Below are 173,859 nucleotides of genomic sequence, written 5' to 3' on the forward strand. Positions count from 1 at the left end.
CGCGATCTACCTGACCACGGAGGGCGCGCCGTTCCCGGCCGACAACTCGACCAACGGCGCGACGGACCTGCTCATCACCTACACCTACCGGCTGGCGTTCGGTGGGCAGGGCGCCGAGTTCGGTTTCGCCGCCGCCATCTCGCTCTTCATCTTCACGATCGTCGCGGTCGTCTCGGCGATCAGTTTCCGGCGCACCCGCAAGCAGGAGGAGGTGTACGCATGACCACGCTCACCGGGGCCACCGCCGGCGACGGGGTGGCCGGCTCCCCGCCGGTCGACCGGTCCGCCGGCCGGCGGAGGAAGCGCGGGTTCGCGCGGGTGGGCTGGCGGCACGTGGTCGCCGTGCTCGCCGTGCTGTTCAGCCTCTTCCCGATCGTGTTCGTCCTCTCGGCCGCGCTCAACCCGCTGGGGACGCTCTCGTCGACGTCGCTGCTGCCGACCGGGGGAGTCTCGTTCGGCAACTTCGGCGAGCTGTTCGAGCGGACCGCCTTCGAGTGGTGGTTCCTCAACTCGTTGCTCATCGCCGGGCTGGCCTCGTTCGCGTCGATCGCCCTGTCGGCTCTCGCCGCGTACGCCTTCTCCCGGATGCGGTTCCGCGGCCGCCGGGTCGGGCTGCTGTCGCTGCTGCTGATCCAGATGTTCCCGCAGTTCCTGGCGATCGTGGCGATCTTCCTGATCTTCACCACGGTCACCGACCTGTGGCCGGCGGTCGGCTTCAACACGCCGTGGGGCCTGTTCCTGCTCTACATGGGCGGCGCGCTGGGTGTGAACACCTGGCTCATGAAGGGCTTCTTCGACACCCTGCCTCGGGAACTCGACGAGTCGGCCACGATGGACGGCGCCACGCACGCCCAGGTCTTCGTCCGCATCATGCTGCCGCTGGTGGCGCCGATCATCGCGGTGACCGGCCTGCTCGCCTTCATCGGCACCATCAACGAGTTCCTGATGGCGAACGTGTTCCTGACCGACGCCGAGTCGAAGACCCTCGCGGTCGGCATGTTCGGCCTGTTGCAGGGCGACGAGCGGAACAACAACTTCGGCATCTTCGCGGCCGGCACCCTGCTCACCGCGATCCCCACGGTGCTGGTGTTCCAGCTGCTCCAGCGCTACATCGTCTCCGGCCTCACCGCCGGCGCGGTGAAGGGATGAGCCGGAGCCCGCACCACGACGGGTCCGCCCTGTACGTCCCCGAGCAGGAGCCCGCGCTCGGGGACACCGTCGACGTGTTCGTCCGGACGCCGGTCGACGCGGACGTCCGCCAGGTGCACGTACGGACCACCGGGGACGGTGAGCCCCGCTTCGCGGAAGCGGTGGTGGACCGGGTCGACGACGGGGAGGTGTGGTGGCGGGCGCCGGTGCGGGTGCGCAACCCGGTCAGCAACTACCGGTTCCTGCTCACCGGCCGGCACGGCCACCGCTGGCTCAACGCCGCCGGGTCGGTCGACCACGACGTGCCGGACCACGGCGACTTCAAGCTGGTCAGCCACGCGCCGCCGCCGGCCTGGGCCCGGGACGCGGTGATCTACCAGATCTTCCCGGACCGGTTCGCCCGCTCCGCGGAGGCGAAGGGCCGCGCGCTGCCGGACTGGGCGATCCCGTGCGACTGGGACACGCCCGTGGTGGGACGCGGCCCGGAGACGCCGCACCAGTTCTACGGCGGTGACCTCGACGGGATCACCGAGCGGCTGGACCACCTGGACCGGCTCGGGGTCAACACCGTCTACCTGACGCCGATCTTCCCGGCCCGCTCCAACCACCGGTACGACGCGGCCGGCTTCGACACCGTCGACCCGCTGCTGGGCGGGGACGCCGCGCTGGCCCGGCTCGCCGACGCGGTGCACGCCCGTGGGTGGCGGCTGCTCGGCGACATCACCAGCAACCACACCGGCGACGCCCACCGGTGGTTCACCGCCGCCGCCGGCGATGTGGGCGCGGCGGAGCGCGAGCTGTACTACTTCGACGACGCGACCGGCTGCTACGAGTCCTGGAACGGGGTGACGTCGCTGCCGAAGCTGAACTGGGGCAGCGCGGAGCTGCGCCGCCGGTTCGCCACCGCGCCGGACTCCGTGCTGCGTCGCTGGCTGCGCGAGCCGTACGGGCTGGACGGGTGGCGGGTGGACGTGGCGAACATGACCGGCCGGCGGGGTGCCGACGCGTACACCCACGAGGTGGCGGCGCTGCTGCGGGCCGTGGTCGCCGAGACCCGCGCCGACGGGCTGCTGATGGCCGAACACGGCCATGACCACACCGGTGACCTGGACCGCGACGGCTGGCACGGCACCATGAACTACGTCGGATTCACCGACCCGCTCTGGTCGTGGCTGCGGCAGGGGGAGCAGCCGGTGCCCAACTTCCTGGGCACGCCCGGCGGCGTCCGGTCCCGGGACGCCGGCTCGATGCTCGCCACCCTGAACGCCTACCGCTCGCTCGTGTCGTGGCGGGCGTACACCCACTCCTGGCAGCTGCTCGGGTCGCACGACTCGGCCCGGATCCGCACGGTGGTCGGGGACGCCGCGCGGCAGGAGGTGGCGGTGGGCCTGCTCGCCACCATGCCCGGCATCCCGATGATCTTCGCGGGGGACGAGCTCGGTCTCACCGGCGCCAACGGCGAGGATTCCCGTACGCCCATGCCGTGGCACCGGCCCGAGACCTGGGACGAGGGCACCTTCGCCGCGTACCGGGCGCTGCTGGCCCTGCGGCGGAGCGAGCCCGCGCTGCGGCACGGCGGGCTGCGCTGGCTGCACCACGACCCGGACGGCCTGGTGTTCCTGCGCGAGTCACCGGCGGGGGCGGTGCTGGTGCTGGCCCGCCGGGCCACCGCCGCGCCGCTGCGGCTGACCGGACTCCGCTCCGGCGAGAACCTGTACGGCGGCGCCGCCGCGCTGCGCCCCGACCCGGACGGCACGGTGACCCTCCCCGGGGACGGCCCGACCCTCCAGCTCTGGCGCCTCGCTTGAGCGATGCCGCCCGCTCTGCGAGGGGGCCGGCCGACCGGTCCCGCACCGTAACGGTCCGGTCGCGGTTGTCGGCGGGCCGTGGCACCCCCTACTACAAAGTGTCGTTGATGGGGGAGGATGGGGCGCGTGGAAGCACTGAGGCTGATCCTTCTCTACGTCCATCTGATCGGGTTCGCGTTGCTCCTGGGCGGTTCCATCGCCCAGTACGTCAGCGGCCGGCTGCGGATCAACGCGGCCATGCTCTGGGGCGCCGCGATCCAGTTGCTGACCGGTATCGGGCTCTCCGCGCCGCTGCGCGACGGGGACGAGCCGGCACCCGCGAAACTTGTTACCAAGTTCGTCATCGCGGTGCTGATCTTCGTCATGGTCTTCTTCTCGCGGAAGCGGGCCGAGGTCAACCGCGGACACTTCCTCGCCATCGTAGGGTTGACCCTGGTCAACGCGGCAGTTGCGGTCTTCTGGCGGTAACGCCGGAAGTGCGCGGAACGGCCGGTGAAACGGACTTTCCTAACGCCGGCACGCACCTCTACAAGCACGAAGAGTGATTTGCCCCACCCAAGGGTTACGTAGGGGTAACGGGCATCCAACAGTCGTGCACGATTGGCGGCCGGTGGGTGGACGCGGGCGTACGCTCCCGTCCGTAACGTGGGACGCCGGCGGCAAGCGCAGGCCGGCTCAAGGGCTGCCACCGCAACAAGGGCGCGGTGTGCAATGGGAAGGAGACGTCTTGCGCTCGGTGCGTGGGATGCGGATCGCCTCGATCGTGGCGGCGGGTGGGCTCGTGCTCGGCGCCGCCGCCGCGTGTGGCGAGGCGCCTGATGAGAACAACGGCGCCGGCGACGGCGGCAAGAAGTTCAGCGCCTGCATGGTGACCGATGTCGGCGGCATCGACGACAAGTCGTTCAACACCTCGGCGTGGCAGGGTCTGAAGGACGCCAAGGCGGCCAACGACAACATCGACATCAAGTACGTCGCGTCGAAGGCCGAGGCGGACTACGAGCCGAACCTGACGCAGTTCGTCAACCAGAAGTGCGACTTCATCCTGGCTGTCGGTGGCCTCATGGCCAACGCGACCTCGAAGATCGCCAAGGCGAACCCGAACCAGCAGTTCGCGATCGTCGACGCCAACCCGGGTGACGCCAACGTCTACCCGATGCAGTTCGACACCGCGCAGGCCGCGTTCCAGGCCGGCTACCTCGCCGCCGGGATGAGCAAGAGCGGCAAGGTCGGCACCTACGGTGGTCTGCCGATCCCGCCGGTGACGATCTTCATGGACGGGTTCGTCGACGGCGTCGCGTACTACAACCAGACCAAGGGCAAGAACGTGCAGGCCCTGGGCTGGAACAAGGAGACCCAGAAGGGCTCCTTCGCCAACGCCTTCGACAAGCAGGACGAGGGCAAGAAGGTCTCCGACGCGCTGGTCGCCCAGGGCGCGGACATCATCATGCCGGTCGCCGGCGGCTCCGGCCTCGGCACCACCTCCGCGGCGAAGGCCTCGGGCGGCAAGTACAGCACCATCTGGGTGGATGTCGACGGCTGCAAGAGCACCCCGGACTGCTCCGCGATCCTGACCACCGTGGTCAAGAACATCCCGGAGGCCGTCAAGGAGGCCGCGCTGACCGCCGCCGGTGGCCAGAAGCTCCAGGCGAGCCCGGGCTTCGTCGGCACGCTGGCCAACACCGGCGTCTCGATCGCCCCGTACAACGAGTTCGAGAGCAAGGTCCCGGCCGAGCTCAAGGCCGAGGTCGAGAAGATCAAGGCGGACATCGCCGCCGGCACCATCACCGTCACTTCGAAGGCCCAGCCGACCAAGTGACGACCGACCGGCCCCACCGGTGAGATCATCGGAGGGCCGGCGGCAACAGGCACGACCGATCCGGCCGCTCCGGCCCGGCGGGGGCACCACCCCGACGGGCGGGAGCGGCCGATCGCGCACCACGGGGACCCGCCCGGCCTGTGGCCGGGTCGACCGGCAGCTACGCTGCACCATCGCTCGCACTCCGGGAGGTTGCGCTGAGACTCGAACTGCGCGGCATCACCAAGAGGTTCGGTGACCTGGTCGCCAACGATCACATCGACCTGACGGTGGAGCCTGGAGAGATCCACGCCCTGCTCGGCGAGAACGGCGCGGGCAAGTCGACCCTGATGAACGTGCTCTACGGGCTCTACCAGCCCGACGAGGGTGAGATCCTGGTCGACGGCAAGGCGTTGAGGCTGCGGGGCCCGTCCGACGCGATCGCCGCCGGGATCGGCATGGTGCACCAGCACTTCATGCTGGTGCCCGTCTTCACGGTGACCGAGAACATCATGCTCGGCGCCGAGCAGGTGCGCGGCGGCATCACCGGGTTCCTGGACCGGCGACGCGCCCGTCGCCAGGTCGTCGAGGTCTCCGAGCGCTACAACCTACGGGTCGACCCGGACGCGGTGATCGAGGACCTGCCGGTCGGCATCCAGCAGCGGGTGGAGATCATCAAGGCGCTCACCCGCGACGTCGACCTGCTCATCCTGGACGAGCCGACCGCCGTGCTCACGCCCCAGGAGACCGAGGAACTGCTGGCCGTCATGCGGTCGCTCAAGGCCGCGGGCAAGTCGATCGTCTTCATCACCCACAAGCTCGGCGAGGTCAAGGCCATCGCCGACCGGATCACCGTCATCCGGCGTGGGAAGACCGTCGGCACCGCGTCCCCCGACGCCAGCCGGGACGAGCTGGCCGCGCTCATGGTCGGCCGTAACGTCCGGCTCACGGTGGAGAAGGCCCAGTCGAAGCCCGGCAAGCCGGTGCTCGAAGTGACCGGGCTGGTCGTCGACGACGACCGGCAGGTCCGCGCGGTCGACGGCATCGACCTGACCGTACGCGCCGGCGAGGTGCTCGGCATCGCGGGCGTGCAGGGCAACGGTCAGACCGAGCTGATCGAGGCGATCATGGGCCTGCGGCCGGTGCTCGCCGGGTCGGTCGCCCTCGACGGCGACCGGATCGACGGCTGGTCGACCAAGAAGGTGCTCCGCGCCGGTGTCGGCTACGTGCCCGAGGACCGCAGCGTCGACGGCCTCGTCAAGGAGTTCAGCGTCGCGGAGAACCTGGTGCTGGACATCTACGACCGGCCGCCGTTCGGCGGTGGGCTCGCGCTGAAGCCGGACGCCATCGCCGCCTCGGCGAAGGAGCGGATCGCGCAGTTCGACGTGCGTACCTCCTCGGCCGACGCGCCCGTGGGCACCCTCTCCGGCGGTAACCAGCAGAAGGTGATCGTGGCCCGGGAGCTCTCCCGGCCGCTGAAGCTCTTCATCGCCGCCCAACCGACCCGCGGCGTGGATGTCGGGTCGATCGAGTTCATCCACAGCCGGGTCATCCACGAGCGCGACATCGGCACCGCCGTCCTGGTCGTCTCCAGCGAGCTGGACGAGGTGATCGGGCTCGCCGACCGGATCGCGGTCATGTACCGCGGACGCGTCATCGGCATCGTCGGCCCGGACACCCCCCGCGAGGAGATCGGCCTGCTGATGGCCGGCATCACGCCGGACGCCGCGGCCGACGGCGGTGCGGCGAGCGACGACAGCCCTGGTAGCGAGGACGAGGCATGAACCCCACTCCGCAGTCGGGCTCCCCGGACAAGGAGCCGGCGAGCGAGGCGCAGGCGGCACGGAACGCGCTCGACAACACCGAGCAGGCCGAGACGGCGACCCGCCCGCAGGCCGGGACGGCGACCGGGGGCCAGGCCGGCGCTCCGGAGCCCGGGCCCAGCCTCGGTCGGCTGTTCCTGGACAACCTCTGGGCCGCCAACACCTTCACGGTCACGCTGCTGTCTCTGGTGCTGGCGATCGTGGTCGGCGCGATCCTGATGATCATCTCGGATCCCGAGGTGCTGTCGACCTACTCGTACATCACCGCCCGCCCGTCGGACGCGTTCAACGCCAGCTGGACGCTGGTCAGCGAGGCGTACGCGAACCTGTTCAAGGGCTCGGTCTTCGACCCCGAGGCGTTCACCGGCTGGCTGAACGGCGACAACAGCTGGCAGGCCGTGCTCGCGCCGATCTCCGAGACGCTCACCTACACGGCGCCGCTGGTCTTCACCGGCCTGTCGGTGGCGCTGGCCTTCCGGGGCGGTCTGTTCAACATCGGCGCCCAGGGCCAGGCCACCATCGGCGTCATCCTGGCCGCGCTGGCCGGCTTCCTGCTGCCGCTGCCGCCCGGCCTGCACCTGCTCGTCGCGGTGCTCGCCGGCGCACTCGGCGGTGCGATCTGGGGCTTCGTCCCGGGCATCCTCAAGGCGCGTACCGGTGCCCACGAGGTGATCATCACGATCATGCTCAACTACGTCGCCACGTACTTCCTGACCTGGCTGATCGTGCAGGGCGGCGTGCAGGACCCGAACCGTACCGACGCGATCAGCAAGCCCGTGGACCCGTCGGCGCAGCTGCCGCGGCTGCTCGGCGACAACCTGCGGGTGCACGCCGGCATCCTGATCGCGGTGCTGGCCACCTGGGCGGTGGCGTGGCTGCTCAACCGGTCCACCCTCGGCTTCGAGCTGCGCGCCGTCGGCGCCAACCCCGACGCCGCGCGGACGGCCGGCATCAGCGTCACTCGGACGTTCATCCTGATCATGGTCTTCGCCGGGATGCTGGCCGGCCTGGGCGGCTCCAACATGGTGCTCGGCTCCACCGCCAGCGCGCTCACCCCGCTGGTCGTGGCCCAGATCGGCTTCGACGGCATCCTGGTGGCCCTGCTCGGCCGGGTGAAACCGTGGGGCGTCGCGCTCGCCGCGCTGCTCTTCGGCGCCCTGCAGGCGGGCGGCAACCGGATGCAGTCATACTCCGGGATCTCGCTGGAGCTGGTCACCGTGCTCCAGGCGCTGATCGTCATCTTCATCGCCGCGCCCGCCCTGGTGAAGGCGATCTTCCAGCTCCGGGCCGCACGGGCCGCCCGGTTGCAGACGAGCCTGGCGAAGGGCTGGTAACGCATGTCGACCATGGCTGTCCCCGACGTCGCGGTCGCCCCCGTCAACGAGGGCTTCTGGACCCGTAACCGCAAGGTCGGCCTCGTGCTCGTGGTGCTCGGCCTGCTGGCCGCGGTGCTGTTCGGCGCGCTCGCCACCGACCAGCAGGCCCGGTTCACGCTCAGCGAGGACGCGGCCGGCGCCGCGTTGTCCATCAACGGCACCACCGGCGCCATCCTGTTCGGGGCCATCGCGCTCGCCGCCGGCGTGGCGCTGCTCGCCGGGCTGCCGAAGCGCTGGTTCCTGCCGGTGCTCGGTGTCGGGCTGGTCGCGTTCGTGCTGTCGTTCCTCTGCTGGCAGGTCTCCGCCGCGCCGACCGGCCAGAACTTCATGCCCCTGGTCAACATCCTCCGGGGCACCTTCATCCTGGCGCTGCCGCTGATCTTCGGTGCGCTCGCCGGTGTGCTGTGCGAACGCTCCGGCGTGGTCAACGTGGCCATCGAGGGTCAGCTGCTGATGGGTGCCTTCAGCGGCGCGCTCTTCGGCAGCATCTCCGGCAACGTCTGGGTGGGCCTGGTCGCCGCCGCGATCGGCGGCGCCCTGATCTCGCTGCTGCTGGCGATCTTCTCGATCCGCTACCTGGTCGACCAGGTCGTCATGGGCATCGTGCTGAACCTGCTCGCGGTGGGCGTCACCGGCTTCCTCTACGAGCGGCTGATGCAGACCGACGCGCAGAAGTACAACAGCGCCCCCCGGTTCAGCAACTGGGAGATCCCGCTGCTCAAGGACATCCCGGTGCTCGGGCCGGCGCTGTTCCGCGGCAACATCTTCCTCTACGTCGGCCTGCTGCTGGTGCTGGTGATCCACATCGCGCTGTTCCGCACCCGGTGGGGTCTGCGGACCCGGTCGGTCGGCGAGCACCCCACCGCGGCCGACACCCTCGGAGTCCGGGTGCTCGGGCTGCGCTACCGCAACGTGCTGCTGGCCGGTGTGGTCGCCGGTATCGGCGGCGCCTCGTACACGCTGGCGCTCTTCTCCTTCACCAAGAACATGATCGGCGGCAAGGGCTTCATCGCGCTGGCCGCGCTGATCTTCGGCCGGTGGAACCCGGTCGGCGCGCTGCTCGCCGCGCTCTTCTTCGGCTTCGCCGACCAGCTCGCCACCTACCTGGGCGCGATCAACAGCGTGATCCCCAGCCAGTTCCTCGCCATGCTGCCCTACCTGGCGACGATCCTGGCCGTGGCCGGTCTGGTCGGCAAGGTGCGCGCGCCGGCCGCGGACGGCAAGCCGTACATCAAGGGCTGACAGGGAGAGCACCACATGGAGATCGACTGGGCGCAGCTGCGCGCCGCGGCCACCGAGGTGATGCGGCACGCGTACGTGCCGTACTCGAAGTTCCCCGTCGGGGCGGCCGCCCTGGTCGACGACGGCCGGGTGGTGGTCGGCTGCAACGTGGAGAACGCCGCCTACGGCGTGGTCCTCTGCGCCGAGTGCGGCGTGGTCTCCGCACTGCACGCCACCGGCGGCGGCCGGATCGTCGCCCTCTCCTGTGTGGACGCGACCGGCGAGCCGCTGATGCCGTGCGGCCGGTGCCGGCAGCTGCTCTGGGAGAACGGCGGGCCGGAGTGCCTGATCGAGGCGAAGGAGCGCCCGCTGCGGATGGCGGAGCTGCTGCCGCACGCCTTCGGGGTCGAGGACCTGGAGGCGGTGACCGGTGAGACGCCGCTGCCCGTGGTGCCGGAGCGGCTGGCCTCCTGGCGGGGCCGCGGCACGGTCTTCGTCCACCCGGACCTCTCCGCCGGCCAGCAGGTCTGGACGGCGTACTGGGAGCGGTCCGCCGGGGACACCGCCGACGCCGAGACCGGCGTGCTGGAGGAGGGGCCGAGCTGGGACGACCCGGCGGAGGCGATCACCTGGGGGTTGGCACGTACGCCCCGGGTGGTGGTGGTCGACGAGGCCGGCACCATCTACTGGGCCGGCGAGGGTGAGCCGCCGTTGGAGATCCCTGTTCGGTGGTCCGGCTCTCGATAGTGGTTGGGCTTTCCGGCCGGGCTCGGTGGTTGGGCTTCAGGCCGGGGCCGACCGCGCCCGGCTTCGGGCGGTCAGGCTTGATCCCTGCGCCGGGCGCGGTCGGCCCCGGCCCGTCGTGGTCATCGACCGCGGATCGGTTACGGCGGCGGCGGTCACCAGGACCTGGGCGCCGTCGGCCGGTATCTGCGACGACTGGAAAGAGATCTTCTGATGAGTGGTGCTTTCACGGCGGTTGACGTCATTCGGGCCAAGCGCGACGGGGGCGTGCTGTCGGACGCGCAGATCGACTGGGTGGTCGACGCGTACACCCGGGGCGTGGTGGCCGACGAGCAGATGTCCGCGCTGGCCATGGCGATCCTGCTGCGCGGCATGACCGCTCCGGAGATCGCCCGGTGGACCGCCGCGATGATCGCCAGCGGTGAGCGCCTGGACCTGTCGGCCGTCGATCGGCCGACGGTGGACAAACACTCGACGGGCGGCGTCGGCGACAAGATCACGTTGCCGCTCACCCCGCTGGTGGCCGCCTGCGGCGCCGCCGTGCCACAGCTGAGCGGGCGCGGTCTCGGGCACACCGGCGGCACGCTGGACAAGCTCGAATCGATCCCCGGCTGGCGGGCGGCCCTCACCAACGACGAGTTCATCGGTCAGCTCCGGGACGTCGGGGCGGTGATCTGCGCCGCCGGCACCGGCCTCGCCCCCGCCGACCGCAAGCTGTACGCGCTGCGCGACGTGACCGGCACCGTCGAGGCGATCCCGCTGATCGCCAGCTCGATCATGAGCAAGAAGATCGCCGAGGGCACCGGGGCGCTGGTGCTCGACGTGAAGGTGGGCTCCGGCGCGTTCATGAAGTCCGTCGAGCACGCCCGTGAGCTGGCCCGGACGATGGTCGAGTTGGGCGGGGCGCACGGCGTGCGTACGGTCGCTCTGCTCACCGACATGTCCACGCCGCTCGGCCTCGCCATCGGCAACGGCGTCGAGGTGACCGAGTCGGTCGAGGTGCTGGCCGGGGGCGGCCCCGCCGACGTGGTCGAGCTGACCCTGGCGCTGGCCCGGGAGATGCTCGACGCGGCCGGCCTGCCGGACGCCGACCCGGCGGCCGCGCTGCGCGACGGCCGCGCGATGGACTCGTGGCGGGCGATGATCCGCGCCCAGGGCGGCGACCCGGACGCGCCGATGCCGACCGCGAACGAGGTGGAGGTGGTGACCGCGCCGGCCGACGGTTTCGTGGCGTCGGTCGACGCGTACGCCATGGGGGTGGCCGCGTGGCGACTCGGCGCCGGGCGGGCCCGCAAGGAGGACCCGGTGAGCGTTCCGGCCGGGGTGGTGCTGCACAAGCGGCCCGGTGACCCGGTGCGGGCCGGTGAGCCCCTCTACGAGCTGCGGGCGGAGCGGGCCGACCTGCTCCCGGCGGCGCTGGCCGAGGCCGCGACGGCGGTGCGCCTCTCGTCGGCCGCGCCCGCCGCGACCCCGTTGGTGATCGAGCGGATCGGCTGAGTCGGCCGGCGGGCGGGGCGGCGTGGTGCCCGTCACCTCGGGCGGCTATTCTGCCTGGCCAGGGGGGACAACCGGCGCTGAGCCGTTCTGAGCAAGGGAATCGCCGTGACCGTACCTGCCCCCGACCCGCGTGAGGTGCGTGAGGCGAGCCTGGACGAGCTGTCCCGGCTGGGCCTGCCGCTGCCCCCGCCGCAGTTCCCGCTCGTCTGGGAACCAGGCGACCAGATCGACTTGCGTCCGACGGTGGAGATCGAGGCGCGGATCGCGGTGCTGCACCTGATCCTCGCCCGGTGCTTCGGGATGCCGCCGCAGGCCGCGATGGGCTGGCTGCTCTCCTCGCACCTGGTCGAGATGGTCACCCCGCCCGAGTGGCAGTTCGTGACCGGCAGCAAGGGCGACCACCGCTCGTTCGTGCTGCACCACGACGCGCTCTTCTCGCTCGCCTGGGTGCTGGGCCTCACCAAGGTGCTGGATCCGACGCTGCCGGTGGACGAGCGGCTGGTGGAGCGGATGCCGCACATCGCCGGCGGGGAGACCTTCGCGCAGTGGCGGTCCCGCATCCTCACCGCCCCGCAGCACCCCGCCGACGCCGCCGCGCTGCTCGACCTGCACTACTGCCTGGACTGGGCCTACCTGGAGATGGAGCGGCACGGCCGGACCCTGCCCGGGCTGGTCGACGCGAACGCGATCGGCCAGCGCCGCTGGGCGTTGGAGTGGGCGGTGATCCTGCGCGGGCCGTACCACGACGAGCCGCCCGGCTGGGAAGAGGTCGACCTCTCCACCTGAGCGGTCAGCGCGGCAGCGGACGCCACACCGCGAGCCGGACCGCCGCGGTGACCCGGACCGGTTCGGCGAGCCCGCCGATCCGGGCGGCCAGCCCGGCCGGGTCGGTGTGCCACGCGCTCGGGCCCATGCCCACCAGCGTGGCCACCTCCGGCGCGGTCAGCGTCAACGCGCGCCGGTGCACAGTCTCGTCGGTCCGGGTGAAGTGCTGCCCGAGGCTGCCCACCACGCGGTCCTCCTTGGCCGGGTCGACCCGCAGCAGCCCGAGCGGGCCGACCAGTTCCGCGAGGTGCTCGTCGGCGGGGGTGACCACGAGCAGCGCCCCCGCCGGGTCCAGCACCCGGTGGAACTCCGCGCCGTTGCGCGGTGCGAACACGTTCAGCAGCAGCCGCGCCGCGCCGTCGGCGAGCGGCAGCCGCTGCCAGGTGTCGGCGAGGGCCGCCGCCGCCCTCGGGTGGGCCCGGGCGGCCCGGCGCAGCGCCGGCTTCGAGACGTCCAGCGCCAGCCCGACGGCCTCCGGCAGCGCCGCGAGCACCGCCGCGAGGTGCCGGCCGGTCCCGGCTCCGGCGTCCACCACCAGGGCGTACGCCCCGGACGGTGGTGTCGTCACGGCCGCCGCCGTGGTGGCGAGCGCGTCCGAGATCAGGTCGTAGTGACCGGCGGCCAGGAAGTCGGCGCGGGCGGCCACCATCTCGGCGGTGTCGCCGACGTGCGGCGCGCGACCGGCGAGCAGGTTGACGTAGCCCTGCCGGGCCACGTCGAAGCTGTGCCGGCGGGGGCAGCGCAGCGCGCGGGCGGTGCCGGCGCTCGCCTCGGCCAGCGGTTCGCCGCAGACCGGGCAGCGCATCCGGTCGAGGATGCGGGCGTCCATCTCCGGTGCCCGGCCGGTCGGCGCGGCGCCCGCCGCGCGGCTGCTCTCCACCCGGTCCACGGTAGGCCACGTGCGGCCCCTTCCCGGCGGTGGCCATGGTCGCTGACTAGGGTCTGGGCATGGTCGCGACTATCCGGTACGAGGACATCGTCAAGGTCCCGAAGGCGCTGCTGCACGATCACCTGGACGGGGGCCTGCGGCCGGCGACGATCGTCGAGCTGGCCGCCGAGGTGGGGCACGAGTTGCCGACCACCGACCCGGACGCCCTCGGGCGCTGGTTCGTCGATGCGGCCGACTCGGGTTCGTTGGAGCGCTACCTGGAGACGTTCGCGCACACGGTCGCGGTGATGCAGACCGCGTCCGCGCTGCGGCGGGTCGCCGCGGAGTGCGCCCTCGACCTGGCCGCCGACGGGGTCGTGTACGCCGAGGTGCGGTTCGCGCCGGAGCAGCACCTGGAGCGCGACCTCACCCTGGACGAGGTGGTCGAGGCGGTGCTCGCCGGTTTCGCCGAGGGCAGCGCCCAGGCCGCCGCCGCGGGCACCCCCATCCGGGTCGGCACACTGCTCACCGCGATGCGGCACGCGGCCCGCTCGCAGGAGATCGCCGAGTTGGCGGTGCGTCACCGTGACGGCGGTGTCGTCGGCTTCGACATCGCCGGGGCCGAGGCGGGCTTCCCGCCGACCCGGCACCTGGACGCCTTCGAGTACCTCCAGCGGGAGAACTTCCACTTCACCATCCACGCCGGCGAGGCGTTCGGCTTGCCGTCGATCTGGCAGGCGATCCAGTGGTGCGGCGCGGACCGGCTCGGGCACGGCGTACGGATCGTGGACGACATCGACACCAGCGGCCCGGTGCCGGTGCTCGGGCGGCTGGCCGCGTACGTGCGGGACAAGCGGATCCCGCTGGAGCTGTGTCCGTCGTCGAACGTGCAGACGGGTGCGGTCACCTCGATCGCCGAGCACCCCATCGGGCTGCTGCGGGACCTCCGCTTCCGGGTGACGCTGAACACCGACAACCGGCTGATGAGCGGCACCTCCATGTCGCGGGAGATGGCGCTGCTGGTGGAGGCGTTCGGCTACGGCTGGGCTGAGCTGCGGTGGCTGACCATCAACGCGATGAAGAGCGCCTTCATCCCGTTCGACGAGCGGTTGCGGATCATCGACGAGGTGATCAAGCCCGCCTACGCTGTGCTGCTGGACGACTGACCGGGCGGGTGCGGGTGGCCGGGCTCGCCGTGCGGGGCGCTCGGGTGCGCCGCCCGGTGCGGGTGGCCGGCGAGCAGGGCGGCCACCCGGCGCAGGACGACGCGGCCTCGGGCCGCCTCCGCGCCCAGGCCGGTCTGCCGGCGCAGCACCGTCGGCTCGGTGCGCAGCAGGAGCAGCCCGCGCCGGATCAGCACCCGTGGTGCCTTGCGCTGCTCGCCCAGGTCGCGGGCGAGGCGGCGCAGGAAGGTCGCGCCGCGCGGTCGGCGGAGCGCGTACGCCCCGGCGAGGAGTCCGCGGCGCCGACACTCCGCGACGATCTCGGCGGCGAAAATCCCTTCGGCCACAAAAAGTGGCGATCCGGCTATGTCGAATGGCCGGGTGGACACCCGACGGTCCGCGCCTATCGCATAAACCGGCACATCGGCCTGACCCTCGCGAGCGAGCCGCGCAATGGTTTCCACGGCCGCTTCCGCATCCCAGGACAGTGGTGACTCCCAGTCGACCTGGCCGTTTCGTCGCGGCAGCGTAGGGTCATCGCCGTCCTTGTAGAAGTCGTCCAAGCAGAGCACCGGCAATCCGGTTCGCGCCGCTATGTACGACTTTCCGGAGCCGGACGGACCGGCGAGCAGGACGACGCGGTGCGGGTGATTCATTACCTTCAGTGACTCCGGCCAGACGGACTGCTATCAAATTGCATCAACATCTCATCACACCATCGGCGTGGACCAACCTGGGCTTTCTCTTTGAGGGGCGGCGTGATGGAATCTCGGGGGTCCGACCCGCCGGGTCGGTCGCTGGGCGTTGCCCGGGGCAACGCGCTGAAGCTGTGATCGCGAGGGCGGTGACGTGAGCAAACGGCCAACGACGGCGGGCTCCTTCCTGTCGCGGCTGCGCCGGCCGGCCAGCCGACTCCGGGACATGCCGATCTGGTCCAAGCTCGGTCTCATCATGATCGTGCCGACCATCGCCACGGTCGTGGTGGGCACCAATGGTCTGGTGAGCCACCTGGAGACGCTCAACAATGCCAACCGGGCCGGCAACCTGGCCAACCTCTCGGGCTACGCGGGTGACCTGATCGACACCCTCCAGGACGAGCGGACCACCGCCGTGCTGCTGCTCGGCTCCCCCGAGGGGCAGGCGCGAGCGCAGTACCAGGAGGCGTACCGCCGGGTCAACTCCCGGGTCGACCAGTCGAAGGCCCCCTACCTCCAGCAGCGCTCCGACGTGGAGGACCTGCCGAACAGCCTCGAAGGGCTGCTCGACAAGATCGACACCAGCCTGACCGACCTGCCCGGCATCCGCAGCCAGGTCTACAACGGCAAGCTGCGGCCGACCGACGCCACGCAGTCCTACGAGGGGCTGATCTCCGACCTGCTCGCCATCCGCGACTCGTCCACGCAGCTCGCCGGTGACAACGACCTGAGCGACCGGATGCGCGCCGCCGCCGCGGTCGCCCGGGAGAAGGAGTTCCTCTCCCTGCGCCGTGTCGTGGTGCACCGGGCGCTGGCCCAGAAGCAGCTCACCCCGGCCCTGCGCACCGAGTACATCGCCAGCGGCACCGGCCAGGACCAGGCCGTGCAGAGCTTCAAGGCGGTCGCGAGCGAGGACGAGGCCCGCTTCCACGACCAGACCGTCGCCGGTGGTGACCGTCGCGAGGCCGAGACCTACATCGGCTGGATGAACGGCAACACCAGCGGCAGCATGGCCAACGCGCCGTTCGGGCCCGACCAGTGGGACTCGGCGATGGTCGCCAACGCCAAGCTGATCCGGACGGTCGAGTCGAAGCTCGACGGCGACGTGGTCCGCCAGGCCGACGAACTCCGCTCCGACGTGCAGCGCCAGGTGTTCCTGGAGACCGGCCTGCTGCTCAGCATGCTGCTGCTGGCCATCCTCTTCGCGTACCTCGTCGCCCGCTCGATGGCCCGGTCGCTGCGCGACCTGCGCCAGGGCGCCCTCTCCGTCGCCCAGTACGGCCTGCCGCAGGCGGTGGCCCGACTGCGTGACCCGCAGGTCACCGGCCAGCTCTCCCCGGTGCAGTTGGCCAACCAGATCGCCGAGCCGCTGCCGGTGCGCAGCAAGGACGAGTTCGGCCAGGTGACCGAGGCGTTCAACGCCGTCCACCTGGAGGCCGTCCGCACCGCCGCCGAGCAGGCCGCGCTGCGCGCCTCCGTCGCGACCATGTTCGTCAACCTCGCCCGCCGGTCCCAGATCCTGGTCGACCGCCTGATCGGTCACCTGGACCGGCTGGAGCGCGGCGAGGAGGACCCGGACCGGCTGGCCGAGCTCTTCCAGCTCGACCACCTGGCCACCCGGATGCGACGCAACGACGAGAACCTCCTGGTGCTCGCCGGCGCCGACTCGACCCGCGTCCAGCGGGAGCCGGCCGCGCTGATCGACGTGCTGCGCGCCGCCCAGTCCGAGGTCGAGCACTACACCCGCATCGAGTTCGGCATCATCGACCGGGACATCGAGATCGCGGCCCACGCGGTCAACGACCTGGTGCACCTGGTCGCCGAGCTGTTCGACAACGCCACCGCGTTCTCCCCGCCGGACTCGCAGGTCATGGTCGAGGCCCGTCGGGTCGGCGACCGCGCCTCGCTCTACGTCGAGGACCGGGGCATCGGCATCAGCGCCGACCAGCTGCACGAGCTCAACGAGCGGCTCGCGACGCCGCCGCAGGTGGACGTCGCGGTCTCCCGGATGATGGGCCTGGTCGTGGTCGCCCGACTGGCGGCCCGGCACGGCGTACGCGTCGAGCTGCGCCCCGGCACCGACCGGGGCACCGTGGCCGACGTCACGCTGCCCACCGCGGTCCTCGTGCCCCGGGCCCTCGCCGGCCGGGGGCAGCAGCCGCCCGCGCTGCCGGCGTCGACCGGTCCCGCGCTTCCGGCCGGCGGCCCGCCCGCGGGCAACCCGGTGCCGACGTTCGGCGCGCTGCCCGCGCTGGGTGTCCGCCAGAGCGAGTCCGGCAACCAGGTGACCCTCGGTGGCCGTCCGTTCGACCCGGCCTCGCCCAACGGCGCGGGCACCCCGGCGTCGGCCGGCGCGGCGCGTGGCATGCCGGCCTGGTCCGACCTGACCGGTGCCACGGCCGCCGCCGGCTCCAACGGCGCGAGCCCGTTCACCCCGCGCCCCACCAACGGCCAGTCGATCGACCCGCTGCCCCAGCGGCGCTCCGGCGGCGACGCCGAGCCGACCACCGGCCAGCAGCCGGCGATCCCGCGGCAGTTGCCCAGCAGCCCGGAGGTGGACCCCTACGGGCAGCCGGTCTCCGGCTCGCCGGTCTCCGCGCAGCCGTACTCGGGTCCGCCGGTCTCCGCGTCGCCGTACTCGGCCGCCCCCACGTCGGCGTCGCCGTACGCCGGTCCGCCCACCTCGGCCTCGCCCTACCCGGGTGCGCCGACCTCGGCGTCGCCGTACGTCGGTCCGCCCACGTCGGCCTCGCCCTACGCGGGCGCGCCCAGCTCGGCCGCGCCGTACGCCGGTCCGCCCGTCTCGGCGCAGCCCTACTCCGCGCCGCCCGTGTCCGGCACCCCGTACTCGACGCCGCCGGTGGGGCAGCCCTACCCGACGCCGCAGGGCACCGGCCAGGCGTACGCCGCACCGGCCCCCGCCGCCCCGCCGGCCTGGCCGCCGGTCGCCGGTGCGGACCGGGACGCGGCGACCCCGCCGGTGCCGGAGCGGCTCGCCGCGGCGCTGGACATGACCACCGAGCTGCCGCGGGTGTCGCGGCCTGCCGCGGAGGCCCCGTCGGCCCCCGCGACGCCGCCGGCTCCGATCCCGCCGCAGGCCCAGAACCGGCCCACCCCGGCGCCGCAGGCGCAGAACCGGCAGCGGTACGCGGACGAGACGATGGAGCTGCCGATCTTCCGGGAGCTCGAGTCGGCGTGGTTCCGCACCCGCCGGCCGGGGTCGGAGGAGGCGGCGAACGCCGCGCAGACGGCGAACGCTCCGCAGCAGGCGGCGGCCAGCAGCGCGCAGACCCAGCAGTTCGCCGCGGTCGACGCCACCGGTCGGGCCGTCCAGAAGACACCACCCGGGACGACAGGTAACGCACCGATGGCAGACACTCCGACGGCCGGAGGCGCGCCGCGACAGAACGGCTCGACCGTGAACGGGGGGAGCCGTCCCGCGACCGCGGAGAGCCTGCCCCGCCGGCCTCAGCAGGAGACCAACGGCTGGCAGACCGCCGCCGACGACGGCTGGCGGGCCGCCTCGGCCGCCACCGACGTGCCGGTACAGGGGACCACCTCCACCGGCCTGCCGAAGCGTACGCCGATGGCGCAGCTGGTGCCGGGCGCGGTCGAGAAGCCCAGCACCTCGGTCCAGCGGCGCACACCGGAGAGTGTCCGCGGCCTGCTCTCGGCCTACCATCGGGGCGTGCAACGGGGGCGCACCCAACCCTCGGATGGCAACCCGACCAACCCGGAGGCGACTCCGGGAGGGCAGCAATCCTCGCAGTCTGGCTCAGGCCCGGTGGCCGGGAGCGGGCAGAAGGAGCAAGAAGGATGACTAGTACGCAGGATCTCGGTTGGCTGCTCGCCAACTTCGCCGACCGGGTACCCGGTGTCGCGCACGCGGTCGCCGTCTCGGCGGACGGCCTGCTTCTCGCGGCGTCCCGGGACCTCCCGCGTGACCGGGCCGACCAGCTCGCGGCGATCGCCTCCGGCCTGGTCAGCCTCACCCAAGGTGCGGCCCGCTGCTTCGAGGGAGGCGCGGTGTTGCAGACGGTCGTGGAGATGGACAATGGCTTCCTGTTCCTGATGTCCATCTCGGACGGCTCGTCGTTCGCGGTGCTCGCGGCGCGTAGCAGCGACGTCGGGCAGGTCGGCTACGAGATGGCGTTGCTCGTCGACCGGGTGGGCGACGCGTTGACCCCGCAGCCGCGCGCGGCCGCGGGAATGCTGGGCTGAGGTTCCGCTGACCACGGTCGGCGGAGCAGCAACGACGACACGAGGGGCTCCACCGGATGGAGCCGGTGCCGGGTGCGAAGGAGGTGAGCGGCGACATGGCCGATCGTGACGAACCGACCGGAGCGTTGGTCCGTCCATACGCCGTGACCCGTGGTCGTACCCGGCCCCGACTCGACATCGCGCTGGAGGCGCTCGTCGAGACGACGGTGCGCGGCCGGGCCGCTGCCAATGGCAACGGCGGTCAGGGCCGCGAGCACCAGTACATCGCCGCGCTCTGTGACGGACGCGTGCAGTCGCTCGCCGAGATCGCGGCGCGGATGCAGCTTCCACTAGGTGTGGCCCGGGTGCTCATCGCCGACATGGCGACGGACGGCCTGGTCGCGGTCCACGAGCCGACCATCCTGGACGACTCGAACGACGCGGTGGGCACTGAACTGCTGGAGAGGGTGCTGAGTGGACTTCGCAGGCTCTGACATGTCGCACCGCCCGCCGACCCCGAGCGGGCGCGTGACGTCGGCGAAGATCGTTATCGCCGGTGGATTCGGCGTCGGTAAGACGACGCTGGTCGGCTCGGTCTCGGAGATCACGCCGCTGACCACCGAGGCCATCATGACCTCCGCCGGCGTGGGCGTCGACGACACCCGGCAGGTGCCGGGCAAGGCGACGACCACGGTGGCCATGGACTTCGGCCGCATCACCATCGACCGTGATCTGATCCTGTACCTGTTCGGTACGCCGGGTCAGACCCGGTTCTGGTTCATGTGGGACGAGCTGGTACGCGGTGCCATCGGCGCCGTCGTGCTGGTGGACACCCGGCGGCTGGCCGACTGCTTCGCGGCGATCGACTTCTTCGAGCACCGGCGGCTGCCGTACCTGGTGGCCATCAACTGCTTCGACGGGATGCAGTACCACGACCCGCAGGACGTCCGGGACGCGCTGGCGATCTCGAGCGACGTGCCGGTGGTGGCCTGCGACGCCCGTAACCGGGAGTCGACCAAGCATGTGCTGATCTCGCTGGTCGAGTACGTGCTGACGATGCGTCGCTCTCGCGCGGTCGCGCCGGCCTGACCGGCGCCGTCGAAACGCCCGGTGCGGCTTCGGCCGCCACCGGGCGTTTGTCGCTGCCCACCCCCGCCCGCCCCACCCCCGGCTGCGGGCGGCGGCGTCGGGACGGGGAGGGCGGAGACGCGGTGTGGGGCGCCGAGCCGGTGGGCCCTGTCCGTGGGGCGGGAGACCGCGTTTTGTGCGGCCTGAGGGGCGGTGGGCGCCCTCCCGGTGCCTCGTCCGCACAGTGTCGAGCCCCTGACCCCGACCCGGTGGACCGGGTGGGAATCAGGGGCTCGGCTGTCCGTGGCGGCGGTCAGGACCGGTAGCCGGCGGAGCGATACTCGTATTCCCGGTCGTCGTCCCGGTCGCCGTGGTCGCGGCTGAAGTCCCAGCCACCGGCCGCCTCCCGGCCCGGCCGGCCGCCGACCGCGAAGCCGCCGATCTCCTGCCCGCGACGCCAGCCGCGGAAGTAGCCGGTGGTGTTCTCCGCGAGACTCGCGGCGTCCCGGACGATCCGCAGTGGACGCTCCTCGCGCAGCGGCGAACCGGGCACCAGGTTGGCCTGGGGCACCCGCTTGGGCAGCCCGGCCGTTGTCTCCGCGCCCACCGCGGGCCGGGCGGCCTGCTCGGCCGCCTGCCAGCCGGTGTCCGCAGTGGTCGACCAGTCCAGGTCCACCTCGTCGTTGTGCCCCACGAACCACGCGGACTTCGCCTGGGCGAAGATCAGCAGGTCGCCGTCGGCGCCCTCGTCCGCCACCGGCGGCGGCCGGTGCTCGAGGGGGGGCGGCGGCCGGTGCTCGACGGCGGGACGCTCCGAACGGGCGGCCCGGCCGGTGCGGCCCGGGTCTGGCCGGTCGACCAGCCGCAGCGGCGGGTTCTCCAACTGCGGGTCGGCCGGCGGAGTGGAGTTGTCCCGCAGGGCACGGTCGGCCAGCGGCGGCGGCTCGACGAGCCGCAGCATCGGAGGCTCCTGGGGCAGGTCGTCGGCGAGCCACGGCGGGGTGACCCGACCCTCGCCCGCCCCGGGGTCGGTCGGCGCGTCGATGCCGCGACCACCCCCGTACGAGTAGGCGACCGGGTTGTTGGCCGAGCTGTCGGCCGGGTCCTCCGGGTTGTTGACCAGCGGCCAGTTGGCCCGGGAGCCGGGCGGAGCGGACTCCTGGTCGGGCCGGGGCAACGGCACGGGGATGCTCAGGTCGGTGGCGCTGAACCCGCCCGTGGGCGGCTCGCCGCCGTTCGTCTTCGGCCGCGGCGGAATCACCGTGCGCTGCCGCTCGGCGCGGGCGCTGTTGATGGCCGCGGTGGTCAGCGTGGGCCGGAACGGCTCACCCGCCTCGGCGGGAGGCACGTTGCCGCGCTGGGCCGGGGCGATCGGTGTGATGCCGGGCGGTGGCGGCGGCGGTGCGGACACCGGCCGGTTGGTCGGCATGTCCACCCGGCTCGGGGTCGGCTCGGGTCGCCCGGGCGGTGCGGACACCGGCGGGTTGCCGAGCGCCGCCGGGGTCATCGGCGCCGGCGCGACGGGCGGCGGGGTGACGGGCGGGGGCGCGACCGGTGGCGGGCCGAGCGGCTGCGGCGACGCCGACGGGCTGCCCCCCGAGACCGGTTCCGGTCGGCTGCGCCGGCCACCGGAGGGGGTCGGCTCGGCGGCACCCGGTCGGACGGCACGCAGGCCGGTGCCGGTGCTCGCCAGGTCGGCCACCGGCTCGCCCCGGCGGGCGGCGGCCCGGCGACCGGGTGCGGGCGTCGCGGCGGGCGTGGTGACCCGGGTGCTGAGGGCGCCCACCAGGGCGTCGCAGCCCGCGTCGCAGGCCCGGACCGAGGCCACCGCCTGCCGCACGGTCTCCGCCACCGCGGAGGTGAGCGTGCGGTTCACGGTGGCGCGGCGCGGAGTCTCGGAGATGGCGACGTGCAGCGCCGTCACCGCCGAATCGATCTCGTCCGCGTCGGCGATGCCGTCCGCCGCGAGGTGCGCGGCGATGGCCTCCGCGGCGACGCCGACCTCCCGGCCGCGGGCCACCGTGCCGGCGAGCATGCCCGGCTCGGGCAGGGCGTCGAGGACGGCCAGCGGCACGGGCTCCGCCGGGTCGGGGTAGGCGCGCAGGGCGGCCGGGTAGAGCTCCCGGAGGACCTCGCGCAGCGCCACGGCCGCGGAGTGCCGGCCGCTGGCCAGCGCGGCGTGCGCGGCGAGGACCTGCTTGAAACCGGCGAGGTCGCGGGGCGCGGGCAGGGTCACCGCGGAGAGCGCGCCGGCCTGCAGCGCGCGGGCCAGGCCCACGGCACGCCGCTCGGCGGGAGGTGACTGCATCTCCTCGAGGGAGTCGTCGTCGGCGAACCGCTCGGCGAAGTCGTCGACCGAGTCGTCGTCGGCGATGGCCAACGGACGCCCCGCCGCGCTCAGCAGCGAGGTGACCGTGTGGTCGTCACTGTCGGCGGCGATCGCCGCACCGCTCGGCCCGCCCGACCGCTCCACGAGCAGCGCGACCAGCCGGGCGTAGCCGGCGGGCTCGTCGCTGATCTCGCAGACATGCAGCAGACGGCCTGCGTCGTCGACCACAGCGGACGTCAGCGTCGAACCGGCCGAGGCCGGTCGGTCGCCCGGATCCGCCGAGGCCAGACCGCAGTACACGCGCACGAGCGCCACAGCGTCGTCCTCCTCCCGGGACAGGTCTTCCTCTGCCAGAGACTGATGCTCCCCGGTACGGGTCAGTCGCGCCAGTCCACGACCGCAGAGATCTTGCCGACAATGGTGCGCCAACCGAGACTTGCGGTTTGTGCCCCGATTTTCTTGAGGCGGCGCCGACCCATGAAACCGCTGATCCCGCCGCTGACCGTGGCCCGCAGCGCGTCGTCCAGGTCGTCGAGACTGGACCCCGCGGAGAGCATGTCGAGCACGGCGGGTAGCCGCAGCGCGTACGAGATGTCACGAGCGACCTCGCCCGCCGCGATCAGCAGGGTGGGATCCCACGTGTCGTGCCCGCCGCGAAGATTCTCCACGACCAGGTCGAGCTCGTAGGTGTCCTCGTCCAGCGGGGCGATGTCGGCCGGTTCCACCCGTTCGGACAGTTCTCCCCAGCTGTCCAGTTGGGACAGATCGTTGGGCGCACCGGATCGGATGAAACTGACCAACGATTCCGGCGTCTTGAAGAGCAGGAGCCGGCCGCGGTGGGTGAGGAAGATCGGGACCTCCTCGTCGCCCCCCTCGTCGGCGGCCTCCTCGTCCTCCTTGGCGTCCTCGTCGTCCGCCGCGTCGCGGCGGGCCTCCTTGTCGCTCTCGGCGAACTCCTCGGCCACGTCCTCGTCGAGGATGACGACGGTCTCGTCGTCCTCCTCCTCGATGACCTGGCGGCGGGCGAGGAACGGGTCGTCCTGGTCACGCTCGGTCACGTCGGTGGGGGTCAGCTCCCGCGCCGGCCGGTAGGCCCGCAGCGTGAAGCCGGTGCCGGCGGGCAGGGCGATCTCGACCGGGTCGATGCCGACCTCGTCCCACAGGGCGCGGTCGACGGACGCGCGCTCGGTGTCGGCCTCCTCCGGCTCGACCGGGTCGGTGGTGTCGTCGAGTTCGGGCTCGTCGGCGTCGGGCCGTTGGGGCGACTGGCGGGCCACGCTGACCTCCGTGTGCTTCGGGCTGCCCACCCGCCAGCGTCTGCGTCCGGCGAGTGACTATGGGCACATACCCTAGTGGTCCGCTCCGGAACGTCGGTGGCCGCACCCCGCTGGCGGTCCGGCGGCCCGACAAGTAGCGTTGCTACGCATGAAGGCTCAGGCGTTGCACGGACATCTCGACGCCCTGCTCCTCGCGGTGCTGGAGAGCGGCGCACTGCACGGCTACGCCATCATCGAGGCGCTGCGCACCCGCAGCGAGGGCAACCTCGACCTGCCGACCGGCACCATCTATCCCGCGCTGCGCCGGCTGGAGCGGGCCGGGCACGTCGCCAGCACGTGGAGCACCGTCAACGGTCGGGAGCGGCGGACGTACGAACTCACCGACACCGGTCGGCGGGCGCTGGCCGGGGAGCGGGCCGGCTGGCACGAGTTCCGCTCGACGGTCGGTCGGTTCCTCGACCCCGCGACGCCACCGGCCAACCCGGCCTGAGCGGGGTCTAGGCGGGCACGGGTCAGCGCGCGGCGTGCAGCCAACCGCGGGCGGCCCGGCCGACCCACACGTAGCCGGCGGACACCACCGCCATCCCGCCGATCATCGGCGGCCAGGTGAGCGCCGCGTCCCAGAGCCCGATGGACCAGCCGAAGAGCGCGGCCCCGGTGAGCAGCCCGAGCGCGAGCAGAACCGTGAGCCCGCCGCCGACCAGCCGGGTGAGGGCTGCCGGACCGGGTCGGCCCGACCGGGCGGCCCACGTCACCAGCAGCAGCCCGATGACGGCCAGCCCGAGGGCGCTCGCCCAGATGACGTTCACCGACGACGAGAGCAGGAGGTAGCCGGCCGGCGGGCGCGGCCCGTCGCTCCAACTGGCGCCCCGCCAGGTGAGGTCACCGGCGACGACCAGGAGGGCGGCGAGCGCGACGACCCGCAGCGACAACCCCCGCAGCGCCCCCACCGCCAACTCGGCCTGCCAGCCCGGCAGCAGCTGCGCCGGCCCGCCGAACTCGGCCACCGCGCGCCGCTCCGCCTCCTCCGCCGGCAGCCCACTGGCCCGGTACGCCTCGGCGGCGTCCTCCAGGCCGTGCCGGGCCTCGGTCAGCAGGTCGGACTTGAGCCGCGCCGGCCCGCGCAGCCGGTCGGCCAGCTCGCGCAGGCGCTCCTCCACCAACAGGTCGTGCGGCATGCGCCCACCCTGCCACGGGCGTGCGCGTCGCGTCGTCCGGGAGAACCCTGGACCGACCCGGAGACCGGTCAGGGGGCCAGGGCCAGGTACCCGCGTTCGGCCGCCTCCTGGAGCAGCCACTGGTCGCGGTACCAGCCGGGAGCGGCGACCAGTTCGTCGTGCCGGCCGCGCTGCGCTACCCGGCCGGCGTCGAGGACGACGATCTCGTCCAGCCCGACCAGCCCGCTGAGCCGGTGGCTGATCAGCAGCACCGAGTGGCCGGCGGGCGTCGCGGCCAGCGTCGACGCGAGAACGGCGTCGGCGGCGGCCGGGTCCAGCCCCTCGGTGGGCTCGTCGAGCACCAGCACGGCCGGTGCGCCCAGCAGCGCCCGGGCCAGGGCCAACCGCTGCCGCTGCCCGCCGGAGAGCTGCCCGCCCTCCTCGCCGACCACGGTGTCCCAGCCGGCCGGCTGGGCGCGTACCCACTCCAGCAGCCCGGCGGCGGCGGTCGCCCCGGCCAGCTCCTCCTCGTCGGCGTCGGGCCGGCCGAGCAGCAGGTTCTCCCGGACCGTGGCGTGGAAGACGTACGCCTCGGCGAGCAGCCCGCCGACGGCCCGGGGCAGCTCGTCCTCGGGGTACGTGGTGAGGTCGCGTCCATCCACGGTGACCCGCCCGGAGGTGGGGCGCACGGCGCCGGTGAGGACGGCGGCGAGGGTGCTCTTGCCGGCGCCGCTCGGGCCGACCACCGCGATCCGCCGCCCGGCCGGCAGGTCGAGGTCGACCTGGTCGAGCGCCGGTGCGGCACCGGCCCGGTAGCGCACGGTCACCGCGTCGAGGCGCACGTCGCGTGGCTCGGACAGCACGGGACCGGCTGCCGTCGCGCCCGGTTCGGGCTCCGGCCGGGCCGGCCCGGCCGGGAGCGTCGCGGGGGTGGTGTCGTCGAGCAGCGCGGCGACGCGGGCGAGCCCGGCCCGCAGCTGGGTCCACTGCCGCGCCGCGCCGACCAGCGCCAGCGCGATCTCGACGGCTGCCAGGGTGCCGACGGCGAGCACGCCGACCAGCACACCGGGCACGTCCGTCGCCAGCGCCGCCAGCACGACCGCGCCCGTGGTGAGTCCGGCGAGCAGGGTGCCCACCCCGTCGACGGCGAAGCCGGCGGCTGCCAGCCGGCGTTCCAGGCGGGCCAGTCGCCGGGCCCGGTGCCCGGCGGCGTCCAGCGCCGACGCGGTCGCCCCGAAGGCGGCGAGGTCGGCGGCGCCGTGGGTCAGGTCGACCGCGTCGGCGGCCAGCGCGCCGCGCAGCGGGGCCAGTTCGGCGGCGGCGCGCCGGGTGAGGACGGTGGCCAGCAGCGGCAGCGCCACCCCGGCGACCAGCAGCCCGACGGCGAGCGCGCCGGCGGCCGGCGGCGAGATCAGGGCCGCGCCGCTCACCGCCACCACGCTGACCAGCGCCGCCGCCGCGCCCGGCACGAGCACCCGCAGCAGCAGGTCCTGCACCGCCTCGACGTCGGAGACGAGCCGACTCAGCGCGTCACCGGAGCGCGGCGGGGCGGCTCTGAGCGCGGCGAGCGTGGCGAAGACCCGGGCCCGCACGTCGGTGATCATCCGGAGGACGGCGTCGTGCCCGGCCAACCGCTCGGTGTAGCGGAACACGCCCCGGCTGATGGCCAGGGCCCGGACGGCGACGATAGCCACGGTGAGGCGGTCCAGTGGTGGGCGCCCGGCGGCGCTCATCAGCAGCCAGGTCGCGGTCGCCATCAGGGCCAGCCCGGCGAACTCGGTGGCGGCGGCGAGCAGCCCGGCGCCGGCCAGCCGCCCGAGGTACGGGCGGGCCAGCCGCAGCACGGTGCGCTCGGCGGAGGCGCGCGGCACGCCTGTCGGCGCGGTGCTCATCGGGCCGCCTCTCCGGTCGGCGCGGGCGTCAGCTCGGTGACCCGGCCGTCCTCGATCCGCAGGATGCGGTCGGCGTCCTCCAGCAGCGCCGGCCGGTGCGCGACCAGCAGCGCGGTGCGACCGGCCACCAGCCGCCGGGTCGCGGCGAGCACGACCGCCTCCGAGGCGCTGTCCAGCCGGGCGGTCGGCTCGTCCAGCAGCACCACCGGGGCGTCGCGGAGGAACGCCCGGGCCAGGGCGACCCGCTGCCGCTGCCCGCTGGACAGGCCGTGTCCACGTTCGCCGAGCACGGTGTCGAGGCCGTCGGGCAGGCCGGCGACGACGTCGTCCAGGGCGGCGTCGCGTACGGCCGCGGCGAGGGCGGGCTCCGGGGTGTCGGGTGCGCCGAGCCGGATGTTGTCGGTCAGGGAGGCGGCGAAGAGGTGAGCCCGCTGCGGCACCCAGGCGAGTTGGCGGCGCCAGGCGTCCAGGTCGGCGCCGGCCAGGTCGACGCCGTCCACGGTGACCCGGCCGCTGGTCGGGCTGACGAACCCGAGCAGCAGCCCGAGCAGGGTGCTCTTGCCGGCGCCGCTCGGCCCGACGATCGCGATCCGCTCGCCCGGGCGAACGGTCAGCGTCACGTCGCGCAGCGCTGTCGTGCGGTCGTACTCGACGGTCACCGACTCGAACCGGATCTCGCCCCGGCCGTCGGGCACGGCACCGGCCGCCCGCCCGACGGGGGCCGGCGCCCCGGCCTCCACCTCGAACGCCTCGTTGAGCGCGGCCAGGCCCTCCATGCTGGCGTGGAAACGGCTGCCGGCTGCCCGCAGCGGCAGGTACGCCTCCGGGGTGAGCAGCAGCACCAGCAGCGCGGTCTGGAGGGCGAGCCCGCCGCCGAGCAGCCGGATGCCGACCGGCACCGCCACCAGCGCCACGGAGAGGGTGGCGACCAGCTCCAGGACCAGGGCGGAGAGGAAGGCGATGCGCAGCGTCCGCATGGTGGCGACCCGGTGCCCGTCGGCCATCCGGCGCACCACCTCGACCTGGGCGCGGGCGCGCCCGAAGGCGCGCAGGGTGGCCAGGCCGGCGACCATGTCGAGGAAGTGCCCGCCGAGCAGGGAGAGCCGCCGCCACTGCCGCTCCGTCGCGGCCTGCGCCTGCCAGCCGAGCAGCGCTCCGAAGATCGGGATGAGCGGCAGGGTCAGCGCGATGATGACCGCCGAGCTCCAGTCGGCGAGCCCGATCCGGGCGAGGACGGCGAGCGGGACGGTGACGCTGAGCACCAGCTGCGGCAGGTAGCCGGTGAAGTAGGCGTCCAGCGCGTCCAGCCCGCGCCCGGCCAGGGTGGCGAGCTGTCCGGTCCGCTGCCCGGCGACCCAGCCCGGGCCGTGCCGCCCGACCGCGCCGAGCAGGTCCTCCCGCAGCTCGGCCTTGACGATCGCGGCGACCCGCGCGGCCACCGTGCCCTGCGCCCACACCAGCAGAGCCCGGGCGCCCACCGTGGCCACGAAGCCGGCCAGGGCGAGCCGGTCGAGCCGGCCGTCGAACGCGGTGGCGAGCAGCGCGGCGAGCGCCGTGGCCTGCGCGACGACCAGCGCGGCGGCGAGCACGCCCAGGAGTGCGAGCAGGGTGAGATCGCGGCGGGCCGCGGGGACCCGACGCAGCAGACGCGGGTCGAAGGGGCGGCGTTTCACCAGTACACCGGTGCCCTGCCGTCGGTCCGTCCCCGGAACACCCACCAGTTCATCAGCTGAAAGCCTAGTAGGGCCGGCAGGAGCGGCAGCGCCAGCCAGCTGAGCAGCCGCAGGGTCGGTGTGCTGGCCGCCGCGTCGGCCACGGCCAGCGACGCGCCGGGGTCGACGGTGGAGACCAGCACGTCGGGCCAGAGGGTCGCGCCCACCAGCGCCACGGGCAGGGCCAGGGCGGCGCCGGTGGCCACGAAGGCGAACCCCGGCCGACCTCGGGCGAGGGCCACACGGGCCACCAGCAGCGCCGCGACCAGCGCCACCGGCAGCAGTACGCCGGCCAGCGGTTGTCGCGCGGCGTCGCGTACCCGATCGGAGAGCAGGCCCGCGACGGTGGCCAGGGCGACGACGGCGAGCGCCACCGGGATCAGGCGGCGGGCCAGCCGGCCGACCCGGGCGGCCTCGGCGGCCGGCAGTCGCAGGGTGAGGAACGTCGCACCGTGCACCGCCACCAGGGCGAGCACCGCCAGCGCGGTGGTGGCCGCGAACGGGGTGACCAGGTGGGTCAGGCCGGCGACGTGCCCGTCGTCGTGCAGCGGTACGCCCTGGAGCAGGCCGCCCAGCAGGGTGCCCCAGCCGAGCGCGGCGAGCACGCTGCCGACCACGACCACCCGGTCCCAGCGGGCCCGGACGCGCTCCCCGGTGGGGCGGCTGCGCAGCTGCACCCCGGCGGTCACGAGGACGACTCCGGCGAGCGCGCCGAGCACGGCCGGATAGAACCCGGAGAGAAGCTCGCCTTCCAGCACCGGGAAGGCGCCGAAGAGGATGCCGACGGCGGCGACGAGCCAGACCTCGTTGCCGAGGAAGAAGGGGCCGACGGCGTTGAGCGCCGCCCGGCGGTGGCCGGGGTCGGTGTTGCGGGCCAGCAGCAGGCCGACGCCGTAGTCGTAGCCGCCGAGCACGAGGTAGGTGGCGAAGAAGAGGCCGAGCAGGGCGTACCAGGCGAGTTCCACGGCGACGGCTCCTCAGGCGAAGGCGGGTGCGGGACGGGGGTCGGTGGCCGGACCCGGCGGTCGGCCGAGGGCCGGGTCGGCCGCGCCGCGGGCGGCGTGCCGGACGAGCAGCGCCCAGTTGGTGACGGCGAGGGCGCCGAGCAGCAGGCTGAAGCCGATCAGCGAGGTGAGCATCACGGGTGCGCCGACCGGTGAGACCGCCTGGTCGACCGGCAGCAGCCCGTACGCGACCCAGGGCTGGCGGCCGACCTCGCGGGCGATCCAGCCGAGGATCACCGCGACGAACGGCAGTGGCAGGGCCAGCAGGATGAGCCAGAGCGGGAAGCGCAGCCGGATCGCCCAATCACGCCAGAGCAGCGGGAGCAGCAGCCAGAGCGCGCCGAGGGTGAAGCCGATCAGGATCATGAACCCGAGCCCGACGTTGGCCAGCACCGGCGGTGTGTAGTCGTCAGGACCGAAGCGGGCTGCCCACTCGGTGGTCAACGCCTCCGCCTCGGGCCCGCCGCCGAACTTCGTGGGCTGCACGGCGCCGACCGGGCCGAACTGCGCGAAGCCGAAGCCCTGCACCAGCGTGATCGCGCACGCGGCGGTCACCAGGCCGATGCGCAGGCTGGTGCGGTGCAGGGCGTGATCGGGGGTGCGCCGGATCAGGTGCCCGGCGCTGACCGCGGCCATCAGCATGCCGCCGACCAGCAGGGCCGCGGAGACGACGTGGCCGAACGCCATGCCGAGGCTCGGGTTGGTGAGCAGCGCGCCGAAGTCGGTGAGGTGCGCGACGCCGTCGCGGAGCTCGTAGCCGACCGGGTTCTGAAGCCACGAGTTGGCCACCATGATCCAGAACGCCGAGGCGTACGCGGTCAGCGCCACGCCCCAGAGCAGCGCGAGGTGGAGCCCGCGGCGCAGCCGGTGCCAGCCGAAGATCCACATTCCCAGGAACGTGGACTCCAGGAAGAACGCCACCAGCGTCTCGATGGCCAGCGGCGCCCCGAACACGTTGCCGACGTAGCGCGACAGACCGGACCAGTTGAGCCCGAACTGGAACTCCATGACGATGCCGGTGGCGATGCCGAGGACGTAGTTGATCACGTAGAGCTGGCCCCAGAAGCGGGTCAGCCGCTCGTACTTCTGGTTGCCGGTGAGCACCCACGCGGTCTGGAGCCCCACGAGCAGGGTGACCAGGCCGAGCGTGACGACCACGAAGAGGAAGTGGATCGACGTCGTGGTGGCGAACTGCAGTCGGGCGAGGAGCAGGGTGTCCATGGCCGGCACTCCAACGGTTGGCTCACTTGTCGTAGCGAGCCTACACGTAGATTCTCTACCTATAACTACTACGTCCTGTCGTAGACAATGTTACGACAAGATGTAGTAGAGGTGGGTGCTGACTACGGCCGGAAGCCCACGTCGGGGCCGCTGACGGGGCGGATCAGCTCAGGAAGAGCGAGACCGGCAGCGCGACCAGGGTGGCCGCGACGGCCAGCGCGGTCGCCCCGATCAGTCGGGGCGGCTCGTCCGCGATCAGCAGACGCTGCACGCGCACGTCCAGGTCGCGGTCGCCGATGCCGAGGGCGCCGGCCGGCGTGATCCGGTGACCGGCGGCGGCGAACCGGCGCAGCGCGCCGGCCAGCGGGGCCTCGGCGTGCAGCTCCCGCGCCTTGTCGTCGGCGCGCATCTCCACCAGCAGGGCGACCCGGTCGTGCGCCCGCCGCACCCAACGCACCCACGGCAGCGCCCGGGTGAGCGCGGTGAACGGCAGCAGCACCAGGTCGTGCCGCTCCTGGGCGTGCGCCCGCTCGTGGGTCAGCACCGCCGCCAGCTCCGGCCCGTCCAGCAGGCTGAGAGTGCCCGCGCTGACCACCACCCGCGGCTTCACCCCCGGCAGGCAGTACGCCGCCGCGCTCGGGTGGTCGAGCACCAGCGCCCCGGGCGCGGCCGGATCGTCGCGGGCCACCAGGGCGAGCAGCTCCCGGTGCCGGCGCTGGGCGCGTACGGCGCCGTGCACACTGCGGACCGTCGTGGTCAGCAGCACCGCCCCGATACCGAACCCGATGCCGACCCCGGCCAGGTGCAGCAGACCCAGCCAGGCGGGGAGCACCCCGTGCACGAGGTCGGCGGCGAGGGCGAGCAGGGCGCTGCCGGTCGGCAGGCCGTAGCCGGTCAGGCCGAGCGCGATCGGCAGGCCCATCGCCGAGAGGCCGACCGCCAGGCCGACCGCCTGCCAGCAGACGATGGCGACGCGCGGGCTGCGCCACGTCCAGGTCGAGCGGGCCAGGATCTCGGCGGTCAGCCAGCAGGCCAGGATCGTCAGGGCGAAGTGCAGCGCGTACGCCATGGCCGCCGCCCTACCGGTCCACTGCCTCGTCGGCGACGGCCGGGTGGGTGACCGGGGCGTCGATCCGGTCGGCCAGCCCTTCCTCGGGGCCGGCGCCGGGGTCCGGGCGGCCCGCTCCGGTCTCGGCTCGGGCGGCGCCGGCGGCCTCTGCCCGGGTCGCGCCGGCGGCCTCGGCGGAGAGCGCGGCGCGCAGCACCTCGGCCTCCGTGCCGGTGACCGAGTGGGCGAAGCGCACCAGCGCGGCGTCCCGGCTGCCGCCCAGGTCGAGCGCGTCGAGCATGAGCTGGGCGATGTGCGCCTCGCGGCTGGCCGCGGCCCGGTAGCGCCAGGCCCGACCCTCCCGCTCCCGCTGCACCATGCCCTTGCCGGCCAACCGGTCGAGCACCGTCATCACCGTCGTGTAGGCCAGTTCCCGGCCGGCGAGCGCGTCGGCCACCTCGCGCACGGTGACCCCGTCCGACGTGGCGGGGACCGAGTCCCACAGCACGTCCATCACCGCACGTTCGAGATCACCAAGCCGAGTCACACGGCAATCCTACCCCCGGTAGTAGATCGGCCCACCCGCCCGTACGCCCCGTGGCCAAGATCCGCACAACATCAGGGATGGAGGGGCCTCGTCACGCGTCGGAGGCCACTACTTCAGGGATTTAGCGCGGATCCCGCTGGCGGGGCGCGCTCACACCCCCTTGGGGTGCCAGACCGTCTTCGTCTCCAGGAGGGTGGTCATCCGGGCGAGGCCCGGGTCGGCGAACCAGTCGTGGTCGGCCGGGGCGGGGCGGAGCACCCGCTTCAGGTTCTCCGCCGCCTTGACCTCCAGGTCCGTCGCCAGATCGGCGTCGGTCACCCCGGTCAGGTCGATGGCGTTGACGTCCATGTGGCCGGCGAGGGTCGGCACGGTCTCCGTCAGCCGGCCGGTCAGGATGTTGACCACCCCGCCCGGCAGGTCGGAGGTGGCCAGCACCTCGGCCAGGGTCACCGCCGCGAGCGGCGCTGCCGGCGACGCCGCCACGACCACCGTGTTGCCGGTGACGATCGCCGGGGCGATCACGCTGACCAGGCCGAGCAGCGCCGGCGTCTCGGGCGCGACGACCGCCACCACGCCGGTCGGCTCGGGCGACGACAGGTTGAAATACGGCCCGGCGACCGGGTTGGCGCCGCCGTAGACCTGGGGGAGCTTGTCGGACCAGCCCGCGTACCAGACCCAGCGGTCGATGGCCGCGTCGACCTCGTCGGCGGGGACGCCGAGCGCGACGAACTGCTCGCGCCGACCCTCCAGCATCTCGGCGACCCGGTAGAGGATCTGACCCCGGTTGTACGCCGTCGCGCCGGCCCATCCCTTGACCGCGGCCCGGGCGGCGACGACCGCGTCGCGCGCGTCCTTGCGGGAAGCCAACGACACATTCGCGTCCTGCACGAGATACGACCGTCCCGACTCGCTGCGGGGGAACTTCCCGCCGATGAAGAGCTTGTACGTCTTGCGTACCGCGACCCGCTCAGACATTGAGGTACCCCTCCAGCCCGTGCCGGCCGCCCTCGCGACCGTAGCCCGACTCCTTGTAGCCGCCGAACGGCGAGGTGGGGTCGAACTTGTTGAACGTGTTGGCCCACACCACGCCTGCCCGCAGCCGGTCGGCCATCCACAGGATCCGGGAGCCCTTGTCGGTCCAGATCCCGGCCGACAGCCCGTACGGCGTGTTGTTGGCCTTCTCGACGGCCTCCGCCGGGGTGCGGAAGGTGAGCACGGACAGCACCGGCCCGAAGATCTCCTCCCGGGCGATCCGGTGCGCCTGGGTGACCCCGGTGAAGATGGTCGGCGCGAACCAGAAGCCGCGGTCGGGCAGCTCGCACGGCGGCGACCAGCGCTCCGCGCCCTCGGCCGCACCGGCGTCGGAGAGCTCGCGGATCCGGGCCAGCTGGGCGGCCGAGTTGATCGCGCCGATGTCGGTGTTCTTGTCCAGCGGGTCACCGACGCGCAGCTGGGCCATCCGGCGCTTCAGCGACTCCAGCACCCGGTCGGCGACCGACTCCTGGACCAGCAGCCGGGAGCCCGCGCAGCAGACGTGCCCCTGGTTGAAGAAGATGCCGTTGACGATGCCCTCGACGGCCTGGTCGATCGGCGCGTCGTCGAAGACGATGTTGGCGGCCTTGCCGCCCAGTTCCAGGGTGAGCTTCTTACGGGTGCCCGCCACCGAGCGGGCGATGGCCCGGCCGACCTCGGTCGACCCGGTGAATGCCACCTTGTCGACGCCGGCGTGCTCGACCAACGCCCGGCCGGTCTCGCCGGCGCCGGTGACGATGTTGACCACGCCGGCCGGCAGGTCGGCCTGCTGGCAGATCTCGGCGAACAGCAGCGCGGTGAGCGGGGTGGTCTCGGCCGGCTTCAGCACCACGGTGTTGCCGGCGGCCAGGGCCGGGGCGATCTTCCAGGCCAGCATCAGCAGCGGGAAGTTCCACGGGATGACCTGCGCGGCCACGCCCAGCGGCTTCGGATCGGGACCGAAACCGGCGTGCTCCAGCTTGTCGGCCCAGCCCGCGTAGTAGAAGAAGTGCGCGGCGACCAGCGGAAGGTCGACGTCCCGGGACTCCTTGATCGGCTTGCCGTTGTCCAGCGACTCCAGCACGGCCAGCTCGCGGGAGCGCTCCTGGATGATCCGGGCGATCCGGAACAGGTACTTGGCCCGGTCCCGGCCCGGCATCGGACCCCAGACCCTCTCGTACGCCGTCCGGGCGGCCCGCACGGCGCGGTCCACGTCCTCGGCGCCGGCCTCGGCGACCTCGGCCAGCACCTCCTCGGAGGCGGGGTTGATCGACTTGAAGCTGCCGCCGTCGACCGGGTCGACGAACGTGCCGTCGACGAAGAGCCCGTACGCGGGCTTGATGTCGACCACCGAGCGGGACTCGGGGGCGGGGGCGTATTCGAACATCGCGCTCAGTCCAGGGTGAAGTAGTCGGGGCCGGCGTAGACGCCGGTCGTCAGCTTGGTGCGCTGCATGAGCAGGTCGTTGAGGAGGCTGGACGCGCCGAAACGGAACCAGTCCGGGTCCAGCCAGTCGGGGCCGACCGTCTCGTTGACCATCACCAGGTACTTGATCGCGTCCTTGGTGGTCTTGATGCCGCCGGCCGGCTTCACACCCACCTGACGGCCGGTGGCGGCGCGGAAGTCGCGGACCGCCTCCAGCATCACCAGGGTCACCGGCGGGGTGGCGGCCACCGGGACCTTGCCGGTGGACGTCTTGATGAAGTCGCCGCCGGCGAGCATGGCCAGCCAGGACGCGCGGCGCACGTTGTCGTACGTGGCCAGCTCGCCGGTCTCCAGGATCACCTTGAGGTGGGCGTCCCCGCAGGCCTCCTTGGTGGCCACGATCTCGTCGTAGACCTCCTGGTAGCGGCCGGCCAGGAACGCACCCCGGTTGATCACCATGTCGATCTCGTCGGCGCCGGCCTCGACGGCCGCCCGGGTGTCGGCGAGCTTGACCTCCAGCGGCGCCTGCCCGGACGGAAAGGCGGTCGCGACGCTGGCCAGGTGCACGCCCGACCCGCGCAGCACCTCGGCCACGTACGGGACCATCGTCGGGTAGACGCAGACGGCGCCGACGTGCGGGCAGGAGGGGTCGGCCGGGTCGGGGCGCAGCGCCTTGGCGGCCAGCGCCCGGACCTTGCCCGGCGTGTCCGCGCCCTCCAGGGTGGTGAGGTCGACCATCCGGATGGCCAGGTCGATCGCCTGCGCCTTCGCCGTGGTCTTGATGCTGCGGGTGCCGAGCTGTGCCGCCCGCTGCTCCGCGCCGACCTGGTCCACCCCGGGCAGGCCGTGCAGGAAGGTCCGCAGAGCGGTCTCGGATCGTCCCAGCTCGGAGAGGTCCGACCGGGCCGACGTCGTTGTCGCCGTCATGCCGGAAAGTCTACGCATCCAACCGGATAGTGATCCTGGTCACGAACGCCGCGACGGCGCCGGCGCACCCGCTTCGGGTGAGCGGGGTCGCCTCATCGACCGCAGCCCCACACGCGGACGCAACCGTTCGGTAGGTTGAGCGACCGTGGACGTACACGTCATTGACCACCCGCTGGCCCAGTCCCGGCTGACCGCCATGCGGGACGAGCGCACCGACTCCTCCTCGTTCCGAGCGGCCCTGCACGAGCTGACCACCATGCTGGTGTACGAGGCGGCACGTTCCTTCCCCATCGAGCGGTTCCCGGTCCAGACCCCGGTCACCGGCACCGAGGGCACGCGGCTTGCCAACCCACCGCTGCTGGTGCCGGTGCTGCGCGCCGGCCTGGGCATGGCCGACGCCGCGCTGGGCCTGCTGCCGGAGTCCTCGATGGGCTTCGTCGGCCTCGCCCGCGACGAGAAGACCTTCGAGCCGCGCGCCTACATGGAGTCGCTGCCCCGCGACCTGACCGGCCGGCCGGTGCTGGTGCTCGACCCGATGCTCGCCACCGGCGGCTCGCTGGAGCACTGCTGCCAGCTGCTCGCCGACCGGGGTTGCACCGAGATCACCGTGCTCTGCGTCCTGGCCGCGCCCGTCGGCATCGAGCGGCTGGAGCGGTCCGGTCTCCCGCTGCGCCTGGTCACCGCCTCGATCGACGAGGGCCTGAACGACCACATGTTCATCGTGCCGGGACTCGGCGACGCCGGCGACCGCCAGTTCGGCGGCATGCCCCGCTTCTGAACCCGCCCCGGCCGGCCGTCGCGTGACGCGGCGGACCGCCCGCACGGCTGCCACGACGGCCCGCCGACCCCACCGGTCGACGGGCCGTCGCCGTCGCTGCGGCCGGGCCGTCACGGTGTCCATCCACCCACCGGTAACGATCCGCCCCGCCGGCGACACATAACCGTTGTCCATGCAGCAACGGCGGTCGGGGGAGCGATCTGGTCTTCGACCCGTCCACGGGTGCGCTGCTCGCCCACGAGTACGGATGAGGGGCGACGCGGGCGAACAGCCGACCGCGCGTCGTCGACCGGCGCGGAGTCGTGCGCGGCCGTGCGCGCAGCGGCTACCGTCCGGGCCATGACTGGTGTTGCGCTCGCCGAAGAGCTGCTGCTGCTGGCGTACGACGACGAGACCGGCAAGGCGACCATGCCGCGGATCAGCCTCGACCTCGGGATGGCCGCGGCGGTGCTGATCGAGCTGGCGCTGGCCGGGCGGATCGCGTACGACGGGGGGAACCTGACGGTCGTGGACCCGGCGCCCACGGGCGAGCCGGTCGCCGACGCGGTCCTGGCCCGGATCGCCGACGACACCCCGCACACGCCGTCGTCCTGGGTGCAGCGGCTGCGGCACGGCCTGCGCGACCGGATCCTCGGTGACCTGTGCAGCCAGGGTGTCGTCCGGGACGTCGACGAGACGGAGCTGGGCTTCATCCACGTCCATCGCTACCCGGTGGTGGACACCTCCGTGGAGGCGGACACCCGTCGCCGGCTCGCCGACGCGCTGACCACCGGCGCCGCCCCAGACGAGCGGACCGCGGCGTTGGCGACGCTGGTCGCGGTGCTGCGCATGGAGTCCTCGCTCGGCGTGGGCGGTGCGGCCGCCGAGGACGCCCGCCGCCGGCTGGCCGAGATCGCCAGCGGCGCCGGGTTCTCCGGCGAGGTCAGCCTCGACGACTCGGTGGTCCGCCCCTCGGTGGGCCTGGTGGTAGCCGCCCTGGCCGAGGCGGTCGACGCCGCCCTGGGCCCCCGCCGCTAACCCGGAACAGGCCTACTCCCTGCCGATCAGGGCCGTCAGAGGGCCAGGGCGGTGGCGATCTCGGTGCGGAGGGCGGTCACGGAGTCGGTGGCGCGGGCGCGGGCCGCCGCCACGTCGCCGCCGGTGACCGGTTCCACCACCTCGAGGTACGCCTTGAGCTTCGGCTCGGTGCCGGAGGGGCGGATCACCACCCGGGCCGTCCCGGTGCGCAGGATCACCACGTCCGCCTCGGGGAGCAGGTCCTCGGACGCGGTGACCGGCTGCCCGAGCAGGCTGGTCGGGGTGGCCGCCCGGATCCGGGCCATCGCGTCGGCGATCAGCCGCAGGTCGTCGACCCGCACCGAGAGCTGGTCGGTGTGGTGGACGCCGAACTCGGCGGCCAGCTCGTCGAGCCGGTCGGTGAGGGTGCGCCCCTGCGTCTTGAGCCCGGCGGCGAGTTCGGCCACGGTCAGTGCGGCGGTGATGCCGTCCTTGTCCCGCACCAGGTCCGGGGCGACGCAGTAGCCGAGCGCCTCCTCGTACCCGAAGACCAGCGGCACCGACCCGTCGCCGGCCCGGACGATCCACTTGAACCCGGTCAGCGTCTCGCCGTAGGGCAGACCACGGGCGGCGCACATCGCCCGCAGCAGCGACGACGACACGATGGTGGTGGCGTAGAGGCCGGTCACACCCCGCCGCATCAGGTGGTCGGCGAGGAGCACCCCCACCTCGTCGCCGCGCAGCATCCGCCAGCCGGCCGCCGCGTCCCTGACCACCACCGCGCAGCGGTCCGCGTCCGGGTCGTTGGCGATGGCGAGGTCGGCCCCGGTGCTGTCGGCGAGGGCGACCAACCGGTCCACCGCGCCGGGCTCCTCCGGGTTGGGGAAGGAGACGGTGGGGAAGGCCGGGTCCGGTTCGGCCTGGTCCGGCACCACGCCGGGCACCGGGAAACCGGCCCGGGCGAAGGCGGCGGTGAGGACCGCCGCGCCCACACCGTGCAGCGGGGTGTACGCCACGGCGAGGTCCCGAGGCCCGTCCGCCGCGATCACCCCGGTGGCCTGCTCGACGTAGGACGCCACGAGGTCGTCGCCGAGCACCTGACCGGCCGGGCCGAGCGGCACCTCGGCCAGCGCGCCGACCGCTCGGATGGCCGCCTCGATGCCGGCGTCGGCGGGCGGCACGATCTGCGCGCCCGCGCCCGGTCCACCGCCGAGTGCCGCCCCGAGGTAGACCTTGTAGCCGTTGTCCTGGGGCGGGTTGTGGCTGGCGGTGACCATCACGCCGGCGACGGCGTCGAGGTGCCGGACGGCGTACGCGAGGACCGGCGTGGGCAGCGGCCGGGGCAGCAGCAGCGCGGGCCGTCCCGCCCCGGTGGCGACCTGGGCGGTGCGCTCGGCGAACTCGCGTGAGCCGTTGCGGGCGTCGTACCCGATGACCAGCGGACCGGTGCCGCCCTGGGCGGCGAGCCAGCCGACGAGCCCGGCGGCCGCCTGGGTGACGACGGCCAGGTTCATCCCGTTGGGGCCGGCGCGGAGGGGGCCGCGCAGCCCGGCGGTGCCGAAGGTCAGCGGGCCGGCGAACCGGTCGGCCAGCTCCGGGCCGCTCGCCGGCAGCCGGTCGAGCACCGCCTGCAGTTCGGCGCGGGCGGCCGGGTCCGGGTCGTCGTCGAGCCAGCGTCGGGCTTGCTCACGAAGGTCGTCGATGTCAGTGGGTTCCGCCGGCATGCCTCTTGATAGCACGCCGGCGGTTCACCGCTGACGGTTCCCTCCCGGCTCAGCCGGCGGCGGTGAGCTTGAAGGTCCGCACCATCTCGTCGAAGATCGGCTTGCTGTCGGCGAAGCGGCCGTCGGTCGAGCTGAGGTAGAACGAGTAGGCCTTGCCGTCGCTGACCACGCCGCGCCACACGCCGTGCCGCTTCGCGTCACCCTCGCCGCAGGTGTATTCCAGCTCGGCCGCCGTCTGGCCGGCGAGCGGCTGCTCGGCGAGGGAGATCTGCTCGTACGGCTTGACGCACGTCTTCGACCGGGTCTTCAGCCCGTTCTCGGCGACCTCGGCCCAGCGCATCGACGAACCACCGAAGGGCTCGGTGATGATGCGCACCTTCCGGCCGCTGTCCTCCGGGTCGATGTAGTCGGTGTAGCTGCCGCCGGTCGCCTTCTCCCAGCCCTTCGGCACCATGACCTGGACGCCGCGGGCCGCGTGTTCCTGCATCTCGATGCCGGGGCCGGCCGGCGCGGTGGCCGTCGGCTGGGCCTGCGGGGTGGCGGGTGGCGCGTCGTCGCCGCCGGTCAGGGCGAACACCCCGATCAGCAGCACCACGGCCAGGCCGCCGGCCGCGGCGAGCTGGACCTTGCGCGGCCAGCTCTTGACCGTGCGGACGAGCGTGCTGCCGGTGCCACGGGCCCGGTCGAGGAGGCCCTTGCCGCCCGCGCCGCCCGTCGGGGTGGCCCACGGCTGCCCGGTGCCCGGCACCGACCACTGGCCGCCGCCGTACGTGCCGCCGACCCGCTGCGTCGCGTCGGACGAGCCCGGTGCGCCGGGGTAGGGGACGGCCTGGGTGGCGTCCGGGGTGGCACCCCAGGCGACCCGCTGGGTGGCGTCCGGCTGCCCGCCCGCGTCCACCCGCTGGGTGGCGTCGGCGCCGCCGTAGGTGCGGCCCGGGGCGGACATCGCGCCGGTCGGCGTGTGCAGCGGCCCGGCGAGGGCGTCCGCGCTGGTCTCGTCGAGGGCGGCCGCCCCCGCGTCGACGGGCTGCGGTCGCTGCCCGCGGCGCAGCTCGGCCAGCCGGTCGGTCAGCGACTCGCCGGGGGCGAGCATGGCGCGGCCACCGATCTGGCCGCCGGGCTTCGGCTCGGGCTGGGCCGGCGGCGGCGGGGTGACCGGCCGCTGCACCGGCACCACCGCGTAGGGGTCGGTCACCGAGTGGACGGCGGTCGCCGTGCTGCCGAGCGGCCCGGCGAGCAACTCACGCAGCATGGCCCGGGAGGTGTGCACGTCCAGCCGGCGGGCCGGGTCCTTCTCCAGGAGGCCCATCAGCACCCGGGTCAGCGCCCCGCTGCGTTGCGGCGGGGCGGGCGGGTCCTCGACCACGGCGTGCATGGTCTCGATGGGGTCGCCCTTGTCGAACGGGGGCCGCCCCTCGACCGCCGTGTAGAGCGTCACGCCGAGCGAGAACAGGTCGCTGGGCGGGCCGAACTCCTGGCCCATGGCCCGTTCGGGGGAGATGAAGTGGGGCGAGCCGAGCACCATTCCGGGCGTGGTGAGCTGCACGTCGGTGGGCATCCGGGCCACCCCGAAGTCGGTCAGCACGCAGCGACCGTCGGTGCAGATCAGCACGTTGGCCGGCTTGACGTCGCGGTGCAGGACGCCGATCGCGTGCGCCACCTCCAGCGCCCCGAGCAGGGCGATGCCGATCTTGGCAACCGCGCGGGGCGCGACCGGCCCGTCCTCGATGACCATGTCGGCGAGGCTGCGGGCGTCCAGCATCTCCATGACGATCCACGGCCGTCCACCCTCGGTGACGACGTCGTAGACCTGCACCACGGCCGGGTGCTGGATCGCGGCGGCGGCCCGGGCCTCGCGCAGGGTCCGCTCGTACATCGCGTCGCGGTCGCTGGGCGCGAGCCCCGGCGGGAGGACGACCTCCTTGACCGCCACGTCCCGGCGCAGCAGTGTGTCCGCCGCGCGCCAGACGGTACCCATGCCGCCGTGGCCGACGGCCGAGCGCAACGAGTAGCGACCACCGATGGTGGTGCCGGGTACCGCACGCCCGTTGGGGGGACTGACCGGTCCACCGCTCCAGGTCGGGATCTGAGTCACAGAAAAGCCACCGGGGGAGATCGAGGGGGCTGGGACACAACCCCCCTATCTTGCTGGTTCAGACGCCCGATGCGAAAGCCGACGCGTCGGACGTTTATCCAACTCCACTGTCCGTACCCGGCCGTTCACCTCTCGTCGACCTGAGCGAACGGAGTGTGCGGTATCCCTCACCCGCCCGTGTCGCGGCGCGTCCTACCATCCGGTGATGAGTGAACGGCGGTTAAGCGAGTCGGGTTTCCCGATCAAGGGTGTCTACACGGCGGCTGATCTTCCGGCCGACCTGGACGCCCGGCTGGGCGGGCCGGGCGAGTTCCCGTACACCCGTGGGGTCTACCCCACCATGTACACGTCCCGCCCGTGGACCATGCGCCAGTACGCCGGCTTCGGCACCGCCACCGAGTCCAACGCCCGCTACCACCAGCTGCTGCGGGCCGGCACGATGGGCCTCTCGGTCGCCTTCGACCTGCCGACCCAGATGGGGTACGACTCCGACGACCCGATCGCCCACGGCGAGGTGGGCAAGGTCGGGGTGGCGATCGACTCCATCGAGGACATGCGGCTGCTCTTCGACGGCATCCCGCTGGACAAGGTCTCCACCTCGATGACGATCAACGCGCCCGGCTCGGTGCTGCTCCTGCTCTACCAGCTGGTCGCCGAGGAGAACGGCGTGCCCGGGTCGGCGCTGAACGGCACGATCCAGAACGACATCCTGAAGGAGTACATCGCCCGGGGGACGTACATCTTCCCGCCGAAGCCCTCGCTGCGGCTGGTCGCCGACACGTTCGGCTACTGCCGGGCGGAGGTGCCGAAGTGGAACACCATCTCCATCTCCGGCTACCACATGGCCGAGGCCGGCGCGTCCCCCGCGCAGGAGATCGCGTTCACCCTGGCCAACGGCGTGGAGTACGTCCGCGCCGCGCTCGCCGCCGGCCTCGCCGTGGACGACTTCGCGCCCCGGCTGTCCTTCTTCTTCGTGGCCCGGACGACGCTGCTGGAGGAGGTCGCCAAGTTCCGCGCGGCCCGGCGCATCTGGGCCCGGCTGATGCGCGACGACTTCGGCGCGAAGAACCCGAAGTCGATGATGCTGCGCTTCCACACCCAGACCGCGGGTGTGCAGCTCACCGCGCAGCAGCCCGAGGTGAACCTGGTGCGGGTCGCCGTGCAGGGCCTCGGCGCGGTGCTCGGCGGCACGCAGTCGCTGCACACCAACAGCTTCGACGAGGCCATCGCGCTGCCCACCGAGAAGGCGGCCCGGCTCGCGCTGCGTACGCAGCAGGTGCTCGCGTACGAGACGGACCTGACCGCGACCGTGGACCCGTTCGCCGGCTCGTACGTGGTCGAGGCGATGACGGACGAGCTGGAGGCGGCGGCCACCGAGCTGATGGACCGGGTCTTCGACCACGGGTCGGCGGTGGACGCGATCGAGGCGGGTTTCCAGAAGCGGGAGATCGAGCAGTCCGCGTACCGGATCGCCCAGGAGATCGACTCGGGCGAGCGGGTCGTGGTCGGGCTGAACCGTTTCCGGGTCGACGAGGAGGAGCCGTACGAGCCGCTGCGGGTCGACCCGGCGATCGAGGCGGCGCAGGGGCAGCGGCTGGCCGAGCTGCGGCGCGGCCGGGACGCCGGGGCGGTCGAGCGTGCCCTCGCCGAGCTGCGCGAGACCGCCTCGGGCACCGGGAACGTGCTCTATCCGATGCGGGAGGCGCTGCGCGCCCGGGCCACGGTCGGCGAGGTCTGCGGCACGCTCCGCGAGGTGTGGGGCGTCTACCGGCCGAGCGACCGCTTCTGATCCGGTGGCGGACCACGCCTCGGTCCGCGGCCTCGTGTGCGCCGACAGCCGCCCGACTCCGGGCGGCTGTCGTGTTTCCGCTGGTCAGACGCTCGTTCCGGCGACGCGTTGAGCGCTACAGTCGAAGCAGTTCCCTCGGCCGGCGTGGAGCCGGTCCGACCTGCCGGGCGGCGTCGCCCACCCGGTTCGGATCGCCGGGGCGGCGTGGCCCCGACCGCCGCCGCGTGTGCCCCCGATGTTTGCGGGTACCCCGACCGGGTGAACCGGAACGGACACCGTGTGCGGTCCTTCCGCATCCGTGCGTGTGAGCGTCTGTATCCGATTCGTTGCGGAGAGTGGTCGGCTAATTGCCGGAGTGCCGGTTCATCAGACCGACTAATGCGACAATTCGCAACGAAGGGCCCGAGGGGCGCGCGGTAAAACGTGACCACCGAATCGGTTACGCGTTGTAGGAGGTGAGACGGCGGATGACGGCCTTCGACCGGGATCTACCTGCTGTCCCGCTGATCTCCGAGCGCTCTCAGCAGGGCATTCGTGACGCTACGCGGTCCGATCACTACCGTAACGAGGTTGCGCAGCGTCACCGGCGGAGGTCTAGGCTGTCTGCTGTTCCCGAAGATCCATCCATTCCTAGTGATCGAGAATTCGACGTGACGAGTGCGTTGACGCTGCCGAGTGGCAGCCAGCTGGCGTCGTCCTGGACCGAGGCGCCCACCGGGTCCCAACCGCTGCCGTTCGAGCTGGACGACCTGCTCGCGCTCCGGGTACCGGGGCTGATCGCCACGCGCCGTCACATCCACGCCCACCCGGAGCTCTCCGGCACCGAGTTCGCCACCGCCGAGCTGATCGCCCGGGAACTGACCCTGGCCGGGCTCCACCCACGGCTGCTGCCCAAGGGCAACGGCGTGCTCTGCGACATCAACGGCCGCCCCGACGGGCCCGTCGTCGCCCTGCGGGCCGACATCGACGCGCTGCCGTTGACGGACGTCAAGGACGTGCCGTACCGCTCCACCGTGGACGGCGTCTGCCACGCGTGCGGCCACGACGTGCACACCTCGATCATGCTCGGCGTGGCCATGCTGCTCGCCCAGCTCGCCGACCGGGGTGAGCTGGACGGCCGGGTCCGGCTGATCTTCCAGCCCGCCGAGGAGATCCTGCCCTGCGGCTCGCTGGAGGTCATCGAGGCCGGCGGACTGGACGACGTGGTGCAGATCTTCGCGCTGCACTGCGACCCCAACCTGCCGGTCGGCCGGATCGGGCTGCGGGTCGGCCCGATCACCGCCGCCGCCGACAACGTCACCGTCCGCCTGACCGGGCCGGGCGGGCACACCGCCCGCCCGCACCTCACGGTCGACCTGGTCGACGCGCTCGGCCGGCTGGTCACCGAGGTGCCCGCGCTGGTCAGCCGCCGGGTGCCGGCCAACAGCGGGCTGCTGCTGGTGTTCGGCCACGCCTCGGCCGGCACCCGCTACAACGTCATCCCCACCGAGGCGTGCGCCGCCGGCACCCTGCGGGTCATGGACCGCGACACCTGGGAGCTGGCCCCGAAGATCGTCGGCCAGGTGGTGCGCGACGTCATCGCCCCGACCGGTGCGACGGTGGACCTCGAATACCTGCGCGGCCGACCGCCGGTCAGCAACGACGGGCGGGCCATCCAGGTGCTCACCGCGGCCACCACCGCCGCGCTCGGCCCGGAGGGCGTCGCCGAGACCCCGCAGAGCATGGGCGGCGAGGACTTCTCCTGGTACCTGGAGTACGTCCCCGGCGCGCTCGCCCGACTCGGCGTGGGCCGCTCCGGCCCCAACGTCGACCTGCACCGCGCCTCGTTCGACGTGGACGAGCGGGCGATCCCGGTCGGCGTACGGGTCATGGTGCAGACCGCGCTGCGGGCACTGGCGGCGGCGCGCTGACCGGCGGCGCCGTCCGCCGGCGCCGCCGCCGCAGCACCACGAGCACCACCGCCAGCGGCACGCCGAACACGAACAGCCACGGCAGCACCGCACCGAGCACGGTCAGCACGACGGTCATCGACACCAGGAAGACGTCCCAGCCGCCGCGCAGCCCGGCCAGGAAGCCCAGGTCCTTCTCCTCCTCCGCCGCCGTGGTCGCGTCCGGCCCGACCAGGGTGAGCGTGATCGTGGAGAGCGCGGTCAGGTCGGCCAGCCGGCGCTTCTTCGCCTCCAGCGACGCCAGGTCCGCCTCCCGCTTCGCCAGCTCGCTCTCCAACGAGATCAGGTCGCCGATCGTGGTCGCCCGGGCGAGCAGCCGCCGGGCACTGTCGACGCGGGCGCGCTGGGTGACGATCCGCGCGTCCAGGTCGACGGTCTCCTCGGTGACGTCCTCGGTGCGGATCTCCCGACGCTCCTGGTGGCCCAGCCCGGCCAGCTCGTCGATCACCCCGGTGAACCGGGCCGCCGGCACCCGCAGCTGCAACTCGGCGCGCGCGTCCGCGGCGGAGTTGCTGCGCTGGTCGCCGCCGACGAAACCACCCGCCCCGGTCACCGCCGTGACCGCTCGCCGCGCGGCCTCGTCCACATCGTCCACCCGCACCGACATCGTTCCGCTGTAGACGATCGACCGTTGGTCGACCCGTAGGTCCGCCGCTCCCGAACCGGCCCCGGCGGGCGCGCCGGCCTCCGGCGCCCGGCCCTCCGCCGCGTTCGCGCCACCGTCGGCCATCCCCCGGTCCGCCGCGCCGACCGCCGGCGCCTCCTGCGCACCCGCGGAATCCGACTGCCCGCCACCCGCGCCGCAGCCGCCCGCCGCGAGCACCGCCACCAGCCCCAGAGCCACCAGCGGTACGCGGTGGCGTCCCGCTCTCCGTCCGTCCATTGCCGCCTCCTTCTGTCCGCCCACGGCGGGCGATACCTCGGACGTGACGCGCCACCCCGCTGGTTCCGGCAGACTGCGCTGAGGACGTCACGATTCGATGTACCGAGGAGTCACGATGCAGCTCACCAAGTACGCCCACTCCTGCGTCCGGGTGGACCACGACGGGGGAGTGCTGGTCATCGACCCCGGCGTGTTCAGCGACCCGGTGGCGCTGGACGGGGCGGACGCGGTGCTGATCACCCACGAGCACCCCGACCACCTGAACCTGGAGGCGATCACCCGCCAGCTCGACCGGCGGCCCTTCACCGTGCACGGGCCGGCCTCCCTCTCGACCGCCCTGGGCGACGCCGCGGAGACGCTGGTGCCGGTGCAGGCCGGCGAGTCGTTCACCGCGGCCGGAGTGGCCGTCCGGGCGTACGGCGGTCGGCACGCCGTGATCCACCCGGACATCCCCGTGGTCGAGAACCTCGGCTTCCTGATCAACGACGTGGTCTACCACCCGGGGGACTCGCTGGTCGTACCGGACGTGCCGGTCGACACGCTCTTCGCCCCGATCCACGCGCCCTGGAGCAAGTTCTCCGAGGTCGTCGACTTCATCCGGGCGGTCGCGCCGCGCCGCGCGTACGCGCTGCACGACGCGCTGCTCAACGACAAGGGGTACGCCGTGCTCGACCGCCAGTACACGGCGCTGTCGCACACCGACTACCGCCGGCTGGAGCCCGGCACCCGGCTGGACGCCTGACGCGATGGCGGAGCCGCCGCCCGAGCTGGTGCAGCAGCTCTACAGCACCCCACCGGACCGGTTCGTCGCCGCCCGGGACGCGGCCGTCGCCGACGCCCGCCGCGCCGGTGACCCGGCCACCGCGCGGCAGATCGCCCGGCTGCGCCGCCCGACCGTGGCCGCCTGGCTGGTGAACCTGCTGGCCATCCGCCGGCCCGAACTGGTCGCCGACCTGGTGCAGTTCGCCGACGCGATGCGGTCGGCCCAGCGGGAGCTGCGCGGCCCGCGGCTGCGGGAGCTTTCCGGCCAGCGGCGGGCGGTGGTCGCCGCGCTCGTCGCCGAGGCGCGTCGCCTGGCCGCCGGTGAGCCGGGTGCCCCGTCGGCCGGGAAGCTGCCGCTGGCCGAGGTCGAGGCGACCCTCAACGCGGCGCTCTCCGACACCGGGGTGGCCGAGCAGGTTCAGGCCGGCCGGCTGCTCCGCGCGGCCAGCTACGCCGGGTTCGGCGAGGTGCCCCGCCCGCAGCTGCGACTGGTCACCGGCGAGGAGGAAGCGGAGGAGGAACGCCCCGCGCGCCGTGACACCGGCCGGGCGCCGGCCCAGCGCCTACCGGGCGGCGACCGCGTCGCGGAACGGGCGGCCCAGGCCGAGCGGGCGGCCGAACGGGCGGCCCGGGCCGAACGCGCACGGCAGCGGCGGGCGTTGGAGCGGGAGCTGACGAAGGCGCGTACCGAGCAGGCGCGGGCGGAGTCGGAGCTGGCGGACGCGGCGGAGGCCGAGCGGGACGGCGTCGCCGCGCTCGACGACATCGAGAACGAGCTGGCCGAGCTGGAACGCCGGCGGGCCGTCGCCGAGCAGGAGCTGAGCCGGGCCAAGCTGGCCCGCCGGGGCGCGGAGCGGGCCCTGACCGCCGCGCGGCGGCGCACCGGCGAGGTCGAGGCGGCCGTCGAGGCCCTGGACGCCGAGGAGGGGGCTGCCGGGAGGGGCGGTGGCGAGGCAGACTGACATCGATGGACGGACGTAAAGTGGAGCCGGCGGCCATCGTGTCGCACGGGCCGGACCGATGACACCGGAGCAGGTGGCGGCGGCCAGCAAGCCGTTGGTGCTCGACCTGGGTGACGCGTTCACCCGCTGCCCCATCACCCTGCGCCGGGCCCGGTTGCTCGGCATCTCCGGCTGGGCCTTCTACGTGAGCGGACGGGCCGGCGCGCTCGGCGACGTCCGGGCCGAGACGGTCGCCGCCGCGCTCGGCTTCATCGCCCCCGACGCGGTGGCCGACGGCTGGGACGGGGCCGCCCGCACGGTCCGGCCGTTCGAGGTGGCCGCCGCGACGCTCGCCGAGTGCTGCCGGTGGGGTTCGCAGCACCTGGACACCGTCCCCGGGATCGACCGGCTCGCCGTGCTGCTGGAGCGCGCCGGGGCCGCCGCCGACGCCAGCGGCATGCCGCTCTTCGCCGCCTGGCGGGCCATGCTGGTGCCGGGCCGCACCGCGGGAGCGCGGGCCGCCGCCGGCCTGCGGCTGCTGCGGGAGCACTTCGCCGGCGCCTACCTGCTGGCCGTCCGCGCCAGCGGGATGACGCCGCTGGAGGCGGTGCTCGCCGGCCCGGAGGGGGAGGCCGGAGCGATGGCCTGCGGCTGGCCGCCGCCGTACCCTCCGATCGGCCCGCTGGTCCGGCGGCGGCTCTGGGCGGAGGCCGTGACCGACCGGCTGGCCGCCCCGGCCTTCGCGGCGCTCGGCCCGGACGGCGGCGCCGAGCTGCTCGACCTGCTCACCGCGACCCGCGCCCACCTGGGCCCGGTGGCCCGCTCCTACCCGGCCGCCTGACCACCCCGGCGCCACGGCGCGCGGACCGGTCGGGGGCCCTGTTTCCCGGAAAGAGCACCCACCCACGCCCCGGGAGGGGCCGCTTTCTGAGAAATAGTGCCCTGCCCTGCCCTGCCCTGCCCCGCCCCGGCTGCGGCGCGGCGCCACCTTCGCGTCGGGTCGGAAAATCGGCGGCGTGGCGGGCACGCCCCTGCCAGGATCGTCGGCGTGACCCTCCCCGCTGGCTGGAGCACGCGCCGGCCCACCCTCGACGACGTCCCGGCGATCCTGGCGGTGGTGCACGCCGCCGACACCTTCGCCGTCGGCCACCCCGACTTCGACGCGGAGGACGTGGAGGCGGCGCTGTCCGCACCGTACGTCGATCCGGCCCGCGACTCCTGGCTGGCGCTCGACCAGGACGGCGAGGTGGTCGGCTGGGCGATCGTCGACAACCCCACCGGCGTCGGCCGGGAGTTCGTCGAGGTCTACGTCGATCCGGCGCGCGGTCACCAGGCACGCGGGCCGTTGCTGACCCGCCAACTGGATCGGGTCGCGGAGCGGGCCGCCGAACGGGAGTTGCCGGCGCTGACCGTGCGCTGCGCGGTCTTCGAACCGGAGCGGGACTGGCAGCGGCTGCTGGAGGAGGCCGGCTTCACCCTGGCCAAGCGGTACGTCCGGATGCACCGCCCGCTGGCCGACCTGCCCGCCGAGCCGGCACCGCCGGCCGGTGTGACGGTCCGCCCGGTCCGGGCCGACGACGAGCTGGACCTGCGGGAGTTCCACCGGATCTTCGACACCGCGTTCCGGGACACCCCGGACTACGAGCCGTTGGGCTTCGCCGAGTGGCGCAAGAAGATCACTCAGCACGGCACGACCTGGGACGAATGGTTCGTCGCCGAGGTGGACGGGGTCGCGGCGGGCGCGCTGCAGTCGTCCGACCAGGCGCTCGACCAGGACGAGGGCTTCGTCCGGAGCCTGTCCGTGCTCCCCGCGTTCCGCCGCCGGGGCGTCGGGGCGGCGCTGCTGCGCCGGGCGTTCGCCCGCTACGCGGAGAAGGGCCGGACGGCCGCGGGGCTGGGCGTCGACCTCACCAACCCGACCACTCCGCTGTCGCTCTACCGCTCGGTGGGGCTGCGGGAGACCCGGTGGACCGACATGTACGAGCTGGTCGTGCCGGCGACCGCGCTGACCGTACCGCCGACGGGTGTGTGATTGACGACCCCGGCCGGGGCCGGCGGCGGGCCGGCGCGGCGGTGGTAGCAGACTGGGCGCGTGCGATACGCGCTACGCCGAGGCGGTGCCGGTGGGGCGGGACCGCAGCTCGGTGACGTAGTCGTCGGGAGCGCCCGCCTTCTCGGCCGCCGTGACGATCTCCGACAGGTACCACGACGTCGGCAGACCGCCCTCGTAGCCGTCGAAGACGTAGACCCACGCCGTGACGTCCCCGTCGAGGGTCGACACGCGGACGGTGAGCCGCCGGTAGGTGCCGGCGTTCACGCCCTCGATCTCGTCGAGCTGGGCGGCGTCGACGGGGTGGATGTCGTAGAGCGCCACGAACACCCGGTCACCGGGGGACTCGACGACGGTGCTGACCGCGCCCTCCCAGCCGATCACGTCCTCGCCGGCGAAGGTCAACCGCCAGCCCTCCAGCCACCCGGTGCCCACCATCGGCGAACGCGGGCAGTAGGCGCGCATCCGTGCGGGGTCCAGGTTTGAGCCGTAGGCGGCGTGAAGACGCACGGCGATGACGATAGCCCGGCCGACGGGTGGGGGAGAATACGACGGTGCGTGTCGGACGCGTTCGGGAGAAGAAAGTCACTGTGAGCATCGACGAAGGGCGAACGCTGTGAGCCGGATCGTGATCATCGGCGGCGGACCGGCCGGCTACGAGGCGGCACTGGTCGCCGCGCAGCTGGACGCTGATGTGACCGTCGTGGAGGCCGAGGGCGCCGGCGGGGCGTGCGTGCTGTCCGACTGCGTACCGTCGAAGACCTTCATCGCCAGTTCCGAGGTGGTGACCGGCTATCGGGACACCGAGGAGTTCGGGGTGCACTCCGACGGGCTGGAGGCGGTCACCGTGGACGCCCGGGCGGTCCACGAGCGGGTCAAGCGGCTCGCGTTGGCCCAGTCGGCCGACATCCACGCGAAGCTGCTGAAGGCCGGCGTCACCTTCGTGGCCGGCAGCGCCCGGCTCGGTGAGGACACGCTCGGTCACACCCACCGGGTCGTGGTCACGCCGGCCGAGGGCGGCTCCGATTACTCCATCGAGGCGTCGACGGTGCTGATCGCGACGGGCGCCACCCCGCGTCAGTTGCCCACCGCGGTGCCCGACGGGGAGCGCATCCTGACCTGGCGTCAGGTCTACGACCTGCCGGAGCTGCCCGAGCACCTGATCGTCGTGGGCTCCGGTGTGACCGGTGCCGAGTTCGCCAGCGCCTACCTGGCGATGGGGGTCGACGTCACCCTGGTCTCCAGCCGGGACCGGGTGATGCCGCACGAGGACGCCGACGCGGCGTCCGCGATCGAGCGGGTGTTCCGCACCCGGGGGATGAGCATCCTCAACAACTCCCGGGCTGACGCAGTCCGCCGCACCGAGACCGGCGTCGAGGTGGAGCTCTCCGACGGCCGCAAGGTGTACGGCTCGCACGCGCTGATCGCCGTCGGTTCGATCCCCAACACGGCGAACCTGGGGCTGGCCGAGTACGGCGTCGAGCTGGCCCGGGGCGGCTACGTCACCGTCGACCGGGTGTCCCGCACCAACGTGCCCGGCATCTACGCCGCCGGTGACTGCACGGGCGTGCTGCCGCTGGCCAGCGTGGCCGCGATGCAGGGCCGGATCGCGATGTGGCACGCGCTCGGCGAGGCGGTCCGCCCGCTGCGGCTGCGGACCGTCGCGGCGAACGTGTTCACCGACCCGGAGCTGGCCACCGTCGGCGTCTCGCAGGACGAGGTCGACGCCGGCAAGGTCCCCGCCCGGCAGGTGATGCTGCCGCTGGCCGGCAACGCCCGCGCGAAGATGGACGACCTCGCCGACGGCTTCGTGAAGCTGTTCTGCCGACCGGCGAGCGGGCAGGTGATCGGCGGTGTGGTGGTCGCCCCGAAGGCGAGCGAGCTGATCCTGCCGATCACGATGGCGGTGGAGAACAACCTCACCGTCAACGAGTTGGCTCAGACGATCACCATCTACCCGAGCCTGTCCGGGTCGATCACCGAGGCCGCCCGCCAGCTCATGCTCCACGAGCTGGAGTGACCGGCCCGGTCGTCGGTGGGGCGGGGGCGTGCGACGGTGGCGGCCACCACGGCGATCAGGGCTACCTCGGTGAGGATGAGCGCGCGCTCGATCAGGCCGATGAGCAGGCGGTCACCCGGGTACGCGGACCACACCATCGCCGCCGCGAGGGCCACGCTGACCAGGACCAGGCCGCGCAGCCAGCGGCCGGCCGGGGCCAGGTCGCCCCGGCGGGCGAGCAGCCAGCCGGCGACCGGGAGCGTCAGGAAGGCGACGACCGACGCGTACCGGTGCACGTACGCGGCGGTCGTCATCGGCGTACCGGGATCGTTGGTGGGGACGACCGCGGCCAGCAGCAACCCGGCCACCCAGGACCCGAGCAGCACCTCGGTCAGCCGGCCGCCGGTCCCGGCCGTCCGTCCGGGCGGGGCGGTGCGTCGCAGACCGGCGAGCAGGACCGCGGTGGCCAGGGCGAGCACCACCATCGCGGCGTCGATGACGCCGCCGCGGTCGGAGACGGCGAAGTCGCTGACGGTCAGCGACCAGGGGGACAGGTTCTCGTTCACCTCGACGTGACCGATCACGGCGAGCAGCGCCGCGATGGCGATGCCGCCGAGGGTCAGCAGGCCGGCGCTCCGGGTTCCAGGCATGCCCCAGCCTGTCGCCGCGACCACCCGAAACGGATCGGGGCCGGCCACCGAAATCGGCCCCCGGGACCACCCCTAGAGGTGTCGGGGACGAGCCGGGATCGCTCAGCCGCGTAGCGGCTCTCGCGGCACCGCCTGGGGCGCCTCGTCGACCGGGACCTCGGCACGGGCGTGGCGGGCGCCGATCAGCGTGATCGCCCAGCCGGCGGCGGCGAACCCGGTTGCCGCCACGGCGGCGATCAGCGCGAGCCGCCAGGCCGACTCGGTGAGCGCGGTCCCGCCCAGGTGCCCGACCATCGCCCCGTAGGTGGCCCAGCCCAGCGCGGCGATCGTCTCGTAGAGCAGGAAGAGCCGGTACGGGTAGCGGCTGCGGCCGGCCGAGAAGCACGCCGCCATCCGGCCACCGGGCACGAAGCGGCACAGCAGGATCACCAGTGGGCCGGGTCGGCGCAGGCCCTGGGTGACCCGGTCGGCGACCCGTCGGGTGCGGCTCGGGGTGGCGTGCCGGGGCGCCCGGCGGTCCGGGGCGCACCGGCCGAGCAGGTAGCAGGCGAGATCACCGGTGAGGACGCCGAGGGCGCCGACGGCGATGGTCACCGGCAGGTCGAGCCCGCCGTACACGGTGAGCGCACCGCTGGTGATCATGATGGCCTGGGTGGGGATCACCGGGATGAAGGCGTCCGCCACGAGGAGGCCGAACAGCAGCAGGTACGCCCACGTCGGCGATGCGACGTCAGTGAGTAGTTCGGGCACGCCTGCCACCTCGCCGGATCCGGCCGATTGGGTGTACCGAGCCTGACGGCGTGTCCGGCGTCACCGTCGACGGCCCCGGCTCGGTGGTGACCACCGACACGACGGGCCCACCCAGGGACAACGACGCTCAACCGCCTGTGGTCACGCTCCCGAAGACCGGTCGGCGGATCGGCGTTCATCGGCGTACCGTTGTCGGCGCGCGGCCCCGCGACCGTCGGATCCCCCGTTTTCGACGATCGGGCCGCCGCGGGCCGTCGGCAGGTCCCGTGCCGGCGGCCCGCACTCTCACCACGCCGAAACCCGGGCGGCCCGCACTCTCACCCACGCCGGAAACCCGGCGGCACCCGCCCTCGGCCGCGCCGAAATCGAGGTGCGGTCGCCGGGCGCGCCCGCGTAGCGTCGCCGTATGCGCAGGGCGGAACTCACCACGACGCCGGGAAACCCCGGCGCGCCGCACTGACCTTCCGTCGACGAGGCCCCGGGGCGATCCGCCCCCGAGGGCCGCGCGGCGTTCGGAGACCAGATCGCTCCCGGGTCGTACCCGATCAAGGAGAGCGACATGATCGACCACCGCAGGCTCGGCCGGGAGCTGGACCTGTTCGTCTCCGACCCCCTCGCGGGCGCCGGGCTGCCGATCTGGCTGCCGGCCGGCGCCGCGGCCCGGCACGCCGTCGAGGAGTACCTCCGGGAGTTGGAGCGCCGGGCCGGTTACCAGCACGTCTACTCGCCGCCGCTGGGCAAACGGGAGCTCTTCGAGCGCTCCGGCCACCTCGGCTACTTCGGCGACGACATGTTCCCGCCGATGCGGCTGAGCGCCGACGACGAGTTCCTGCTCCGGCCGGCGCTCTGCCCGCACCACGCCCTGGTGTTCCGTGCCCGGGGACGCTCCTACCGTGAGCTGCCGCTGCGCATCGCCGAGCTGGGCGGGATGTACCGGCCGGAGCGGTCCGGGGTGCTCGGCGGGCTGTCGCGGGTGCGGGCCATCTCGCTCAACGACGCGCACACCTTCTGCGCCGTGGAGCAGGTCGGCGACGAGGTCGCCGAGGTTCTCCGGCTGATCCGCGCGGCGCACGCCGCGCTCGGCGTCCGCCCGGCGGGGTTCCGGCTGTCGCTGCGCGGGCCGGGGCAGCGGTACGTGGGCGACGACGCCCAGTGGGCCCGCGCCGAGGAGTTGCTGCGCGACGCGCTGGCCGGCTCGGCGTACGTCGAGGCGCCCGGCGACGCGGCCTTCTACGGCCCGAAGATCGACGTGCAGATCGTCGACGCCGCCGGTCGGGAGTCGACCCTCGCCACCGTCCAGCTCGACTTCGACAAGCCGGAGCGGTTCGACCTGTCGTACACCGACCGGGACGGGGCGAGGCGGCGGCCGGTGATGGTGCACCGCAGCCTGGTCGGCAGCATGGAGCGGCTGTTCGCGTACCTGATCGAGGTGCACCAGGGCGCCTTCCCCGCCTGGTACGCGCCGGTGCAGCTGGCCGTGCTGCCGGTGGACGACGGGCAGGCCGACGCCGCGGCCGACCTCGCCGCGCGGGGCGAGGCGGCCGGGCTGCGGGTCGAGGTGGACGCCGCCGGGTCGCTGGGCGCCCGGGTCCGGGACGCGGCCCGGCGTCGGGTGCCGTACGTCGCGGTGATCGGGGCCCGGGAGGCGGCCGACGGGCGGGTGACCCTGCGGCTGCGGGACGGCCGCGGGCTGGCGCCCATGGCCGTCGACGCCGCGCTGGGCCTGGTCACCGAGGTGGTGGCCGCCCGCTCCGCCGACCTGCTGCCCGGTGCGCCGGTGGTCGCCGACGCCTGACCCGGTCACGACGACAGCGCCCCCTGGGCCGGCACCGGCGGCCGGGGGGCGCCGTCGTCGGGCTCGTCGGTGAGCGCCTGGCTGAACTGCGAGCGGTACAGCCGGTGGTACGCGCCCCGCGCGGCGAGTAGCTGCTCGTGCGTGCCCTGCTCGACGATCCGGCCGTCCTCCATCATGAGGATCAGGTCGGCATCGCGGATCGTGGAGAGCCGGTGCGCGATGACGAAGCTCGTCCGGTCCGACCGCAGCGCCGCCATGGCCCGCTGGAGCAGCACCTCCGTACGCGTGTCGACCGAGCTGGTCGCCTCGTCCAGGATCAGCAGCGACGGCTCGGCGAGGAACGCCCGGGCGATCGTGATGAGCTGCTTCTCGCCCGCGCTGACGTTGCTGCCCTCCTCGTCGATGACCGTGTCGTAGCCGTCGGGGAGGCTGCGGACGAACCGGTCCACGAAGGTCGCCCGCGCCGCGGCGAGGATCTCCTCCTCGGTCGCGTCGGGCCGCCCGTACGCGATGTTGTCCCGGATGGTGCCGCCGAAGAGCCAGGTGTCCTGGAGCACCATGCCGATGCGCCCGCGCAGGTCGTCGCGGCGCATCGTGGTGATGTCCACCCCGTCGAGCGTGATCCGGCCGGCGTCCAGCTCGTAGAACCGCATGACCAGGTTGACCAGCGTGGTCTTGCCGGCACCGGTCGGCCCGACGATCGCCACGGTGTGACCCGGCTCGGCGACCAGCGACAGGTCGTCGATCAGCGGCTTGTCCGGCTCGTACCGGAACGACACGTGCTCGAACTCGACGCGACCGCGCGGGTCGATCACCCGGGCCGGCGTCGCCGGGTCCGGGGTCTGCTCGTCGGCGTCGAGGACCGCGAAGACCCGCTCGGCGGAGGCCACCCCGGACTGGAGCAGGTTGGCCATCGAGGCGACCTGGGTCAGGGGCTGGGTGAACTGGCGGGAGTACTGGATGAACGCCTGCACGTCGCCGAGGCTCATCGACCCGGAGGCGACCCGCAGGCCGCCGACCACGGCGATCGCCACGTAGCTCAGGTTCCCGATGAACATCATCGACGGCATGATGATCCCGGAGATGAACTGGGCGCCGAAGCTGGCCCGGAAGAGCTCCTCGTTCTTCGCGGTGAAGGCCGCCTCCACCTCGCGCTGCCGCCCGAAGACCTTCACCAGCTCGTGGCCGGTGAACGCCTCCTCGATCTGGCCGTTGAGCTGGCCGGTGTGCGTCCACTGCGCGATGAACTGCTTCTGCGACCGCTTGGCGATCCGCTGGGTGACCACCACCGACAGCGGTACCGCCACCAGCGCCACCAGCGCCAGCAGAGGCGAGATCCAGAACATCGCGCCGAGCACCCCGACGACGGTGAGCAGCGAGGTGAGCAGCTGACTCAGCGTCTGCTGGAGGCTGGTGGAGATGTTGTCGATGTCGTTGGTGACCCGGCTCAGCAGCTCACCCCGGGGCTGCTTGTCGAAGTACGGCAGCGGCAGCCGGTTCAGCTTCTCCTCCACGTCGGCGCGCAGCCGCAGCACGGTGCGCTGCACGACGCCGTTGAGCAGCCAGCCCTGCCACCACATCAGCACGCTCGCGGCCAGGTAGAGGCCGAGCGCCAGCAGCAGCACCCGGCCCAGCGCGCCGAAGTCGATGCCCGCCCCCGGCACCGGGTCCATCCGGGCGAGCATGTCGGCGAACGCGTCGTTGCCGGCGGCCCGGGCCGCCGCGACGGCCTGCTCGGTCGTGGTCCCCGCCGGCAGCTGCCGGCCGATCACCCCGGTGAAGATCAGGTCCGTGGCGTGACCCAGGATCTTCGGCCCGGCGACGCTGAACCCGACACTCACCACCGCCAGCGTGATGATCAGCGCCAGGTGGAGCCGGTGCGGGCTGAGCCGGCGGAGCAGCCGTCGGGCCGACGGCCCGAAGTTCATGGACCGCTCGGCGGGCATCGCGGCGCCCATCCACGGTGGGCCGCCCCCGCCGCGCCGGCCGGCGGCGGGCAGCCGGCCCGGCGTCCGCCCGTCGGCGGCCGGCTTCTGCTCGGGTACGGGGGAAGAAGTCCGCTCGCTCATGCCGGCACCTCCGTCGTCTGCTGCGAGGCGACGATCTCCGCGTACGTCGGGCAGCTCTCCAGTAGTTCCTCGTGCCGTCCCATGCCGACGACCGCCCCGTCCTCCAACACCACGATCTGGTCGGCGTCGACGATCGTGGAGACCCGCTGGGCCACGATCACCACGGCCGCGTCGGCGGTGACCGGCCGCAGCGCCGCCCGCAGCCGGGCGTCCGTGCCGAGGTCGAGGGCCGAGAAGGAGTCGTCGAAGAGGTAGATCTCCGGCTGGCGGACCAGCGCCCGGGCGATCGCCAGGCGCTGCCGCTGGCCGCCGGACACGTTGGTGCCGCCCTGGGCGATCGGGGCGTCGAGACCGCCGGGCATCTGGGCGACGAAGTCGGCGGCCTGGGCGATCTCCAGCGCGGACCAGAGTTCGCTGTCGGTCGCGTCCGGGTTGCCGTAGCGCAGGTTGCTCGCGATCGTGCCGGTGAACAGGTACGGCCGCTGCGGCACCAGGCCGATGCGGCGCCACAGCTCGTCCGGCGCGAGGTCGCGTACGTCCACCCGGTCGACGAGGACCGCGCCGGCGGTGACGTCGACCAGGCGCGGGATCAGCGACAGCAGGGTGGTCTTGCCGGCGCCGGTGCTGCCGATGATGGCCGTGGTCGTGCCCGGCGTGACGCGGAACGAGATGTCGCGCAGCACGGGTGCGGCGGCGCCCGGGTACTGGAAGCGCACCCCGCGCAGCTCCAGTTCGGCCCGGGTCGGGACCTCGCTGACCGCGCCGGCCGCCGGCACCACCGAGGAGTCGGTGTCGAGCACCTCGACGATCCGTTCGGCGCAGACCGCTGCCCGGGGGACCATCATCAGCATGAAGGTGGCCATCATGACGGCCATCAGGATCTGCATCAGGTATTGCAGGAACGCGGTCAGCGCGCCGACCTGGATGGCCCCGGAGTCGACGCGCTGCGCGCCGAACCAGAGCACCGCGACGCTGGAGACGTTGAGCACCAGCATCACCAGCGGGAAGATCAGCGAGAGCAGTCGCCCGGTCCGCAGCGCGGTGGCGGTCAGGTCCGCGTTGGCGACGCCGAAGCGGTCCGTCTCGTACGGCTCCCGCACGAACGCGCGCACCACCCGGATGCCGGTGATCTGCTCGCGCAGCACCCGGTTGACGGTGTCGATGCGGGTCTGCATGAGCCGGAAGCCGGGCACCATCCGACGGATGACGAGGCTCAGGGCCACCGCCAGCACCGGCACACAGACCAGCATCAGCCAGGAGAGCCCGAGGTCCTCGCGGAGCGCCATCACGACCCCGCCGATGCTCATGATCGGAGCCGCCACCAGCATGGTGCAGCTCATCAGGACGAGCATCTGCACCTGCTGCACGTCGTTCGTGCTGCGGGTGATCAGCGACGGGGCGCCGAAGTGGGCCACCTCTCGCGCGGAGAAGCTGTTCACGTGCGCGAAGATCCGTGCCCGGGCGTCGCGGCCGAAGCCCATCGCCGTCCGGGCGCCGAGGTAGACCGCCGCGATCGAGCAGACGATCTGGACGAGGCTGACCATCAGCATCCAGCCGCCGGTCCGCACGATGAAGTCGGTGTCGCCGCGGGCGACGCCCTGGTCGATGATGTCGGCGTTGAGGCTGGGCAGGTAGAGAGACGCCATCGTGCCCACGAACTGAAGCAGCACGATCGCGGCCAGCGGCCGCGAGTACGGGCGCAGGTGGTGCCGGAGCAGTCGGATCAGCACGGCGGCTCTCCCGGCTCGCGGTGGGTTTCGGTCATGCGCGGGTCCTCTCCACTACCGATGACCTCCAGCAGGAACTCCCGGATCACGGCCGCCTTCGCCGGGTCGGCGTCGACGGAGGTGAGCGGCCGGCCGGAGCGGATCATGGCGCCGAGCGCCGCGATCCGTTCCCGGCCGGCCGGGGTGATGGCGAGCCGGACGCTGCGCCGGTCGTTCTCGTCGCGTTGCCGCTCGACCAGCCCGTCCCGTTCAAGGGTGTCGACGATGCCGGTGAGGGTCGCCGGCCGGACGTAGCAGTGTTGCGCCACCTCGCGGTGCGGCAGGGGGCCGTGGCGGGCGAGGGTCATGAGGGTGACCATGCCGGCCTGGGTGAGGTTGAATCGCTCGGCCAGGATGCGGTTCCAGCGTTGACTGACGAGGTGGCCGGCGGTGACCAGCAGCCGGCCGAGGGGCGCGTCGTCGAGGGTGAACAGGCTCACGGGGGATTAGGTTAGCCCCCTGATAGTCAGGGGCCAAACGAAATTGCCGCAGCGGCGGCGACGAACACCAACTGCAGTGCCGTACGCGGCGCCAACGGCGTCACCGGTCGGCCGGCAAGGGTGAGGCGCCGCCGGGCGGCCGAGACGTTCGCCGGGAACATGGCGAGCATCAGCAGGCCCAGTCCGGCCGCCGCCCACCGGGCGGTGGCCGGGACGAGCAGCGCCACCGCGCCGGCGATCTCCAGCACGCCGGTCACGGTGACCAGCAGGTCGGGCCGGGGCAGGGTCGGCGGCACCATGGCGACCAGCCCGCTGCGTCGGGGCTCGACGAAGTGCGCGACGCCGGTCACGACGAACATCAGGGCCAGGCCGACGCGCAGTGCGGGCGGCCAGGCGTCGAGCGGGTCGGCTCCCGTCAGCCCGGCGAGTCGGGCGAGCGTGGTGCCGACGACCAGTGCGATCAGGGGTGCCATGGGTCTCCTCCTCGGCTTGAACTTGTCGTCGACAAGATTGCCCGTCGACTGGCATCTTGTCAACGACAAGATATGCTCGCGGCATGACCGGAACGCGTGGCTACCATCACGGCGACCTGCCCCGTGCCCTGCTCGACGCCGCGGTGGAGGTGATCAGCGAGTCGGGACCGGCTGCCCTCAGCCTGCGCGACCTGGCCCGCCGGGCCGGCGTCTCGCACGCGGCGCCCGCACACCACTTCGGGGACAAGGCCGGTCTGCTCACCGCCCTCGCGACGCAGGGCTTCGACCTGCTGGCGGACGCCCTGCGCGGAGCCGACGACCTGCTCAGCGCCGGCGTGGCGTACGTCGAGTTCGCCGTCGGGCACCGCGCGCACTTCGACGTGATGTTCCGGCCCGACCTCTACCGGTCGGACGCCCCCGAGGTGCGGGTGGCCCGGGAACGGGCCGGCGCGGCCCTGCGGGCCGGGGTGGCCGGCCTCGCCAACCGCGACGGCGGCCCCGCCGACCCCGGGCGGGACGCTCTCGCCGCCTGGTCGATCGTGCACGGCTTCGCGACGCTGTGGATCGCGGGCGCGCTACCGCCACGCGTGGGGGACGACCCTCGGGAGGCGGCCCAGGTCGTCATCCGCCGCCTCTTCGAGTAGCCCTGGTCGACGGGCCGAGCCCTCGCCTGGTCGGACCGCCCCACCCGACGGGTGACTGGGTGCGGAGACGCTGTCAAGCTGCCCCAGAAATGGGGCGTGCGCTCCCCTTCGTCGCCCACCCGGAGCGACCGGGCCACGGGGCCAGGTGGGGCCTCGAACGGTCGCGCGGGCGGTGGCACCCGGGTGTTGAGCGCGGAGGTGCCGGGTGGGGGTGCGGGGTGCCGGACGGATGTCCGGCCGTGTGGCTGCGTGCGGGACGGATGCCCGGCCGTGTGGCTGCGTGCGGGACGGATGCCCGGCCGTCTGGCCGCGTGCCGGACGGATGCCGGGCCGCCCGGCCGCGTGGATCGCGCCGCCCCAGATCCGGGGCAGCTCGACAGCATCCGCGAGCTCCTGTCGACCGGTGAGGTCGGGGACGGCCGCGCAGACCACGCGGCCCGCTCACCAGCTCGTCGGCAGCGGCATCCCCTCGGTGTAGCCGGCGGCACTCTGCACCCCGACCACCGCCCGCTCGTGGAACTCCGGCAGGTTGCGGGCGCCCGCGTAGGTGAACGCGCTGCGTACGCCCGCGATGATCTCGTCGATCAGGTCCTCCACGCCGGGGCGGTGCGGGTCGAGGTACATCCGGGCGGTGGAGATGCCCTCCTCGAAGACCGCCTTGCGGGCCCGGTCGTATGGGCTGTCGTCGGCGGTGCGGGCGCTGACCGCCCGGGCCGAGGCCATCCCGAAGCTCTCCTTGTAGCGCCGGCCGTCGGGATCGGTGTAGAGGTCGCCCGGCGACTCGTAGGTGCCGGCGAACCAGGAGCCGATCATCACGTTCGAGGCGCCGGCGGCGAGCGCGAGCGCCACGTCCCGCGGGTGCCGCACGCCGCCGTCGGCCCAGACGTGCCGGCCGAGCGCCCGGGCCGCCTCCGCGCAGTCGAGGACGGCGGAGAACTGGGGCCGGCCGACGCCGGTCATCATCCGGGTGGTGCACATGGCGCCCGGACCGACGCCCACCTTCACGATGTCGGCGCCCGCCTCGACCAGGTCACGTACGCCCTCGGCGGTGACGACGTTGCCGGCCGCCACCGGGACCGGCGGGTCCAGCTTCCGCACCGCCCGCAGCGCGGAGATCATCCGTTCCTGGTGGCCGTGCGCGGTGTCCACCACCAGCGTGTCCACGCCCGCCTCGAGCAGGGCCGAGGCCTTGCCGCTGACGTCGCCGTTGATGCCGATCGCCGCGGCGATCCGCAGCCGGCCTCCGTCGTCGACGGCCGGGCGGTAGAGGGTGGCGCGCAGCGCGCCCTGCCGGGTGAGCACGCCGACGAGTCGTCCGTCCCGGTCGACCACCGGGGCGAGTCGGCGGCGGCCGGCCGAGAGCCGGTCGAAGCCGGTACGCGGGTCCGCGTCCGCCGGCACGGTGTGCAGCTCGGTGGACATGACGTGCCGCAGCTGGGCGAACCGGTCCACGCCCACGGTGTCCGCCTCGGTGACCACGCCCATCGGCCGGCCCGCCGCGTCGACCACGATCACCGCGCCGTGCGCCCGCTTGGGCAGCAGGTGGATGGCGTCGCCGACCGTGTCCGTGGGGCCGAGCGTGATGGGCGTGTCGTAGACCAGGTGACGCTGCTTGACCCAGGCCACGACGTTCGCCACGACCTCGATCGGAATGTCCTGCGGGATCACCGCGATGGCACCGCGCCGGGCCACCGTCTCGGCCATCCGGCGGCCGGCGACCGCCGTCATGTTCGACACCACCAGCGGGATCGTGGTGCCGGTCCCGTCGCCGGTGGAGAGGTCGACGTCGAGGCGGGAGCCCAGGTCGGAGCGGGCCGGCGCCATGAAGACGTCGGTGTAGGTCAGGTCGTGCGCGGGGACCGCGCCGTGAAGGAACCGCACCCGGCCATCATTCCTGCCCGCCGACCGATGCGCCGCCGGTGGCGGCCTAAACGTGGCGGATCAACCGGTCAGCAGCGCCACGGCCGGGACGCCGGCTCGCCGGGTCAGGCGATGGTGCAGATCGCCGCACCGGCGGTGATCACGGCACCGACCTCGGCGGTCAACCCGCTGACCGTGCCCGCCTTGTGCGCGTGCAGCGGCTGCTCCATCTTCATCGCCTCCAGCACCACGACCAGGTCGCCCTCGGCGACGGTGTCCCCGTCCGCCACAGCGATCTTGACGATGGTGCCCTGCATCGGTGAGGTGAGCGCGTCGCCGCTGACCTGGGCGCCGGCCTTCGCGCCGCCGCCCCGTCGGGCGGGCTTGCGGGCGGCCGGCGCGGCGGTGGTCGTACCCGCGCCGAAGCCGGCGGGGAGGGTGACCTCGAGCCGCTTGCCACCCACCTCGACCACGACGGTCTCGCGTTCGGCCGGTTCCCCGGCGGGGCCGGCGGCGGCGGTGAACGGCGGCACCGTGTTGTCGAACTCGGTCTCGATCCACCGGGTGTGCACGGTGAACGGCTCGGCGGTGAACGCCGGGTCGCGGACCACCAGGCGGTGGAACGGGAGCGCGGTGGCCATGCCGTCGACCACCATCTCGTCCAGCGCGCGGCGGGCCCGCTCCAGGGCCTCGGTGCGGGTCTCCCCGGTGATGATGACCTTCGCGAGCAGCGAGTCGAAGTTCCCGCCAATCACGTCGCCGGCCGAGATACCGGTGTCGACCCGTACGCCGGGGCCGCTGGGCAGCCGCAGCACGGTGACGGTGCCCGGCGCGGGAAGGAAGCTGCGGCCCGGGTCCTCGCCGTTGATCCGGAACTCGATGGAGTGCCCGCGCGGTGTCGGGTCCTCGGTGATCCGCAGCTTCTCGCCGTCGGCGATCCGGAACTGCTCCCGGACCAGGTCGATGCCGGAGGTCTCCTCGGTCACCGGGTGCTCGACCTGGAGGCGCGTGTTGACCTCCAGGAAGGAGATGGTGCCGTCCACGCCGACCAGGTACTCCACCGTGCCGGCGCCGTGGTAGCCGGCCTCGCGGCAGATCGCCTTGGCGCTGTCGTGAATCTGCGCCCGTTGGGCGGCGGTGAGGAACGGCGCGGGCGCCTCCTCGACCAGCTTCTGGTGCCGCCGCTGCAGCGAGCAGTCGCGGGTGCCCACGACGATCACGTTGCCGTGCTGGTCGGCGAGGACCTGCGCCTCGACGTGCCGCGGCTTGTCCAGGTATCGCTCGACGAAGCACTCGCCCCGGCCGAACGCCGCCACCGCCTCGCGGGTGGCCGACTCGAACAGCTGCGGGATCTCCTCCATGGTGCGGGCCACCTTGAGGCCGCGGCCGCCACCGCCGAAGGCCGCCTTGATGGCGACCGGCAGGCCGTGGTCGATCGCGAACGCCATCACCTCGTCGGCGCTGCCGACCGGGTCCGGGGTGCCGGGGACCAGCGGCGCACCGGCGCGCTGCGCGATGTGCCGGGCGGTGACCTTGTCGCCGAGGTCGCGGATCGCCTGCGGGGTGGGGCCGATCCAGGTCAGCCCGGCGTCGATGACGGCCTGGGCGAAGTCGGCGTTCTCGGAGAGGAACCCGTAGCCGGGGTGCACGGCGTCGGCGCCGGACCGGGCGGCGACGTCGATGAGCTTGTCGATGCGCAGGTAGCTGTCCGCGGCGGTGTCGCCACCCAGCGCGTACGCCTCGTCGGCGAGGGTGGCGTGCAGGGCCTCGCGGTCCGAGTCGGCGTAGACCGCGACGCTGCCGAGACCGGCGTCGCGGCAGGCGCGGATGACGCGGACGGCGATCTCGCCGCGGTTGGCGATGAGTACCTTGCGCACCGTGGGGGCTCCTCCCGGGAGGTCGTTGACCGGGAGTGTATCGGCCACGCTGGGGGCCCTAACGATCGCTCAGTGTGGGATGCCGCACTTGTCCCGACCGGCCTTAGTCAAACTTGCTTATTACGCTTGCCGGGTGTCTGCCACTCGCATGATGATCCTCGGACTGGTCAAGTGGATGCAGCCGGTACACGGCTACGACGTGCGCCGTGAGCTGCTCAGTTGGAACGCCGACAAGTGGGCCAACGTGCAGCCGGGGTCGATCTACCACGCCCTGCGCAAGCTGACCGAGGAAGGCCTGCTGCGGGCTGTCGCCACCGAGCAGGTCGGCGGCCGGCCGGCCCGGACGACGTACGAGGTCACGCCCAAGGGTGATGACGAGTTCGAGACGCTGCTGCGCGGCTTCTGGTGGAAGGTGCAGGAGGTGCCCGACCCGTTCGCGGCGGCCTTCTCCTTCCTCCCGGCGATGCCCCGGGACGAGGCGGCGGCCGCCCTGCGCAACCGCGCCACGCAGCTCAGCGCCGGGATCGAGTGGATGCGGGCGTCGCTGGGCTCGGACTGGGTGCGTGACACCAAGCCGGTGCACGTGGCCTGGATGTTCGAGCTGTGGACGGCCCGCGCCGAGGCGGAGATCGCCTGGTGCGAGCGAATCGCCGAGCGGATCGAGTCCGGAGTGTCGTACCTGCCTGCTGGACTGGAGCGGGCGGAGGGTTGGGAGGGCTGGGAGGAGCGGCTACCGGAACGTCCTGACGCGAAATAATCAACGTTGACTACAAGAGTTATATCGCGTTAGCCTGCTCCCGCACATCGGGGGAGTGCGCCGTGCGGCGTCCCCAGCGCACCGGCGGCCGGCACCCCCGGCCCGGACGACCAGGAGCAGAGATGATCGAGACCAGAGGGCTGCGGAAATCGTTCCGCTCCCGCGCGGGTCGGGAGACGAAGACGGTCGACGCCGTCCGGGGGGTGAACCTGGAGGTCGCCGAGGGGGAGATCTTCGGCTTCCTCGGCCCCAACGGCGCCGGCAAGACCACCACGCTGCGGATGCTCGCCACGCTCATCGAGCCGGACGGCGGCGACGCCACCATCGCCGGCGCCGACCTGCGGAAGGCGCCGGGCGAGGTGCGCCGCCGCATCGGCTACGTCGCCCAGGGCGGCAGCACCTGGGACGAGTCCAGTGCCCGGGAGGAGCTGGTGCTCCAGGCCCGGCTCTACGGCATCAGCAAGGTCGAGGCACACCGGCGGGCCACCCGGGCGCTCGACGCCTTCCAGCTCACCGAGTACGCCGACCGCAAGTGCAAGACCTACTCCGGCGGCCAGCGCCGGCGCGTCGAGATCGCCCTCGGCATCATCCACGAGCCGAAGATCGTCTTCCTGGACGAGCCCACCACCGGCCTCGACCCGCAGAGCCGGGCACACATGTGGGACGAGATCCGCCGGCTGCGTGCCGACGGCATGACCGTCTTCATCACCACGCACTACCTCGACGAGGCTGACGCGCTCTGCGACCGGATCGCGATCATGGACCACGGCGAGGTGGTCGCCGAGGGCACCCCCACCGAGCTGAAGCGGGAGATCTCCGGCGACGTCGTGCTGGTCGGCCTCGACCTGGCCACCACTCCGCAGGCCGCGAAGGCGCTCGACGGCGAGCCGTACGTCAACGAGTTGGAGACCTCCGAGGAGGGTGGCCTGCGGCTCTACGTCGACGAGGGCGCCACCACCATCCCGCAGATCCTCCGCCGGCTCGACCAGGCCGGTCTCGCGCTGCACTCGATCGAGCTGCACCGCCCCAGCCTCGACGACGTGTTCCTCACCAAGACCGGCCGCTCGCTGCGCGAGTCCTGACCCCCGGGAGACGACCCACCATGAAGCTCGCCCGCGACACCTGGCTCATCTTCCAGCGCCAGATCCAACTCCTGCTCCGCAACCCGGTCTGGGTCTTCGTCGGCGTCTTCCAGCCGGTCATGTACCTGCTGCTCTTCGCCCCGCTGCTCAAGCCCGCGCTGCGGGTGTCGAGCCAGGCCGAGGCCTACAAGATCTTCGTGCCGGGTCTGCTGGTGCTGCTGGCCATCTTCGGCGGCCTGTTCCAGGGCTTCGGCCTGATCGCCGAGCTGCGCGCCGGCGTCATCGAACGCTCCCGGGTCACCCCGGTCAGCCGGCTCGCCCTGCTGCTCGGCCGCTCGCTGCGGGACGTGGTCTCGCTGCTGGTGCAGGCGGTGATCATCACGCTGCTGGCGCTCCTGTTCGACCTGCGCGTCTTCATCGGCTACCTGCTGCTGGCCTACCTGATGCTCGCCCTGATCGCGCTGATGACCTCCGCCGTCTCGTACGGGGTGGCACTCAAGGTCAAGAGCGAGGACGCCCTGGCCCCGCTCATGAACACCGTCGCCCAGCCGGTGCTCCTGCTCTCCGGCATCCTGCTGCCGCTCATCTACGCCCCCGGCTGGCTGCAGGGCATCGCCGACTGGAACCCGTTCTCCTGGGCGGTGGACGGCACCCGTGCCCTCTTCGCCGGCGACCTCGGCAACGACAAGGTCTGGCAGGGGCTCACCATCACCGCGGGGCTCGCCGTCCTCGGCGTCGTCTGGGCGGCCCGCCAGTTCGCCCGCAGCGTCCGCTGACGCGGTCGCCCGCACTGCCTGCCGCTTGACCCACTCGCCTTCCGGGAAGTCGGGGTGTCCGAACCCGTCGCGTCGCCCCGGTTTCCCTGAAGTCGAGTGGATCAAGCGGCGCGGGTCAGCGGACCCGGGCCAGCGTCAGCCCGTCCGCGATCGGCAGCATCACCGCGTCCACCCGGACGTCGGCCAGCACCTCGTCGTTGAACGCGGCGATCGCCCGGTCGTTGACGTCCTGCGGCGCCAACACCCGACCCTCGCGCAGCACGTTGTCGACGGCGATCACCCCGCCGGGACGCATCCGCGGCACCAACTCCGCCCAGTAGATCGGATAGCCCGTCTTGTCGGCGTCGATGAAGGCGAAGTCGAGGTACCGCTCGTGGGGCAGCTCCCGCAACGTGTCCCCGGCCGGGCCGATGCGCAGCTCGATCCGGTCGGCCACCTCCGCCCGCTGCCAGTAGCGGCGGGCGATACCCGTGTACTCCTCGGAGATGTCGAAGCAGGTCAACCGGCCGCCGTCGGCCAGACCCCGGGCGATGGCCAGCGAGGACAGCCCGGTGAACGTGCCCACCTCCACGGCCTGCCGCACCCCCAGCAGCCGGACGAGGAAGGTGAGGAACGCGGCCTGTTCCGGGGCGACCTGCATGCTCGCCTCGTCCGGCAGCACGGTGCGGGTCTCCTCGGCGAGGTCGCGGATGACCTCGTCCGGTGGGGAGCCGTGCCCGACCAGGTACGCGTGCAGCTCGTCGGTCAGCGGAATCGACTTGGTGGTCATGGCTGGACGCTAGCCGAGCGGCTCGGTTTCCTGCCCGCCCGGCGCGACCTTCGTCCACAGATCGGTGATCGTGAGGCCGAGTTCGGCGAGGAGTCGGCGCAGCAACGGCAGGGAGAGCCCGATCACCGTGCTCGGATCGCCCTCGATGCGCTCCACGAACGGACCACCCAACCCGTCGATCGTGAACGCGCCCGCCACCGCCAGCGGCTCACCCGTCGCGACGTACGTGTCGATCTCCCGGTCGCTCACCTCGGCAAAGTGCACGGTGGTCGAGGCGACCGCCTCCGCGCGCCGGCCCGCCGTGGCGTCGACGAGGCAGTGCCCGCTGTGCAGGACGCCGCTGCGCCCCCGCATCCGCCGCCAACGCCGCGTGGCATCCGCCGAATCGGCCGGCTTACCGAGGATCTCCCCGTCGAACTCCAACACCGAGTCGCAGCCGATCACGAGGGTACGTTCGTCAGCGGCCGGGCGGAGCCGGGTGAGGACCGCCTGGGCCTTCAGCCGCGCCAGTTCCAGGCAGAGCTCCTCGGCGCTGTCGGTCGTCACAAGGGACTCATCGACCCCGCTGACCAGCACGTCCGGCTCGATGCCGGCGGCTTGGAGAATCTTGCGGCGGGCGGGGCTCGCCGAGGCGAGCACGAGACGGAGCGGCAGCTGATCAGGCACGCCGCCGACGTTACCGGCTGGCCGACGTCGACGTGTCGCGCCACCACGCTTCCTTCGGAGCGCTCGGACGACGTCGCGCCTGGCTCCACACGCGGTGGGTGCATTTTCTGTCGTCCTGGCAACAACAACTGCACCCACCGCAGTCGCGTCGGCGCGACCTCACCGGTCAGCGACTGATACGCGGCGGCGGATCGTCGCCACGTCGACGCCGCCGAACGAGGACCGCCCACGTCACGCCCACTGCCACGAGCACACCCAGGGTCACCAGCCCCCGGACTGTCGCCCCGTAGTCAGCACCATCCGGCGCCGCCGTCGCGGTCGTGCCACCGGCGACCGGTGCAGTGGTGGGCGGCGTTCCGGACCCCAGAGGCGGCACGTCCGCGGTCAACGCCGCCACGATGTCGATCACCCCGTAGCCGTACTCGTCGTCACGCCCCGGCGGTCCCTTGTCGACAGCCGTAGCAGTCAGCCGATGCGCGACCTCCCGGGCCGACATGTCCGGGTACTTGGACCTGATGAGCGCCGCCGCCCCGGCCACGATCGCAGTGGCACTCGATGTGCCCGTGCCCTTCGAATACTTCCCGTCATAGCTGGTGCTGTAGATGTCCACCGCCGGCGCAACAACGTCAACCTCAGGGCCGGTAACCGACACCTCGGCACGAGCGCCAGATCTTCCCACCCCGCCCACTGCGATCACACCGTCCTCAGACGCCGGGTAACCGACACTGACATCCTCTGGCCGGTTGCCAGCCGCAGCCACTACGACGATGTCCGTTGCTAGAGCGGTTTGAACTGCTTGGGTAAGGCGCGGGTTCGTCGCCCCACCGCTCGAAACGCTAATTACGCCGACGCCGCTTCGGGTTGCGTATTCGATACCCAGCGCCAACGCCTCCGGATCGCCCTCACTGTTGGGCGGGGAATCGAAGATGGGTAGAATTTTTGCTCGCGGGGCTATCCCCAACGCCCCAACCTCATCCGCTTGGCCGTGTGCCGCTATCAGTCCTGCCATTGATGTGCCATGGCTATCTAGATCCTGCCTTCCGTCCCCCCTCCCTCCTGGAATTATGTCAATGCCGACCAGCAGGTTTCGTGCTAGATCAGGATGCGGATAAACGCCCGTATCCGGGACGGCTACGACGACGCCAGAGCCTTGCGTGATCCGGTGAGCTTCGCTGGTTCGCAGGAAGGTCAGATGCCACTGGTCTCGGCGAATGCGTTCGTTGTTGTCACTGACCCGAGCCATATTGCTGATCATGCCGATCTCTGTATGAGATGCTGGTGATACGCCCGTCGCTATCGCCAGCAGGGCCGCAGCCAATTTGGCGAAGTTCGTCACCGGTTGAAACCGATTGCTGGGCCAGGGTCTATAGGGCCCTCTTCGTCGGCTGCCCGGACAACTGGAGGCACGCCCTGCTCTGTCTCCCAGGGGTTCTCGGGGTCCCATGTGCGTGGACCCGGCGTGCCTGGCTCGTCCTCTGACCGGCTTCGAGGGCGCCCACCAGTGCTCGTAGGGCCCGCTGGATATGCGCTAGGAGATCCCTGGAAGGGGAACGCAGCGAAACCACGGGTTCCGCCTGGGCGAGATCCGGCTCCGCCGGTCGGAGCCGTTCCGGCGGCACCACCTCCGATCACACCGCCTATCGGGTTGACTCGACGTGGCTGTGAGTTGCCGGCCACGGGTTGACCTACTGGCGCGATAGGGTGACCGCCAATTATTCCGCCTGGCGGTGTTACGCGAGTTGGCGGCGGCGGTGTTGCTCGATCTCCAGCCGGAGATTTGCCGAGCGGGCCAAAGGGGGGTGTTCCAGGTGCCCGGACGGTGGGTCGATGAGCGACTCCTGGTGGCACCGGTAACGCTGGGCCCGCGTTCGAGGTGGGCGTGCTGGCGGCGGCGGTGCTCGGGGTGGTGTGGAGAGGCGGAAGTGGTCCGCCGCTGACTCCGCCCAGTATGGGCCCTATTCCTGAGGCGGAGGACGCTTGTGCTGCCTGCACTTTGCTCAACTGGCCGGGTATCGGCACGTCGTCGTTGTTCTTCGGCAACGGTACCGGAACGATGGGCGGGATTAGTGGGCTAACGTCGGCGCCATAGACGTCTGGGTTATCTGTCTGCTTAGGCGGTCTCATTAGCGGCGGGGGTTGGCGGAGCATTACTTGGGCGTGTTGGAGTTCGCCGCTGAGGCCGTACATGATGCCGCGCGCCTGGACGTTCAGCCGTTCCAGGTCGGCGTCGGTCACTGGTTGGTCGGGGACGCGACTGCCCATGGCCGCCTTCGGGTCGGCGGCGGTCGCCTCGTACGTCCGCTTCTGTTGGAGCTTGGCTGCGTACTCCTCGTGGATCTTCTGTAGCGCGGCGCGGGTGCCGCTGATGGCCTGGGTGGCGGCGGCGAGCGCGGTGTAGTTGGTGGCGGCGGCGTCGTGGGTGTGGCGCATCTTGTCGATGAGCTCGTCCAGTTCGGCGAGGTAGACGCGGGCTGCGGCGTTCGTCTCGGGTGGCCAGGCGGCGGCGAGTCCTCGTCGATATTCCTGGAGTCGCGTCAGGTGCGTCTGCGCCAGGTCGCAGATCTTGCGCCAGCCGGCGACCTGCTTCCAGTGGTTGGTGGTGTCGTGGTCCTGGAGGCAGGCCCACATGCTGTTGACGTCCATGAGGTGCCAGTCGGTGAGGCCGGAGGTGCGGCCGCCGCCCCGTTCGATCACGGCAGGATCACCGGCCCGTCGGTCGGTCCGGTGGGGTCGTGCAGCGCCACCGACGGGCCGGTGGGCACGACGGAGCGGGGGTCGGCGAGGGCGTGCTCGACGTCGACCACCCGGGCGGCCGAGAAGGCGTCGGTGTCGGCGTAGCGGTCGGCGACGGTGCCCGCGGCGGCGGCCAGATGGCCGGTGACGCCGCGTGCGCCCCACACCATCTCGACGGTGGCCTGCTGGGTCTCGTGGTGCACGCGCAGGAAGTGGACCAGCTCGATGAAGGCGTCACACGGGTTGGGCAGGGGAGCCGTCATGTCCTCGGCGATGTGTGGCAGGTGCGGCGCGTAGTCGCGCTCCACCTCGGCCGTGAGCAGATCGGCGAACTCCCGCAGTTGGCGGATGTCGGCCTCGATGCCGTCGTAGCCGCCCGGCCGGCTGGCTGGGTGGTCCTCCTCAGGGATCATCGATCCTCCCTCACCGTCACGGCCTCGTTTCCCTGAGTGAGGTTAACGGCTGGACGCCACCCTGGCAGCCCCACGGCCGCAGGATCAGGCATCGAGGGGTGTCCGCTCCGCGCGGCGGGGCGGCGCCGCGATCAGCGGGGCAGGCCGGACGTACGCCAGGTGCCGCGACCGGGGGCCCTGCCCGCGGGTCGGCCGCTGCGCGCCCACGTGGAGACCGGGGCGGGCGCGGGCGCGCCGGCCGGCCGCGAACGGACGACGATCGCCCCGACGAGCGCGGCCAGTTCCTCCGCGGTGGGCACGCCGCGAACGACCCGGAACAGGGGCTCTTCGGCAGACATGACCCCAGCGTACGCGTGGCGGGGCTGGACCTGTATCGCACAGTGGCGTGCCGGCGGTGTGGCCGTCGGTGTCGCCGGGTACCGTCTCAGCGATGTCGAACGCGCTTCCCCAACTTGTCGCTGACCGCTACCGGCTCATTTCGCCGCTCGGTCAGGGCGGCATGGGTCGGGTGTGGAAGGCGCGCGACGAGGTGCTGCACCGCGATGTGGCGATCAAGGAACTGGTGCCGCCGCCCAGCCTCACCGACGACGAGCGCCGTGAGATGCGGGAACGCTCGCTGCGCGAGGCGCGGGCGATCGCCCGGCTGAACAACATCAACGTCGTCCGCATCTTCGACGTGCTGCGCACCGACGGCGACCCGTGGATCGTCATGGAGTACGTCGCGTCGAAGTCGTTGCAGGACACTCTCGCCGAGTCCGGCCCGGTGTCGCCGGCCCGCGCGATCGAGATCGGTCTCGGTGTTCTCGGCGCGCTGAAGGCCGCGCACAAGGCCGGTGTCATGCACCGGGACGTCAAGCCGGGCAACGTGCTGCTCGGCACCGACGGGCGGGTCGTGCTGACCGACTTCGGTCTCGCCACGATCCCCGGTGACCCCAACGTCACGCGCACCGGCATGGTGCTGGGCTCGCCGGCGTACATCGCGCCGGAGCGGGCCCGCGACGGCACCGCCGGGCCGGAGGCCGACCTCTGGTCGCTGGGCGCCACGCTCTACGCGGCGGTGGAGGGCAAGTCGCCGTACGCGCGCCCGTCGGCGATCGCCACCCTCGCGGCGCTCGCCACCGAGCCGCTGCCGCCGTCGAAGAACGCCGGCCCGCTCAAGCCGGTGCTGCAGGGCCTGCTGCGCAAGGACCCGAGTGAGCGGATCACCGCCGAGGTGGCGGAGCGCCTGCTGCGCCGGGCCAGCGGCAAGCGGTCGCGCATCTCGCTGCTCGACGGCGTACGTCGGCCGGGGCCGAACGGTCCGCGCGTGCCGCGCCCGACCGTGGTGCCGGCCCCGCGCCCGGCCGAACGGACCGACCTCCCGGTCACGCCTCCGGCGCCCCGCACCCCGCCGGCCGCCGCGGCGGCTGTCGCGGGGGCGGGTGCCGCGGCCGACGCCGACCCGACCGCGAAGGTGACGGCTCCGCCGGTCGACCCGACCGCGAAGGTGACGACTCCGCCCGCCGATCCGACGACGAAGCTCACCGGCGCTGACACTGACGACGCCGACCCGACGGCGAAGGTGACCGGCTCGACGGCGGCCGGCGCCGATCCGACGAGCAAGGTCGGCCCCGATCTGACGAGCGAGGCCGGCCCCGATCTGACGAGCGAGGGCGACGCCGACCCGACGAGCGCCGCCTCGGTGGAGTCGACCGACACGTCCCCGGCCGAGGAGCCGACGGCCGTCACGCCGACCCGGCCGGAGGCGACCCGAGCGGAGACCGCGCAGACGGAGGTCACGCCGCGCGAGCCGGCCAGACCGACCTCGGTGCTGCCGGTCAGCCCGCCCGCGTCGACGGGTCGGGCCGCCATCCCGCCGTCGACCGGCGCGCCGGTCGACCGCAAGCGGCGCAACCTGCTGATCGGCGCGCTGGTGGCGGTGCTGCTGCTCGGCCTGGCCATCGTCGTCCCGCTGCTGGCGGACGGGGACGACACCGGCGGGTCGGGGGATCAGGCCGGCGCCACCACCGGCGCCCCGGCGTCCTCCGCCGCGCCCAGTTCCGCGCCGCCGTCGGCGGCGCCGACCAGCGGTGCGCCCACTCCGACGCCGTCGGCGACCCCGTCCGCCGACCCGAACGCCCTGCCCGCCGGGTGGAAGCTGCACCGCGATCCGGCCGGCTTCGCGCTCCCGCTGCCGGACGGCTGGGTCCGCCGCAACGCGGGCGAGAACACGATCGTCTTCGACGAGGCCAACGGCGTGGGCGAGTTGCTGGTCCAGTGGACGAGCAGCCCGGGGTCGGATGCAGAGGCGGACTGGCGGAGCAAGGAGCCGGACCGGAAGAAGTTCGTCAACAACTACCAGTACCTGAGCATCGAGCGGTGCGACTTCTGGAAGACCTGCGCGGACTGGGAGTGGCTGGAGGACCGCGACGGCACCCGGATCCACGTCCGCAACCGTGGCTTCGTCACCGCCAGCAACCGGGGCTACGCGCTGCGCTGGGAGGTTGCGGAGAAGGACTGGCAGGCCAAGCTCGCCGACTTCGACCGGATCGCCAAGGGATTCGTGCCGGACCGCAAGGACTGACCGCGGGAATGTCGTCCGTACGAAAGTGACTCGCATGTCCTTCCGTCGTCGGGGGTATCTGACCTTCGACGACGGAAGGAGGGACGACATGGGTTACCGACGGAGGGACGCCCGCCCCCGGCTGGCACTGTGGATGCTCGTCGCGCTCGGCGACGCGGTCCTGCTGCTGGCCAGCATCGGAATCCCGGCGCTCATCGCGCTGCTCAGCGTCGTGGCCGTCACCGTCACCGGCGTGGCCGCCTGGCGGGTGACCCGGCGAGGTGCGCTCGCCCGCGACGACGCGATGCCCGCCCGGGTCGCCGTGCCGATGGGGCACCGACGCCGGACCTGACCGGGCCGCGCCGGCCGCGACCGGGAGCCCCCGGCCCGACCGGACGATCCCGGCCCGGAGCCGGGGCAGGCGGCAAGGCCGCACGACGGGAGGCATCGGCGTGGCGGCAGCCGGACCGGCCGTCGACCGTACGGTCACAGCCGATCCCGCTGCCGCCAACCACCTCCCCACGTGGATCAGGGCGTGTTGTTGGCCAGGGCGATCAGGCGGGAGCGGTCGCCGTTCCAGTAGTTGCGGTCGACGTTGCCGCTGATGCCGGAGACGGCGCCGGTGCTCGTGTACTGCCAGAAGCTCCAGACGGGGGCGCCGGCCGGCAGGGTGCCGGGCGCGCTCGCCCAGCGGGCCACCCACAGCGGGTGGTTGGCCCACGGGCCGGTCCAACTGCCGGTGCACTGGTTCCAGAAGCTGGTCGTGGTGTAGATGACGGCGTAGCGGCCGGTGCGGGAGCGGTAGGTGTTCAGGAAGTCCTGGACCCAGTTGCGCATGCCGGTGGTGCTGAGGCCGTAGCAGTAGCCGCCGCTGTACGGGTTGGCCTCCAGATCGAGCGCGGCCGGAAGGGTACGGCTGTCCGCCGACCAGGCGCCGCCGTTGGACGCGAGGTAGTTCGCCTGGACCGCGCCGGAGGAGATGTTGGGGCGGGCGAAGTGGTACGCGCCCCGGATCACCCCGGCGTTGTACGCGTTCACGTAGTTGGCGTTGAAGTTCGGGTCCTTGTAGCTCGTCCCCTCGGTGGCCTTGATGAAGGCGAACTGGATGCCGGCGTTGCGCACGCTCGTCCAGTTGATGCTGCCCTGGTAGTGCGACACGTCGATGCCGGGCACGGTGGCCGCCGAGGCCGGACCGGCGGTGGCGACCAGTGTCGCGGCGGCGGTGGCGAGGATGGTGGCGCCGGCGGCGAGGAGCCGGCGCAGGGGGGATCTGGTGGGGGTCATGGATGCCTCCAGGAGGACGCCATCAATTGACGTCCATCTTTGGAGGTAAGCGCCCTAGATCACAAGAGGCGCAAAAGAAACTTTCATCGACGGCGTTCGAGGAGTGGTCGGCCCGGACGTGGCGTACCCGGTCGGATGCGGCGCGTGACGAGCGCGGTGCCAGCGGTGGACGGGGCGTACGGCGCGGTGGGCAGGCCGGTAGGCTCGCGCCCCATGGTGTCGTTCGACGGGCTCACCGACCTCTGGGACCGGCTGTTCGGCGCGCAGCCCGACCCGCCGCCGCTGCTGGTCCTGATCACCGCCCTGGCCGCCCTCGTCGTCGTCTCGACGCGGCTGCCCTGGCGGATCGCCCGCAACGCCGTCACCATCGCCCACGAGGGCGGTCACGCGCTGGTCGCCCTGCTCACCGGCCGGAAGCTGCGCGGCATCCGGCTGCACTCGGACACCTCGGGGTTGACCCTCTCCGCCGGCCGGCCCAGCGGCCCCGGCATGATCCTCACCCTGCTCGCCGGCTACGTCGCCCCACCGCTGGTCGGGCTGGCCGGCGCGTGGCTGCTCGGCGGCAACCGCATCACGCTCCTGCTCTGGGTGGCGGTCGCGCTGCTGCTGGCCATGCTCGTGATGATCCGCAACGCGTTCGGGGTGATCTCGCTGCTGGTGACCGGCGGCGTGGTCCTCGCCGTGTCCTGGTACGCCTCGCCGCAGGTGCAGGCGGCGTTCGCGTACGCCGGGGTGTGGTTCCTGCTGCTCGGCGGGGTGCGGCCGGTGGTGGAGCTCCAGCGGGTGCGCGCCCGGGGTCGGATGCCGGCCTCCGACGCCGACCAGCTCGCCGGGCTGACGCCGTTCCCCGCGTTCTTCTGGGTCACCGTGTTCGCCCTGGTGAACGTGGCCGTCCTGCTGGCCGGTGCCCTCCTGCTGGCGGGCCCGATCCTGACCGAGGCCGGCCTGACCGGGTGAGCTCTCGACGATCATGCAGTTGTGGTGCCTCACAAAAGCCGCCGACCGCGCCAAAACCTGGCACCACAAGTCCATGATCGACGGGGACCATGACGGGGATCGGAGGGGCCGGGCGTGCGGTATCTGGTGGTGGGGGCGGGGGCTGTCGGGGGCACCGTGGGGGTGCGGTTGGCCTCGGCCGGATATGACGTGACGGTGGTGGCGCGGGGGGCGCACCTGGCGGCGATCCGCGAGCGCGGCCTGACCCTGCGGCAGCCCGAGGAGGAGCGGACGCTCCGGCTGCCCGCCGTGGACGGGCCCGGCGACCAGCCACTGCCCGCCGACACCGTGCTGGTGCTCACCGTGAAGTCGCAGGACACTGCGGCGGCGCTCGCCACCTGGGTGGACGCCCCGGTCGCCGGGGGTGGGACGGCCGGACAGCGGCTGCCGCTGCTCACCGCCCAGAACGGCGTCGCGAACGAGCCCGCCGCGCTGCGCCTCTTCGCGCGGGTCCACGGCGTGTGCGTGTGGCTGCCCGCCACCCACCTCGAACCGGGCGTGGTGGTGGCCAACGGCCACCCGCACCCGGGCATGCTGCACATCGGCCGCTATCCGTCCGGTTCGGACGACACCGACCGCGCGGTCGCCGCCGACCTGACCGCCGCCGGCTTCGTCGCGCCGGTGCGGTCCGACGTCATGCGCTGGAAGTACGGCAAGCTGCTCGGCAACCTCACCAACGCGCTCCAGGCGCTGTTCGGTCGGGACGTACCGGACGGCCTGGCGGAGCGCATCCGGACCGAGGGGGAGGCGGTGCTCGCGGCGGCGGGGATCGCGCACACCGACCGGGCGGAGGAGACGGCCGAGCGGGGCGACCTCGTGCAGCACCGGCCGGTCGGCGGCGAGCAGCGGGCCGGTGGCTCCACCTGGCAGAGCCTCGCCCGGGGCGCCGGCTCGGCCGAGACCGACCACCTCAACGGCGAGATCGTGCTGCTCGGCCGCCTGCACGGCGTCCCGACGCCGGCCAACGCGGCGGTGCAGCAGGCGGTACGCCGGGCCGTGCGGGAGCGCATCCCGGCCGGCGAGTTCCCCCGGGCCGAACTGGCGAAATTGCTCGGCTGAGCGGGCAACCGCCGGCACCGGCCGGCGCGTGTCCCCTGCGACCGTCACGGGGGAGGTAGCCAGGTGCCGGACGTCGAGGGGTTCGACGATTTCTACCGGGGCAGCCGGCAACGCCTGCTCGGCTTCGTCTACGTGCTCACCGGCAACCTCGCGGAGGCGCAGGACGCGGTCCAGGAGGCGTACATCCGGGCCTGGCAGCGCTGGTCGACGGTGAGCGGCTACGACGATCCGGAGGCCTGGACCCGCGTGGTGGCCACCCGGATCGCGGTCAGCCGGTGGCGCAGCCTGCGCAGCCGCGCCCGCGCCTACCTGCGGCACGGTGCCGTCGAGACCACCCCCGGCCCCGGCACGGAGACCGTCGATGTGGTCGCCGCGCTGCGCAGGCTCCCCGAGGAGCAGCGCACCGCGATCGCCCTCTACTACCTGCTCGGCATGCCGGTCGCCGAGGTGGCCCGGGAGACCGAGGCGCCGGTCGGCACCGTCAAGGCCCGCCTCTCCCGGGGGCGAGCCGCGCTCGCCGGGCTGCTCGCCGTCTCTGATCTGGAGGAGGCCGCTGATGCGTGACGACCTGACGTTCGCCGAACGGGTCCAGCGGGACCTGCACGATGTGCGGTGGCCCGGCCCGGAGGAGCTTCGCGCCCGCGCCCGGCGGCGCAGCCTACGGACGGTGGTGGCGACGACCGCCGTGGTGGCTGTCACCGGGGTCTGTGCCGTCGCGCTCGCCCGGCCCGGCGGATCCCCGGCGCCGTCCCCACCGGCCGCCTCGGCCGCGCCCGACAGCACCCCGACCCAGCACGAGATCACCACCGACGCTCTGCTCCAGCCGGCCGACCTGGCGCGCCCGGTCGAGGTGAAGCTCAGCCAGGCGGGCCTGGGGGAGCCGGTCCGGGTCGACGCCGTGCTCGATCAGTGCCGGGCGAGCCTGGGACTGCCGGAGGGTTGGCAGGTCTCCCGCCTGTCCCGTTCACAGACCCTGCTCCGGGCGCGTCCCGCCGGCACCGAGCCCCGCAACGCCGACGTCCTGGTGATGCAGGACGTCTACCGGCTGGGAACACAGGACGAGGCGACGCTCGCCCTCCTGACCCTTCAGCATCTGGTGGACCCGTGCGACGAGTGGCGCAGCCGCGGGCCGTACGACTGGAAGGGGCAGAGCGGTACGGCGGAGGTGGTGCACCGGTGGCAGGTCCAGCCGCTGGAGTCCGGGGGCAACGGCGGGGTCCTACTGCGCCACACCATGTCCCGGGCCCGGGACGTGATCACCGGCGCGACGTTCGGCGACGAGACGCGCCCGACCGACACGGCGGTGGTGCAGGTCGGCGATCTCGTCTCGGTGCTCAGCCTCGGTCGCGACGGCACCGAGGCGGAGCTCCAACAGTTCGCCGTCGCGGCCGTGGCCCGCATGTGCGCGAACGCCAACGCCCCGCCCCCGAACTGCTGAGGGCGACGCGGTCCCCGTCGATCGCGACCAAGGGAGATCGCGCACCGTCAGGGAAAGTGTCCCCTCCCGACAGCGGGAGGCCACTCTTTCCCTGACGTTGCGCGGATCAAGGGAACCGGATCCCGCGTTACAGCGGGATGTTGCCGTGCTTTTTCGGCGGGAGGGTCTCGCGCTTCGTCCGTAGCACCCGCAGCGCCCGCACGATCTGCGTACGGGTCTCGTGCGGCGGGATGACCGAGTCGACGTACCCGCGCTCGGCCGCCACGTACGGGTTGGCGAGCGTGTCCTCGTACTCGGCGATCTTCTCGGCCCGCACGGCCGCCGGATCCTCCGCGCCGGCCAGCTCCGAGCGGTAGAGGATGTTCACCGCGCCCTGCGCGCCCATCACCGCGATCTGCGCGGTCGGCCAGGCGAAGTTCAGGTCGGCGCCGAGGTGCTTGGAGCCCATCACGTCGTACGCCCCGCCGTAGGCCTTGCGCGTGATGACGGTGACCTTCGGGACGGTGGCCTCGGCGTACGCGTAGATGAGCTTGGCGCCCCGGCGGATGATGCCGTCCCACTCCTGCCCGGTGCCGGGGAGGAACCCGGGAACGTCCACAAAGGTCAGCACCGGGATGTTGAACGCGTCGCAGGTGCGGACGAACCGGGCGGCCTTCTCCGACGCGGCGATGTCGAGCGTGCCGGCGAAGTGCATGGGCTGGTTCGCCACCACGCCGACCGGCCGCCCCTCGATCCGGCCGTAGCCGACCACGATGTTCTGCGCGTACAGCGGCTGGACCTCCAGGAACTCACCGTCGTCCAGCACGTGCTCGATCACCCGGTGCATGTCGTACGGCTGGTTGGCCGAGTCGGGGATCAGCGTGTCCAGCTCCCGGTCGGCGTCCGTCACCGACAGCTCGGCCGGGGCGTCGTACACGACCGGCTCGTCGAGGTTGTTCGACGGCAGGTACGACAGCAGCGCCTTCACGTACTCGACCGCGTCCTCCTCGTCCGTCGCGAGGTAGTGGGCGTTGCCGCTGCGGGTGTTGTGGGTGCGCGCGCCGCCCAGCTCCTCCATGCCCACGTCCTCGCCGGTGACCGTCTTGATGACGTCCGGGCCGGTGATGAACATGTGCGAGGTCTGGTCGACCATGACGGTGAAGTCGGTGACCGCCGGCGAGTAGACCGCGCCGCCCGCGCAGGGGCCCATCACCAGGGAGATCTGCGGGATGACACCGGAGGCCCGGACGTTGCGGAAGAAGATCTCGCCGTAGAGGCCGAGGCTGACCACGCCCTCCTGGATCCGGGCGCCGCCGGAGTCGTTGATGCCGATGACCGGGCAGCCGATCTTCATCGCCAGGTCCATCACCTTGACGATCTTCTCGCCGAAGACCTCGCCCAGCGACCCGCCGAAGACCGTGAAGTCCTGTGCGAACACGCAGACCTGCCGGCCGTCGATGGTGCCGTAGCCGGTGATCACCCCGTCGCCGTACGGGCGGGTCTTCTCCAGCCCGAAGTTCGTGGACCGGTGCCGGGCCAACTCGTCCAGCTCGACGAACGAACCCTCGTCGAGCAGCAGCTCGATCCGCTCGCGAGCGGTCTTCTTGCCCCGGGCGTGCTGCTTCTCGACGGCCCGCGCCGACCCGGCGTGCACCGCCTCGTCGACCCGGCGCTCCAGGTCCGCCAGCTTGCCCGCAGTGCTGTGGATGTTGGTCCCGGTCTCGGTAGTCACCCAGGGAATATAACGATGGTTCAGGTCGCCGCCGCTGTGCAGTTCGCCTCAGCTGCCGCCGGGGCTTTCCCGTACGCCCCGCGGGTCGTCCACCTCAGGGCCGTAGGCTGGCGGAATGCCGGGCTCGCCGTACACCGATCTGGACCGCCCGCCGCTGTCGGCGGCGCGGCTGCGGCGCGCGCTGGTCACCCCGTACGGGCCGTGGAACCGGCTGGAGCTGCGCGCCGAGACCGGCTCGACCAACGCGGACGCGGCCGAGGCCGCCCAGGCCGGCGAGCCGGAGGGTCTGATCGTGGTCGCCGAGCGGCAGACCGCGGGGCGCGGGCGGCGCGGCCGGGTGTGGCAGTCGCCCCCGCGGGCCGGCATCGCGACCAGCGTCCTGCTCCGGCCGGGTGAGGCCGTCCCGGAGCGCGGCTGGCCGGCGGCGCCCGCCACGGCGTACGGCTGGCTGCCGCTGCTGGCCGGCGTCGCGCTGGTCGAGGCGGTGGCCCACCTGGCCGAGCTGGACGCGGTCCTCAAGTGGCCCAACGACCTGCTCGTCGACGGCGCGAAGTGCGCCGGGATCCTCGCCGAGGCGGTGCCGGGCGCGTCCCCGGCCCAACCGCCGGCCGTGGTGCTCGGCATCGGGCTCAACGTCACGCTCCGCGCCGACGAGCTGCCGGAGAATCCGACCGGGCTGCCCGCCACGTCACTGCAGCTCGCCGGCGCTGCGGCCACCGACCGGGACCCGCTGCTGCGGGCGTTGCTGCGCGCCGTCGCCGACTGGTACGACCGTTGGCGCACCGCCGGTGGGGACGCGGAGACCAGCGGGCTGCGGGAGGCGTACGTGGCCAACTGCGCCACGATCGGCCTGCCGGTGCGGGTGCTGCTGCCGGCGGGCGAGGAGCTGACCGGCACGGCGACCGGTGTGGACGCGGACGGCCAACTGCTGGTCGACACCGCCACCGGTCCCCGCCGCCTGGCCGCCGGCGACGTCCTGCACCTCCGCTAGCCCCGCCCCTCTCCCGCGCCGGCTGCCCGCGATCGTGCAGCATCGGCCCCGCCGAACGGGGCAAAGGGCACAAAACGGGGGCCCAAAGTGCAAGATCGCGGGGGAGGGTGTGGGCCGGGCCGCGCGGCTGATGGTCGGATGTGCGGTGACCGGTTACGGTCACCGCGTCCGTTCCTGCGAGGAGGTTTCCGTGGCGTTCCCTGAAGACGTGCTCACCGAGGACGAGCATGTCGTGTTGCACCTGCACCCGCACTGGAAGGCACTGATCCGGCCGGTCGTCGTGCTGGTGCTCGCCGTCGCCGCGGTGGTGGCCGGCGTGCTGCTGCTCCCCGAGGGTGGCGGTGGGTCGATCGCGCTGGCCGTGATCGGAGTGGTCGCTCTCGTGGCGGTCGTCTGGTTCGCGCTCTGGCCGTTCCTGGTCTGGCGCACCACGCACTACCTGTTCACCAACGAGCGGGTGCTGCTCCAGCACGGCGTCTTCTCCCGTGACCGGCGGGACATCCCGCTCACCCGGGTCAACGACCACTCGATGAGCCAGCGGTTCGTCGAGCGGCTCCTCGGCTGCGGCACGCTCACCATCGAGTCTGCCGGTGAGCGCGGCCAGTCCGTCCTGGCCGACGTGCCCGGCGTGGGCCGGGTGCAGACCAAGCTCTACGAGCTGGTCGAGGCGCAGCACGACAAGCACTCGCTCGGCGACGGCGAGATGCGCGAGATTCTGGCGGACATGAGCGAAGGCAAGCCCCTCCGCGACCCCTCCGCCTGACTACCGCCGCCGCCCTCCCCACCCCGCCCGCCTGCACGCGGTGATCATGAAGTTGTTGCCCCGACACGCCGTGGTCGGCGGCAATAACTTCATGATCAACGGGGCGGCGCCGGGTGGTCACGGCGCGGGTTGGGTGGAACGGGGCGGCGCCGGGTGGTTAGCGGCGTGGGGGGCGGCGGGTGATGGCCTGGAGTTCGGCGGCCAGTTCCGCGTCCAGGTCCGCGCCGGCCGGGCGCGCGTCCAACGGCATCGGTCGTCCCTGTGACGGGGCTCCCGGGCCGGCGGTCGGCGCGGCGGCGGTGCTGCCCGGCTGGCGGCCACCCGGTGGTGGCTGGGACTCCTCCAGCTCGGTCACGGACTCCGCCAGCTCGGCGACCGGGTCCATCTCGGCCATCGTGTCCCATTCGTCCCGCGGCAGGCGGTGCCAGTTCTTCTCGTTCGGGTCCGGCGCGGGTTGGAAGACGAACGTGCGGTAGGACCAGAACCGGAACATCGTGCCGAGCAGCACACCACCGGTCTTCGCGATGTTCAGCGCGAGCAGGCTGGTCACGCCGAGGCCGTACTTGGCCGCGGCGAGGACGCCCAGCTCGATGAGCAGGCCGGTCGCGTTGAAAAGGAAAAACAGGGCGTACTCGCGCCGAAGTGCCGACTTCGGCCGGTCCCGGTACGTCCAGTGACGATTCATCAGATACGACGTGATTGTCGCCACCACGGTGGCGATCACGGTCGCCTTCAGTTGGCCGTCGACGAAAACGGTCAGTGCGAGTGCGTTGAACACCGCGTAATTGATGACGGTGTTGATGCCGCCGACGATGCCGAATTTGAGCGCCTCGTGGGTGAACTTCTGCCAGCGCTCAGGCAGCAGACGGACAAGACGCATGCGGAACACCTTAGGACAGAGGATTGAGCCGGCAGGTTCCGGCCGGACGGAGTGGGCCGCAGGTCACGCCCCGCGGTCTCGGTCGTGCGTCGCTTCCGGAGCGGTCTGGGTTCCCGCTTCCACGAAGACGAACCGCCGGTAGGACCAGAATCGGAAGAGGGTCCCGAGCCCGGTGCCGACCACGAAGCTCGCGATGTTGTCGGCCAGTGGGGTCTGGAACACGCTCGGCCAGATGCTGCCCAGCCCGTAGCGGCTGATGGCGAGGACGGCCACCGCGATGCCCAGGCCGACCCCGTTGAAGAAGAAGAAGAGCGCGTACTCGCGGGCGGGGTTGTTGCGCTGCCGGTGCCGCCAGGTCCAGAACCGGTTGCCGACGAACGCGATGGTCGCCGCGATGACCGTGGAGATGGTCTTCGCCGTCACCTGCTCCATGCCCTGGCCCGCGGTCAGGAAGTTGAAGAGCGCGAAGTCGATGAGGAAGGCGACGCCGCCCACGGTGGCGAACTTGCTCAACTCGTGGATGAGGTGACCGAAGCGGTCGAGCAGGGCTCGGAGCGGGCTTCTGCGGGTGCGCGAAGGACCGGGCTGGTCTCCGGTCATCGTCGCGGCCACTCGGCGAGCCTACCGGCTGACGTCATGTCGCACGGGTAGCAACGGCGAGCAGGGGCGGCCGGCATGGGCGGGCCGCCCGGAGTCCGCGGTGGACATGAACGCAGCGTAACCGCACCGACGGCGCGGCGGGGTCGGACCGGCGGAGTCCGGCCGTTCGGGGACGACCGCGTCGAGGGATGCCGAGCGGTCCGGCGGCGGTCTCCGTATCGGGACGCGATCCGAGGTTCGCCGAAGGATTTGCGTGAAACTGCGCGCAAAAACGGGTATCAGCACGCGATGCCGCAGCGTGGCCGTACCTTGTGCAGTTCTTCACAACCAGTCCCACTGACTCGGAGACCGGCCCGGTTTACGCTGGGCGCAATCCCAGGTTTCCACGAAGGCGAAGCGGTTCCCGCCCGCCGAGACTCGTGCATCCCATAGTTCGGTCAGCGTCGACCACAAGGAGATGTGTCATGGTTGCTCCGGCTGTTGTTCGGGGTATCGATCAGGCCCCGACGTCCCATCCCAAACTGCTCGCCTGGGTCCGTGAGGTCGCGGAACTGACCACCCCCGACCGGGTGGTCTGGGTGGACGGGTCCGACGAGGAATGGCGCCGCCTCACCGACGAACTGGTCGAGTCCGGCACGCTGATCCGACTGAACCCGGAGAAGAAGCCCAACTCCTTCTACGCGCGCACCGACCCGTCGGACGTCGCCCGGGTCGAGGAGCGCACCTACATCTGCTCGGTGGACGAGGCGGACGCCGGCCCCACCAACAACTGGATGGCGCCGGCCGAGATGAAGCGCGTCATGACGGACCTCTACCGGGGTTCGATGCGCGGCCGGACGATGTACGTCATCCCGTTCGTCATGGGCCCGGTCGAGGCGGAGAGCCCCATGTTCGGCGTCGAGATCACCGACAGCCCGTACGTGGTCGCGTCGATGCGGATCATGACCCGGATGGGTCGGGCGATCCTCGACGCGATGGGCGACGACGCGGACTTCGTGCACGCGCTGCACTCGATCGGCGCTCCGCTCGCCCCCGGCCAGCAGGACGTGCCCTGGCCGTGCAACGAGACCAAGTACATCTCGCACTTCCCGGAGACGCGCGAGATCTGGTCGTACGGGTCCGGCTACGGCGGCAACTCGCTGCTCGGCAAGAAGTGCTACTCGCTGCGGATCGCCAGCGTGATGGGCCGCGATGAGGGCTGGCTCGCCGAGCACATGCTGATCCTGAAGATCACGTCGCCGGAGGGCCGCGTCTACCACATCGCGGGTGCCTTCCCCTCGGCCTGCGGCAAGACGAACCTCGCCATGCTGGAGCCGACCATCCCGGGTTGGAAGGTCGAGACCATCGGCGACGACATCGCCTGGATGCGGTTCGGCCCGGACGGCCGCCTCTACGCCGTCAACCCCGAGTACGGCCTCTTCGGCGTGGCGCCCGGCACCGACTGGAAGACCAACGCCAACGCGATGCGGACGCTGGACCGGGGCAACTCCATCTTCACCAACGTCGCGCTGACCGACGACGGCGACATCTGGTGGGAGGGGATGGGTGAGCCGCCGGCGCACCTGATCGACTGGAAGGGCAACGACTGGACGCCGGACAGCGAGAGCCTCTCGTCGCACGCCAACAGCCGCTTCTGCACCCCGATCACCCAGTGCCCGATCCTCGCCGACGACTACTACGACCCCAACGGGGTGCCGATCGACGCGATCCTCTTCGGCGGCCGCCGCCGGGACACGATCCCGCTGGTGACCGAGGCCCGCGACTGGGTGCACGGCGTCTACATGGGTGCGACGCTCTCGTCGGAGACCACGGCCGCCGCGTCCGGTGCCGTGGGTGTGGTCCGGCGCGACCCGATGGCGATGCTGCCGTTCATCGGCTACCACGCCGGTGACTACTTCCGGCACTGGATCGAGATGGGCAAGGGCGCCGACGGCGACGAGTCCAAGCTGCCGCGCATCTACTACGTCAACTGGTTCCGTAAGGACCCGGAGGGCGGCTTCCTCTGGCCGGGCTTCGGCGAGAACTCCCGCGTGCTCAAGTGGATCGTCGAGCGGATCGAGGGCAGCGCCGACGCGGTGGAGACCCCGGTCGGCATGGTCCCGGCCCCCGACGCGCTCGACGTCGACGGGCTGGACATGACCCCGGAGGACGTCCGGATCGCGCTGAAGGTCGACCCGGACGAGTGGCGCAACGAGCTGCCCCTGGTCACCGAGTGGTTCGAGAAGTTCGGTGACAAGCTGCCCGGGGTGCTCTGGGCCGAGCTGGACGCGCTGCGGGCCCGCCTCGACGCGGAGCAGCCACAGCGCTAGGTGTGCCGCGCGCCCGCGCGGGGCATCATCGGATCCCATGAGGACGGCCGCCGAGACCGAGGTCCGGCGGCCGTCCGCCGTCCGGGCGCTGACCACGCTGCTGGCCGTGACGGCGGCGGCCACCGTCGTGGTCGAGCTGCTCAACTGGTGGTACGCCCCGGAGCAGGGTTTCGGGCTCGCCGTACGGACCGGCTGGGCGATGCTGCGCTCGGTGGGCTTCCTGGTGCTGATCGGGCACGTCCGTCGGGGTCGGACGGTCGCCCGGCCGTTCGGGCTGATCCTCGCGGTGACCACGGTGTTCGCGGTGGGCCGGTTGATCGTGCCCCGGCAGGGGGTGCCGCCGCTGCCCGGGGTCCTCGGTTTCGCCCTGCTGACCGGGCTCTGCGTCGCCGTGGTGTGGCTGCTCCACCGCTCGTCCGCGCTCGCCGGGCACCTGGTCCGGCACCGTCCCCGCCTGGTCATCGACCGCTCGGGCATCTCGTGGCGCGAGGTGGCGCCCCGCCGACCCGAGGCGAGCGGTTGGCTGCTGACCAGCCGGGTCGCCGCGTTCACGTACAGCCCGCTGATGCTCGTACCCTCGCTGGTCGCCGGCGGTGCGGTGCTGGACGGGCGGCTCCTCGCCGTGCCCGCGGTGGCGTTCTGGTTCGGCGCGGGCATCGTGACCAGCTACGCCGTGCTGCTCTGCACCGCCTTCCTGATGCGCGGTAGACGGTGGGCCCGTGGCCTGTTGGTCGCCGTCACCGTGCTGGTGCTCGCCGTCGACCTGCCGCTCTGCCACTGGCTGCTCGGTGTGGACGGCCTGGTCCGCGACGGCGGCCCGCTGGTGGCCGCGGCCACCATCACCCTGTACGCCCTCTGGCGCGCCAGCCGGGCCGACCGCGCCGCCGCCGTCTGACGCGCGGCGCCGGCCGGCCCGTCACCCGGGCGTGCCGGTGCGGTATCGGCGATCGTGAGCGTCCACCGGGCAGGATGGGCAGGCGGGGGAGCAGCCGACCCGGCCGTGCCGGGCCACCGCCGGAGGAGGGCGACGCGATGGGTGACGACTTCGACGTGGCGGTGGTCGGGGCCGGCCCGGCCGGTGCGGCGGCCGCGCTGGCGGCCCGGCGGGCGGGTGCCCGCGTGCTGCTGCTGGACCGGGCGGACTTCCCGAGGGACAAGGCATGCGGCGACGGGATCGCGGCCCATGCCTTGGAGGTCCTCGACGAGCTGGGCGTACGCGACGCGGTGGCCGGCTACGCCCCGCTCCCGGCACTGCGCCTCATCGGCCCGGGCGGCGACGCGGTCGCGCGGAAGCTGCCCCGGCCGGCGTACACGGTGCCCCGGGAGGTCTTCGACGCCCGGCTGGTGGCCGCCGCGGTGGCCGCCGGGGCGGAGCTGCGCCGGCACACCGTACGCCGGATCGAGCAGCACGGTGACCGGGTCGTCCTCGACGGGGAGCTGACCGCGCGGGCGGTGGTGGGGGCGGACGGGGCCGGTTCCGTGGTCCGGCGGGCGCTCGGGCACCCCGTGAACCCGGACCGTCACCTGGCGCTGGCCATCCGAGGGTACGCGCCGGCGTTGCCGGGGCCGCCCGAGCAGCTCATCGTGACCTCGGGGCGGCGCTGGCCGGCGTACGCCTGGTCGTTCCCGATCGGTGACGGCCGCGCGAACGTCGGGTACGGAGAGGTGCTGCGGGGCGAGCCGCTGACCCGGCAGTACCTGCTCGATCGGCTCGCCGCCCTGCTGCCCGGCACCGACCCGGCGGCCGTTGACGGGCTGCGCGCGCACCACCTGCCGCTGTCCACCCACCGCCCGTCACCCGGCCGGGGGCGGGTGCTGCTGGCCGGGGACGCGCTCTCGCTGATCAATCCGTTCACCGGCGAGGGGATCTTCTACGCCCTGCTCTCCGGGGCGCTGGCCGGCGCGGCGGTGGCCGGTTCGCCGCAACGGCCCGTCGCGCGGTACGTCGACGCGCTGCGCCGCCGTCTCGGCACCCACCTGCGGCACAGCTCAGCGGCGGCCTGGCTGGCCCGGCGGCACTGGGTGGTCGACGCCGCGGTCCGGGCCGCGCGGCGCGACGACCGGGTCTACCGGACGGTAGTGGAGCTGGGGCTCGGCGACGGACGGCTCGACGGCCGCACCCTGGCGATGATCGGCCTCGGTCTGGTTTCCCAGGATGGCCCTCCGAGGCGGTAATTCCTCCGGCAGGTCGCTACGCTGCTAGGTGATGTCTCTGCGGAACCTTATCTACTCCGTGTACGAGCGCCGTCTGACGGCCAAGCTCGCGGGCAAGCCAGTGCCCCGGCATGTCGGAGTGATGTGCGACGGCAACCGCAGGTGGGCCAAGGAGATGGGCTTCGTCGACCCGAACGACGGACACCGGGTCGGCGCGGCCAAGATCAAGCATGTGCTGGGCTGGTGCGACCAGGCGGGCATCGCCCACGTCACCCTCTACCTGTTGGCCACCGACAACCTGCGCCGGCCGGCCAGCGAGCTCGACCCGCTGCTCCAGATCATCGAGGACCTGGTGGTGGAGCTGGCGGAGGAGGGCAACCCGTGGCGGCTGCGGATGGTCGGCGCGCTCGACCTGCTGCCCGCGCAGACCGCCGCCGCGCTGAAGGCGGCCGAGGAGCGCACCCGGGACCGCAGCGGCGGGGCCGAGGTGAACATCGCGGTCGGCTACGGCGGTCGGCGGGAGATCACCGACGCGGTCCGCTCACTGCTGCTCGAACACGCCGCGTCCGGCGGCACCATCGAGGAGCTGGCCGAGGTGCTGGACGTCGAGCACATCGCCGAGCACCTCTACACGCGCGGTCAGCCGGACCCTGACCTGGTGATCCGGACGAGCGGTGAGCAGCGCCTCTCCGGCTTCATGCTCTGGCAGTCGGCGCACTCCGAGTTCTACTTCTGCGAACTCAACTGGCCCGACTTCCGGCACATCGACTTCCTCCGGGCGCTGCGCTCGTACGCCAACCGCCAACGCCGCTACGGCGCCTGACCCCGGCCCCGCCGGCCCCTCCGGTCCCCGGCCCTCCGGCCCGACGATCTTGCATTTTCGGCCCTCAGGGTGACCGTTCTGCCGGATATGCCGGGCATCAAGTGCAAGATCGCGAGTAGCGGGGGCGTCACCGCGGCGCGCGCGGGGGCGGGTCAGGTCAGGTGGTGGGTGGCTTCGGTGAGGAAGTCGCCGAGGGCGGCGGGGGAGTCGATCGTGAGGTCGGCGGCGTCGGCGACCTCCTGCCCCGTCTCCGGGTTGGCCACGGCCACGCAGACGCCGAAGAAGTCCGGATCCGCGGCGGCGCGGGCGCGCAGCGCGGCGAACGCCTTGATGTCGGAGACGTCGTCGCCGAAGTACCAGGCGCCACCGGCGTCCCGGATCACCTCACCGATCACCATGCCCTTGTCACGGTCGACCGGCGGCTTGAGTTCGAGCACCATGCGGCCCGCCTGCACGCGCAGCCCGAGCCGGTCCGCCTGGGTCCGGCCCCACTCCTGCACGGCGTCGCCGAGCTGCGGGGCGGTGCGCCAGTGCAGCGCCACGGAGAGCCGCTTGAACTCGACGAGCGTGCCCGCCGGCAGCTCGGCGCGGGCCAGGTCGGCGAGCTCGGACATGGTGGGCACCCAGGGCAGGGCCGCCGGCTCGGTGACCGTCTCGCCACCGGAGTGGCTGTGCTCGAGGCCGTAGAGGCCGTAGAGGTCCACGCCGTCGAGACCGCCGAGGTGCTCCCGGAGGAACTCGACCGGTCGGGCGGAGACGATCGCGATCCGCCGGACCAGCGGGGCCAGCGACTCGATCGCGGCCAGCACCTTGGGCGCGGGCTGCACGGCGGTCGGGTCGTCGTCTACCGGCGCGAGAGTTCCGTCGAAGTCGAAGAAGAGCACGGTCCGGGCGGCCCGACCGGCGGTCGTACGCCAGGCCTCATCGGCGTTCAACGGAGTCCTCGGCTGCTGGTTGCCCACATTCAACGGCGGCACGCGCGTCAGCGTACCCCGGCTCGGGCGGCTCATTCGTGGCCGAGAGAAGCCCCTCGGCGGGGGCGTACGGGTCAGCGTTCGGCGGCTCCCCGACCCCGGCGCCCGAACGGCACGATCGCCGCGTCCTGCCCGTGGCTGAGCAGGTAACCCTCGACGAAACCGGTGTTGCGATCACCGGTGTGCGACTCGATCTCGTCCAACCGGGCGACGAGGAACTCGGTGAGCGCGCTGATCCGGTCGTTGAGCCGCTCGTGCAGCTCGGCCAGGACCGCCAGCACCACGGAGGTGCCGGCGATGGTGAGCGCGAACAGGTTGACGAGCAGGGGAAGCTGCCCGCCGTTGACCGCGAGGGTCACCGCGTTACCGGTGACGCACAATGTCACCGACACCGTGGCCACCACGACTGCCAACCATTTCAGGGTCATGGACAGACCCCTCCTTCTGTCCCGCAGGGCTGGGTTCGGCCTTGTCCCGTCCCCCCGCCGACGACGAGCCCAAGCAGTACGAATAGGGACGCTAGCGTGCGCGTTCCGGCCCCGGAGCGAAACGAATGAGTCTGACCTGCCGTTCTTTCGCCATCTGAGGAACTAGCCGGCCTGTTGCTCTCGCTTTCGGGCATCGAGCGGGAGGGTGGGGCGGTAGGCGAGGTATCGAATGGTTTCCCGGATGTGGAATTTCTCCGCATCGGACACGTCGGGATCGACCAGCCGGCGCAGCAGTGCCTCGACGTCCGGGTCCATCGGCGGGGGCGGTTGGTTGCCGCGCGGAGCCGCGGCCGTGCGGTCCCACCCGAGGGCCGCGAACGCGGTGGCGGGGTTGAGGCCGAGGCCTTCGCAGAAGGCGACGACCCGCTCCGCCTCGGGGTCGCTGGCCCAGTCGCCGCGGACCCACCGGTTGATGGTCTGGCGGGAGACGCCGGTGCGCCGGGAGACCTCGGTGCCGCTCCATGCCCGGGTCGCGCGCGCCTCGTCGAGGGCGCGCCGGACGAAGGTGGCGAATGCGATCTTCCGGGCGTTGGCCGTCTCGGTCACCTCGTGACGGTACGACCAGTCAGCTCGGGATGGGGAGCCCGGCACGCTACTGTCACGCGAACGTGACGGCACTCTCGGGTTCCCGGTAAACGATCCAGCAGCGCTTTTGAGGGGCCTCACCCGGGCAGAATAGATGCCCGTAGGTGTCGGGGTAAACAGACGAAAAGCTGATACTGTCACGTCCATGGGACATCCTACGGTGTGTCACGTGCCTGAGACGATTGGTGCTCACATGCGTCACGCCCTCGGTGCAGGGGAGGTGTGGTGACCGAACTCGCTACCCGCGCCCAGGCCTTCGGCCTGATCGCCGAGGGCGTCGAGGCCGGCCTCAGCGCCCCCTGGCGCCTCTATCTCGCGCGGGGCTGCCGCTACCTCTCGTTGAGCGTGGGCGACCGGGCCGAGTGGAACGCCTGGCGGACCCACCTCGGCTGCCCGGAGCTGAGCGTACGGGTCTACGACGCCGGCGGGGAGATCCGGCGCTCGTCGGTCGCGGAGGTCGTCGTGGACGGCTGCCGGATCAGCGTCGAGCTGGTCGAGGAGGTCAGCACCGACGACCTGGACCGGCTGCTGGTCGCCGATCCCACCACGGTAGAGCCGGAGGAACGATGACCCGGCACCCGCGGCGCACCGGAGCCGCCCGATGAGCCCGTTCCTCGCGATCTTCCTGGTGCTCGTGCTCGGCGCCGCCAGCTATGCGGCGGGGCGCCTGCACGGGCAGCTCAGCTACCGCATCGGCTACCGGTTCGGCTACCGGCAGGGCTACTTCGACGGTGACCGTGGCGCCTGGAACCGGCGCCGTCGGGACGCCCAGGCGGCCATCGCCTCCGCCCTGTCCACGCCGCCGAGCACCCTTCGGGTGAGCGGGACGGTCGCCGCCCCCGGCACCACGTACACCGGTTCGTCGTTCACGGCGCCGGCCGCCCCGGTCACGGGGCGGCACCCGACCGGCACCCTGGTCCGACGGACCGGCTGACGGCCGCCGGGGCCGTCCAGCGGGCCTCGGGCGTCGTCGACCAGGCACGGTGCGTCGTCCGCGGCGGACACGCACCGTCGGGGCCACGTCAGACCGGTGACGGTGGTCCCACCGGCCGGGATGCGCGCAGGGGGCATGCATCCCGGCCGGCTCCGCCGCCCGTGGCTCGGCAGCCGGCGCGCCCGATCGCGCCGGCTGCCGCGGGTGGACCGCCGCTCACGTGCCGGTCTCCGGTGATCCACGATCGCCCTCTAGCCGGGATGCCCGGACCCGGCTAGCGTCTAGGCATGGCACGGGGTTCTCCCGGGCCAACCGGTTGCCCGGACCTGCGACCTCGCGCACGGGGCCCGCATCCGACCCCGTGTCCCCCGGGCACCGGAGGAGGCGGAACGCGGGTGGCGGGTGCCCACCTGCCGGAGCAGGCCTGTGACGACTCGCCGTACCACCGCCGGTGCCGACCAGACCCCGGCCGCGACTGCCACGACCCGCCGAGCCACCCGGAGCCGCCGCACGGCGGCCACCGCGCCGGCCGACAGCTTGGAGCCTCGACCAGACGGCCAGGTCTTCGTCCTGGACACCTCGGTCCTGCTCTCCGACCCCGCGGCCTTCCACCGCTTCGACGAACACGAGGTGGTGCTGCCGCTCGTGGTGATCTCCGAGTTGGAGGGCAAGCGGCACCATCCGGAGCTTGGCTGGTTCGCCCGCCAGTCGCTGCGCATGCTCGACGAGCTGCGCGTGCGGCACGGCCGGCTGGATCGGCCGGTGCCCGCCAACGAGGCCGGCGGCACCCTGCGGGTGGAGCTCAACCACACCGACGACGGGGTGCTGCCACCCGGCTTCCGCACCGAGTCCAACGACGCCCGCATTCTCTCCGTGGCGCTCAACCTGGCCACCGAGGGCCGGTCGGTGACGCTGGTCAGCAAGGACATGCCGCTGCGGGTCAAGGCCGCGTCGGTCGGCCTGCGGGCCGACGAGTACCGGCACGGCCAGGCCAGCGACCCGACCTGGACCGGCATGGCCGAGCTGGAGCTGACCGAGGAGCAGATCGGTCGGCTCTACGCCGGGGACGCCCTCGACGTGGACGAGGCCGCCGGGCTGCCCTGTCACACCGGCCTGGTGCTGCACTCCGCCCGTGGGTCGGCGCTCGGCCGCGTGCTGCCGGACAAGACCGTACGGCTGGTCCGCGGCGACCGGGAGGCGTTCGGTGTGCACGGCCGCTCCGCCGAGCAACGGATCGCCCTGGACCTGCTCCTGGACGAGTCGATCGGCATCGTCTCGCTCGGCGGCCGGGCCGGCACCGGCAAGTCCGCCCTGGCGCTCTGCGCCGGGTTGGAGGCGGTGATGGAGCGGCGCCGGCACAAGAAGGTGATCGTGTTCCGCCCCCTGTACGCCGTCGGCGGCCAGGAGTTGGGCTATCTGCCCGGTTCCGAATCGGAGAAGATGTCGCCCTGGGCGCAGGCGGTCTTCGACACCCTCGGCGCGGTGGTGCACGAGAACGTGCTGGAGGAGGTCACCTCGCGCGGCCTGCTCGAGGTGCTGCCGCTGACGCACATCCGTGGGCGCAGCCTCCACGACGCCTTCGTGATCGTGGACGAGGCGCAGTCCCTGGAGCGGGGGGTGCTGCTGACCGTGCTGTCCCGGATCGGCCAGGGCTCCCGGGTCGTCCTCACGCACGACGTGGCGCAGCGGGACAATCTGCGGGTCGGTCGGCACGACGGCGTGACCGCGGTGATCGAGGCGTTGAAGGGGCATCCGCTCTTCGCTCACGTCACGCTCAGCCGTTCGGAGCGGTCGCCCATCGCCGCGATGGTGACGGATCTACTGGAGGACATCCCGACCTGACGGGCGTTTGATGGCGGTTTGTCCGCATTTTGCGTGTGGTGCAGGTCACAAAGCTGTCTCTTGGTTTCCCATCGGCCTCACCGTGCGCGATGGTGTCCCACGAGCGTCCACGCACCGGAAAGATCGCCCAGGATCGTTCGTCACACGCGGAACGGGATCGGCGGGGACCGGTACGTCGGCTGCGGCCGGCATCGGTCGGGGCGCTCACGACGCGGGACCGGCCCCCGCCGGCCCAGGCCGCGTCGTGTCCTTGCCCCCGACGAAGGGACCACTTCGTGAGTCGGCTGTGGAGCCGGTTGGGTGCCCGTACGGCCGCCGTCGCACTGCTCTCCGTGGGTGTTGCCGGCGGCTTCTATCTGGGCGAAGACCGGGAGACCCAGCAACAGGGCCTCACCGCGCAGGTCGGCGCCGAGGTCGACCAGGCCGAGTACGAGTACCAGCGTGAGCGGCACGCCGCCCACCAGGTGCAGTCCGCGCGGCAGCGGGCGGCCGAGTACCAGGCCAAGCTCCGGGCCGCCGAGGCGGCCAAGGAGGCCGCTGACCGGGCCAAGCGGGCCGAACAGGCCGCGGCATCCCGCAAGCGCGCGCGGGACGCGGCGAACGCACCCGCCAAGCCGTACGACGGGCCGATACCCGAGTCCTGCTCGGAGTACAGCGGCAACCGGGCGATCGGCTGCGCGGAGATGCTCAAGATGTTCCCCATCAAGGAGTTCCCCTGCCTGGAGAAGCTCTGGACGAAGGAGAGCGGCTGGAACCACAAGGCCAAGAACTCGTCGTCCGGCGCCTACGGCATCCCGCAGGCGCTCCCGGGTAGCAAGATGGGCTCGGTCGCCGACGACTGGCAGACCAACCCGGCCACCCAGATCAAGTGGGGGCTGGGCTACGTCAAGGGCCGCTACGACACGCCCTGCGGGGCTTGGACGTACTTCCAGAACAACGGCCACTACTGATCGGTCGTGGACGGCGGGGCGGGTGGTCGACCACCCGCCCCGCCGCCGCGTACGGGGCCGGACGGGCGGGACGTGAGTGGCGGCCGGCGGAGATTGCTGATAGCTCTTGGGGGGTGACCCTGCTCCCCGGAAGCGGCGACCCGACCCGGTTCGGCACCGAGGCGTTCTACGCGGCGCTCGGCCGGGCCTTCGTCGCGATGTGCGCGGTGGTGCCATTCCTCTTCCTCATCGAGGCCGTCGACCAGGGTCTCGGGTTCGGCCTGGACGCCACCGCCGGCATCATCCCGCACCGCATCGACGGCCTTGACGGGGTCTTCTTCTCTCCGTTCCTGCACCACGGCTTCGACCACCTCTACAGCAACAGCATCCCGCTGATCCTGCTCGGCACCTTCGTGCTCGCCGCGGGTGCCCGCCGGTTCCTCTGGTCCACGCTGGTGATCATCCTGGTCAGCGGGCTCGGCGTCTGGTTCACCGGCTCGTCCAGCACGGTGGTGGTCGGCGCGAGCGGCGTCATCTTCGGCTACCTCGGCATCCTGCTCACCCGGGGCATCTTCGAGCGCAGCTGGTGGAACTTCGCCGTCTTCCTCCTGGTCGGCCTGCTCTACGGCTGGCAACTGGTCGGCATCCTGCCCACCGACGACCGGATCTCCTGGCAGGGGCACCTGTTCGGCCTGCTCGGCGGCGTGGTCGCGGCCATCGTGTTCCGTCGCCGCCGCAACGACCGTGGCGGCCCCGACCACTCCGAGTCCTCACTCACGCTGCCCTGACGAGTCCCCGGGCGCGCGCCCGCGCGCCGTTCGCGGGACATGCTTGCCCGCGGGGCACCCGCGCCCTACCGTCGGCATCAGCACGCGTTGATCCGCGAGCGGGAAGCGACGGTACGCCATGCGCGAGGTCGATGTCGCCGTGATCGGGGCCGGTCCAGCCGGTCTCTTCGCCGCGTACTACGCCGGGTTCCGAGGGCTCTCCGTGGCGGTGATCGACGCGCTGCCGGAGCCCGGTGGGCAGGTCACGGCCATGTACCCGGAGAAGCTGATCCTCGACGTGGCCGGCTTCCCGTCGATCAAGGGCCGCGACCTGGTGGCCAACCTGGTCGCCCAGGCGGCTCCGTTCGCGCCCCGCTACCTGCTCGGCACCCGGGCGGAGAAGCTGACGTACGCCGACGGGACGCCGGTGCTCGGGCTCGCCGGCGGCGAGCAGCTGCGGTGCGGCGCGGTGGTCATCACCGGTGGGCTGGGCAGCTTCACGCCACGGCCGCTCCCGGTGGCCGAGGGCTTCGTGGGCGGCGGGATCGTCTACTTCGTGCCGCAGCCGGCCGAGCTGGCCGGCCGCGACGTGCTGATCGTCGGTGGGGGCGACTCCGCCTTCGACTGGGCCTTGACGCTGCATTCGCTGGCCCGCTCGGTGACGCTCGTGCACCGTCGGGAGAAGTTCCGGGCGCACGCCGCCACCGTCGCGCGGGTGCTCGCGTTGCCGATCCGGGTGGTGGTCAACGCCGAGGTGACCCGCCTGCACGGTGACGACGCGGTGACCGGCGCGGAGATCACCGTACGCGGCGCCGCCGCGGAGACGCTGCCGGTCGACAGCGTTGTCGCCGCGCTCGGCTTCACCGCCGACCTCGGCCCGCTCACCGAGTGGGGGCTGCGGCTGGACCGGCGGCACATCGTGGTGGACAGCACGATGGCGACCAACCTGCCGCGGGTCTTCGCGGCCGGCGACATCACCGAGTACCCGGGCAAGGTCCGCCTGATCGCCACCGGCTTCGGTGAGGCGGCGACGGCGGTCAACAACGCGGCGGTCGTGATCGACCCCGCCGCCCACCTCTTCCCGGGCCACTCGTCCGACGCCGGGTGACCCCGCCGGCGGGGCCCGGCGGCCGCACGTCAGCGCTGGGGTGCGAGAGCGGCGATGAGCACGGCGACCATGGTGAGGGCGGCGCCGAGCAGCGTGGTGAAGCCGGGGTGTGAGGCCGCCGTCGGCAGGACGACGTCCAGCAGGACCGCGCCGACGACCTGACCCGCGATCGTGGCGAGGCCCAGCAGGAGCACGCCGGTGTAGCGCACGATCGCGGCGGCGATTGCGATGAACACGATGCCGATGGGTCCGCCCAGGTAGAGCCAGGGCTCGCTGGGCAGGTCGCCGGTCGGCCAGCCACGGACCCCGACGTCGACGGCGAACGTGACGAGCAGGGCCGTCGTACCGACGGCGAAGTTGACCAGCGTGGCCGTCAGCGCGCTGTCGGCGGCGGCCCGGACCCTGCCGTTGACCGCCTGCTGCCAGGCGATGCCGATCCCCGCCAGCAGCGGCAGGACGGCCAGCGCCAGCGCGTCCGGCTCACCGAGCCGGTCGCTGACGGCGATCAGCACCGCGACCACGGTCAGCGCGGCCCCGGCGAGCCGCTGGCCGGTGATCGCCTGTCGGCCGGTCGGGCCGATGCCGGCCCGGTCGACGGCCAGGCTGCTGCCGGACTGGCCGGCGACCACCGCCACCGTGAAGACGGCCACCCCGAGGGTGCCGATGGTCAGCCCCTGGGTGGCCACGAGGAACGCGCCGCAGACGCCGCCGAGGCACTGCCACGGGCGCAGCGAACCGGCGGTGAGCGCCCGGCGGACGGCCACCAGGCCCCGCCGCCCGGTGGGGGTGGCCGGCACCAGGGCCAGCAGCACCAGCAGGCCCAGGCCGAAGGAGACCACGGCGGCGGCGAAACCGTCACCCAGGCGTACGCCCAACTCGCCGTTGATCCGTGACTGCACGGCGACGGCGACCCCGGAGACGCTCGCCAGGCCCACCCCGATGATCCGGCGGGTGGCCGGCAGGACGGGCCGGGCCGTGGTCCCCGTGCTCACTCCTGCTCGGCCAGGGGCCGGCCGTCGAAGTCGACGGCCGAGTAGAGCGCCAGCTTCTCCAGCCGGTGGTAGGAGTCGATCACCCGGATCGTGCCGCTCTTGGAGCGCATCACGATCGACTGCGTGTACGCCCCACCCGCCCGGTAGCGCACCCCGCGCAGCAGGTCGCCGGAGGTCACGCCGGTGGCCACGAAGAAGCAGTTGTCGCCGGTGACCAGGTCGTCGGTGGTGAGCACGCGGTCGAGGTCGTGCCCGGCGGCCAGCGCCTTCTCCCGCTCCTCGTCGTCCTTGGGCCAGAGCTTCGCCTGCATCACACCGCCCATGCACTTCAGGGCGCAGGCGGCGGTGATCCCCTCCGGGGTGCCGCCGATGCCCATCAACACGTCGACGTCCGACTCGCCCCGGGCCGCGGCGATGGCGCCGGCGATGTCGCCGTCGGAGATGAAGCGGATGCCCGCGCCGGCCCGGCGGATCTGGGCGACCAGGTCGTCGTGCCGGGACCGGTCGAGGACGCAGACCGTCACCTCGGAGATGTCGGTGCCCTTGACCCTGGCGATGCGGCGGAGGTTCTCCGCGACCCCGGCGTTGATGTCGACCACGTCGGCGTAGACCGGGCCCACGGCGAGCTTCTCCATGTAGAAGACCGCGCTCGGGTCGAACATCGCGCCCCGCTCGGCCACCGCCAGCACCGCCAGGGCGTTCGGCATGCCCTTGCTCATGAGCGTCGTGCCGTCGATCGGGTCGACCGCGACGTCCACCTCCGGACCGGTCCCGTCACCGACCTCCTCACCGTTGAAGAGCATCGGGGCGTTGTCCTTCTCGCCCTCGCCGATCACCACGACCCCGCGCATCGGGATCGAGTTGATCAGCTTGCGCATGGCGTCGACGGCGGCTCCGTCGCCACCCTCCTTGTCGCCACGGCCGACCCACCGGCCGGCGGCCATCGCCGCGGCCTCGGTGACCCGGACCAGGTCGAGGGCAAGGTTGCGATCCAGATTCTGCGGGATCCGCGTCCTGGTGTTGGTCATGACGGCTCCTCCTCGCGACGGTGCGGGGTGGACCGGCGCGACGGAGATCCGCGGCACCGGCTTCGCGCTGATCCTCACACGATGGCGGACCGGGCGCCGGGCCGGGGCGGTGATGGCCCGGATACCGCCGGTCGGGCGGCTGCGAGAATGGTGAGGTGGAAGCCGCACAGCCTGCCGACCGCGTACCCGCCGAGCCGACCCCGACCGACGGCCCCAGCCCGACCGTCGGCGAGCCGGCTCCGGTCCTCGCGGACCCGCCGGCGCCGCCGCCGGCCGTCGACGCCCGCCGGTCCGCGCGGTCGCCGAAGGACATGGCGATCTCCCTGCTGGTGCTCCTCGTCCCGATCGCCCTGCTGTTGGCGTTCTACCGGGGTTTCCTCGGCGGCGACCAGGCGAGCACGGTCGACCCCGCGCCCGCCGTGGAGCAGGCGCAGGCCGCCAACGCGTTCCCGGTCAGCCAGCCGGTCGACCTCAGCTCCGACTGGAGCACGGTCAACGCCAGATATCAGGCCGTCGAGGGCGGCGCGACCCTGCGGATCGGCTACGTGACCCCGGAGGGCCGTGGCGCGCAGCTGGTGCAGAGCAACGTCCCGGCCGAACGGCTGCTGCCGGCCGAGCTGACCGACCAGGCGCAGCCGCAGGGCCAGGTCGACCTGGCCGGGCGGTCGTGGCAGCGGTACACCGCTCGGCCGAACGAGCAGGCGCTGGTGCTGTTGGAGCCGGGCCGGACGGTGATCGTGGTGGGCGACGCACGGGACAACGAGCTGCGTCAGCTCGCCGGCTCGCTGCGCTGACCGGACGCACCGGGCCGGGCGCCGGCCCGACGGTCGCCCCGCACCCGGGTCGCGTCCGCTTCACCGGTGAACGTACGACGTCCCCCGGATGTCCGACCGGTCCGCTACGCTCCCTCGGCTGATGCTCGGGCGGTCATGCTGCTCGAGCGCTTTTCGTACCGAGAGAAGAGACGACCGTGAACATTCGACGGTGGAGCGCCGGCGTACTCGCCGCCACCCTGTTCATCCCCGCACTGGCCGCCTGCAACTCGAAGACCGACGAGCCCGCGGCCGGCGGCTCCCCCGCCGCGGCCGTTCCGGCCGACCCGAAGGAGGCGCTGCTCGCCTCGACGAAGGAGCTTGAGCAGGGCAACTTCACCTTCACCCTGGCCGCCGACGGCGTCACCGGCAAGGGTCTGATCCACAAGCCCAGCAACAGCGCGCAGATCACCATGACGATGAGCGACGGCGCCGAGTCCTCGATGGGCCTGGAGCTGATCTACATCGAGCCGGACAGCTGGGTGAAGCTCGACCTGGGCGAGCTGGGTGACATGATCCCCGGCGCGGCCGCGACGAAGGACAAGTACCAGCACCTCGACCAGTCCAAGATCAAGGACTCGGAGATGCTCAGCCTCAACATGGCGGACGTCGACCCGGGTGACAGCGCGAACCTGCTCAAGACCATCACGGACGTGCAGAAGACCGGGGAGGGCACCTACAGCGGCAAGCTGGACGTCTCCACCGTGACCAACTCCGACGCCCTGGACCAGGACCTGGTCAAGGCCCTCGGCGACCAGGCCAAGGCGCTGCCGTTCACGGCCAAGCTGGACGCCCAGGGTCGGCTGACCGAGCTGGTGATGTCGGTGCCCGCCGTCGGGGAGACCAAGGCCCACGAGATCAAGGTCACCTACGCCGACTACGGTTCCGCCGCCGCCGCGCAGAAGCCGTCGGCGGACAAGGTCGTCGAGGCGCCCGCGCAGACGTACGAGATGTTCAAGTAGGTCGCTACGACCACGACGGGGCGGCCTCGGCCGCCCCGTCGCGCGTTTCGGCGAGGATCACCCCGGTGGGGCAACCGGACAACGGGGTGATTGTGGGGCACGCCGGCAGGGAACAGGAGAGGGGCGGACCCCGGCCGGGCGCCGCCGAGGTGACCGGCCATCGGGCTCGCGCGGCGCGGCCGGAGGTGGTTGCGTCGCCCGGCTCCGGCTCCGGCGCCGCCAGCTGCGTCGGGTGACCCTTCTGGGAGACACAGATGACCGTACGACGACTCGGCGCCGGCCTGCTGGCCGCCGCGCTGTTCACTCCCGGGCTCGCCGCCTGCAACGCCGCCGGCACCCCGGGAAGCTCCGCCGCGCCGAGCGCCTCCGCCTCCGGCACGGCCACCCCGTCCGGCAGCTCCGCGCCGGTGGACGGTGACGCGAAGCAGGCCCTGCTCGCCTCGACCACGGCCATTCGGGAGGGCAACTTCCGGTTCACCATGAGCGGTGCCGGCAGCCGCGCCGAGGGGCAGGTGCACGAGCCGAGCCAGAGCGCCAGCATGCGGGTGGCCGTCGGCGACGCGTCCTCGGACCTGTCGATGACGCTCGACGTGATCCACTACCGGCCGGACAGCTGGGTGAAGGTGGAGCTGGGCGGCAAGGCGGCGGGCAGCGTACCCGGCCTGGACCGGCTGAACCTCGGCAAGTACCAGCACCTCGACCAGACCCGGATCAAGGGCAACCGCAACCTGGGCTTCGACTTCGAGAAGCTGGACCCGGCCGGCAGCGAGGTGCTGACCCAGAGCGTCACCGAGGTCCGGCGGACCGGCGACGGCGCGTACGCCGGCACCATCGACCTGTCGAAGGCCGCCCAGGCCGGCTCCATGGACGCCAGTGTGATCACCGCGCTCGGCCAGCAGGCCCAGTCGGTGCCGTTCACCGCGAAGGTGGACCCGCAGGGCCGGCTCAGCGAGCTGGTGGTGCAGATCCCCGCCGCCGGCCAGAGCAAGGCGCAGGAGGTCCGGGTCACCTACTCCGACTACGGCACCGCCAGCGCGGCGCAGAAGCCGCCGGCCAGCGAGGTGGTCGAGGCGCCCGCGGAGCTCTACAACCTGTTCAACTGAGCGGCCGACCCTGAGGAGCCGGCGTGCCGGCTCCTCAGGAGGTCTGCTCCTGGCGCGCGGCGTCGATGCGGGCCCGGGCGCCGTCCAGCCAGCGCTGGCAGATCACCGCCAGGGCCTCACCGCGCTCCCAGAGCGCCAGCGACTCCTCCAGCGACGTGCCGCCGGCCTCCAGCCGCTCCACCACGGACGCCAGTTCGGCGCGCGCCTGCTCGTAGCTGAGCCGCTCGTCCGGCCCGGCCTTCGTCTCGTCAGTCATCGGCCCCATTCTCCGCACCCGCCGGCGTGCCGGCTCACCCGTCCACCGTCGCGGTCAGTTCACCCTCGGCGAGGCGTACCCGCAGCGGATCGCCCTTGCCCACCTCGCCCGCCGCGCGCACCACGTGCCCGTCGCTGCGCTGGACGATCGCGTACCCCCGGTCGAGGGTGGCCGCCGGCGACAACGCGCGCAGTCGGGCCAGGGTGTGCCGCAGCTCGTCCTGGGCCCCGTCGAGGCGGTGATCCAGACAGCGGCCGGCGCGCTGACGCAGCGCGGTCAGCTCGGTGGCGCGCTGGTCGACCATCACCTGCGGGCGGGCCAGCACCGGCCGGGAGCGCAGCAGGTCCAGCCGGTGGGCCTCGCGGTCGACCAGGTTGCGGACGGCGCGTTCCAGCCGCGACCGGGCCTGACCGATGAGGCGTACCTCCTCGGTCAGGTCGGGCACGATCCGCTTGGCCGCGTCGGTGGGCGTCGAGGCGCGCAGGTCGGCGACGTAGTCGAGCAGCGGGGTGTCCGTCTCGTGGCCGATGGCGCTGACCACGGGCGTGCGGCAGGCGAAGACCGCCCGGCAGAGCGCCTCGTCGGAGAAGGGGAGCAGGTCCTCGATGCCGCCGCCGCCCCGGGCGATGACGATGACGTCGACCGCCGGATCGGCGTCGAGCACCTTCAGCGCGTCCACGATCTGCGGCACCGCGCTCGGACCCTGCACGGCGACGTTGACGGTGCGGAACTCCACCGCCGGCCAGCGCCGCCGGGCGTTGGTCAGCACGTCCCGCTCGGCCGCCGAGGCCCGGCCGGTGATCAGGCCGATCCGGTGGGGCAGGAACGGCGGCCGACGCTTGCGGGACCGGTCGAACAGCCCTTCGGCGGCGAGCAGCTTCTTCAGCTTCTCCAGCCGGGCCAGCAGCTCACCGAGGCCCACCTGGCGGATCTCGTCGGCGCGCAGGCTGAGCGTGCCCCGGGCGGCGTAGAACTCGGGCTTGGCGTGCAGCACGACCCGGGCGCCCTCGCGCAGCTCCGGGGCGCCGGTGTCGAGGACGTCCCGGTTGGTGGTGACGGTCAGGCTCAGGTCGGCCGACGGGTCGCGCAGGGTGAGGAAGACCGTGCTCGCCCCGGGACGCCGGCTGATCTGCGCGACCTGCCCGTCGACCCACACCCAGCCGAGCCGCGCGATCCAGGCGCCGACCTTCTGGCTGACCACCCGGACCGGCCACGGCTCCTCCGGCGTGCTCCGCCCGGCCTCGTCGGTACTCACCCGCCCACCCTACGGTCCACCTGGGTGATCAAGAAGTTTGCGTCGTCCGCGCCGCCTGTCCTGACGTCGAACTCTTGATCACCGGGGTCGGGACGGGTGGCGGGCGACGGGCGTGGAAGGCGGCCGCGGGGGCCCGGCACGTACGATGGACGGGTGACTCAGGCTGAAGCGACTTCCCGGACCGGTAAGCGCGTGCTCCTGGCCAAGCCTCGCGGCTACTGCGCGGGCGTCGACCGCGCGGTGCAGACCGTGGAGGAGGCGCTGAAGCTCTACGGCGCCCCCGTCTACGTCCGCAAGCAGATCGTGCACAACAAGCACGTCGTGCAGACGTTGGAGGCCCGTGGCGCGATCTTCGTGGAGGAGAACGAGGAGGTGCCGGAGGGCGCCACCGTCATCTTCTCCGCCCACGGGGTGGCCCCGGAGGTCTACGAGCAGGCCCGGGAGCGCTCACTGAAGGCGATCGACGCGACCTGCCCCCTGGTCACCAAGGTGCACCAGGAGGCCAAGCGGTTCGCCGCCGAGGACTACGACATCCTGCTGATCGGCCACGAGGGGCACGAGGAGGTCATCGGCACGGCCGGTGAGGCACCCGCCCACATCCAGCTGATCGACGGCCCGGAGGACGCCGACCGCGTCACCGTGCGCGACCCGGAGAAGGTCGTCTGGCTCTCCCAGACGACGCTCTCGGTCGACGAGACGATGGAGACCGTGGCCCGGCTGAAGAAGCGGCTGCCGCTGCTGCAGTCGCCGCCGAGCGACGACATCTGCTACGCGACCTCCAACCGTCAGCACGTGGTCAAGCAGATCGCCCCCGAGTGCGATGTGATGATCGTCGTCGGGTCGCCGAACTCCTCCAACTCGGTACGCCTGGTGGAGGTCGCGGTGGACGCCGGGTCCCGGGCCGGCCACCTGGTCGACTTCGCGCACGAGATCGAGGACGCGTGGCTCGAGGGCGCGCGCACGGTGGGCCTGACCTCCGGCGCGAGCGTCCCGGACGAGCTGGTGCAGGAGGTGCTGGCGCACCTCGCCGCGCGTGGCTTCGCCGACGTCGAGGAGATCACCACCGCCAACGAGCGGCTGACCTTCTCGCTACCGCAGGAGCTGAAGCGGGACATGCGGGCCGCCGCGGCGGCCCGCGGCTGAGCGCGGGAACGCCGGGCCGGCCCCGTACGTCCGATATCGGTATGAGGACCCTTCGGCTCGCCGTCGTCGCCGTGGCCGCCGCCGTGGCGCTCACGGCCTGCGGCGCGAACGACACCAGCGCCCCCACGCCCACCCCCACGACGGGAACAGCCCCGGTGACCGAGCAGCCGTCCAGCCCCGCGGCGTCCACACCGCCGGTCGGCCCGAGCGTCACCTCGACTCCGGCCCCCGCCACCGGTGCCCCGACGCCGAAGCCCGGCGGCGGCCAGTCGCTGACCGGCCGGATCACCGCCGGCGTCGAGCCGGGCTGCTTGCTGCTCGACAACCACCTGCTGATCGGCGGCCCGAAGGACGTGCTGGCGGTAGGGGCCCGGGTCACCGTCACCGGGCGGGTGGTCGAGGACATGATGACCACCTGTCAGCAGGGCACACCGTTCGTGGTGGAGACCGCCAAGCGGTCGTGACGGCGGCCGCCCGCGTCAGCGGGCGGTCACCTCACCGTCGGAGGCGTCCAGCAGCTCCGGCGCCTGCGGCTGCCGCGGCGCCAACTCCACCTGGGCGGGCGCGGCCAGCTCCTGGTCGGAGACGCCCAGCTCGGCGAGCTTGCGCGCGCTGACCAGCACCCGCGCCTCCAACGAGCCGACCGCCCGGTTGTACGCGGTCACCGCGCTGCCCAGCGCGGAGCCCAGCTTGCCGACGTGGTCGCCGAGCGTGGCGAGGCGGCCGTGCAGCTCGCGGGCGAGCGAGCGGACGGCGGTCGCGTTGCGGGCCAGCGCCTCCTGCCGCCACGAGTAGGCGACGGTGCGCAGCAGCGCGACCAGGGTCGCCGGGGTGGCCAGCACCACGTTGCGGGCGAAGGCGTGCTCCAGCAGCGTCGGGTCGCGCTGGAGGGCGACGTCGAGGAACGGGTCGGCGGGCACGAACAGCACCACGAACTCGGGTGTGCTGTCGAAGGCCGCCCAGTAGGACTTCGCGGCGAGCGCGTCGACGTGCGCCCGCAGGTGCCGTGCGTGCGCGTCGAGGTGCCCGTCCCGACCGCGCTCGTCGCGCGCCTCCATCGCGGTCAGGTAGGCGTCGAAGGGCGCCTTGGCGTCGACCACCACCGACCGCCCGCCGTGCAGCCGGACCACCAGGTCGGGGCGGACGCCCTGGTGGTCGGTGCTCGCGGTGACCTGCTCGGCGAAGTCGCAGTGCTCCAGCATGCCAGCCGCCTCGACGATGCGGCGCAGCTGGTGCTCGCCCCAGCGGCCCCGCACCTGCGGCGCGCGCAGGGCTGCCACCAGCTGCTTCGTCTCGGTGCGCAGCTCACCCGAGACCGCGCTCATCGAGCGGACCTGCTCGCGCAGTTCGGCGTAGGCGTCGACCCGGTCGCGCTCCAACTCGGCCACCCGCTGCTCGTAGCGGCGCAGCGTGTCGTGCAGCGGGGCGACGGCCCGGGCCACCGCCTCCTGGGACTGGGCGGTCGCCTCGTAGCTCAGCGCCCGCATGGACTGCTCAAGCCGGCCCTCGCCCTCCCGGGTGGCCCGCAGGGTCGCGTCGAGTCGGGCGATCTCGGCCGCGGAGCGGGACCGGGCCGCGAACCAGCCCACCGCGCCGCCGGCGCCGAGGCAGAGCACCACCACGGCCAGCGTCGGGAAGTCCATCACCGAAGCTTGCCAAACGCGTACGACGTTGCGGGCGTGGGTACCGTCGTGTTCATGGAACTTCTGCTGCTGGCCATCCTGCTGGCACTGCTGGCCGGGGCGTTCGTCTGGTGGCGTCGCGAGGCCGCCGTGCGGGAGGGTCGCGCGATCGCCGACGCGCGGGCGGACGCTCAGCGCTGGTACGAGCGCCTGGGCGGTCAGGTGATGAACCTGCACGGCGACGATCCGGCCGTCCGGCAGGCGCTGGTCGACGCCGGTGAGCGGTACAACGCGGCCGGTGGTCAGCTCGAACAGGCCCACACGGTGCAGCAGTACCGGCTGGCCCGGGAGACCGCCCTGGAGGGGCTCGCGTACGCCCGGGCGGCCCGGGTCGCGCTCGGCCTCGACCCCGGCCCCGACCTGCCCCCGCTGGCCGCCGCCGTGGGTGCCGGCCAGTTGACCCGGGAGCGGCAGGTGGAGGTGCAGGGCCAGACCTTCAAGGCCGGGCCGCAGCCGGGGCGGGACACGCCGTACTACTACCCAGGTGGTCGCTACCAGGGCCGGTCGGTGCCGGCGGGTTGGTACTCGACGCCGTGGTGGAAGACCGCGCTGGGGGCCGGCGCGGGCGTGCTGGGTGGCATGTTGATCGCCGACGCGCTCTTCTCCCCGGCGTTCGCCGACCCCGGCTACGGCTACGACGCCGGCTACCAGGAGGGCTTCTCCGACGGCGCCGACTTCGGCGACGGCCAGGGCGGTGACTTCGGCGGTGGTGACGCCGGCGGCGGGGACTACGGCGGCGACTTCGGCGGGGGCGACTTCGGCGGTGGAGATTTCGGCGGGGGCGATTTCGGCGGCGGGGACTTCTGAGCGCCGCCGGGTCGCGGCCGGGCGGAGCACCGTGCCGGTGGCGGCCCCGGCGGGGCGATGGTCGGAAAGCGTGATGACTCTGCGGCACAGCTGTGCCGCAGAGTCATCACATGCTCGGGGATCATCCCCGCAGCCCGTCAGCCGGTGTTGCGCATCCCGGCGGCGATGCCGTTGACCGTGGTGAGCAGGGCGCGCTCCAGAGCCGTACCGTCGCCGGGGGCGCGTCGACCGCCCGGCGCCGTCGCCACCGCCCGGCCCGCGGCCCCGGAGTCGCGATACTGCTGGAGCAGCGCCACCTGAAGGTGGTGCAGCGGTTCGAGGTAGGTGTCGCGCACCGCGAGGGTGCGCTGGAGGACCGGAGAGTTCTCCAGCAGCGCGGGGGACGCGGTCACCGCGAGGACCTCGCGCTTCGTCAGCTCGTACTCCTCCTCGATCTTGTGGAAGATCGGGTGGAGCTTCTTCGGCACGAGCGTCTCGACGTACCGGCGGGCGATGGTCAGGTCCGTCTTGGTCAGCATCATCTCGACGTTCGACAGGAACGTCCGGAAGAAGTGCCAGTTGCGGTGCATCTCGGACAGCACGTCGGCCAGGCCCGCCTCGCGCGCCGCGGCGAGCCCGGAGCCGACGCCGAACCAGCCCGGCACGATCTGCCGGGTCTGCGTCCAGCCGAACACCCACGGAATCGCCCGCAGCCCGGCCAGGCCGGCGCCCGTGTTGGGCCGCTTCGCCGGGCGGGATCCGATGTTGAGCGCGCCGAGCAGCTCGGTGGGGGTGGACGCCCAGAAGTACGCGGGCAGGTCCGGGTCCTCCACCAGCGACCGGTACGACCGGAAGGCCGACTCGGACACCACGTCCATCGCGGCGTCCCAGCGCTCCAGCATCTCGGCGGGCTGCCGGGGCGCGGTGTGCAGCAGGGTGGCCTGGAGCACCGCGGCCAGGGTCAGCTCCAGGTTCTCCCGGGCCAGCGAGGGCAGGGTGTACTTGTCGGAGATGACCTCGCCCTGCTCGGTCACCTTGATCGCGCCGTCGAGGGTGCCGTACGGCTGGGCGAGGATCGCCTCGTGCGTCGGCCCGCCACCGCGCCCCACCGTGCCGCCGCGGCCGTGGAAGAGGCGCAGGTGCACGCCGTGCCGGGCGGCCACGTCACGCAGCGCCCGCTGGGCCCGGTGGATCGACCACTGGCTGGTGGTGATCCCCGCCTCCTTGTTGGAGTCGGAGTAGCCGAGCATGACCTCCTGCACGTCGCCGCGCGCGGCGACCAGCGCCCGGTACGCCGGCAGCGACAGCAGCTCGTCCAGCAGCTCCCCGCCGGCGTTCAGCTCGGCCGGGGTCTCCAGCAGCGGCACGAACCCGATCCGGGCGCGGCCGGTGTGCACGTCCACCAGGCCCGCCTCCCGGGCCAGGACCACGGCGGCGAGCACGTCGTCCACGCCGAGGGTCATCGAGATGATGTACGACTCGATCACCTCGGTGCCGAACCGGTCCTGCGCCTCCCGGATCGTGCCGAAGACGTCGAACGTCTTGCGGGCCGCCTCGGTCAGCGGGGTGTCCAGCGTGGAGAGCGGCCGGCGGCCGGTCAGCTCGTCGGCGAGCAGCTTGGTGCGCTCCAGCCGGGTCAGCGACGGGTAGTCGGAGACCTCGCCGACGGCAGCGTAGAGCTGGGTGAGCACCTCGTGGTGCTTCTCCGCGTGCTCCCGCACGTCCAGGGTCGCCAGGTGCAGGCCGAACGCGGAGACCGTACGGATGGTGGAGGCGAGCCGGCCGACGGCGGTGAGCTGACCGGAGTTGCGGGCCAGCGAGGCGCGCAGCAGCTCCAGGTCGGCGATCAGCTCGGCCGAGCCCCGGTAGTCCCGACCCGGCACGTGGGCGGTGCCCTGGCGCAGCCGCTGCCGCGTGTTGGCCAGCTTCGCCTTCACGCAGCGCGCCTTCAGCCGGTAGGGCTCCTCCGCGTTGACCCGGCGGAACCGGGGCGCCACCTCGGGGAGCGCGTCCAGGTCGGCGGCGAGGCTGGCGGAGAGGTCCAGCGACACCCCGCGCAGCCGGCGGCTGACGGACACCTCGTTGATCAGGTGGTCCATCGCCTTCTCGGTGGCCTCGATGCCGTGCTCGTGCTGGATGCTCAGCACGTCACGGGTCACCGCCGGGGTGACGAAGGGGTTGCCGTCCCGGTCGCCGCCGATCCAGGTGCCGAAGGTCAGCGGCCGGGCCGTCGGCGAGGTCTCCACGCCCAGGGCTCGCAGCGTGTCGGCGAGGTCGTCGAGGACCTGCGGGGCCGCCTCGGCGTACAGGTCGCGCAGGTAGTAGATCGCGTTGCGCGCCTCGTCGGTCGGGTCCGGCCGGTCCAGCCGCAGCTCGTCGGTCTGCCACATGAGGTCGAGCAGTTCGGCCAGCCGGCGGTTCGCCGGTCCCTCGTCGCTGGCGCCGTAGAGGATCGCGTTCGTCGTCTCGGCGTCCAACTCGTCGGCGATCGCGCGCAGCTTCGACAGGATGGACCGGCGGGCCGCCTCGGTCGGGTGCGCGGTGAAGACGGGCCGTACGGCCAGACGGCGGGCCACGGCCGCGATCTCCTCCGACGGCACGCCGCGCTCGGCGATCATCTTCGCCGCCTGGTCCAGCCAGCCACCCTGCACGGCCCGGCGTCGCCGCAGGTCACGGGCCCGGTGCACCTGCTCGGTGATGTTGGCGAGGTGGAAGTAGGTGGAGAAGGCGCGGGCCAGCTTGGTGCCGGTCGTCACGTCGAGGGCGCCGAGCCGCTGAGCGGCGGCCGGGGCGTCGGAGCGGACCTGTGCGCGGATCTCCTCGACCAGGTCGAGCAGGGGCCGGCCCTCCTGGCGGGCGAGGGTCTGCCCGAGCAGGGTGCCGAGGCGCCGGATGTCGGCCCGCAGTGCGGCGTCTGGGCCGTCGTGGTCGTGCTGGTCGGTCACGGTGCGCTCCTCACGTCGCTACGAAGGACAGCGCTGTCCGACTCCCTGGATGGTATCCGCGCGGACGGGTATGTAAGGAGGGGCCCCGGGAGATCGCCTTCCACCGTCGGCGCGTCTTTCGGCTGCGCCGCTGGTCCGGCCTTCGACGTGCCGGGGTGATCTGGGCCACCGGCCGAATCCCCTTGACCGGCCGGCTAACTTTCGATCATGGTGCCACCGCGCTATCCGCCGAAGCCGCGACCCGGCGACCGGGTCGCCGTCGTCTCGCCGTCCGCCGGGCTTCCGGCGATCTTCCCCGAGGTGTACGAGCTGGGCCTGCGCCGCCTCCGCGAACTCTTCGGCTTGGAGCCGGTGGAGTATCCGACCACCCGCGTGCTGGGCGCCGACCCGCGTGACCGGGCCCGGGACCTCACCGCCGCCTTCGCCGACCCGTCGATCACCGCGGTGCTCGCCACCGTCGGCGGGGACGACCTGATCACGGTCACCCCACACCTGGACGACGGGGTGATCGCCGCCAACCCGAAGCCCTACTTCGGCTACTCGGACAACACCAACGTCCTCAACCACCTCTACCGCCTCGGCATCGTCGGCTACCACGGCGGTTCGGTGCTGGTGCACCTCGGGCGGCCGGGCGCGCCGCACCCGCTGACCTTCGACTCGCTGCGCGCGGCGCTCTTCACCCCCGGCTGGTACGAGCTGACCCCGGCCAGCGAGTGGGGCGACCAGCCGAACGACTGGCGGGACCCGGCCACGCTGGCGGACGAGCCGGTGATGATCCCCGGCGAGGGCTGGCGCTGGCAGGGCCCCGAGACCGTGGTGCGGGGGCGCACCTGGGGCGGCTGCCTGGAGATCCTGCACTGGCTGGCGGCGGCGGACCGGATCCCCTCCGCCGCCGACCTGGCCGGCTCGGTGCTGGTCTTCGAGACCTCCAACGAGCTGCCCCCGGCCACGGAGGTCTTCCGCATCCTGCGCAACCTGGGCGAGCGTGGTCTGCTCGCGGCCTTCCGGGCGGTGCTGGTGGGGCGACCCAAGGCGTGGGACTTCGACCGCCCGCACACGCTCGACGAGCGGCGGGCCTGGGCCGAGGACCAGCGAGCCGCCGTGAACCGGGCACTGGCCGCGTACGCCGACGACCCGGTCGTGGTCTTCGACGTCGACCTCGGCCACACCGACCCGCAGCTGATCATCCCGTACGGCGGTGAGGTGCGGGTCGACGCCGTCGAGCGACGGATCTCGGTGCGCTACTGACCGGCCGCGTTCGGGTCAAGATCCGCACAACATCTCGGACGTGGTGGTGTCGAGGCCGACGAGAGGCCACAACTTCCCCGAAGTCGCGCGGTGCTGCCCGGACACCGGCGCCGGGGCGCTGTCGCGGGAGACGGGTGGGTGTCGGTTACCGGAGATAGGCTGGCAGTCGTGCACCCCCCGTCCGGCCGGACGCGGGGGATCAGTCGTGTGCGCCGAGCCGCACCACGCGCGTCGACTTCGCGGGAAGTGATCACATGCTCACCGGACTGTTCACCGCCGCCCTGGCCGATCCCGGGCTGGCCCGGGCGCGTGACCTGGCGCGCTCCGGTGCCGCGCAGGTCGACGGGCTGGACATCACCGCGCCGCCGGCGCTGCGCCCCTTCGCGGTGGCCGCCGTCGCGGCCGACCCCGCCGACGACACCGCAGCCACCGCCGCCGACCGCGCCGCGAAGGCCGTCGACCGGGCCGCGGCGCGTGGAGCGGGCGGGGGTGCCGGGCGACCCGTGCTGGCGGTGACCGCCACCACCCGGGAGGCCGACGACCTGGCCGCCGCGCTGGGCAGTCTGCTCCCGGCCGAGCAGGTGGCGGTCTTCCCGTCCTGGGAGACGCTGCCGCACGAGCGGCTGTCGCCCCGCTCGGACACGGTCGGCCGCCGGCTCGCCGTGCTGCGCCGGCTCGCCCACCCGGAGGCGGCCGACGCGCACGGCCGCACCGGGCTGCTGCGGGTCGTCGTCGCGCCGGTTCGCTCGCTGCTGCAGCCGCAGCTGAAGGGGCTCGGTGACCTGGAGCCGGTGCAGCTCGCCGCCGGGGTCGAGGCCGACCTGGAGGAGGTCGCGCGCCGGCTCACCGACATGGCGTACGCCCGGGTCGATCTGGTCACCAAGCGCGGCGAGTACGCGGTGCGCGGCGGCATCCTCGACGTCTTCCCGCCCACCGACGAGCACCCGTCCCGGATCGAGTTCTGGGGCGACGAGGTGGAGGAGATCCGCACCTTCGCGGTCGCCGACCAGCGGACGATCGAGCAGGTCGCCCAGCTCTGGGCGCCCCCGTGCCGCGAGCTGCTGCTCACCCCCGAGGTGCGCCGGCGGGCCGCGGCGCTGGCCGAGCAGCACCCGGAGCTGGCCGAGATCCTGGACAAGCTGGCCGAGGGCATCCCGGTCGAGGGGATGGAGTCGCTGGTGCCGGCGCTGCTCGGCGACGAGAGCCTGGAGCTGCTGTTGGACACCATGCCGGCCGGCACCCACGTGATCCTCTGCGATCCGGAGCGGATCCGCACCCGGGCGCACGACCTGGTGCGTACCTCCGAGGAGTTCCTCCAGGCCAGCTGGGCCGCCGCCGCCGTCGGTGGTCAGGCCCCGGTCGACCTGGGCGCCGCCGCCTTCCGGAGCCTGGCGGACGTCCGCGCGGCCGCCGGCAAGCGGGGCCAGCCGTGGTGGACGCTGTCGCCGTTCGGCCTGGCGGAGGCGGAGGCCGCTCCGGCACGCCAGCCGTGGGAGGACGCGCCGGAGGAGGTCGGCGTCACCCCGGACGACGCGATCGCGGTGACGCTGGCCGCGCAGCCGGCGCCGCTCTACCACGGGGAGACCGCCCGGGTCGTGGACGATTTGAAGCGCTGGTCGGTCGAGGGCTGGTCGATCGCGCTGGTCTTCGAGGGGCACGGCCCCGCCCAACGGGCCGTGGAGGTGCTGCGCGACGCCGGGCTGGGCGCCCGGCTCACCGAGACGGTGCCGGAGGCGCCGGTCCCCGGCGAGCTGCTGGTGGCCTGCGGGTCGCTGGGCGCCGGCTTCGTCGACGAGGCGTCCCGGTTCGTCCTGCTCACCGGCAACGACCTCACCGGCGGGCGGGGCGCGTCCACCCGCGACATGCGCAAGATGCCCAGCCGGCGGCGCAACACGATCGACCCGCTGGAGCTGAAGGCCGGCGACCACGTGGTGCACGAGCAGCACGGCATCGGCCGCTACGTGGAGCTGGTGCAGCGTACGGTCAACGGCGCCTCCCGGGAATACCTGGTCATCGAGTACGCCCCGAGCAAGAAGGGTCAGCCGGGCGACCGGCTCTTCGTCCCCACCGACCAGCTCGACCAGCTCAGCCGCTACGTCGGCGGCGAGCAGCCCACCCTGCACAAGATGGGCGGTTCGGACTGGCAGAAGTCGAAGGCCCGGGCCCGCAAGGCGGTCCGCGAGATCGCCGCGCAGCTGATCCAGCTGTACGCCGCGCGGAAGGCGTCGAAGGGGCACAACTTCGGCCCGGACACACCCTGGCAGCGGGAGCTGGAGGACGCGTTCCCCTGGCAGGAGACGCCCGACCAGTTGGCGGCGATCGAAGAGGTCAAGCGGGACATGGAGCAGACGGTCCCGATGGACCGGCTGATCTGCGGTGATGTCGGCTACGGCAAGACGGAGATCGCGGTCCGAGCGGCGTTCAAGGCGGTCCAGGACGGCAAGCAGGTGGCCGTGCTGGTGCCGACGACGCTCCTCGTGCAGCAGCACTACAACACGTTCGCCGAGCGGATGAGCCAGTTCCCGGTGACCATCCGGCAGTTGTCCCGGTTCCAGACGCCGAAGGAGGCCGAGCAGACCCTGGCGATGGCCGCCGAGGGCACGGCCGACATCGTCATCGGCACCCACCGGCTGCTGCAGGCGGCGACCCGGTTCAAGTCCCTCGGGCTGGTGATCGTCGACGAGGAGCAGCGGTTCGGCGTCGAGCACAAGGAGCACCTGAAGACGATGCGCGCCTCGGTCGACGTGCTGAGCATGTCGGCCACCCCGATTCCGCGGACGCTGGAGATGGCGATCACCGGCATCCGCGAGATGTCCACCATCGCCACGCCGCCGGAGGAGCGGCACCCGGTGCTCACGGCCGTCGGGGCGTACGACGACCGGCAGGTGGCCGCCGCCATCCACCGCGAGTTGCTCCGTGACGGTCAGGTCTTCTACCTGCACAACCGGGTGGAGTCGATCGATCGGGCGGCGCGGCGGATCCGGGAGCTGGTGCCCGAGGCGCGGGTCGCGGTGGCGCACGGTCAGATGAGCGAGGAGGCGCTCGAGAAGGTCATGGTCGGCTTCTGGGAGAAGGAGTTCGACGTCCTGGTCTGCACGACCATCGTGGAGTCCGGCATCGACATCCCGAACGCCAACACCCTGATCGTGGAGCGGGCCGACCTGCTGGGCCTGGCCCAGCTGCACCAGATCCGGGGCCGGGTGGGCCGGGGCCGGGAGCGGGCGTACGCCTACTTCCTCTACCCGGCCGACAAGCCGCTCACCGAGAACGCGCACGAGCGGCTGGCCACCATCGCCCAGCACACCGAGTTGGGCGCCGGCATGTACGTCGCCATGAAGGACCTGGAGATCCGGGGCGCCGGCAACCTGCTCGGCGGTGAGCAGTCCGGGCACATCGAGGGCGTCGGCTTCGACCTGTACGTGCGGATGGTCGGCGAGGCCGTGCAGGCGTTCAAGGGGGAGCGTCCGGAGGAGGAGGTCGATGTCAAGATCGACCTTCCGGTCGACGCGCACCTGCCGCACGACTACGTCGGGGTGGAGCGGCTGCGGCTGGAGATGTACCGCAAGCTCGCCGAGGCGCGCGACGAGGAGCGGCTGCGCGAGGTCGTCGCCGAGATGACCGACCGCTACGGTGAGCCGCCCGCCCCGGTGCAGAACCTGGTCGCGGTGGCCCGATTCCGACTGCTGGCCCGCCGCTATGGGCTCACCGACGTCAGCATGCAGGGCAAGCACCTGCGGTTCAGTCCGCTGCCGTTGCCGGATTCGAAGCAGATGCGGCTCAAGCGCTACCACCCGGACTCGGTCTACAAGCAGGCCACCGACCAGGTCAGCGTGCCGCGGCCGAGCACCCGCCGGGTCGGTGGCGAGCCGCTGCGCGACCAGGCGCTGCTGGAGTGGTGCGCCCAGCTCCTCTCCGACGTGCTCGGCGAGCCGGCCCCGGCCGTCCCGGCGGGGGCGAGCGCCTGACGCGTCAGGCTCCTGCCGATTGAGGAAGGTGTCGGCGCCCGGGTGGCGGCGGCACCTTCCTGGTCGTGGTGCCCAGGCCCTCGGGGTGGGGGGCGTCACAACATCGGGTGCTGGCGTGAGAGAGTGACCGTCATGCGTGCTCGCCGTCTTGTCGCCGTCGCCAGCGTGGCGGTCGGTCTCGTCGCCCTTGCCGGTTGCCGTACCGAACCGGGAGTCGCCGCCTATGTCGGTGACCACCGGATCACGGAGGAGCAGGTGACCTCGATCGTCGAGGAGCTGCGGCCCGAGGTCACCGCGAGCCCGTCGGCGGACGAGGAGCAGGCGGCGGATCCGGCGCAGCCCGGGGCGCCGCAGGTGAGTCGGAGCGAGGTGGTGACCACCCTGGTGCTGCTCGACGTGTGCCGGCAGCTCTCCGCCGACAACGGCTACCAGCCGCGCGGGCAGGTGAGCCCCGAGCAGGTGGCCCAGCAGACGGCGCTCCCGGCGGAGGCCGTCTACGTGAAGCGCTTCGCCGAGTTGCACACCTGCATGTCCGGTGTGCCGGGGTCGCAGCCCGTCGCGCCCACCAAGGCGGAGCTAGACAAGATCATCGAGATCGGGCGGGCCGCCGGGGCCATCCCCGCCGAATTCACCGACGAGCAGGCCGCCAGCCGGTTGGACGGCGACCAGCTGCGGGCGGCGCTGGCCAGTCGCAAGACCCTCGTCGAGGCGGCCGACGCCTACGACGTCTCGGTCAACCCCCGCTACCGTCCGCTGGTGTACCCGTTGCTCAGCTTCGAGGCCGGGGTGCCCGCCGTCAGCGTGCCGCTCGGTGAGGAGGGCCCCGCGGTGACCGCGGTGTCCACCCCGGAGCCGGTTGCGTCGAGCGCGGCTCCGGAGGCCCCGGGCACGGAAAGCTGAGATGGCGGGTCGGATCGTCCTGCTGGTCACGTCGCCCCGACTGCCGGCCGGGCTGCTGACCGCCGCCGCCTGGGACGTCGTACGCTCCGCGCCGGTGCTGACCGGCGCGGAGAGCGAGTCGACGGTGGCGATCCGCACGGCCGGCGCCCGGGTCAGCGTGGTGACCGAGGGCGTGACCCAGGCGCTGCTGGACGCGGTGGCCGCGCACGGCACGGCGGTTTGGCTGGCCGGGCCGTCCGGCGACGAACCGGTCGCCCGGGAGTTGGGGCTGCGGTTGGCGCGGGAGCCGGGCCTGGCCGAGTTGGAGCTGATGTACGGCTCGTGGGATCCGCCGGGCGCCCGGCTGCTCGACGCGGTCACGGTGATGGACCGGCTGGCCTCGCCCGGTGGCGATCCGTGGAAGCGGGCGCAGACCCACCAGAGCCTGGCCCGGTTCCTGCTGGAGGAGTGCTACGAGGCCTACGACGCGATCAACGCCGGGGACACCGACGCGCTCCGCGAGGAGTTGGGGGACGTGCTGCTCCAGGTGGTGCTGCACGCCCGGCTCGCCGAGGAGCTGCCGGAGGGCGAGCGGTGGTCGGTTGACGACGTCGCCGGTGACCTGGTCGACAAGATGATCCGCCGCAACCCGCACGTGTTCGCGGGCGCGGAGGCGGGCTCGCTGGAGGAGATCACCGCCAACTGGGAGCGGATCAAGCGCACGGAGAAGCCGCGGGGGTCTGTGCTCGACGGGGTGGCGCTCAGCCAGCCGGCGCTCGCCCTCGCGGCGCAGATCCTGGAACGGGCCGGTCGGATCGGGCTGGCCGTGCCGCCGCCGCTCGCGCAGAACCAGGTGGACCCGGAGGCCCGCCTCGGGGCGAGCCTGCTCGCCACGGTCGCCGCGGCCCGCGAGGCCGACCTGGACCCCGAAGCGGCGCTGCGCCGCACGACCCTGGCCTACGCCGAAGCCGTCCGCGCCGCCGAAAACCCCGACCAACCCTCAACCAACCCCGGTTGACACCACCGACCAACCCCGGCTGATCATGAGGTTATCGCCGTCGACACCGGCGTGTTGTGGCAATAACTTCATGATCAACGCAATGGTGTCGGGGCTGCGGCGGGGCCGGTAGGGTCGGCGGGTGGAATCGTTTGCGCCGTTGGCTGAGCGGATCGTTGACGCGTTGCTCGAGAGCCGGCCCGGGCTGGCCAGCTCCGCCGGGGACCACCGGTACGACGACCGGCTGCCCGACCTCTCACCGGACGGCCGCACCGCCGATCGGGCGATGCTCACCGACGCCGCCAACGCGCTGTCCGAGCTGGACGCCGAGTCGCTGGAGGTCGAGGAGCAGGTCGACCACGCCCTGCTCAGCGCCCTGGTCGACCGGGAGCTGTTCGAGCTGAGCGAGATCCGGGCGTACGAGTGGGATCCGCTGCGCCACAACCCGGGCCCGCTGCTGCACGCGATCGTCGCCCGCCCGTACGCCCCGGCGGACGTGCGGCTCACCCAGCTGGCCGGTCGCCTCGCGGCCGTGCCGGACGCGTTGGCCATCGCCCGGGGGACGCTACGCGACATGCCCCGCGTCCACGCGGAGACCGCGGTGGGCCAGTTCACCGGCGCCGCCGCCCTGATCCGCGATGAGGTGCCGGCGTTGCTCGCCCAGGAGCCCACCCTGCACGACCGGGTGGAGCCGGCCGCCACCGCGGCCGTCGCCGCGATCGAGGAGTTCGTCGCCTGGCTGCGCGCCGGCCTCGCCGCCGACGCGGGCCCGGGCCGCGACCCGCGACTGGGCCGGCGGCTGTGGGAGGCGCGACTCTGGCACACCCTCGACACCGAGCTGGGCGCCGCCGAGATCCAACGGCGGGCGTGGGCCAACCTGGAGCGGGTCACCGAGGAGATCCGCGAGGCGGCGGTCGAGCTGGTCGGCGGGCCGGCCGACGACGAGACCGTACGCCGGGCGCTGGGCCTGCTCGCCGCCGAGCACCCGGACGACCACACCATCGTCGACCTGGCCGCGGTGACGTTGGACGAGGCGACCGACTTCGTCCGCGCCCACGACCTGGTCACCCTGGTCGACGACCCGTGCGTCATCCAGGAGATGCCGGAGTTCGCCCGGGGGGTGGCGGTCGCCTACTGCGACGCGCCCGGCCCGCTGGAGACCGCGGACGTGCCGACGTTCTACTGCATCGCGCCGACCCCGGCGGACTGGCCGGCGCACCGGGTCGAGTCGTTCTACCGCGAGTACAACGACCACATGATCCGCAACCTGACCGTCCACGAGGCGATGCCGGGGCACTTCCTCCAGCTCGCCCACGCCCGCCGTCACGTCGGCTCGACCCGGGTACGCGCGCTGGCCCGCTCCGGCCCGTTCATCGAGGGCTGGGCGGTGCACGCCGAGGAGCTGATGGTCGGGCGGGGCTTCGGCGGCCTGCCGGTGCGGCTGCAGCAGCTCAAGATGCAGCTACGGATGACCATCAACGCGCTGCTCGACCAGTTGGTGCACTGCGAGGACCTGCCCGAGGCCGAGGCGATGGCGCTGATGACCGGGCGCGGTTTCCAGGAGGAGGGCGAGGCGGCCGGCAAGTGGCGTCGGGCGCTGCTGACCTCGACGCAGCTGTCGACGTACTTCGTGGGCTACACCGAGCTCGCCGAGATCGCGGCGGCCCGCCCGGACGACGTGTCGCTGCGGGACTGGCACGACGCGATGCTGGCCCACGACTGCCCGCCGCCGCGCCACCTGCGCACCCTGCTCGGCGTCTGACCCGCCGGGCGGCTCCGAACGGCGCGGACCACCGGACGGGCCGGAGAGGCCGCCGGCGGTGGTCAGGAGGTGGTCGTCCGCCGGTCGACCACGCCGGCGCCCTGCGGCAGGTCGAACGCCGTGCCGTCGACGGTCTCCGAGTAGCGGCTGAGGGTCAGCTCCATCGGTGTGCCGTCGACCCGGCCGGTGAAGCTGCCGAGCACCCCGTCGGTGGTCACGCAGGCCGAGAAGTCGCCGGTCGAGCGGCTGACGTCGACGCAGGTGGCGTGGTGGCCCGCGACGGTGGTGTCACTCTGTTCGACGACCGCCGCCGGGTCGAGCGCGGCGCTGGTCAGCATCCCCACCACGAGCGGCGGGGTGAGCAGCCCACGGCGCTTCGCCTCGGCGAAGACGGCCACCGAGGGCTTGCTGCCGGGCACCGGGGGAGCGGCGAGGGTGCACGTCGTCCGGGCGCCGCTCGCCTCACACTGCGTAGTCGCGTCCTCGGCCACGGTGAGTTGCCCACCGGGGTAGCGGTACGCCGAGCGGGCCGGGTCCTGCGCCTGCGCGATCGAGGCGGTCTGCCCACCGGGCAACTGGTAGTCGGCCGAGTAGGTCAGCTCCAGCGCGCGGTCGAGGCGAGCGGCGAGGTCGTTGACCAGCTCGGCCCGCCCGATCGTCCGTCCGGCGTCGTCGAGGGCCTGACAGCCGGTGACCGTGAGCGACGCGATGACCGACACGGCGAGCATGCGGAGAGTGGTCGAAGCGGCGGGCATGCCGCCCAGCCTGATAGATCGGGTCCACGCGATGCAAACTCGTTGCCGGTTGAGGCCGGAGAATCCGGGAATGTCCCTCCACGGCGGGCGGTCGGGCAGGTTTCGGACCACGCTCCGTGGCACCGCACGGCCCGCGCTCCAGCGCCGACCGATACGCTGCGTTCAACACCTTCCTCAGCCGCACCGTCGCGGCCCGCACGGACCGGAACACACATACGAGGAGCGACATCAGTGGCAACCATCGAGGGAATCGTCGCCCGGGAGATTCTCGACTCGCGGGGTAACCCGACCGTCGAGGTCGAGGTCGGCCTGGACGACGGCACGGTGGCCCGCGCCGCAGTGCCCTCCGGCGCGTCCACCGGCGCCTTCGAGGCGCTGGAGCTGCGCGACGGTGACGCCGACCGCTACCAGGGCAAGGGCGTCGAGAAGGCGGTTTCCAACGTCGAGGACCGCATCGTCGACCAGATCATCGGCTACGAGGCCAGCGAGCAGCGCCTCATCGACCAGAAGATGCTCGACATCGACGGCACGGACACCAAGGCCGAGCTGGGGGCGAACGCCATCCTGGGGGTCTCCCTCGCGGTGGCGAAGGCGGCGGCCGGCAGCGCCGAGCTGAGCCTCTTCCGCTACCTGGGCGGCCCGAACGCCCACCTGCTGCCGGTGCCGATGATGAACATCCTCAACGGCGGCGCGCACGCGGACTCCAACGTCGACATCCAGGAGTTCATGATCGCGCCGATCGGCGCGCCCACCTTCCGCGAGGCGCTGCGCTCCGGCGCGGAGGTCTACCACGCGCTGAAGTCGGTGCTGAAGAAGAAGGGCCTCTCCACCGGCCTCGGTGACGAGGGCGGCTTCGCGCCGAACCTGCCGACCAACGCCGCCGCGCTGGACCTGATCGCCGAGGCGGTCGAGAAGGCCGGCTACCGGCTCGGCACCGACATCGTCTTCGCGCTCGACGTGGCGGCGACGGAGTTCTTCGACAACGGCACCTACACGTTCGAGGGCACCGCGAAGTCCGCCGAGGAGATGAGCAACTACTACACCAAGCTGGCGGACGAGTACCCGATCGTGTCGATCGAGGACCCGCTGGCGGAGGACGACTGGACCGGCTGGCAGACGCTGACCGCGTCGATCGGCGACCGGGTCCAGATCGTCGGCGACGACCTCTTCGTCACCAACCCGCAGCGGATCGCCCGTGGCATCGCCGAGAAGGCCGCGAACGCGGTGCTGGTGAAGGTCAACCAGATCGGCTCGCTCACCGAGACCCTCGACGCGGTGGACCTGGCCCACCGGGCGGGCTTCAAGTGCATGATGAGCCACCGCTCCGGCGAGACCGAGGACACCACGATCGCCGACCTCGCCGTGGCCACCGGCTGCGGCCAGATCAAGACCGGCGCTCCGGCCCGTTCGGACCGGGTCGCCAAGTATAACCAGCTGCTCCGCATCGAGGAGGAGCTGGGCGACGCGGCGCGGTACGCCGGCGTGGGTGCCTTCCCGCGCTACCGTTCGGCCTGATACCCGCGAGGCCTCGGGGGAGGGGTGTGACGATGCAGCAGCGCCGCACACCGGGTGGTCAGCGTCCCGCCCGCCGGCCCGGCCAGTCCGGCCGGCCGGGCGGGGCCCGCGGCGCCCGGGCATCGCTCCGGGAGGCCGGCGTCCGCGCCGAGCCGCGCGGTGCCGCCGGTCGCGCGCCGGGGGCCAGCCGGGGCGCCGAGGGCGTACGCTCCGCGAACCGCCCGGCCGCGGCCCGGCGCAGCGGCGCGGGCGGCACGGTCAGGCGGCTGTCCGCACCCCACCCCCGACGCCTCACCGGGCGGGCCACCGTGCTCTTCGCGGTGCTCATCGCGCTCGCCCTGGCGTACACCTATCCGGTCCGCGTCTACCTGGACCAGCAGGCGGACATCGAGCGGATGGAGGCCGCGCAGGCGGCGCAGGAGAAGCTGATCGCCGGCCTGTCCGAAGAGGCCGCCAAGTGGCAGGACAAGGCGTTCATCGAGGCGCAGGCGCGGCAACGGTTCTACATGGGGCGACCGGGCGAGAAGCTGGTGATCGTGCTCGACGATCCGGCGGGCGCCGCCCGGGACGCGGGTCACGGCACCTCCGCCGGCCCGGTCACGCCCGACCCCTGGTACGACACCCTGTGGTCCAGCGTCCGGGCCGCGAACGACGAGCAGCCGACCGGTTGAGCACCGACCGCGCACCGAAACGAGAGATGGGCACCGTGACTGTCGTACCACCGCAGGAGCCGGCGGCGGATTCCGTGACCCCGCCGAAGCGGGAACCGGCCACCGAGGCCGACCTGGCCGCGGTGGCCGCGCAGCTCGGGCGCCCGCCCCGCGGCACCCGGGCGGTGGCCCACCGGTGCCCGTGCGGCCTGCCCGACGTGGTCGAGACGACGCCGCGGCTGGCCGACGGCACCCCGTTCCCGACGCTCTACTACCTCACCTGTCCTCGGGCGACCGGGGCGTGCAGCCGGCTGGAGTCGGCCGGGCTGATGAAGGAGATGGCCGAGCGGCTCGCCGCCGACCCGGAGCTGGCCGCCCACTACCGGGCGGCGCACGAGGACTACCTCGCGCGGCGTGAGGCGATCGGCGAGGTGCCGGAGATCGCCGGCATCTCGGCCGGTGGCATGCCGGGCCGGGTGAAGTGTCTGCACGTGCACCTGGGTCACGCGCTCGCCGCCGGGCCCGGGATCAACCCGTTCGGCGACGAGACGCTGGCGCTGGTCGAGCCGTGGTGGACGGCCGGGCCGTGCGTGGACGTGCCGGCGACCGAGTGAGCGCGCCGGTGACCGACGAGATCGTGGTTCGCCGCGCCCGCACCCGGGACGTGCGGGGGATCCGCCGGCTGGTGGACACCTACACCGACGACCGGCGGCTGCTCAGCAAGGCGACCGTCACGCTCTATGAGGACGTGCAGGAGTTCCGGGTCGCGGCGCGCGCCGACGACGACGCCGTGGTCGGCTGCGGCGCGCTGCACGTGATGTGGGAGGACCTCGCCGAGATCCGTACGGTGGCGGTCGACCCGGCCTTCCGGGGTCGGAAGATCGGGCACCGGATCGTCGGCGAGCTGATCGACGCGGCCCGCGAGATCGGCGTGGCCCGCATCTTCGTGCTCACCTTCGAGACCGACTTCTTCGGCGCGTTCGGCTTCACCGAGATCGACGGCGCGCCCGTGCCGCAGCCGGTCTACGAGCAGCTGCTGCGCTCGTACGACGAGGGCGTCGCGGAGTTCCTGGACCTGGAGCGGGTGAAGCCGAACACGCTCGGCAACACCCGGATGCTGCTGCGCCTCTGAGCGTCCCCGTCGGGGGCCGGCTGTCGTGGGGCGCGTGCCGGTTGCGGCGGGCCGGCGCGCCGCCTGCCGTAGGGTTGGCCTCGTGACGACGCGCGTGGCCGCCATCGACTGCGGAACCAACTCGATCCGGCTGCTGGTCGCCGACCTGCCCGACCCGGGGGCGGGGCCGGAGGTGCCGCTGACCGACGTGACCCGCCGGATGGAGATCGTCCGCCTCGGGCAGGGCGTGGACCGGACCGGCCGGCTGGCGCCCGAGGCGATCGAGCGCACCCGGGTGGCGTTGGCGAGCTACGCGGCCGAGATCGAGAAGCTCGGCGCGGAGCGGGTCCGGATGTGCGCCACGTCGGCCAGCCGGGACGCCAGCAACGCGGAGGATTTCCGCGCGATGGTGGAGCAGACCCTGGGGGTCGCACCCGAGGTGGTCACCGGGGACGAGGAGGCGCGGCTCTCCTTCACCGGCGCCGTACGCGGGCTGCCCGCCGACGCGGAGCCGCCGTTCCTGGTGGTGGACATCGGCGGTGGCTCGACCGAGTTCGTGGTCGGCACCCGGGAGGGCGGGGTGTCGGCGGCGGTGTCGATGGACATCGGCTGCGTCCGGATGACCGAGCGGCACCTGCACGGCGACCCGCCGGGGCTGGACGAGATCGCCGCCGCGCAGGCCGACATCGCGCTCGCGGTCGACCGCGCGCTCGACGTGGTGCCCGGGCGGCAGGCCGCGACGCTGGTCGGGCTGGCCGGGTCCGTCACCACCGTGGTCGCCATCGCACAGGGCCTGCGGGCGTACGACCCGGAGCGCATCCATCACGCGCGGGTCTCGTACGAGCAGGTCGCCGAGGTGACGGCCGACCTGCTCGGCAGCACCCGGGAGCAGCGGTTGGCGAATCCGGTGATGCACCCGGGTCGGGCGGACGTGATCGGCGCGGGCGCCCTGGTGCTCCGAGTGATCATGGAGCGGGCCGGGATGCCGTCGGTGGTCGCCTCCGAGCACGACATCCTCGACGGCATCGCGTGGAGCCTGCTCTAGCGGTTCGCGCTGTCCGGCGTGGCGGGGCGGCGCCTTCTTGACGGTATTACGCATTGCACACTACCGTGCGATGCGTGGATACGACCCAGCTCCTCAAGGGCGTGCTCGACCTGGCCGTGCTCGCCGTGCTCCGCGACGAGGACGGCTACGGCTACGACATCCTGCGGCGACTGCGGGAGGCCGGCCTGGACGAGGTCGGCGACGCGTCGGTCTACGGGACGCTCCGGCGCCTCTTCGCCGCCGGCCTCCTGACCACGTACGTGGTGCCGAGCGAGTCGGGCCCGCACCGCAAGTACTACGCGCTCAACGCCGCCGGTCGGGACCAGCTGACCCGCTCCGGCAAGCTCTGGCGCTCGTTCGCCACCACCATGGACACGCTGCTCGACGATCGGGGGATGGCATGACCGTCACGGAGCAGGAGATCTCCGACTACGTCGGACGGGTCCGGGCGGCACTGGCCGACCTCCCGTCGACGGTGCGTGACGAGCTGACCGAGGACCTGCCGGACCACCTCGCCGAGGTGGTCGCGGAGGACGGCGGCTCGCTGGTCGACCGGCTCGGCCAGCCCGAGGCGTACGCCGCCGAGTTACGGAGCGCGGCCGGCGCGCCCACCGTCGGCGGACGCAACCTGGACCGGCGACTGGCCGCCGCCACCCTGCGGGTCCGCCGCGGGCTGCGCAGCCTGGACGCCCGGCTCGGCCCACCACTGGGCTACGCGACGGCGAGCGAGTTCCTGCGGTTGCTGCGCCCCGCCTGGTGGGTGCTGCGCGGCTACCTGGCGGCGATGCTGGTCACCACGGTCAGCACCGGCGGCGGCTTCGGGCTGTTGCCCCGCTTCGGCGGCGAACTCCTCGCCGGGCTGCTCATGCTCGTCGGTCTCGTGCTCGCGTCGGTCTGGCTCGGCCGCCGGTCCGAGCGGCTGCGTGGCTGGCCGCGCTGGGCCCTGCACGCCAGCAGCCTCGTGCTCGTCGTCTTCGCGTTGGCCGCCCTCGGCCAGGCCGAGGACCGCGCCGGATACGACGACTACGGCTACTCCCCGATCTCCGTGGACAACCCGTACGACCAGGTCCGGGACGTGTTCATCTACGACAGCGAGGGCCGGTTGGTGGAGAACGCGCGGCTGTTCGACCAGAACGGCGACCCGATCCGGCTCGGCTACCCGGACTGCGTCGACATGGCCGACCTCGACACCAACCCGCTGCTGCGGCCCTACCCGTACTGCCCCGACCAGGCGCCCTTCGCGCCCCGCGGGCCCAGGGCGGCCCAGCCGCCGACGCTGCCGCCGCTGCCCACGGAGAGCCCGTCCGCGAGCGGCGCCCCGGAGCCCACCGGCACCGCTGGTCCAGATGCGACGGTGAGCCCCGGTGTGACGGTGAGCCCGGGTGCGACGGCGGGCCCGGGCGGCACCCCGGATCCCACCACCGCGACGCCCGCCGCCACCCGCTGAGACCGCTCGACCACTCCCGGCCGTCGCCCACCGTGACGGCCGGGAGTTTCTCGTCACACCCGTTGCTGAGAAGAAGCTGAACAAGCTGGGAAATAGCTGAACGGATGAGGTTCGCGGGGCGGCGGGCCGAGGGTGATCATCGCTACGGTGTCGTCTGCTCATCTATCCCTCGGAAGGAACCCCCGTGTCAGAGCAGGTCGCTCCGCCCCCCTCGGCCAGCCCCGAGCAGTCCCAGCCGGCCGCGCAGCCCCAGCCCGCCGGCCAGCCGGTCGAGCAGCCCCCGGCGGCCCCGCAGGCGCAGAAGTCCGGCGGCGGCAAGAAGGCGCTCGGCATCGTCGGCGCGATCCTCGTGGCCCTCGTCATCGCGGGGCTGAAGTTCGGCGTCGCCAGCTACTTCAACAAGGACGCCACCGCCGAGGCCAAGGCCGGCGACTGCATCGCCGAGCTGCCCGAGGTCACCGGCACCGAGGAGGAGGAGGCCAACAACGCCAAGGTCGTCGACTGCACCTCCACCGACGCCGCGTACAACGTGGTCGGCCGGGTGGACGGGCAGACCGAGGCGCAGGCGAAGGCCGGCACCGCGTGCGAGCAGTACATCAAGGAGGGTGAGGACGGCTACCTCTTCTACAGCATCGAGCCCGGCAAGACCGGTTACCTGCTCTGCCTGACGAAGAAGGCCTGACCCGGGCGCCGGCCGACCCGGCCGGTCCGACATCACCACCGCCCGACGGCGGCGCGGAGATCCTTCCGCGCCGCCGTCGGCGTACGTGCCGTCACCATTCGGCAAACGGGAGGTGAATGCCACTGCTCCGGCGTCTTCCCGGCGCGGTCGCGGCGTGGCAGGCTACCGGCACTGGGCGACCAGCCAACGATGACTGACCGCTAGGAGGACGGCCGATGGGCGAGATGGTGAGGTTCGCCGGCAACGGCGGTACGAGCGAGGGTTATCTCGCGATACCCTCCGGCGGTGCGGCCAGCCCGGCGATCATCGTCATCCAGGACTGGTGGGGTCTCGTGCCCCACGTGCGGGCGGTGGTGGACCGGTTCGCCGAGGCGGGTTTCGTGGCACTCGCCCCGGACTTCCGGCACGGCGGCCCGGCGAGCAAGCCGAGTGAGCCGCGGCAGATCTTGAACAGCACCCAGATGGACGAGGCGGCCAGCGACATCGCCGCGGCCGCCGACTATCTCGCCGGCCGGGCCGAGGTCACCGACAAGGTCGGCTGCGCCGGCTTCTGCGCCGGTGCCAGCCTGGCACTGTGGGCGGCCACCCGGTCCGAGCGGATCGTCGCCACCGCCGCCTTCTACCCGCGCCTGCCGTGGGACGGCATGACCGGCGAGTGGAGCGACTACGCGGGCAAGTCCGCCCTCATCCATTGCTCCGAGGCCGACGGCCTCTCGGCGGACGAGGGTGTGCAGACCGTCCGTCGCGCCATCGAGACCGCCGGCGGCACCTGCCAGACGCACGACTATCCGGGCACCGCGCACGCCTTCTTCAACGAGGACCGGCCGGAGAACTACGACCAGCGGGCCGCCGCCACCGCCTGGGCCCGCACCCTCGAACTGTTCCGGGCCAAGCTTGGCTGAGTCGCGTACGCCCCGGGACGTGGTCGACCGCGCGGCGCGGTCGACCGACCTGGCCGACCTCGACGCGGCGGTGAGCGACTGCTTCGCCTGCCCGCGCCTGGTCGACTGGCGGGAAGAGGTCGCCCGGACCCGCCGGGCGGCCTTCCGCGACCAGCGGTACTGGGGCCGTCCCGTGCCCGGTTTCGGTCCACCGGACGCGCGCATCGCCATCCTCGGCCTGGCCCCGGCCGCGCACGGCGGCAACCGCACCGGCCGGATCTTCACCGGTGACCGCTCGGGTGACGTGCTCTTCGCCGCGCTGCACCGGGCCGGCCTCGCCAACCAGCCGACCAGCGTCGCCGCCGACGACGGCCTCGCCCTGCGCGACACGCGCATCTTCGCGGCGGTGCGCTGCGCCCCGCCGGACAACAAGCCGACACCGGGGGAGCGGGACACGTGCGCACCGTGGCTGCACCGCGAGGTGTCGCTGATCCGGCCCACGCTGCGGGTCGTGGTCGCGCTGGGCGCCTTCGCATGGGCGGCGTGGTGGCCGACGCTTCGCCAGGTGTACGGCGTGCGCCCGCCCAGTCCGCGACCCACCTTCACCCATGGGGCACACTGGTCCGGCACGGCCGGACCGGATCTGCTCGGCTGCTACCACGTCAGCCAGCAGAACACCTTCACGGGACGGCTGACACCAGGAATGCTGGACGACGTGTTCGCCCGGGCCAGACAGCTGGCCGGGGTGGACTGACCCGCGTGGGGTGGTGGCGATGACGGACGGCACGCGTCGGCCCACGCCGTACCCCCCGGCGGCGCAGGGCGGCGTCCGATCCGGTCTCGGGCTGGTCCGTCGTTGGTGGCCGGTGGGCGTGGTGGCCCTGCTGCTGGCCGCCGCCGCACTGGCCGCCGGGCACTCGTCGATCGGGGCCGCCCGGATCCCGCCCGGTGTGGACAACGTGCCCCTGGTGCCCGAATATCCGACGATGGAGCCGGAGCCGTCGATCCCGGTCGAGCCCCGCGACCCCACCCCGCTGCACGTGCCGCAGTGGATCCTCACCGCCGCGCTCGTCCTGCTCGGGCTGGCCGTCCTCGGCGTTCTCGGCTATCTGACCTGGGTGCTGATCCGGGGCGGGATGCGCCGGGCCACCCGGTCGCTGCCGCGTCAGCGGCCCCGCCACCGGGCCGGTGGCGCCACCGACGAGGTGGTGGCCGCCGTCGACGCCGGCCTGGTCGACCTCGACGACCGGTCCACCGACCCGCGCGTCGCCGTCATCGCCTGCTGGGTCCGCCTGGAGGAGGCCGCCGCCGCGGCCGGTGTGCCGCGGCTGGCCGGCGATACCCCCACCGACCTGGTCACCCGGCTGCTGCGGGGCGACGAGGCGGCCGGCGTGCCGGCGATCGTCAGCGCCGACGTGCTGGCCGAGTTCGCCCAGGTCTACCGGGAGGCCCGCTACGCCACCCGGCCGGTCGACGAACGCACCCGCGACCAGGCGCGCGCCGCGCTGCGCCGACTTCGCGGTGAGCTGACCGCCGCCACCGTGGGCGGGGCGCCGTCATGAGCGGCAGCGCGAGTATCGACGACCTTCTCACGTTCGAGGAGGACCGGACCCGCCGGGACGAGCGGGAGCGGGGCAGCCGGACCGGGCAGGCGGTGCGCGCCCTCGCCGGGGTCGCGGCCGTCGTGGTCGTGCTGGTGGTCGGCCTGCGCGCGGTGGGCCTGCGCGTCTCGCTGCTCATCCTGATCGCGGGCGTGGCCGCGGTGTTCGCCGTCCGTCGGGTGGTCGCCGCCCTCGCGCCGCCGCCACCTCCGCCGCCGTCGGCGGCGTCGCGGGCCCGTGCCGCCGAAGCCGGGGACGGCACCTGGAACTGGAACGCGCGGGACGCGCTGCGCAGCGCGATCAACGGCTGGGAGGTGCCGCTGGACTGGTCGGCGACCCGGCCCGAGCGGTTCACCGGCACCATCCTGCCCCGCCTCGGCGAACTCGCCGACGAGCGGCTGCGCCTGAAGCACGGCGTCACCCGCGACTCGGATCCCGTCCGGGCCCGTGCCCTGCTGGGGGAGCGGCTCTGGACCTTCCTGGAGACCCCGCCCCGACGCACCCCGTCGCCGCGCGACCTCGCGGTGATCGTCGCCGAACTGGAGAAGATCTGATGAAGGACGTGGACCGGAGCATGCCCGCCGCCGAGGTGGGTCACCTCGCCCAGGCGGTGCTGGACGCGGTCGGCACGGTCGTGGTCGGCAAGCGGGACGCCCTGGAGCTCGTCCTCGCCGGGATCCTGGCCGGCGGCCACGTCCTGTTGGAGGACCTGCCCGGGTTGGGCAAGACGCTCACCGCGCGTTCCTTCGCCCAGGCGCTCGGGTTGGACTTCCGTCGCCTCCAGTTCACCCCGGACCTGCTGCCCGCCGACGTCACCGGCTCGTTCCTGTACGACCAGCGCAGCGGCGACTTCTCGTTCCGGGCCGGCCCGGTCTTCACCAACCTCCTCCTCGCCGACGAGATCAACCGCACGCCGCCGAAGACGCAGTCGGCGCTGCTGGAGGCGATGCAGGAGAAGCAGGTCTCGGTGGAGGGCGTCACCTACCGGCTGGACGAGCCGTTCCACGTGCTGGCCACCGCCAACCCCGTCGAGTACGAGGGCACCTACCCGCTGCCCGAGGCGCAGCTCGACCGGTTCCTGCTGCGGGTCTCCTTCGGCTACCCGGAGCACGAGGAGGAGTGGGAGGTGCTGCGCCGCCGGATGGCCCGCCGCCGTGAGGAGGCCCAGATCACGCCGGTGGTGGACGCCGCGACCCTGCGCTCGATGCAGGCGGCCCTGGAGGACGTGGTGGTCGAGGACTCCATCGGCCGCTACATCGTGTCGCTCGCCGCGGCCACCCGGGAACACCCGTCGGTGCTGGTGGGCGCGTCACCGCGTGGCTCGCTCGCGCTGCTGCTGCTGTCCCGGGTGCGGGCCGTCCTCGCCGGCCGCGACTACGTGGTGCCCGAGGACGTCAAGGAGGTGGCGGTGCCGGCGCTGGCGCACCGGATCACGCTGCGGCCGGAGATGTGGCTGCGCCGGGTCGATCCGTCCTTCGTGGTCGGTGAGGTGCTGGAGGGCACCCCGGCGCCGGCCAGCGGCGCCCTGCCCAGCTACGCGGGCGGGCTCCAGCGCTGATGACCGGGCCGACCGTGCCGCAGCAGGAACCGGAGGGCGCCGGCTGGGTGCCCACCCGGGCGCTCGGCCGTGCCGTCCTGATCACCGGACTGCTGCTGGTGGCCGCGGTGGTCCTCGGGCGTGTCGACCTGATCGTGCTGGCGGCCCCGTTCGCGCTCGGCACCGCGTACGCGCTACGCCGCCGCCCTGTGGCGGCGCCGCAGGTGTGGGTGGGCGCCGACGACGGCCACCTGGTCGAGGGCGGGGAGCTGACCGGCGCTGTGACGGTCGGCAACCCCGACGACGTCGACTACGACGTGGCGGTGCTGCGCACCCGGGTCTCGCCGTGGCTGCGGGTCGACGGGATCGCCTTCGCCGGCACGCCGGCGGCCGGTGGCCGGTCGGGCGCGGACCGGCCGTTCGTCACGTCGGTGCCCGCCGCGTCGGCGGTCGACCTGGAGCTGACCGGCACCGCGCTGCGCTGGGGGCGGCACCGGGTCGGTCCGGCGGGCGCCCGGGTCGCGACGGCCGGCGGGTTGCTGGTCTCCCGTGCGGTGATCACCGAGCCGGTCCGGGTGCGGGTGTATCCGAAGACGGAGCCGTTCGACGCGGTGGAGGCGATGCCCCGGGCGGCCGGCCTGGTGGGCGCGCACCACTCGCGGCGTCCGGGTGAGGGCGGCGAGCTGGCCGGCGTACGCGTCTTCGCGCCGGGTGACCGGCTGCGCCGCATCGACTGGCGGGTCTCCCTGCGGGCCCGGCAACTGCACGTGGCGTCGACCCTCTCCGACCGGGACGCCGAGGTGGTGGTGCTGCTCGACGTGCTGGCGGAGGCGGGCCGGTCGGGCGGGGTCGACGGCGCCGCGTCCGTGCTGGACACCACCGTCCGGGCGGCGGCCGCGATCGCCGAGCACTACCTGCACCGGGGTGACCGGGTGTCGCTGCTGGAGTACGGGCCGAGCGCCCGCCGGCTGCGCCCGGCGACCGGCCGGCGCCAGTACCTGACCGTGCTGGAGTGGCTGCTCGACGTCCACGTCGAGGCCAGCTCCCACGAGCCGTACGAGCAGGTCTTCGGCCCGCAGCTGCTCGCCGCGGACGCGCTCGTGGTGGTGCTGACCCCGCTGCTCGACGAACGGTCGGCCCAGATGCTGGCCCGGCTGGCCCGCTCCGGGCGGTTCGTGGTGGCGGTGGACACCCTGCCCGCCGACCTCAGCCCGCCGAAGGACCGGGGCTGGGCCGAGGTGGCGTACCGGCTGTGGCGGCTGGACCGGGACACGATGATCGCCCAGCTCCGCGAACACGGCGTGCCGGTGGTGCGCTGGGCCGGCGCGGGGAGCCTGGACCAGGTGCTGCGTGACGTGGCCCGGCTGGCCACCGCGCCGAGGGTGGGTGCGCGATGATCGACGCGGTCACCGAGCGGGTGCGGGCGGTGCGTACGGCGGCGGGCCGGATCGGTCCGATCCCGCTGCTGATCCGGGTCGGGGTGTTCCTCACCGCGTTGGCCGGTTTCGTGCTGGCCTTCCCCGCCGAGGTGCTCTACGGGCAGCGGCTCGGTGCCCTGGTGCTGGTGGCGGTGCTGCCCGCGTTCGGGCCGCGCCGGGTCTGGCCGACCTTCACGGCGCTGGTCACCGTGGGCGGCTGGCTGATCTCCGTCGACGGGTACGGACGGCCGATCACCCTGTGGCGGCTGCTCGCCGTGGCCGGCGTGCTCTACCTGACCCACACGCTCTGCGCGCTGGCCGCCCTGCTGCCGTACGACGCGGTGGTCGAGCCGGAGCTCGTCACGCGGTGGCTGGTGCGGGCCGCCGGGGTGCTCCTCGCCACCTTCGTGCTCGGTGTGCTGCTCATGGAGCTCCCCGACCTGGGCGGAGGCGCCGGCTACCAGCTGGCGACGGTCGCCGGGCTGCTGGTGGCGGTGGGTGTGGCGGGGCTGCTCGGATGGCTGCAACGGCGACGCTGACCGGCGCTTCACGAACGTTGCGCAGGTCACAGTGGTTGTGCTCGGTCACAGAAGGGGGACGCGGATGGGATTAGCCGAGCACCCCGGGGAAAGATAGATGACGTGAATCCGAAGCGGATCCTTGTGGTGGGCGGGGGACATGTCGGCCTGTACGCCGCCCTGCGCCTGTCGAAGAAGCTCAGCTCCCGTGAGGCTGAGGTCATCGTGGTGGACCCACAGCCGCACATGACCTACCAGCCGTTCCTGCCGGAGGCAGCCGCCGGCAACATCTCCCCCCGACACTCCGTGGTGCCGCTGCGGCGCGAGTTGCGGAAGTGCACGGTGGTGGCTGGTGCGGTCACCAAGATCGAGCACGACCGCAAGGTCGCGACGGTCCAGCCGCTCACCGGGCCGGCCCGGGAGATCGCGTACGACCACGTGGTCGTCGCCCCCGGCTCCGTCTCCCGCACCCTGCCGATTCCCGGCCTGCACGAGCACGGCATCGGGTTCAAGACCATCGGCGAGGCGATCTACCTCCGCAACCACGTGCTGGAGCGGCTCGACGTCGCGGCCGTCACGCCCGACCCGGAGGTGCGCCGCCGGGCGCTGACCTTCGTGTTCGTCGGCGGTGGTTACGCCGGCATCGAGGCGCTCGCCGAGATGGAGGACATGGCCCGCGACGCCCTGCGCTACTACCCGGAGCTCAAGCCGGAGGACATGCGCTGGGTGCTGGTCGAGGCCACCCAGCGGGTGCTGCCCGAGGTCGATCGGGACATGGGCGCCTACACGGTGCAGCAGCTGCTGAAGCGGAACATGGACATCCGCCTGGACACCCGGCTGGAGTCCTGCGTCGACGGCGTGGTCAAGCTCTCCGACGGGGACAGCTTCACCGCCGACACGATCGTCTGGACGGCGGGCGTCAAGCCGTCGCCGCTGCTGGACAAGACGGACTTCCCGCGCGACGAGCGGCGTCGGATCACCTGCCTGCCCACCCTGCAGGTGGTCGACGGTGACCGGGTCGTCGAGGGCGCGTGGAGCGCGGGCGACTGCGCCGCCGTCCCGGACCTGACCGGCCCGCCCGGGGCGTACTGCTCGCCCAGCGCCCAGCACGCGGTGCGCCAGGCCGCCCGGATGGCGGACAACATCCGCGAGGTCATCCGTGGCCGGGAGCCGGTCGAGTACCGGCATAAGCACGCCGGCAGCGTGGCCAGCCTCGGCCTGCACAAGGGCGTCGCCCAGGTCTACGGGATCAAGATGACCGGTTGGCCGGCGTGGGTCATGCACCGGACGTACCACATGAGCCGGATTCCCTCCTTCAACCGGAAGGTCCGGGTCGTCGTCGACTGGTCCCTGGCCTTCTTCCTCAAGCGTGAGGTGGTCGCCCTCGGGCAGCTGCACGACCCGCGCGAGGAGTTCTCGGAGGCGTCGCAGCCGGTCGGTGCCGGCCAGCGCTGACCGTCCGTCGGCCCCACGACGACAGGCCCCCTCCCGCTCCGGCGGGCGGGGGCCTTCGCGTGTCGGCCGGAGCCGTCAGACCCGCCAGATCCAGGCGTCGGCGATCCGGGTCGACGGGCCGTAGAGCTGCTCCAGGGTGCTGCGCAGGCTCTCCACGTGCGGGGCGTCGTCGGCCAGGGCCACGCAGGAGGCGCCCCAGAAGTCCGCGTCGCTGGCGGCCTGGCGTCGCTGTTCGTCGCCGATCGCGGGCTGGTCGCCCCGCCGCGCCACCTCGGCCAACAGGGCGGAGGTGGGCTGCTTGTAGGTGCCCATGGCGGCGCTGCCACCCCGCCCGTACGGCCCGATGAAGAAGCCCTCCGGCATCCCGAAACCGGCGTCCGCGGCGGCGGCCCAGCGCATCGGCCAGGGCTCCTTCGGGGTGGGCAGCGGAACCGGCACGAGGACGCCGCCCGGCTGGACGCACTGCCGCCAGTGACCGCCGGTGATGAACTCCGGCAGTGGGGGCCGGTCGGCGGTCGGCAGCGGCGTCGGGAAGAGCGGGAGCAGCGCCGCGCCGACCGCGGCCGGCACCAGTCGCCGCGCCCGGCCGGTGCCGCGCAGGGCCCGGTCGACGGCGAGCACCAGCAGCGTCGCGGCCAGCGGCAGCACCGCGAGGGCGAACCGCATCGGCAGCGCCCCGTCCACCACCGGCAGGCCGGCGAGCAGGGCGTACGGGCCGGGCACGCCGGTACGCGTACCGCTGAGCACCACGGACGGGCCGAGGGAGAGCGCGCCCATCACCAGCGCGGCCACCGTGCAGGCGAGCGCGAGCCGGCGGCGCCCGAGCCAGACCGCGCAGCCGGCGGTGACCAGCAGCAGCGGCCAGCCGAGGAAGGTGTTGTACTCGGCCGGGCCGGTGGTGAGCCGCGCCGCCTCGTCGCCGCCGGCCACGGAGAGCGGTGAGATCGTCCACCAGCCGCGCAGGTCTGCCGAGAAGTAGTGCGGGCTGAACATGCCGTCGGCGACGCCCTGCGGGCCGGCGAACTGGAACCACAGTGGGTAGCCGAGCACCAGCAGGGCGAGCCCGGCGGCGATCCCCATCCCGCCGGCGAAGCCGGGAAGCGCACGACGGGCCAGGTCCCGGTCCACCGCCGCGTAGCTGACCGCCATGACCAGCAGGGTGAGCGCGGCGAGGAACAGCACCTCCTCGCCGATGAAGACCTGGGCGGTGATCGCCGCGGCGAGGCCGGCGGCGGAGCTGACGATGCGGCGGCGGTCCGGTCCCAGCACGACGGCCGTACCGTCCGCCGGATCGGTCGGCCCCACCCGCTCGGGGTCGGCGGCCCGCAGCAGCCGCACCACCAGCCAGACGATGACCGGGACCAGCCACTGCGCGGTCATGTGCAGGTGGCTGTTGGTCTGCGAGACCATCCCCGGGCCGAAGCCGCAGAGCGCGGCGCCGAGTCCGGCGGCGAGCCGGCGGACGCCGAGCGTGCGGGTGTAGAGCAGATACCAGGCGATCGCGGTGCCGGCCAGGTTGGCCGCCGCCAGCATGGCGAAGGTGACCGGCGCGCCGAGCAGGAGGGTGACCGGCGCGAAGATGACACCGAGCGCGATGACCGTCGTGTTGGCCATCAGGTTCACGCCGTCCGGTGCGTTGAGCCGGTCGGTCAGCAGCCCGAAGTCGCCCAGCAGGGCCCGCGCGTCGACCGCGAGGAACCATTCGTAGAGGGCCTGGTCCTCCGGGTTGAGGGCCAGCGTCCGGGAACCGGGCGACGGCCACAGCCCGTGGGTGAGCCATCCGGCCAGCAGGGCGAAGAGCAGCGCGACCGCCAGGTCCGCGCGGTGGCGCCCGAGGACGGCCAGCAGTCGCGCCGTCCAGGGCCGGCGGGCGGCGGGGTCGGCGAGGCGAAGAGCCTGCTCAGGGGCGGCGTCGGGGGCCGTGGGGGCTGCGCTGCTCACGGCATCGACCCTAGTGTGGCAGCCGGGACGGGGTGCGCCGGGTGGCGGCGGACCGGTTACCGTGACACTGCACCGCGGCGTGTCGACGCCCCGGTGCCGCCCTGCCCGGGTGGTGGAACGGCAGACACGGCCGCCTTAAAAGCGGCTGCCGCAAGGCGTGCGGGTTCGACCCCCGCCCCGGGCACCGCACATTTCTGCCTCCTCGTCCCCTCGGTGATCTCCATGGATGGGCGTGGCCGTTTACTCTTGTGTGTGCGCGTTCACGTGCACACGACCCCCTGAGGGAGGCCAGAAAGTGAAGACCTCGAACCCGGTGCTCGCCCGGCTCGGCCAGGCGGCCGAGCGGGAGCGCTCCGCCGGGTACGCCCCGACCGGGCCGTACGGCGCGCCCGGCATTCCCCAGCAGTATCCGACCGAGGCCGGCTACCCGGCCGCGCCGCCGACCGTGGCGCCCATGTCCATCGACGACGTGGTGGTCAAGACCGTCACCCTGCTCGGCATCGTCGGCGTCATGGCCGCCGCCGCCTGGGTGCTGGTCCCCGACGCGCTGCTCGGTGCCGCCTGGATCGGTGCCGCGATGGTCACGCTGGTCCTCGGCCTGATCATCTCGTTCTCGCGGATGGCCAACCCGGCGCTCGTCGTCGCCTACGCCGTCGTCGAGGGCGTCTTCGTCGGCGTCGTCAGCAAGTTCTTCGAGTCGTTCTACGACGGCATCGTGCTCCAGGCCGCGGTCGCGAGCTTCGGCATCTTCTTCCTGATGGCCATGCTCTACAAGGTGCGGGCCATCCGGGCGACCCCCGCGTTCGTCAAGGGCGTGACGGCGGCGATCGTCGGCCTGTTCGCGGTGATGCTGATCAACTTCGTGCTGTCCCTGTTCGGGGTCAACACGGGCCTGCGCGACGGCAGCCCGCTGGCCATCGGCTTCAGCCTGGTCTGCATCGTGGTCGCCTCGCTGAGCTTCGTGCTCAGCTTCAAGGAGATCGAGGACGGCGTCCGGATGGGCCTGCCGCAGCGCTACTCCTGGGTCGCCGCCTTCGGCATCCTGGTCAGCCTGGTGTGGCTCTACTTCGAGATCCTGCGCCTGCTGAGCTACTTCCAGGGCGACGACTGACTGTCGCGTCCGACCGTCGGCGCCCGTCCCCGCAGCGCGGGGGCGGGCGCTTCCGCGTCCGGGCCCCCGCGTTTTCCCGACGCCGCCCCACCCGCCGGTGCACAGTGACTGCGAGGGGTACGGCGGCGAGGGGGTGGCGGTGCGCAGTGCCAATCCGGTGCTGAACCGGCTCGACGAGACGACCCGGCTGGAGAGCCGGGTGCTCGGCGTCGCTGCCGCCGACGAGATGACCGTCGACGACGTGGTGGTCCGGACGGTCGGGCTGCTGCTGCTCACCGGCGCCACCGCGCTGCTGTCCTGGCTGTTCGTCCCCGAGGCGGCCTGGGTGCCGCTCGCGCTGGCCGGCAGCGCCCTGGCGGCCATCGCGCTGGTCCTGGTCATCTCGCTGCGCGCGATCACCAACCCGGTGCCGATGATCCTGTACGCGGTGGTCGAGGGGCTGCTGCTGGGCGTCGCCAGCCGGGCCTTCGAGCTGGTCTACCCGGGCATCGTGTCGCAGGCTGTGGCCGGGACGTTCGGCGTCTTCCTGGGCATGGCGCTGCTCTACCGGGCCAGGTTGGTCCGCGCGACGCCCCGGCTGGCCCGGCTGGTCATCGGCACCCTGCTCGGCATCGTCGCGATCAGCGTGGTGAACCTGGTCGTCTACCTGGTCACCGGTCGGCAGGGCGTGGAGATCTACAGCCTGACCGGGGAGGTGGGCGGGCTCGCGTACGTGGTGGCGGTGATCGCGATCATCGCGGGGGCGTTCAGCTTCATCCTCGACTTCGACCTCGTCGAGCGGTCGGTGCGGGCCGGCCGCCCCCGCCGGTACGCCTGGCTCTGCGCGTTCGGCATCCTCACCGGCCTGGTCTTCCTCTACTGGCAGTTGCTGCGACTGCTCAGCTACCTGCGCCGCTGATCGCCCCGGCGTGGGCCACCGCGCGGCGGAGCCGGCACACCGCAGGGGGAGGACCCGGCACACCGTCGGGCGGAGGAAGCGCCGGGCGGTCGCCGTACACTCGGCGGCGATGAGCGCAGCGGAACTGGACCGGGTCGTGCAGTTGCTGGTCCGTCAGGTCGGGCACTGGGAGCAACCACGGTGGGCGGCGGTCGCCACCGGCGGGAACGCGGCCCGTGGCGACCTCGTGCACCGTCTGGTGCAGGAGATCGCCAACCTCACCGCGGACGTCGAGGGCGAACCCCGGCGGACGGTGCCCCGGTTGACGAACGACCTGGCCCTGCCCGATCAGCTGCGGGTGGTCGCCGCGGACCTGGTGGGGGCGGGCGCGCCGCCCGAGGTGCTGGCCCGGGCCGCCGCCGAGGTGGCGGCGACCCGCGACGCGCTCTGACCCGGCCGGCTCAGCTCAGCCGCTCGATCACCATGGCCATGCCCTGGCCACCGCCGACGCACATGGTCTCCAGGCCGATGCTCTTGTCGTGCCACTCCAGGGCGTTGAGCAGGGTGCCCGTGATGCGGGCGCCGGTCATCCCGAACGGGTGGCCGACGGCGATCGCCCCGCCCATCACGTTGAGCTTCTCCAGCGGGATGTCCAGCTGTCGGTACGACGGGATGACCTGGGCGGCGAACGCCTCGTTGATCTCCACCAGGTCGACGTCGTCGATCGTCATGCCGGCGCGCCGGAGCGCCTGCCGGGACGCCTCCACGGGACCGAGGCCCATGATCTCCGGCGAGAGCGCGGTGACGCCGGTGGAGACGATCCGGGCCAGCGGCGTGATGCCCAGGTCGCGGGCGCGCTGGGCGCTCATCACCACGACCGCGGCGGCGCCGTCGTTGAGCGGGCAGCAGTTGCCGGCGGTGATCCGACCGTCCGGCCGGAACACCGGCTTCAGCCCGGCGACGCCCTCCAGGGTGACCCCGGCCCGCGGGCCGTCGTCGGCGCTGACCACGGTGCCGTCCGGGGTGGTGACCGGGGTGATCTCGCGGGCCCAGAAGCCGTCCGCGATCGCCTTCTCGGCCAGGTTCTGGCTGCGTACGCCGAACTCGTCCATGTCGGCGCGGCTCACGTCGTGGACCTGGGCCAGGTTCTCGGCGGTCTGGCCCATAGCCAGGTAGATGTCGGGCAGCTCGCCGGCGTCGCGCGGGTCGGTCCACACCTCGGCGCCGCCCTGCGCGCGGGCCTTCGAGCGGTCCCGGGCGGCGGTGAACCGGGGGTTCTCCCAACCGCCGCCGACCAGCGCCTGCGCCTCCGGCGGCAGGCCGTCGGAGCTGCCCCGCGCGTAGCGGGAGACGGTCTCGACGCCGGCGGAGATGAAGACGTCGCCCTCACCGGCCCGGATGGCGTGCATCGCCATCCGGGTGGTCTGGAGCGAGGAGGCGCAGTAGCGGGTGAGGGTAGCGCCGGGCAGGCCGTCGAGGCCCATCAGCGTGGCCACCACGCGGGCCATGTTGAAGCCCTGCTCGCCGCCGGGCAGGCCGCAGCCGAGGTAGAGGTCGTCGATCTCGCGCGGGTCGAGCTGGGGCACCTTGTCCAGCGCGGCCTGGACGATGGTCGCGGCGAGATCGTCGGGGCGTACGTCGCGGAGGGACCCCTTGTGGGCCCGGCCGATGGGGGAGCGGGCGGTGGCGACGATGACGGCGTCGCGGGACGACTCGGTCGACATGACCTCACGTTAACCCGTCAGTAACAAGGCGCGGAAGCCACGAGCCGGGCGGGAAATGTCACCCGCCCCGGGGTGCTCGGCACCCGCGCCGCCGTGGCGGTCAGCGCCGGGAGGCCACGGCCGCCGCGGCGGCGACCTCGGGCAGCAGCGCGTGCGCCCACACCCGGTAGCCGTCGGCCGAGGGGTGGAAGCCGTCGTGGCAGAGGGTGCCCGCGTCCGCGCGGAACACCGGACCGGTCTCGGTGCCCAGGTCGACCACGGAGCCGCCGGCGTCCAGCACGGCGGTCGTCTGGGCGCGGGCGACGCGCCGCCCCGACCAGGCGACGAGCTGACGCAGCGGCGGGGCGATCGCGCGGACGGCCCCCAGGTCCGGGCAGGTGCCCACCACGACCTCGACGCCCGCCTCGCGCAGGCGGTGCACGGCCGCGCCCAGGTAGGCCGCCGCGTCGGCGGCGCGGCGCATCCCGGTGGCGTCGTTGGCGCCGATCAGAATCAGGGCGACGTCGGGACGGTCGCCCAGCAGGGCCCGGGCCACCTGGGTGGCGAGGTCCGTCGAGCGGGAGCCGGACACACCCACGCTGGACAGGTGCACGAGACGCCCGGTGGGGCCCTCGGCGAGCAGGCCGGCCAGCTGACCGCCGATCGTGTCCTCCAGGCGGTCGACCCCGACGCCGAGGGCGGACGAGTCGCCGAGCAGGACGAGCCGCAGCGCGGGCGCGCCCGCCCGACCGATGGTGGCACGCAGGGCCAGCCCCAGCTCCGGCTGGGCGTAGCGCCGGTGCCGGGCGACGAACGCCTCACCGGCGAGGACCGCGGCACCACCGACCGTGCCGGCGATCAGGGAGAGCGCCGCCGCCCGACCGAGCCGGCCGGCGAGCCTCGTGGCGATGTCCTGCTCGCTCATGCCAGTCCCTCCACTGTGGGTGAGTCGGTCGCGGTGCCGGACTGCGGCACGCTGCCGACGCCGAAGAACGCCCGCCGGCGCAGCTGCGCCCACCGGCCGGCCGGGCCGTGGTCACGGCCGCGGACCTGGGCACCGCTGACCTCCGTGCCGGCGTGCCGGGCCGCCTCCTGCGCGGCCTCCGGCAGCGACCGTACGCCCTGACCCGGTGCGGCCGCTGCCCGCCGTTCCTGGCCGGCGCCGAGCGCGGACAGCACGGTGGGCAGCATCGCGGCGGCGGCGACCGCGTAGCCCTCGGCCGAGGGGTGGAACCGGTCCCAGGCGAACATGCGGGCCGGCTCGGCCGCGAACCGGGGACCGAGCAGGTCGCCGAGGGACACCGTCCAGCCGCCGGCCTCGACCACGCCCAACGTCTGCGCGGCGGCGAGCTGGCGGCTCCAGCGCCGGGCCAGCCACCGCAGCGGCGGTTGGATGGGCCGGATCGCCCCGAGGTCGGGGCAGGTGCCGACGACGACCTCGCAGCCGGCGGCGCGCAGCGTGCGGACCGCCTCGACCAGGTAGCGCACCGCCAGCGCCGGCGGGGTGCGGTTGGTGACGTCGTTGCCGCCGATGAGGATCACCGCGATGTCCGGCCGGCACTCCAGGGCCGCCTCGACCTGGTGCCGGAGGACCGCGGAGATCGCGCCGACGACGGCGAAGCGGTGCAGGCGCACCGGCCGCTGCGTCCGGCGGGACAGCCCCGTGGCGAGCAGCGCGCCCGGCGTCTCCCGGCGGCGGTGCACCCCGTAGCCGGCGGCCGAGGAGTCGCCGAGCACGACCATGGTGAGTGGCGCACCGGTGAACTTCGCGCCGTAGACGCCGTCGCAGCGGGGCGGGGGAGCCTCCGCCATGGGGATCGTGCGGCGCGCCTGGCGGGCCTGGCCGAGCAGCACACCGGCGGTCGCCACGTAGGCCGCCGCGCCGGCGCCCACGCCGATCGCGGCCAGGCGGGCCACCCGCCGGGCGCGCTGCCAGCGCGAACCAAACGGTACGACGGAACCGGCCACCCCCATACCGCCACGGTATCGCGCCGGCCCGACACGCCGCTGTCGTCGTACGGCTGAGGGTGCCTGGCGCGAGGCCCGGCTGGGTACCTCTTCCCCGGTGGTCCCGAGCGCCCGGAGGGGCTTGCGCCGGGACGCCACGCTGTCCCCCGGAGAGGAGCGCGACATGGGGAAGACCTTGAAGCGGAGTGCCGCCTTCGCGGCTCTGGCGCGGGCCCTGGCCACCGGGGCGCGCGGCGGGCCGTCCCTGGGCACCCGACTGGCGGCGTTGCCCCGGATGATCCGGGCCACCGCGCGCGGCGAGTACGACGGCGGCCTCCGACTGGCGCTGATGACCGCGGCGACGGCGTACATCGTCTCGCCGTTCGACCTGCTCCCGGAGATCCCGTTGGCGATCTTCGGGCTGGCCGACGACGCGGTCATGGTCACCTGGCTGGCCGGCAGCGTGCTGGCCGAGACCGAGCGCTTCCTGGAGTGGGAGGCGCGTCGGGACTCCGTCATCCCCGGGCGTGTGGTGCCCTGACGGCACGTACCCTGGGCTGGAATCCCCGAACCGTCTGCCCGGCCGCCCGTCGCCGGCGCCCAGGAGAAGGACACAACCAGGTGCAGTACTACGACAACGTCGTCGACCTGATCGGCAACACCCCTCTGGTGCGGCTGCGCAACGTCACGGCCGGCATCCAGGCCACCGTGCTGGCGAAGGTGGAATACCTGAACCCGGGCGGTTCGGTGAAGGACCGGATCGCCCTGCGCATGGTGGAGGACGCCGAGAAGGCCGGCATCCTCAAGCCGGGTGGCACCATCGTCGAGCCGACCAGCGGCAACACCGGCGTCGGGCTGGCCCTGGTGGCCCAGCTCAAGGGCTACAAGTGCGTGTTCGTCTGCCCGGACAAGGTCAGCCAGGACAAGCAGGACGTGCTGCGGGCGTACGGGGCCGAGGTGGTGGTCTGCCCCACGGCGGTCGCCCCGGAGGACCCGCGCTCCTACTACAACGTCTCCGACCGGCTGGCCCGGGAGATCCCCGGCGCGTGGAAGCCCAACCAGTACAGCCACCCGGCCAACCCGCGCTCCCACTACGAGACCACCGGCCCGGAGCTGTGGAAGCAGACCGAGGGTGAAATCACCCACTTCGTGGCGGGCGTGGGCACCGGCGGCACCATCTCCGGGATCGGCCGCTACCTGAAGGAGGCCTCCGACGGGCGGGTGCGGGTGATCGGCGCCGACCCGGAGGGCTCGGTCTACTCCGGCGGCACCGGCCGGCCCTACCTCGTCGAGGGCGTCGGCGAGGACTTCTGGCCGGAGACGTACGACCGGGGCATCGCCGACGAGATCGTGGAGGTCTCCGACAAGGCGTCGTTCGAGATGACCCGGCGGCTGGCCCGCGAGGAGGGGCTGCTCGTCGGCGGCTCCTGCGGGATGGCAGTGGTGGCCGCGCTGGAGGTGGCCCGTAAGGCCGGGCCGGACGACGTGGTCGTCGTGCTGCTGCCGGACGGCGGCCGGGGCTACCTCTCCAAGATCTTCAACGACCAGTGGATGGCCCGGTACGGCTTCCTCGACAACTCCGGCACCGAGCCGACGGTGGCCGACGCGCTGGCCAGCAAGCCGGGCGGGCTGCCGGAGCTGGTGCACGTGCACCCGACCGAGACGGTCCGCGACGCGATCGACTACATGCGCGAGTACGGCGTCTCCCAGCTGCCCGTGCTCAAGGCCGAGCCGCCGGTGGTCACCGGCGAGGTGGCCGGGTCGATCGCGGAGCGGGACCTGCTGGACGCGCTCTTCACCGGTCAGGCGCACCTGCACGACACGATCGAGCGGCACATGGGCGCCCCGCTGCCGATGATCGGCGGCGGGCAGCCGGTGAGCGAGGCGGTCGGCCTGCTGGAGAAGTCCGACGCCGCGCTGGTGCTCGTCGACGGCAAGCCCAAGGGTGTGCTCACCCGGCAGGACCTGCTGGCCCACCTCGGCGCCAACTGACGACGAACGACCGGGCCCCGGCGGACGCGACCGCGTCTTCCGGGGCCCGTCGCCGTCCGGGCCGGCCGAGCCGCGGCCGGTGCGGCACCGCCGCCTGGGCGGGCCAGCTCGGTCGGCGCGGCCACCACGTCGACGAAGGCGCTGAGCGAACGCCTACAGCGGTCGGGTGTAGCGCAGCTGGACGGTGAGCGCCGAGCCGATCCGGTCCTCCCGCCGCACCCCGGCCGTCGACCAGCCGCCCCGCTCGTAGAAGCGCCGCGCGTGATCGTTCTCGGCGAGCACCCAGAGCGCCGCCCGCCGCCAGCCCCGTTCCCGCATCGTCGTCAACGCGTCGACCATCAGCTCCCGGCCCACGCCGCGCCCCCGCTCCGCCGGGTCGAGGTGGATGGCGTGCAGCAGGCCGGTCGACGGGTCGCCCTCGTCGTCCGGACCGACGTAGCTGAAGCCGACCAGCCGGTCCTCGCGTTCGGCGACGGTCATCAGGTGGTCGTCCCGCTCCCAGCCCCACCGGTCGACCCAGTACTGACCCATCACCTCCGGCGTCGGGTCGGCCAGAGCCTGCGCCGGCAGGAACGACGAGTAGGCGGCGACGCGGGAACGCTGGTGCAGCGCCCCGACCGCCCGGAGGTCGTCGGCGGTCGCCCGGCGCAGTGAGACGGTCACGCGGGCGAGGCTACCCGCCGGGGCGGCACCTGGACGGTGGTGAGGTCCTCGGCGATCACCAACTCCCCGTCGAAGTGCGCGCGGGCCTCGTCGTGGAACCGGCGCGGGTCGGCGTACCGCTGAGAGAAGTGGGTGAGCACGAGCCGGCGTACGCCCGACTCGCTCGCCACCCGCGCGGCCTGCGCGGCGGTGAGGTGGCCGACCTCGGCGGCGAGCGCCGCCTCGGACTCCAGGAAGGTCGACTCGATGACGAGCAGGTCGGCGTGCTCGGCCAGGGCGTAGACCGCGTCGCAGAGGCCGGTGTCCATCACGAAGGCGAACCGCTGCCCCGGCCGCGGGACGCTCACCTCGTCGCGGGTCACCCGGCGCCCGTCGACGTCCAGGTGGCCGACGCGGATCAGCTCCCCGACGGCCGGGCCGGCGATGCCGTACGCGGCCAGCCGCTCCGGCAGCATCCGGCAGCCGTCCGGCTCGACCAGCCGATAGCCGTACGTCTCGATGGGGTGCCGCAGCCGGCGGGCCTCCAGCGTGCCGCAGCCCAGCGCGATCCGCTGCCCGTCCGCCTCGATCGGCTCGACGAGCAGCTCGGCGGTCTCGTGGAAGCTGGTCGCGTGCCGCAGCCGGGCGAAGTATTCGGCGCCGCCGGCGGGGAAGTGCACCGCCACCGGGTGCGGCACGCGGTCCAGGGAGAGCCGCTGGATGGTGCCCGGCAGGCCGAGGCAGTGGTCGCCGTGGAAGTGGGTGACGCAGATCCGGGTCAGGTCGGTCGCCGTCACGGTGGTGTGCAGCAGTTGCCGTTGGCTGCCCTCACCCGGGTCGAAGAGGATCACCTCGTCGTCCCAGCGCAGCACGTAACCGTTGTGGTTGCGCTGCCGGGTCGGTGCCTGGCTGGCCGTCCCGAGCACCACCAGCTCGCGCATCGACACGGCGGGCTCCTCCGGTGCATATGAAGCGACCCCCGGGGTGTCCGCGCTCGCGCGCGGGCCGGCTGGACTTTGGCCGGCACCCCGGGGGTCGGGTGGCTGTCGTGGTTTCGCCGCACCGCTGCCACACGGTCTCGACGATGGTGCCTGTGCCCGCCTCGCGGCGGACGTGAATCACTGTCGAGGACAGCGGCTAGCGGACAGCCACCTCACGAGTCCGATTGCTATACAAGTCTGGACCACCTCCTTTCCCGTGTACCGCCACGCTATCGAGTCGCCTCGCGGGCCGGCAACGGATTTCGATCACATCGCATCCGGGAATGCGCGTCGCCCGCGGCGCGGGCCGCGGGCGACGGAAGTGGTGCGGGCGGGTTCAGCCGGCGGTGCGGGCCACGCCCACCGGGCAGCTCAGCCCGTTCGGGCCGTGGTTGCAGTAGCCGTTCGGGTTCTTCGTGGGCGCCAGGTACTGCTGGTGATAGTCCTCGGCAAGGTAGTAGCTGCCGAGCCGGTCGATCTCCGTGGTGATCTCACCCTTGCCGGCGCGGGCCACGATCGGGGCGAACGCGTCCCGGGAGGCGGTCGCGGTGGCCAGCTGCTCGTCCGTGGTGGCGTAGATCGCCGACCGGTACTGGGTGCCCACGTCGTTGCCCTGGCGCATGCCCTGGGTCGGGTCGTGGTTCTCCCAGAAGACCTTCAGCAGGTCCTCGTACGTGATCTTCGTGGGGTCGTAGACCACCTGGACGGCCTCGGCGTGCCCGGTCATCCCCGAGCAGACCTCCTCGTAGGTCGGGTTCGGCGTGTAGCCGCCCGCGTAACCGGCGGAGGTGGTGATCACCCCGGGGAGGGTCCAGAACAGCCGCTCAGCGCCCCAGAAACAGCCCATGCCGAAGACGGCGACCTGGCTGCCCTCGGGGAACGGGCCCTTCAGCGGGGTGCCCAGCACCTCGTGGCGGTCGGCGACCGGCATCGCGATCAGGCGGCCCGGCAGGGCCTGGTCGGGAGCGATCATCTCGGCCTTCATGCGGCGAAGGAACACGGTGGGACTCCTCTCGTGGCTTCCAGGCTGTGCAACACCGCCGGGTCACCCATCCTTACCCGCCCCACGCCCACCCAGGCAGGCCGCGTCAGAGCGCTTCCGCCACCCGGGTCGCGTACGCCGTCGCCTCGGCGTCGTCCGTGTAGCGGGTGCGGGGCCAGAAGAAGCCGCGCAGGCCGTCGCCCTTCGTCCGGGGCACGACATGGGTGTGCAGGTGCGGGACGGACTGGGACACCTTGTTGTTCATCGCCACGAACGTCCCACCGGTCCCCAGACCGGACTCGACGGCCACCGCGAGCCGCCGCACCAGCCCGAAGTAGCCGGCGAGCGAGCCCGGCGGCAGGTCGGCGAGGGTCACCAGATGGGCACGCGGCACGACCAGGACGTGGCCCTTGAACACCGGCCGGGTGTCCAGGAACGCCACCCCGTCGGGCTCGTCCGCGACCCGGAACGCCGGCACCTCACCCGCGACGATCCCGCAGAACACACACCCGGCCACCCGCCCCAGGGTAGTGGGGAGCGCCAGGTGGGCAGCCCCTCGGGCGTGGAGGGGGTTGGATGCTGTCGAGCTGCCCCAGAGATGGGGCGCCCCACTTATGGGGCAGCTCGACAGGACGCGAGCGGTCCACCGCCGCTGCCGGTCCGAGCGCCGGCTCGACCCACCCTCCGGGTTCCCCGCACCCGGGCGGGGTGGCGGACTAACGTCTCGGGAATGAACCACGGCTTCGAGACGCTCGCCATCCACGCCGGTCAGGACCCCGAGGCCCGCACCGGCGCGGTGATCCCACCTATCTACCAGACCAGCACGTACGCGCAGGACGCCGTCGGGTCGCCGCGGCTCGGCTACGAGTACAGCCGCTCCGGCAACCCGACCCGCGACGCGCTCCAGGAGTGCCTGGCCGCGCTGGAGGGCGGGCCGGTCGGGCTGGCCTTCGCCAGCGGGCTCGCCGCCGAGGACACGTTGCTGCGGACGGTCTGCAAGCCCGGCGACCACGTGGTGATCCCCGACGACGCCTACGGCGGCACCTACCGCCTGTTCGCCCGCGTGGTGCAGCGGTGGGGGCTCGACTTCACCCCGGCCAAGGTCTCCGACCCGGCCGCGATCCGGGCCGCCGTCGTTCCCGGCCGCACGAAGATCGTCTGGGTGGAGACGCCCACCAATCCGCTGCTCGGCATCGCCGACATCGCCGCGCTGGCCGCCGTCGCGCACGACGCGGGCGCCCTGCTGGTGGTCGACAACACCTTCGCGTCACCGTACCTGCAGCAGCCGATCGCGCACGGCGCCGACGTGGTGGTGCACTCGACGACCAAGTACATCGGCGGTCACTCCGACGTGGTCGGTGGCGCGCTGATCGCCGCGGACGCCGGGCTCGGTGAGGAGCTGCGCTACCACCAGAACGCGATGGGCGCGATCAACGGGCCGTTCGACGCCTGGCTCACCCTGCGCGGGATCAAGACCCTGGGCGTACGCATGGACCGGCACTGCGACAACGCGGAGCGGCTGGCCGCGTACCTCGACGGGCACGCGAAGGTCGCGGAGGTGATCTACCCGGGCCTGCCGTCGCACCCGGGTCACGAGGTGGCCGCCAAGCAGATGCGCCGCTTCGGCGGCATGATCTCGTTCCGGGCCGCCGGTGGCGAGGAGCACGCCGTCGAGATCTGCAACCGGGCGAAGCTCTTCGTGCTCGCCGAGTCGCTCGGTGGCGTCGAATCCCTGATCGAGCACCCGGGTCGCATGACACACGCAAGTGCTGCCGGCTCGCCGCTTGAAGTACCCGGCGATCTCGTGCGACTGTCTGTCGGCATCGAGACGGTCGACGACCTGCTCGCCGATCTGGAGCAGGCGCTGGGCTGACCGCTGTCTGGGGAGGGTGGCCGTGCAGGACATCATGCCGACCTGGGTCGGGGCGACCGCCAAACAGATCGCCCGCGGCGTACGGCGGGGGGACGTCTCCGCCACCCAGGTCGTCGCGGACCACCTCGACCACATCGCCCGGGCCGACGCCGACCTCGCCGCGTTCCGCGCGGTCCGCGGCGGTGAGGCGATCACCGAGGCGGAGAAGGTCGACGAGCAGGAGGACCTGGCCAACCTCCCACTGGCCGGTGTGCCGGTGGCGGTGAAGGAGAACACTCCCGTCGCCGGCCTGCCCACCTGGAACGGGTCGGCCGCGGTGCGTACGCCGGTCGCCGAGGCCGACCACGAGGTGGTCCGACGGCTGCGCGGTGCAGGGGCGGTGATCCTCGGGGTGACCCGGATGCCGGAGCTCGGCCTCTGGGCCCTCACCGACGACGACACCGCCGTCACCCGTAACCCCTGGGACCTCCGGCGTACGCCGGGTGGCTCCTCGGGTGGCGCGGCGGCGGCGGTCGCCGCGGGCCTGGTGCCGATCGCGCACGGCAACGACGGCCTCGGCTCCATCCGGATCCCGGCGGCCTGCTGCGGTCTCGTCGGCCTCAAGCCCGGCGGGGGCGTCGTTCCGCGCCAGCTCGGCGCGGACGACTGGTTCGGCCTCGTCGAGCACGGCATGCTCACCACGACGGTCGCCGACGCGGCGGTCGGTTTCTCGGTGCTCGCCGGGCGGCGCCCGGAGAAGTTGGTGCCGCCGCAGCGGCTGCGGGTGGGCGTCTCGCTCCGTTCGCCGGTGCGCGGCGTGTCCCCGGACGCCCCGAACCGGGACGCCGTCGCCACCGCCGGACGACTGCTCGCGGCGGCCGGCCACGACACCGTGCCGGCCGATCCGGTCTATCCGACGAAGCTCGGCCTGCAGGGGATCGCCACCTGGTTCGCCGCGGCGGCCGCCGACGTCCAGGCCGGCGGCGTCGTGCGGCGCGACCTGCAGAAGCGCAGCCGCCGGCACGTCGCGTTGGGCGAGTGGGCGCAGCGACGCGGCTACGTGCGGGAGGCCGACCGGGCCGCCTGGCGGGAGCGCTCCGTCGGGTTCTTCACCGACCACTCGGTGGACCTGCTGCTCACCCCGGCGCTGGCCGGCGCGCCGCCGGAGGCGCTCGCCTGGTCCGGCCGCTCCTGGCGGGCCAACATGGCGGCCAACATCCGGTACGCCCCCTTCGCGGCGCCGTGGAACGTCGCCGGGCTTCCGTCGATCGTGGTGCCGGTGGGCCGGCGCCCGGACGGGCTGCCGGTGGCCGTGCAGTTGGTCGGGCCGCCCGGCTCGGAGCTGCTGCTGCTCGGCGTCGCGGGGCAGTTCGAGATGGCCGCCCCGTGGGCGCGGCACGCCCCCGGCTACCCGCGGGTCGGAACGGGGTCGCCGGCCGTCGCATGATCGTCTAGCGTGTGCGCGCCGACACACGTACGGGGGATCATCATGCGCTGCCAGACCTGCGGGGACGCCACCTCGCCAACCGCCGACGATTGCCAGAGCTGCCACACCCCGGTCGGGCAGCCGGCCGTGACGCCGGGCCTGCCGACGTACCCGGTGCGGGGCCTCGGCCTGGCCGCCTCGATCGCGGTCGGCGCGACCACTGTCTTCTTCCTGCTGCAGTACCTCTTCCCGGTCTACGCCCGGGGACTGATCGAGCAGGCCGCGGCCGATCGGGACGCCGACCGGCTCTTCGCCGTGGTGCTCGCCGAGGTGGCGCTCTCCGTGCCGTTCTCGATCGCCATCCTGACCGCCGGCGTCCTGGTGATCATCTGGACCTGGCGGGCCCGGAAGAACACCGACGCCTTCCCGGGCGCGCTGCCGGCAACGGGTGCCGGCTGGGCGATCGCCGGCTGGCTGGTGCCGTTCGCCAACTTCGTGGTGCCCGCCGTGGTGGTCGGGGGCATCGCCCGGGACAGCGTCCGCCGCAGCGCCGGTGGGCTGGTCGGTCTCTGGTGGATCGCCTGGCTGGTCTTCAGCGTCGGCGAGCGGGTGGTCAGCGTGAAGAACGAGTTGGCCGCCGCCGCGCTGCCGGAATCGCCGAGCACCGCCGCCGATTTCCAGGCGTGGGTGGACGCGTACCAGCGGCAGATCGGTCGGGGCGTGGTCCCGGCGGTGGCCTGCGTGGTGGCCGCGGCCGCGTTCATCGTGCTGGTCACGTGGATCTCCACCGGGCAGCAGGAGCGCATCGCGCGGGCCGTCCCCGCCTGGCCGGTCGTGCCGGGAATGATGATGTACCCGGGCGGTCCCGGGCTGCCCCCGCAGCAGTCGGTCACGGCGCCGTCGCCGCAGGTGGCGGCCGACCCGACGGTGGCGTCGCCGCCGGTCGCGCCACCGCCGGGTGGCACGATCGGGGCATGACGGAACTGGTCGGTCTCGCCGACGTACAGGCCGCGCGGGAGCTGCTCGCCGGCGTCACCCGGACGACCCCGCTGGAGCCCTCCCGACCGTTGAGCGCGGTGCTGGGCGGTCCGGCGTGGTTGAAGTGTGAGAACGTGCAGCGGGCGGGCTCCTACAAGGTGCGCGGCGCGTACGTGCGGATCTCCCGGCTGTCGGCGGAGGAGCGCGAGCGGGGCGTGGTGGCGGCGAGTGCCGGCAACCACGCCCAGGGGGTCGCGCTCGCCGCCGGCCTGGTCGGCACGCACGCCACGGTCTTCATGCCGGTGAACGCGCCGCTGCCGAAGGTGGCGGCCACCAAGGGGTACGGCGCGCAGGTCGAGCTGGTCGGCAACACGGTGGACGAGTCGCTGGTCGCGGCGCAGACCTACGCCGAGCGGACCGGGGCGATCTTCATCCACCCCTTCGACCATCGGGACGTGATCGCCGGTCAGGGCACCGTGGCGCTGGAGATCCTGGAGCAGTGCCCGGACGTGAAGACCATCATCACCGGCGTGGGCGGCGGCGGGCTGGTGTCCGGGATCGCGGTGGCCGCGAAGGCGCTGCGCCCGGACGTACGCGTCATCGGGGTGCAGGCGGCCAGCGCGGCCGCCTACCCTCCCTCGCTGCTCGCCGGGGAGCCGGTGCGCCTGCCGGCGTTCAGCACGATCGCCGACGGCATCGCGGTCGGCCGGCCGGGCGACATCACCTTCACCCACGTCAGCAAGCTGGTGGACGACGTGGTGACGGTCAGCGAGGAGGACATCTCCCGGGCCCTGCTGATGCTGCTGGAACGCGGCAAGCAGGTGGTGGAGCCGGCCGGCGCGGTGGGTGTCGCGGCGCTGCTGGCCGGGGTGGTGGAGGTGGAGGCGCCGGTCGTCGCGGTGCTCTCCGGCGGCAACATCGACCCGCTGCTGATGCTGCGGGTGATCGAGCACGGGCTCGCCGCCGCCGGACGCTACCTGCGGTTCACCGTGCGCTGCTCGGACCGGCCCGGTCAGCTCGCCTCGCTGCTCGGCGAGATCGCCGAGCACCGGGCGAACGTCGTGGACGTGGAGCACCAGCGGGCCAACCCGCACCTGCACCTCGGTGAGGTGGAGGTGGCGCTGTCGGTGGAGACCCGCGGCGTCGAGCACTCGGACACGCTGATCAGCGCCCTGCGGGCCAGCGGCTACCAGGTGGTCTTCGCGGGCGAGGGGGGGGGCCCGGGGGGGGGGCCCCCCCCCCCCGGGGGGGGGGGGGGGGGGGGGGGGGGCCCCGGGGGGGGGCCCCCCCCCCGCCACGGGTGGTGCGGTGGGCCGGGGTCGTCGCCCCGGCCGCCGGCTCAGCCGGAGAACGGCTCGAAGCTGACCACGGTCACCTTGATGTCGGCGCCGCTGGGCGCCGTGTAGGTGCAGGTCTGCCCCGCCCGACCGCCGAGGATGGCCTTGCCGAGGGCCGACTCGGGGCTGTAGACCGTCAGGTCGGTGGTGGACGCGATCTCCCGCGAGCCGAGCAGGAACGTCTCGGTGTCGTTCTGGTCGTCGTCGAAGTAGATCGTCACGACCATCCCCGGGGACACCGCGTCGGCGGTCGGCGCCTCGCCGACCTTGGCGGTGCGCAGCAGCTCCTGGAGGTAGCGAATGCGACCCTCCGCCTTGCCCTGCTCCTCGCGGGCCGCGTGGTAGCCGCCGTTCTCCCGCAGGTCGCCCTCTTCGCGCCGAGCGTTGATCTCGGCGGCGATGACCGGACGGTTGGCGATGTGCTCGTCGAGCTCGGCCTTCAGTCGGTCGTACGCGTCCTGGGACAGCCAGGTGGCGGGCGCCTCGTTGCCAGTGGACACAGGCGTTCTCCTCGAATGTGCGTGGCTGACGACAGGTGTGAAGTTCCAAGTTACCAGTGTGGTACGACACGCAGGTGGCGTCGATCACCACCCGGGCGGGGTGGCCGCCACGGGCGGCGCAGCGCGTGGCTCAGCCGGGCGGCCGGCAGCGCAGGACCTCGCCGATGAAGGGGCGGCCGGTGGTCGCCAGCACGTGCTCGACGGTGAGGTGCCGCTCGCCGGCTGGCGCGGTCACGGTGACCTGTTCCCGGGCGACCTCGGCGCCGGACCGGTCGCGGGCGCGCAGGAGGCAGACCGCCGAGCCGCCCTCGGGCACGGTCACCCGGAACTCGACCCGGACCCGGCTGTCGGTGATGTCCGTGTAGGTCACCACCTGGGCGTCGTAGTTCGGGTCGCCGTACTGCTGGTAGAGCCGGACCGCCATGACGGTCAGGACGGCCGCCAACGCGGTCAGCGCCAGCACCGCCAGCACGGTGGGCCGACGTCCGCCCGGCTCCCGGCGACGGCCGTACCGCCCGGGCGGGAAGACCGGCGCTTCCGGGGTAATTGTGGCGTGCGTCTCGCTCACCGGCGGGTATCTCCTGGCGTGGTTGTCGGTGGCATCGGCAAGAATGGCAGGGTCCATCCTCCCAGCCCGGCTCCGGGTCAAGCATGGCAGGTCGCCCGTCGGCGCCGACCGCCGTCACCACACGGAGCCGCCGCGAGGTGAGGATTCCGGCAGGTCGGCCGGCCGGCCAGCGGGCCGATCCAGACGAGGAGTGCCGAAGGTGGCAGAACAGTTGCGTCTCATGGCCGTCCACGCCCACCCGGACGACGAGTCCAGCAAGGGCGCCGCGACCACGGCGAAATACGTCGCCGAAGGGGTGGACGTCCTGGTCGTGACGTGCACCGGGGGTGAGCGCGGCAGCGTGCTCAACCCCAAGCTCGACCAGCCCGAGGTCTGGGCGAACATCGCCGACATCCGCCGCGCCGAGATGGACGCCGCCCGGGCGATCCTCGGCATCGAGCAGGCCTGGCTCGGCTTCGTCGACTCGGGGCTGCCCGAGGGCGACCCGCTGCCGCCGCTGCCCGAGGGGTGCTTCGCCCTGCAGGACGTCGAGGTGGCCGCCGGCCCGCTGGTGCGGCTGATGCGCCAGTTCCGTCCGCACGTCGTGACCACCTACGACGAGGAGGGCGGCTACCCGCACCCCGACCACATCATGTGCCACAAGGTGAGCGTGGCGGCCTTCGAGGCCGCGGGTGACCCGCAGCGCTACCCGGAGTTGGGCGAGCCGTGGCAGCCGCTGAAGCTCTACTACGACATCGGCTTCTCCAAGGGCAAGATCATGGCCCTGCACGAGGCGATGCTCGCCGCCGGCCTGGAGTCGCCCTACCGGGATTGGCTCACCCGCTGGGAGGACCGCCCCGACAAGGGCCCCCGGATCACCACCCGGGTCGAGTGCGCCGAATACTTCCCGGTCCGCGACGACGCGCTGCGCGCGCACGCCACGCAGGTCGACCCGGACGGCTTCTGGTTCCAGGTGCCGATGGACCTGCAGCAGCGTGCCTGGCCGACGGAGGACTACCAGTTGGCGCGCTCGATGGTGGACAGCCCGCTGCCCGAGTCCGACCTCTTCGCCGGTGTGCGCGAGACGGCGCATGCCCGCTGATCTGGCGCGGCGCTACGCTGGTCACCAGTCGCACACCGGAGGAACGCCATGCTGACCGCTGCACAGGTGCTCGCGGAGAACAACTTCGGGGACACCCGCACGGGTGGCCTGGCTGGGCCGATGGGCCTGTTCCTGATCCTGGTGCTGGGCACCGCCACCGTTCTGCTGATCCGCAACATGAACGCCCGGCTCCGCCGGCTGCCGGACCGGTTCCCCGCGCCAGGGCTGCCGACGGAGGCCGGACGGACGGACGCGGGAGTCACCGATCCGACAGACGGGACCGGAGCGGTGGATTCATCCTCTGACTCTCCCAACGCGCGCCAGCAGCACCGGAACGGCTAGTCCGCGCATGAATCACGCCCAACCCGGTGGTCGCCCCCTGTTGCGACCACCGGGTTTGGCTTAGCCTTCCGCCGGGGGGACCAAAAGTCCCCGAGCCGTGCGCGGGAGGGGGCGCCGATGACCGTCACAGCAGCGGCGACCCACCGCACCCTCGCACGGCCGGCGCACGGAGCAGGTCGGTGACCTCCGGCAGGGCCGGCGATCAGGTCGATCGGCCGGGAGTCCGTGGCGTGCCGCCCCGGGTGCTGGGCCTCACCGCCGCGGTCACCCTCACCGCCCTCATCGCGGCCGTGGTCGGGCTGACCCTGCCGGCCGGGCTCCCGGTCGACGATCCCCTTCCCCCGCCGGCGCGCTACGCCATCGCCGTCGCGGTGCTCGCCCTCGCCCAGCTCGCCCGGCTGCGGTTCCGCGCCGCCGCGGGCGTGGTGAGCATCAGCTGGGGCGAGGCGGCGCTGATCATCTGTCTCTACCTGGTGCCCGCGGGCTGGCTCCCCTCCGCGACCCTGCTCGGCGCCGGGCTGGCCTGGACCGCGCTGTCGCTGGGCGGCGAACGCCGCCCGGCGCTGGAGATCGTCCGGATCGCCGCGTCGTTGGCCGCCGCGTCCGGGCTCGCCGTGTCGGTGACCACCGCGCTCGGGCGGCCGTTGCTGGCCGCGCCCACGCCGGCGCTGGCCGGCGCCCTGGTCGCCGGCTCGGTGACCTACCTGCTCGTCACGGCCTGGCTCGGTGGGGTCACGCTCGGTCTGCGACACGGGGTGCCGATCGGGCCGCCGCTGCTCGCGGCGCTGCGCGGCAAGTGGCTGATGTTCGTCGGCAACGTCGCGGTGGGCCTGCTCGTGGTGGTGCTGCTGGAGATCGACCCGCGCTGGCTGCTGCTGCTCCCGCCGCCGCTCTGGCTGCTCCAGCAGACCTACCGGCACCGGCTGCGCGTCGACCAGGAGCGCCGGACCTGGCGCGCGTTCGCCGACGCCACCGCCGCGCTCAACCAGCTCGACGAGCGGGGGGTGGCCACGGCTGCGGTGACCGGCGCGCTCACGCTGTTCCAAGCCGAGCTGGTCGAGGTGGATGTGGCGCGCGGCGACGGCCGCTGGCGGCGCTACCGCGGCGATCCCGCCGGCGGCCTGGTCGACCGGGAGATCGCCGAGCCCGCCGCCGACGAGCCGGACGAGCACGAGCTGGTGCGTCCGCTCACCGTCGGGGCCGTGCCGGTCGGCCGGCTCCGGGTGCGGTTCCCCCGGTGCGCGCCCCCCGGCGGTCGCGAGCGGGACGCGCTCGCCGCGTTCGGTGAGGCGCTGGCCGCCGCGCTGCACGACGCGGCAACGCATCGTGAGCTGCGGCTGGTCACCGCCCGTTCGTCGTACGAGGCGGTGCACGACCCGCTCACCGGCCTGGTCAACCGGGTGGCCCTGCTGAGCAAGGGGGATCAGGCGCTGCGGCAGCTCGCGCACGACCACCCGGTGGCGTTGCTGCTGCTCGACATCGACCAGTTCCGCGAGGTCAACGACACGTTGGGCCATGCCGCCGGTGACCAGTTGCTGCGGCTGACCGCCAACCGGCTCGGCGCGCTGGCCCGCAACGGTGACCTGCTCGCGCGGCTCGGCGGCGACGAGTTCGCGCTACTGCTGACGTCGGTGCCGGTGATCGGCGGCCGGAGCGCCCCGATGGCGTACGCGCTGCGTCAGGCTCGTGAGATCGCCGAGCGGCTGGCCGCGCCGACCGAGGTCGCCGGGGTGCGCATGTCGGTCGAGGTGTCCGTCGGCGTGGTGGTGGCCGACGCGGGCACCGCCGACCTGACCGAGCTGCTGCGCCGGGCCGACATCGCCATGTACCAGGCCAAGGAGGGCGGCGGCAGCGTCGCCCCGTACGACAGCACCCGCGACGCCGCCAGCACCGACCAGTTGGCGCTGCTGGCCGAGCTGCGCGAGGCGCTCACGGTCGACGACCAGCTGGTGCTGGCGTTGCAGCCGGCGGTCGACCTGACCACCGGCGCGCCGACCGGTGTGGAGGCCCTGATCCGGTGGCGTCACCCGCGGCGCGGCTGGCTGAGCCCGGTGGACTTCATCCGCCCGGTGGAGAACAGCGAGCAGCTCGGCACGTTCACCCGGTACGTGCTGGACAAGGCGCTGCGGGTGGCCGCCGACTGGGCCCGCGCGGGGCTGGACATCCCCATCTCGGTCAACCTGTCCGCGCGGAGCCTGCTCGACCCGCGGCTGCCGACGGAGATCGCGGAGGCGCTGCGCCGGCACAAGGTGCCGCCCCACCGGCTGGTTCTGGAGATCACCGAGACGGTGGTCATGAGCGAGCTGGAGGTCATCGACGAGGTGCTCGCCACGCTCCGGTCGATGGGCGTGCAGCTCGCGGTGGACGACTTCGGCACCGGTTTCTCGTCGTTGACCTTCCTCACCCGGATCGCCGTGGACGAGCTCAAGGTGGACCGCTCCTTCGTGATCCGGATGGTCGACTCCCCCGAGGCGGCGGCGATCGTCCGCACCACCGTCGGTTTGGCGCACGAGCTGGGGCTGCGGGTGGTGGCCGAGGGCGTGGAGACCGCCGAGCAGCGCTCCGCGCTGGCCGAGCTGGGCTGCACGGCGGCGCAGGGCTACCACTTCTTCAAGCCGATGCCCGCCGACAAGATCGGCGCGGTGCTCGGCACCCTCCTCGACGAGGCCCGCCCCAACGTCTTCCCCCTCCGAGCCGACGGCGCCTCCTGACCCACCCCCGCGCCGCGCCGCCCACCCCGCCGCCGCGAGGGGCGCGTTGATCATGAAGTTGGTGCGCCGACACGCCGGTGTGGGTGGCGATAACTTCATGATCAACAGGATCGGGGTGGGCGGGGTGGTTATGGTCGTCGGGTGAATCGACTCGCCGACGCGACCTCGCCGTACCTGCTTCAGCACGCCGACAACCCGGTCGACTGGTGGTTGTGGTGCGAGGAGGCGTTCGCCGAGGCCCGGCGGCGGGACGTGCCGGTGATCATCTCGGTGGGTTACGCGGCGTGCCACTGGTGTCACGTCATGGCGCACGAGTCCTTCGAGGACGAGTCGGTGGCCGCGCTGATGAACGCCGACTTCGTGTCGGTCAAGGTGGACCGGGAGGAGCGCCCCGACGTCGACGCGGTCTACATGACGGCGACGCAGGCGATGACCGGTCAGGGCGGCTGGCCGATGACCGTGTTCGCGACCCCCGACGGCACGCCGTTCTTCTGCGGCACCTACTTCCCGAAGCCGAACTTCGTCCGCCTGCTCCAGTCGGTCACCACCGCCTGGCGGGACCAGCGCGACGCCGTCCTCCAGCAGGGCGCCGCAGTGGTCGAGGCGATCGGCGGCGCCCAGGCCGTCGGCGGGCCCACCGCGCCGCTGGAGCCGTCGCTGCTCGACGCCGCGGCCACCCAACTGGCCCAGGAGTACGACGAGACGAACGGCGGCTTCGGCGGGGCTCCGAAGTTCCCGCCGCACATGAATCTGCTGTTCCTGCTCCGGCACCACCAGCGCACCGGCTCGGAGCGGAGCCTGGAGATCGTCCGGCACACCGCCGAGGCGATGGCGCGGGGCGGCATCTACGACCAGTTGGCCGGCGGCTTCGCCCGCTACTCCGTGGACGGCCACTGGACCGTGCCGCACTTCGAGAAGATGCTCTACGACAACGCGTTGCTGCTACGGACGTACACGCAGCTGTGGCGGCTCACCGGCGACCGGCTGGCCCGACGGGTGGCCCGGGACACGGCCCGGTTCCTCGCCGACGAGCTGCACCGACCCGGCGAGGGTTTCGCGTCCGCGCTGGACGCCGACACCGCGGGCGTCGAGGGCCTCACCTACGTCTGGACGCCGACGCAGCTCGTCGAGGCGCTGGGCGAGGAGGACGGCCGCTTCGCCGCCGACCTGTTCGGGGTGACCGACTCCGGGACCTTTGAGCACGGCGCCAGCGTGCTGCGGCTGGCCCGGGACGTGGACGACGCCGACCCGGTGGTGCGCCGTCGCTGGCAGGAGGTCGTGGTGCGGCTGCTGGCCGCCCGGGACACCCGGCCCCAGCCCGCCCGCGACGACAAGGTCGTGGCCGCCTGGAACGGGCTGGCGATCACCGCCATCGCCGAGTTCCAGCAGGTCGCCGCCCTTTACGCTAGCCCCGACGACGAGGACGCCAACCTGATGGACGGCGTGCTCATCGTGACCGACGGCGCGATGCGGGACGCCGCCGAGCACCTGGCCCGCGTCCATCTCGTCGACGGGCGGCTGCGCCGCGTCTCGCGGGACAAGGTCGTGGGGGAGCCGGCCGGCGTGCTGGAGGACTACGGCTGCGTGGCCGAGGCGTTCTGCGCGATGCACCAGCTCACCGGCGAGGGGCGCTGGCTGGAGCTGGCCGGCCGGCTGCTGGCCGTCGCGTTGGAGCGTTTCGCCGCGCCGGACGGCGGGTTCTACGACACCGCCGACGACGCCGAGCGGCTGGTCACCCGGCCGGCGGACCCGACCGACAACGCCACCCCGTCCGGCCGCTCGGCGGTCGTCGCCGCGCTGGTGACGTACGCGGCGCTCACCGGGGAGACCCGCTACCGGGAGGCGGCCGAGAAGGCGCTCGGCACGGTGGCCCCGATCGTCGCCCGGCACGCGCGTTTCACCGGGTACGCGGCGATGGTCGGCGAGGCGCTGCTCTCCGGCCCGTACGAGATCGCCGTGGTCACCGAGGAGCCCGTCGGCGACCCGCTGCTCGCGGCGGCCCACCGGCACGCCCCACCCGGGGCGGTGGTCGTGGCGGGCCGTACCGACCAGCCGGGGGTGCCGCTGCTCGCGGACCGCCCGATGGTCGACGGGCGGCCCGCCGCGTACGTCTGCCGGGGTTTCGTCTGCGAACGGCCCGTCACCGACGTGGCTGACCTGGTCGGGCAGCTCGGCGGCCGGTAGCGGACCGTCCCGCGGGCCCCGATAGGCTGGCGCAGCTATGGATTCTCGGACGGGTCTGCCCGTTGTCGGCATGGTGGGCGGTGGCCAGCTGGCCCGGATGACCCACCAGGCCGCGATCGCCCTCGGTCAGTCGCTGCGCGTCCTCGCGCTCGCCCCGGACGACGGTGCCGCGCTGGTCGCCGCCGACGTCCAGTACGGCGACCACACCGACCTCTCCGCGTTGCGCACCTTCGCCAAGGGCTGTGACGTGGTCACCTTCGACCACGAGCACGTCCCCAACGAGCACATCCGCACGCTCGCGGCGGAGGGCGTGACGCTCTACCCGCCGGCCGACGCCCTGCGCTACGCCCAGGACAAGCGCGCGATGCGGGAGCGGCTCACCGAGCTGGGCGCCCCGGTGCCGGCCTGGCGACCGGTCGCGGGGCCCGACGACCTGATCACGTTCGGCACCGAGGTCGGCTGGCCGGTGGTGCTCAAGGCCGCCCGTGGCGGCTACGACGGGCGGGGCGTCTGGATGGTGACCGACGCCACCCACGCCGCCGAGTTGGCCGCCACGCTGCTGGCCGGGGGCACCGAGCTGATCGTCGAGGAGCGGGTGCCGCTGCGGCGGGAGCTGGCGGTGCAGGTGGCCCGCTCGCCGTTCGGTCAGGTCGCCGCCTACCCGGTCGTGGAGACCGTCCAGGTCGACGGCATCTGTGTCGAGGTGCTGGCCCCGGCACCGGACCTGCCCGAGGAGCTGGCGCTGGCCGCCCAGCAGCTCGCCATCGACCTGGCCACCTCGCTGGGCGTGGTGGGCCTGCTGGCCGTGGAGCTGTTCGAGGTCGCCGACGGTGACCGCAGCCGGGTCATCGTCAACGAGCTGGCCATGCGCCCGCACAACTCCGGGCACTGGACCATCGAGGGGGCCCGGACCTCACAGTTCGAGCAGCACCTGCGGGCCGTGCTCGACTACCCGATGGGCGACACCTCGCTCGCCGCGCCGGTGGTCGTGATGGCGAACGTGCTCGGTGGCGAGCCGGGTGGGATCACCATCGACGAGCGGCTGCACCACCTCTTCGCCGCGGAACCGGGCGCCAAGGTGCACCTCTACGGCAAGCAGGTCCGTCCGGGCCGCAAGATCGGGCACGTCACGGTGCTCGGCGACGACCTGGACGACGTACGGGCGCGGGCGGCGCGGGCCGCTCGCTGGCTTCGGGAGGGGCACGAGTGAGCGCGAGGAGTGAGCTTGCGAGCCCCGCAGTCGCGAACGAAGGGAAGCCACGAGTGACCACCGTCGGGCTCATCATGGGCAGCGACTCGGACTGGCCGACCATGAAGGCCGCCGCCGAGGTTCTCGACGAATTCGGGGTGGCCTACGAGGTGAGCGTCGTCTCCGCGCACCGCACCCCGGTCAAGATGATCGAGTACGGGCGCACCGCCGCCGACCGTGGCCTCCAGGTGATCATCGCCGGGGCGGGCGGCGCGGCGGCCCTGCCGGGCATGGTCGCCTCGGTCACCCCGCTGCCGGTGATCGGTGTCCCGGTGCCCCTCAAGCACCTGGACGGCATGGACTCGCTGCTCTCCATCGTGCAGATGCCCGCCGGCATCCCGGTCGCCACCGTGGCGATCGGCAACGCCCGCAACGCGGGCCTGCTCGCCGTACGCATCCTCGCCGCAGCCGACGCGGAGCTGCGCGCCCGCATGGTCGCCTACCAGGAGGACCTGGAGAAGCTGGTCGCCGAGAAGGAAGCCGCCCTACAAGCCTCCCTTGCCTGACCCCACCCCGCCGCCCCACGGGGAGCGCGGGCCCCCGCCCCGGCCTCCGGCCCTCGCCGCCTCGCGTGGAGTCCCCGGCGATCTTGCACTTTCGGCCCCGGTATGTGGCATTCATGCCATTTGTCCGGGCAGAAACTGCAAGATCGCCGAGGCTGGGCGGCCCACAGCGCGCGGAGATCGTGCGGGTGCGCGGAGCCGGCACGCTGGGCCCGCCCGCGGCGGCGCCCGCCGTGACCCTCCGGTCTCACCGCATGGCGCGCAGGGCGGTCTGCAGCCGCTCCTGGGCTCGGCGGCGGCGCTCGTTGCTCGCCCCGAGGACCAGCAGCAGGATGCCGACGGGGATGAGCGCGAGCCACGGTCCGAAGGCGAACAGCGCGTGGATCGCGGTGATCGCGGTGACCGTCGCACCCACGATCACCGGCGCCTGCTGCCGGCTCGACGAGCCGAAGACCAGCACGGCGACCGCGCCGAGCAGCAGCAGCACCTGCCGCAGCGTGGTGGACTCGGTCGCGATCACGATGGCCAGCGACGGCAGGAAGGCGGCGACCAGCGCCGGCCCGTACGCCACCCAGCTGCTCAGGTCCGGCCGCTGGCGCAGCTCCAGCATGCCCACCAGCAGGGCCAGGGCGGCGAACGGCAGCGTGTACGCCTCCGGCAGCGCCACGTCGGCGACCCGCATCAGGATCCACCAGGCGGTGATCTCGCAGATGACCACGGCCCAGAACAGGATGCGCCGCTCGACGGGGCGTCGGTTCGGGCGGGCCGCCGCCACGCCGAGCACCGCACCCCAGGCGGCCAGCAGGGCGGCGATGTGCCGCGGCGACTCGTACGCGAGCGCCAGCGCGATCAGGGCCGCCGCGTAGCCGCTCCACTCCACGGTGGCCGCCTCGCGTTGCGCCTCGGGTCGGCGCAGGCGGGGCAGGGTGGCGGCGAAGACCTGGAGCGCCGCGCCGACGGCGAGTACGCCGAACGCGGACCACACCGCGGCGAGGCCGGCGACCAGCCCGGCGGTGAGGACGAAGAGCTGCGCCATCAGCGAGGCGAACAGCCAGCCCAGGATGCGGGCCCGTTGGGTGGTGCCGAACAGCGCCGCCACCGCGCCGACGGCGACCGCGCCGCCCAGGGTGAACAGGGTGAGTTCCCGCGTGGCGAGGCTGCCGGCCAGCCCGGCGCCGCCGGCCGCGAGGCCGATCGCGAAGACCAGGACCCGGGCGAGCCGCAGCGAGCGGGCCGGCTCGACCAGCGGCGGCGGTGGGGTCAGCGCCAGACCCAGCATCGAGATCGTGAAGACCGAGAGCGCGGCGAGCGCGCTCGCCGGCCAGCCGTTGCCCAGCGCGATCGGGGTGATGAGCAGGGTGACGGCCGCGCCGGGCAGCACCACGGGCACCGCCCGGGCCCGCCGTCCGCCGCTGAAGCCGCTGGCGGCGAGGGCGGCGGTGACGGTCAGCAGCAGCGCGGTCAGTACGTGTGTGGGGTCCACCGCGCCGGGCGGCGGGGTGAGCAGCTCCGGGGGTGGCCCCTCCCAGATCCGGCTGAGCGTCCGGTGGGGCTCGACCAGGGCGACCTCGAGGGCACGCGCGATCGACGCGAGCGCGAGCGCGGTCGGCAGGACCGCGGCGGCCAGCGCCCCGGCGGCCGGGTTCACCCGCCAGCGTCGCCGGTTCGCGTTGTTTGCGGGACGGCCCAGGGCGCCGTTGCGCCGCACCGACCAGCGCCACACCGGCTGCGCCGACCCGGTGGGCGGGACGGTGGCCGCCCGGACCAGTTCGGCGAGCACGCCCAGCAGCGCCGCGGCGGCGGCGTACACGCCGACGGCGAGGCCGGTGGGGAAGGCGGCGAGGGCGCTGACCGTCGCGCCACCGGCGACGGCGACGCTCGCCCAGGGCAGGTACTGCGGGACCTGACGGCGTGCCGCGGCCACGGCCGCCAGCCCGAGGCTCGACGCGGCCAGCGCGGCGGTCAGCACCACCTGCGCCGAGTGGCCGAACTCGGCGGCCAACGCGGCGACCGCGCCGGGGAGGGCGAGCACGGCGGCGCAGGTCGCGGCGCCACCGATCTGGGCCAGGTGGGTCGGCATGCCCTCGGTCTCGACGTCCTCCACGATGGTCGTGGCGGCGTTGCGGGCCAGCGCGGCGACGGCCACGCCGATCAGCGCGATGCTGCCCAGGGCCAGCGCGGTCGTCCACGGGCGGACCAGGCCGGCGCCGGCGCCGTGCAGGGCCACCACCCCGGCGACGGTGGCCCGGGACAGCGCGGCGCGCGGGTCGAACGTGGCGGCCGCGGCCATCCCGTACACCGTGGCCACCATGGCGCCCACCAGCACCGGCGACCACCACGGCAGCGTGAACGCGGCCGGTGCGCCGATCGTGGCCAGCACCACCGCCGCGCCGGACACGTCGTACCGCCACGGCGGCGGCAGCAGGATCCCGGCCGCGAGGGCGAGCAGCAGCAGTGCGATCGGCGCCTGCCAGGTCGAGCCGCCGGTCGGCGCCGCCGGCCAGTCGGAGAGGTCACCGCCCCAGATCGGGCCCGGGGTGGCGAGCACGCCGACCCCGCCGCGCAGCGCGGTCCAGCCGGCCAGCAGGCCGATCAGCAGGCCGCCCACGGCGATGCCGAGGATCGGGCCGCGCCGCCACTCGTCGGGCATCGCCCGGGCGGCCACCGCGACCACGAGCACCAGCGCGGCGGCCACCGCGAGCTGCCCGCCGGGGGCGAGCACGGCCGCGACCCGGACCAGTGTGGCGATCAACGCCGCCGTCACCGCGGCGGCGGCGAGGTCGGAACCGTCCAAGGTGAGGTCGGAGCGCCGCCCGGCGTCGATCGACGGGGCCAGGAACAGGAGCACCGCAGCGACCAGCAGCAGGGCGCCCACCCAGGCGTCGGCCACGGTCGCGCCGGGGGCACCGAAGGCGGCGGCGGTCACCACGAGCGCGCCGAGCCCGGTGCCGACGGCGAGCGGCGCCGGGATGTGCCGTTGGGAGACCTGCACGATCGCGGCGTATCCGAGGGTCACGCAGACGGCGAGGAAGGCGGCGGCCAGGACGGGAACCGTCACCTCCCGCAGGCTCGCCGGGGTGGGCGTCGGGTCGACCGGCGTGGTGGCGGCCACGAAGGCGGCCACCGCGCCGGGCAGGGCGAACGCGGCTCCGCCGGCCGCCCAGGCGGAGACGATGTCGGCCGGGGCGGGCGCGATCCGGACCCGGGGCGCCACCGCGACCACCACACCCGCCGCGAAGAGCACCAGCAGGACCGCGGCGGTGAGCGCCGGCCGGGCCAGCCCGGCGCCCGCGCCGATCAGACCCACCCCGGCGGCGCCGGCCGCGTGCGCCAGCGCGGCCCGGGTGGTGCGGGCGGAGAGCCCGGCCACACCGATGCCGACGGCGGCCAGCACCATCGGCCACGGCGCCGCCGCCCAGCCGAGCCCGAACGACGCGGGTACGGCCAGCGCGGTCAACGCCGCGCCGGCCACCGCGAACTCGCGGCGGATGTCCGACGGCAGGGCCAGCACGGCGGCGACGGTCAGCAGGAAGGCGCTCGCGGCGAGCTGCCAGGCGGTCGGGCCGACCGCGGCGGACAGTTCGGCGGCGTACCGGTCGAGGTCGGCGGCCCAGGCGGGGAGCGCGGCGCGTACCGGGGCGACGCCGGCGCGCAGCGCGCCACCGGCCACCACGAGGCCACTCACCGTCAGCGCCACCGCCGAGGCCAGCTGCGGGCCGCGCCGGGCCGCCTCCGGGACGGCCCGGACGGCCAGGCCGGTGACCGCGATGACGGCGGCGATCAGCAGCAGCGCCCGCCCGGGCAGCGCGACCGAGGCGATCCGGCTCAGCGCGCCGATGACCGCGAGCGTGACGATGCCCGCGCCGACGTCGGCCAGCGGCGGCCGGCGCAGCGCGAGCGTGCCGGCCAGGGCGACGGCGGCCGCGAGCAGCAGCACCAGGCCGGCGCCGCCGGCCGCGGTCACGGTGGTCGCGCGGAGCAGGGCGGTGACCGCGTACGCGAGGGCGAGCGCGACCGCGATCCCGTGCAGCAGCCAGGTCAGCTCCCGCAGCCCGGGCACCGGCCGGGTCGGCGCCTCGGCCGGGGTGACGTCCGGCGCCACCACCTCGCCCTCCTCCTCGGGCGCGCCCTCGGGACGGCCCTCGGCGGTGCGCTGGCGGGGCGCGGGCGCCGGTGCGGCCGGTGTGACCGGTTCGGACGGCTCGACGGGCTGCGGCAGGTCCCGGCGCACCGGGCGCTCCACGGCCACCCCGGAGCGCACCAGCCAGAAATCGAGCAGGGCGACCACGGTCAGCGCCAGGGCCCAGGCACCCGGCCCGGTGAGCCGCTCGTACGCCAGCAGCGGCACGACCGGTTGGGCGGCGAGCACGGTGGCGAAGCGGGGCGCGCGCAGGCCGGTCCAGCGCGCGTACGCGAACGACACCCCGGCGGTCACCGCGAAGACGAAGCCGGCGAAGACGCCGCCCGAGGCGCCGCCGTTGCCGATCCGGTCGACCGCCCAGAGCGCGTACCCGGCGAGCGGCACCAGCAGCAGGCCGACCGCGGCGATCGTCTCCGCGGTCGAGGTGAGCCCGCGTTTGGCCAGCACCGGCGGGGCGAGCAGGAGCAGCACGGTCGCCAGGACGAGGATGCCGAGCCGGGCCACGGCGTCCATCGAGCTCGTCGCCACGGCGGCGAAGACCACCGCGGCGACGCCCAGCAGCAGCGCGCCCAGGCCCAGCGGGATGTTCTGCACCTCCCGCGACGACGCCTCCGGCGGGTGCTCGGGGTTGTCCGCGTCCAGCCAGGTGGCGGGCGGCGGGGGAGGCGGCTCGGCGGGGCCGGCCGGCGTGCCCTGCCGGGGCACCCGGGGTGGGGCGCCGGTGGTGGCGGTGGGTGGGCGGCGGCCCGGGCGGCGGCGCAGCACTCGGCGTGGCCGGGCGGCCTGCTTGAGCCGCTCCTCACCGGCGTGCGCGAGGATGTCCCGCTGGAAGAGCGCCGCCTGCATCTTCGCGGCGATCTGCTTCTGTTCGCGGGCGATGGCGGCGTCGCGCGCCTTCATCTCCGCGATGGACCGCTCGATGTCCGCCAGATGCTCGATCCACTGTGGCTGCTCGGCGCCGCAGTGCGGGCAGCGGACGGCCGGCTTGATGGTCCGGCCGCACGAGGAGCACTGAAAGGTCGCCACGACACCCCTCCACCCGCACTGTGGACTCCCACTGTCGCAGCATGCCCAAACCTGGCGCTTTTTTCGACAGTTGTCGGCGGGTCCAGGACAAACGAGGGCGCGTGGCAAAGGAAACGGCCGGCCGCGGGGTGCGCGGCCGGCCGTCGGGTTCGGCGGGGGTCAGGGGCGGCCGAGGCCCCGGTACTCCCAGCCGGCCTGCGTCCAGAGTGCGGGGTCGAGGCAGTTGCGCCCGTCGACCACCTTGCGACCGGCGGCGAGCTCGCCGAGGGCGACCGGGTCCGCGTTGCGGAAGTCGGCCCACTCGGTGAGCACGCAGACCAGGTCGGCTCCGGTGACCGCGTCGTTCATGCTGGCCTCGTAGGTCAGCTCGGGCACCGCGCGGCGGGCGTTCTCGGTGCCCTGCGGGTCGAAGACGTGCACGTCGGCGCCGGCCTTGTGCAGCAGCGCCGCCACGGCGAGCGCCGGGGCGTCGCGTACGTCGTCGGTGTTGGGCTTGAAGGTCGCGCCGAGCACGGCGACCCGGGTGCCGGACAGGTCCGGCCCGGCCGGGCCCGAGCGGCGGCCGAGCAGCTCGGCGGCGAGGTGCAGCACCCGCGCGCGACGGCGCTGGTTGATCAGGTCGACCTCGTGCAGGAAGCGCAGCGCCTCGCCGGCGCCCAGCTCCTGGGCCCGGGCCTGGAAGGCGCGGATGTCCTTGGGCAGGCAGGCGCCGCCGAAGCCGAGGCCGGCCTGGAGGAAGCGGTTGCCGATCCGCGGGTCGTAGCCGATCGCCCGGGCCAGCTGGGTGACGTCGCCGCCGGCGACCTCGCAGACCTCGGCCATCGCGTTGATGAAGGAGATCTTGGTGGCGAGGAAGGCGTTGGCGGCGACCTTGACCAGCTCGGCGGTGGCGAAGTCGGTGACCACCAGGGGCACCTCGCGGTCCTCCGTGGCGGCCAGATCGAAGACGCCCTTGTGCGCGGCGTAGAGCATGCCGTTGGCCCACTCGCTCTTGACGCCGACCACGATCCGGTTGGGTCGCAACACGTCGTCGACGGCGAAGCCCTCCTGGAGGAACTCGGGGCTCCACGCCACCTCGATGCCCAGGTCGACCGACGTGTGCTTGCCGACCAGCTGCTCCACCCACTCGGCGGTGCCGACCGGCACGGTCGACTTGCCGACGATCAGGGCCTTGCGGGTGAGGTGCTGGGCCAGGCCGGTCACCGCCGCCTCGACGTACGACAGGTCGGCGCCCATGCCGTCGGCCCGCTGCGGGGTGCCGACGCAGATGAAGTGCACATCACCGAACTCGGCGGTCTCGGCCATGTCGGTGCTGAACCGCAGCCGTCCGGCCGCGAGGTTGCGCTTGAGCAGCTCGTCCAGGCCGGGCTCGTGGATCGGCACCTGGCCCGCGTTGAGCATCGCGATCTTGTCAGCGTCGACGTCGAAGCCGAGCACCTCGTAGCCCAGTTCGGCGTAGCAGATGGCGTACGTCGCACCGAGGTACCCGGTGCCGAGGAAGGTCACCCGCGGCCGCGCGGCGCCCGAGGGAGGGGTCACCGCCGCGATGGCGGGCACCGGCTGGCTGTTGGGGTACGGGATCGTCACGCCTGTCTTCTCCGCTCGCACTGGGCGGCGCACCGTCGCGTCGCGTTCTGCTGGCGCCTGGCGGGGCACCGGAGGGGTGGCTCACTTTGCTGTCTTCCATCATCGCGCAGCGGCGTGGGTGCTCCGTCAAGCCTGTACCTACGCGCCGGTAACATAACTTGAACCCTGGTCGCCTATTCTTCAGTCTGCGCGGTCAGCGGCCAGGAGACCTACAGACTGCGCATGATAGCGGTGAAGGGGAGGGGCCGACATGGCCGCAGAGGAGTCGTTCGACGTCTATCGGCTGCCCGAGGAGCACGAGGCGATCCGCGAGGCGGTCCGGGAGGTCTGCGCGGCGAAGGTGGCACCGCACGCCGCCGAGGCGGACGAGACGGGCGAATTCCCCAAGGCGTCGTACGACGCCCTGCGCGCGGCGGACTTCCACGCACCGCACATCCCGGTCGAGTACGGCGGCGCGGGCGCGGACGCCCTGGCCACGGCCATCGTCATCGAGGAGGTGGCGCGGGCCTGCGCCTCGTCCTCCCTCATCCCGGCGGTCAACAAGCTCGGCACGATGCCGCTCCTGCTGGCCGGCTCCGAGGAGCTCAAGCGCCGCTACCTCACGCCCGTGGCGGCCGGCGACGCGATGTTCTCCTACTGCCTCTCCGAGCCGGAGGCCGGCAGCGACGCCGCGTCCATGACCACCCGCGCCGTACGTGACGGGGATCACTGGGTGCTCAACGGCGTGAAGCGGTGGATCACGAACGCCGGGGTGTCGGAGTTCTACACCGTCTTCGCCGTCACCGACCCGGCGGCCCGGTCCCGGGGGATCTCCGCGTTCGTGGTGGAGAAGTCCGACGTGGGTGTCAGCTTCGGCGCGCCGGAGAAGAAGCTCGGGATCAAGGGCTCGCCGACCCGCGAGGTCTACCTGGACGACGTACGGATCCCTGCGGAGCGCATGATCGGCGCCGAGGGCACCGGCTTCGCGACCGCGATGCGGACCCTGGACCACACCCGGGTGACCATCGCCGCCCAGGCGGTCGGCATCGCGCAGGGCGCGCTCGACTATGCCAAGCGGTACGTGAGCGAGCGCAAGCAGTTCGGCAAGGCCGTCGCCGAGTTCCAGGGCGTGCAGTTCATGCTCGCCGACATGGGCATGAAGCTGGAGGCGGCCCGGCAGCTCACCTACGCCGCGGCCGGCAAGTCGGAGCGCGGCGACGCCGACCTCACCTACTTCGGGGCGGCGGCGAAGTGCTTCGCGTCGGACGCGGCCATGGAGATCACCACCGACGCGGTGCAGATGCTCGGCGGCTACGGCTACACCCGGGACTACCCGGTCGAGCGCATGATGCGGGACGCCAAGATCACCCAGATCTACGAAGGTACGAACCAGGTCCAGCGAATCGTCATGGCGAGGCAACTCCTGAAGGGCTGATCGCGGCCTGTTTCCGCAGCTCGGAGCGGGTGTAGCTGAGCCGATCGCCGCGGCGTTGTGCGAGATTGATTGATTGGAGTCACCACCAGCGGCGATCAACTTCGCTGTTCCGTAGAAGTGGACGCCGGGACGGCTCTTAACCAACCCCGTCCCGGAGGAGTGGAAGTCATGATGCTGCGCAAGGCGTTCGGAGCGCTGCTGGCGGTATTGACCTTCGGCACGGTGCTGGTCGTCACGGCGGCCCCGTCGCAGGCGGCGGTGGCCTGCTCGGGCACGGTCACCTTCAGCTACGCGTTCCCGACGAGCAACCCTGTTGCCGAGTTGGTCATCTACTACAACAGCACCAACGGCGGCACGAACAGCGCCTGCATGTACCACCGCGGCGCGGCGTACGGCTCCTCGGCGCGGACCTCCGTGCAGGTCGCCCGGTGTGCGGAGACCTCCGGCACCGGCTATTGCACCGCCACCGCGATCTCCACCAAGGACAACGGCGACTACCTGTACTACGCCGGGCCGCGCGGAGTGACCGGCACGGCGAACAACTGCGTCGACGCGTACGGCGAGATCGACTGGGCCGGCAAGACCTACTACATCCACTCCGGTCGCCAGGGCTGTTGAGTTCGGTGACGCCTGACCGGTGGCCCGGTGGGATCCGTCCGACCGGGCCACCGGTGGTGGCCGTCCGCGCACGCCCCCATCAGGGGTAGAGGCAGGCGGTACGGCGGGCCGCGAGCCGCTGGTCGGCGGCGAGCGGCAGGGCCTCGGCGGTGCTGGAGCCGTCGGGGCGGGCCACCCGCAGGTCGAGTACGTCGGTCGGCGCGCCACCGCCGAGACAGGCGACCGCGGCCACCGGGATCTCGGCAGTGGGTCCGGGTTGCACGGACCGGCGGTCGCGCTTCCAGACGAGGTCGAACGGCGGGGCGGCCGTACCGGTCAGTCCGATCTGGTGCCAGCGGCGCTCCGCCGGCAGCGCGGGGTCGTCCGCGTAGTAGGCGGCAAAGCCGACGATCTCGACGTGCGTGCCGGTCGCGCTCAGCCGCCACCCACCCGGGCCGGTCACATCGGGGGCGATCGCGAGGGCGATCGCGGCCGGCCCGGGTCGGTCGCCCTGGCAGCGGGACGGTTCCAGGCCCGTGGGCGGGTTGCCGTGCACCACCCCGGAGGCGATCAGCCCACCGTCGGCGAGGGTGAACCAGCGGATGTCGGGGGTCTGGGAGGTGGAGTCGGTGATCCGCTCACCCAGGCAGTAGCCGGTGAGCCCGACCACGCAGCCGGGCGGAATGGTGTAGAGGATGCCCACGTCGCGGCGGGGCTCGCTCCGGACGTGCACGCCACCGCCGTACGTGACGGCGGTGAAGGCGGCGTCCGTGGTGGTCGCCGGGCAGGCTGTGGTGGTCGTGCCAGCGGACGACGTCGCCCCCTTGGCCGCCCACCTCGGCTGGGTCATCGGCACCACGGCGGCCGTACCGGCGAGACCGGCGACCGCCATCGCCGCCACCGCCAGTCGCCGTCGGAGTCTCCGCTGCCGCGGGGGGCTCGCGGGCCGGTCGTGGGTCGGTCCGGCGGCGCCGCTGGTGCCGGTTGGCTCACCTGTAGCTGGGCCGGGTGGATCCCCGGCAGTCACCGTGGATGGTGACTCTGCGAGGGGCGTGACGATCGGTTCGGCCGGCGTCGGGTCGAGTGTTTCTGCCCTCGCTGGGCCGACTGGCGCGCTGACCGAACCGGCGGGCCGCAGTTCCTCGTCCAGTTCGAGCCAACGCTGCCTCCACTGGGCCGTGTCCCCGCCGCAGGCCCCGACGTACGCGAGCAGCACGTCGAGGCTGGGTTGCCGGATTCCGCTGGCAGCGGCGGAGAGGGTCGAGGCGCTGTAGCCGGCGACCTCGGCCAATCGCCGGTAGGTGGGGTTGCCCGCTTCGACACGTAACTTCCGTAGCTCATAGGCGAAGGACGACAATGGTCCAGCCGTCGGATCTACGGGCCGCTCGTGCCGAGCCATGCCGCTCCCTTGTCTCGGTAGAGCCCTGGAGCGGGGGGTGCCGCAGCACAGGGCTCATGTTCCCTGGTAATTCCTCCAAAGTGGAGGAATTATAGTGAATGCCCCGACCGGCAGACGACGGCTACCAATGTGCGGGGGTGGCGTGGGACCGGCAGTGCGCGCTCGGCCGTTGAACGTCGCCGGGTGCGGCCCGACACGCAGGACCACCTGGGCGCCGGTGCGGCCGTGTGCCGCCGCGATCCCGGTCACCACCGGGCCGGTCAGCAGGCTGACGCTGTCGGGGGCGGGCCGGCGGACACCGGCCCGCCCGCGGTCTCAGCGGATGCCGGAGCTGTCCTCCGGCCGGTTCGCGGTGCGCGGCGGCGCCGACCACGGTGACTCGCCGCCGGTCCGCCGGGGCAGCGGCTCGGTCGGCGTCGACGCATCCGGGTAGCCCAGGGTGAGCGGCGCGGTGTCCCGATCCGGTGAGCCGGACGGCGGCCAGTCGGCGAGGCTGAACTCACGGGTGGGCGTCTCAGCCGCCTGGGTGGCCGGTGCCGCCTCGGTGGCCGGGCGCGGCCAGCGGCGCCACCGCTGCACGCTGAACGTCGCCATCAGCAGCAGCAGGCCGATCAGGAAGAGAGTGCCGTTCTCCACCGGCAGCTGGAGCGGCAGTGGATCACCGAACACCTTCCAGCCGTCGGGGATGCGGTCACGCACGGTGAACGGCGCGACGAACATCCCGATGTACGGGGTGACCAGCAGCAGCCCGGCCACCAGCGGCCCGACCGGTGAGATGCGCAGCGTGCCGAGCAGGCCCAGCAGGACACCGCCGACACCGAGGTAGACGGCCGGTTCGATCAGGTTGGCCGTGTTGAACGTGCCGAGGTCCACCCAACGGTCTACCGTCCGGCTCGACCCGTCCTGTCCGAGTGTGACCAGCACCCACGTGACGGGTACCACCACCAACCCGGCGAGGAAGCTCCAGAGATGACGCATTCGCGCACCGTACCGTTTCCGACATGACCGAGCACCCCTCCAGCGCGCCGGCCGGCAAGCCGACGTCGTACTCCCGCGTCACCCTGAGCCGGATCATGACGGCCGTGGATGTCAACCTGTACGGCACCGTCCACGGCGGCGTCCTGATGAAGTTCGTCGACGACGTGGCCGGCGCGTCCGCCGCCCGGCACAGCGGCGGCACCGCGGTGACCGCCGCGATCGACGAGATCGTCTTCTCCGAGGCGGTCCGGGTCGGTGACCTCGTGCACGCGCACGCCCAGGTCAACTGGACCGGCCAGACCTCGATGGAGGTCGGCGTACGCGTGGTCGCCGAGCGCTGGGACTCGGCCGAGGACGAGCCCGTCCGGGTGGCCACCGCGTACCTGGTCTTCGTCGGCGTCGACCTGGGCGGCGCGCCGCGTCCGGTCCGGCCGGTGCTGCCGGAGACCCCCGAGGACGAGCGCCGCTATCGGGAGGCCGAGATCCGCCGGGCACACCGGTTGGCCCGCCGCCGCGCGATCCAGGCCCACCGCGCGGGCTGAACCCCACACCGAGGGCCGGGCAGGCATGTGGCCCGGCCACGCCCCCTCGACGGCGGCGGGTGCGGAGAATGACGCTTCGAGGTAGGGCAAGATGGCGCCACGGCCCATCACACAGTGTCGTGTCCGGGCCAGGGGAGGGTGGAGCAGTGGGTGACGTGCTGTGGACGCCGCCGGCGGACGTACGCGAGCGGTCCCGGATCGGGAACTACCTGCGCTGGCTACGGGAGCAGCGTGGCCTCGACTTCGCCGACTACGACGCGCTGTGGCGCTGGTCGGTCACCGACCTGGACGCCTTCTGGCGCTCGATCTGGGATCACTTCGAGGTGGTGGCGCACACTCCGCCGACCGCCACGCTGGCCGACGCGGCGATGCCCGGGGCGCGCTGGTTCCCCGGCGCCACGCTCAACTACGCGGAGAACGTGCTGCGGATGCCCGGCCGGACCGACGACGACCCGGTGGTGATCGCGCACGGGCAGACCCGGCCGCCGGTCACGCTGACCGCCGCCGAGCTGCGCGAGCAGGTCCGCCGGGTGGCGGCCGGGCTGCGCCGGCTGGGCGTCACGGCCGGCGACCGGGTCGCGGCGTACGCGCCGAACATCCCCGAGACGTACGTGCTGCTGCTCGCCACGAGCAGCCTCGGCGCGATCTTCTCCTCCTGCGCGCCGGAGTTCGGCACCCGCAGCGTCACGGACCGGTGGCAGCAGATCGAGCCGACGGTGCTGGTCGCCGTCGACGGCTACCGCTACGGCGAGAAGGCCGTGGACCGGCGCGCCGAGGTCGCCGCCATCCGGGCCGCCCTGCCGTCGGTGCAGCACACCGTCGGCATCGCGTACCTCGACCCGGCCGGTGACCCGCCTGCCGGCGGGATCCCCTGGGCCGACCTGGCCGCGCCCACCGACGAGCCGCTGGCCTTCACCCCGGTCGCCTTCGACCACCCGCTCTACGTGCTCTACTCCTCGGGCACCACCGGCCTGCCCAAGCCGATCGTGCACGGCCACGGGGGCATCCTGCTCGAACACCTGAAGATGCTCGCCCTGCACCACGACCTGGGCCCGGCCGACCGGTTCTTCTGGTTCACCACCACCGGCTGGATGATGTGGAACTTCCTGGTCTCCGGGCCGGCGGTGGGTGCGGCGATCGTGCTCTTCGACGGAAACCCGGGCCACCCCGACCTGGGCGCCCTCTGGCGGCTCGCCGAGGAGACCGGCACGACCTACTTCGGCACGTCTGCACCGTTCCTGCTGGCCTGCCGCAAGGCCGGCCTGGTCCCGCGGGAGATCGCCGACCTGTCCGCGCTGCGCGGCCTCGGCTCCACCGGCGCACCGCTGCCGGCCGAGGGCTTCACCTGGGTGTACGAGGCCGTCGGCGATCGCCCCCAACTCCAGTCGCTCTCCGGCGGCACCGACGTGTGCACCGGTTTCGTGGGCGGCGTGCCGCTGCTGCCGGTCCACGCCGGTGAGATCGCCTGCCGGGCGCTCGGCGCCCGGGTCGAGGCCCGCTCCGCAGACGGCACCCCGGTCATCGGCCAGCTCGGCGAACTGGTGATCACCGCGCCGATGCCGAGCATGCCGGTGGGCTTCTGGAACGACGCCGACGGCAACCGCTACCGGGAGGCGTACTTCGACGTCTACCCCGGGGTCTGGCGGCACGGCGACTGGATCACGATCAACGAGCGCGGCGGCTGTGTGATCACCGGCCGGTCCGACGCGACGCTCAACCGCGGCGGCGTACGCCTCGGCACCGCCGAGTTCTACTCGGTGGTCGAAGGGCTGGACGAGGTCGTCGACTCGGTCGTGGTCCACCTGGAGGACGACGAGGGCGGCGCGGGCGAGCTGCTGCTCTTCGTGGTGCTCGCCGACGGCTTGGAGCTGGACGACGCGCTGCGGCGGAAGATCTCCCGGGAGCTGCGCACCGCCCTGTCACCGCGGCACATCCCCGACGAGATCCACCAGGTACGCGCGGTGCCCCGCACCCTGTCGGCGAAGAAGCTGGAGGTGCCGGTCAAGAAGATCCTCACCGGCACCCCGGTCGACCGGGCGGCCGCGACCGGCGCCCTGGCCAATCCGGAGTCCCTGACCGCATTCGCCGCCCTGGCCCAACGCCGAGCCCCCCACGACAACCCCACCCCCGCCTAACAGAGTCCGACCCCCACGCTGCCCTGGACCCCGCACCCCCTTCTCGACGATCATGCAGTTGTGGTGCCCGATCGGGGCCGGTTCGCCCCTTTCGTGAGGCACCACAACTGCATGATCGACCGGATCATGGGGTTGCCCTGTCCCGCGGGCGTACGGGCGTGGGGTCAGACATCCCAGGAGCTTGGATGTCAAGCAGCGACGGGTTGGGTTCGGTGTGACCAGGCGGTCGCCTGGTCGTAGACGGTGGTGGTCTTGAGGC

General features: G+C 73.1%; 153 protein-coding genes, 1 tRNA gene and 4 pseudogenes (1 of these 158 cut by a window edge). 98 read left to right on the forward strand and 60 right to left on the reverse strand.

All coding sequences use genetic code 11. The features are described from left to right. The 11 genes from ACIBTV_RS18220 to ACIBTV_RS18270 all read left to right on the forward strand — a co-directional run. Positions 1–223, forward strand: partial view of an ABC transporter permease subunit gene (locus tag ACIBTV_RS18220; RefSeq protein WP_396706252.1) — the end only. It extends 1,412 nt beyond the left edge of the window; only the last 223 of its 1,635 coding nucleotides appear in the window; the start codon falls outside the window, past its left edge; its stop codon occupies positions 221–223. Further along, complete coding sequence (locus tag ACIBTV_RS18225; protein ID WP_396706254.1) at positions 220–1,149, forward strand: sugar ABC transporter permease; 930 nt, start codon at positions 220–222, stop codon at positions 1,147–1,149. The genes ACIBTV_RS18220 and ACIBTV_RS18225 overlap by 4 nt, the downstream gene beginning before the upstream one ends. Next, entirely contained in the window at positions 1,146–2,957 is a 1,812-nt protein-coding gene (locus ACIBTV_RS18230) for a glycoside hydrolase family 13 protein (protein WP_396706256.1), read from the forward strand. The genes ACIBTV_RS18225 and ACIBTV_RS18230 overlap by 4 nt, the downstream gene beginning before the upstream one ends. A gap of 126 nt (positions 2,958–3,083) precedes the next feature. Then, on the forward strand, positions 3,084–3,425 hold the full coding sequence (locus ACIBTV_RS18235) for a hypothetical protein (protein WP_396706258.1): 342 nt from the start codon (positions 3,084–3,086) through the stop codon (positions 3,423–3,425). 277 nt (positions 3,426–3,702) lie between these two features. Then, on the forward strand, positions 3,703–4,773 hold the full coding sequence (locus tag ACIBTV_RS18240) for a BMP family protein (RefSeq protein WP_396706502.1): 1,071 nt from the start codon (positions 3,703–3,705) through the stop codon (positions 4,771–4,773). 140 nt (positions 4,774–4,913) lie between these two features. Continuing rightward, positions 4,914–6,536, forward strand: a complete 1,623-nt coding sequence (locus ACIBTV_RS18245; RefSeq protein ID WP_396706260.1) for an ABC transporter ATP-binding protein — start codon at positions 4,914–4,916, stop codon at positions 6,534–6,536. After that, on the forward strand, positions 6,533–7,909 hold the full coding sequence (locus ACIBTV_RS18250; protein WP_396706262.1) for an ABC transporter permease: 1,377 nt from the start codon (positions 6,533–6,535) through the stop codon (positions 7,907–7,909). The genes ACIBTV_RS18245 and ACIBTV_RS18250 overlap by 4 nt, the downstream gene beginning before the upstream one ends. A 3-nt stretch (positions 7,910–7,912) precedes the next feature. Continuing rightward, positions 7,913–9,193: an ABC transporter permease gene (locus ACIBTV_RS18255; RefSeq protein WP_396706264.1), complete on the forward strand. Its 1,281-nt coding sequence runs from the start codon at positions 7,913–7,915 to the stop codon at positions 9,191–9,193. Between the two features lie 15 nt (positions 9,194–9,208). Beyond that, positions 9,209–9,919 (forward strand): cytidine deaminase, encoded by a 711-nt coding sequence (locus ACIBTV_RS18260; RefSeq protein WP_396706265.1) that lies wholly within the window; start codon positions 9,209–9,211, stop codon positions 9,917–9,919. 210 nt (positions 9,920–10,129) lie between these two features. Further along, positions 10,130–11,413: a thymidine phosphorylase gene (locus tag ACIBTV_RS18265; protein WP_396706267.1), complete on the forward strand. Its 1,284-nt coding sequence runs from the start codon at positions 10,130–10,132 to the stop codon at positions 11,411–11,413. Positions 11,414–11,518: 105 nt separating this feature from the next. Beyond that, positions 11,519–12,199, forward strand: a complete 681-nt coding sequence (locus ACIBTV_RS18270; protein WP_396706269.1) for a DUF4272 domain-containing protein — start codon at positions 11,519–11,521, stop codon at positions 12,197–12,199. A gap of 4 nt (positions 12,200–12,203) precedes the next feature. Here ACIBTV_RS18270 and ACIBTV_RS18275 read toward each other — a convergent pair whose 3' ends face one another. Beyond that, positions 12,204–13,067: a putative RNA methyltransferase gene (locus ACIBTV_RS18275; RefSeq protein ID WP_396706505.1), complete on the reverse strand. Its 864-nt coding sequence runs from the start codon at positions 13,065–13,067 to the stop codon at positions 12,204–12,206. Between the two features lie 119 nt (positions 13,068–13,186). Here ACIBTV_RS18275 and ACIBTV_RS18280 point away from each other — a divergent pair, with 119 nt between their 5' ends. Then, on the forward strand, positions 13,187–14,272 hold the full coding sequence (locus tag ACIBTV_RS18280; protein ID WP_396706271.1) for an adenosine deaminase: 1,086 nt from the start codon (positions 13,187–13,189) through the stop codon (positions 14,270–14,272). On the opposite strand, the gene ACIBTV_RS18285 is transcribed toward ACIBTV_RS18280, so the two are convergent. After that, positions 14,248–14,616: a hypothetical protein gene (locus ACIBTV_RS18285; RefSeq protein WP_396706273.1), complete on the reverse strand. Its 369-nt coding sequence runs from the start codon at positions 14,614–14,616 to the stop codon at positions 14,248–14,250. The genes ACIBTV_RS18280 and ACIBTV_RS18285 overlap by 25 nt on opposite strands. 502 nt (positions 14,617–15,118) lie before the next feature. On the opposite strand from ACIBTV_RS18285, the gene ACIBTV_RS18290 reads away from it, so the two are divergent. The 4 genes from ACIBTV_RS18290 (at position 15,119) to ACIBTV_RS18305 (ending at position 20,253) form a co-directional block, all read left to right on the forward strand. Further along, positions 15,119–18,784 (forward strand): nitrate- and nitrite sensing domain-containing protein, encoded by a 3,666-nt coding sequence (locus ACIBTV_RS18290; protein WP_396706275.1) that lies wholly within the window; start codon positions 15,119–15,121, stop codon positions 18,782–18,784. Continuing rightward, complete coding sequence (locus tag ACIBTV_RS18295; protein WP_029022862.1) at positions 18,781–19,185, forward strand: roadblock/LC7 domain-containing protein; 405 nt, start codon at positions 18,781–18,783, stop codon at positions 19,183–19,185. Before ACIBTV_RS18290 ends, ACIBTV_RS18295 begins: the two co-directional genes overlap by 4 nt. 95 nt (positions 19,186–19,280) lie before the next feature. Next, positions 19,281–19,658, forward strand: a complete 378-nt coding sequence (locus tag ACIBTV_RS18300) for a DUF742 domain-containing protein (protein ID WP_091592434.1) — start codon at positions 19,281–19,283, stop codon at positions 19,656–19,658. Between the two features lies 1 nt (position 19,659). Continuing rightward, a complete protein-coding gene (locus ACIBTV_RS18305) occupies positions 19,660–20,253 on the forward strand; it encodes an ATP/GTP-binding protein (protein WP_076471088.1) in 594 nt (197 codons plus the stop codon). A 292-nt stretch (positions 20,254–20,545) separates the two neighbouring features. Here the strand turns inward: ACIBTV_RS18305 and ACIBTV_RS18310 are convergent, their stop codons facing one another. Both ACIBTV_RS18310 and ACIBTV_RS18315 read right to left on the reverse strand, forming a co-directional pair. After that, positions 20,546–22,900: a transposase gene (locus tag ACIBTV_RS18310; protein ID WP_396706507.1), complete on the reverse strand. Its 2,355-nt coding sequence runs from the start codon at positions 22,898–22,900 to the stop codon at positions 20,546–20,548. Positions 22,901–22,938: 38 nt separating this feature from the next. Beyond that, entirely contained in the window at positions 22,939–23,868 is a 930-nt protein-coding gene (locus tag ACIBTV_RS18315) for a DNA primase (RefSeq protein ID WP_396706278.1), read from the reverse strand. 118 nt (positions 23,869–23,986) lie between these two features. Between ACIBTV_RS18315 and ACIBTV_RS18320 the strand changes: the two genes are divergently transcribed. Beyond that, positions 23,987–24,328: a PadR family transcriptional regulator gene (locus ACIBTV_RS18320; protein ID WP_396706280.1), complete on the forward strand. Its 342-nt coding sequence runs from the start codon at positions 23,987–23,989 to the stop codon at positions 24,326–24,328. A gap of 22 nt (positions 24,329–24,350) precedes the next feature. Here the strand turns inward: ACIBTV_RS18320 and ACIBTV_RS18325 are convergent, their stop codons facing one another. The 10 genes from ACIBTV_RS18325 to deoC form a co-directional block, all read right to left on the reverse strand. After that, positions 24,351–25,016 (reverse strand): permease prefix domain 1-containing protein, encoded by a 666-nt coding sequence (locus ACIBTV_RS18325; protein WP_396706282.1) that lies wholly within the window; start codon positions 25,014–25,016, stop codon positions 24,351–24,353. A 68-nt stretch (positions 25,017–25,084) separates the two neighbouring features. Further along, the gene (gene cydC, locus ACIBTV_RS18330) at positions 25,085–26,887 is read right to left on the reverse strand and encodes a thiol reductant ABC exporter subunit CydC (protein ID WP_396706284.1); all 1,803 of its coding nucleotides are present in this window, start codon (positions 26,885–26,887) and stop codon (positions 25,085–25,087) included. Beyond that, positions 26,884–28,560, reverse strand: a complete 1,677-nt coding sequence (cydD, locus tag ACIBTV_RS18335; protein ID WP_396706286.1) for a thiol reductant ABC exporter subunit CydD — start codon at positions 28,558–28,560, stop codon at positions 26,884–26,886. The genes cydC and cydD overlap by 4 nt, the downstream gene beginning before the upstream one ends. Beyond that, a complete protein-coding gene (cydB, locus tag ACIBTV_RS18340) occupies positions 28,557–29,564 on the reverse strand; it encodes a cytochrome d ubiquinol oxidase subunit II (RefSeq protein ID WP_396706288.1) in 1,008 nt (335 codons plus the stop codon). Before cydB ends, cydD begins: the two co-directional genes overlap by 4 nt. Before the next feature lie 12 nt (positions 29,565–29,576). Then, a complete protein-coding gene (locus tag ACIBTV_RS18345) occupies positions 29,577–30,824 on the reverse strand; it encodes a cytochrome ubiquinol oxidase subunit I (RefSeq protein WP_396706290.1) in 1,248 nt (415 codons plus the stop codon). Between the two features lie 163 nt (positions 30,825–30,987). After that, complete coding sequence (locus ACIBTV_RS18350; protein WP_396706292.1) at positions 30,988–31,893, reverse strand: M56 family metallopeptidase; 906 nt, start codon at positions 31,891–31,893, stop codon at positions 30,988–30,990. A gap of 10 nt (positions 31,894–31,903) precedes the next feature. Next, the gene (locus tag ACIBTV_RS18355) at positions 31,904–32,419 is read right to left on the reverse strand and encodes a BlaI/MecI/CopY family transcriptional regulator (RefSeq protein WP_396706294.1); all 516 of its coding nucleotides are present in this window, start codon (positions 32,417–32,419) and stop codon (positions 31,904–31,906) included. A gap of 150 nt (positions 32,420–32,569) precedes the next feature. Beyond that, a complete protein-coding gene (locus ACIBTV_RS18360) occupies positions 32,570–33,394 on the reverse strand; it encodes an aldehyde dehydrogenase family protein (RefSeq protein ID WP_396706296.1) in 825 nt (274 codons plus the stop codon). Beyond that, complete coding sequence (locus ACIBTV_RS18365; protein WP_396706298.1) at positions 33,387–34,817, reverse strand: aldehyde dehydrogenase family protein; 1,431 nt, start codon at positions 34,815–34,817, stop codon at positions 33,387–33,389. The genes ACIBTV_RS18360 and ACIBTV_RS18365 overlap by 8 nt, the downstream gene beginning before the upstream one ends. 5 nt (positions 34,818–34,822) lie before the next feature. Then, positions 34,823–35,782 carry a deoxyribose-phosphate aldolase gene (gene deoC / locus ACIBTV_RS18370; RefSeq protein WP_396706300.1) on the reverse strand — a complete coding sequence of 320 codons (960 nt, stop codon included), beginning with the start codon at positions 35,780–35,782 and terminating at the stop codon, positions 34,823–34,825. Between the two features lie 145 nt (positions 35,783–35,927). On the opposite strand from deoC, the gene upp reads away from it, so the two are divergent. After that, positions 35,928–36,560, forward strand: coding sequence for a uracil phosphoribosyltransferase (upp, locus tag ACIBTV_RS18375; RefSeq protein WP_396706302.1), 633 nt, complete (start codon positions 35,928–35,930; stop codon positions 36,558–36,560). A gap of 339 nt (positions 36,561–36,899) precedes the next feature. After that, positions 36,900–37,577: a GPP34 family phosphoprotein gene (locus ACIBTV_RS18380; protein ID WP_396706304.1), complete on the forward strand. Its 678-nt coding sequence runs from the start codon at positions 36,900–36,902 to the stop codon at positions 37,575–37,577. Between the two features lie 35 nt (positions 37,578–37,612). Here the strand turns inward: ACIBTV_RS18380 and ACIBTV_RS18385 are convergent, their stop codons facing one another. Together ACIBTV_RS18385 and ACIBTV_RS18390 are read right to left on the reverse strand one after the other, a co-directional pair. After that, a complete protein-coding gene (locus ACIBTV_RS18385; RefSeq protein ID WP_396706305.1) occupies positions 37,613–39,280 on the reverse strand; it encodes a phospho-sugar mutase in 1,668 nt (555 codons plus the stop codon). Between the two features lie 49 nt (positions 39,281–39,329). Beyond that, on the reverse strand, positions 39,330–41,375 hold the full coding sequence (locus ACIBTV_RS18390) for a protein kinase (protein ID WP_396706307.1): 2,046 nt from the start codon (positions 41,373–41,375) through the stop codon (positions 39,330–39,332). Positions 41,376–41,580: 205 nt separating this feature from the next. On the opposite strand from ACIBTV_RS18390, the gene ACIBTV_RS18395 reads away from it, so the two are divergent. After that, positions 41,581–43,164 carry a methylmalonyl-CoA mutase gene (locus tag ACIBTV_RS18395; protein WP_396706309.1) on the forward strand — a complete coding sequence of 528 codons (1,584 nt, stop codon included), beginning with the start codon at positions 41,581–41,583 and terminating at the stop codon, positions 43,162–43,164. A 650-nt stretch (positions 43,165–43,814) separates the two neighbouring features. Further along, positions 43,815–45,074 (forward strand): amidohydrolase, encoded by a 1,260-nt coding sequence (locus tag ACIBTV_RS18400; RefSeq protein WP_396706310.1) that lies wholly within the window; start codon positions 43,815–43,817, stop codon positions 45,072–45,074. On the opposite strand, the gene ACIBTV_RS18405 is transcribed toward ACIBTV_RS18400, so the two are convergent. Continuing rightward, on the reverse strand, positions 45,031–45,996 hold the full coding sequence (locus ACIBTV_RS18405) for a DUF4349 domain-containing protein (protein ID WP_396706312.1): 966 nt from the start codon (positions 45,994–45,996) through the stop codon (positions 45,031–45,033). The two genes, ACIBTV_RS18400 and ACIBTV_RS18405, sit on opposite strands and share 44 nt — an antisense overlap. 115 nt (positions 45,997–46,111) lie before the next feature. Here ACIBTV_RS18405 and ACIBTV_RS18410 point away from each other — a divergent pair, with 115 nt between their 5' ends. The 4 genes from ACIBTV_RS18410 (at position 46,112) to ACIBTV_RS18425 (ending at position 49,731) form a co-directional block, all read left to right on the forward strand. After that, positions 46,112–46,738, forward strand: a complete 627-nt coding sequence (locus ACIBTV_RS18410) for an MBL fold metallo-hydrolase (protein ID WP_396706314.1) — start codon at positions 46,112–46,114, stop codon at positions 46,736–46,738. Positions 46,739–46,742: 4 nt separating this feature from the next. Further along, complete coding sequence (locus tag ACIBTV_RS18415; RefSeq protein WP_396706316.1) at positions 46,743–47,720, forward strand: hypothetical protein; 978 nt, start codon at positions 46,743–46,745, stop codon at positions 47,718–47,720. 58 nt (positions 47,721–47,778) lie between these two features. Then, the gene (locus ACIBTV_RS18420) at positions 47,779–48,540 is read left to right on the forward strand and encodes a hypothetical protein (protein WP_396706317.1); all 762 of its coding nucleotides are present in this window, start codon (positions 47,779–47,781) and stop codon (positions 48,538–48,540) included. A gap of 207 nt (positions 48,541–48,747) precedes the next feature. Then, complete coding sequence (locus tag ACIBTV_RS18425; RefSeq protein ID WP_396706319.1) at positions 48,748–49,731, forward strand: GNAT family N-acetyltransferase; 984 nt, start codon at positions 48,748–48,750, stop codon at positions 49,729–49,731. A 72-nt stretch (positions 49,732–49,803) separates the two neighbouring features. Here ACIBTV_RS18425 and ACIBTV_RS18430 read toward each other — a convergent pair whose 3' ends face one another. Next, positions 49,804–50,259, reverse strand: a complete 456-nt coding sequence (locus ACIBTV_RS18430; RefSeq protein ID WP_091592383.1) for a gamma-glutamylcyclotransferase — start codon at positions 50,257–50,259, stop codon at positions 49,804–49,806. Positions 50,260–50,365: 106 nt separating this feature from the next. Between ACIBTV_RS18430 and ACIBTV_RS18435 the strand changes: the two genes are divergently transcribed. Beyond that, complete coding sequence (locus ACIBTV_RS18435) at positions 50,366–51,769, forward strand: NAD(P)H-quinone dehydrogenase (protein WP_396706321.1); 1,404 nt, start codon at positions 50,366–50,368, stop codon at positions 51,767–51,769. Here ACIBTV_RS18435 and ACIBTV_RS18440 read toward each other — a convergent pair. Further along, positions 51,703–52,398: a DUF998 domain-containing protein gene (locus tag ACIBTV_RS18440; protein WP_396706323.1), complete on the reverse strand. Its 696-nt coding sequence runs from the start codon at positions 52,396–52,398 to the stop codon at positions 51,703–51,705. The two genes, ACIBTV_RS18435 and ACIBTV_RS18440, sit on opposite strands and share 67 nt — an antisense overlap. A gap of 102 nt (positions 52,399–52,500) precedes the next feature. Continuing rightward, positions 52,501–53,148 (reverse strand): DedA family protein, encoded by a 648-nt coding sequence (locus tag ACIBTV_RS18445; RefSeq protein ID WP_396706325.1) that lies wholly within the window; start codon positions 53,146–53,148, stop codon positions 52,501–52,503. A gap of 559 nt (positions 53,149–53,707) precedes the next feature. On the opposite strand from ACIBTV_RS18445, the gene thrS reads away from it, so the two are divergent. Then, a complete protein-coding gene (gene thrS / locus ACIBTV_RS18450; protein ID WP_396706327.1) occupies positions 53,708–54,943 on the forward strand; it encodes a threonine--tRNA ligase in 1,236 nt (411 codons plus the stop codon). Between the two features lie 5 nt (positions 54,944–54,948). Here thrS and ACIBTV_RS18455 read toward each other — a convergent pair whose 3' ends face one another. Genes ACIBTV_RS18455 through ACIBTV_RS18470 form a run of 4 tightly spaced genes read right to left on the reverse strand, consistent with a single transcriptional unit; the run spans position 54,949 to position 59,691 of the window. Then, positions 54,949–57,012: an ABC transporter ATP-binding protein gene (locus ACIBTV_RS18455; protein WP_396706329.1), complete on the reverse strand. Its 2,064-nt coding sequence runs from the start codon at positions 57,010–57,012 to the stop codon at positions 54,949–54,951. Continuing rightward, positions 57,009–58,742, reverse strand: a complete 1,734-nt coding sequence (locus ACIBTV_RS18460) for an ABC transporter ATP-binding protein (RefSeq protein WP_396706331.1) — start codon at positions 58,740–58,742, stop codon at positions 57,009–57,011. The genes ACIBTV_RS18455 and ACIBTV_RS18460 overlap by 4 nt, the downstream gene beginning before the upstream one ends. Beyond that, positions 58,736–59,218: a MarR family winged helix-turn-helix transcriptional regulator gene (locus tag ACIBTV_RS18465; protein ID WP_396706333.1), complete on the reverse strand. Its 483-nt coding sequence runs from the start codon at positions 59,216–59,218 to the stop codon at positions 58,736–58,738. Before ACIBTV_RS18465 ends, ACIBTV_RS18460 begins: the two co-directional genes overlap by 7 nt. Before the next feature lie 26 nt (positions 59,219–59,244). Further along, a complete protein-coding gene (locus ACIBTV_RS18470; protein ID WP_396706335.1) occupies positions 59,245–59,691 on the reverse strand; it encodes a DoxX family membrane protein in 447 nt (148 codons plus the stop codon). Positions 59,692–59,774: 83 nt separating this feature from the next. On the opposite strand from ACIBTV_RS18470, the gene ACIBTV_RS18475 reads away from it, so the two are divergent. Then, positions 59,775–60,335, forward strand: a complete 561-nt coding sequence (locus tag ACIBTV_RS18475; protein WP_396706337.1) for a TetR/AcrR family transcriptional regulator — start codon at positions 59,775–59,777, stop codon at positions 60,333–60,335. A 441-nt stretch (positions 60,336–60,776) separates the two neighbouring features. Here ACIBTV_RS18475 and ACIBTV_RS18480 read toward each other — a convergent pair whose 3' ends face one another. Both ACIBTV_RS18480 and ACIBTV_RS18485 read right to left on the reverse strand, forming a co-directional pair. After that, the gene (locus tag ACIBTV_RS18480) at positions 60,777–62,216 is read right to left on the reverse strand and encodes a GuaB1 family IMP dehydrogenase-related protein (protein WP_396706339.1); all 1,440 of its coding nucleotides are present in this window, start codon (positions 62,214–62,216) and stop codon (positions 60,777–60,779) included. Between the two features lie 104 nt (positions 62,217–62,320). Then, a complete protein-coding gene (locus tag ACIBTV_RS18485; RefSeq protein WP_396706341.1) occupies positions 62,321–64,072 on the reverse strand; it encodes an acetyl/propionyl/methylcrotonyl-CoA carboxylase subunit alpha in 1,752 nt (583 codons plus the stop codon). Between the two features lie 148 nt (positions 64,073–64,220). On the opposite strand from ACIBTV_RS18485, the gene ACIBTV_RS18490 reads away from it, so the two are divergent. The 3 genes from ACIBTV_RS18490 to ACIBTV_RS18500 all read left to right on the forward strand — a co-directional run bounded on the left by ACIBTV_RS18490 (position 64,221) and on the right by ACIBTV_RS18500 (position 66,687). Next, the gene (locus ACIBTV_RS18490; protein ID WP_396706509.1) at positions 64,221–64,829 is read left to right on the forward strand and encodes a PadR family transcriptional regulator; all 609 of its coding nucleotides are present in this window, start codon (positions 64,221–64,223) and stop codon (positions 64,827–64,829) included. A gap of 122 nt (positions 64,830–64,951) precedes the next feature. After that, complete coding sequence (locus ACIBTV_RS18495) at positions 64,952–65,911, forward strand: ATP-binding cassette domain-containing protein (protein ID WP_396706342.1); 960 nt, start codon at positions 64,952–64,954, stop codon at positions 65,909–65,911. 20 nt (positions 65,912–65,931) lie between these two features. After that, complete coding sequence (locus ACIBTV_RS18500) at positions 65,932–66,687, forward strand: ABC transporter permease (protein ID WP_396706344.1); 756 nt, start codon at positions 65,932–65,934, stop codon at positions 66,685–66,687. Between the two features lie 115 nt (positions 66,688–66,802). Here ACIBTV_RS18500 and ACIBTV_RS18505 read toward each other — a convergent pair whose 3' ends face one another. The 3 genes from ACIBTV_RS18505 to mycP form a co-directional block, all read right to left on the reverse strand. After that, positions 66,803–67,456: an O-methyltransferase gene (locus ACIBTV_RS18505; RefSeq protein WP_396706346.1), complete on the reverse strand. Its 654-nt coding sequence runs from the start codon at positions 67,454–67,456 to the stop codon at positions 66,803–66,805. 9 nt (positions 67,457–67,465) lie between these two features. After that, entirely contained in the window at positions 67,466–68,122 is a 657-nt protein-coding gene (locus ACIBTV_RS18510) for a Maf family protein (protein WP_396706348.1), read from the reverse strand. Between the two features lie 166 nt (positions 68,123–68,288). After that, positions 68,289–69,377 (reverse strand): type VII secretion-associated serine protease mycosin, encoded by a 1,089-nt coding sequence (gene mycP, locus ACIBTV_RS18515; RefSeq protein WP_396706511.1) that lies wholly within the window; start codon positions 69,375–69,377, stop codon positions 68,289–68,291. Positions 69,378–70,382: 1,005 nt separating this feature from the next. Between mycP and ACIBTV_RS18520 the strand changes: the two genes are divergently transcribed. Next, a complete protein-coding gene (locus tag ACIBTV_RS18520; RefSeq protein WP_396706350.1) occupies positions 70,383–70,520 on the forward strand; it encodes a hypothetical protein in 138 nt (45 codons plus the stop codon). A 292-nt stretch (positions 70,521–70,812) separates the two neighbouring features. Here the strand turns inward: ACIBTV_RS18520 and ACIBTV_RS18525 are convergent, their stop codons facing one another. Together ACIBTV_RS18525 and ACIBTV_RS18530 are read right to left on the reverse strand one after the other, a co-directional pair. After that, on the reverse strand, positions 70,813–71,268 hold the full coding sequence (locus ACIBTV_RS18525; protein ID WP_396706352.1) for a hypothetical protein: 456 nt from the start codon (positions 71,266–71,268) through the stop codon (positions 70,813–70,815). A gap of 131 nt (positions 71,269–71,399) precedes the next feature. Further along, positions 71,400–71,606 carry an acyl-CoA carboxylase subunit epsilon gene (locus ACIBTV_RS18530; RefSeq protein ID WP_396706354.1) on the reverse strand — a complete coding sequence of 69 codons (207 nt, stop codon included), beginning with the start codon at positions 71,604–71,606 and terminating at the stop codon, positions 71,400–71,402. 92 nt (positions 71,607–71,698) lie between these two features. Between ACIBTV_RS18530 and ACIBTV_RS18535 the strand changes: the two genes are divergently transcribed. Together ACIBTV_RS18535 and ACIBTV_RS18540 are read left to right on the forward strand one after the other, a co-directional pair. Beyond that, positions 71,699–73,831: a protein kinase gene (locus tag ACIBTV_RS18535; RefSeq protein ID WP_396706356.1), complete on the forward strand. Its 2,133-nt coding sequence runs from the start codon at positions 71,699–71,701 to the stop codon at positions 73,829–73,831. Between the two features lie 88 nt (positions 73,832–73,919). Continuing rightward, positions 73,920–74,162, forward strand: a complete 243-nt coding sequence (locus ACIBTV_RS18540; protein ID WP_396706357.1) for a hypothetical protein — start codon at positions 73,920–73,922, stop codon at positions 74,160–74,162. Positions 74,163–74,338: 176 nt separating this feature from the next. Here the strand turns inward: ACIBTV_RS18540 and ACIBTV_RS18545 are convergent, their stop codons facing one another. Next, positions 74,339–75,094 carry a GH25 family lysozyme gene (locus ACIBTV_RS18545; protein ID WP_396706359.1) on the reverse strand — a complete coding sequence of 252 codons (756 nt, stop codon included), beginning with the start codon at positions 75,092–75,094 and terminating at the stop codon, positions 74,339–74,341. A gap of 213 nt (positions 75,095–75,307) precedes the next feature. On the opposite strand from ACIBTV_RS18545, the gene ACIBTV_RS18550 reads away from it, so the two are divergent. From ACIBTV_RS18550 to ACIBTV_RS18565, 4 genes are all read left to right on the forward strand, one after another. Next, positions 75,308–76,051 carry a M50 family metallopeptidase gene (locus ACIBTV_RS18550; protein ID WP_396706361.1) on the forward strand — a complete coding sequence of 248 codons (744 nt, stop codon included), beginning with the start codon at positions 75,308–75,310 and terminating at the stop codon, positions 76,049–76,051. Positions 76,052–76,165: 114 nt separating this feature from the next. Next, positions 76,166–77,149, forward strand: coding sequence for a ketopantoate reductase family protein (locus ACIBTV_RS18555; protein WP_396706363.1), 984 nt, complete (start codon positions 76,166–76,168; stop codon positions 77,147–77,149). A 63-nt stretch (positions 77,150–77,212) separates the two neighbouring features. Continuing rightward, a complete protein-coding gene (locus ACIBTV_RS18560) occupies positions 77,213–77,713 on the forward strand; it encodes a SigE family RNA polymerase sigma factor (RefSeq protein WP_396706365.1) in 501 nt (166 codons plus the stop codon). After that, positions 77,706–78,587 carry a hypothetical protein gene (locus ACIBTV_RS18565; protein ID WP_396706367.1) on the forward strand — a complete coding sequence of 294 codons (882 nt, stop codon included), beginning with the start codon at positions 77,706–77,708 and terminating at the stop codon, positions 78,585–78,587. The genes ACIBTV_RS18560 and ACIBTV_RS18565 overlap by 8 nt, the downstream gene beginning before the upstream one ends. A 127-nt stretch (positions 78,588–78,714) precedes the next feature. Here ACIBTV_RS18565 and ACIBTV_RS18570 read toward each other — a convergent pair whose 3' ends face one another. Then, positions 78,715–80,298: an acyl-CoA carboxylase subunit beta gene (locus tag ACIBTV_RS18570; RefSeq protein WP_396706368.1), complete on the reverse strand. Its 1,584-nt coding sequence runs from the start codon at positions 80,296–80,298 to the stop codon at positions 78,715–78,717. Between the two features lie 115 nt (positions 80,299–80,413). Here ACIBTV_RS18570 and ACIBTV_RS18575 point away from each other — a divergent pair, with 115 nt between their 5' ends. Together ACIBTV_RS18575 and ACIBTV_RS18580 are read left to right on the forward strand one after the other, a co-directional pair. Continuing rightward, complete coding sequence (locus tag ACIBTV_RS18575; RefSeq protein ID WP_396706370.1) at positions 80,414–81,289, forward strand: biotin--[acetyl-CoA-carboxylase] ligase; 876 nt, start codon at positions 80,414–80,416, stop codon at positions 81,287–81,289. Between the two features lie 190 nt (positions 81,290–81,479). Then, on the forward strand, positions 81,480–82,052 hold the full coding sequence (locus tag ACIBTV_RS18580) for a PH domain-containing protein (RefSeq protein ID WP_396706372.1): 573 nt from the start codon (positions 81,480–81,482) through the stop codon (positions 82,050–82,052). 157 nt (positions 82,053–82,209) lie between these two features. Here ACIBTV_RS18580 and ACIBTV_RS18585 read toward each other — a convergent pair whose 3' ends face one another. Next, positions 82,210–82,932, reverse strand: a complete 723-nt coding sequence (locus ACIBTV_RS18585; RefSeq protein WP_396706374.1) for a GtrA family protein — start codon at positions 82,930–82,932, stop codon at positions 82,210–82,212. A 63-nt stretch (positions 82,933–82,995) separates the two neighbouring features. Beyond that, positions 82,996–83,532, reverse strand: coding sequence for a GtrA family protein (locus ACIBTV_RS18590; RefSeq protein ID WP_396706513.1), 537 nt, complete (start codon positions 83,530–83,532; stop codon positions 82,996–82,998). A gap of 464 nt (positions 83,533–83,996) precedes the next feature. On the opposite strand from ACIBTV_RS18590, the gene ACIBTV_RS18595 reads away from it, so the two are divergent. The 4 genes from ACIBTV_RS18595 to ACIBTV_RS18610 all read left to right on the forward strand — a co-directional run bounded on the left by ACIBTV_RS18595 (position 83,997) and on the right by ACIBTV_RS18610 (position 88,818). Beyond that, the gene (locus ACIBTV_RS18595; protein ID WP_396706376.1) at positions 83,997–85,841 is read left to right on the forward strand and encodes a phosphoenolpyruvate carboxykinase (GTP); all 1,845 of its coding nucleotides are present in this window, start codon (positions 83,997–83,999) and stop codon (positions 85,839–85,841) included. 37 nt (positions 85,842–85,878) lie between these two features. After that, positions 85,879–86,736, forward strand: coding sequence for a hypothetical protein (locus ACIBTV_RS18600; protein ID WP_396706378.1), 858 nt, complete (start codon positions 85,879–85,881; stop codon positions 86,734–86,736). A 137-nt stretch (positions 86,737–86,873) separates the two neighbouring features. Beyond that, positions 86,874–88,016, forward strand: a complete 1,143-nt coding sequence (locus ACIBTV_RS18605) for a geranylgeranyl reductase family protein (protein ID WP_396706380.1) — start codon at positions 86,874–86,876, stop codon at positions 88,014–88,016. Positions 88,017–88,047: 31 nt separating this feature from the next. Beyond that, positions 88,048–88,818, forward strand: a complete 771-nt coding sequence (locus ACIBTV_RS18610; protein WP_091592316.1) for an isoprenyl transferase — start codon at positions 88,048–88,050, stop codon at positions 88,816–88,818. A 152-nt stretch (positions 88,819–88,970) separates the two neighbouring features. On the opposite strand, the gene otsB is transcribed toward ACIBTV_RS18610, so the two are convergent. The 3 genes from otsB to ACIBTV_RS18625 all read right to left on the reverse strand — a co-directional run bounded on the left by otsB (position 88,971) and on the right by ACIBTV_RS18625 (position 90,826). Then, the gene (otsB, locus tag ACIBTV_RS18615; protein WP_396706383.1) at positions 88,971–89,795 is read right to left on the reverse strand and encodes a trehalose-phosphatase; all 825 of its coding nucleotides are present in this window, start codon (positions 89,793–89,795) and stop codon (positions 88,971–88,973) included. Positions 89,796–89,866: 71 nt separating this feature from the next. Next, positions 89,867–90,220 carry a hypothetical protein gene (locus ACIBTV_RS18620; RefSeq protein ID WP_396706385.1) on the reverse strand — a complete coding sequence of 118 codons (354 nt, stop codon included), beginning with the start codon at positions 90,218–90,220 and terminating at the stop codon, positions 89,867–89,869. 162 nt (positions 90,221–90,382) lie between these two features. Beyond that, positions 90,383–90,826, reverse strand: coding sequence for a helix-turn-helix domain-containing protein (locus ACIBTV_RS18625; RefSeq protein WP_396706387.1), 444 nt, complete (start codon positions 90,824–90,826; stop codon positions 90,383–90,385). A 264-nt stretch (positions 90,827–91,090) separates the two neighbouring features. On the opposite strand from ACIBTV_RS18625, the gene ACIBTV_RS18630 reads away from it, so the two are divergent. The 6 genes from ACIBTV_RS18630 to ACIBTV_RS18655 all read left to right on the forward strand — a co-directional run bounded on the left by ACIBTV_RS18630 (position 91,091) and on the right by ACIBTV_RS18655 (position 96,445). Further along, entirely contained in the window at positions 91,091–91,435 is a 345-nt protein-coding gene (locus ACIBTV_RS18630; RefSeq protein WP_396706389.1) for a hypothetical protein, read from the forward strand. Positions 91,436–91,466: 31 nt separating this feature from the next. Beyond that, positions 91,467–91,799: a hypothetical protein gene (locus ACIBTV_RS18635; protein ID WP_396706391.1), complete on the forward strand. Its 333-nt coding sequence runs from the start codon at positions 91,467–91,469 to the stop codon at positions 91,797–91,799. 426 nt (positions 91,800–92,225) lie between these two features. Next, entirely contained in the window at positions 92,226–93,641 is a 1,416-nt protein-coding gene (locus ACIBTV_RS18640; protein WP_396706393.1) for a PhoH family protein, read from the forward strand. A 275-nt stretch (positions 93,642–93,916) separates the two neighbouring features. Then, the gene (locus tag ACIBTV_RS18645; RefSeq protein ID WP_396706395.1) at positions 93,917–94,591 is read left to right on the forward strand and encodes a lytic transglycosylase domain-containing protein; all 675 of its coding nucleotides are present in this window, start codon (positions 93,917–93,919) and stop codon (positions 94,589–94,591) included. Between the two features lie 113 nt (positions 94,592–94,704). Next, positions 94,705–95,358, forward strand: a complete 654-nt coding sequence (locus ACIBTV_RS18650; RefSeq protein WP_396706397.1) for a rhomboid family intramembrane serine protease — start codon at positions 94,705–94,707, stop codon at positions 95,356–95,358. Positions 95,359–95,476: 118 nt separating this feature from the next. Beyond that, entirely contained in the window at positions 95,477–96,445 is a 969-nt protein-coding gene (locus tag ACIBTV_RS18655; RefSeq protein ID WP_396706399.1) for an NAD(P)/FAD-dependent oxidoreductase, read from the forward strand. Positions 96,446–96,474: 29 nt separating this feature from the next. Here the strand turns inward: ACIBTV_RS18655 and ACIBTV_RS18660 are convergent, their stop codons facing one another. Both ACIBTV_RS18660 and glpX read right to left on the reverse strand, forming a co-directional pair. Then, positions 96,475–97,437 carry a DMT family transporter gene (locus ACIBTV_RS18660; protein WP_396706402.1) on the reverse strand — a complete coding sequence of 321 codons (963 nt, stop codon included), beginning with the start codon at positions 97,435–97,437 and terminating at the stop codon, positions 96,475–96,477. After that, positions 97,434–98,465 carry a class II fructose-bisphosphatase gene (gene glpX / locus ACIBTV_RS18665; protein ID WP_396706404.1) on the reverse strand — a complete coding sequence of 344 codons (1,032 nt, stop codon included), beginning with the start codon at positions 98,463–98,465 and terminating at the stop codon, positions 97,434–97,436. Before glpX ends, ACIBTV_RS18660 begins: the two co-directional genes overlap by 4 nt. Here glpX and ACIBTV_RS18670 point away from each other — a divergent pair. From ACIBTV_RS18670 to ACIBTV_RS18685, 4 genes are all read left to right on the forward strand, one after another. Next, positions 98,464–98,619: a hypothetical protein gene (locus ACIBTV_RS18670; RefSeq protein WP_396706406.1), complete on the forward strand. Its 156-nt coding sequence runs from the start codon at positions 98,464–98,466 to the stop codon at positions 98,617–98,619. The genes glpX and ACIBTV_RS18670 overlap by 2 nt on opposite strands. A gap of 1 nt (position 98,620) precedes the next feature. Continuing rightward, positions 98,621–99,259 carry a DUF4245 domain-containing protein gene (locus tag ACIBTV_RS18675; protein WP_396706408.1) on the forward strand — a complete coding sequence of 213 codons (639 nt, stop codon included), beginning with the start codon at positions 98,621–98,623 and terminating at the stop codon, positions 99,257–99,259. A gap of 176 nt (positions 99,260–99,435) precedes the next feature. Beyond that, positions 99,436–100,239, forward strand: coding sequence for a hypothetical protein (locus ACIBTV_RS18680; RefSeq protein WP_396706410.1), 804 nt, complete (start codon positions 99,436–99,438; stop codon positions 100,237–100,239). Between the two features lie 254 nt (positions 100,240–100,493). Continuing rightward, the gene (locus ACIBTV_RS18685; RefSeq protein WP_396706412.1) at positions 100,494–101,342 is read left to right on the forward strand and encodes a hypothetical protein; all 849 of its coding nucleotides are present in this window, start codon (positions 100,494–100,496) and stop codon (positions 101,340–101,342) included. A gap of 34 nt (positions 101,343–101,376) precedes the next feature. Here the strand turns inward: ACIBTV_RS18685 and ACIBTV_RS18690 are convergent, their stop codons facing one another. After that, the gene (locus tag ACIBTV_RS18690; protein WP_091592290.1) at positions 101,377–101,598 is read right to left on the reverse strand and encodes an exodeoxyribonuclease VII small subunit; all 222 of its coding nucleotides are present in this window, start codon (positions 101,596–101,598) and stop codon (positions 101,377–101,379) included. Positions 101,599–101,632: 34 nt separating this feature from the next. Beyond that, a complete protein-coding gene (gene xseA, locus ACIBTV_RS18695) occupies positions 101,633–102,799 on the reverse strand; it encodes an exodeoxyribonuclease VII large subunit (protein WP_396706515.1) in 1,167 nt (388 codons plus the stop codon). Positions 102,800–103,006: 207 nt separating this feature from the next. Between xseA and ACIBTV_RS18700 the strand changes: the two genes are divergently transcribed. Further along, positions 103,007–103,996, forward strand: a complete 990-nt coding sequence (locus ACIBTV_RS18700) for a 4-hydroxy-3-methylbut-2-enyl diphosphate reductase (protein ID WP_396706414.1) — start codon at positions 103,007–103,009, stop codon at positions 103,994–103,996. Positions 103,997–104,037: 41 nt separating this feature from the next. Next, the gene (locus ACIBTV_RS18705; protein WP_396706416.1) at positions 104,038–104,460 is read left to right on the forward strand and encodes a hypothetical protein; all 423 of its coding nucleotides are present in this window, start codon (positions 104,038–104,040) and stop codon (positions 104,458–104,460) included. Positions 104,461–104,475: 15 nt separating this feature from the next. Here the strand turns inward: ACIBTV_RS18705 and ACIBTV_RS18710 are convergent, their stop codons facing one another. Then, complete coding sequence (locus tag ACIBTV_RS18710; protein WP_396706418.1) at positions 104,476–105,639, reverse strand: DNA recombination protein RmuC; 1,164 nt, start codon at positions 105,637–105,639, stop codon at positions 104,476–104,478. Positions 105,640–105,693: 54 nt separating this feature from the next. On the opposite strand from ACIBTV_RS18710, the gene ACIBTV_RS18715 reads away from it, so the two are divergent. Beyond that, positions 105,694–106,485, forward strand: coding sequence for a hypothetical protein (locus ACIBTV_RS18715; protein ID WP_396706419.1), 792 nt, complete (start codon positions 105,694–105,696; stop codon positions 106,483–106,485). 137 nt (positions 106,486–106,622) lie between these two features. Here the strand turns inward: ACIBTV_RS18715 and ppc are convergent, their stop codons facing one another. Further along, a complete protein-coding gene (gene ppc / locus ACIBTV_RS18720) occupies positions 106,623–109,409 on the reverse strand; it encodes a phosphoenolpyruvate carboxylase (protein ID WP_396706421.1) in 2,787 nt (928 codons plus the stop codon). A 207-nt stretch (positions 109,410–109,616) separates the two neighbouring features. On the opposite strand from ppc, the gene ACIBTV_RS18725 reads away from it, so the two are divergent. From ACIBTV_RS18725 to ACIBTV_RS18745, 5 genes and pseudogenes are all read left to right on the forward strand, one after another. Next, positions 109,617–110,657, forward strand: coding sequence for a S66 peptidase family protein (locus ACIBTV_RS18725; RefSeq protein WP_396706422.1), 1,041 nt, complete (start codon positions 109,617–109,619; stop codon positions 110,655–110,657). A 482-nt stretch (positions 110,658–111,139) separates the two neighbouring features. Continuing rightward, positions 111,140–114,622: pseudogene (mfd, locus tag ACIBTV_RS18730) on the forward strand (transcription-repair coupling factor); the annotation flags it as partial. 132 nt (positions 114,623–114,754) lie between these two features. Beyond that, positions 114,755–115,522 (forward strand): hypothetical protein, encoded by a 768-nt coding sequence (locus tag ACIBTV_RS18735; protein WP_396706423.1) that lies wholly within the window; start codon positions 114,755–114,757, stop codon positions 115,520–115,522. Between the two features lies 1 nt (position 115,523). Then, a complete protein-coding gene (locus ACIBTV_RS18740) occupies positions 115,524–116,519 on the forward strand; it encodes a nucleoside triphosphate pyrophosphohydrolase (protein WP_396706424.1) in 996 nt (331 codons plus the stop codon). Positions 116,520–116,640: 121 nt separating this feature from the next. Next, positions 116,641–118,260, forward strand: coding sequence for a DUF885 domain-containing protein (locus ACIBTV_RS18745; RefSeq protein ID WP_396706425.1), 1,620 nt, complete (start codon positions 116,641–116,643; stop codon positions 118,258–118,260). A 62-nt stretch (positions 118,261–118,322) separates the two neighbouring features. On the opposite strand, the gene ACIBTV_RS18750 is transcribed toward ACIBTV_RS18745, so the two are convergent. Beyond that, positions 118,323–119,015 carry a hypothetical protein gene (locus ACIBTV_RS18750; RefSeq protein ID WP_396706426.1) on the reverse strand — a complete coding sequence of 231 codons (693 nt, stop codon included), beginning with the start codon at positions 119,013–119,015 and terminating at the stop codon, positions 118,323–118,325. A gap of 231 nt (positions 119,016–119,246) precedes the next feature. Here ACIBTV_RS18750 and eno point away from each other — a divergent pair, with 231 nt between their 5' ends. The 16 genes from eno to ACIBTV_RS18830 all read left to right on the forward strand — a co-directional run bounded on the left by eno (position 119,247) and on the right by ACIBTV_RS18830 (position 132,875). Beyond that, a complete protein-coding gene (gene eno, locus ACIBTV_RS18755) occupies positions 119,247–120,530 on the forward strand; it encodes a phosphopyruvate hydratase (RefSeq protein WP_396706427.1) in 1,284 nt (427 codons plus the stop codon). 32 nt (positions 120,531–120,562) lie between these two features. Continuing rightward, positions 120,563–121,201 carry a septum formation initiator family protein gene (locus ACIBTV_RS18760; protein ID WP_396706517.1) on the forward strand — a complete coding sequence of 213 codons (639 nt, stop codon included), beginning with the start codon at positions 120,563–120,565 and terminating at the stop codon, positions 121,199–121,201. A gap of 35 nt (positions 121,202–121,236) precedes the next feature. Beyond that, a complete protein-coding gene (locus ACIBTV_RS18765) occupies positions 121,237–121,794 on the forward strand; it encodes a DUF501 domain-containing protein (protein ID WP_396706429.1) in 558 nt (185 codons plus the stop codon). An 8-nt stretch (positions 121,795–121,802) separates the two neighbouring features. Then, positions 121,803–122,312 (forward strand): amino-acid N-acetyltransferase, encoded by a 510-nt coding sequence (locus ACIBTV_RS18770; protein WP_396706431.1) that lies wholly within the window; start codon positions 121,803–121,805, stop codon positions 122,310–122,312. 94 nt (positions 122,313–122,406) lie between these two features. Then, positions 122,407–123,336, forward strand: a complete 930-nt coding sequence (locus ACIBTV_RS18775; RefSeq protein WP_396706519.1) for an exopolyphosphatase — start codon at positions 122,407–122,409, stop codon at positions 123,334–123,336. A 74-nt stretch (positions 123,337–123,410) separates the two neighbouring features. Beyond that, positions 123,411–123,740: a PadR family transcriptional regulator gene (locus ACIBTV_RS18780; RefSeq protein ID WP_396706433.1), complete on the forward strand. Its 330-nt coding sequence runs from the start codon at positions 123,411–123,413 to the stop codon at positions 123,738–123,740. Continuing rightward, on the forward strand, positions 123,737–124,783 hold the full coding sequence (locus ACIBTV_RS18785; protein WP_396706434.1) for a hypothetical protein: 1,047 nt from the start codon (positions 123,737–123,739) through the stop codon (positions 124,781–124,783). Before ACIBTV_RS18780 ends, ACIBTV_RS18785 begins: the two co-directional genes overlap by 4 nt. Positions 124,784–124,967: 184 nt before the next feature. Further along, positions 124,968–125,465: a hypothetical protein gene (locus ACIBTV_RS18790; RefSeq protein ID WP_396706436.1), complete on the forward strand. Its 498-nt coding sequence runs from the start codon at positions 124,968–124,970 to the stop codon at positions 125,463–125,465. A 215-nt stretch (positions 125,466–125,680) separates the two neighbouring features. Next, positions 125,681–126,367 (forward strand): dienelactone hydrolase family protein, encoded by a 687-nt coding sequence (locus ACIBTV_RS18795; protein WP_091592256.1) that lies wholly within the window; start codon positions 125,681–125,683, stop codon positions 126,365–126,367. 19 nt (positions 126,368–126,386) lie between these two features. Then, a complete protein-coding gene (locus tag ACIBTV_RS18800; RefSeq protein ID WP_396706438.1) occupies positions 126,387–127,100 on the forward strand; it encodes a uracil-DNA glycosylase in 714 nt (237 codons plus the stop codon). A gap of 19 nt (positions 127,101–127,119) precedes the next feature. After that, positions 127,120–127,908: a DUF4129 domain-containing protein gene (locus tag ACIBTV_RS18805; RefSeq protein ID WP_396706440.1), complete on the forward strand. Its 789-nt coding sequence runs from the start codon at positions 127,120–127,122 to the stop codon at positions 127,906–127,908. Next, positions 127,905–128,501, forward strand: coding sequence for a hypothetical protein (locus ACIBTV_RS18810; protein ID WP_396706442.1), 597 nt, complete (start codon positions 127,905–127,907; stop codon positions 128,499–128,501). Before ACIBTV_RS18805 ends, ACIBTV_RS18810 begins: the two co-directional genes overlap by 4 nt. Then, positions 128,501–129,505 carry an AAA family ATPase gene (locus tag ACIBTV_RS18815; RefSeq protein WP_396706444.1) on the forward strand — a complete coding sequence of 335 codons (1,005 nt, stop codon included), beginning with the start codon at positions 128,501–128,503 and terminating at the stop codon, positions 129,503–129,505. Before ACIBTV_RS18810 ends, ACIBTV_RS18815 begins: the two co-directional genes overlap by 1 nt. After that, complete coding sequence (locus ACIBTV_RS18820) at positions 129,505–130,881, forward strand: DUF58 domain-containing protein (protein WP_396706446.1); 1,377 nt, start codon at positions 129,505–129,507, stop codon at positions 130,879–130,881. The genes ACIBTV_RS18815 and ACIBTV_RS18820 overlap by 1 nt, the downstream gene beginning before the upstream one ends. Beyond that, positions 130,881–131,441, forward strand: coding sequence for a hypothetical protein (locus tag ACIBTV_RS18825; RefSeq protein WP_396706522.1), 561 nt, complete (start codon positions 130,881–130,883; stop codon positions 131,439–131,441). The genes ACIBTV_RS18820 and ACIBTV_RS18825 overlap by 1 nt, the downstream gene beginning before the upstream one ends. A 102-nt stretch (positions 131,442–131,543) precedes the next feature. Further along, entirely contained in the window at positions 131,544–132,875 is a 1,332-nt protein-coding gene (locus tag ACIBTV_RS18830; RefSeq protein WP_396706448.1) for an NAD(P)/FAD-dependent oxidoreductase, read from the forward strand. A gap of 75 nt (positions 132,876–132,950) precedes the next feature. Here ACIBTV_RS18830 and ACIBTV_RS18835 read toward each other — a convergent pair whose 3' ends face one another. Further along, entirely contained in the window at positions 132,951–134,816 is a 1,866-nt protein-coding gene (locus tag ACIBTV_RS18835; RefSeq protein WP_396706449.1) for a hypothetical protein, read from the reverse strand. Positions 134,817–134,919: 103 nt separating this feature from the next. Here ACIBTV_RS18835 and ACIBTV_RS18840 point away from each other — a divergent pair. The 4 genes from ACIBTV_RS18840 (at position 134,920) to ACIBTV_RS18855 (ending at position 137,255) form a co-directional block, all read left to right on the forward strand. Next, positions 134,920–135,000 (forward strand) — tRNA-Leu (locus tag ACIBTV_RS18840). Between the two features lie 111 nt (positions 135,001–135,111). Then, complete coding sequence (locus tag ACIBTV_RS18845) at positions 135,112–135,927, forward strand: Bax inhibitor-1/YccA family protein (RefSeq protein ID WP_396706451.1); 816 nt, start codon at positions 135,112–135,114, stop codon at positions 135,925–135,927. 139 nt (positions 135,928–136,066) lie between these two features. After that, entirely contained in the window at positions 136,067–136,825 is a 759-nt protein-coding gene (locus ACIBTV_RS18850; protein WP_396706452.1) for a Bax inhibitor-1/YccA family protein, read from the forward strand. Between the two features lie 109 nt (positions 136,826–136,934). Continuing rightward, positions 136,935–137,255: a hypothetical protein gene (locus ACIBTV_RS18855; RefSeq protein WP_396706454.1), complete on the forward strand. Its 321-nt coding sequence runs from the start codon at positions 136,935–136,937 to the stop codon at positions 137,253–137,255. Between the two features lie 10 nt (positions 137,256–137,265). On the opposite strand, the gene ACIBTV_RS18860 is transcribed toward ACIBTV_RS18855, so the two are convergent. From ACIBTV_RS18860 to ACIBTV_RS18870, 3 genes and pseudogenes are all read right to left on the reverse strand, one after another. Then, positions 137,266–138,528, reverse strand: a complete 1,263-nt coding sequence (locus ACIBTV_RS18860) for an acetyl-CoA C-acetyltransferase (RefSeq protein ID WP_396706455.1) — start codon at positions 138,526–138,528, stop codon at positions 137,266–137,268. A gap of 100 nt (positions 138,529–138,628) precedes the next feature. Then, positions 138,629–139,432, reverse strand: a complete 804-nt coding sequence (locus ACIBTV_RS18865) for an SGNH/GDSL hydrolase family protein (RefSeq protein ID WP_396706524.1) — start codon at positions 139,430–139,432, stop codon at positions 138,629–138,631. Then, a pseudogene (locus ACIBTV_RS18870) lies at positions 139,421–140,481 on the reverse strand (SGNH/GDSL hydrolase family protein); the annotation flags it as partial. The gene ACIBTV_RS18865 and the pseudogene ACIBTV_RS18870, both read right to left, overlap by 12 nt. A 157-nt stretch (positions 140,482–140,638) precedes the next feature. On the opposite strand from ACIBTV_RS18870, the gene ACIBTV_RS18875 reads away from it, so the two are divergent. Beyond that, positions 140,639–140,995: a YkvA family protein gene (locus ACIBTV_RS18875; RefSeq protein ID WP_396706457.1), complete on the forward strand. Its 357-nt coding sequence runs from the start codon at positions 140,639–140,641 to the stop codon at positions 140,993–140,995. An 80-nt stretch (positions 140,996–141,075) separates the two neighbouring features. Beyond that, positions 141,076–142,446, forward strand: coding sequence for a cystathionine beta-synthase (locus ACIBTV_RS18880; RefSeq protein ID WP_396706459.1), 1,371 nt, complete (start codon positions 141,076–141,078; stop codon positions 142,444–142,446). A gap of 153 nt (positions 142,447–142,599) precedes the next feature. Here the strand turns inward: ACIBTV_RS18880 and ACIBTV_RS18885 are convergent, their stop codons facing one another. The 4 genes from ACIBTV_RS18885 to ACIBTV_RS18900 form a co-directional block, all read right to left on the reverse strand. Beyond that, positions 142,600–143,109: a GNAT family N-acetyltransferase gene (locus ACIBTV_RS18885; RefSeq protein WP_396706460.1), complete on the reverse strand. Its 510-nt coding sequence runs from the start codon at positions 143,107–143,109 to the stop codon at positions 142,600–142,602. Continuing rightward, positions 143,106–144,035, reverse strand: coding sequence for a ribonuclease Z (locus tag ACIBTV_RS18890; RefSeq protein WP_396706462.1), 930 nt, complete (start codon positions 144,033–144,035; stop codon positions 143,106–143,108). Before ACIBTV_RS18890 ends, ACIBTV_RS18885 begins: the two co-directional genes overlap by 4 nt. 370 nt (positions 144,036–144,405) lie before the next feature. Next, entirely contained in the window at positions 144,406–145,068 is a 663-nt protein-coding gene (gene msrA / locus ACIBTV_RS18895) for a peptide-methionine (S)-S-oxide reductase MsrA (RefSeq protein ID WP_396706464.1), read from the reverse strand. 88 nt (positions 145,069–145,156) lie between these two features. Continuing rightward, complete coding sequence (locus ACIBTV_RS18900; RefSeq protein WP_396706466.1) at positions 145,157–145,567, reverse strand: HIT family protein; 411 nt, start codon at positions 145,565–145,567, stop codon at positions 145,157–145,159. A gap of 213 nt (positions 145,568–145,780) precedes the next feature. On the opposite strand from ACIBTV_RS18900, the gene ACIBTV_RS18905 reads away from it, so the two are divergent. From ACIBTV_RS18905 to ilvA, 4 genes and pseudogenes are all read left to right on the forward strand, one after another. Then, positions 145,781–146,923, forward strand: a complete 1,143-nt coding sequence (locus ACIBTV_RS18905; protein WP_396706468.1) for a cystathionine gamma-synthase — start codon at positions 145,781–145,783, stop codon at positions 146,921–146,923. A gap of 16 nt (positions 146,924–146,939) precedes the next feature. Next, positions 146,940–148,349 (forward strand): amidase, encoded by a 1,410-nt coding sequence (locus tag ACIBTV_RS18910; RefSeq protein ID WP_396706470.1) that lies wholly within the window; start codon positions 146,940–146,942, stop codon positions 148,347–148,349. A 9-nt stretch (positions 148,350–148,358) separates the two neighbouring features. Beyond that, on the forward strand, positions 148,359–149,306 hold the full coding sequence (locus tag ACIBTV_RS18915) for a DUF4328 domain-containing protein (protein ID WP_396706472.1): 948 nt from the start codon (positions 148,359–148,361) through the stop codon (positions 149,304–149,306). Continuing rightward, positions 149,303–150,517 (forward strand): annotated as a pseudogene (ilvA, locus tag ACIBTV_RS18920) (threonine ammonia-lyase); the annotation flags it as partial. The gene ACIBTV_RS18915 and the pseudogene ilvA, both read left to right, overlap by 4 nt. Before the next feature lie 128 nt (positions 150,518–150,645). Here ilvA and greA read toward each other — a convergent pair. Then, entirely contained in the window at positions 150,646–151,143 is a 498-nt protein-coding gene (gene greA / locus ACIBTV_RS18925; RefSeq protein ID WP_396706474.1) for a transcription elongation factor GreA, read from the reverse strand. Positions 151,144–151,273: 130 nt separating this feature from the next. After that, positions 151,274–151,711: a DUF4307 domain-containing protein gene (locus ACIBTV_RS18930; RefSeq protein ID WP_396706477.1), complete on the reverse strand. Its 438-nt coding sequence runs from the start codon at positions 151,709–151,711 to the stop codon at positions 151,274–151,276. A gap of 199 nt (positions 151,712–151,910) precedes the next feature. Between ACIBTV_RS18930 and mca the strand changes: the two genes are divergently transcribed. From mca to purE, 6 genes are all read left to right on the forward strand, one after another. Then, positions 151,911–152,792, forward strand: a complete 882-nt coding sequence (mca, locus tag ACIBTV_RS18935; protein ID WP_396706478.1) for a mycothiol conjugate amidase Mca — start codon at positions 151,911–151,913, stop codon at positions 152,790–152,792. A 48-nt stretch (positions 152,793–152,840) separates the two neighbouring features. Beyond that, entirely contained in the window at positions 152,841–153,134 is a 294-nt protein-coding gene (locus ACIBTV_RS18940) for a hypothetical protein (protein ID WP_396706480.1), read from the forward strand. A 230-nt stretch (positions 153,135–153,364) separates the two neighbouring features. Then, complete coding sequence (locus ACIBTV_RS18945) at positions 153,365–155,845, forward strand: putative bifunctional diguanylate cyclase/phosphodiesterase (protein ID WP_396706526.1); 2,481 nt, start codon at positions 153,365–153,367, stop codon at positions 155,843–155,845. Positions 155,846–155,986: 141 nt separating this feature from the next. Next, a complete protein-coding gene (locus ACIBTV_RS18950; RefSeq protein WP_396706482.1) occupies positions 155,987–158,029 on the forward strand; it encodes a thioredoxin domain-containing protein in 2,043 nt (680 codons plus the stop codon). A gap of 37 nt (positions 158,030–158,066) precedes the next feature. Beyond that, positions 158,067–159,239 (forward strand): 5-(carboxyamino)imidazole ribonucleotide synthase, encoded by a 1,173-nt coding sequence (locus ACIBTV_RS18955; RefSeq protein WP_396706484.1) that lies wholly within the window; start codon positions 158,067–158,069, stop codon positions 159,237–159,239. Between the two features lie 53 nt (positions 159,240–159,292). Next, entirely contained in the window at positions 159,293–159,784 is a 492-nt protein-coding gene (gene purE, locus ACIBTV_RS18960) for a 5-(carboxyamino)imidazole ribonucleotide mutase (protein ID WP_396706486.1), read from the forward strand. Positions 159,785–160,028: 244 nt separating this feature from the next. On the opposite strand, the gene ACIBTV_RS18965 is transcribed toward purE, so the two are convergent. Next, a complete protein-coding gene (locus tag ACIBTV_RS18965) occupies positions 160,029–164,948 on the reverse strand; it encodes an SCO7613 C-terminal domain-containing membrane protein (RefSeq protein ID WP_396706488.1) in 4,920 nt (1,639 codons plus the stop codon). Positions 164,949–165,107: 159 nt separating this feature from the next. Continuing rightward, entirely contained in the window at positions 165,108–166,535 is a 1,428-nt protein-coding gene (locus ACIBTV_RS18970) for a UDP-glucose dehydrogenase family protein (RefSeq protein WP_396706490.1), read from the reverse strand. A 250-nt stretch (positions 166,536–166,785) separates the two neighbouring features. On the opposite strand from ACIBTV_RS18970, the gene ACIBTV_RS18975 reads away from it, so the two are divergent. Beyond that, complete coding sequence (locus ACIBTV_RS18975; RefSeq protein WP_396706491.1) at positions 166,786–167,949, forward strand: acyl-CoA dehydrogenase family protein; 1,164 nt, start codon at positions 166,786–166,788, stop codon at positions 167,947–167,949. A 168-nt stretch (positions 167,950–168,117) separates the two neighbouring features. After that, positions 168,118–168,567, forward strand: coding sequence for a hypothetical protein (locus ACIBTV_RS18980; protein WP_396706493.1), 450 nt, complete (start codon positions 168,118–168,120; stop codon positions 168,565–168,567). Positions 168,568–168,646: 79 nt separating this feature from the next. Here the strand turns inward: ACIBTV_RS18980 and ACIBTV_RS18985 are convergent, their stop codons facing one another. From ACIBTV_RS18985 to ACIBTV_RS18995, 3 genes and pseudogenes are all read right to left on the reverse strand, one after another. Then, a complete protein-coding gene (locus ACIBTV_RS18985; protein ID WP_396706528.1) occupies positions 168,647–169,438 on the reverse strand; it encodes a hypothetical protein in 792 nt (263 codons plus the stop codon). A 288-nt stretch (positions 169,439–169,726) separates the two neighbouring features. Beyond that, positions 169,727–169,945 (reverse strand): annotated as a pseudogene (locus ACIBTV_RS18990) (helix-turn-helix domain-containing protein); the annotation flags it as partial. Between the two features lie 315 nt (positions 169,946–170,260). Then, positions 170,261–170,923, reverse strand: coding sequence for a hypothetical protein (locus ACIBTV_RS18995; RefSeq protein ID WP_396706495.1), 663 nt, complete (start codon positions 170,921–170,923; stop codon positions 170,261–170,263). Positions 170,924–170,946: 23 nt separating this feature from the next. Between ACIBTV_RS18995 and ACIBTV_RS19000 the strand changes: the two genes are divergently transcribed. Next, positions 170,947–171,465, forward strand: a complete 519-nt coding sequence (locus ACIBTV_RS19000; protein ID WP_091592033.1) for an acyl-CoA thioesterase — start codon at positions 170,947–170,949, stop codon at positions 171,463–171,465. 146 nt (positions 171,466–171,611) lie between these two features. Continuing rightward, positions 171,612–173,600: an acetoacetate--CoA ligase gene (locus ACIBTV_RS19005; RefSeq protein ID WP_396706497.1), complete on the forward strand. Its 1,989-nt coding sequence runs from the start codon at positions 171,612–171,614 to the stop codon at positions 173,598–173,600. Positions 173,601–173,859: the final 259 nt, after the last annotated feature.

The sequence above is a fragment of the Micromonospora sp. NPDC049366 genome, from assembly GCF_044466625.1.
Classification (GTDB): domain Bacteria; phylum Actinomycetota; class Actinomycetes; order Mycobacteriales; family Micromonosporaceae; genus Micromonospora.

Excerpts from the sequence above, each read along its gene's own strand:
- ACIBTV_RS18520 (WP_396706350.1), top strand. The coding sequence starts at position 70,383 with ATGGCCGCCTTCGGGTCGGCGGCGGTCGCCTCGTACGTCCGCTTCTGT.
- ACIBTV_RS18610 (WP_091592316.1), top strand. The coding sequence starts at position 88,048 with ATGTCTCTGCGGAACCTTATCTACTCCGTGTACGAGCGCCGTCTGACG.
- ACIBTV_RS18325 (WP_396706282.1), bottom strand. The coding sequence starts at position 25,016 with ATGCCGCACGACCTGTTGGTGGAGGAGCGCCTGCGCGAGCTGGCCGAC.
- ACIBTV_RS18905 (WP_396706468.1), top strand. The coding sequence starts at position 145,781 with ATGAACCACGGCTTCGAGACGCTCGCCATCCACGCCGGTCAGGACCCC.
- ACIBTV_RS18345 (WP_396706290.1), bottom strand. The coding sequence starts at position 30,824 with ATGGACACCCTGCTCCTCGCCCGACTGCAGTTCGCCACCACGACGTCG.
- ACIBTV_RS18420 (WP_396706317.1), top strand. The coding sequence starts at position 47,779 with ATGACACCGGAGCAGGTGGCGGCGGCCAGCAAGCCGTTGGTGCTCGAC.
- cydC (WP_396706284.1), bottom strand. The coding sequence starts at position 26,887 with ATGAGCACCGCGCCGACAGGCGTGCCGCGCGCCTCCGCCGAGCGCACC.
- ACIBTV_RS18995 (WP_396706495.1), bottom strand. The coding sequence starts at position 170,923 with ATGCGTCATCTCTGGAGCTTCCTCGCCGGGTTGGTGGTGGTACCCGTC.
- ACIBTV_RS18475 (WP_396706337.1), top strand. The coding sequence starts at position 59,775 with ATGACCGGAACGCGTGGCTACCATCACGGCGACCTGCCCCGTGCCCTG.
- ACIBTV_RS18980 (WP_396706493.1), top strand. The coding sequence starts at position 168,118 with ATGATGCTGCGCAAGGCGTTCGGAGCGCTGCTGGCGGTATTGACCTTC.
- ACIBTV_RS18550 (WP_396706361.1), top strand. The coding sequence starts at position 75,308 with ATGGTGTCGTTCGACGGGCTCACCGACCTCTGGGACCGGCTGTTCGGC.
- mycP (WP_396706511.1), bottom strand. The coding sequence starts at position 69,377 with ATGATCAGCAATATGGCTCGGGTCAGTGACAACAACGAACGCATTCGC.
- ACIBTV_RS18525 (WP_396706352.1), bottom strand. The coding sequence starts at position 71,268 with ATGATCCCTGAGGAGGACCACCCAGCCAGCCGGCCGGGCGGCTACGAC.
- ACIBTV_RS18350 (WP_396706292.1), bottom strand. The coding sequence starts at position 31,893 with ATGGCGTACGCGCTGCACTTCGCCCTGACGATCCTGGCCTGCTGGCTG.
- ACIBTV_RS18710 (WP_396706418.1), bottom strand. The coding sequence starts at position 105,639 with ATGGACTTCCCGACGCTGGCCGTGGTGGTGCTCTGCCTCGGCGCCGGC.
- ACIBTV_RS18705 (WP_396706416.1), top strand. The coding sequence starts at position 104,038 with ATGAGGACCCTTCGGCTCGCCGTCGTCGCCGTGGCCGCCGCCGTGGCG.
- ACIBTV_RS18505 (WP_396706346.1), bottom strand. The coding sequence starts at position 67,456 with ATGACCACCAAGTCGATTCCGCTGACCGACGAGCTGCACGCGTACCTG.
- thrS (WP_396706327.1), top strand. The coding sequence starts at position 53,708 with ATGATCGACCACCGCAGGCTCGGCCGGGAGCTGGACCTGTTCGTCTCC.
- ACIBTV_RS18795 (WP_091592256.1), top strand. The coding sequence starts at position 125,681 with ATGGGCGAGATGGTGAGGTTCGCCGGCAACGGCGGTACGAGCGAGGGT.
- ACIBTV_RS18405 (WP_396706312.1), bottom strand. The coding sequence starts at position 45,996 with ATGGACGGACGGAGAGCGGGACGCCACCGCGTACCGCTGGTGGCTCTG.
- ACIBTV_RS18305 (WP_076471088.1), top strand. The coding sequence starts at position 19,660 with ATGTCGCACCGCCCGCCGACCCCGAGCGGGCGCGTGACGTCGGCGAAG.
- ACIBTV_RS18735 (WP_396706423.1), top strand. The coding sequence starts at position 114,755 with ATGCGTGCTCGCCGTCTTGTCGCCGTCGCCAGCGTGGCGGTCGGTCTC.
- ACIBTV_RS18545 (WP_396706359.1), bottom strand. The coding sequence starts at position 75,094 with ATGACCCCCACCAGATCCCCCCTGCGCCGGCTCCTCGCCGCCGGCGCC.
- ACIBTV_RS18395 (WP_396706309.1), top strand. The coding sequence starts at position 41,581 with ATGAGTGAACGGCGGTTAAGCGAGTCGGGTTTCCCGATCAAGGGTGTC.
- ACIBTV_RS18725 (WP_396706422.1), top strand. The coding sequence starts at position 109,617 with ATGGTGCCACCGCGCTATCCGCCGAAGCCGCGACCCGGCGACCGGGTC.
- ACIBTV_RS18455 (WP_396706329.1), bottom strand. The coding sequence starts at position 57,012 with ATGAGCGAGCGGACTTCTTCCCCCGTACCCGAGCAGAAGCCGGCCGCC.
- ACIBTV_RS18955 (WP_396706484.1), top strand. The coding sequence starts at position 158,067 with ATGGATTCTCGGACGGGTCTGCCCGTTGTCGGCATGGTGGGCGGTGGC.
- ACIBTV_RS18490 (WP_396706509.1), top strand. The coding sequence starts at position 64,221 with ATGATGATCCTCGGACTGGTCAAGTGGATGCAGCCGGTACACGGCTAC.
- ACIBTV_RS18860 (WP_396706455.1), bottom strand. The coding sequence starts at position 138,528 with ATGTCGACCGAGTCGTCCCGCGACGCCGTCATCGTCGCCACCGCCCGC.
- ACIBTV_RS18360 (WP_396706296.1), bottom strand. The coding sequence starts at position 33,394 with ATGTCTGAGCGGGTCGCGGTACGCAAGACGTACAAGCTCTTCATCGGC.
- ACIBTV_RS18975 (WP_396706491.1), top strand. The coding sequence starts at position 166,786 with ATGGCCGCAGAGGAGTCGTTCGACGTCTATCGGCTGCCCGAGGAGCAC.
- ACIBTV_RS18380 (WP_396706304.1), top strand. The coding sequence starts at position 36,900 with ATGACTGGTGTTGCGCTCGCCGAAGAGCTGCTGCTGCTGGCGTACGAC.
- ACIBTV_RS18230 (WP_396706256.1), top strand. The coding sequence starts at position 1,146 with ATGAGCCGGAGCCCGCACCACGACGGGTCCGCCCTGTACGTCCCCGAG.
- ACIBTV_RS18785 (WP_396706434.1), top strand. The coding sequence starts at position 123,737 with ATGACCGTCACGGAGCAGGAGATCTCCGACTACGTCGGACGGGTCCGG.
- ACIBTV_RS18750 (WP_396706426.1), bottom strand. The coding sequence starts at position 119,015 with ATGCCCGCCGCTTCGACCACTCTCCGCATGCTCGCCGTGTCGGTCATC.
- ACIBTV_RS18600 (WP_396706378.1), top strand. The coding sequence starts at position 85,879 with ATGAGGACGGCCGCCGAGACCGAGGTCCGGCGGCCGTCCGCCGTCCGG.
- ACIBTV_RS18470 (WP_396706335.1), bottom strand. The coding sequence starts at position 59,691 with ATGGCACCCCTGATCGCACTGGTCGTCGGCACCACGCTCGCCCGACTC.
- ACIBTV_RS18865 (WP_396706524.1), bottom strand. The coding sequence starts at position 139,432 with ATGAGCGAGCAGGACATCGCCACGAGGCTCGCCGGCCGGCTCGGTCGG.
- ACIBTV_RS18590 (WP_396706513.1), bottom strand. The coding sequence starts at position 83,532 with ATGACCGGAGACCAGCCCGGTCCTTCGCGCACCCGCAGAAGCCCGCTC.
- ACIBTV_RS18495 (WP_396706342.1), top strand. The coding sequence starts at position 64,952 with ATGATCGAGACCAGAGGGCTGCGGAAATCGTTCCGCTCCCGCGCGGGT.
- ACIBTV_RS18530 (WP_396706354.1), bottom strand. The coding sequence starts at position 71,606 with ATGTCTGCCGAAGAGCCCCTGTTCCGGGTCGTTCGCGGCGTGCCCACC.
- ACIBTV_RS18605 (WP_396706380.1), top strand. The coding sequence starts at position 86,874 with ATGGGTGACGACTTCGACGTGGCGGTGGTCGGGGCCGGCCCGGCCGGT.
- ACIBTV_RS18875 (WP_396706457.1), top strand. The coding sequence starts at position 140,639 with ATGGGGAAGACCTTGAAGCGGAGTGCCGCCTTCGCGGCTCTGGCGCGG.
- ACIBTV_RS18440 (WP_396706323.1), bottom strand. The coding sequence starts at position 52,398 with ATGCCTGGAACCCGGAGCGCCGGCCTGCTGACCCTCGGCGGCATCGCC.
- ACIBTV_RS18535 (WP_396706356.1), top strand. The coding sequence starts at position 71,699 with ATGTCGAACGCGCTTCCCCAACTTGTCGCTGACCGCTACCGGCTCATT.
- ACIBTV_RS18810 (WP_396706442.1), top strand. The coding sequence starts at position 127,905 with ATGAGCGGCAGCGCGAGTATCGACGACCTTCTCACGTTCGAGGAGGAC.
- ACIBTV_RS18855 (WP_396706454.1), top strand. The coding sequence starts at position 136,935 with ATGAGCGCAGCGGAACTGGACCGGGTCGTGCAGTTGCTGGTCCGTCAG.
- ACIBTV_RS18500 (WP_396706344.1), top strand. The coding sequence starts at position 65,932 with ATGAAGCTCGCCCGCGACACCTGGCTCATCTTCCAGCGCCAGATCCAA.
- glpX (WP_396706404.1), bottom strand. The coding sequence starts at position 98,465 with ATGACCAACACCAGGACGCGGATCCCGCAGAATCTGGATCGCAACCTT.
- deoC (WP_396706300.1), bottom strand. The coding sequence starts at position 35,782 with ATGACGGCGACAACGACGTCGGCCCGGTCGGACCTCTCCGAGCTGGGA.
- ACIBTV_RS18585 (WP_396706374.1), bottom strand. The coding sequence starts at position 82,932 with ATGCGTCTTGTCCGTCTGCTGCCTGAGCGCTGGCAGAAGTTCACCCAC.
- ACIBTV_RS18280 (WP_396706271.1), top strand. The coding sequence starts at position 13,187 with ATGGTCGCGACTATCCGGTACGAGGACATCGTCAAGGTCCCGAAGGCG.
- ACIBTV_RS18250 (WP_396706262.1), top strand. The coding sequence starts at position 6,533 with ATGAACCCCACTCCGCAGTCGGGCTCCCCGGACAAGGAGCCGGCGAGC.
- ACIBTV_RS18635 (WP_396706391.1), top strand. The coding sequence starts at position 91,467 with ATGAGCCCGTTCCTCGCGATCTTCCTGGTGCTCGTGCTCGGCGCCGCC.
- ACIBTV_RS18365 (WP_396706298.1), bottom strand. The coding sequence starts at position 34,817 with ATGTTCGAATACGCCCCCGCCCCCGAGTCCCGCTCGGTGGTCGACATC.
- ACIBTV_RS18940 (WP_396706480.1), top strand. The coding sequence starts at position 152,841 with ATGCTGACCGCTGCACAGGTGCTCGCGGAGAACAACTTCGGGGACACC.
- ACIBTV_RS18565 (WP_396706367.1), top strand. The coding sequence starts at position 77,706 with ATGCGTGACGACCTGACGTTCGCCGAACGGGTCCAGCGGGACCTGCAC.
- ACIBTV_RS18240 (WP_396706502.1), top strand. The coding sequence starts at position 3,703 with ATGCGGATCGCCTCGATCGTGGCGGCGGGTGGGCTCGTGCTCGGCGCC.
- ACIBTV_RS18595 (WP_396706376.1), top strand. The coding sequence starts at position 83,997 with ATGGTTGCTCCGGCTGTTGTTCGGGGTATCGATCAGGCCCCGACGTCC.
- ACIBTV_RS18740 (WP_396706424.1), top strand. The coding sequence starts at position 115,524 with ATGGCGGGTCGGATCGTCCTGCTGGTCACGTCGCCCCGACTGCCGGCC.
- ACIBTV_RS18385 (WP_396706305.1), bottom strand. The coding sequence starts at position 39,280 with ATGCCGGCGGAACCCACTGACATCGACGACCTTCGTGAGCAAGCCCGA.
- ACIBTV_RS18715 (WP_396706419.1), top strand. The coding sequence starts at position 105,694 with ATGGAACTTCTGCTGCTGGCCATCCTGCTGGCACTGCTGGCCGGGGCG.
- ACIBTV_RS18265 (WP_396706267.1), top strand. The coding sequence starts at position 10,130 with ATGAGTGGTGCTTTCACGGCGGTTGACGTCATTCGGGCCAAGCGCGAC.
- ACIBTV_RS18295 (WP_029022862.1), top strand. The coding sequence starts at position 18,781 with ATGACTAGTACGCAGGATCTCGGTTGGCTGCTCGCCAACTTCGCCGAC.
- ACIBTV_RS18760 (WP_396706517.1), top strand. The coding sequence starts at position 120,563 with ATGCAGCAGCGCCGCACACCGGGTGGTCAGCGTCCCGCCCGCCGGCCC.
- ACIBTV_RS18690 (WP_091592290.1), bottom strand. The coding sequence starts at position 101,598 with ATGACTGACGAGACGAAGGCCGGGCCGGACGAGCGGCTCAGCTACGAG.
- ACIBTV_RS18410 (WP_396706314.1), top strand. The coding sequence starts at position 46,112 with ATGCAGCTCACCAAGTACGCCCACTCCTGCGTCCGGGTGGACCACGAC.
- ACIBTV_RS18815 (WP_396706444.1), top strand. The coding sequence starts at position 128,501 with ATGAAGGACGTGGACCGGAGCATGCCCGCCGCCGAGGTGGGTCACCTC.
- ACIBTV_RS18225 (WP_396706254.1), top strand. The coding sequence starts at position 220 with ATGACCACGCTCACCGGGGCCACCGCCGGCGACGGGGTGGCCGGCTCC.
- ACIBTV_RS18260 (WP_396706265.1), top strand. The coding sequence starts at position 9,209 with ATGGAGATCGACTGGGCGCAGCTGCGCGCCGCGGCCACCGAGGTGATG.
- ACIBTV_RS18540 (WP_396706357.1), top strand. The coding sequence starts at position 73,920 with ATGGGTTACCGACGGAGGGACGCCCGCCCCCGGCTGGCACTGTGGATG.
- ACIBTV_RS18320 (WP_396706280.1), top strand. The coding sequence starts at position 23,987 with ATGAAGGCTCAGGCGTTGCACGGACATCTCGACGCCCTGCTCCTCGCG.
- ACIBTV_RS18620 (WP_396706385.1), bottom strand. The coding sequence starts at position 90,220 with ATGACCCTGAAATGGTTGGCAGTCGTGGTGGCCACGGTGTCGGTGACA.
- ACIBTV_RS18655 (WP_396706399.1), top strand. The coding sequence starts at position 95,477 with ATGCGCGAGGTCGATGTCGCCGTGATCGGGGCCGGTCCAGCCGGTCTC.
- ACIBTV_RS18685 (WP_396706412.1), top strand. The coding sequence starts at position 100,494 with ATGACCGTACGACGACTCGGCGCCGGCCTGCTGGCCGCCGCGCTGTTC.
- ACIBTV_RS18300 (WP_091592434.1), top strand. The coding sequence starts at position 19,281 with ATGGCCGATCGTGACGAACCGACCGGAGCGTTGGTCCGTCCATACGCC.
- ACIBTV_RS18805 (WP_396706440.1), top strand. The coding sequence starts at position 127,120 with ATGACGGACGGCACGCGTCGGCCCACGCCGTACCCCCCGGCGGCGCAG.
- ACIBTV_RS19000 (WP_091592033.1), top strand. The coding sequence starts at position 170,947 with ATGACCGAGCACCCCTCCAGCGCGCCGGCCGGCAAGCCGACGTCGTAC.
- ACIBTV_RS18670 (WP_396706406.1), top strand. The coding sequence starts at position 98,464 with ATGACGGCTCCTCCTCGCGACGGTGCGGGGTGGACCGGCGCGACGGAG.
- ACIBTV_RS18255 (WP_396706264.1), top strand. The coding sequence starts at position 7,913 with ATGTCGACCATGGCTGTCCCCGACGTCGCGGTCGCCCCCGTCAACGAG.
- ACIBTV_RS18985 (WP_396706528.1), bottom strand. The coding sequence starts at position 169,438 with ATGGCGGTCGCCGGTCTCGCCGGTACGGCCGCCGTGGTGCCGATGACC.
- ACIBTV_RS18415 (WP_396706316.1), top strand. The coding sequence starts at position 46,743 with ATGGCGGAGCCGCCGCCCGAGCTGGTGCAGCAGCTCTACAGCACCCCA.
- ACIBTV_RS18575 (WP_396706370.1), top strand. The coding sequence starts at position 80,414 with ATGCCGGGCTCGCCGTACACCGATCTGGACCGCCCGCCGCTGTCGGCG.
- ACIBTV_RS18275 (WP_396706505.1), bottom strand. The coding sequence starts at position 13,067 with ATGGACGCCCGCATCCTCGACCGGATGCGCTGCCCGGTCTGCGGCGAA.
- ACIBTV_RS18820 (WP_396706446.1), top strand. The coding sequence starts at position 129,505 with ATGACCGGGCCGACCGTGCCGCAGCAGGAACCGGAGGGCGCCGGCTGG.